Annotated in this window: 196 protein-coding genes, 8 tRNA genes and 2 other RNA genes (1 of these 206 cut by a window edge); 121 read left to right on the top strand and 85 right to left on the bottom strand. The window is 57.1% G+C overall.

Going from position 1 to position 229,652, the window contains the following annotated elements:
- Window positions 1-461, bottom strand: partial view of an EamA family transporter gene (locus tag NBV64_RS03950; RefSeq protein ID WP_022983422.1) — the 5' portion only. The gene continues 391 nt to the left of window position 1, outside the view; 461 of the gene's 852 nt are visible here — the first part of the coding sequence; it begins with the start codon at window positions 459-461; its stop codon lies off the left edge, out of view.
- A 1-nt stretch (window position 462) separates the two neighbouring features.
- A complete protein-coding gene (bioB, locus tag NBV64_RS03955) occupies window positions 463-1,479 on the bottom strand; it encodes a biotin synthase BioB (RefSeq protein ID WP_083054143.1) in 1,017 nt (338 codons plus the stop codon).
- A 288-nt stretch (window positions 1,480-1,767) separates the two neighbouring features.
- On the opposite strand from bioB, the gene NBV64_RS03960 reads away from it, so the two are divergent.
- Window positions 1,768-2,190, top strand: a complete 423-nt coding sequence (locus NBV64_RS03960; RefSeq protein ID WP_009463861.1) for an acyl-CoA thioesterase — start codon at window positions 1,768-1,770, stop codon at window positions 2,188-2,190.
- On the opposite strand, the gene NBV64_RS03965 is transcribed toward NBV64_RS03960, so the two are convergent.
- The 4 genes from NBV64_RS03965 to NBV64_RS03980 form a co-directional block, all read right to left on the bottom strand.
- Window positions 2,167-2,649 (bottom strand): DUF3293 domain-containing protein, encoded by a 483-nt coding sequence (locus tag NBV64_RS03965; RefSeq protein ID WP_009463860.1) that lies wholly within the window; start codon window positions 2,647-2,649, stop codon window positions 2,167-2,169. The two genes, NBV64_RS03960 and NBV64_RS03965, sit on opposite strands and share 24 nt — an antisense overlap.
- A 115-nt stretch (window positions 2,650-2,764) precedes the next feature.
- On the bottom strand, window positions 2,765-5,827 hold the full coding sequence (locus NBV64_RS03970) for an efflux RND transporter permease subunit (RefSeq protein WP_250756731.1): 3,063 nt from the start codon (window positions 5,825-5,827) through the stop codon (window positions 2,765-2,767).
- Window positions 5,824-6,909 carry an efflux RND transporter periplasmic adaptor subunit gene (locus NBV64_RS03975; RefSeq protein WP_009463858.1) on the bottom strand — a complete coding sequence of 362 codons (1,086 nt, stop codon included), beginning with the start codon at window positions 6,907-6,909 and terminating at the stop codon, window positions 5,824-5,826. Before NBV64_RS03975 ends, NBV64_RS03970 begins: the two co-directional genes overlap by 4 nt.
- A gap of 54 nt (window positions 6,910-6,963) precedes the next feature.
- Complete coding sequence (locus NBV64_RS03980) at window positions 6,964-7,575, bottom strand: TetR/AcrR family transcriptional regulator (protein WP_009463857.1); 612 nt, start codon at window positions 7,573-7,575, stop codon at window positions 6,964-6,966.
- A 245-nt stretch (window positions 7,576-7,820) separates the two neighbouring features.
- Between NBV64_RS03980 and NBV64_RS03985 the strand changes: the two genes are divergently transcribed.
- Window positions 7,821-8,135, top strand: a complete 315-nt coding sequence (locus tag NBV64_RS03985; RefSeq protein ID WP_250756732.1) for a hypothetical protein — start codon at window positions 7,821-7,823, stop codon at window positions 8,133-8,135.
- Between the two features lie 151 nt (window positions 8,136-8,286).
- Here NBV64_RS03985 and NBV64_RS03990 read toward each other — a convergent pair.
- From NBV64_RS03990 to NBV64_RS04015, 6 genes are all read right to left on the bottom strand, one after another.
- Window positions 8,287-8,363 (bottom strand) — tRNA-Asp (locus NBV64_RS03990).
- Window positions 8,364-8,382: 19 nt separating this feature from the next.
- A tRNA-Glu gene (locus NBV64_RS03995) sits at window positions 8,383-8,458 on the bottom strand.
- Between the two features lie 25 nt (window positions 8,459-8,483).
- Window positions 8,484-8,559, bottom strand: a tRNA-Ala gene (locus tag NBV64_RS04000).
- A gap of 123 nt (window positions 8,560-8,682) precedes the next feature.
- Window positions 8,683-8,759: transfer RNA gene (locus NBV64_RS04005), tRNA-Asp, on the bottom strand.
- Window positions 8,760-8,779: 20 nt separating this feature from the next.
- Window positions 8,780-8,855 (bottom strand) — tRNA-Glu (locus NBV64_RS04010).
- Window positions 8,856-8,882: 27 nt separating this feature from the next.
- Window positions 8,883-8,958: transfer RNA gene (locus NBV64_RS04015), tRNA-Ala, on the bottom strand.
- A 555-nt stretch (window positions 8,959-9,513) separates the two neighbouring features.
- Between NBV64_RS04015 and NBV64_RS04020 the strand changes: the two genes are divergently transcribed.
- A complete protein-coding gene (locus tag NBV64_RS04020) occupies window positions 9,514-12,336 on the top strand; it encodes an EAL domain-containing protein (protein ID WP_060185582.1) in 2,823 nt (940 codons plus the stop codon).
- Between the two features lie 55 nt (window positions 12,337-12,391).
- On the opposite strand, the gene lnt is transcribed toward NBV64_RS04020, so the two are convergent.
- The 5 genes from lnt to miaB all read right to left on the bottom strand — a co-directional run bounded on the left by lnt (window position 12,392) and on the right by miaB (window position 17,896).
- Window positions 12,392-14,011 carry an apolipoprotein N-acyltransferase gene (lnt, locus tag NBV64_RS04025; protein WP_035271177.1) on the bottom strand — a complete coding sequence of 540 codons (1,620 nt, stop codon included), beginning with the start codon at window positions 14,009-14,011 and terminating at the stop codon, window positions 12,392-12,394.
- Entirely contained in the window at window positions 13,998-14,879 is an 882-nt protein-coding gene (locus NBV64_RS04030) for a CorC family transporter (protein WP_009463852.1), read from the bottom strand. Before NBV64_RS04030 ends, lnt begins: the two co-directional genes overlap by 14 nt.
- Window positions 14,880-15,027: 148 nt before the next feature.
- Window positions 15,028-15,504: an rRNA maturation RNase YbeY gene (ybeY, locus tag NBV64_RS04035; RefSeq protein WP_250757217.1), complete on the bottom strand. Its 477-nt coding sequence runs from the start codon at window positions 15,502-15,504 to the stop codon at window positions 15,028-15,030.
- On the bottom strand, window positions 15,497-16,492 hold the full coding sequence (locus NBV64_RS04040) for a PhoH family protein (RefSeq protein WP_009463850.1): 996 nt from the start codon (window positions 16,490-16,492) through the stop codon (window positions 15,497-15,499). Before NBV64_RS04040 ends, ybeY begins: the two co-directional genes overlap by 8 nt.
- 3 nt (window positions 16,493-16,495) lie before the next feature.
- On the bottom strand, window positions 16,496-17,896 hold the full coding sequence (gene miaB, locus NBV64_RS04045) for a tRNA (N6-isopentenyl adenosine(37)-C2)-methylthiotransferase MiaB (RefSeq protein WP_009463849.1): 1,401 nt from the start codon (window positions 17,894-17,896) through the stop codon (window positions 16,496-16,498).
- Window positions 17,897-18,158: 262 nt separating this feature from the next.
- On the opposite strand from miaB, the gene NBV64_RS04050 reads away from it, so the two are divergent.
- Both NBV64_RS04050 and map read left to right on the top strand, forming a co-directional pair.
- Window positions 18,159-18,380, top strand: coding sequence for a ParD-like family protein (locus NBV64_RS04050; protein WP_009463848.1), 222 nt, complete (start codon window positions 18,159-18,161; stop codon window positions 18,378-18,380).
- A complete protein-coding gene (gene map, locus NBV64_RS04055) occupies window positions 18,377-19,144 on the top strand; it encodes a type I methionyl aminopeptidase (RefSeq protein WP_250756733.1) in 768 nt (255 codons plus the stop codon). The genes NBV64_RS04050 and map overlap by 4 nt, the downstream gene beginning before the upstream one ends.
- Before the next feature lie 594 nt (window positions 19,145-19,738).
- On the opposite strand, the gene secF is transcribed toward map, so the two are convergent.
- The 5 genes from secF to queA form a co-directional block, all read right to left on the bottom strand.
- Complete coding sequence (gene secF, locus NBV64_RS04060) at window positions 19,739-20,677, bottom strand: protein translocase subunit SecF (protein WP_009463846.1); 939 nt, start codon at window positions 20,675-20,677, stop codon at window positions 19,739-19,741.
- A gap of 52 nt (window positions 20,678-20,729) precedes the next feature.
- Window positions 20,730-22,601: a protein translocase subunit SecD gene (gene secD / locus NBV64_RS04065; RefSeq protein ID WP_022983425.1), complete on the bottom strand. Its 1,872-nt coding sequence runs from the start codon at window positions 22,599-22,601 to the stop codon at window positions 20,730-20,732.
- 60 nt (window positions 22,602-22,661) lie between these two features.
- Entirely contained in the window at window positions 22,662-23,006 is a 345-nt protein-coding gene (yajC, locus tag NBV64_RS04070) for a preprotein translocase subunit YajC (protein ID WP_003803689.1), read from the bottom strand.
- An 89-nt stretch (window positions 23,007-23,095) separates the two neighbouring features.
- Window positions 23,096-24,232, bottom strand: a complete 1,137-nt coding sequence (tgt, locus tag NBV64_RS04075) for a tRNA guanosine(34) transglycosylase Tgt (protein ID WP_009463845.1) — start codon at window positions 24,230-24,232, stop codon at window positions 23,096-23,098.
- Window positions 24,229-25,293, bottom strand: a complete 1,065-nt coding sequence (queA, locus tag NBV64_RS04080; RefSeq protein ID WP_009463844.1) for a tRNA preQ1(34) S-adenosylmethionine ribosyltransferase-isomerase QueA — start codon at window positions 25,291-25,293, stop codon at window positions 24,229-24,231. The genes tgt and queA overlap by 4 nt, the downstream gene beginning before the upstream one ends.
- A 158-nt stretch (window positions 25,294-25,451) precedes the next feature.
- On the opposite strand from queA, the gene dacB reads away from it, so the two are divergent.
- The 13 genes from dacB to NBV64_RS04145 all read left to right on the top strand — a co-directional run bounded on the left by dacB (window position 25,452) and on the right by NBV64_RS04145 (window position 37,650).
- Complete coding sequence (gene dacB / locus NBV64_RS04085; RefSeq protein ID WP_022983426.1) at window positions 25,452-26,900, top strand: D-alanyl-D-alanine carboxypeptidase/D-alanyl-D-alanine endopeptidase; 1,449 nt, start codon at window positions 25,452-25,454, stop codon at window positions 26,898-26,900.
- A 70-nt stretch (window positions 26,901-26,970) separates the two neighbouring features.
- The gene (upp, locus tag NBV64_RS04090) at window positions 26,971-27,621 is read left to right on the top strand and encodes a uracil phosphoribosyltransferase (RefSeq protein WP_009455167.1); all 651 of its coding nucleotides are present in this window, start codon (window positions 26,971-26,973) and stop codon (window positions 27,619-27,621) included.
- Window positions 27,622-27,722: 101 nt separating this feature from the next.
- The gene (locus tag NBV64_RS04095; protein ID WP_009455166.1) at window positions 27,723-28,445 is read left to right on the top strand and encodes a hypothetical protein; all 723 of its coding nucleotides are present in this window, start codon (window positions 27,723-27,725) and stop codon (window positions 28,443-28,445) included.
- A gap of 145 nt (window positions 28,446-28,590) precedes the next feature.
- The gene (locus tag NBV64_RS04100) at window positions 28,591-28,908 is read left to right on the top strand and encodes an ElaB/YgaM/YqjD family protein (RefSeq protein WP_009455165.1); all 318 of its coding nucleotides are present in this window, start codon (window positions 28,591-28,593) and stop codon (window positions 28,906-28,908) included.
- A 158-nt stretch (window positions 28,909-29,066) separates the two neighbouring features.
- Complete coding sequence (locus NBV64_RS04105; RefSeq protein WP_009455164.1) at window positions 29,067-29,456, top strand: phage holin family protein; 390 nt, start codon at window positions 29,067-29,069, stop codon at window positions 29,454-29,456.
- Entirely contained in the window at window positions 29,453-29,842 is a 390-nt protein-coding gene (locus NBV64_RS04110; protein WP_035271170.1) for a hypothetical protein, read from the top strand. The genes NBV64_RS04105 and NBV64_RS04110 overlap by 4 nt, the downstream gene beginning before the upstream one ends.
- Window positions 29,843-30,000: 158 nt before the next feature.
- Window positions 30,001-30,879: a LysR substrate-binding domain-containing protein gene (locus NBV64_RS04115; protein ID WP_250756734.1), complete on the top strand. Its 879-nt coding sequence runs from the start codon at window positions 30,001-30,003 to the stop codon at window positions 30,877-30,879.
- 541 nt (window positions 30,880-31,420) lie between these two features.
- Window positions 31,421-32,644, top strand: a complete 1,224-nt coding sequence (locus tag NBV64_RS04120; protein ID WP_022983427.1) for an aromatic ring-hydroxylating oxygenase subunit alpha — start codon at window positions 31,421-31,423, stop codon at window positions 32,642-32,644.
- An 18-nt stretch (window positions 32,645-32,662) separates the two neighbouring features.
- Entirely contained in the window at window positions 32,663-33,628 is a 966-nt protein-coding gene (locus NBV64_RS04125) for a PDR/VanB family oxidoreductase (protein WP_250756735.1), read from the top strand.
- A gap of 20 nt (window positions 33,629-33,648) precedes the next feature.
- Window positions 33,649-34,521, top strand: coding sequence for an NAD-dependent epimerase/dehydratase family protein (locus NBV64_RS04130; RefSeq protein ID WP_250756736.1), 873 nt, complete (start codon window positions 33,649-33,651; stop codon window positions 34,519-34,521).
- A 47-nt stretch (window positions 34,522-34,568) separates the two neighbouring features.
- Window positions 34,569-35,183: an NAD-dependent dehydratase gene (locus tag NBV64_RS04135; RefSeq protein WP_250756737.1), complete on the top strand. Its 615-nt coding sequence runs from the start codon at window positions 34,569-34,571 to the stop codon at window positions 35,181-35,183.
- Window positions 35,184-35,192: 9 nt separating this feature from the next.
- On the top strand, window positions 35,193-36,359 hold the full coding sequence (locus tag NBV64_RS04140; RefSeq protein WP_250756738.1) for an oxamate carbamoyltransferase subunit AllG family protein: 1,167 nt from the start codon (window positions 35,193-35,195) through the stop codon (window positions 36,357-36,359).
- Entirely contained in the window at window positions 36,340-37,650 is a 1,311-nt protein-coding gene (locus NBV64_RS04145; protein ID WP_250756739.1) for an amidase, read from the top strand. The genes NBV64_RS04140 and NBV64_RS04145 overlap by 20 nt, the downstream gene beginning before the upstream one ends.
- Window positions 37,651-37,708: 58 nt before the next feature.
- Here NBV64_RS04145 and NBV64_RS04150 read toward each other — a convergent pair whose 3' ends face one another.
- Window positions 37,709-38,143 (bottom strand): hypothetical protein, encoded by a 435-nt coding sequence (locus NBV64_RS04150; RefSeq protein WP_009455149.1) that lies wholly within the window; start codon window positions 38,141-38,143, stop codon window positions 37,709-37,711.
- Window positions 38,144-38,389: 246 nt separating this feature from the next.
- Window positions 38,390-39,769 (bottom strand): MFS transporter, encoded by a 1,380-nt coding sequence (locus tag NBV64_RS04155; RefSeq protein WP_022983431.1) that lies wholly within the window; start codon window positions 39,767-39,769, stop codon window positions 38,390-38,392.
- A 306-nt stretch (window positions 39,770-40,075) separates the two neighbouring features.
- Here NBV64_RS04155 and NBV64_RS04160 point away from each other — a divergent pair, with 306 nt between their 5' ends.
- Together NBV64_RS04160 and NBV64_RS04165 are read left to right on the top strand one after the other, a co-directional pair.
- Window positions 40,076-40,999, top strand: coding sequence for a LysR family transcriptional regulator (locus NBV64_RS04160; RefSeq protein ID WP_230940579.1), 924 nt, complete (start codon window positions 40,076-40,078; stop codon window positions 40,997-40,999).
- A gap of 94 nt (window positions 41,000-41,093) precedes the next feature.
- Window positions 41,094-41,510: a VOC family protein gene (locus NBV64_RS04165; RefSeq protein WP_250756740.1), complete on the top strand. Its 417-nt coding sequence runs from the start codon at window positions 41,094-41,096 to the stop codon at window positions 41,508-41,510.
- A gap of 125 nt (window positions 41,511-41,635) precedes the next feature.
- Here NBV64_RS04165 and NBV64_RS04170 read toward each other — a convergent pair whose 3' ends face one another.
- Window positions 41,636-43,180, bottom strand: coding sequence for a UbiD family decarboxylase (locus tag NBV64_RS04170; protein WP_250756741.1), 1,545 nt, complete (start codon window positions 43,178-43,180; stop codon window positions 41,636-41,638).
- Window positions 43,181-43,276: 96 nt separating this feature from the next.
- Here NBV64_RS04170 and NBV64_RS04175 point away from each other — a divergent pair, with 96 nt between their 5' ends.
- The gene (locus tag NBV64_RS04175) at window positions 43,277-44,116 is read left to right on the top strand and encodes a lytic transglycosylase domain-containing protein (RefSeq protein ID WP_009455145.1); all 840 of its coding nucleotides are present in this window, start codon (window positions 43,277-43,279) and stop codon (window positions 44,114-44,116) included.
- A 94-nt stretch (window positions 44,117-44,210) separates the two neighbouring features.
- On the opposite strand, the gene NBV64_RS04180 is transcribed toward NBV64_RS04175, so the two are convergent.
- Window positions 44,211-45,371 (bottom strand): pyridoxal phosphate-dependent aminotransferase, encoded by a 1,161-nt coding sequence (locus NBV64_RS04180; protein WP_088451084.1) that lies wholly within the window; start codon window positions 45,369-45,371, stop codon window positions 44,211-44,213.
- A gap of 142 nt (window positions 45,372-45,513) precedes the next feature.
- Here NBV64_RS04180 and NBV64_RS04185 point away from each other — a divergent pair, with 142 nt between their 5' ends.
- The 4 genes from NBV64_RS04185 to NBV64_RS04200 all read left to right on the top strand — a co-directional run bounded on the left by NBV64_RS04185 (window position 45,514) and on the right by NBV64_RS04200 (window position 50,596).
- Entirely contained in the window at window positions 45,514-46,413 is a 900-nt protein-coding gene (locus NBV64_RS04185; protein WP_250756742.1) for a hypothetical protein, read from the top strand.
- A 216-nt stretch (window positions 46,414-46,629) separates the two neighbouring features.
- Window positions 46,630-48,924, top strand: a complete 2,295-nt coding sequence (locus tag NBV64_RS04190) for an NADP-dependent malic enzyme (RefSeq protein WP_250756743.1) — start codon at window positions 46,630-46,632, stop codon at window positions 48,922-48,924.
- 8 nt (window positions 48,925-48,932) lie between these two features.
- Window positions 48,933-50,129 (top strand): patatin-like phospholipase family protein, encoded by a 1,197-nt coding sequence (locus NBV64_RS04195; protein ID WP_250756744.1) that lies wholly within the window; start codon window positions 48,933-48,935, stop codon window positions 50,127-50,129.
- Window positions 50,129-50,596 carry a barstar family protein gene (locus NBV64_RS04200; RefSeq protein ID WP_009455142.1) on the top strand — a complete coding sequence of 156 codons (468 nt, stop codon included), beginning with the start codon at window positions 50,129-50,131 and terminating at the stop codon, window positions 50,594-50,596. Before NBV64_RS04195 ends, NBV64_RS04200 begins: the two co-directional genes overlap by 1 nt.
- Window positions 50,597-50,599: 3 nt before the next feature.
- Here the strand turns inward: NBV64_RS04200 and NBV64_RS04205 are convergent, their stop codons facing one another.
- Window positions 50,600-51,328 carry a 16S rRNA (uracil(1498)-N(3))-methyltransferase gene (locus NBV64_RS04205; RefSeq protein WP_250756745.1) on the bottom strand — a complete coding sequence of 243 codons (729 nt, stop codon included), beginning with the start codon at window positions 51,326-51,328 and terminating at the stop codon, window positions 50,600-50,602.
- Window positions 51,329-51,522: 194 nt separating this feature from the next.
- Here NBV64_RS04205 and tkt point away from each other — a divergent pair, with 194 nt between their 5' ends.
- From tkt to NBV64_RS04220, 3 genes are all read left to right on the top strand, one after another.
- Window positions 51,523-53,568: a transketolase gene (gene tkt, locus NBV64_RS04210; protein WP_250756746.1), complete on the top strand. Its 2,046-nt coding sequence runs from the start codon at window positions 51,523-51,525 to the stop codon at window positions 53,566-53,568.
- A gap of 12 nt (window positions 53,569-53,580) precedes the next feature.
- A complete protein-coding gene (gene gap, locus NBV64_RS04215) occupies window positions 53,581-54,594 on the top strand; it encodes a type I glyceraldehyde-3-phosphate dehydrogenase (protein WP_009455139.1) in 1,014 nt (337 codons plus the stop codon).
- A 62-nt stretch (window positions 54,595-54,656) separates the two neighbouring features.
- Window positions 54,657-55,847 carry a phosphoglycerate kinase gene (locus NBV64_RS04220; protein ID WP_274984791.1) on the top strand — a complete coding sequence of 397 codons (1,191 nt, stop codon included), beginning with the start codon at window positions 54,657-54,659 and terminating at the stop codon, window positions 55,845-55,847.
- A gap of 70 nt (window positions 55,848-55,917) precedes the next feature.
- Here NBV64_RS04220 and NBV64_RS04225 read toward each other — a convergent pair whose 3' ends face one another.
- Window positions 55,918-56,760: an NAD-dependent epimerase/dehydratase family protein gene (locus tag NBV64_RS04225; RefSeq protein ID WP_052159345.1), complete on the bottom strand. Its 843-nt coding sequence runs from the start codon at window positions 56,758-56,760 to the stop codon at window positions 55,918-55,920.
- Between the two features lie 75 nt (window positions 56,761-56,835).
- Between NBV64_RS04225 and NBV64_RS04230 the strand changes: the two genes are divergently transcribed.
- The 8 genes from NBV64_RS04230 to NBV64_RS04265 all read left to right on the top strand — a co-directional run bounded on the left by NBV64_RS04230 (window position 56,836) and on the right by NBV64_RS04265 (window position 65,020).
- Window positions 56,836-58,278: an aldehyde dehydrogenase family protein gene (locus tag NBV64_RS04230; protein WP_022983437.1), complete on the top strand. Its 1,443-nt coding sequence runs from the start codon at window positions 56,836-56,838 to the stop codon at window positions 58,276-58,278.
- A 136-nt stretch (window positions 58,279-58,414) separates the two neighbouring features.
- On the top strand, window positions 58,415-59,173 hold the full coding sequence (locus NBV64_RS04235; protein WP_009455130.1) for an SDR family oxidoreductase: 759 nt from the start codon (window positions 58,415-58,417) through the stop codon (window positions 59,171-59,173).
- An 80-nt stretch (window positions 59,174-59,253) separates the two neighbouring features.
- Window positions 59,254-59,883, top strand: coding sequence for a molybdopterin adenylyltransferase (mog, locus tag NBV64_RS04240; protein ID WP_250756747.1), 630 nt, complete (start codon window positions 59,254-59,256; stop codon window positions 59,881-59,883).
- An 81-nt stretch (window positions 59,884-59,964) separates the two neighbouring features.
- On the top strand, window positions 59,965-61,029 hold the full coding sequence (gene fba, locus NBV64_RS04245) for a class II fructose-bisphosphate aldolase (protein WP_250756748.1): 1,065 nt from the start codon (window positions 59,965-59,967) through the stop codon (window positions 61,027-61,029).
- A 139-nt stretch (window positions 61,030-61,168) separates the two neighbouring features.
- Window positions 61,169-62,050 (top strand): phosphoribosylaminoimidazolesuccinocarboxamide synthase, encoded by an 882-nt coding sequence (locus tag NBV64_RS04250; protein ID WP_009455127.1) that lies wholly within the window; start codon window positions 61,169-61,171, stop codon window positions 62,048-62,050.
- A 242-nt stretch (window positions 62,051-62,292) separates the two neighbouring features.
- Entirely contained in the window at window positions 62,293-62,805 is a 513-nt protein-coding gene (gene purE, locus NBV64_RS04255; RefSeq protein ID WP_009455126.1) for a 5-(carboxyamino)imidazole ribonucleotide mutase, read from the top strand.
- A 15-nt stretch (window positions 62,806-62,820) separates the two neighbouring features.
- A complete protein-coding gene (locus NBV64_RS04260; RefSeq protein ID WP_425541753.1) occupies window positions 62,821-64,002 on the top strand; it encodes a 5-(carboxyamino)imidazole ribonucleotide synthase in 1,182 nt (393 codons plus the stop codon).
- The gene (locus NBV64_RS04265) at window positions 63,995-65,020 is read left to right on the top strand and encodes an L-threonylcarbamoyladenylate synthase (protein ID WP_250756750.1); all 1,026 of its coding nucleotides are present in this window, start codon (window positions 63,995-63,997) and stop codon (window positions 65,018-65,020) included. The genes NBV64_RS04260 and NBV64_RS04265 overlap by 8 nt, the downstream gene beginning before the upstream one ends.
- A gap of 64 nt (window positions 65,021-65,084) precedes the next feature.
- On the opposite strand, the gene NBV64_RS04270 is transcribed toward NBV64_RS04265, so the two are convergent.
- Complete coding sequence (locus NBV64_RS04270) at window positions 65,085-65,900, bottom strand: alpha/beta fold hydrolase (RefSeq protein WP_250756751.1); 816 nt, start codon at window positions 65,898-65,900, stop codon at window positions 65,085-65,087.
- A gap of 366 nt (window positions 65,901-66,266) precedes the next feature.
- Between NBV64_RS04270 and NBV64_RS04275 the strand changes: the two genes are divergently transcribed.
- Entirely contained in the window at window positions 66,267-66,713 is a 447-nt protein-coding gene (locus NBV64_RS04275) for a MaoC/PaaZ C-terminal domain-containing protein (RefSeq protein WP_022983440.1), read from the top strand.
- A 263-nt stretch (window positions 66,714-66,976) separates the two neighbouring features.
- Here NBV64_RS04275 and NBV64_RS04280 read toward each other — a convergent pair whose 3' ends face one another.
- Complete coding sequence (locus NBV64_RS04280; RefSeq protein ID WP_022983442.1) at window positions 66,977-68,170, bottom strand: acyl-CoA dehydrogenase; 1,194 nt, start codon at window positions 68,168-68,170, stop codon at window positions 66,977-66,979.
- A gap of 290 nt (window positions 68,171-68,460) precedes the next feature.
- On the opposite strand from NBV64_RS04280, the gene NBV64_RS04285 reads away from it, so the two are divergent.
- A complete protein-coding gene (locus NBV64_RS04285) occupies window positions 68,461-69,342 on the top strand; it encodes a LysR substrate-binding domain-containing protein (RefSeq protein ID WP_250756752.1) in 882 nt (293 codons plus the stop codon).
- The gene (gene ggt, locus NBV64_RS04290; protein WP_250756753.1) at window positions 69,339-71,084 is read left to right on the top strand and encodes a gamma-glutamyltransferase; all 1,746 of its coding nucleotides are present in this window, start codon (window positions 69,339-69,341) and stop codon (window positions 71,082-71,084) included. The genes NBV64_RS04285 and ggt overlap by 4 nt, the downstream gene beginning before the upstream one ends.
- A 318-nt stretch (window positions 71,085-71,402) precedes the next feature.
- On the opposite strand, the gene purU is transcribed toward ggt, so the two are convergent.
- The 5 genes from purU to NBV64_RS04315 form a co-directional block, all read right to left on the bottom strand.
- Complete coding sequence (purU, locus tag NBV64_RS04295; protein WP_164837966.1) at window positions 71,403-72,257, bottom strand: formyltetrahydrofolate deformylase; 855 nt, start codon at window positions 72,255-72,257, stop codon at window positions 71,403-71,405.
- Between the two features lie 25 nt (window positions 72,258-72,282).
- On the bottom strand, window positions 72,283-73,398 hold the full coding sequence (locus NBV64_RS04300; protein ID WP_031232982.1) for an NAD(P)/FAD-dependent oxidoreductase: 1,116 nt from the start codon (window positions 73,396-73,398) through the stop codon (window positions 72,283-72,285).
- A gap of 88 nt (window positions 73,399-73,486) precedes the next feature.
- Complete coding sequence (locus tag NBV64_RS04305; RefSeq protein ID WP_250756754.1) at window positions 73,487-73,999, bottom strand: flavin reductase family protein; 513 nt, start codon at window positions 73,997-73,999, stop codon at window positions 73,487-73,489.
- 39 nt (window positions 74,000-74,038) lie between these two features.
- Window positions 74,039-74,671, bottom strand: coding sequence for a pyridoxamine 5'-phosphate oxidase (gene pdxH, locus NBV64_RS04310; protein ID WP_009455105.1), 633 nt, complete (start codon window positions 74,669-74,671; stop codon window positions 74,039-74,041).
- Window positions 74,672-74,680: 9 nt separating this feature from the next.
- Window positions 74,681-75,352, bottom strand: coding sequence for a gamma-glutamylcyclotransferase (locus NBV64_RS04315; RefSeq protein WP_009455103.1), 672 nt, complete (start codon window positions 75,350-75,352; stop codon window positions 74,681-74,683).
- A 252-nt stretch (window positions 75,353-75,604) separates the two neighbouring features.
- On the opposite strand from NBV64_RS04315, the gene NBV64_RS04320 reads away from it, so the two are divergent.
- Window positions 75,605-76,405, top strand: coding sequence for a tRNA threonylcarbamoyladenosine dehydratase (locus NBV64_RS04320; RefSeq protein WP_035271118.1), 801 nt, complete (start codon window positions 75,605-75,607; stop codon window positions 76,403-76,405).
- On the opposite strand, the gene NBV64_RS04325 is transcribed toward NBV64_RS04320, so the two are convergent.
- From NBV64_RS04325 to uvrA, 3 genes are read right to left on the bottom strand one after another with little or no spacing between them, the layout of a single operon-like run.
- Entirely contained in the window at window positions 76,382-77,032 is a 651-nt protein-coding gene (locus NBV64_RS04325) for an aminotransferase class IV (RefSeq protein WP_250756755.1), read from the bottom strand. The genes NBV64_RS04320 and NBV64_RS04325 overlap by 24 nt on opposite strands.
- A 10-nt stretch (window positions 77,033-77,042) precedes the next feature.
- Window positions 77,043-78,155, bottom strand: a complete 1,113-nt coding sequence (gene pabB, locus NBV64_RS04330; RefSeq protein WP_250756756.1) for an aminodeoxychorismate synthase component I — start codon at window positions 78,153-78,155, stop codon at window positions 77,043-77,045.
- On the bottom strand, window positions 78,128-83,830 hold the full coding sequence (uvrA, locus tag NBV64_RS04335) for an excinuclease ABC subunit UvrA (protein WP_250756757.1): 5,703 nt from the start codon (window positions 83,828-83,830) through the stop codon (window positions 78,128-78,130). Before uvrA ends, pabB begins: the two co-directional genes overlap by 28 nt.
- A gap of 225 nt (window positions 83,831-84,055) precedes the next feature.
- Here uvrA and NBV64_RS19065 point away from each other — a divergent pair, with 225 nt between their 5' ends.
- Together NBV64_RS19065 and NBV64_RS04340 are read left to right on the top strand one after the other, a co-directional pair.
- Entirely contained in the window at window positions 84,056-84,184 is a 129-nt protein-coding gene (locus NBV64_RS19065; protein ID WP_003803595.1) for a hypothetical protein, read from the top strand.
- Between the two features lie 251 nt (window positions 84,185-84,435).
- Window positions 84,436-85,359, top strand: coding sequence for a glycosyltransferase family 2 protein (locus tag NBV64_RS04340; protein WP_009455091.1), 924 nt, complete (start codon window positions 84,436-84,438; stop codon window positions 85,357-85,359).
- Between the two features lie 6 nt (window positions 85,360-85,365).
- Here NBV64_RS04340 and NBV64_RS04345 read toward each other — a convergent pair whose 3' ends face one another.
- The gene (locus NBV64_RS04345; protein WP_083054116.1) at window positions 85,366-85,866 is read right to left on the bottom strand and encodes a hypothetical protein; all 501 of its coding nucleotides are present in this window, start codon (window positions 85,864-85,866) and stop codon (window positions 85,366-85,368) included.
- Between the two features lie 162 nt (window positions 85,867-86,028).
- Between NBV64_RS04345 and ettA the strand changes: the two genes are divergently transcribed.
- From ettA to NBV64_RS04360, 3 genes are all read left to right on the top strand, one after another.
- A complete protein-coding gene (gene ettA, locus NBV64_RS04350) occupies window positions 86,029-87,702 on the top strand; it encodes an energy-dependent translational throttle protein EttA (protein ID WP_009455087.1) in 1,674 nt (557 codons plus the stop codon).
- A gap of 10 nt (window positions 87,703-87,712) precedes the next feature.
- Window positions 87,713-88,249, top strand: coding sequence for an isochorismatase family protein (locus NBV64_RS04355; protein WP_009455085.1), 537 nt, complete (start codon window positions 87,713-87,715; stop codon window positions 88,247-88,249).
- Window positions 88,250-88,374: 125 nt separating this feature from the next.
- Window positions 88,375-88,602, top strand: coding sequence for a YMGG-like glycine zipper-containing protein (locus NBV64_RS04360; RefSeq protein WP_009455083.1), 228 nt, complete (start codon window positions 88,375-88,377; stop codon window positions 88,600-88,602).
- 122 nt (window positions 88,603-88,724) lie between these two features.
- Here NBV64_RS04360 and NBV64_RS04365 read toward each other — a convergent pair whose 3' ends face one another.
- The 5 genes from NBV64_RS04365 to NBV64_RS04385 form a co-directional block, all read right to left on the bottom strand.
- Complete coding sequence (locus tag NBV64_RS04365) at window positions 88,725-89,873, bottom strand: aromatic ring-hydroxylating oxygenase subunit alpha (RefSeq protein ID WP_009455081.1); 1,149 nt, start codon at window positions 89,871-89,873, stop codon at window positions 88,725-88,727.
- Between the two features lie 257 nt (window positions 89,874-90,130).
- The gene (gene minE / locus NBV64_RS04370) at window positions 90,131-90,409 is read right to left on the bottom strand and encodes a cell division topological specificity factor MinE (protein ID WP_009455079.1); all 279 of its coding nucleotides are present in this window, start codon (window positions 90,407-90,409) and stop codon (window positions 90,131-90,133) included.
- A 1-nt stretch (window position 90,410) separates the two neighbouring features.
- The gene (gene minD, locus NBV64_RS04375) at window positions 90,411-91,226 is read right to left on the bottom strand and encodes a septum site-determining protein MinD (RefSeq protein WP_009455077.1); all 816 of its coding nucleotides are present in this window, start codon (window positions 91,224-91,226) and stop codon (window positions 90,411-90,413) included.
- Window positions 91,227-91,449: 223 nt separating this feature from the next.
- Entirely contained in the window at window positions 91,450-92,220 is a 771-nt protein-coding gene (minC, locus tag NBV64_RS04380) for a septum site-determining protein MinC (RefSeq protein ID WP_009455075.1), read from the bottom strand.
- Between the two features lie 10 nt (window positions 92,221-92,230).
- Window positions 92,231-93,988: a glutamine--tRNA ligase/YqeY domain fusion protein gene (locus NBV64_RS04385; RefSeq protein ID WP_250756758.1), complete on the bottom strand. Its 1,758-nt coding sequence runs from the start codon at window positions 93,986-93,988 to the stop codon at window positions 92,231-92,233.
- A gap of 161 nt (window positions 93,989-94,149) precedes the next feature.
- On the opposite strand from NBV64_RS04385, the gene NBV64_RS04390 reads away from it, so the two are divergent.
- The 8 genes from NBV64_RS04390 to yfaE all read left to right on the top strand — a co-directional run bounded on the left by NBV64_RS04390 (window position 94,150) and on the right by yfaE (window position 105,249).
- Window positions 94,150-95,490 carry a cytochrome ubiquinol oxidase subunit I gene (locus NBV64_RS04390; RefSeq protein ID WP_115634213.1) on the top strand — a complete coding sequence of 447 codons (1,341 nt, stop codon included), beginning with the start codon at window positions 94,150-94,152 and terminating at the stop codon, window positions 95,488-95,490.
- Entirely contained in the window at window positions 95,487-96,536 is a 1,050-nt protein-coding gene (locus NBV64_RS04395) for a cytochrome d ubiquinol oxidase subunit II (protein WP_009455069.1), read from the top strand. Before NBV64_RS04390 ends, NBV64_RS04395 begins: the two co-directional genes overlap by 4 nt.
- An 8-nt stretch (window positions 96,537-96,544) precedes the next feature.
- Window positions 96,545-98,317 carry a ClcB-like voltage-gated chloride channel protein gene (locus tag NBV64_RS04400; RefSeq protein ID WP_250756759.1) on the top strand — a complete coding sequence of 591 codons (1,773 nt, stop codon included), beginning with the start codon at window positions 96,545-96,547 and terminating at the stop codon, window positions 98,315-98,317.
- Between the two features lie 21 nt (window positions 98,318-98,338).
- The gene (locus tag NBV64_RS04405) at window positions 98,339-99,475 is read left to right on the top strand and encodes a fimbria/pilus outer membrane usher protein (protein WP_035271098.1); all 1,137 of its coding nucleotides are present in this window, start codon (window positions 98,339-98,341) and stop codon (window positions 99,473-99,475) included.
- A gap of 9 nt (window positions 99,476-99,484) precedes the next feature.
- On the top strand, window positions 99,485-101,311 hold the full coding sequence (gene recQ / locus NBV64_RS04410) for a DNA helicase RecQ (RefSeq protein WP_250756760.1): 1,827 nt from the start codon (window positions 99,485-99,487) through the stop codon (window positions 101,309-101,311).
- A gap of 198 nt (window positions 101,312-101,509) precedes the next feature.
- Window positions 101,510-103,789 carry a class 1a ribonucleoside-diphosphate reductase subunit alpha gene (gene nrdA, locus NBV64_RS04415; RefSeq protein ID WP_031232983.1) on the top strand — a complete coding sequence of 760 codons (2,280 nt, stop codon included), beginning with the start codon at window positions 101,510-101,512 and terminating at the stop codon, window positions 103,787-103,789.
- A gap of 18 nt (window positions 103,790-103,807) precedes the next feature.
- Window positions 103,808-104,944, top strand: coding sequence for a class Ia ribonucleoside-diphosphate reductase subunit beta (gene nrdB / locus NBV64_RS04420; RefSeq protein WP_009455059.1), 1,137 nt, complete (start codon window positions 103,808-103,810; stop codon window positions 104,942-104,944).
- The gene (gene yfaE, locus NBV64_RS04425; RefSeq protein WP_009455057.1) at window positions 104,941-105,249 is read left to right on the top strand and encodes a class I ribonucleotide reductase maintenance protein YfaE; all 309 of its coding nucleotides are present in this window, start codon (window positions 104,941-104,943) and stop codon (window positions 105,247-105,249) included. The genes nrdB and yfaE overlap by 4 nt, the downstream gene beginning before the upstream one ends.
- Window positions 105,250-105,264: 15 nt before the next feature.
- On the opposite strand, the gene NBV64_RS04430 is transcribed toward yfaE, so the two are convergent.
- Entirely contained in the window at window positions 105,265-107,079 is a 1,815-nt protein-coding gene (locus NBV64_RS04430; RefSeq protein ID WP_250756761.1) for an ATP-binding cassette domain-containing protein, read from the bottom strand.
- Between the two features lie 65 nt (window positions 107,080-107,144).
- Here NBV64_RS04430 and rnpB point away from each other — a divergent pair.
- The 16 genes from rnpB to lpxC all read left to right on the top strand — a co-directional run bounded on the left by rnpB (window position 107,145) and on the right by lpxC (window position 125,969).
- An RNA gene (gene rnpB, locus NBV64_RS04435) (RNase P RNA component class A) lies at window positions 107,145-107,551 on the top strand.
- A gap of 289 nt (window positions 107,552-107,840) precedes the next feature.
- A complete protein-coding gene (mraZ, locus tag NBV64_RS04440) occupies window positions 107,841-108,269 on the top strand; it encodes a division/cell wall cluster transcriptional repressor MraZ (RefSeq protein ID WP_009455053.1) in 429 nt (142 codons plus the stop codon).
- 7 nt (window positions 108,270-108,276) lie between these two features.
- The gene (gene rsmH, locus NBV64_RS04445; protein WP_009455051.1) at window positions 108,277-109,347 is read left to right on the top strand and encodes a 16S rRNA (cytosine(1402)-N(4))-methyltransferase RsmH; all 1,071 of its coding nucleotides are present in this window, start codon (window positions 108,277-108,279) and stop codon (window positions 109,345-109,347) included.
- Window positions 109,344-109,646: a cell division protein FtsL gene (gene ftsL / locus NBV64_RS04450; RefSeq protein ID WP_009455049.1), complete on the top strand. Its 303-nt coding sequence runs from the start codon at window positions 109,344-109,346 to the stop codon at window positions 109,644-109,646. The genes rsmH and ftsL overlap by 4 nt, the downstream gene beginning before the upstream one ends.
- Window positions 109,643-111,382 carry a peptidoglycan D,D-transpeptidase FtsI family protein gene (locus NBV64_RS04455; RefSeq protein ID WP_035271088.1) on the top strand — a complete coding sequence of 580 codons (1,740 nt, stop codon included), beginning with the start codon at window positions 109,643-109,645 and terminating at the stop codon, window positions 111,380-111,382. Before ftsL ends, NBV64_RS04455 begins: the two co-directional genes overlap by 4 nt.
- Window positions 111,379-114,156, top strand: a complete 2,778-nt coding sequence (murF, locus tag NBV64_RS04460; RefSeq protein WP_250756762.1) for a bifunctional UDP-N-acetylmuramoyl-L-alanyl-D-glutamate--2,6-diaminopimelate ligase MurE/UDP-N-acetylmuramoyl-tripeptide--D-alanyl-D-alanine ligase MurF — start codon at window positions 111,379-111,381, stop codon at window positions 114,154-114,156. The genes NBV64_RS04455 and murF overlap by 4 nt, the downstream gene beginning before the upstream one ends.
- Window positions 114,146-115,318: a phospho-N-acetylmuramoyl-pentapeptide-transferase gene (gene mraY / locus NBV64_RS04465; protein WP_009455045.1), complete on the top strand. Its 1,173-nt coding sequence runs from the start codon at window positions 114,146-114,148 to the stop codon at window positions 115,316-115,318. Before murF ends, mraY begins: the two co-directional genes overlap by 11 nt.
- Entirely contained in the window at window positions 115,315-116,844 is a 1,530-nt protein-coding gene (gene murD / locus NBV64_RS04470; RefSeq protein ID WP_250756763.1) for a UDP-N-acetylmuramoyl-L-alanine--D-glutamate ligase, read from the top strand. The genes mraY and murD overlap by 4 nt, the downstream gene beginning before the upstream one ends.
- The gene (gene ftsW, locus NBV64_RS04475; RefSeq protein WP_026485176.1) at window positions 116,841-118,034 is read left to right on the top strand and encodes a putative lipid II flippase FtsW; all 1,194 of its coding nucleotides are present in this window, start codon (window positions 116,841-116,843) and stop codon (window positions 118,032-118,034) included. The genes murD and ftsW overlap by 4 nt, the downstream gene beginning before the upstream one ends.
- The gene (gene murG / locus NBV64_RS04480; RefSeq protein WP_009455043.1) at window positions 118,031-119,104 is read left to right on the top strand and encodes an undecaprenyldiphospho-muramoylpentapeptide beta-N-acetylglucosaminyltransferase; all 1,074 of its coding nucleotides are present in this window, start codon (window positions 118,031-118,033) and stop codon (window positions 119,102-119,104) included. The genes ftsW and murG overlap by 4 nt, the downstream gene beginning before the upstream one ends.
- Window positions 119,101-120,507: a UDP-N-acetylmuramate--L-alanine ligase gene (gene murC / locus NBV64_RS04485; RefSeq protein WP_022983453.1), complete on the top strand. Its 1,407-nt coding sequence runs from the start codon at window positions 119,101-119,103 to the stop codon at window positions 120,505-120,507. The genes murG and murC overlap by 4 nt, the downstream gene beginning before the upstream one ends.
- Window positions 120,504-121,454, top strand: coding sequence for a D-alanine--D-alanine ligase (locus NBV64_RS04490; RefSeq protein ID WP_022983454.1), 951 nt, complete (start codon window positions 120,504-120,506; stop codon window positions 121,452-121,454). Before murC ends, NBV64_RS04490 begins: the two co-directional genes overlap by 4 nt.
- A 17-nt stretch (window positions 121,455-121,471) precedes the next feature.
- Window positions 121,472-122,263: a cell division protein FtsQ/DivIB gene (locus tag NBV64_RS04495; RefSeq protein WP_009455041.1), complete on the top strand. Its 792-nt coding sequence runs from the start codon at window positions 121,472-121,474 to the stop codon at window positions 122,261-122,263.
- Window positions 122,264-122,270: 7 nt separating this feature from the next.
- Window positions 122,271-123,497, top strand: coding sequence for a cell division protein FtsA (gene ftsA, locus NBV64_RS04500; RefSeq protein WP_009455039.1), 1,227 nt, complete (start codon window positions 122,271-122,273; stop codon window positions 123,495-123,497).
- 171 nt (window positions 123,498-123,668) lie between these two features.
- Complete coding sequence (ftsZ, locus tag NBV64_RS04505) at window positions 123,669-124,835, top strand: cell division protein FtsZ (RefSeq protein WP_022983455.1); 1,167 nt, start codon at window positions 123,669-123,671, stop codon at window positions 124,833-124,835.
- A 210-nt stretch (window positions 124,836-125,045) separates the two neighbouring features.
- Window positions 125,046-125,969: a UDP-3-O-acyl-N-acetylglucosamine deacetylase gene (lpxC, locus tag NBV64_RS04510; protein WP_022983456.1), complete on the top strand. Its 924-nt coding sequence runs from the start codon at window positions 125,046-125,048 to the stop codon at window positions 125,967-125,969.
- A gap of 33 nt (window positions 125,970-126,002) precedes the next feature.
- Here the strand turns inward: lpxC and NBV64_RS04515 are convergent, their stop codons facing one another.
- Entirely contained in the window at window positions 126,003-126,485 is a 483-nt protein-coding gene (locus tag NBV64_RS04515) for a DciA family protein (protein ID WP_115634326.1), read from the bottom strand.
- Window positions 126,486-126,503: 18 nt separating this feature from the next.
- On the opposite strand from NBV64_RS04515, the gene NBV64_RS04520 reads away from it, so the two are divergent.
- From NBV64_RS04520 to NBV64_RS04530, 3 genes are all read left to right on the top strand, one after another.
- Window positions 126,504-127,436 (top strand): M23 family metallopeptidase, encoded by a 933-nt coding sequence (locus NBV64_RS04520; RefSeq protein WP_009455033.1) that lies wholly within the window; start codon window positions 126,504-126,506, stop codon window positions 127,434-127,436.
- A gap of 119 nt (window positions 127,437-127,555) precedes the next feature.
- The gene (secA, locus tag NBV64_RS04525) at window positions 127,556-130,282 is read left to right on the top strand and encodes a preprotein translocase subunit SecA (protein ID WP_009455031.1); all 2,727 of its coding nucleotides are present in this window, start codon (window positions 127,556-127,558) and stop codon (window positions 130,280-130,282) included.
- Between the two features lie 212 nt (window positions 130,283-130,494).
- Window positions 130,495-131,388 (top strand): NAD(P)-binding domain-containing protein, encoded by an 894-nt coding sequence (locus tag NBV64_RS04530; protein WP_250756764.1) that lies wholly within the window; start codon window positions 130,495-130,497, stop codon window positions 131,386-131,388.
- A gap of 281 nt (window positions 131,389-131,669) precedes the next feature.
- Here NBV64_RS04530 and mgtE read toward each other — a convergent pair whose 3' ends face one another.
- From mgtE to NBV64_RS04545, 3 genes are all read right to left on the bottom strand, one after another.
- On the bottom strand, window positions 131,670-133,151 hold the full coding sequence (mgtE, locus tag NBV64_RS04535; RefSeq protein ID WP_009455029.1) for a magnesium transporter: 1,482 nt from the start codon (window positions 133,149-133,151) through the stop codon (window positions 131,670-131,672).
- A 21-nt stretch (window positions 133,152-133,172) separates the two neighbouring features.
- The gene (locus tag NBV64_RS04540) at window positions 133,173-133,517 is read right to left on the bottom strand and encodes an acyl-CoA thioesterase (RefSeq protein ID WP_003803527.1); all 345 of its coding nucleotides are present in this window, start codon (window positions 133,515-133,517) and stop codon (window positions 133,173-133,175) included.
- A gap of 185 nt (window positions 133,518-133,702) precedes the next feature.
- Entirely contained in the window at window positions 133,703-134,902 is a 1,200-nt protein-coding gene (locus NBV64_RS04545) for a M20 aminoacylase family protein (protein ID WP_088451031.1), read from the bottom strand.
- 80 nt (window positions 134,903-134,982) lie between these two features.
- Between NBV64_RS04545 and NBV64_RS04550 the strand changes: the two genes are divergently transcribed.
- Window positions 134,983-136,680, top strand: a complete 1,698-nt coding sequence (locus NBV64_RS04550) for a long-chain-fatty-acid--CoA ligase (RefSeq protein WP_009455026.1) — start codon at window positions 134,983-134,985, stop codon at window positions 136,678-136,680.
- A gap of 160 nt (window positions 136,681-136,840) precedes the next feature.
- Here NBV64_RS04550 and NBV64_RS04555 read toward each other — a convergent pair whose 3' ends face one another.
- Entirely contained in the window at window positions 136,841-137,704 is an 864-nt protein-coding gene (locus NBV64_RS04555) for an inositol monophosphatase family protein (RefSeq protein WP_009455018.1), read from the bottom strand.
- Window positions 137,705-137,836: 132 nt separating this feature from the next.
- Here NBV64_RS04555 and mnmC point away from each other — a divergent pair, with 132 nt between their 5' ends.
- The 9 genes from mnmC to glnQ all read left to right on the top strand — a co-directional run bounded on the left by mnmC (window position 137,837) and on the right by glnQ (window position 147,756).
- A complete protein-coding gene (mnmC, locus tag NBV64_RS04560) occupies window positions 137,837-139,702 on the top strand; it encodes a bifunctional tRNA (5-methylaminomethyl-2-thiouridine)(34)-methyltransferase MnmC2/FAD-dependent 5-carboxymethylaminomethyl-2-thiouridine(34) oxidoreductase MnmC1 (RefSeq protein ID WP_250756765.1) in 1,866 nt (621 codons plus the stop codon).
- 151 nt (window positions 139,703-139,853) lie between these two features.
- The gene (locus tag NBV64_RS04565; protein ID WP_250756766.1) at window positions 139,854-142,022 is read left to right on the top strand and encodes a glycoside hydrolase family 31 protein; all 2,169 of its coding nucleotides are present in this window, start codon (window positions 139,854-139,856) and stop codon (window positions 142,020-142,022) included.
- A 265-nt stretch (window positions 142,023-142,287) separates the two neighbouring features.
- Window positions 142,288-142,363: transfer RNA gene (locus NBV64_RS04570), tRNA-Lys, on the top strand.
- A 246-nt stretch (window positions 142,364-142,609) separates the two neighbouring features.
- A complete protein-coding gene (locus NBV64_RS04575; RefSeq protein ID WP_045930959.1) occupies window positions 142,610-143,620 on the top strand; it encodes a methionine ABC transporter ATP-binding protein in 1,011 nt (336 codons plus the stop codon).
- Window positions 143,617-144,276, top strand: coding sequence for a methionine ABC transporter permease (locus NBV64_RS04580; protein ID WP_022983463.1), 660 nt, complete (start codon window positions 143,617-143,619; stop codon window positions 144,274-144,276). The genes NBV64_RS04575 and NBV64_RS04580 overlap by 4 nt, the downstream gene beginning before the upstream one ends.
- A 50-nt stretch (window positions 144,277-144,326) precedes the next feature.
- Entirely contained in the window at window positions 144,327-145,118 is a 792-nt protein-coding gene (locus NBV64_RS04585; protein WP_009455007.1) for a MetQ/NlpA family ABC transporter substrate-binding protein, read from the top strand.
- 228 nt (window positions 145,119-145,346) lie between these two features.
- Window positions 145,347-146,078, top strand: a complete 732-nt coding sequence (gene glnH, locus NBV64_RS04590) for a glutamine ABC transporter substrate-binding protein GlnH (RefSeq protein WP_373568170.1) — start codon at window positions 145,347-145,349, stop codon at window positions 146,076-146,078.
- A gap of 173 nt (window positions 146,079-146,251) precedes the next feature.
- Entirely contained in the window at window positions 146,252-147,031 is a 780-nt protein-coding gene (locus tag NBV64_RS04595; protein ID WP_022983464.1) for an ABC transporter permease subunit, read from the top strand.
- On the top strand, window positions 147,028-147,756 hold the full coding sequence (gene glnQ / locus NBV64_RS04600) for a glutamine ABC transporter ATP-binding protein GlnQ (RefSeq protein ID WP_009454997.1): 729 nt from the start codon (window positions 147,028-147,030) through the stop codon (window positions 147,754-147,756). Before NBV64_RS04595 ends, glnQ begins: the two co-directional genes overlap by 4 nt.
- A 111-nt stretch (window positions 147,757-147,867) precedes the next feature.
- Here glnQ and NBV64_RS04605 read toward each other — a convergent pair whose 3' ends face one another.
- From NBV64_RS04605 to NBV64_RS04615, 3 genes are all read right to left on the bottom strand, one after another.
- Window positions 147,868-148,575, bottom strand: a complete 708-nt coding sequence (locus NBV64_RS04605) for a PilN family protein (protein WP_250756767.1) — start codon at window positions 148,573-148,575, stop codon at window positions 147,868-147,870.
- A 163-nt stretch (window positions 148,576-148,738) separates the two neighbouring features.
- The gene (gene murU, locus NBV64_RS04610; protein ID WP_250756768.1) at window positions 148,739-149,449 is read right to left on the bottom strand and encodes an N-acetylmuramate alpha-1-phosphate uridylyltransferase MurU; all 711 of its coding nucleotides are present in this window, start codon (window positions 149,447-149,449) and stop codon (window positions 148,739-148,741) included.
- Complete coding sequence (locus NBV64_RS04615; protein ID WP_250756769.1) at window positions 149,449-150,495, bottom strand: aminoglycoside phosphotransferase family protein; 1,047 nt, start codon at window positions 150,493-150,495, stop codon at window positions 149,449-149,451. Before NBV64_RS04615 ends, murU begins: the two co-directional genes overlap by 1 nt.
- 123 nt (window positions 150,496-150,618) lie before the next feature.
- Between NBV64_RS04615 and NBV64_RS04620 the strand changes: the two genes are divergently transcribed.
- From NBV64_RS04620 to rsmA, 3 genes are read left to right on the top strand one after another with little or no spacing between them, the layout of a single operon-like run.
- Window positions 150,619-153,006: an LPS-assembly protein LptD gene (locus tag NBV64_RS04620; protein ID WP_250756770.1), complete on the top strand. Its 2,388-nt coding sequence runs from the start codon at window positions 150,619-150,621 to the stop codon at window positions 153,004-153,006.
- A complete protein-coding gene (locus NBV64_RS04625) occupies window positions 152,999-154,450 on the top strand; it encodes a peptidylprolyl isomerase (RefSeq protein ID WP_319002403.1) in 1,452 nt (483 codons plus the stop codon). The genes NBV64_RS04620 and NBV64_RS04625 overlap by 8 nt, the downstream gene beginning before the upstream one ends.
- A gap of 8 nt (window positions 154,451-154,458) precedes the next feature.
- Window positions 154,459-155,250, top strand: a complete 792-nt coding sequence (gene rsmA, locus NBV64_RS04630) for a 16S rRNA (adenine(1518)-N(6)/adenine(1519)-N(6))-dimethyltransferase RsmA (RefSeq protein WP_250756771.1) — start codon at window positions 154,459-154,461, stop codon at window positions 155,248-155,250.
- A 162-nt stretch (window positions 155,251-155,412) separates the two neighbouring features.
- Here rsmA and NBV64_RS04635 read toward each other — a convergent pair whose 3' ends face one another.
- The 7 genes from NBV64_RS04635 to glyQ all read right to left on the bottom strand — a co-directional run bounded on the left by NBV64_RS04635 (window position 155,413) and on the right by glyQ (window position 162,442).
- The gene (locus tag NBV64_RS04635; protein WP_250756772.1) at window positions 155,413-156,642 is read right to left on the bottom strand and encodes a spore maturation protein; all 1,230 of its coding nucleotides are present in this window, start codon (window positions 156,640-156,642) and stop codon (window positions 155,413-155,415) included.
- Between the two features lie 194 nt (window positions 156,643-156,836).
- Window positions 156,837-157,232 (bottom strand): lactoylglutathione lyase, encoded by a 396-nt coding sequence (gloA, locus tag NBV64_RS04640; RefSeq protein WP_035271035.1) that lies wholly within the window; start codon window positions 157,230-157,232, stop codon window positions 156,837-156,839.
- 29 nt (window positions 157,233-157,261) lie between these two features.
- Complete coding sequence (locus tag NBV64_RS04645; protein ID WP_250756773.1) at window positions 157,262-158,143, bottom strand: M48 family metallopeptidase; 882 nt, start codon at window positions 158,141-158,143, stop codon at window positions 157,262-157,264.
- Window positions 158,109-158,858: a lysophospholipid acyltransferase family protein gene (locus NBV64_RS04650; protein WP_250756774.1), complete on the bottom strand. Its 750-nt coding sequence runs from the start codon at window positions 158,856-158,858 to the stop codon at window positions 158,109-158,111. Before NBV64_RS04650 ends, NBV64_RS04645 begins: the two co-directional genes overlap by 35 nt.
- 1 nt (window position 158,859) lies before the next feature.
- The gene (gene gmhB / locus NBV64_RS04655; protein ID WP_009454972.1) at window positions 158,860-159,399 is read right to left on the bottom strand and encodes a D-glycero-beta-D-manno-heptose 1,7-bisphosphate 7-phosphatase; all 540 of its coding nucleotides are present in this window, start codon (window positions 159,397-159,399) and stop codon (window positions 158,860-158,862) included.
- Window positions 159,399-161,537, bottom strand: coding sequence for a glycine--tRNA ligase subunit beta (gene glyS / locus NBV64_RS04660; protein ID WP_250756775.1), 2,139 nt, complete (start codon window positions 161,535-161,537; stop codon window positions 159,399-159,401). The genes gmhB and glyS overlap by 1 nt, the downstream gene beginning before the upstream one ends.
- Complete coding sequence (gene glyQ / locus NBV64_RS04665) at window positions 161,537-162,442, bottom strand: glycine--tRNA ligase subunit alpha (RefSeq protein ID WP_189391936.1); 906 nt, start codon at window positions 162,440-162,442, stop codon at window positions 161,537-161,539. The genes glyS and glyQ overlap by 1 nt, the downstream gene beginning before the upstream one ends.
- Between glyQ and NBV64_RS04670 the strand changes: the two genes are divergently transcribed.
- The 3 genes from NBV64_RS04670 to NBV64_RS04680 are packed head-to-tail and all read left to right on the top strand — an operon-like array spanning window position 162,389 to window position 165,012.
- On the top strand, window positions 162,389-162,634 hold the full coding sequence (locus tag NBV64_RS04670; RefSeq protein WP_162473396.1) for a hypothetical protein: 246 nt from the start codon (window positions 162,389-162,391) through the stop codon (window positions 162,632-162,634). The genes glyQ and NBV64_RS04670 overlap by 54 nt on opposite strands.
- Window positions 162,635-162,684: 50 nt before the next feature.
- Window positions 162,685-163,452 carry a crotonase/enoyl-CoA hydratase family protein gene (locus NBV64_RS04675; protein ID WP_060185623.1) on the top strand — a complete coding sequence of 256 codons (768 nt, stop codon included), beginning with the start codon at window positions 162,685-162,687 and terminating at the stop codon, window positions 163,450-163,452.
- Window positions 163,453-163,491: 39 nt separating this feature from the next.
- Window positions 163,492-165,012, top strand: a complete 1,521-nt coding sequence (locus NBV64_RS04680) for a fumarate hydratase (RefSeq protein WP_022983469.1) — start codon at window positions 163,492-163,494, stop codon at window positions 165,010-165,012.
- Between the two features lie 325 nt (window positions 165,013-165,337).
- On the opposite strand, the gene NBV64_RS04685 is transcribed toward NBV64_RS04680, so the two are convergent.
- A complete protein-coding gene (locus tag NBV64_RS04685) occupies window positions 165,338-165,925 on the bottom strand; it encodes a TetR/AcrR family transcriptional regulator (protein ID WP_250756776.1) in 588 nt (195 codons plus the stop codon).
- A 133-nt stretch (window positions 165,926-166,058) separates the two neighbouring features.
- Here NBV64_RS04685 and NBV64_RS04690 point away from each other — a divergent pair, with 133 nt between their 5' ends.
- From NBV64_RS04690 to NBV64_RS04715, 6 genes are all read left to right on the top strand, one after another.
- Window positions 166,059-167,261 carry an MFS transporter gene (locus tag NBV64_RS04690; protein WP_022983470.1) on the top strand — a complete coding sequence of 401 codons (1,203 nt, stop codon included), beginning with the start codon at window positions 166,059-166,061 and terminating at the stop codon, window positions 167,259-167,261.
- 24 nt (window positions 167,262-167,285) lie between these two features.
- Window positions 167,286-167,810 (top strand): MFS transporter, encoded by a 525-nt coding sequence (locus NBV64_RS04695; RefSeq protein ID WP_250756777.1) that lies wholly within the window; start codon window positions 167,286-167,288, stop codon window positions 167,808-167,810.
- Complete coding sequence (locus NBV64_RS04700) at window positions 167,798-168,451, top strand: MFS transporter (RefSeq protein WP_022983472.1); 654 nt, start codon at window positions 167,798-167,800, stop codon at window positions 168,449-168,451. Before NBV64_RS04695 ends, NBV64_RS04700 begins: the two co-directional genes overlap by 13 nt.
- 219 nt (window positions 168,452-168,670) lie before the next feature.
- Complete coding sequence (locus NBV64_RS04705) at window positions 168,671-168,949, top strand: hypothetical protein (protein ID WP_022983473.1); 279 nt, start codon at window positions 168,671-168,673, stop codon at window positions 168,947-168,949.
- A 139-nt stretch (window positions 168,950-169,088) separates the two neighbouring features.
- Window positions 169,089-170,294: a putative DNA modification/repair radical SAM protein gene (locus NBV64_RS04710; RefSeq protein WP_009461276.1), complete on the top strand. Its 1,206-nt coding sequence runs from the start codon at window positions 169,089-169,091 to the stop codon at window positions 170,292-170,294.
- 52 nt (window positions 170,295-170,346) lie between these two features.
- Window positions 170,347-171,858, top strand: coding sequence for a UdgX family uracil-DNA binding protein (locus tag NBV64_RS04715; RefSeq protein ID WP_250756778.1), 1,512 nt, complete (start codon window positions 170,347-170,349; stop codon window positions 171,856-171,858).
- Here the strand turns inward: NBV64_RS04715 and folK are convergent.
- From folK to hda, 4 genes are read right to left on the bottom strand one after another with little or no spacing between them, the layout of a single operon-like run.
- Window positions 171,851-172,303: a 2-amino-4-hydroxy-6-hydroxymethyldihydropteridine diphosphokinase gene (folK, locus tag NBV64_RS04720; protein WP_039942399.1), complete on the bottom strand. Its 453-nt coding sequence runs from the start codon at window positions 172,301-172,303 to the stop codon at window positions 171,851-171,853. The genes NBV64_RS04715 and folK overlap by 8 nt on opposite strands.
- Before the next feature lie 29 nt (window positions 172,304-172,332).
- Window positions 172,333-173,712 (bottom strand): polynucleotide adenylyltransferase PcnB, encoded by a 1,380-nt coding sequence (gene pcnB / locus NBV64_RS04725; RefSeq protein ID WP_009461279.1) that lies wholly within the window; start codon window positions 173,710-173,712, stop codon window positions 172,333-172,335.
- A gap of 10 nt (window positions 173,713-173,722) precedes the next feature.
- Window positions 173,723-174,424 carry an HAD family hydrolase gene (locus NBV64_RS04730; RefSeq protein WP_009461280.1) on the bottom strand — a complete coding sequence of 234 codons (702 nt, stop codon included), beginning with the start codon at window positions 174,422-174,424 and terminating at the stop codon, window positions 173,723-173,725.
- A gap of 3 nt (window positions 174,425-174,427) precedes the next feature.
- Window positions 174,428-175,126, bottom strand: coding sequence for a DnaA regulatory inactivator Hda (gene hda / locus NBV64_RS04735; protein WP_022983475.1), 699 nt, complete (start codon window positions 175,124-175,126; stop codon window positions 174,428-174,430).
- A 54-nt stretch (window positions 175,127-175,180) separates the two neighbouring features.
- Between hda and purM the strand changes: the two genes are divergently transcribed.
- Together purM and NBV64_RS04745 are read left to right on the top strand one after the other, a co-directional pair.
- Window positions 175,181-176,230: a phosphoribosylformylglycinamidine cyclo-ligase gene (gene purM, locus NBV64_RS04740; protein ID WP_022983476.1), complete on the top strand. Its 1,050-nt coding sequence runs from the start codon at window positions 175,181-175,183 to the stop codon at window positions 176,228-176,230.
- A gap of 285 nt (window positions 176,231-176,515) precedes the next feature.
- Window positions 176,516-177,976 (top strand): NCS1 family nucleobase:cation symporter-1, encoded by a 1,461-nt coding sequence (locus NBV64_RS04745; protein ID WP_022983477.1) that lies wholly within the window; start codon window positions 176,516-176,518, stop codon window positions 177,974-177,976.
- Between the two features lie 102 nt (window positions 177,977-178,078).
- Here NBV64_RS04745 and miaA read toward each other — a convergent pair whose 3' ends face one another.
- Both miaA and mutL read right to left on the bottom strand, forming a co-directional pair.
- Complete coding sequence (gene miaA / locus NBV64_RS04750) at window positions 178,079-179,017, bottom strand: tRNA (adenosine(37)-N6)-dimethylallyltransferase MiaA (protein ID WP_009461282.1); 939 nt, start codon at window positions 179,015-179,017, stop codon at window positions 178,079-178,081.
- Window positions 179,014-180,858, bottom strand: a complete 1,845-nt coding sequence (gene mutL, locus NBV64_RS04755; protein WP_250756779.1) for a DNA mismatch repair endonuclease MutL — start codon at window positions 180,856-180,858, stop codon at window positions 179,014-179,016. The genes miaA and mutL overlap by 4 nt, the downstream gene beginning before the upstream one ends.
- Window positions 180,859-181,003: 145 nt before the next feature.
- Here mutL and NBV64_RS04760 point away from each other — a divergent pair, with 145 nt between their 5' ends.
- A complete protein-coding gene (locus NBV64_RS04760) occupies window positions 181,004-181,654 on the top strand; it encodes a VTT domain-containing protein (RefSeq protein WP_009461283.1) in 651 nt (216 codons plus the stop codon).
- A 618-nt stretch (window positions 181,655-182,272) separates the two neighbouring features.
- On the opposite strand, the gene NBV64_RS04765 is transcribed toward NBV64_RS04760, so the two are convergent.
- The 3 genes from NBV64_RS04765 to NBV64_RS04775 are packed head-to-tail and all read right to left on the bottom strand — an operon-like array spanning window position 182,273 to window position 185,010.
- Window positions 182,273-183,640, bottom strand: coding sequence for an N-acetylmuramoyl-L-alanine amidase (locus NBV64_RS04765; RefSeq protein ID WP_009461284.1), 1,368 nt, complete (start codon window positions 183,638-183,640; stop codon window positions 182,273-182,275).
- A complete protein-coding gene (locus tag NBV64_RS04770; protein WP_009461285.1) occupies window positions 183,604-184,104 on the bottom strand; it encodes a bifunctional alanine racemase/tRNA (adenosine(37)-N6)-threonylcarbamoyltransferase complex ATPase subunit type 1 TsaE in 501 nt (166 codons plus the stop codon). Before NBV64_RS04770 ends, NBV64_RS04765 begins: the two co-directional genes overlap by 37 nt.
- Before the next feature lie 9 nt (window positions 184,105-184,113).
- Window positions 184,114-185,010, bottom strand: coding sequence for an AEC family transporter (locus NBV64_RS04775; RefSeq protein ID WP_009461286.1), 897 nt, complete (start codon window positions 185,008-185,010; stop codon window positions 184,114-184,116).
- 208 nt (window positions 185,011-185,218) lie between these two features.
- Between NBV64_RS04775 and NBV64_RS04780 the strand changes: the two genes are divergently transcribed.
- Window positions 185,219-186,157, top strand: coding sequence for a tripartite tricarboxylate transporter substrate binding protein BugE (locus NBV64_RS04780; RefSeq protein ID WP_022983479.1), 939 nt, complete (start codon window positions 185,219-185,221; stop codon window positions 186,155-186,157).
- A 71-nt stretch (window positions 186,158-186,228) separates the two neighbouring features.
- On the opposite strand, the gene NBV64_RS04785 is transcribed toward NBV64_RS04780, so the two are convergent.
- On the bottom strand, window positions 186,229-188,517 hold the full coding sequence (locus NBV64_RS04785; RefSeq protein ID WP_009461289.1) for an NADP-dependent malic enzyme: 2,289 nt from the start codon (window positions 188,515-188,517) through the stop codon (window positions 186,229-186,231).
- Window positions 188,518-188,660: 143 nt separating this feature from the next.
- On the opposite strand from NBV64_RS04785, the gene NBV64_RS04790 reads away from it, so the two are divergent.
- A complete protein-coding gene (locus tag NBV64_RS04790; RefSeq protein WP_035275544.1) occupies window positions 188,661-189,662 on the top strand; it encodes a LysR substrate-binding domain-containing protein in 1,002 nt (333 codons plus the stop codon).
- Window positions 189,663-189,883: 221 nt separating this feature from the next.
- Here the strand turns inward: NBV64_RS04790 and NBV64_RS04795 are convergent, their stop codons facing one another.
- The 6 genes from NBV64_RS04795 to dctP are packed head-to-tail and all read right to left on the bottom strand — an operon-like array spanning window position 189,884 to window position 195,889.
- Window positions 189,884-191,368, bottom strand: a complete 1,485-nt coding sequence (locus NBV64_RS04795; RefSeq protein WP_250756780.1) for an aldehyde dehydrogenase — start codon at window positions 191,366-191,368, stop codon at window positions 189,884-189,886.
- Entirely contained in the window at window positions 191,369-192,256 is an 888-nt protein-coding gene (dapA, locus tag NBV64_RS04800) for a 4-hydroxy-tetrahydrodipicolinate synthase (RefSeq protein WP_009461293.1), read from the bottom strand.
- A gap of 35 nt (window positions 192,257-192,291) precedes the next feature.
- Window positions 192,292-192,942: a GntR family transcriptional regulator gene (locus NBV64_RS04805; RefSeq protein WP_035271006.1), complete on the bottom strand. Its 651-nt coding sequence runs from the start codon at window positions 192,940-192,942 to the stop codon at window positions 192,292-192,294.
- A gap of 24 nt (window positions 192,943-192,966) precedes the next feature.
- Window positions 192,967-194,286, bottom strand: coding sequence for a TRAP transporter large permease (locus tag NBV64_RS04810; protein ID WP_250756781.1), 1,320 nt, complete (start codon window positions 194,284-194,286; stop codon window positions 192,967-192,969).
- Window positions 194,283-194,804 (bottom strand): TRAP transporter small permease subunit, encoded by a 522-nt coding sequence (locus NBV64_RS04815; protein WP_009461299.1) that lies wholly within the window; start codon window positions 194,802-194,804, stop codon window positions 194,283-194,285. Before NBV64_RS04815 ends, NBV64_RS04810 begins: the two co-directional genes overlap by 4 nt.
- Window positions 194,805-194,830: 26 nt before the next feature.
- Window positions 194,831-195,889, bottom strand: coding sequence for a TRAP transporter substrate-binding protein DctP (gene dctP / locus NBV64_RS04820; protein ID WP_250756782.1), 1,059 nt, complete (start codon window positions 195,887-195,889; stop codon window positions 194,831-194,833).
- Between the two features lie 552 nt (window positions 195,890-196,441).
- Here dctP and NBV64_RS04825 point away from each other — a divergent pair.
- Together NBV64_RS04825 and NBV64_RS04830 are read left to right on the top strand one after the other, a co-directional pair.
- Window positions 196,442-196,516 (top strand) — tRNA-Arg (locus NBV64_RS04825).
- A 966-nt stretch (window positions 196,517-197,482) separates the two neighbouring features.
- Window positions 197,483-197,962, top strand: a complete 480-nt coding sequence (locus tag NBV64_RS04830) for a low affinity iron permease family protein (protein ID WP_026485221.1) — start codon at window positions 197,483-197,485, stop codon at window positions 197,960-197,962.
- 27 nt (window positions 197,963-197,989) lie between these two features.
- On the opposite strand, the gene NBV64_RS04835 is transcribed toward NBV64_RS04830, so the two are convergent.
- Window positions 197,990-198,601, bottom strand: coding sequence for a hypothetical protein (locus NBV64_RS04835; protein ID WP_250756783.1), 612 nt, complete (start codon window positions 198,599-198,601; stop codon window positions 197,990-197,992).
- A 325-nt stretch (window positions 198,602-198,926) separates the two neighbouring features.
- Here NBV64_RS04835 and NBV64_RS04840 point away from each other — a divergent pair, with 325 nt between their 5' ends.
- Entirely contained in the window at window positions 198,927-199,352 is a 426-nt protein-coding gene (locus NBV64_RS04840; protein ID WP_009461311.1) for a PACE efflux transporter, read from the top strand.
- A 62-nt stretch (window positions 199,353-199,414) separates the two neighbouring features.
- On the opposite strand, the gene NBV64_RS04845 is transcribed toward NBV64_RS04840, so the two are convergent.
- Entirely contained in the window at window positions 199,415-199,804 is a 390-nt protein-coding gene (locus NBV64_RS04845; RefSeq protein WP_203145041.1) for a winged helix-turn-helix transcriptional regulator, read from the bottom strand.
- Window positions 199,805-199,955: 151 nt separating this feature from the next.
- Here NBV64_RS04845 and NBV64_RS04850 point away from each other — a divergent pair, with 151 nt between their 5' ends.
- Together NBV64_RS04850 and NBV64_RS04855 are read left to right on the top strand one after the other, a co-directional pair.
- Window positions 199,956-200,567 (top strand): NAD(P)-dependent oxidoreductase, encoded by a 612-nt coding sequence (locus tag NBV64_RS04850; protein WP_009461315.1) that lies wholly within the window; start codon window positions 199,956-199,958, stop codon window positions 200,565-200,567.
- Between the two features lie 16 nt (window positions 200,568-200,583).
- Window positions 200,584-201,063 carry a nuclear transport factor 2 family protein gene (locus NBV64_RS04855; RefSeq protein ID WP_031232991.1) on the top strand — a complete coding sequence of 160 codons (480 nt, stop codon included), beginning with the start codon at window positions 200,584-200,586 and terminating at the stop codon, window positions 201,061-201,063.
- A 220-nt stretch (window positions 201,064-201,283) separates the two neighbouring features.
- On the opposite strand, the gene NBV64_RS04860 is transcribed toward NBV64_RS04855, so the two are convergent.
- From NBV64_RS04860 to xerD, 3 genes are all read right to left on the bottom strand, one after another.
- Window positions 201,284-202,507, bottom strand: coding sequence for an MFS transporter (locus tag NBV64_RS04860; protein WP_250756784.1), 1,224 nt, complete (start codon window positions 202,505-202,507; stop codon window positions 201,284-201,286).
- Between the two features lie 377 nt (window positions 202,508-202,884).
- Complete coding sequence (gene ybaK / locus NBV64_RS04865) at window positions 202,885-203,379, bottom strand: Cys-tRNA(Pro) deacylase (protein ID WP_035270993.1); 495 nt, start codon at window positions 203,377-203,379, stop codon at window positions 202,885-202,887.
- 15 nt (window positions 203,380-203,394) lie between these two features.
- A complete protein-coding gene (gene xerD, locus NBV64_RS04870) occupies window positions 203,395-204,291 on the bottom strand; it encodes a site-specific tyrosine recombinase XerD (protein WP_009461321.1) in 897 nt (298 codons plus the stop codon).
- A gap of 176 nt (window positions 204,292-204,467) precedes the next feature.
- On the opposite strand from xerD, the gene modA reads away from it, so the two are divergent.
- The 3 genes from modA to NBV64_RS04885 are packed head-to-tail and all read left to right on the top strand — an operon-like array spanning window position 204,468 to window position 206,614.
- Complete coding sequence (modA, locus tag NBV64_RS04875; RefSeq protein WP_250756785.1) at window positions 204,468-205,217, top strand: molybdate ABC transporter substrate-binding protein; 750 nt, start codon at window positions 204,468-204,470, stop codon at window positions 205,215-205,217.
- An 18-nt stretch (window positions 205,218-205,235) separates the two neighbouring features.
- Window positions 205,236-205,916, top strand: a complete 681-nt coding sequence (modB, locus tag NBV64_RS04880) for a molybdate ABC transporter permease subunit (RefSeq protein WP_009461324.1) — start codon at window positions 205,236-205,238, stop codon at window positions 205,914-205,916.
- A complete protein-coding gene (locus NBV64_RS04885; RefSeq protein WP_250756786.1) occupies window positions 205,913-206,614 on the top strand; it encodes a sulfate/molybdate ABC transporter ATP-binding protein in 702 nt (233 codons plus the stop codon). Before modB ends, NBV64_RS04885 begins: the two co-directional genes overlap by 4 nt.
- Here the strand turns inward: NBV64_RS04885 and NBV64_RS04890 are convergent.
- Entirely contained in the window at window positions 206,604-207,416 is an 813-nt protein-coding gene (locus tag NBV64_RS04890) for a TOBE domain-containing protein (RefSeq protein ID WP_009461326.1), read from the bottom strand. The two genes, NBV64_RS04885 and NBV64_RS04890, sit on opposite strands and share 11 nt — an antisense overlap.
- A 108-nt stretch (window positions 207,417-207,524) precedes the next feature.
- On the opposite strand from NBV64_RS04890, the gene NBV64_RS04895 reads away from it, so the two are divergent.
- The 10 genes from NBV64_RS04895 to NBV64_RS04940 all read left to right on the top strand — a co-directional run bounded on the left by NBV64_RS04895 (window position 207,525) and on the right by NBV64_RS04940 (window position 220,883).
- Entirely contained in the window at window positions 207,525-210,173 is a 2,649-nt protein-coding gene (locus NBV64_RS04895) for a hypothetical protein (protein WP_250756787.1), read from the top strand.
- On the top strand, window positions 210,173-213,475 hold the full coding sequence (locus tag NBV64_RS04900) for a UvrD-helicase domain-containing protein (RefSeq protein WP_250756788.1): 3,303 nt from the start codon (window positions 210,173-210,175) through the stop codon (window positions 213,473-213,475). Before NBV64_RS04895 ends, NBV64_RS04900 begins: the two co-directional genes overlap by 1 nt.
- Window positions 213,476-213,491: 16 nt before the next feature.
- An RNA gene (ffs, locus tag NBV64_RS04905) (signal recognition particle sRNA small type) lies at window positions 213,492-213,589 on the top strand.
- A gap of 115 nt (window positions 213,590-213,704) precedes the next feature.
- Complete coding sequence (gene dnaX / locus NBV64_RS04910) at window positions 213,705-216,152, top strand: DNA polymerase III subunit gamma/tau (RefSeq protein WP_250756789.1); 2,448 nt, start codon at window positions 213,705-213,707, stop codon at window positions 216,150-216,152.
- 41 nt (window positions 216,153-216,193) lie between these two features.
- Entirely contained in the window at window positions 216,194-216,520 is a 327-nt protein-coding gene (locus NBV64_RS04915) for a YbaB/EbfC family nucleoid-associated protein (RefSeq protein ID WP_009463063.1), read from the top strand.
- Window positions 216,520-217,131, top strand: a complete 612-nt coding sequence (recR, locus tag NBV64_RS04920; protein ID WP_250756790.1) for a recombination mediator RecR — start codon at window positions 216,520-216,522, stop codon at window positions 217,129-217,131. Before NBV64_RS04915 ends, recR begins: the two co-directional genes overlap by 1 nt.
- A 105-nt stretch (window positions 217,132-217,236) precedes the next feature.
- Window positions 217,237-218,277: an ABC transporter substrate-binding protein gene (locus NBV64_RS04925; protein WP_250756791.1), complete on the top strand. Its 1,041-nt coding sequence runs from the start codon at window positions 217,237-217,239 to the stop codon at window positions 218,275-218,277.
- A complete protein-coding gene (locus NBV64_RS04930; protein ID WP_009463065.1) occupies window positions 218,270-219,076 on the top strand; it encodes an ABC transporter ATP-binding protein in 807 nt (268 codons plus the stop codon). The genes NBV64_RS04925 and NBV64_RS04930 overlap by 8 nt, the downstream gene beginning before the upstream one ends.
- Before the next feature lies 1 nt (window position 219,077).
- The gene (locus NBV64_RS04935) at window positions 219,078-219,872 is read left to right on the top strand and encodes an ABC transporter permease (RefSeq protein WP_009463067.1); all 795 of its coding nucleotides are present in this window, start codon (window positions 219,078-219,080) and stop codon (window positions 219,870-219,872) included.
- Window positions 219,873-220,145: 273 nt separating this feature from the next.
- Window positions 220,146-220,883 (top strand): class I SAM-dependent methyltransferase, encoded by a 738-nt coding sequence (locus tag NBV64_RS04940; protein WP_250756792.1) that lies wholly within the window; start codon window positions 220,146-220,148, stop codon window positions 220,881-220,883.
- A 200-nt stretch (window positions 220,884-221,083) separates the two neighbouring features.
- Here NBV64_RS04940 and tal read toward each other — a convergent pair whose 3' ends face one another.
- Window positions 221,084-222,046 (bottom strand): transaldolase, encoded by a 963-nt coding sequence (gene tal, locus NBV64_RS04945; protein WP_250756793.1) that lies wholly within the window; start codon window positions 222,044-222,046, stop codon window positions 221,084-221,086.
- Between the two features lie 169 nt (window positions 222,047-222,215).
- Here tal and carA point away from each other — a divergent pair, with 169 nt between their 5' ends.
- The 4 genes from carA to NBV64_RS04965 all read left to right on the top strand — a co-directional run bounded on the left by carA (window position 222,216) and on the right by NBV64_RS04965 (window position 228,452).
- On the top strand, window positions 222,216-223,379 hold the full coding sequence (gene carA, locus NBV64_RS04950; RefSeq protein ID WP_425541748.1) for a glutamine-hydrolyzing carbamoyl-phosphate synthase small subunit: 1,164 nt from the start codon (window positions 222,216-222,218) through the stop codon (window positions 223,377-223,379).
- Window positions 223,380-223,387: 8 nt separating this feature from the next.
- On the top strand, window positions 223,388-226,630 hold the full coding sequence (gene carB / locus NBV64_RS04955; RefSeq protein WP_022983490.1) for a carbamoyl-phosphate synthase large subunit: 3,243 nt from the start codon (window positions 223,388-223,390) through the stop codon (window positions 226,628-226,630).
- A 141-nt stretch (window positions 226,631-226,771) separates the two neighbouring features.
- Window positions 226,772-227,668, top strand: coding sequence for a lipid A hydroxylase LpxO (gene lpxO, locus NBV64_RS04960; protein WP_026485242.1), 897 nt, complete (start codon window positions 226,772-226,774; stop codon window positions 227,666-227,668).
- A gap of 13 nt (window positions 227,669-227,681) precedes the next feature.
- The gene (locus tag NBV64_RS04965) at window positions 227,682-228,452 is read left to right on the top strand and encodes an SDR family oxidoreductase (RefSeq protein WP_250756794.1); all 771 of its coding nucleotides are present in this window, start codon (window positions 227,682-227,684) and stop codon (window positions 228,450-228,452) included.
- A gap of 366 nt (window positions 228,453-228,818) precedes the next feature.
- Here NBV64_RS04965 and NBV64_RS04970 read toward each other — a convergent pair whose 3' ends face one another.
- Entirely contained in the window at window positions 228,819-229,457 is a 639-nt protein-coding gene (locus NBV64_RS04970; protein ID WP_250756795.1) for a histidine phosphatase family protein, read from the bottom strand.
- Between the last annotated feature and the right edge of the window lie 195 nt (window positions 229,458-229,652).

Raw genomic sequence — 229,652 nt, forward strand, 5'->3', positions numbered from 1 at the left:
GCCAGCAGCATCAGGGCAGGATGCCCGCAGCCTGCTTCCTGGCTACTGGCCTGCCGCGGACGTATCAGCAGGCACAGCAAGGCAATCAGGGCCAGGGCGATGCCCAACAGTTTCTGACCAGCCAGTTGCTCGCCAAACAAGAGAAAGGCCGCCAACAAGGGAATGAACAGGGACAGGCGCTGGGCAGCATCGCTCAGCACAATCCCGGCTTGCCGCACTGCCGCCGCCATGAACAGAAAGACGCTGGGCAAGAGCACACCCAAGGCAATCAGAATCCACCAGGGGGTAGCAGGATTCAGCAGGCTGCTGGGATGCGGTTGCAGCAATACCAGACTCAAGGTGACTGCCACGCCGTAGTTAACCATGATGGCCTGGGCGACATCGATCTGCCGCTGGCGAGCGACTTTCAGCAGAATGGAAACGGCAACACTGCACAGAATGCTGGCGATCAGAGTGAGCATGTTAGAGGGCCTCGACCATAGCGCGTGGACGGGTTTGTTCCAATGACAAAGGGGGTTCGGACAGCGTGGTTTTGGCCGCTTCCAGTTGCAGGCGGGCAAACAGATCCTGGTCCGCCACAAACTGCGGGTTGCCGGTAGTCAGCAATTGCTCGCCATAGAAAATGGAGTTGGCACCGGCCATAAAGCACAGGGCCTGGGTGCTGTCATCCATGGTTTCTCGTCCCGCCGACAGGCGTACGGCGCTGGTGGGCATCAGGATACGTGCAATGGCAATTGTGCGTACAAACTCGAAGGGGTCCAGATCATCGACCTGATCCAGCGGCGTGCCCGGTACTTTCACCAATTGGTTGATAGGCACGGACTCTGGGTAAGGGCGCATATTGGCCAGCTGAGCCAGCAGACCAGCACGCTCGCGACGGCTTTCACCCATGCCGATAATCCCGCCGCAGCAACTGTTCAAACCGGCTGCGCGTACGCGTTCCAGCGTGTCCAGGCGGTCCTGGTACGTGCGCGTGCTGATGATCTGGCCATAGAACTCGGGGGAGGTGTCCAGATTGTGGTTGTAGTAGTCCAGCCCGGCATCTTTCAGGCGCTGCGCCTGACCGTCTTTGAGCATGCCCAAGGTGACACAAGTTTCCAGCCCCATCGCTTTGACGGCGCTGACCATCTCAACTACCTGGTCCAACTGTTTTTCGGTAGGAGAGCGCCAGGCGGCACCCATGCAAAAACGCTGAGCACCCTGTGCCTGGGCGGCGCGGGCCGCTTCCAATACCTGTTCCAGGGGCATCAAGGGTTCAGGTTCCAGCTCGGTCTGGTATTTGGACGATTGCGGGCAGTAGGAGCAATCTTCGGGACAGGCGCCTGTCTTGATGGAGAGCAGGCTGGAGAGCTGGATTTGATTGGCCGGGTGGTGCTGTCTATGTACGGTCTGCGCCTGGAACACGAGGTCCATAAAGGGCAGCTCGTAAAGCTCCATGATGCGACGAATCGTCCAGGGTGCGGGGGTATTTACAGACATGGCAGGCTACCTTATTCAGTGACGCAGCTATGCTAGGTTTTCTGCCTGTGAAAGACGACTCCTGGGGCTGGCAGGCTCCGGAGGCTTTTCTCGCTATGGGGCCTATTTCAGTAATTTTTAGAGGAAATTGTCGCTAACTTCGCTTAATTTCAATTATTGTGAGGGATACAAACTATTTCAAAGGCAGTGTTTGCAAAATGTTTCAGCGGCTGATTCAGTGCCTGATTACCGTGGTTTCCACCTTTTTATCCGGGGTAAACTGGCAGGCGATTTTGCAAAAGGATAAACATGCACGTGTTCGAGCGCCGCATCACCGTGGAATGGGGTGATTGCGATGAGGCCGGGATTGTTTTCTATCCCAATTATTTTTATTGGTTTGACTGCACGTATCAGGCGTGGCTGCGGCAAGCAGGCTTGAGTCAGCGTATCTTGCGCCAGGAATATGATGCGGTAACGCCCTTGGTGGATGTCGGTGCCAACTTCCGCGCACCCGTTACCTATGATCGCGAGATTCGCGTTTGCGTGCAGGTGGCTCAATGGCTGGAGCGGCGCTTCAAGCTTGAATATCAAGTCTTCAATATGGACGGTGTGCTGGTAGCAACCGGCCACGAGTGGCGCGCCTGGGCGCAGGTCTTGCCGGAAGGGCGGCTGAAAGGTGCCGCCATTGCTGAAGACTTTCGTCAGCGCTTAGAAGGGAACGGGGCTGTTTGAAGCGGCCTGATCAGACACCGGCAGGCGCTGCTGCACTTGATGCAGCTGCGGCTTGCCATTGAGCGGTATATAGACAAAAGCCAATTGCTTGAACAGGCGTGCTTGCCAGCGTGCCTGTTGCAGGCTGATGTCCAGCACCAGCAGGCTGGGTTCATCCGGCCATTTGCCCTTGGGGTCCAGATTCACGGCGGGCCACCAGCGCAGATCCAGTTTCTGCAAATCGCGCAGCAAGCTTTCCTGAACCGCATCGTTAAAGGCACGGCTGCAAATTTGCGCGCCTGGATTGCAGGCGGTCAAAATTGCCGCCCCACGGCTGTTTTCTTGTTCCAGTAATTGATTCAGAGGGCGGTTGAGCTGGCCGATGCGCACGTCCATATCGCCCTTTGGGCTGTGTATACGGTAGATCGCCTTCTCGAAAGCGTGAGACAGGGCGGCGGGCAGGTCTTTCTGTGTAGACATAAGCTATCTTGCGTCGTTCTGTTCTCCGGACCCACAAGACTGGCAGTGGGATGCATGGTTTGTTGGTGTTCAAACCATGCATCCATTATTTACACAGTTTCAGCCTTCAAGCAAGTTATGAGGCGCGTGGATCCTGGATTCGATTCCAGATCGAATACAAGCTGGGCAAGAACAAGAGCGTCAGGATGGTGCCAATGGCTGTACCGCCGATCAGCGTCAGGGCCATGGAGCCCCAGAACACGGAGAAGGACAGCGGAATGAAGGCCAGTACCGCCGCCAGCGCCGTCAGAATGACGGGGCGGGCACGCTGCACAGTGGCTTCAATCACGGCATCGTAGGGTGAGGCACCTTCAGCCCGGTTGGTCTTGATCTGCTCAATCAGAATCAAGGTATTGCGCATCAGGATCCCCGCCAGACCGATCAGCCCCAGAATCGCGGTAAAACCAAAGGGTTGCTGGAAAATCAGCAAGGCGGGCACGCTGCCAATCAAGCCCAAGGGGGCGGTCAGGAACACCATGATCATGTTCGAGAGCGAACGTACCTGAATCACGATGACCAGCAGCATCAAGGCAATCATGACCGGGAAGACGGGCAGCAGCGCGTCATTGGACTTCTTGGCCTCGGCGGTGATGCCGCTCATCTCGATCAGGTAGCCAGGGGGCAGGGAAGCCTGCAAGGAGGCAAACTCCTTCATCACCCGGTTGGCCACTTCTGCCGGTTGCACGTGCGGAGCAATATCCCCTCGCACGGTCATGGTGGGCAGGCGGTTGCGACGGGCCAGCTTGGGTTCTTCCTGCATGATTTCCAGCTTGCCGACTTGCTCCAAGGGCAGGTTCTGGCCCTGATCATTCATGACGGTCAGGCCGGACAGGCGAGTTGGGTCATGGCGGTTGCTGGCCGAGCTGCGCGCCACAACCAGCACATTACGCAGGTCCTCGCGGTATTCCGCAACGGTTGTGCCATCCAGCTGCAACTGGATTTGTTCGGCCAGACTCTGGCGATTCAAACCCAAGGCTTGCAGACGTTGTGGGTCTACGTCCAGCTTCAGGACGGGTACGCGCGAACCCCAGTCCACGTTCACCTGACGCATGTCCTTGTCGGCCCGCATCACCGCCATGGCCTGCTCGGAAATATCACGTAGCTTGTCCAGATCAGGGCCACGTACCAGGAACTCCACCGGGTATTTGGTGGATGGCCCGAACACTAGCTGAGTGGCACGGACACGCGCTTCTGGTGTCAGGCCATCGGCCACCACTTGGCGGAAGCGTTGCAGCAGCGCATCGCGGTCGTGGTGATCAGCCGTCAGCACCACCAGACGAGCAAAGGAGGGATCAGGCAGTTCAGGGTTGTAGGACAGGAAAAAGCGCGGTGCGCCTTGCCCGGCATAGCTGGTGACCAGCTTGGTTTCGGGCTGCTCGCGCAACCAGCTCTCCACCTTGCGAGTAACGGCTTGCGTGGACTGAATACTGCTGCCCTCGGGTAACTGCACTTCTACCAGCAGCTCGGGTCGGTCGGAGGTGGGGAAGAATTGCTGTTTGACGAAACCCATGCCTACAACCGCCAGCACGAAGGCCGCCACCACAATTCCGGCCACCAGAAACTTGTGGTGTACCGACCAGGCAATCATGCGGCGCAGGCGCATGTAATTGGGGGTGTCGTAAATGGCCTGATGGCCGCCGGGACGGGCTGGAATGGCGGGCAGCAATTTCACGCCCATATAGGGAGTGAAGGCCACCGCAACCAGCCAGGAGGTCAGCAGGGCAGCGGCCAGAATCCAGAAGATATTGCCGGCGTACTCCCCGGCAGAGGAACGGGCAAAACCCACCGGCAGAAAGCCGATAATCGTCACCAGGGTGCCGGACAGCATGGGGGCTGCCGTATGGTTCCAGGCATAGGCGGCGGCTTTCAGGCGGTCCATGCCTTCTTCCATTTTCACGATCATGATCTCGATCGCAATAATGGCGTCGTCCACCAGCAGGCCCAGCGAGATAATCAGCGCGCCCAGCGTTACCCGATCAAACACCTTGCCTGTCATCATCATGATGACGAACACCATGGCCAGCGTCAGGGGCACAGCGGCAGCCACTACAATCCCGACCCGCCAGCCCATGCTGACCAGACACACCAGCAGCACGACGCTTAGCGCCGCGAAGAACTTGAACATGAACTCGCCTACGGCGGAGGCAATGTTTACCGACTGGTTGGTGACGGTGTCCAGGGAGAAGCCCAGGGGCAGGGCAGCGGCAATATCTTCCCGTGCCTTTTCCAGATCCTTGCCCAGATACAGGCCGTTGTAGCCCTCCTGCATCACCACATCCAGCAACATGGCAAATTGTGCGTTGTGGTGAATCTCGAAGCTGGGTGGGTCCTCGTAACCACGGCTGATAGTGGCAATGTCGCCCAAGCGCAGATTATGACCCTGCACGTAGATATAGGTATTGCTGATGGCCTCCACATCCTCCAGCCCGGCGCTAAGGCGCATGTGAATACGCGGGCCATCGGTGCTGATGGCACCACTGGCTGTCATGGCACTGCGCTTGGACAAGGCTTCCAGAATCTGTTGAGGATTGAGCTGCAGATTGTGCAGCTTGGCTTCGTCCAGATCGACAAAAATACGCTCGCTTTGCTCGCCCAGAATATTCACCTTCTTGACGCCGGGGACTTGCAGTAGCTGGCTGCGTACTTTCTCGGCCTCGCGAGTCAGCAGGCGCGGTGGCAGACCGGGGGCTTGCAGCGCGAACAGGCTGAAGGACACGTCCGAGTACTCATCGTTCACAAACGGCCCCTGCACGCCTTTGGGCAAGCGCGGAGCCTGATCCTGCAGCTTCTTGCGGAGCTGATAGAACTCGCTCTGAACGTCCGCGGGCGGCATGGTGTCTTTCAGGGTCACCACCATCAAGGCTGTGCCGGGACGGGTAACCGTCTCTACCTTGTCAAACCAGCGCAGTTCCTGCATGCGCTTTTCCATGGGCTCGGCCACCAGATCCTGCATTTCCTGGGCGGTGGCCCCGGGCCACATGGCAGTGACGGTCAGCACTTTCACGGTAAAAGCCGGGTCTTCGGCTCGACCCAGTTTCACGAAGGAGTAAATGCCGGACGCTGCCAGAGCAATGATCAGAAACAGCGTGATGGCCCGTTCACGCACCGCCAGAGCGGAAAGATTGAAGCGGCCTGTCATTGCTTGACCTCGCGTGTTTCAGGACGAACTTCCTGGCCTTCATGCAAAAGGTTAGCGCCCAACGCCACGATGGCCGTACCGGCTTCAGGGCCTTGGGACAGGTAAGCGTGTTCCTGGGCAAGCTTGGCAATGGTCACGGGCTGCCAGTGCACGGTTTTCTGATCATCAATTACCCACACACCGGGCCCTTTACCCGCATCGTAAATTGCAGTCAGCGGCACTTGATTCAAGGCGTCTGCATCCGGGGGCGTCAAATGCACAATGGCGCTGGAACCCAGTCTTGCGGTGACATTCTCGCCCTCGAAGGAAAAGCGGGCCTGATAGCTGCGGGTTGCAGGGTCAGAGGATTGGGCCAGCTCGCGCAGTTGGGCGGGCAGGCTTTCCTGGGAGTCCGTTAGTTCAATGGTGGCGCGAGTACCCAGCGGAATATCCCACTGCTCGGGCAGGCTGACAATGACATCACGTGGACCGTCCTGGGCCAGGCGCAGCACGGCTTGCCCCGGGCTGACAACTTGGCCAACATCCGCAATCTGGGCGGTAATGATGCCGCTGGCTTCTGCTTTCAGGGAACTGTATTGGTCGGCGTTGCGGGCTATTTCAGCTTGTGCTTGGGCGGACTTCAGATTTGCCTGTGCGCTACGCAGTGCCTTCTGGCTTTGTTCATGCGCCTGACGGGAAACACCGCCTTGCTCCACCAGCAGGGACAAGCGTTTGTAATCTGACTGGGCTTGTTCGGCCTGAGCCTGGGCGGCCTGCACGGCAGCCAGACGGGCGCGGTAATCCAGTTGCAGATCCTTGGGGTCCAGCGTCATCAAGAGCTGGCCTTTTTCAACGTGCTCGCCGTTTTGAACTTTGCGCGTATCAATCTTGCCGCCTACCCGAAATGCCAGCGGGCTTTCCACCCGTGCGCTGACCAGCCCCAGGAAACGTCGTTGCTGATCGGCCTTGGGCTGAATCACGCTTTGAATGACCAAAGGAGCCTGAGTGCGAGGGTCGGCCTCCTGTGTCTGCTGGCTGCACCCCATCAGTACAAGGGCGGCGGACAAACTCAAGACAGGGCTAAGAGAGCGAAAAAGAGCCATGCAGGACTCCGGGTAGGTAAATAGTTGGATGAACTGTAACTTGGGACGTGACGTTCAAGGCATCAGGCTACGCAGGATAAGCTGCGTTACCACCAGCAAACCTTGGCGGGTTTTTTCAGGCGGATGTATTTCCAGCAAGACAGGGTGTAGACAGGCGGTCAAGGCAAACAGGATGCCTTGAACCACCTCGTCCAAGGGCGTGCGGCGTTCAAAGTCGCCGCTTTCACGGCCCGCGCGCACCAGGGCGGTGATTTGGGTCAGCAAATCTTCTCTGTGCTGGTCCACTGTTGTCCAATTGTTTTGCAGCGCTTCAATGACCACTTCTTGCATGCGGCCTTCCTGCAAGAACAGCTCCAGGCTTAGCGTGCAGGCGGTTTCAATGAAGTGGCGCAGACGTTCGATAGGGGGCAAGTCGCCCTCCACAATCTGTTGCAGCTGCACGTGCATGCCTTTGAGCACAGAGTGGCAGATCGCCTGGCCGATAGCCTGCTTGGAGTCGAAAAAACGATAGAGATAAGCGCTGGACACGCCTATGGATTTGGCCAGGCTGGCAACAGAGGTCTTGCGATACCCGTAGAGCCGGAAATGCGTATTGGCCTGCTCAATGATCTGTTCGCGGCGATGATGCTCGGTCGGACCACGCTGGCCCAGGGTACTGGCTGGCATAGAAGTTGAATGTTGAAGTAACGATAACGCAATACATTAACTTCCTTGTTAAGCCGCGGCAAGTAAATTGAGGCCACATATCCCGTTTTTTTGCTTGATGGGACTCTTCTTGACAGGCAAACCTTTTAGATCAGCCGATGGCTTGAGCAGGCAGCAGGGCATCCGCAGGATGGGATCATGCTTTGAGTCTGACCTTCCAGGCTTTGGCTTGTTGAGAGCGTGCCAGGGATAGCGCTTTTTGCAAGGTGGCTGATGCGTATGGTTGTTCGGATGGGAGATGCCTCATTGCCTGCGGCGTATTTGTCTCGAATGTCTATTACAACCAGCCGCTTCTGGAACTGTTGCAACAGGCATTCTCGCAGGAAAGAGGGCTGATTAATCTGGCCCCGATGGCGACCCAGTTGGGGTTTGTTTGCGGCCTGTTTTTTCTGGTCCCTCTTGGAGACCGGATTGACCGTAGAAAATTGATTCTGGGGCAGGCGGTGGTTTTGCTGGTCGGGCTGGTATTGCCTGGCGTCTGGGTGGGTGGCATGCGGTATGCCTGTTTGGAGGGGCATTAGTGCTTATCGGTTTTTCTTTGCACGGTATTCGTAGACGAGCGATAGGCACCAGAGGCTGAGAGAGGTGTTCTGGTGCGCATGCTTGCAGGCCGGGAGTCCACCAATGAAAAAAGCCTGACAGATCGAAATCTATCAGGCTTTTTGAATTTTTTGGCGGAGCGGACGGGGCTCGAACCCGCGACCCCCGGCGTGACAGGCCGGTATTCTAACCAACTGAACTACCGCTCCGCAGCGGTGCCAAGAATCTTGGCGTCCCCTAGGGGATTCGAACCCCTGTACCCACCGTGAAAGGGTGGTGTCCTAGGCCTCTAGACGAAGGGGACAGGACTTACAACTAAATCGTCGTTTTGGTGGAGGTAAGCGGGATCGAACCGCTGACCTCTTGCATGCCATGCAAGCGCTCTCCCAGCTGAGCTATACCCCCAATTTTCTTTACTTCGTTTTTTAACTGCGTCAAAAAACCAAAGTATCGAAATAAGTGTCAGGCTTGACGAGGCTTGCCACTTCAAACTGCTAAAACCAGTCCAGGACTGATTTTTAAATTTTTTGGCGGAGCGGACGGGACTCGAACCCGCGACCCCCGGCGTGACAGGCCGGTATTCTAACCAACTGAACTACCGCTCCGCAGCGGTTGCCAAGAATCTTGGCGTCCCCTAGGGGATTCGAACCCCTGTACCCACCGTGAAAGGGTGGTGTCCTAGGCCTCTAGACGAAGGGGACAGGACTCTACAGCTAACCTTCGTTTTTTGGTGGAGGTAAGCGGGATCGAACCGCTGACCTCTTGCATGCCATGCAAGCGCTCTCCCAGCTGAGCTATACCCCCATTTCGGCGTTCTTTTTGTCGACCACCAACGAAGAATTGAGATTATGAAGGTGTTTTTATCTTTGTGCAAGTCTTTTGAAGAAAAAAACCAAAATAAAGTGAAAAAACTTCAGAGGGGCTGCCAGAGGGGGGCATGGGGCAGGCAGAGGAGGCGATACCCCCGGCGTGCGGAAGCCGAAAACAGGGCTCAGGGTGAGCCTGAAATGCGCTTGTATCTTTTTGTTTTATACGGAGTTTTGTATCTTCTTTGTGTCATAACATTTCATTTGTGGCTCAATAGAAGGAAATGCTTTCAACTATTAGCGTCGTTTTTTTGTCCCTTTCAGGCTTGTCTAATTCCCTTCTTAGGCGCATAAATGCAGGGTTTGTGAGAAATTTGCGCTGCTCTGTAATCTAATGATGGTATGCTTCGTTGAGTAACATTTCACCTGCAATAATTACGTTTTGTAGGCCCCTCACTTAGCCTGCATTTTTTTATTTAATGGCGCTATGTCAGCAAAGCAGTGCATATCATCACCTCTGCCTGTTCCAGTGGATGCACAAAGACGAATCAGTTTGAGTGCTTTGCTGATTTGGGTGCTGTTGGTCTGGCTGTTGTTGATCTCCGCAACGGTTACTGTCATTTACAAGCAAAACCAGGCAGAAATTCGCCTGCAGGCAAGTAGCGGCCTCCTGCGCCAGCTCTCTGATATCAGCTATTCCGTGGCGCTGGCCGCGCCTTCCAGTTCGACGCCTGCCCGCTTGCGCCACTTGGATCAGCAGTTCCAAGGGGTGGTGCAGTTGTTGCGTGATGGCGGGGTAGTCGATGGTGTGGTCCTGGTCCCGCTGGACAAGCCCTTGCTGGGGCTGGTCTCTCAACTAAGTAATGAATGGCAGCGGCGCTTGATGCGTCTGGATTTTCCGGTCAGCTCCGAGCAAGTGCTCTTGCCAGCGGCCAGCCTGAACGCGGAAGACTCGTTATTTCGTCATAACACCCAGCAATTGCTGGATGCGTTTGATGCCTCGCGTGAAAGCGTCCGCTCGCAGCACCGCTGGACGGTGTTCTTCATGCTGGGTCTGGATTTGATCGCGCTGTGTCTGTCCTACTTCATGTTGCGTGCCTGGGCAGCCGATCCCTTGCGACAGCTGGTGGCTCAAGGCCAGGCTTTTACTGGCGGCAATTACCGTGCAAAAAGCACCAGTTCAGGCACTAGTGAAACGCGTTATTTGTCGCAGATTTTGAATTACTGCGGTTTGCAGATTCAACAGCTGGATGCGCAGCTTTCTATTCAGCAGCGCAATTTATCCCAGCTCAACGCCATATGCCGCAGTTTGAGCCACAACCCTTTATTGGGAGTTTATTTATCCCGCGATGGCCGCTTTGATTTCGTCAATAAAAAGCTGGCTGAGACATTGGGATATAGCCGTGCACAATTGCGCCAGGAGTTCACGGTTGATCAAGTCTTTCTGTCGCCGCGATTTCCTTCTTTGACTCAAGTGGTGCCCGATTCGCGTTCTGGTGGCAGCAGTTTGCGCTATGAAACGCGGGCATTGCGTTATGACGGCAAATCCATTGATGTCGAGATCTGTGCCATTCCCATCGAGCTCGAGGGCCGTATGGGCATGGTGGCAGTAGTGCAGGACATCACCACGCGGGTGCGCAACGAAGTGACGGGTCGTTTGGCGGCCGTGGTGTACGAGAACACTTGCGAAGCCATTGTTGTAACGGATCGTTTTGGCCATGTGGTAGATGCCAACCCGGCTTTTAGCCGCATCACCGGCTACGAGCTGGACGAAGTGCGGGGCCGCACCTTGTCTATCCTGAACTCGGGGCGTCAGGACACGGAGTTCTACCGCAAGATGTGGCGCGAGATTTCGGAAACCGGGCGGTGGCAGGGTGATATCTGGAATCGACGCAAGAACGGCGAGGATTTTGCCGAGCGTTTGACCATCAGCACTGCCTGGAACCCGGATGGCACGGTGTATCGCCATATTGGCTTGTTCACCGACATCACCAGCCATAAGAAGCGTGAAGCGCAGATGTGGAAGCAGGCGCATTACGATCATTTGACGGGCTTGCCCAATCGGCAGATGTTCCAGGATCGCTTGCAGCAAGCGCGCGAGCAGTCGCGTCGCACAGGCTTACCTTTCGCGCTGATCTTTATGGATCTGGATTTTTTCAAGGATGTGAACGATTCCTTGGGGCACGAGAAGGGCGACGTCCTGCTGCAGGAAGTGGCCCAGCGTTTGCAGCGCTGTGTGCGGGTAACGGATACCGTGGCCCGTATTGGTGGTGACGAGTTTACCGTCATCATCTCGGATATCAGCGATACCTCGATTGTGGAGCGCACTTGTCGCTGTTTGCTGGACACGATTGAAGAGCCTTTCCAGTTGGGCAAGAACTCGGTGTCTGTTTCTGCCAGTGTGGGAATCACGCTGTTCCCCGAAGATGGCGATGATGCCGGCCAGCTTTTGAAGAATGCGGATATGGCCATGTACGCTGCCAAGGCTTGCGGCCGTAATCAATACTGCCGCTTCCTGCCTGCCATGAGCGAAGCCGTGGAAGCGCGCCTGCGTTTCTCGCAGGATTTGCAAAAGGCACTAAGCGAGCAGCAGTTCCAGCTTTATTACCAACCCATTGTGGATTTGCGTACAGGGCAGGTCACCCGTGCCGAGGCCTTGATACGCTGGGAACACCCGCAGTTGGGCTTGGTGCCCCCTTCAGAATTCATTCCGTTTTCCGAAGATTCCGGTCTGATTGTGCTGATTGGCGAATGGGTGTTCGAGACGGCTGCCCAGGCCGCGGTGAAACTACGCAACGAGCTGGACCCCGGTTTCCGGGTCAGCCTGAATGTCTCGCCCGCGCAGTTCAAGCTCAATGGCTCCTGCGCGCGCGAGTGGGTGGAGTATCTGCAAACCCAAGGCATTCCGGGCGATGCGCTGGTGGTGGAAATTACCGAGCGCTTGTTGCTGGACGATCAGGGGCAAGCCTTGCAGCAGTTGCGCTCCTTGCGGGAGTACGGCATGAGTGTGGCGCTGGATGATTTTGGCACCGGCTACTCCTCCCTGTCGCACCTGAAGCGGTTTTCCATCAATGTGCTCAAGATTGATCAGTGCTATATCCGCAATCTGGCCCTGAGCAGCGAGGATCTGGTGCTGACTCAGGCCATGATTGTCATGGCGCAAAAGCTGGGCTTGCGGGTAGTGGCAGAAGGTGTGACCAGTCACGAGCAACTGGATTTGTTGAACAACGCCGGTTGCGACTATATGCAGGGCTATTTGTGCTCTACGCCCATCCCGGCGGATGAGTTCGTGGACTGGTGCAAGACCTGGAATCGGGAGCGTGCCGGTGGTTTTGCCGCGCGCTTGTACCCGAATGCACCGCAGGCTTTGCAATAGCAGAATCCTTTGAATCCCTGCTATAGCGCAAAGCCTGTGGTGAGTTTGTTGGTGCTTAGTCCTGACGACGAGAGCGCCAGGCAAAAATAATCAGAAGCAGGCCTGCCCAGATCAAGAAGGGCAGATTGCCGTATTTCACGTAGGGAGTCAGGCCTGTTGTGCCTTGAACTTCCACATCCAGCACACCCGGCGTCAGGGGCGGCAGAACTGCACGAACACGCCCATAAGGATCAATGGCTGCTGTCATGCCGGTATTGGTGGCACGCAGCATGGGACGGCCTGTTTCCAGAGCCCGCATACGTGAGATCTGCAAGTGCTGGCTCAAGGCCCAGGAATCGCCAAACCAGCCCAGATTGCTGATGTTCAACAGCAAGGTAGCGCCTTCCTGGCCAGGACTGCCTTGCACGGCCTGGATGATCTCTTCACCAAACACGTCTTCATAGCAGATGTTGGGGGCAACACGCCCCTCTGCCATCTTGAAGGGCGCTTGCGGCAAGGCGCCACGATGGAAGTCCCCCAGCGGGATATTCATCATGTCCACAAACCATTGAAAGCCGGTGGGGATGAATTCGCCGAAAGGCACCAGATGATGCTTGTCGTAGTAGCTGGCCGTGCTATTGATGATGTCCTGGGGCTGAGTCTCGGGGCTGATCAGCAAGGCGCTGTTGGTGTAGCTCAGCTTGCCGTTGACCGTGCCACGGTCCATGGGGACACCCAGCACCAGATTGGCTTGATGGCGCTGTGCCAGTTCCGTCCAGCGCAACCAGAAGCTGGTTTCCAGGCGGTTTTGCAATACGGGGATAACGGTTTCAGGCAGAACAATCAGGCGCGGCGCGTCTTCGGGGGTCTTGGCCGGCAGGTTTGCCAGCTCGTAATAACGCTCTATGCCTTCGCTCATATTGGGGCCGAACTTGGCGCTTTGATCGATATTGCCTTGCACCAGGCGGGCAATAAAGGGCGCGCCATGGGGCTGGACCCAGGCAATATGCGGCAGACTGATCCCGATCAGGCCAAAAATCATGGCGATACCAATGCCGATCGCGCTGGAAGGGCTTTGGTTCTTGTCTTTGGAGGCGGCAAACTGGGCAATCACGGCGGCGCTGAAAGCCGACAGCCAGGCCAGGCCATACACACCCACAACGGGTGCCCAGCCGGTAAACATCCCTTCTGCGTGGGCGTAGCCGATATTCAACCAGGGAAAGCCAGTCAGCAAATTGCCGCGCAGCCATTCGCTTAATGCCCAGCAGCTTGCCCAGCCTGCTGATAGCAACAATCGTGGCAGCCAGGAATCACTATCGTGCTTGGGGCGCAGTTTTTGCCAAACCGCTGAAGCCAGAGCAGGAAAGAGGGCCAGGGCGGCAGCCAGTAGCAAAACGCCCAGGGCGGCCATCCAGGAGGGCATGCCACCATACTGGTGCATGCTGATGTACAGCCAGTAAATCCCTACGCCAAAATGCCCCAGCCCAAACAGATAACTGCGACCAAAGGCCTGGCGCACGGACGTCGAACCCATGATCTGCGAGCAGGCAATGGCCAGCAAGGTGATCTGGTAGAAAGGCAAAATCCAGGATGGCAGCGGGCCAATGGAAAAGGACAGGGCATGCAAGCCCCCCAGGACCAGCAGTAAAGCGACGCCAAGCGCCTGGGGTAAAGGTTTGGAATCAGGCTTGTTCAAGATTAGGCTCGGCGGGTGTGGCTCGCTGAACGTGCAACCAAAGGGCTCGTTTGGCATCCGCACGGACAACCGTGAGGCTGATGCCATCAAGCTGGGCCACATCGCCCCGGCGAGGGATATGTCCCAATTCGGACGCCAGCCAACCACCTACGGTGTCAAAGTCGTCGTTAGGGAGGTGGGTCTGGAAGGCTTCGTTGAAATCGGGGATTTCAGTCAGTGCCATGACACGCCAGCTGTCGGGGCCGGCCTGGAAAATGGTCTGCTCGGCGTCTTCATCGTATTCGTCTTCGATGTCGCCCACAATTTGTTCCAGCACGTCTTCCATGGTGACCAGGCCTGCTGTACCACCGTGCTCGTCAATAACGACGGCCAGGTGATTGCGGCTGCCACGGAACTCGTGCAGCAAGACGTTCAGGCGCTTGGTCTCGGGAATGAATACCGCAGGGCGAATCAGCGGGCGCAAATCCAGCGTGGGGTTGGCGATCGAGAGCAGCAGGTCCTTGGCCAGCAAGATACCGATGATATTGTCGCGCTCCGTCTCGTAGATCGGAAAGCGGCTGTGGCCCGTTTCAATAATGATGGGCAGCATCTCGGTCAAGGGCTTGGCGATGTCCAGCATATCGATCTTGGATCGGGGCACCATGATATCGGCCACTGTTTTGTTGGCCATATCCAGTGTTCCGGCGATCATGGACAGCGATTCGTCGTCGATAACTTTGCGGGCGTGGGCCGCAACCAGGACAGACTTAAGGTCTTCTCGGTCTTCGGGTTCGTGACGCCGATTGAAAAAAGCACTTAAGCGAGAGATGGGATTGTTTGAGCTGGCCTTGGAAGGGCGGGGCTCGGGGTCGGGAGCAGAGTCTGACATTGTCCGAAGGACGAGTTAAGGAAGAAACAAGCATAACCGAAAAATGATGACAAGGTATGTACCTGTCATCATTCGGAATGCGGGAAGGGAAGTGAGGATTGGCGCAGCTTTGTCAGGGATGGGAGACCCTTTGTGACAAGTGGGCGAGCTAGCGCTCCTGGTAGGGATCGGGGATGCGCAAACTGGCCAGAACAGCGGTTTCCAGCGCTTCCATGTCCTGGGCTTCGTCCTCTTCAATGTGGTCGTAACCCAGGGAATGCAGACAGCCGTGCACCACCAGATGAGCGGCATGGTGCAGAAATGGCTTTTGCTGTTCCTGGGCTTCACGCTCCAGCACGGGCAGGCACAAGACGATATCGCCGTGGACCACGCCGTCCTCGTCCTGACCATATTCAAAGGTCAGCACATTGGTGGCGTAGTCGCGTTCCCGGTAGCTCAGGTTCAGGCTCTGGCCTTCTTCGGCGTCCACAATACGCAAGGTGGCGGAAAGGGCGGTGAAGCGATCTTCGGGGTGGATGCGTTCGACTGCCATATCAATCGTGCGCTGCATCCAGCGGCGGATACGGGAGCGGCTCAGCTCGGGGCAATCAATAGCGTACTGGACGCTCAGGGACAGATCAGGCATCACCGGCTCGTTCGTAGGCGTCCACAATTCGCGCAACCAGCGGGTGGCGCACGACATCACGGCTGCTAAAGCGCGAGCAGGAAATACCCTGCACGTTTTCCAGCACCTTGACGGCATGATTCAAGCCGCTGCGCTGGCCTTTGGGCAAGTCCACCTGAGTGGGGTCGCCGGTAATCACCGCCTTGCTGCCAAAACCGATGCGCGTCAGGAACATTTTCATTTGTTCCGGTGTGGTGTTCTGGGCTTCGTCCAGGATCACGAAAGCATGGTTCAGCGTGCGGCCGCGCATATAGGCCAGCGGTGCGATTTCGATGATTTGTTTCTCGAACAGGCGCTGTACCTTCTCCACACCCATCAAGTCATACAAGGCGTCGTACAAAGGGCGCAGATAGGGGTCTACCTTTTGGGCCAGATCACCGGGCAAAAAGCCCAGGCGCTCACCCGCTTCGACGGCAGGACGTGTCAGCACCAAGCGATGGACGGATTCGCGCTCCAGTGCATCAATGGCGCAGGCCACCGCCAGCCAGGTCTTGCCGGTACCGGCTGGGCCTACGCCGAAGTTGATGTCATTGTTCAGGATATTGCGCAGGTATTCGCGCTGACCGGGTGTGCGAGGACGCAGGTCGCGTTTGGCGGTGCGCAGGGAAATTTCTTCCTGGCCGACGGGGGGCAGCTCGGGCAGGGGCTCGGGCTTTTCCTCTTTTTCGTGGCGGCGGCTGGCGCCCAGCTCAACCAGGCCCAGCTGAATATCGTCGATATTCAGCGCACGGTGCACGGCACGCGAATGGAACCAGTCAATGGCCTTGGCAGCCTCCTCCGCGCGCTCGCCTTCAATCGAAACATGACTGCCACGCCGACGCAGGGTGACGTCATAGGCAATGGCAATCTGCTTGATGTTCTCGTCCAAAGGGCCACACATATTGGCCAGATGGGTATTGTCCCCGTCCAGACGCAAGGAAGTGGGCATGCGGCGGCGTTGGCTAGTCATAGATCAGGCTCCTGCAACCCGGTCATGGGTCACGATTTCTCCGCGCAAGGTATTGGTCAGTACTTGGGTCACGTGCACATCCACAATTTGTCCGATCAGGCGAGGGTCGCCGGGGAAGTTGATGATGCGGTTGTTTTCGGTACGGCCTTTCAGTTCCGAGTCGTCTTTGCGCGAGGTGCCTTCGACCAGAATGCGTTGCACGCTGCCGACCATGGCCTGGCTGATGGCCTGGGCCTGCTCGTTGATTTGCGCTTGCAGGCGGTGCAGGCGGTCCAGCTTTTCTTCTTTGCTGGTGTTGTCTTCCAGGTCGGCGGCCGGTGTGCCGGGGCGACGCGAATACACAAAAGAGAAAGACTGGTCGAAATTCACATCGCGAATCAGCTTCAGTGTCTTCTGGAAATCCTCTTCCGTCTCACCGGGAAAGCCCACAATAAAGTCCGAGGACAGGACGATGTCGGGACGCGCTTCACGCAGGCGGCGCACGATGGATTTGAACTCCAGCGCAGTGTAGCCGCGTTTCATTGCAGCCAGAATACGGTCGCTGCCGGCCTGTACGGGCAAGTGCAGAAAGGGGACCAGCTTGGGCAGATTGCCGTGGGCGGCGATCAGGCGCGAGGTCATTTCCTTGGGGTGCGAGGTGGTGTAGCGAATGCGCTCGATACCAGGGATCTCGTGCACGTACTCCAGCAGCATGGCAAAGTCGGCAATCTCGCCAGCGACGTCGGTCGGGCCACGGTAGGCGTTCACGTTCTGGCCCAGCAGCGTCACTTCACGCACACCCTGGTCGGCCAGGTCAGCCACTTCCATCAGTACGTCGTCAAAGGGACGGGAGACTTCGGGGCCACGGGTGTAGGGCACTACACAGAAACTGCAGTACTTGCTGCAGCCTTCCATGATGGACACAAAGGCCGAATAACCCTCCACGCGTGCTGGAGGCAGGGCGTCGAATTTTTCGATTTCAGGAAAACTGATATCCACTTGCGAGCGGCCGCTGTTGCGGCGCTTGACGATCAGCTCGGGCAGGCGGTGCAAGGTTTGTGGTCCGAACACCACATCCACGTAGGGAGCACGACGAATAATCGTGTCGCCTTCCTGACTGGCCACACAGCCACCTACGCCAATGACCAGATCGGGATTGAGCGCTTTCAAATGCTGAACCCGGCCCAGATCCGAGAACACCTTTTCTTGCGCTTTTTCGCGCACCGAACAGGTATTGAACAGGATGATGTCTGCTTCTTCGGGGTTGGTTGTCAACTCCACGGGGCGATCCTGATTCAGGATATCGGCCATTTTTTCGGAGTCGTACTCGTTCATCTGGCAGCCAAAGGTGCGAATGAAGAGCTTGCGGGCAGGCTTGGTAGCAGCATCCGCGCTGGCGGGGGTAGAGATTGTGGTGTCGGTCATAGAAGGAGCCGTGACGGGTGTATATCCCGCGGGCCATTGAAAATGATGAATCGGGCATTATAACGCCCAGCCTCCCGTGAGCCACAAGCAAGCTGGGATCATGTGGGAGGACTTGTTGCAGACAGGCCGCCCTTTGGGGTGAGAAGGCTGGAAATAGTCTTGTCGGGGTATGAAGCTGGATCAGGATTTTCAGTCAGCTTCTACTTGCGTCCTGATTTTGCGGATTATATGATTCGTATATGGATCATATAAGGATTGAAAAATGGGTATCGTGAATATTGATGACGAGCTGCACGACCAGCTACGCAAGGCGAGTACGGTTTCATGTCGCTCCATCAATGCGCAGGCGGCTTTCTGGATACGTATGGGGTTGTTGTGCGAACTGAACCCGACCATGAGTTTTAACGAGATTGTCGCCCGTGAAATGAAGGCGGCTGGTTTGGGTGAGCCTGCCGTGCCTCTGGATCAGGTGGAGTCAGCATGATCAAGATGGCAGATGAAATTGCCTTGATGGCCGAATCGGGCCGTTTGCTGGCTCAAGTGTTCACGCGCCTGGATCAGTTAGATCTGATTGGCATGAACACCATGCAGATCAATGATCTGGTCGAGAGCTACATCGTCCATGATCTGCAAGCCCGGCCCGCCAGCAAAGGGCAGTACGGTTATGCCTATGTTCTGAACTCATCGCCTAATCAAGTCGTGTGTCACGGTATGCCGTCCACGACGGATGTACTGAAAGAGGGGGATATCGTGAATTTCGATATCACCTTGGAGAAGAACGGCTTTATCGCGGATTCCAGCAAAACCTACATGGTGGGGCAGGTGACTCCTGCTGCGCAAAAACTGGTCGATGCCTGCTATATGGCGATGTGGAAAGGTATACAAGCCGTACGCCCCGGCGCGACTTTGGGTGATGTGGGGTTTGCCATCTCCCAGTACGCACGCAAGAACGGCTATTCCGTTGTACGTGATTACTGTGGGCACGGCATCGGGCGGGAAATGCACGAAGCGCCTGAAGTTTTGCATTGGGGCATGCCGCGCACAGGACTGCGATTGAAAGAGGGCATGGTGTTCACCATTGAACCCATGCTGAATCAAGGTGGCCATGCAGTGCAAACCGGGAAAGATGGCTGGACCGTGCGCACTTGCGATGGCTTGCTGTCAGCACAGTTTGAGCACACGGTGGCTGTGACAGACAGTGGTGTGCGCGTGTTGACCTTAAGACCTGATGAAACCATCCCGAATTAATTACGTAGTTGGTCGTCCCTCCCTTGCATTACTTATGGCTTGTAGTGTGTCATCCAGTCATTGCAGCTTGTGCACTGAAAACGACAGCAGCAAGTTATTTCAGCCCGATGGAAATGAGATTTTCTGTAAACCTCGTTGATGCTGCCACAGCTGCGAGATCCCGTCATATCGTGATGGCAGTATTGCCCGTTGTCTAACCGTCGTGCCGAAGTATCCCTTCAGATCAATATAGGGTGGCAGGCGTTTGTTTTATTGAGGGCCGGAGCAGGTCGGCTTGGCGGGTCATTCGCCCGTGCTGCGCACGGGTCCCCTTGTCAGAGTCCAGATGCGGGCGGGTCGTGAACTCGGAGCGCGGTTTGTCCCCCGGACAAACCGCAAGCGTGCTCCTCAAACAGCACGACCCTTGCACCCCGCATCCGGCCTCTGCCCGCGGCGAATAACCTGACTCGCCCGCCGACCTGCTCCGGCCCTCAATAAAACAAAAAGAGGCTTACTGCCGCCACTCTATTACTCGCAATCCAGCAGCCTTAGAAACAAAAAAGCCCGACATTGTTTTAATGTCGGGCTTTCGTTAACAGCGAGCCAAGAAGCAACTTAGCCTTCTACAACCTCGCCGCCTTCGTCTTTCTTGATCGGCTTGACCAGATCCTCACGTTTCACGCCCAGCCACATGGAAATGGCGGCGGCCACGAACACGGAGGAGTAAATACCGAACCAGATACCGATGGTCAGCGCCAGCGAGAAGTTGTGCAGCGTGGGTCCACCGAAGAAGAAAATCGACAGCACCATCATCTGGGTAGAACCGTGGGTGATGATGGTACGCGAGATGTTCTGGGTGATGGACAGATCAATAATGTCCGACACCGACATCTTGCGCTGCTTGCGGAAGTTCTCACGGATACGGTCCATCACCACAACGGATTCGTTCACGGAGTAACCCAGCACAGCCAGGACACCGGCCAGCACCGACAGCGAGAACTCCCACTGGAAGAATGCGAAAAAGCCCAGAATGATGACCACGTCGTGCAAGTTGGCAATCGCACAAGCCAGTGCCAGCTTCCACTCAAAGCGGAAACCCAGATACAGCAAGATACCCGCGACCACAAAGGCCAGGGCCATCAAACCGTTATGCAGCAGTTCCTGCCCCACCTGTGGGCCCACGAACTCCACACGGCGCAGCTCCACGTCCGAGTGCTGCTGCTTCAAGGCCTGGAGTACTTGCTCGCTTTGCTGGGTAGAGTCTTGTCCGTCCAGAACGGGCAAGCGGATCATGATGTCCTGCGACGTGCCGAAGTTCTGTACCTGGAAGTCGGTATAACCCAGCGACTGAATCGAGCCGCGCACATCTTCGACCTGCACGGTTTGCTGATAGTGCACTTCCATGACCGTACCACCGGTAAATTCGATGGACAGGTGAAAGCCGCGCACAATAATGAAGACGACCGCTGCAATAAATGTCAGAAAACTGATCAGGTTCAGCACCAACGCATGGCGCATGAACGGGATAGTGCGGTGAATACGAAAAAATTCCATGATGCTTTATGCCTGTAGTTGGGCCTGGCCGGTTTGCACCGGCCCCGGCACTTTACTTCTTGTCCTGTGGTTTCCAGACCTGACCAATGGAAATACCCTGTAGGCGACGACGGTTGCCATACCAGAGGTTGACCAGGGCACGAACCCCAACCACCGAAGAGAACATGGAGGTCAGAATACCGATCACGTGGACGACCGCAAAACCACGGATAGGACCGGAACCGAAGGCCAGCAAAGCGACACCCACAATCAGACTGGTCAGGTTGGAGTCGAAAATAGTGGCCCAGGCACGATCAAAACCCAGGTGAATGGCTTGTTGCGGCGAGGCACCATTGCGTAGCTCCTCGCGGATACGCTCGTTGATCAGCACGTTGGCGTCAATGGCCATACCCAGGGTCAGGGCGATAGCTGCAATACCCGGCAAGGTCAGGGTGGCTTGCAGCATGGACAAGACAGCCAGCAACAAGAGCACGTTGAAGGTCAAGCCAATGGTGGAGAACAGACCAATCAGGTGGTAGTACAGCATGATGAAGATGGCGATCGCAATAAAGCCGTACAGCGTGGCGTTAAAGCCTTGGCGAATATTGTCGGCACCCAGGCTAGGGCCAATAGTGCGCTCTTCAATGATGCTCATGGGGGCGGCCAGCGAACCGGCACGCAGCAGCAGGGAAATATCGGCGGCTTCCTGAGCATTCATGCTGCCGCTGATCTGTACCTGGCCGTTAGGAATTTCGCTACGGATAACCGGAGCCGTCACCACTTCACCCACGCCATTTTCAAACAGCACAATCGCCATGCGCTTGTTGATGTTGTTGCGGGTAATGTCGCGGAAAATGCGCGAGCCCTTATTGTCCAGCGTCAGGTTGACGGTGGGTTGCTGGGTTTGCGAATCACGACCGGGCTGGGCGTCCTGCAGGTTTTCACCTGTCAGGATGACCTGGCGACGCAGCAGCAGGGGGGCACCACCACGCTCGGTGTAGCGCTCCAGACCAAAGGGCACGGTACCCGAGTTCAAGGCCGCAACGGCAGCAGGCGAGTCTTCCACCATACGCAGTTCCAGTGTGGCCGTACGACCCAGAATTTCCTTGGCTTTGGCTACATCCTGCACACCGGGCAGTTGAACCACGATGCGATCGGACCCTTGCTGCTGAATTACAGGCTCGGCTACGCCCAGCTCATTGATTCGGTTATGCAAGGTGGTGATGTTTTGCTTGAGGGCGTTCGATTGCACCTGAATGGTGGCGGCTTCGGTCAAACGGGCTGTCAGACCGCTGTCACCGGCAGGGGTGAAAGCCAGATCAGGCATGGCGCGACGCATTTCCGATTGAGCGCGGTCGCGATCGTCTGCCGAGGCAAAGCTCATGCGCAGCGAGTGACCATCACGCTCGATGCCGCCAACAGGCACTTTGGCTTCGCGCAGCACGCTGCGGGCATCAGCCACCATGGAGTCGTAGCGGGCTTGAAGCGCGCCTTGCATATCCACTTGCAGCAGGAAGTGCACGCCACCGCGCAAGTCCAGGCCCAGGTGCATGGGGTGGGCACCCAGTGCGGTCAGCCAAGCAGGCGACGCAGACACCAGGTTCAGCGCGACGGTGTAGTCGGGGGCGGTAGCTGTGGAGTCCTTGTTCAGTTCGCGCTCGATCAGGTCTTTGGCCTTGAGCTGAACATCGGTGGACTCAAAACGGAAACGCGCAGTGGCGCTAGGTCCGTTTTGTTCAAAATACGAGCCCGTCGTAGGAATATTGTTTTTCTTGAGCAGCTCTTCAACGTGACTGATCAGGTTGGTTTCAAGCCGGACCGTGGATTTGGCGCTGGAAACCTGGACAGCAGGAGACTCACCAAACAGATTGGGCAAGGTATAGATCAGGCCGATCGCCAGCGCGACCAAGACGATGACATATTTCCAGAGAGGATAACGATTCATGGGATATCTACGACGGGTGCAGAAATGGCAACCCCGGACCGAGGTCCGGGGTCGGAGGCATTACAGCGACTTGATCGTGCCTTTGGGCAGAACAGTCGTAACGGCCACGCGTTGGACCAGAACTTCAACAGGCTTGTCGGTCAGGTTGGCCACTTCAACGGTCAGGTAGTTGTCGTGAACTTTGCTGACTTTGCCCAGCAGACCGCCGGAGGTGATTACTTCGTCGCCTTTGGCCAGGTTGGAGACCAGGTTGCGGTGCTCTTTCTGACGCTTCATTTGAGGACGAATCATCAAGAAGTACAGCACAACGAACATCAAGATGATGGGCAGCATGCCCATCAAGGCATTTTCGCCGCCGGCAGCTGCCTGGGCGGGGATGAGAGTCAGAATGTCAACAGCGGACATGTGGGGCTCCTGAGGATTTTTTTGTGTGGGTTGTCAAAAACTAACGGTGTATTGTAGCGGCACTTTATTGCGGTATCACAAACAGCGTGTCATTCAATACCGCGCGCCCGATCCTGGTGGAACTGTTCCCGCCAGGCCGCGAAACGCTTTTGCTCGATAGCATCGCGCATCTCTTGCATGATCTGCAAATAGAAATGCAGATTGTGCAAGGTATTCAAACGCGAGCCGGTAATTTCATTGGAACGCTGCAAATGATGCAAGTAGCCACGCGAGAAATGCTTGCAGGTATGGCAGGTGCAGCTGGGATCCAGCGGGCGGGTATCGTCGCGGTAACGGGCATTGCGTATCTTGATGTCGCCGTAACGGGTAAACAGCCAGCCATTGCGCGCATTGCGGGTGGGCATGACGCAGTCAAACATGTCCACACCCTGGCTGACCCCTTCGACCAGATCTTCCGGTGTACCCACACCCATTAGATAGCGGGGGGCATGCGTGGGCAGTTTCGGGGTGGTATGCGCCAGAATGCGCATCATGTCTTCTTTGGGCTCGCCTACGGACAGGCCGCCAATGGCATAGCCTTCAAAGCCGATTTCGGTCAGACCAGCCAGGGATTCGTCGCGCAGGTCCTCGTACATGCCGCCTTGCACAATGCCAAACAGGGCATTGGGGTTATTCAGACGCTTGAATTCCTCGCGTGAACGGCGAGCCCAGCGCAAGGACATGCGCATGGATTTAGCCGCTTCGATATGCGTGGCGGGACGGTCGTCAATCAAGTAGGGCGTGCATTCATCGAACACCATGGAAATATCGGAGTTCAAGGAGTACTGGATTTGCATCGACACTTCAGGCGTCAGAAACAGGCGCTCGCCGGTGATGGGGGAGGCAAACTTCACCCCTTCCTCGGTAATCTTGCGCATGCCTTTCAGGCTGAACACCTGAAAACCGCCCGAGTCCGTCAGGATGGGCTTGTCCCATTGCATGAAATTATGCAGACCCTGGTACTTGTCCATGACCTCCGTGCCCGGACGCAGCCACAGGTGAAAGGTATTGCCCAATATGATCTGCGAGCCAATCTCGTTCAGCTCGTGCGGCATCATGGCCTTGACGCTGCCATAGGTGCCTACCGGCATGAAAATGGGGGTTTGCACCACACCGTGGTTCAGGGTGATCTGGCCACGGCGAGCGGCGCCATCGGTGCTTAAGAGGTCAAACTTCAGTCCACTCATGGGGTAGGAGGCTCAATGAACATAGCATCGCCGTAACTAAAGAAGCGATACCGGGATTGGACGGCGTGCTGGTAGGCACGTTGTATGGGTTCGATCCCCGCCAGGGCCGATACCAGCATCAGCAAGGTGGACTGGGGCAAATGGAAATTGGTGATCAGTGCATCCACCCACTGGTACTGGAAGCCGGGGGTAATGAACAGGCGCGTGTCGCCTTCAATGCTGCCATCGGTGCAGCGCTGGTTCATGCCGGGCTCTTTGCTGGCGGCAGACTCCAGCGAACGCACACTGGTGGTGCCCACGGCAATGACGCGGCCACCGGCAGCGCGGGTGGCTTCGATCTTGGCCAGGGTGGCGGCGGGCACATGGTAACGCTCGGCGTGCATGACGTGTTCGCTGATATTGTCCACACGCACAGGCTGAAAAGTGCCTGCACCCACGTGCAAGGTCACAAAGGCCTGGTCCACGCCTTGCTCGCGCAAGGTGTTCAGCATGTCGTCGGTAAAGTGCAGGCCAGCCGTCGGGGCGGCCACGGCACCGGGGTGACGGGCGTAAACAGTCTGGTAGCGCGAGTCGTCTTCCTCGTCCGCTGCGTGGGTAATGTAGGGTGGCAAAGGCGTGGCGCCGTATTGCTCCAGCATGTCCAGCACAGGCTCGTGAAAGCGCAGCGCAAACAGGGCGTCTTCCCGCCCGGTGCAATCGGCCAGTACCTTGCCGTCGGCCAGTTCCAGCAACGTGCCAGGTTTGGGGGACTTGCTGGCGCGGATATGGGCCAGAGCCGTATCGGGGCCGGTTACGCGCTCGATCAGCACTTCCACCTTGCCGCCGCTGCTTTTCTGGCCATGCAGGCGGGCCTTGATGACGCGCGTATCGTTAAAGACCAGCAGGTCACCCTTGCGCAGCAGGCTGGGCAGGTCGGTGAACTGGCGGTCATGCAATTGGCTGGCACCGTCCAGATGCAGCAGACGGCTGCCCTGGCGCTGGGCCGGCGGGCTTTGAGCGATCAGATCAGGGGGAAGCTCGTAGTCGAACTGGGCGATAGTTAAAGAGGGGTCGATGCTCATGGTTTGTCGTAAAGGGCCACTGGCCAGAAGGCCGGGCCTGATGGGGTAACCGACTATTTTAACGCTTTGCCGCCAGATTGCTGAAACGGCCATATCCGTGGTGTTTTTCTTTCGGTATGCTTGGGTCTTTCCTGAATTGATCTGTTGGAGACGAGGGCATGGGCGTTTTAAAGGCAAAGCCTGTTTTGAGTCGTTGCAAGCACGTGGCTCTGGCCACCTTGCTCATGGTGCAAGGCGCATCACTAGCCCTGGCCCAGGCCTTGCCGCCCGAGCTGGCTTCGGTATGGAACGCCAGCCGCTTGCCGCAATCGTCTCTGTCCATCGTGGTAGACGAGGTGGACGGTCCGCGCCTGATCGGCGTCAATCCCCAGGAGCCCCGTAACCCCGCATCGGTAATGAAACTGGTCAGTACCTGGGCCGGTTTGTCCGCTCTGGGGCCAGAATATACCTGGCGTACGACGTTAATGGCCCAGGACGGCCTGCAGGTGGACGAACAAGGCACTTTGAAAGGGCCTCTGTACATCAAGGCGGGGGGCGATCCGTTTTTGACCGTGCCGCAGTTATGGGACATGTTGCGCGAGCTCCGCTTGCGTGGGGTGAAGAATCTGACCGAAGTTATTGTGGATCGTTCCATCTTCGGCAACGTCACCATCAATCCGGGTGATTTCGATAATGCGGGTGACCGTCCCTATAACGCCAGCCCGGATGCCATGATGGTGGGGCTAGGCGCTTCCCGGCTGGTGTTCCAGCCAGATACACAGGCGCGCAAATGGATTGCGATTATTGACCCGCCTTTGCCCGGAGTGCGCGTACAGGGTGAAGTCGAGTGGTCGACGGCGACCTGCCCTGGTTCGCCTGTTGTTGGTACCCAGATTCAGCCTGAAGCCGGTGGCATGGTGGTCCGTGTCAGTGGCAAGGCCGCCGCTTCTTGCGGTGAGTTCAGCGTTTACCGTCTGGTTCATTCCCAAACCGAGTTTTTCGACAAGCTGTTCCGCAGCCTGTGGCGCGATCTGGGCGGCACCCTGGCCCGCGACATCAAAGCAGGCCGTGTGCCGGCTCGTGCGCAGGCGATTACCTGGCATGACTCGCAGTCCCTGTCTGACCTGATCCGTCTTATTAATAAGCAAAGCAACAATGTGATGGCCCGTACCATCTTGCTGACCGTGGGCGCAGAAATGAATGGTCCCGGTGCCACGGTGGCCACCGGCGAGCGCGCCGTCATGAACGTGCTGGGTCGCCAGGGCGTGAATACCGCAGGCTGGACCGTGGACAACGGCTCGGGCCTGTCACGCAATGCCCGCGTCACGGCGGGCGGCATGGCTGACATGCTGAAAGTCGCCTGGCGCTCGAACTGGATGCCCGAGTACATTTCGTCCTTTGCGATCTCCGGTGTGGACGGCACGGTGCGTTCGCGCTTGCGCGATGACGAGGTTCAGGGCCGTGCCCACTTGAAAACCGGCACGCTGCGCGATAGTCGTGCCTTGGCCGGTTACGTGCTGGGAGCCAGCGGAAAGCGGTATATTGTCGTCATGATGGTCAATGACGAACGTTCTGCCTCTGCCCGACCCTTTTTTGATGCGGTGGTGAAGTGGCTGGCAGTACGTTGACGATCACGATAGTGAGGGCTGCTGTGCAGCAGCCCTGTTTTTAGTTAGTCCCTAATTTGATGAAGCAATCATGCCCATACACGAAATACGCCACCCTTTGATCCGCCATAAGCTGGGCTTGATGCGCAAGGCAGATCTGAGCACGAAAAATTTCCGCGAAATGTCTCAGGAAATTGCCTCTTTGCTGACCTATGAGGCGTGCAAGGATCTGCCTCTGGAACCCACCACCATTGAAGGTTGGTGTGGCAATGTGGAAGTGGAAAAGCTGGCTGGCAAGAAAGTGACAGTTGTGCCTATCTTGCGCGCTGGTATTGGCATGCTGGACGGGGTGTTGAGCTTGATTCCTGGCGCCAAAGTCAGCGTGATTGGTATTGCTCGCAACGAAGAAACCTTTGAAGCCCAGACCTATCTGGAGCGTCTGGTCGGCGAGCTGGATCAGCGCCTGGCCCTGATTATTGACCCCATGCTGGCAACGGGCGGCTCCATGGTCGCCACAATTGATCTGCTGAAAAAAGCAGGCTGCAAGAATATTCGCGCTTTGGTGTTGGTGGCGGCTCCGGAAGGCATCGCCACTCTTGAAAAACATCACCCTGATGTTCATATTTATACCGCGTCCATTGATCAGCATCTGGACGAGCATGGTTATATCGTGCCGGGGCTGGGCGATGCGGGCGACCGTATTTTTGGTACTCGCCAGAAGGTTCAGGACGGCGAACTCTAAGTCCAGAACTTGTCGTGCTTTTTTACAATCCCTTGCCAGTACGCCAGAGGGGATAGGCATAATAAAGAGTCGAATCTAAGTTTCACTGAATCAGGATGTACATGAAACTGAATGCTTGGATGGCTGCACCGCTGTTGGTCATGTTGGGCCTGAGCTCGGCTCAGGCTGGTTTGTGTGACGTGCCTTTCATGCGTGACGGTGGGCAGATACAACTGACTGGCTCGGGCTTTCTGGCCTTGGGCGCTGATCTGGCTTTTTCTGACGTGAAAAAGCAGGGCGGTGATCAGTGCCAGGCGCGTGTACAGGGCAAGGCCAGTGTAGCTCTGGCCGGTTTGCCGGCCAGCAAGCCCAATATTGACTACGTGATGACGGTGCGCGATGGCCGCACCCGTTTCCAGCGCGATGATGGCCGTGGTGGTCTGGAAGCCGTTCAAGGTTCGTTTGACCTGCGCCTGCTGGGCCTGTTTTCCTACGAACACGGTGGGCTGCAGGAAGGGCAGACCTTTCCGCGTCAGGATTTCCAGATTAATCTGGACAAGCGCTCCCAGTCCAACGCCAATGTCTTGCGCATTCATACTGGTGCCAAGACGGTTGGAGCTCAACAATCGGTACAGACTGCATTGGGCAATTACCAATGTTGGCCTATTCGTTATCAACGCGAGATCGAGCCTACCCAGGCCAGTTTCAGTGGCATCAGTCTGCCCATACCGGGCATCAACTCCCAGGTTACGGATTGGTATTGCCCGGATGTGCAGATGGTGATGAAGCAGGAAAGTATTCAGAACGGTGTCCCGTCCACGGTGGATGTGACGCAACTGAAGTAAACCTGCGACTGACTGGTCTCAGGTACATCGAGTATCTTTATCCTGAAAACAGCGGGTTAAAGAATTTTGTGCGGCGCTGCTATGGCGCCATTCACTTGGCGATACGTATTTGTCGCGTGTCCCTTTCAACTGCAAGGAGTTATTTATGGCTACCAAGAAAAGTGTGGAAAACAGCGGAGACAAATTCATCGAAGAAGTGAAAGCGAGCTTGGATGAAGCTGAAAAACTGATGCGTGAGGCCGCTGAAGCCACGGGCGACAAGGCCGGTGAGCTGCGTGAGAAGGCGCTGCGCTCTCTGCGTGTGACCCGGGATTCCCTGCACGATGCTCAGGAAGCCGTGGTCGAGCACAGTGTGCGTGCCGCCAAGGCAACCGACAACTATGTCCACGACAAGCCCTGGCAAGCCATTGGCGTGGCCGGTATTGTGGGCCTGATGTTCGGTATGCTGATCAGCCGTCGTTAATCTGTCTTTGCTCTGCGCTGCGGGCCCTTTGCGGGGTTGCAGCAGCATAAAAAGCAGCCCTGCCGATCTGGACTTTGCGGTCCAGATCGGCAGCCTCTTAGAAATCAGGCTCTTGCCATTGCATGCAATGGCAGGATGTCGCAGAGCAGGGATAAATCATGGCGCTTAGGCAAACTATCAGTCAGCTTGGTTCTACCTTGATAGGGGCTGTCAGTACCAGGCTGGAGCTGTTCGCTCTGGAAGCCGGTCAGCAAAAGGCAAGCCTGATCACCATCTTCAGCATGGTGTTTGGCGCACTGCTGTTCTCCACTCTGGCGGTGCTGGTTTTCAGCTTGTTGCTGGCCTTGTACTTCTGGCCTACGGATTATCGTTACTGGGCTTTGGGAGTGCTGGTCGTTCTGTATGCCGGTTTGGGAGTGGGTCTTTTCCTGGCCGTACGCCGTCGTCTGACTACAGGCCCGATTCCTTTTTCAGCCACCTTGTCCGAGTTGCGTCGCGATGTCGCATTTATTGAGCGCTTGAGGGATTCCGAGGGAGACGGCAAATGAGCACGAAGCAAGAGAGCATGTCCGCCCAGGAGCGGGCTGTGCGTATTGAACTGTTGCGAGTCCGCGCCTCGTTGGAGCGGCAGACCATGTCGTCCCAGATCCACTCCCTGGGCGAAGATTTAAGCCCCGGCAATTTGTGGAACAGCGTCAAGCCTTCGGGTTTGAGCATGGGCGGTGTGGTCACCAGCGCGCTGTCCTTGTCGCGCCGTTATCCGTTCCTGTTGTCCGGTGCTTCTGCCGTGCTGAGCAGTTTCGGCGGGCGCTGGATGCGTATCGGGGCTTTGGCTCTGGGAGCCTGGAAGCTGTTTGATTCTTCCAAGTCGGCACGCGAGAAAGCACGCAATGTACTGGTTCCGGTACGACGCAAAACCGATGTGGACGAGTAAGTCTGCTTGTCTGTTTGAAAACCGGCCCAGGCCGGTTTTTTTTTGCCTGCCGGAAGCTCGGCGTTCTGCCTGACTGGTTTTTGAAGGCGGCAAGGCTTATGCTCCGATAATAAATAATTCCAGAACAAAGCTACCCACATCAGGAGACATAGCCCGTCATGCAGGTGCCATTACTGAATGCCTTAAGAACCTTTACGGTGTCGGCGCAAAGGTTGAACTTCACCAAGGCGGCAGAAGACCTGCTGGTCTCTCCCTCGGCAGTCAGCCACCAGATCAAGGTGCTGGAGGAGTATCTGGGCTGCAAGCTGTTTTTGCGTAAAAACCGTTCGCTGGAGCTGACGGATCAGGGCCAGTTTCTGTTTGACCGTTTGCAACGGCCTTTTTACGAGATCAATCAGGCCTTGAGTGAATTGCGCATGCCTCACGGCAAGAGCCGCATCAATCTGTCCTTGCGGCCCTTTGTGTCCAGCATGTGGTTTACCGGGCAACTGGGGGATTTCTGGCTGAAGCATCCGGATATTGAAATCAACTTGCTGCACAGGTTGCAGGCACCGGATTTTTTCAGGGACAACATCAATTTTGCAATTGTCTGGGGCAAGCAGGGCGACTGGCCGCAGTTGCAGACCTTGCGCATCATTCCCGGCAATTTGACGCCAGTGTGTGCACCGTCTTATTTGCAGGCGCATGGCCAGATCACCTCCCCGGCGGATCTGAACCTGCATGTGCTGATTCATGAAGAAAATCAGCTGTGCTGGGAGCAGTGGTTACGCAAGGCAGCAGGACAGGAGCTGACGGCCAAGAAGAGCTTTCACATTGATGACACCAATGTGCGCATGAATGCGGTCTTGAATGGCCAAGGGGTGATGCTGGGCTGTCCGGCCTTGCTGAAGCCTTTGATCGACAGGAAGGAAATCGTCCAGCTGTTCAATGTGTGCCTGGAAGAGTATGCCTATTTCCTGGCCTACCCCAAGGAGGCAAACCTTAGCCGACAGGAGCAGGAGTTTGTGGATTGGGTGGCGTCGATTGCAATACGCTAGGCGATAATTGCCAGATGGCCTCCATGTGTTGTGCTCGGTGACCGGGCTTTCTCCGCTCTTTGCTGATCTTGTCGCTGTCCCTGCGTCTTTAAAAAAACCTGCAAATATGCAGGTTTTTTTATGTGTCGGCCTTTCCGAACCAGGCTGGATGCTCATCGCTCATCGCTCATCGCTCATCGCTCATCGCTCATCGCTCATCGCACGTCGTTCATTGCTCACTTCTCAACGATCAGGGTGTGGAACCCCGATCTGATGCGTGTGACTGGAGGCTATATCAAGCTTCGCATAGTTCTCACACCGCTCATGCCTGCTTGCCAAATACCTGACACGCAGCCATGAATCGGGTTTCATGACGCTGCGAATTTCCACACTTTGCAGTGCTTGCGACCTACCGCTTTCTCGTTACCCATATTCAGCAACAAAAAAAACTCATCGTTCCGTCAAATTTGCTCAATTTTCAAGCGTCGCTCCCTGTCGCATGATTGGCCTGACCTAATAAAAGCCATTCATGGTGCTTATGCAAACCAGAGGAGATACTGAGATGAATACCGCTCTACGCTCGCCCATTGCGATTGAAGAATTTGACCGCAGCTACTTTCAGCAGGAAACCGACGAGGTTTTCGCCTTGCCCCCCGAGTGCTTTACCTCGGAAGAGTTTTTCCAGTTTGAGCTGAATGCCGTCTGGAAAAAGCAGTGGTTCTGTGTGGGCCGTGCCACTGACATCCCCAATGCTGGTGACTTCTTCACCTTCGATGTAGGCAATGATGCGCTGTTTGCCATCCGCACTCGTGAAGGTGGCATCAATGTACTGTCCAATGTCTGTCGTCACCGCAATATGTTGTTGCTGGAAGGTGCAGGCAATGTACGCCGCATCAGCTGCCCCTTGCACGCCTGGGTCTACAACATGGAAGGCGAGCTGGTTTCCGCCCCAGGTCTGACCGATACCGGTGCCAGCTTTGACCCCAAGAGCGTCTGTTTGCCCAAGATCCGCGCCGAGGTTTGGGAAGGCTTTATCTTCATCAACTACGACGCCACGGCACCGGCCTTGCACACCCGCCTGGGCAATTTGGGCAAGCAGCTGGCGAACTATCGCATGTCCGAGCTGAAGTCTTCGGAACCCCTGAAGATGGAAGGTTTCGACTGGAACTGGAAGATCTTCAATGACGAGTGCTACCACTGCAGCTTTCTGCACGCTTCGTCCTGGGGCGGCATGTACGAAACCAATCCGGATCGTGTGGATGAAACCGCTGTCTTCAATGACGTGGCCAATGGCATTGTCTCCTACAACCTGATCTCCACCCACAAAGACGCAGCCCCCACGCATACCGGCTCTATCTTGCAGCCGCCCATGAAGGGCTTGACTGACCAGGAGCGAACTCAGCTCTCCTACGTGACGGTAGCGCCCAACCTCTTGCTGGTGGCCATGCCCGACAAGGTGAAGTACTTCATGTGGCTGCCCAAAAGCGCCAAGCAGTCCACCTATGGCGTGTCCTGGATGTACCCGCAGGAAACGTTGGAGCGCGAGGACCACAAAGAGAAGTTCGATCAGGAACACGATGATCTGTACCCCGTGATGATCGAGGACCTGTTTGCCTGGCGTCGTTCGCATCAGGGCATGCAATCCAACTTTGCTTCCCGTGGCCGTCTGACCAATGAAGAGCTGGTCATCAAGCGTTTGCAAAACTGGCTGATTGATCTGTACCGCGCCGAAGAGCGCCGTGTGGACGAGCAAAGCCGGGTATTGCCGATCCGAGCGATTGCCTAAGGGAGCAGGAGCAGCATCATGCAGCAAACTTTGCAAACACGCGTGTTGAAGAAAACCAGGCTGTCAGAGCGAGTCGTAGGCCTGACCCTGGGTTTGCCAGACGGGGACGCGTTCCCTGTCTGGGAGCCGGGTGCGCATATTGAGCTGGAGCTGGCGGTGTCGCAGACCGAACCGCTTTACCGTCAATATTCCTTGTGTGGCCAGCAGGCCAATACCCGTGAATGGCAAATTGCCGTTCTGAAAGAAGAAGCCGGGCGGGGCGGCTCTGCGTATATCCATGAGGTGTTGCAGGAAGGTGATGCGCTGGCTGTCAGCGTGCCGAAAAATCACTTTCCCTTTGCTGCAAACAAGAAGTGCTTTTTTGTGGCCGGGGGCATAGGCATCACGCCTATCGTGCCCATGGTCCAGGCCGCTGCGGCAGCCGGCCTGGACTGGCACTTGCTGTATCTGGCAAGAAACGCAGCGGATTTTATTTTTCTGCAAGAGCTGCAACAAGTGGATGCTGCGCGTATCACCACGCATGCCTCCAATCAGGACGGGCTGTTTGATCTGCAAGGCGTATTGAAAACGCTGGATGCACAAACCGTCGTCTATTCCTGCGGTCCGCAACCATTGCTGACCGCTTTGGAAAACTATCAACAGGAACAGGCCGATATTGGCTGGCAACTGGTGCTGGAACGCTTCTCGGTAGAGACCGATCCGGCCCTGCTGCAAGGCAAGGGCTTTACCGTGACTTTGCAAAAATCGGGCAAAAGCATCGCGGTAGCGGGGGATGAAACGATTCTGGCCGCCTTGAAACGGGAAGGCGTACGGGTCAAGTGCTCATGCCAGAACGGCACCTGCGGCACCTGCGAAACCGTGGTCATTTCCGGCTTGCCGGAGCATCGGGATTTTGTGCTGTCGCCAGAAGAACGGCAGCTGAATGAAACCATGATGATCTGCGTTTCGCGCGCCTTGTCGGCCGAACTGGTTTTGGATCTATAACAATAAACAGGAGAAACACCATGAAAAAAGTGGTGGTTACAGGCGGCTCGGGTCGTGTGGGCTCGTACGTCGTACAGCAATTGATGCAGACCATGGATGTGGTCGTGGCGGATCTGAAACCCAGCCAGCATCGGGTTTCCTTTATTCAAACGGATGTGATGGATCTGGAGGCCGTGCGTGCGGCCACCAAAGATGCCGATGCCGTGATTCACCTGGCGGCGATTGATTTCGACTGGAAGGCTGCTGAGGAGCAGTACATCAACGTCAATGTGCGCGGCACCTGGCATGTGCTGCAAGCCTGTCGCGAAAACGGTGTCAAGAAAGTGGTGCTGTGTTCCAGCATTTCCGCTTGCGGTCTGTCGGAGATGCGAGCCGATTGGAAACCCCAGTATCTGCCTGTGGACGAGGCCCATGAAAACAAGCCTTATCAGGCCTACAGTGTCAGCAAGATCGTCATGGAGCAAATGGCAAAAAGCTTTAGCGATGCCAGCGATATGGAGGTGATCTGCCTGCGTCCGCTGGCCGTGGTGCTGCCGGAAACCATTGCCGAGTACATCCAGTTTGTCGACAGCCCGCAGCGTAACTGGCTGTTCTATTACATCTGGGCTGCAGATCTGGCGCGTGCTTTTGAGGCCGCCGTGAATCTGCAAGGTTTGCGCTACGGCGTGTTTTTCATTAGCGCAGACGATAGCTCCCACCCCTTGGCAACCACAGACTGGTATCAGCAGATTATTGGCCCTGTGCCTGAAATCAAGAACCCACGCTGGTATCAGAACAATCCGCGTGCCTCCATTTTCAGCAGCCATGCAGCCAAGGAAATTCTGGGCTGGCAACCAAGCACGGACTTCCAGCAACTGCGCCAGGAATACGCGGTGGAAAAAGACCTGGCGTGAAACGTCCAGGCTCCCATGACGACTACATTGAACACGGAGACTTGAGCATGACGGGAATTAAAACCGGCACCTTGGATTGGACGGGTGACAACCCTTTTATTTACTTGAAGACTGACCCTGAACAGGACTGGTCGTCCTTGTCCCTGTACTTTCGCATCGCCAGCTCGGCGTATGGCAGCGGCCAGGCCATCCTGGTGTTGGACAAGCCTTACGAAGACGGGCAGGACAGCGACGCGCGTTTGCTGATCACGGATAACAAGCCCTTGGCCGAGTATCTGGTACGGGACTTCGTGCGCCATTTTGGCCTGTTTCGCAAGGCGGTGGCGCTGGACAAGTTGCAGGTCTTGAGTGACGGCGTTTTCCAGACAGTGAACCGTTTCCCTGAGCTGGTCAGCGAATCTGTCACCTCCGCCAGTGCAGGTCTGGCGGTGGAATTGCAATGGCATCACATGACGCAGCCAGCGATTTGTGTGGACCTGCCGCAAAGCCAGACCCAAACCCAGCAGCACGAAATGATGTGCGTGTTCCACCCGGCCCAGCAAGCCAGGGTGCTGATCAATGGCACGGCCTTGCCGGGCAACACCATAGAGCGGGACTTTAACGGCTCGCGTGCGCAGTCCGCCAGCCTGGCGAACAGCGAAACCTGGGTGCGCGTGGCGTAAGGAGACGATATGGCTCAGCATGTAGAGACGCAGGCCGTGATGCCAGCCTGGACTGGGGTCCGGCCTCTGCAATCCATTTTGCCCTCGCAAGGTCGCCTGGTCCTGCATGCCGGGCCACCGTTTCGGGATGCACAGGAGTTGCCTGCCGCAATCCGAAATTCGGCTTTGATCGGCATTCTGTATGAGGGCTGGGCAGCTAGCAAACAAGAGGCGCAAGCCTTGCTGGACGCAGGGGGCGTGCAACTGGCTCCCGCGCAGGATTACGGCGTGGTGGTGCCATTGGCCGGAGTGGTCACGCCGTCCATGTATCTGATTGAGGTCAGCGACAGTAATCAGCCCGAAAACAAGAAGTACTCGGTGCTGAATGAAGGCATGCAATGGTGTACCCGCCTGGGTATTTTTGCCGATGAAATGGTGCCGCATCTGCGTTGGTTGCATCAGGGTTTGGGTGCGCGGCTGGCTGCACAGTTTCAGGGGCCGGTCGCTCTGGGGCCTATTGTTCAGGCTTCCCTGCTCAATGGTGATGATGGTCATGCTCGTACCATGCATGGCTCCCGGCAGTTGGCCGACATTATTGTCTCCTGGGGCATTAATGACGACGCCAGCCAAAGCTTTCTATATGGCGCGATGGCCTGGGCCTTGAATTACTGGATGGCCGCCAGTGCCTTGATTCTGGCAAATCAGGCTCCTGCTGATGGCGCGGATGCCATCGTTAAAGTTGGCGGTAATGGCTTGCGCTTTGGTTTGCAATTGGCCAGCTCCATAACTTGGCTGGTTACGGATGCTCCTGTTATTGCTGGCAATAAAGAGCCCGGTAATGAGCAGGCAAAAGCACTGGGTGCCCTGGGCGATAGTGCTGTCGTGGATTTCGTAGGGCTGGGTGGCCAGTGTCTGGATCTGGCGGGAATGAGTGCCAGGAATCTGCACGCCTTTCTACCCTCGGACTACCTGACGCGTCAAAACAAGTTCCTGAAAACCCGCTTGCCCTTTCTGGCCGGGCGCAATGGTATTAGCAATTTTGCGCAAGTGATTGCCAACAATACCGGGCCGTTGGTGCTGCTGGGCATGATTGACGGTGCCGGAGAACGTGGCCGTGTTGGTGGTGGGGTGGCGACGGTGGATGCCTCTTTATTGCAAGCTCTCAAGGAGTGGCAGCATGAAACGACAGTGGTTTAAGCTGCCTTTGCATCAATTGCTGCATGCTCTGCATACGGGCGAAGCCAGTCTGCCGGAGATCGTGGCCTCCTTTTATGAGCGCATTGCCATACGCGATGACAAGATTGGTGCCTGGCAGTATCTGATTGATCAGGACGACTATCTGGCCGAGTACGAAAGCCGCAGTGATTTTTACAAGGCCTCGCCCTTGATGGGTCTGCCCTTTGCGGTCAAGGACGTCATTGATACGGCCGGTATTCCCACCACAATGGGCTCGGCTATTCATCAGGATCGGATTCCGGATATGGATGCCTCCTGCGTTACCGCGATGAAAGCGGCAGGCGGCATTTTGATGGGCAAGACGGTCACGACCGAGTTCGCTTATTTTCAGGCTGGCAAGACAAATAACCCGCATGATGCCGAACGCACCCCCGGCGGCTCCTCCAGCGGCTCTGCTGCCGCCGTGGCTGATTTCATGGTGCCAGTCGCCTTCGGGACCCAGACGGCGGCATCGGTCATACGGCCAGCGTCCTACTGTGGCTGCATTGGCTATGTAGGTAGCAAGAACGAGTTTTCCTTGCGCAATATTCAGCCGCTGGCTCAGTCTCTGGACTCCCTGGGCATACTCAGCAATGACGTGCTCGACACGCTCTTGCTGCGCAATATTCTGCTGCACAAGCCCTTGAGTCTGAGCTCGCCGGGAGCGCAGGCGGCTTGTGTGTTCGGTGTTTTCTCCGGGCAGGCATTGGGTGAAGTTCAGGGCAAGATGCTGGAGACCTTGCAGGCGTGCCAGCAGGATTTGTCGGAACAGGAGCATACGCTGGTGGATTTTCCCTTGCAGGACGCCGTTGTTGAATTGACGGCCTTGCATGCTCAGATCATGGCTTATGAAGTGGCCCGGAATCTGGTGTACGAGCAACAGCAGCATGAAACCTTGAGCGCCCATATGCAGTCCTTGATGAGCACGGGTCTGGCTTTTCCCTACAAGGAGTACATCGCTGCCTTGCAAAGAGCCGACACGCTCAAACAGGCAATGCTGCAGTGGTTTGCAGATAGTGGGGCGGATTTCATTCTGGCACCTGCGGCAGCCGGTGTTGCGCCTTATAAAACCGAAGGAACAGGGGCACCCTTCATGAGTCGTGCCTGGCAGTTGCTGGGTTTGCCGGTGGTGTCCCTGCCTTTGGGGTATTTCCAGAAATTGCCTATGGGTTTGCAGTTGATTGGAAAGCCGCACCAGGATGATGTTTTGCTTTTACAGGCGCGTCAGTTGCAGCAGCGCTTTTTAAACAGCAGCTCAGTTCTGGCGGTGTAGTTTTCTTTTTTCTTTTAAGCGTCCTGTTTTTACAGGACGTTTTTTTTGGGCTGCGTTTTTATAGTTTGGGCAGCAGGTACTTTTCAAAGAGCCATTTCAAACCATACAAGGCCCCGAAAATAATCGCGGCAATGGCCAGAAAATCTGCGCTGAAAACGCTTTGCTGTTTATGGGACAGCTCCATATAAACGTGCTCGTCAGCGGGCCGGGCGTAAGTCATGGGAATGGAGGTCTTGGGTAAAGTGGCCTGCAAGACGACATAGCTGCCATCGTCAGCCGCTTGCATCAGCAGCTCGTCCACCTGCGTGGGAGCCAGACCGTCGTGATGTTCTGGCTTGCACAACTGCCGGGTTCCCTGAGCCCAGTTGTCATTACTCTCGGGGCAGGAGGCCTGGATGCGGTAGCCATTGCTGAATTGAACCGTCAGCCACCCTTGGGCATGCGAGGCGGCGTCGCTGCTTACGGTTACGTCGGTAAGGCTGATGGTGGTCATGGTGCAAATCCCTTGGGCAGTGCAAGCGCATTCTTCAGTCTGCTTAAGGCAGGAGGTGAGTCTATATTTGACGCGGGCTATAGAAGGCTATTCTATAGAAGCCGGTATGGGAATACTGTTTCTGTATGGGCAGAATCAGCTTTATGTGAATTGCTTTTAATGTAAATCAATGCTCTTTTTCCATAAAAAAACAGCCCTGTTTTACAGGGCTGTTGATTGCGGAAAACCAGCGGGAATAAAGAAGGCTTAACTGGCGCCTGCCTTGCCCATGCTGACAGCCGGTTTGGCATCATGAGCCGGTTCGGTGTGGTAGCGGCGCAAAGGCTTGTTGGCAGTTTCGGGCATCAGCACAGTCACCCAGAAAAAGCACAGAACCGCGACCACCGTGACGTAAAACGCGGGAGCCAGATAGCTGCCTGTTTGCGCCGTCAGCCAGATAGCCAGGTAAGGTGCGGTGCCACCAAAAATTGCGAAGGTGATGTTGTAGCACATGCTCGAAGCGGTATAGCGCATGTCGGTCGGGAACATTTCCGAGAGCAGGGTGACGGCCACCACGCTGGCTGCCACCTGACCAATACCGATAATCAGCATGCCGAAAATGGCGGCCTCCAACGAAGCTCCCTTGCTGACGATCATATAGGCCGGAATGGTGAACAGCGCATGCCAGACAGCGGCAAATTGCATCATGCGACGGCGGCCCACCCGGTCCGAGATCACACCGGCAAGCGGGGTCAGGGCGGTGACAAACAGCAGGGCAACCATGTTCGCAGTCAGGGACTGGACGGAGGACAAGCCAATGACCGTGCGCAGGAAGGTGTTCATGTAGGTGGAGAAAATGTAGAAGGACAGGGCGTACAGCACGATAAAGCCGCCCAGCTTCACAATATTGGAACCCTCTGCCTTGAAGACCTGGGACGCGCTGTAGCTGAGCTGACCTTTTTTCTCCGCACGCATCTGCTGGAACTCGGGCGATTCGGCCAGATGATCCCGAATGAAGAAGGCCACGATGCCCATGGGAACGGCCAGCAGGAAGATGGTGCGCCAGCCCCAATCACCCATGGCCTCGGTACCGACAATCGCGGCCAGACCGGCGCTGATCCCGGCTGCCAGTGCAAACGCAAAGTAGGTGGCACCGGACATGGCCCAGGCGTAGGAGTTGCGTTTGTTCATGGGGCTGTGTTCAACGGTGTAGATGGTGGCGCCCGTATATTCGCCACCGGCCGACAGCCCCTGAATACAGCGGATGATGATCAGCAGAACCGGAGCCCAGATGCCAATACTTTCATAGGTTGGAATCAGACCAATGGCGGCGGTGGACCCGGACATCAGCAAGACAGTCAGGGCCAGAATCTTCTTGCGGCCAATGCGGTCGCCCAGCCTGCCAAAGTAGATGCCGCCCAGGGGGCGAACAATAAAGGACACCAGAAATACGGCAAAGGTGGCCAGCAGGCCCGCCATCTTGTCTTCCGAGGGGAAGAAGTTTTGTGCGATGTAGACGGCCATATAGCCGAACAAGGCAAAGTCAAACCATTCAACGATCGTACCGGCCGCTGAACCCATCATTACTTTCTTGATGTGACCCGTATCGGTATGTTCCGATTCGGCCACGGTGCTTTCCCTTTGCATACTTATGTCTCCTCAAGTATTGGGACTATCTGTTTTTTGAAATCAAACCCTGTGGGGGTAGCTGGTTTTTTTATTATTTCTACGTGTCTATCTTTTCTTGGTATTGGTTGAAAGCTCGGCTAGAGCATCGGCTGCAACAGGATGAGTTCCTCCTTTCCGTGGGGCTGGGCATCCGGTCCTGGCATGCTTGCAAAGCGCCATCCAGTGCGTGCTAGATAAGCTAATCCTCTGCAAATTGCTTGTCCATTCACTATTCGCGCACTATTATTGATCGCGATGTTATCAATCTAAAATATGAGCAAAACCATGATTCCCGCACGCCTGGATTTGCATCACCTGCGCGCCTTTAAAACGGTGGCCGAACAATTGCATTTCAAGAAGGCGGCGGAGCTGCTGCACATCACGCAACCGGGCCTGACGCGCATCATCAAAAAGCTGGAAGATGATTTGCAGGTGGACCTGTTTGAACGCAGCACCCGCCAGGTCAAGCTCACAGCGGCAGGCTTTTTATTGCTGCAGGAAATCGAACAGGTTTTTGTGCATTTGGAGCGCGGTATCGAGCTGGCCCAGAAAGCCAAGTTTGGCGATATCGGACACCTGATCATTGCCTATAACGACTATGCGGTGCAGGACGTGCTGCCCAGAACGCTGGAGCACTTCAAGCAGCAGTATTCGAACATCACAACCGATTTGTTATATATGCCCACGCAGCAGCAAATACAGGGCTTGCAGCAGGGCAGTCTGGACCTGGGCTTTGGCTTTGCTTTCTCTGATGACCCCGAGGAACTGGGCGTGCTGTGGAAGCCGGTATGTCGTGATGATCCCATCGTTCTTTTGCAGAGCGATCATCCTTTGGCAAAGGAAAAATCCATTCCCTTGGTGGAACTGGCCAATGAGCGTTTTGTGGTGGGCAGCAAGACGCATTGGCAGGTCTGGCGGCGTTATTTCTATTCCCTGTGTCGACATGCCGGTTTCCATCCCAATTCCGTACAGGAAGCCAGCACCATTACCGGCATCATGAGCATGGTGGCGGCCAATATCGGCATTGCCGTTTTGTCGCAGTCCTTGCGCAAGTACGTGCACCGTGATCTGGTGGCGATTGATCTGGACTTGTCGGGCCAGCATCCGCAGTCCTTCATCAACATCATGTGGCAGGAAAGCAATGCCAATCCCTGTGTGCCTTTATTCATCCAGACCATCTCGTCGGAGCTGATGGCAGCCAGTGCGTAAGGCTTGAGTATTTCTCATGGACCCTTGATGAGCGGTCATGATGCAAGGATGGCGGCTTTGCTACATTGCAATTTTCAACCCTCTACCCCTTGCTATGAGCACTTCCCAAATACAGTTTGGCCTTGATCATGTCATGTTGCGCGTCCTGGATCTGGAGCGATCCCTGGCGTTCTACCGCGATATTCTGGGCATGCATGTGGTGCGCCACACGGACTATGAGTCCGGCCGCTTTACCAATGTGTTTCTCAGCTTTGATCAGAGCACGCAGTTCAGTCTGGAGTTGACCTGGAACTGGGATCAAAAAGAGCCGTATGAAAAGGGCGGGGCCTTTGGTCATCTGGCCTTGATGGTCCAGGGCGTGCATCAGGCGGTGCGTTATCTGGAAGAGCAGGGCGTCAGGATCAAGACACCTCCCAAGCAGATGAATCACGGTAAACGCACGATCGCCTTTGTGTTTGACCCGGATGAGTACCTGATTGAACTGGTGGAGCCTTTGGCCTCGCCGACCTGATACTGGCCTTGGGCGTAGCGTTGACTGGCCCGCATTGAAGAGCAGAATAAAACAAAGACCATGCACCGTCGCGGTGATGGTCTTTGTTTGTTTTTGGAACATGCCATATGAAGGCGCGTTCTGGCTTACAGCCCCAGCGAACTCCACATATCGTCCACTTTCTTCTTGGTGGACTCATCCATCTGGATAGGCGTACCCCATTCGCGCTGGGTTTCTCCGGGCCATTTATTGGTGGCATCCATGCCCATCTTGCCGCCCAGTCCCGAAACGGGCGAGGCAAAGTCCAGATAGTCGATAGGCGTGTTTTCCACCAGCACGGTATCGCGTACCGGGTCCATACGGGTAGTCATGGCCCAGATCACTTCTTTCCAGTCGCGCGTGTTCACATCCTCGTCCACCACCACGATGAACTTGGTGTACATGAACTGGCGCAAGATGCTCCAGACACCAAACATCACGCGCTTGGCATGGCCTGCGTATTGCTTGCGAATCGACACCACGGCCAGGCGGTAGCTGCAGCCCTCGGGAGGCAGGTAGAAGTCCACAATTTCAGGCAATTGCTTGCGCAGAAGGGGTACAAAGACTTCGTTCAGCGCAACGCCCAGAACGGCAGGCTCATCGGGCGGCTTGCCGGTGTAGGTGCTGTGGTAAATCGGGTTGCGGCGCATGGTGATGCGCTCGACAGTAAAGACCGGGAACCAGTCCTGCTCGTTGTAGTAGCCGGTGTGGTCGCCGTAAGGGCCTTCCAGTGCCATTTCGTAGCTGCTGTCTGCGGGCGGCTTCATCCCTTCAGGCACCTCGGCGGCCAGGGCATCCGGGTGATTGCTGGGCAGGATATGGCCTTCCAGCACAATCTCGGCCCAGGCGGGGACAGACAAGTCGCTACCCAGGGCTTTGGCCACTTCGGTGCGCGAGCCGCGCAGCAAACCGGCAAACTGGTATTCGGACAGACTATCGGGCACGGGGGTGACCGCACCCAGAATGGTGGCGGGGTCGGTGCCCAGGGCAACGGCAATCGGGAAGGGCTTGCCAGGGTTGGTCAGTGCATGATCGCGGAAGTCCAAGGCACCGCCACGGTGGGACAACCAGCGCATGATGAGCTTGTTACGGCCAATCAGCTGCTGACGGTAAATACCCAGGTTCTGACGCTTGGCATGAGGGCCTTTGGTAATCACCAAGCCCCAGGTCAGCAAAGGAGCCACGTCGCCGGGCCAGCACAGCTGCAAGGGGATCTGGTTCAGGTCCACGTCCTTGCCTTCCAGCACTACTTCCTGGCACGCGGGAGAGCGGACATTCTTGGGGCTCATATCCCACAGGGCGGACTTGAGCATGGACACTTTGGACAGTGCATCACGCATTCCGGTGGGGGCCTGTGGCTCTTTCAGATTGGCCAGTAGTTCGCCAGTGTCGCGTAATGCCGACACATCCTGTGCACCCATGCCCCAGGCGACGCGTTGTGGCGTGCCGAACAAATTGGCCAGGACAGGCATGGCGGCTTTGGAGCCTTGATGCTGGGCGTTTTCAAACAAAAGCGCCGGTCCACCGGCACGCAGTACCCGGTCACTGATTTCAGTCATTTCCAGCGAGGTGGAAACTGGCTGCGTAATCCGCTTCAGATCGCCCTTGGCTTCCAGCTGGGCAATAAAGTCTCTCAAGTCACGGTATTTCACAGAAGAACGGGGCTCCGCTTGCAGATATTTTTGGTTAAGACCTTGAACAGGTTCTAAGGTTAACATCGGGCAGTTAGCAATACTAAGGATGATCCCATGGGCTTCCAAGATATGGACTATGTACTTAGTCGCTCGGCCCGCACCCTGACGTATCGCATCGGTGAGTTTGTGCACGTGTGTGCCATGTACCTGGGCATTGCCGTACTGGTGACGATTGCAGCCTGTGTGGTTGTGCCGTCGATGCGCGCTCAGTTTAACCAGCTTTATACCGGTCTCGTGCAAACCCTGCGCCCCGAGGCGGTGAAATACGATGCGTACAGCCAGGCGGTCTGGCCAGCGGACAAGACACAGCCCAACCTGTCCGAAGAGGGCGAGGACTTGAGCCAGACAGAACAGCAGCAAGCTGTCTCTACTTATCAGGGCTTTATGAAGAACCTGCGTGCTTCGGTCACCGGGCAGCCCATTGCGGGCGTCACGGCGGCTCAGCAGCAGGCCTTGCGCAGCTATTTGGCGCGCAAGTACAAGATTGCCTATTCGGTGGCGGGGGCCTTGATCCACACCGCTTTTATTGTTGGCAAGGAAAAGAACCTGGACCCGCAATTGATTCTGGCGGTGATCGCCATTGAGTCACGCTACAACCCCTATGCGGAAAGTCATGTAGGTGCGCAGGGCCTGATGCAGGTGATGACCAAAGTCCATAAAGAGAAGTTCGATATCTATATGGAAGGGACGTTGGCGGTGCTGAGCCCCGAGGCAAATATTCGGGTGGGTGCGCAGATTCTGTCGGACTGTATTCGCCGCCGAGGGTCTCTTGAAGGTGGCCTGGCCTGTTATGTGGGCGCAACCGGGCCTAGCGATGGCGGCTATGGCGCGAAGGTGCTGGCTGAACGTCGCCGTATTGCCTTGGCCTCGGGCATTCCGATCCGGGCACGCTAAGTGGTCTGAATGGAAAAAGAAATCGGGCCTTGCGGCCCGAAATACTTTACTGGTGTCGGGCTGCACTGCCCGGCAGACTGAAACGATGCCGGGTTTAGCGGCCCAGAAATTGTCCCAGACGACTGATCGCTTCCTGCAAGCGGTCCATGCCAGTGGCGTAGGACAGGCGCAAGGTATAAGGTGCGTGGGCCGTACCGAAGTCCCGGCCCGGCACAGCGGCCACTCCGGCCTCGTGCAGCAGTTGCTGCGAGAAGGCATCGCTGTCCTGACTGTATTCACGAATATCCGTATAAATATAGAAAGCGCCATCCGGGCGCACGGGTACGCGCAGGCCCAGACGCTCCAGCTCGGGCAATAGGTAATCACGACGCTGTTTGAAGGCCAGCCGACGCTCTTCATAAATCGCCATGGTTTCAGGCTCGAAGCAGGCCAGGGCGGCATGTTGGGCCAGGGAGGGAGCGCAAATTGCCAGACTGGCAGCCATGCGCTCGCAGGCTTCTGTCATCCAGGTGGGCAGGATCAACCAGCCCAGACGCCAGCCCGTCATGTGGAAGTACTTGGAAAAGCTATTGATAACAATAATGTCCTGATCCAGGGTCAGGGCGCTGAGCGGTGCTTCTTCATAAAACAGACCCAGATAGATCTCGTCCATGATGATGAAGCCATCACGGGCGCGCACTTCCTTGATCAGTTCTTGCAGGGCAGGGCGGGAAATCGTTGCGCCGGTGGGATTGTTGGGCGACGCAATCAGAACGCCGCGGGTCTTGGGACCCCAGTGCTCGCGAATATGCTGGGCACTTAGCTGAAAGCGTTCCTCCGCCGAGGCCGGGATCAGGCGGGCCGTACCACCGGCTGCCATGATGAAGTTCTGGTTGGCCGGGTAGGACGGATCGGGCATCAGCACTTCGTCACCAGGATTGATCAGAGCCAGCGTAGCCAGAGACAGGGCACCGGATGCGCCGGCCGTGACCACAATACGCGAAGGGTCGACACGGGCCTGGAACTGCTGCTCGTAATACAGGGCGATGCGTTCACGTAAAGCCGTCAGACCGGCAGGGGCGGTGTACTGACTCAAGCCTTGATTACTGGCCTGATGCAGCGCATCGACCACGGCTTGCGGGGCGGTGAAGTCCGGTTCGCCTATGCCCAGGCTGATAATGTCGCGGCCCGTGGCCTTCAGGGCATTAGCCTGTTTGAAGAGTTCAACAGCATGAAAAGGAAGAACATGTTCGGTACGACTGGCGAGGCGGGACATACGGCAAATCTCGGGTAAAAAGTGTATTGTAGGACCTTGCTCAAAAGGGCGTCAGGTGGCTGTGGCATGTGCGTGTGCCCTGTAGGGGTACAAACCGTCGGGCCAGTGAGACTCAAGTTTAGGTTTGTTGCAGGAAAAGTCTATGGTTTCTTCGTCGCGGCGTGCATTTTTGATGGGGCGTCGTCCTCCCCAAACAGCGTGGCAGACATTTTGTTCACGTCTGAAAGCCCGGGTTCAGGGCGAGTGGTCCGAACTTAGCGCAGAACCGCATCATGAGCAGGCTCGTCTGGAACCCGCTTCCAGTGCAGACGTGCATATGGTGTTGACGCTGGCCGCCGAGTACGGTGTGACGGTGTGTCTGGAAGGTGTGCCGCAAGCCAGTGAAACCGATGGTCCCTTGATTGTTCTGGCACCGGGCCGACAGATGGCCCGCTGCGATCGTCTGGAACCCAACTCTAATCGCTGGTTTGTTCAGCCTGGCTGTCTGCTGGGTGAAATGGAAGCCAAAGGTTTTCAAGGACTGGCCAATGCGCCTGCCGGGATGACCGTGGCCGCCTGGCTGGCGGACCGACGCCAGCATGATTGGCCCACAGGTCGCACTGCCTTGTCGGGCGTATTGCACTGCTCGGTCATTCTGGCTGACAACACGCAGGCAGCCTTGGGTCCCTTTGGTCAGGAAAACCGCAACCCGCTTGATAGCCTGCGCATGCAGCAGTTGATTCCGGCCCTGTTCCAATTGATGGGTGAATCCGAAACGCAGGCCTTGAGACAGGAACAATGGCCTTGCCGCTATAGGCTGGATGCACTGGAGCCGGTTGAGGGCGAGGGCATCAATCTGGCTCATCTGATGCTGGGCCACGGCGGTGATTTGGCCTGGGTGGAATGGCTGGTGCTGGATGATGCCGTTTTAAGCGGCTCGGACCCGCAAGATTGGTCCTGGCCGAATCAGGAGCAGTCCTGGCAAGCTCAGGATGTGGATAGCCGCATCAAAGCGCTGTTTGATCCAGCGGACCGATTTTCCTATCCGGGCCAAACGCTATAAGTTTGTCCTGGCCTGTGCTTGACCCATGTTGTAACTCAAGGGCTAGAATGGTCCTTGCTTTGGCCTTGAGGGCCAGGCAAGGTGACCGGGGTTTCGGAGACGAGAACAGCATTCAGCGTATCAAGCCACGCGCTTGTTTGAATTCACGTTGACAGGCAATGGCGACGCTCTGGCGATCCCGGTCCGTTTTGAATGGATTTTTGGGTAGGTATAAGCATGGACGCCAATTTTCGGAAAGCAGCCCTGGAATATCACGAACAGGGCAGGCCCGGAAAGTTATCGGTCACGCCGACCAAGCAACTCTCCAACCAGCGCGATCTGGCACTGGCCTATTCGCCCGGTGTGGCGGCCGCGTGCGAGGAAATCGTCAACGACCCGCAAAATGTCTTCCGCTATACCGGTCGGGGCAATCTGGTCGGGGTGATTTCCAACGGCACGGCGGTGCTGGGGCTGGGCAATATTGGCGCGCTGGCCTCCAAGCCGGTCATGGAAGGCAAGGCCGTGCTGTTCAAGAGTTTTGCGGGTCTGGATGTCTTTGATATCGAGATCAATGAAACCGACCCAGACAAGCTGGTGGACATTATTGCAGGTCTGGAGCCGACCTTTGGCGGCATCAATCTGGAAGACATTAAAGCACCCGAGTGTTTCGAGGTGGAGCGCAAGCTGCGCCAGCGCATGAGCATTCCTGTCTTTCACGATGACCAGCATGGCACCGCCATTTGTGTGACAGCAGCCTTCTTGAATGGCTTGAGCGTTGTTGAAAAAGACATCAAGCAGGTCAAGGTGGTGACTTCTGGGGCCGGTGCGGCCGCGCTGGCTTGCCTGGACCTGATGATTGATATGGGTTTGCCGCTGGAAAATATCTGGGTGACGGATATTGATGGTGTGCTGTACGAAGGCCGCCCCGGCAATCCCGTACCCGAGCTGGCCCGCTTCGCGAAACAGACCGATGCCCGTACCCTGAATGATGTGATTGATGGGGCCGATGTCTTTCTGGGCCTGTCCGCTGGTGGTGTGCTCAAGCCCGAAATGTTGAAGAAGATGGCCGCCCGGCCATTGATTCTGGCCCTGGCCAATCCTAACCCCGAGATTCTGCCCGAAGACGCTCACGCCGTGCGCGACGACGTGGTCATGGCAACTGGCCGTTCGGATTACCCGAACCAGGTCAACAACGTGCTGTGCTTCCCCTATATCTTCCGTGGCGCGCTGGACGTAGGCGCCACCACGATTACACGCGGCATGGAAAAAGCCGCTGTGCTGGCCATTTGTCAGCTGGCACGCGAAGAGCAGGACGAAGGGGTTGCGGCTGCCTATGGGCTGGAGGAAGTGTCTTTTGGGCCCTCCTTCTTTATTCCCCGTCCTTTTGACTCGCGCCTGATCGTCCGCATTGCTCCTGCCGTTGCCAAGGCAGCGATGGAGGAAGGCGTGGCGACGCGTCCGATTGCGGACCTGAAAAGCTATATCTATCAGCTGCGTCAGTTCGTTTACAAGTCCGGCTCCTTCATGAAGCCCATCTATTCGCTGGCCCGTGGCCTGGTGCAGGACGGCGCCAAGTCTCGTGTGGTCTTTACTGAGGGCGAGGACGAGCGTGTGCTGCGCGCCGTGCAGATTATTGTGGATGAAGGTTTGGCCAGCCCGATTCTGGTGGGGCGTCCGGCTGTCCTGCAGCAGCGTATTGAACGCTATGGCCTGCGCCTGCGTTTGGGCATTGATGTGGAAGTGACCAACCCCGAACAGGATGATCGTTTCCACCGTTACTGGACCAGCTATTGGGAAATCATGTCCCGTCGCGGTATCAGTAAAGAGATGGCGCGTGTGGAAATGCGTCGTCGCCCAACCTTGATCGGCGCCATGATGCTGCACCTGGGTGATGCTGATGGCATGATCTGTGGCACGGTGGGCCGTTACGAGAACCATCTGGAGCTGGTCGATCAGGTGATTGGCAAGGCACCCGGCGTGGAAACGTATGCGGCCATGAATATTCTGCTGCTTAGCGAGCGTACCGTGGCCTTGACGGACACGCACGTGAACCACGATCCCGATGCAGATCAGGTAGCTGAAATCACCTTGGCGGCAGCTCGCAAGATGCGTCAGTTCAATATCGAACCCAAGGTGGCATTGCTGTCCAGCTCCAACTTCGGCACCAATGATTCGCCTGCCGCCGTCACCATGCGGGGGGCGCTGGAGCGTGTGCGCAAGCTGGACCCCAGCCTGGAGGTGGACGGGGAAATGCACGGCGATTGCGCGCTGGATGAAAAGGCCCGCCATCAAATCCTGCCCACCTCGGCCCTGACTGGCGAGGCGAACTTGCTGGTGTGCCCGAACGTGGAGGCGGGCAATATTGCCTACAACCTGCTCAAGACGGCTGCCGGTGGTAACGTGGCAATCGGCCCCTTCCTGTTGGGGGCACGAGCACCGGTTCATATCATGACGTCCACTTCTTCGGTGCGCCGTATCGTCAATATGACGGCGGTCACGGTAGTGGATGCCAACGTCGCTACTGAAGGCTGATACCTACCATGATCCAGCGCACTCCCGCTCCTGTGGCATTGGTCCTGAATGGGGGCGGGGCGCGCGGTGCGTATCAGGCCGGGGTGCTGGCCGGTTTGCTGGAGCTGCTGGATCCTGATCGCAACCCTCAGTTTCGCAATCCCTTCGATATTATTTGTGGCTCTTCGGCAGGCTCCATCAACGCTGCCGGATTGGCGTGCCGCGCCGACAGGCCTCATGAGGCTGTAGACCATATACAACAGCTGTGGGGCTCGTTGCGCACCAACGATATCTTTCATGCTGACCCTTTGCAATTGCTGGCGACCAGTGTGCACTGGGTGGCCACGCTGGCCTTGGGCTGGCTGGCACCGCGTCTGCGTGACCATGTTCCGCACTCCATGCTGGATAATTCGCCCCTGCGCGACCTGCTGGAAGAGAGCCTGGACTTCGACCGCTTGCAGCGCAATCTGGCCCAGCAGCATGTGGGCGCGCTGGCGATTACGGCAGCGGCCTACACCACGGGTGAGCACCTGACGTTCTATCAGTCTGACGAGCGTATTCGCCCCTGGACGCGCAATCTGCGCCGTGCCATCCCCGGTGTCATCGGGGTGGACCACCTGATGGCTTCCAGCGCCATTCCCTTCATGTTTCCGGCTCAGTCTCTGCCAGTGGGCAAGCAAACCCAGTGGTGCGGGGACGGGACGATGCGTCAGTTGGCACCCATCAGTCCGGCCATTCATCTGGGAGCGCACAAGGTGCTGATTGTGGGTACCGGGTACGCCGACAACACCTATCACGAACAGGAATCCAGGGATCCGCCATACCCCTCTTTGGCGCAGATCAGTGGCTATGCTTTATCCAACATATTCCTTGATAGTGTGTCAACGGATATTGAGCGTATGGAACGCATCAATACATTGCTTGCCTATATGCCTGCAAATGTATTACAAAGCCAATCGCTGCGTCCTGTCAGCACGTTTGCCATCACCCCCAGCCGCTCGCTGGATGAAATTGCCACTCGGCATATTCATCAGATGCCAACTGCTGCACGTACCCTATTTCGAGTACTTGGTGTATCTTCAAAGTCCGGTCCGACCACAGGCGGTGCATTAATTTCATATTTGTTATTCGAGTCCGGCTACACCCAAGAGCTGATCGAGTTAGGAAAGACCGATACCATGAGTCGTCGTGAAGAAGTGTTAGCGTTTTTTAAGGAAGCGTCCTGATGAGCCAATCCCTGACTTTGCAAGAAGCTTTGCAACAAGGCGGTGTGCTCGACGCAACGGGCCTGACGGCTGCTGATTTTCTGGAGCAGGCACAGGACCAGGGGCTTACCGCCCTGGAAGTAAGTTGCGATCGTGCGCGCAATCGTTCCGCTGTGCTGCGAGCAGTCGCCAAGGCTGTCGATTACCCTGAATTTTTTGGTGGCAATCTGGATGCGCTCTACGATTGCCTGTGTGACACCGTGCTGGATCAGAAAGCAGGCCTGGCCCTGTGGCTGGACAATCTGCACAGTGGTGATCCTGCGTTGGAAAAAGACGCCCAGGCTATTTTGGGCGTGTGTGAAGATGTGCATGCCTGGGCCTCGAACAACGAGCGCCGTTTTGTATGTGTCGTTCTGCACGCTGGCAAGCATCCTGACCCTGAACCGGGTGAGACCCCTGCTTCCTACTCCAGCCAGGACGAAGAATAAGCCTTATTCCCAGCCTTGCAAGGCGCTGATCGCTGCTGTCAGCGCCAAGGCGGCGGTTTCGGTTCGCAGCACGCGGTGCCCGAAACGAATCGCCTGAGCCTGGGCTCCCAGTGCCACCTTCTGCTCTTCGGGCGACCACCCGCCTTCGGGGCCAATCAAGATAGTCATGGCCTGATCTTGCGGTCCGATGGCCTGCGCCAATTGCTGGGGCGCATCGGGATCACAGAACAGATGCAGGCCAGTTTCCGCCTCGCGGAAGTATTCGGCCAATGTCAGCGGCGCTGACAGTTCCATCAAGCGGTTGCGACCACACTGCTCGCTGGCCGACTCAATCACTCTTTGCCAATGGCCCATGCGCTTGGCCTGCCGCTCCGCGTTCAGTTGCAGCACGCTACGTTGCGCGCGAATCGGCACAAAGCGGCTGACGCCCATTTCCACGGCTTTTTCAATAATCCAGTCCATCTTGTCGCTGGAGGCAATGCCTTGCAGCACCGTTATGCGACCGGCCAGCTCGCGGACAGGTGTTTGGGCATCGCCCAGGCTGGCAAAGCCCTTTTTGCCATCAATGCGCAAGATGGCGGGATACTGGGTTCCGCGCCCGTCAAACAGGACAATGTCCTGACCGTCCTTCAAACGCAGCACCCGGATAGCGTGATGCGCCAGAGCCTCGGGCAGGGCGATCTCGGTCTGGGCCGTCAAGTCCAGGGGGTGGTAGAAACGGGGAGCTGTCATATCAAGACACCATCAAGCATAAAAAACCGCACAAGCATACCGTACCCAGGCTTCGGGGAGAAAGCGCAAGGCCCCAGCTCAAGTGGGGGCGATTTAGCGCCAGCAATGCTAAAATAGCGCGTTTTATAAACTAATCAGGGCCGTGAGCCGTCCGCCTGTCGGAATTGTCGCGCCGCCGCCCCAATGAGCTTCTAATGGATATTGCGTCAGCCTCTGATAAAACCCTAGCCAATGCCATCCGTGCCTTGTCTATGGATGCCGTGCAACAAGCTAATTCGGGCCACCCCGGTGCGCCCATGGGCATGGCCGATATCGCCCAGGTTCTCTGGTCCCGGCACCTGAAACACAACCCTGCCGACCCTGCCTGGTTTGATCGCGACCGTTTTGTGTTGTCAAACGGCCACGGTTCCATGCTGATCTACGCTTTGTTGCACCTTAGTGGCTACGACCTGCCCATGGACGAGCTGCGCAACTTCCGTCAGATGCATTCACGCACTCCTGGCCACCCTGAAGTGGGTATTACCGCGGGCGTGGAAACCACCACAGGTCCTTTGGGCCAGGGTTTGGGTAATGCTGTTGGCTTCGCATTGGCTGAAGCCTTGTTGGCGCGCGAGTTCAACCGCGAAGGCCACGATGTGGTCGACCACCTGACCTGGGTTTTCGCTGGCGACGGCTGTTTGATGGAAGGTATCTCGCACGAGGCTTGCTCCTTGGCCGGTACCTGGAAACTGTCCAAGCTGGTCGTGATGTACGACGATAACGGCATCTCCATCGACGGTAAGGTCGAGAACTGGTTTGGTGACGATACGCCCGCCCGTTTTGAAAGCTACGGCTGGAACGTGATACGCGCGGTTGACGGCCACGATGCCGCTTCGATCAATAGCGCGATTGAACAGGCTCGCCGCAACGCGAAAGAGGGCACGGGTCCTACCCTGATTTGCTGCCGTACCGTGATCGGCAAGGGTGCTCCTAACGCCGCTGGTTCCGAGAAGGTTCACGGTGCCCCACTGGGCGCTGATGAAATTGCCGCCACCCGTGCAGCACTGGACTGGAACCACGGACCGTTTGAAATTCCTCAGGAAGTCTACCAAGGTTGGGATTGCCGCGAAAAAGGCGGCGCCCAGCAAGCGGAATGGCAAAAGCGCTTTGACGCTTACAGCCAGGCTTACCCTGAACTGGCCGCAGAACTGGCTCGCCGTCTGAAAGGCGAGCTGCCTGCCGACTACAGCGCCAAAGTACAGGCCTTTATTGAAGAAACCGCTCAGAAAGCCGAAACCATTGCGTCGCGTAAAGCCTCGCAATTGGCCATTAGCGCTTTGGTCAATGTGCTGCCAGAAATGCTGGGTGGCTCGGCTGACCTGACCGGCTCGAACTTCACCGACTGGAAGGGTGCCGAAGCCGTACGTGCCCACGCCGACGGTGTGCATTTCGGTCGCCACATCAACTACGGTGTACGTGAATTCGGTATGGCCGCCATCATGAATGGTCTGGCTCTGCACGGTGGTTACCTGCCTTTTGGCGGCACCTTCCTGACTTTCTCCGACTACTCGCGCAACGCCATCCGTATGGCTGCCTTGATGAAGCAGCGTGTTGTGCACGTGTTTACCCACGACTCCATCGGTCTGGGCGAAGACGGTCCGACACACCAGTCCATCGAGCACGCCAACAGCCTGCGTTTGATCCCCAACCTGCATGTCTGGCGTCCTTGCGACACCACGGAAACGGTTGTGGCCTGGGCTTGCTCGGTCGAGCGTCCTACCAGCATCGGTATGGACGTACAGGACGGTGGTCCTAGCGCCTTGCTCTTGTCGCGCCAGAATCTGCCTTTCGTCGAGCGCGATGCGCAAACCATCCAGAACATCCGTCGTGGTGGCTACGTGCTGCGTGATGCGCAAGATGCGCGCGCCATCATCATGGCAACCGGCTCGGAAGTGGGTTTGGCGCTGCAAGCACAGGAGCAGCTGGCTCAGCAAGGTATTGCGACCCGTGTGGTGTCCATGCCTTGTACCAACCTGTTCGACGCGCAGGACAAGCAGTGGCGTGACCAGGTCCTGACACCCGGCATCCCGCGTGTTGCGGTTGAAGCCGGTACCACAGGTCTGTGGTTCAAGTACGTGGGCCTGGAAGGCGCCGTGGTGGGTATCGATACCTACGGCGAATCCGCCCCGGCTGGCGTCCTGTTCAAGCATTTTGGTCTGACAGCAGAGAAGGTCGCTGCGGCCGTTCAAGAAATTTTGTAATTGGAGTCTGACATGACGATTCGCGTCGCAATCAATGGTTATGGTCGTATCGGCCGCATGATCTTGCGTGCCCACTACGAGTACGGCAAAAAACACGATATCGAGATCGTGGCCATCAACGCCTCGGGCGGTGCCGAGATCAACGAACACCTGACTCGCTATGACTCCGTGCATGGCCGTTTCAACGCTGATGTGTCGCTGGATGGCGATCATCTGGTGGTCAACGGCGACCGTATCCGCCTGCTGAGCCAGCGCGATGCGCTGACCCTGCCTTGGGCTGAGCTGGGTGTGGACGTAGTGCTGGAATGTACCGGCGCTTTCACCACCAAGGAAAAGGCTGGTGAGCACATTCAAGCCGGTGCCAAGAAAGTCATCATCTCGGCCCCCGGTGGCAAGGATGTGGACGCCACCATCGTGTACGGCGTGAACCATGACATTCTGAAGAGCACCGATACCGTTATCTCCAACGCATCGTGCACCACCAACTGCCTGGCTCCCCTGGTTGCTCCCTTGCACAAGGAACTGGGCGTGGTCAGCGGTTTGATGACCACCATCCACGCTTACACCAACGACCAGGTCCTGACCGACGTGCGTCACAAGGACATGCGCCGTGCCCGTTCGGCCACCAGCAGCATGATCCCCACCAAGACCGGCGCAGCGGCTGCTGTGGGTCTGGTGCTGCCAGAGCTGAATGGCAAGCTGGACGGTTACGCCGTGCGCGTTCCCACCATCAACGTGTCCATGGTTGACCTGACTTTCGTGGCCAGCCGCAACACCAGCGTTGAAGAAGTGAACGGTATTCTGAAAGCCGCCTCGGAAGGCGCCATGAAGGGCATTCTGGACTACTGCACCGAACCTCTGGTTTCCATCGACTTCAACCACACCACCGCTTCCAGCACGGTTGATTCCCTGCTGACCAAAGTGACCGGCGGCAATATGGTCAAAGTGGCTGCCTGGTACGACAACGAATGGGCTTTCTCCATTCGTATGCTCGACAGCACCATCGCACTGATGTCGGCCAAGTAAGATCTGAATAGCAGGGGCGGGATTTCCCGCCCCTGTCACGTTAATTCCCAGAACAAAAAATCATGTCTACAAGCATCAAGACCTTGTCTGCGCTGGCCGAAACGGACGCGCTGCGAGGCAAGCGGGTATTTATCCGCTCTGATCTGAATGTCCCCCTGCAAGACGGACGTATTACCGAAGATACGCGCGTACGTGCCTCGGTGCCTGCCATTCGCATGGCGCTGGATGCCGGCGCAGCAGTAATGGTCACGTCTCATCTGGGTCGCCCCAAAGAAGGCGAGTGCCAGCCTGTGGATTCGCTGGAACCCGTGGTGCAACGTTTGTCCGAGTTGCTGGGCATGCCCGTTGAGCTGCGTCGCAATTGGCTGGATGGCGTGCAAGTGTCGCCCGGTCAGGTGGTCTTGCTGGAGAACTGCCGCTGCAACGTGGGGGAAAAGAAGAACGATCCCGAGTTGGCTTGCAAAATGGCAGCCTTGTGTGACGTTTACGTAAACGACGCCTTCGGTACGGCTCACCGTGCTGAAGCGACTACCGAAGGTATCGCCCGCTTTGCTCCCGTGGCTTGTGCCGGTCCTTTGCTGGAAGCCGAGTTGAAGGCCTTGGGCCGTGCCCTGAACCAGCCTGCCCGTCCTCTGGTCGCGATTGTGGGTGGTGCCAAGGTGTCCACCAAACTGTCCATTCTGCGCGCTTTGGCTGAAAAAGTTGACCAACTGGTGGTCGGTGGCGGCATTGCCAATACCTTCATGATGGCTAGTGGCCTGTCCGTGGGCAAATCCCTGGTGGAAGAAAGCCAGTTGGAAGAAGCCCGTGAAGTGATCCGCATCATGAAAGAGCGCGGCGCAGAAGTGCCTATCCCTGTGGATGTGGTGTGCGCCAAGTCCTTTGCTGCTGATGCCGCGGCTGAAATCAAGGCTGCTGATCAGGTCCAGGACGATGACATGATTCTGGACGTGGGCCCGCAAACGGCTCAGCAGATCGCTGACATCATTGCCAAGGCTGGCACCGTGGTCTGGAACGGCCCTCTGGGCGTGTTCGAGTTCCCCGCCTTCGCACAAGGCACGGAAACCCTGTCGCGTGCGATTGCAGGCTCCAAGGCTTTCTCGATTGCGGGCGGTGGTGACACCCTGGCAGCGATTGCCCAGTTCAATATTGGTGAAGACGTGGATTACATCTCCACGGGCGGCGGTGCCTTCCTGGAATTCCTGGAAGGCAAGCGCTTGCCGGCCGTGGCTGCGTTGGAAGACAAGGCTTAAGCCAGTCTTTGCTTCGTCAGAAAAAGCCAGTCAACGAACGTTGGCTGGCTTTTTTGTTGGATCTGAAAGTTTACGCCCCATCTTTAATCAACTGTGCATACCCCTGTAGGGCGTCGGGCCAGTCCAGCTGAAAGCCGCTGTCCAGCAGTCGCTGGTTGCTCAGGCGCTTGCCACCTTCATTGGACTGACGCCGTTCGGGGTGGGCTACTTCCAGCAGATCCGCCAGTCCGTCGTAAAGCTCAGTAATCCGGTAAGGTCGGCTGTCCGTACCTATATAGCAAGGGAAGGGCGCGGGAGTGCGCAGCAGGTGCCAGCAGGCGCGCGCGGCGTCTTCAATATGCAGGCGGTTGGCCCAGTGCTCCGGGTCGTCCGGCACGGTGGCACGGCCTTCACGCAGGCGGTCCAGTAATTGAGTACGCCCTGGCCCGTACAGGCCGCTGGGGCGGATGACGACGGCTTGGGCCGGGATGCGGTGGTGCAGCAGTTGCTCGGCCTCCAGCAGTACCTTGCCATTGAACTGCGTGGGTTCGGTGGGGGAGTTCTCGTCCACCCATTCAGTGCTCGGCCCGTAGACGGCGCTGGATGATACAAAGACAAAGCGTTTCAAGGCTTTCAGGTCCAGCTCGTTGAGCAGGTTTTCCAGACCGTGCAGAAATACCCGCTCATAAGCAGCCTGGCTACGCTGGTCGGGAGAGACAGCGTAAAGTACGTGGGTGATTTTACGGTGCTTCAGGCGCAGGGAGGTGGGCTCGCTCAGATCAGCTTCCACCCATTCTATCCCGCTGTGATCGTCCAGGGGAACATGACGGCGCAGCCCGATCACCGGCCATTCGTGATGGCGGGCCAGCATCCCGGTGCGGGTGCCCAGATCGCCAGCGCCCGCTAAGAGCAAAGTACGTTGTCGAGAGTCCAAAGCAGCAGGTCCTTGAGTAGAATGATCTCGAGCAAAGCTCGATTGGCTGAGATAACAATAGCATTGGAGGCGGTCATGGAGTGTCGCAATTGGATTGACGGACAGCAACTTGGCGCGGAGGGCGGTGGTTTGCTACCGGTTATCGACCCCTCCACAGGCGAGACCTTCGCCCGCCTGGCGCAATCGTCCGAGGTGGATATTGATTGGGCCGTACAGGCCGCCCGACGTGCCAGCCAGGGGCCGTGGAGCCGTCTGACGGCCGCCCAACGCAGCCAGTTATTGCTGCGTTGCGCTCGAACTCTGTCTGATGCCCGAGAGGAGCTGGCGCGGCTGGAGTCTCGCGATACCGGCAAGCCTTTGCGTCAGGCCCAGTCCGATGCTGCTGCCATTGTCCGCTATTTTGAGTTCTATGCGGGCGCGGTGGACAAGCTGCATGGTCAAACTATCCCGCTGGGCTGGGAGATGACGGCGTTCACTTTGCGTGAACCCTTGGGAGTTACCGCGCACATCATCCCCTGGAATTACCCCTTGCAGATCTTCGGGCGCAGCGTAGCCGCGTCCCTGGCTGCGGGTAATACCTGCGTGGTGAAACCGGCAGAGGATGCCAGCCTGTCCTTGCTGCGCGTGGCCGAGTTGTTGCACGAAGCGGGTTTGCCAGCGGGAGTGCTGAATATCTGCACGGGGCTGGGTAGTGAAGCCGGGCAGGCTCTGTCTGCTCATCCGGATATCAATCACATTTCCTTTACTGGCTCTCCCGACACAGGCCGTCAGGTGGCCTTGCAAGCAGCGCAGAATTTTGTGCCGGTCACCTTGGAGCTGGGCGGCAAGTCTCCACAAATCGTGTTCTCGGATGCGGATCTGGATGCCGCTTTGCCGGTCGTGGTCAATGCGATTGTGCAGAACGCCGGGCAGACCTGCTCGGCAGGGAGTCGAGTGCTGATTCAGCGCGCTATTTATGGCGACTTTACCGAGCGTCTGGCCGAAGCCTTCAAGGCGCTGCTGACCGGGGCGGCCAGCGACAATCTGGATTGCGGTCCCCTGATCAGCGCGCAGCAGCAAGCGCGGGTGCGTTCCTATCTGGAAAATCTGGACCAGGACGGCATTGTGGTGCTGGCGCAAGGCAAGCTGGACTCCAAGGCCCCCGCAGGCGGTTTTTACCAAGTGCCTGTTTTATTGGGCCATGTGCCTGTTGAACATCGTCTGGCGCAGGAGGAAATTTTCGGTCCTGTTCTGGTGGCCCAGCCCTTCGGTACAGAGGAAGAAGCCATCGCCATGGCCAATGGCACGCCTTACAGTCTGGTGGCCGGGGTCTGGACCCGCGACGGGGCTCGTCAAGTGCGTATGGCCCGACAACTGCGAGCCGGGCAGGTCTTTGTGAATAATTACGGTGCGGCAGGTGGGGTGGAACTGCCTTTTGGTGGAACCGGTCAGTCCGGCATAGGCCGCGAGAAGGGCTTTGAAGCCTTGTACGCCCTGACTTCCCTGAAAACGGTTGCGCTACGTCATGCGGCCAGCTGATCGTAGGGGTATTTAGGGGTTAGCGCGGCTGTGGCGGCTCCGGTTTTCTGGCAGCATGGCAGCTGAACGCTAAACAGGTTTCACCAATGGCGGCGCAATGCCGCCATTTCTATATAAAAAGCAGAAGGAGACAAACATGCGATTGCAAGACAAAGTGGCTATCGTGACGGGCGGTGCATCGGGTTTTGGCCTGGGCATTGCACAGCGCTTTGCACGCGAAGGAGCGCGTGTACTGATTGCCGACCTGAATGCAGAGCAAGGGCAGGCCGCAGCGGCCCAGATTCAGGCACAGGGTGGTCAGGCCATTTTTGCCGCTTGCGATGTCTCGCAAGGGGACGAAGTTCATGCCCTGTTGGATATTGCCCTGCGCGAATGCGGTGGGCTGCATATTGTGGTGAACAATGCGGGCACCACGCATCGCAATAAACCGTTGCTGGAGGTCAGCGAAAGCGAGTTCGATCTGGTCTATGCCGTCAACGTGAAAAGCATTTACTGGACCGCCAAACACTTTGTGCCGTATCTGCGCGCCCAGGGCTCGGGCTCTTTCATCAATATTGCGTCTACCGCCGCCTTGCGTCCTCGCCCCGGACTGGTCTGGTACAACGGCACCAAGGGCGCGGTGGTAACGATCAGCAAGGGTATGGCGGCCGAGTTGGGGCCGGACAATATCCGGGTGAATTGCATTAATCCGGTGATTGGTGACACGGCGTTGCTGGAACAGTTCATGGGCATGCCCGATACGCCGGAAAACCGCAGCCGTTTCTTGGCGGGAATTCCGCTGGGACGTTTTTGCACACCCAAGGACGTGGCAGCGGCAGCGCTGTATCTGGCCTCGGACGAGGCCGAGTTCATTACAGGCACTTGCATCGAAGTAGACGGCGGCCGTTGTATTTAAGCCCCACTGCGATTCGTTACAATCGTGCTATTGGCAGGCCCGTTCAGGGCCTGTAGTTTATTTCGCTTCCAAGGAAAAGCATGACATTCAATCGACAGTCTCCCCGCGAGCATCCGGATCAATTGCGTATCGGCTTGGTGTCGGTTTCAGATCGCGCCTCCAGCGGACAGTACCAGGATCAAGGCATACCGGCGCTGCGCCGCTGGCTGGACTCCGCCTTGACGGTAGCGCCTGCCTATCTGGAACGGCTGATTCCCGACGAGCGTGCCCAGATTACTGACACCCTGGTCGACTTGGTGGAAGCGGGTTGCGACCTGATTTTGACTACCGGTGGCACTGGTCCGGCGCGTCGCGACGTGACGCCGGAGGCCACTCTGGACGCTGGAACGCGCGAAATGCCCGGTTTCGGTGAACAGATGCGTCAAATCAGTTTAAAATTCGTACCAACAGCGATTTTGTCGCGGCAAGTTGCGGTCATCCGAGAAATTCAGGACCACGCTGCTCTGATTATCAATCTGCCTGGGCAGCCCAAAGCCATTCAGGAAACTCTGGAAGGATTACGGGATTCAGAAACCGGACAAGTATTGGTGCCGGGTATTTTTGCAGCAGTCCCGTATTGCATCGACCTGATTGGTGGACCTTACGCACAAACTCACGAGCATGTGGTCAATGCGTTCCGCCCCAAGTCGGCGCGTCGGACCGCCAGTTAATACGCTTACAAACAATCGGCTGTGCACGGAACCGTGCCCGGCCAAGTTTTTCAATTATTTTAGTCTTCAGGAGGTCTTCTCATGGCCCTAGTTTCCATGCGCCAGCTGCTCGATCACGCGGCCGAGCACGGTTATGGTATTCCAGCGTTCAACGTCAATAACCTGGAGCAGGTCCAGGCTATTATGGAAGCCGCCTCGGAGACGGATAGCCCCGTCATCATGCAGGCATCGGCCGGCGCCCGTAAATACGCAGGCGAAGCGTTTCTGCGTCACCTGATCGAAGCTGCTGTCGAGTCCTACCCCAACATCCCTGTGGTGATGCACCAGGACCACGGCCAGTCCCCCGAGATTTGCAAAGGCGCCATCGAACTGGGTTTCTCCAGTGTGATGATGGACGGCTCCTTGCTGCCCGACGGCAAGACCATTGCCGATTTTGAATACAACGTGGAAGTTACCCGCAAAGTGGTCGAAATGGCTCACAAGCTGGGCGTGACCGTTGAAGGCGAACTGGGCTGCCTGGGTTCCCTGGAAACCATGCAGGGCGACAAGGAAGACGGTCACGGTGCTGACGGCGTTCTGACTCTGGACCAGTTGTTGACCGACCCCGAGCAGGCTGCTGAGTTTGTGACACGCACTCAACTGGATGCACTGGCCATCGCCATCGGTACCAGCCACGGTGCTTACAAGTTCACCCGCAAGCCTACCGGAGACATTCTGTCCATTGAGCGCGTGAAAGAAATTCACCGTCGTTTGCCCAATACTCACCTGGTCATGCACGGCAGCTCCAGCGTGCCTCAGGAACTGCTGGCTGAAATCCGCCAGTTCGGTGGCAACATGAAAGAAACCTACGGCGTGCCTGTGGAAGAAATTCAGGAAGCCATCAAGTACGGTGTGCGCAAGGTCAATATCGACACCGATATCCGTTTGGCCATGACCGCTGCCATCCGTCGTTTCCTGTTCGAAAACCCGGAGAAATTCGACCCACGCGAATACCTGAAACCTGCTCGCGAAGCCGCCAAGAAAGTGTGCGTGGCCCGCTACCAGCAGTTTGGTGCCGTCGGTCAGGCCTCCAAGATCAAGGCCATTCCTTTGCAGGAAATCGCCCGCCAGTACAGCACCGGCGAGTTGTCCCAGATCGTTCAGTAATTTTGTCAGGCGGAGCAGGAGTGGGCAGCACGACTGCCCGCCCCGGTCTCCGCGTCTTTGCCCGGTGCCGCAGGCGCCGGGATTGTCGTCCCGCCTGCATCCATAGTCAGCGGGATGTTTTCGTTTTAAGGATGAAATCGTGCAAGAGCCCTTACATCAATCCAGCCTGAGCTCCCTGCCGCTACTCGCGCGCGGCAAAGTTCGGGACATGTATGCGGTGGGTGAGGACAAGTTGTTGATTGTGGCCAGTGATCGCATTTCGGCATTCGATGTGATTCTGGACGACCCCATTCCCGGCAAGGGCGCTGTCTTGACGCAGATGACCGAGTTCTGGCTGAACAAGCTGGCGCACATCATCCCTAATCACACCACTGGCGTGAACCCGGTTGATGTGGTGGCGCCTGAAGAGCGCGCCCAAGTGGAAGGCCGCTCCATGGTGGTCAAGCGCTTGAAGCCCATCATGGTGGAAGCGGTGGCTCGTGGTTATCTGATTGGTTCGGGCTGGAAAGACTACCAGGCTACCGGCGCGGTATGTGGCATCACCTTGCCGGCTGGTTTGAAGCAAGCGGCCAAGCTGCCCCACGTGTTGTTTACCCCGGCTGCCAAAGCCGAAATGGGCTCGCACGACGAGAACGTGGATTTCGCCCACGTGGTCAAGGAAGTGGGTCAGGAACTGGCCGAGCAGATCCGTGACGTGACCTTGCGTCTGTACACCGAAGCTGCCGACTACGCGGCCAGCCGTGGCATTCTGATTGCCGATACCAAATTTGAGTTTGGCCTGGACGATCAAGGCCAGCTGCATTTGATGGACGAAGTGCTGACCCCGGATTCCTCGCGTTTCTGGCCAGCCGACAGCTATGCTGAAGGCATCAGCCCACCGTCTTACGACAAGCAATTTGTGCGCGATTGGCTGGAAACCCAGGTTTGGGACAAGACGCCACCCGCTCCTCGCTTGCCTGCTGAGGTGGCCGAGCGTACGGCTGACAAATACCGCGAAGCCCTGGAACGCCTGACAGCGTGAACGGTTTACAGCCCGGACAGGCGCTCGCCGTAAACGAGTTGCCTGCTCGTCCTTCGCAGGGTGCCAAGCGGCTGCATGTCCTTGGACGACTTCGCCACAGCGAGCCGGGCTTTGGGGGAGGGCGATGGGCAGAGCAAAGTCTGCCTCGCCGGAAAACCCATCATTGGATGGACCCTGCTGTTTTTCTATTTACCAAGGCGCCCGGCAGCATGGCGCCTTCTTCCTTTTAGGGCGTATCTCTAATGAGCGTACAAACTCCTGCGGCCCCCACAGTGGGCATTGTGATGGGTTCCTCCAGCGACTGGGATGTCATGAGCCAGGCTGTGGCCATTCTGGACGAATTTGGCGTGTCCTATGAGTGCCGTGTGGTTTCTGCCCACCGCATGCCGATTGATATGGTGGACTATGGTGCCCAGGCTCCGGCCCGTGGCCTGAAAGCCATTATTGCCGGTGCAGGCGGCGCGGCTCACTTGCCCGGCATGCTGGCTGCCCTGACGCACTTGCCCGTGTTTGGCGTACCTGTACCTTCGCGCTACCTGCGCGGTGAAGATTCCCTGCTGTCGATTGTGCAAATGCCCAAGGGCGTGCCGGTTGCCACCTTCGCCATTGGCGAGGCTGGTGCTGCCAATGCCGCGCTGCACGTGATTGCCAATCTGGCGGTCAACGATGCTGTGCTGACTGAAAAACTGATTGCGTACCGTGCCCGCCAGACCGAGGCCGCCCGAGCTATGCGTGTTCCTCCTGCTACTGCCTGATTTTATTTTGTGATGATGACCCCCATGACTGATGTTGCCCTTCTGGTCCCTGGCTCCTGGCTGGGCATGATTGGAGGCGGCCAACTGGGCCGCATGTTCTGCCATAGCGCCCAAAGCCTGGGCTACAAGGTGGCCGTGCTGGACCCGGACACCCATAGCCCTGCAGGCGCGGTGGCGGATCTGCATATCTGTGCGGCCTACGATGACGCCCAAGCGCTTGCCCGTCTGGGGGACTTGTGCCAAGCCGTCAGTACCGAGTTCGAGAACGTCCCGGCGCAGTCCTTGCTGACTCTGGCGCAGCACACACGAGTCACGCCGTCCGGCGATGCCGTAGGCATTGTGCAGGATCGTATTCGTGAAAAAGCCTTTATCTCGCAGGCGGGTGTGCCGGTGGCTCCTTATGCGGCCATCGAAAGTCTGGACGATTTGCAAGCCGCTGACAGCGCCTTGTTCCCCGGTATCTTGAAGACGGCACGCTTTGGTTACGACGGCAAGGGCCAGGCTCGTGTAGCAGACCGTGAACAGGCTCTGGCTGCTTTCAAGGAGTTCGGTTCTCAGGCCTGTGTGCTGGAAGCCCTGCAACCCTTGAAGTCCGAAATTTCGGTTGTCCTGGCTCGTGGCCTGGACGATCAGGTCAAAACCTTCCCATGTGCCCGTAATGAGCACCGTGATGGCATTTTGGCCGTGTCCACCATCAGCGCCCAGTTTCAGGATGATGCCTTGTCCGAGCAGGCCCGTCAGGCGGCTGCCGCTATCGCCCGTACGCTGGACTACGTGGGTGTCTTGTGTGTGGAGTTCTTCATTCTGGAAGACGGCCGTTTGCTGGCCAATGAAGTGGCTCCCCGTCCGCACAATAGCGGTCACTACACCATGAATGCTTGCGTCACCAGCCAGTTCGAACAGCAGGCTCGTGTGATGGCGGCTTTGCCCCTGGGTGACACCGGCGCTTTGTGTCCTTCCATGATGCTCAACATCCTGGGCGATATCTGGTTTGATGAACAGGGCCAGATGCGTGAGCCGGATTGGGCTGCCTTGCTGGCTGTGCCTGGCGTGTCCTTGCACCTGTACGGCAAGGCCGAGGCCCGTGTTGGCCGCAAGATGGGTCACGTCAATATTGTGGGCGAGTCGGATCAGCAAGTGCGTGAACGCACTGCCCGAGCCGCCGCTGCCTTGCGTATCGCGTTTGATCATGAGTGATTCCACCCGTAGCCCTTCCGAGCAGCAGATAGAGCAAGCCGCCCGTGTGCTGGCACAAGGGGGGCTGGTGGCCTTTCCAACCGAGACGGTCTATGGTCTGGGCGCGGATGCAGAAAACCCGGCGGCGGTGCAACTGATTTACAAGGCCAAGGGCCGCCCTGCGAATCATCCCTTGATTGTGCATGTGGCCCCCGGTGCCGACTTGCGCTATTGGGTGACGGATATTCCGCCTGTGGCGCAGCAATTGATTGATGCCTTCTGGCCGGGGCCTTTGACGCTGATCTTGCCGCGCAATCCGGCTATTCCGGATACGGTCAGTGGCGGGCAAAGCAGCATTGGTATTCGTTGCCCTTCCCATCCGGTGGCACAGGCTTTGCTCAAGCGCATGGCAGAACTCAAGCCCAGCGGACAGGCAGGAGTAGCAGCACCTTCGGCCAACAAGTTCGGTCAGGTATCGCCCACGGCGGCCAGCCATGTACGCGATGAATTCGCGGACATGAGTGCAGAGGAGCTGCTGATTGTGGAAGCGGGCCCGTCGGAAGTGGGCATCGAGTCCACCATTGTGGACGCCTCGCGTACCCATCAAGGCGTGGGTGCGGTGCTGTTGCGGCCCGGCCATATCACGGCAGCCATGATTGCCGAGGTCATCGGCTACGAACCCGCCAGTCCGGATCAACAAGCCCCGCAAGTGTCGGGCAGCTTGAAAGCGCACTATGCGCCGCGTACCCCTTTATCTTTGTTTGATGAAGACAGCGCGGCTGCGGTGCAGGCTGCTTTGAGCCAGGGGGGCAAGCAGGCCATTGTCGCTTTTGCCTCCTTGCCGCCATTTTCGGCGGAGGTGCACGACTGGTATGTGTGCAGCCCGGATGCGCAGCTTTATGCCCAGGACTTGTACGCTATGTTGCGTCGTCTGGACCAAGGCCAGTATCAGCATATTTGGGTGCAGCGTTGCCCGGATACGCCGGACTGGCAGGCGGTCAATGACCGCCTGGGCCGAGCAGCCGCCGCCTTTGAGTAAGGCTGCTGTTTAGTAGGCGTGTGTGCTTTAGGGACTGAGCTTAGAGACTGGGTGAGTTCGCTGTTTAGCGGGCTGTTCGCTTCAGAAAGTCCACAATTGCCTGGTTCACCTGCGCTTCCTTATCCCGGTAGGGCAGGTGACCGCATTGCTCCAGTTCCAGCAGCTCGGTGTGGGGCACCAGCTCCTTGATGCGGCGAATCTGTTCCAGCGTGCCGTATTCATCATCCACGCCCTGAATCGCCAGAATCGGGCAGGTGATACGGCTGACCTCTTGTTCAATATTCCAGTCGCGGAATCGGGGATCGGTCCAGGTGGCGTTCCAGCCCCAGAAAGCGGATTCCACATCATCGTGATAGCGGCCCAGACGTTCGCGTAAAAAGCCTTGCTCGTAGGCTTCGCGGGCAACCAGAATGCCGCGCAGGGAAATGTCTTCCACGAACAGGTGCGGGGCCATCACTACAATGCCTTGCAGCTTGTCGCTAAAGCCACTGGCCGCCAGCAGGGCAATCGAGCCACCATCGCTGTGGCCGACCAGTACAATCGGGCGCTTCTTGCCGTCTTCGCCCAGTTGCTCCAGCAGTTGAGGCAGCACGTCCAGCGACTGCTCATGCAGGTAGTCGGGCTCTTTGGGGCGATTGTCCGGGCGAGGGGTGCTGCGGCCATAGCCATAGCGGGAATACATCAGGCCGCTACAGCCGGTTTGTTCGCACAGTTGTGCCGGCCAGTCTTTCCACATGGCAATCGAGCCCAGACCTTCGTGCAGGAACACCAGCAAAGGGGCCGCGACCCGCTCGGGGAAAATGCGTTGATATTCCAGTTCAATGGCTTGTGTGCCTTGAATCAGGCTCGCAAATTGCAAAGATGAATCTAGTGTTGTCATAGCGGTGTTGAATCAAGAAGCCCTGGGCAGGCTGGGCGTGCGAGTGATTAGGAAACTCTCTTTATGCCATAGATTGGTATAAGACGCACAGGCTGGCTTCTCCTGATACCGGATGTGGACAGTTTGCTGCGGTTTGTGGCGCAGTAGGGGCAGGGGCTGCAAATTCTGGCAGAGATGGTAGAGTGGCGCTCTCGATCTTTTTTGCCGCCGGGCCGTCCCAAGGTGAAAGCTCCCCCTTGGGGCAGCAAGCCGAAGGCGTAGCGTGGGGGCTTTTTTTGTCGCCGGGCCGCCCCAAGGCAAAAACTCCCCCTCGGGGGGCAGCAAGCCGAAGGCGCAGCGTGGGGGCTTTTTTCGTTGTACAACAACATGAAATTTGCTGAATTTGAAGTGGGTATGGTCATCAAGCACCCACTTGTCCCTGTGACTCGCGAAGAAATGCTGGAATTTGCCCAGAAATACGATCCGCAGTCCTTTCATATTGACGACAAGCAGGCCGAAGAAGGCCATTGGGGCGGTTTGATCGCCAGCGGTTGGCTCACTTGTGGCAAAACCATGCGCATGGCCGTGGATTCTGCCTTGCACGATTCCGAGTCCTTTGGTTCGCCCGGTCTGGAGCGTCTGCGCTGGGTCTTGCCTGTGCGAGCCGGTGATTCAATCCGTCTGGAGGCCACGGTGGTGTCCAAGCGTGTGTCCAGCAGCCGTTCAGATCTGGGCATCATTCGCTGGAATTGGAATGTGTTCAATCAGCGTGATGAGCTGGTGCTGGAAATGGAAGCGACCAGCATGTTTGAGTTGAAGTCCGAACAAGAATAAAAAGACCCCCACCGCATAGTTTTGGTTTACCAACTTTCCAGCGGCCACTTTGTTCTTGAGACGGCCCTGCGACTGGAAAGAGCCTTCATTCCAGACCTTTTGCCCGCTGCTTATGAAGGGATGCTGTTTACCTCGAGTCTTTCGGTAGTAATAACCGCAAATGCAGACGGGAGAGAAGTCCCCTTACGGCATGTAATTCACCAGTTTGTTCCGGTTGAAACGGACAAGGGCAAAGCCTTTGGCTTTGCCCTGTTTGGTTTGCTTTAGAAGAAAGCCTGAATCCCGGTTTGTGCGCGTCCCAGAATCAGGGCATGTACGTCGTGGGTGCCTTCGTAGGTGTTCACCACTTCCAGATTGACCAGGTGGCGAGCAATACCGAACTCGTCAGAGATACCATTACCTCCCAGCATGTCGCGTGCCAGTCGGGCAATATCCAGTGCCTTGCCGCAGGAGTTGCGCTTCATGATGGAGGTGATTTCGACCGCCGCTGTGCCTTCGTCTTTCATGCGTCCCAGACGCAGGCAGCCTTGCAGCGCTAGCGTAATCTCGGTTTGCATATCGGCGAGCTTTTTCTGGATCAACTGATTGGCCGCCAAGGGGCGACCAAACTGCTTGCGGTCCAGGGTGTACTGGCGGGCGGTATGCCAGCAGGATTCGGCGGCGCCCAAGGCACCCCAGGCAATCCCGAAGCGGGCCGAGTTCAGGCAGGTGAAAGGGCCACGCAAACCCGAGACATGGGGCAGCATCTGGCTGTCTGCAATCTCCACATCGGCCATGACGATTTCGCCGGTCAGGGAAGCGCGCAAGCCTACTTTGCCGTGAATGGCCGGGGTGGACAGACCTTTCATGCCTTTTTCCAGAATGAAGCCGCGGATCTTGCCGTCGTCGTCACCGCCCACGACTTTAGCCCAGACCACCAGCACATCAGCAATGGGGGAGTTGGTAATCCAGGTCTTGTTGCCGCTCAGACGATAGCCACCGTCCACTTTTACGGCGCGGCTTTCCATGGCACCGGGGTCTGAGCCATGATTGGGTTCAGTCAGGCCAAAGCAGCCAATCCATTGGCCGCTGGCCAGCTTGGGTAGATATTTCTGTTTTTGTTCTTCGCTGCCAAATTCAAAAATCGGCACCATGACCAGAGAGGATTGCACGCTCATCATGGAGCGGTAGCCTGAATCCACACGCTCCACTTCGCGGGCGATCAAACCATAGCTGACGTAGTTCAGACCAGCGCCGCCATAGGCTTCGGGAATGGTGGCCCCCAACAGGCCCAGCGAGCCCATCTCGGCAAAGATGGCGGGGTCAGTCTGTTCGTGGCGAAAGGCCTCCAGTACGCGTGGCAGCAGCTTTTCCTGTGCATAGGCGTGGGCGGCATCGCGCACCATGCGCTCTTCATCGCTCAACTGCTGATTCAACAGCAGGGGGTCGTCCCAATGGAAAGAGGGATTGGCAGACATAGAGGTACTCCGGGAAGATCAAAGAGGGTCAGTCAGGTGGAGCCTGGATGGGCGCCATCAGTCTGGAAAATAGAAAAGAGCTGCTTAAGTATCGCTGACAGTCGCCACTATGAGCAGCAAGCGCATCATCAGGTGGCTGTGAATCAGCGAGATCAATATAAAGTCTCAGCATAGTGTGCATAAAGCGCACAAGGCAATTGATAAAATTGCACAATGTCGTGTTCTGGCGTAACGATCCGGTCCTGCACTGAATGAGGAGGGCGGAGGCGGCATGATTAAGAGGAAGACCTATGAGACAAGGCGTACCCAGTTTGGGCGCATTACAGGCCTTTGAGGCCACGGCCCGTTTGGGGACTTTTTCCCGTGCGGCCGAGGAATTGTCCTTGACGCATAGCGCGGTGTACCGGCAGGTAAGCGGCCTGGAGCAGCGGCTGGGTGTGACCTTGCTGACACGGGTGCGGCGGCGTCTGGTGTTGACTCCGGCAGGGCGCGATTATGCTGCTCGCATCCGTCACCATCTGGAGCAAATCTGCAAGGATACTTTCAGCCTGATTGCACGCGCCGGTGTGGGCCGCAGCATCCATCTGGCCGTGTTGCCTACCTTGTCGACCGTGTGGTTGATGCCGCGTCTGGCCCGTTTCTCCCAGCGCTATCCGGATATCACCGTCAGCCTGTCCGTGCGTACCACTCCGTTTCAGTTTGGCGACCACCCCTTTGATGCTGCCATTTATCATGGACGGCAGTTGTGGCCGCAAACTGAAGGGATCAAGCTGTTTGACGAAGGCGAACTGGTGCCGGTCTGCTCGCCCAAGCTGGCCGCCAGTGGCGATTGGCAAAAGCTGGTTCACCTGCATATGTCCACTCGCCCCGATAGCTGGTCGGACTGGTATCGATCTGCCGGTCTGGAGCCTGATTTGCGTGTCAGTTCCGGCCCGCGTTACGAGCTTTTCAGCCTGGTGATGGCGGCATTGCATGCCGACATGGGCGTGGCCTTGATGCCGCGTTTTCTGGTGCAACAGGCGCTGGAGCAGGGCGAGCTGATCATGCCGCTGGATCATGCCATGCCTGTCAGTGAGGCCTATTTTTTTAGTTATCCTACGGCCAATGAGCCCAGCGAAGCGGTGCTTTTGCTGGAACAATGGCTGCTTGAGTACCAAAAGGAGAACACATGAGATTGCACTGGAAACCGGCTCTGTTGTCGGCTGCCTTGACCTTGGCTCTGGCGCTACCTGCGCATGCTCGGGAAGCAGCCAGCCAGCATTTGAACCCGGAAACCGCCAGCAGTGTCATGCAGCGTGACAAGCTTGTCACCCAGAAAAGCATGGTGGTGACGGCACATCCTTTGGCGACACAAGCGGGTTTGCGCATCCTGGATCAGGGAGGCAGTGCGGTGGATGCAGCCATTGCGGCTCAGTTGGTTCTGGGGCTGGTGGAACCACAGTCTTCCGGCATTGGCGGTGGCGGCTTCTTGCTGATGTTCCAGCCCAAGACCGGCCTGATGAGCTATGACGGACGGGAAACGGTGCCCGCAGCCAGCAGTCTGGATCGCTTCGAGCTGGACGGTAAAACCATGTCCTTCAAGCAGGCGGTCAATAGTGGTCGCTCGGTAGGCGTGCCGGGTTTGCTGCGTGCCCTGGAGTTGATGCATAAAGACGGTGGCGTGCTGCCGTGGGCGAATTTGTTTGACCCGGCGATTGAGCTTGCCGAGGTCGGTTTTGAGGTCAGCCCACGCTTGAATACCTTGATTGCCGATAATCCTGAACTGGCTGACAAGGCGGCTACACGTGCCTATTTTCTGGACGAGCAAGGCAAGCCCTGGCCAGTTGGTCATCGTTTGCAGAACAAGGAATACGCGCAGGTGCTGCGTCTTTTGGCCAGGCAGGGTGCACAGGCTTTTTATCAAGGTGAACTTGCCCAGGATATGGTGGCTGCCGTCGCTGCCGATCCCATTGCGGGTGATCTGGCTGTGTCTGACTTGACGCAGTACCGCGCCTTGCGTCGTGAACCCCTCTGTATGGACTGGCAGCAAGTGGCTCTCTGTGGCATGGCACCGCCCAGTTCCGGGGCTATCAGTGTGATGCAGATGCTGGGTATCTTGCAGCACACGCCCATTGCTGACGCAAAACCGCAATCTGTCGAAGCGATTCATTATTTTTCCGAAGCAGGGCGTTTGGCTTTTGCGGATCGGGATGCCTGGGTGGCTGATCCGGCGTTTGTGTCTGTCCCTCAGCAGGCTTTGCTGGCTCCGGAGTATCTGAAATCCCGCGCTGCCTTGATTCAGCCAGACCGATCCATGGGACATGCTCAACCGGGTAAGCCCTTGGCCGACTCACAAGCCCCCAGCGACAACACGCCCGAGCTGCCTTCCACGACGCATTTGTCCGTGGCGGATGCCAAGGGGCAAGTGGTGTCCATGACCACTTCGGTCGAGTCAGCTTTTGGTAGCAAGATCATGGTGCATGGTTTCTTGCTGAACAATCAGCTGACTGACTTTGCCTTGAGCCCCAAAGACGAAATGGGACGCCTGTCCGTGAATCGGGTGGAACCCGGCAAGCGTCCACGTAGTTCCATGGCACCGATGATGGTGATGCAGGATGGCCGTCCTGTCATTGCCCTGGGCTCACCCGGTGGCAGTGCCATTATTCCTTATGTGGCTCAAGCCCTGACCGGCATGTTGATGTGGAATCTGGATGCTCAACAGGCAGTCAGCCTGCCCCATTACGGCAGCCGCAATTGGGCGACAGAGCTGGAGGCTGGGACCGCTGTGACGGAACAGGCGCAGGCTTTGAGGGCAATGGGGCACGAGGTGCGTGAGCAGCCTTTTCCTAGCGGTACGCATGTGATTCGCTGGACTCAGGATGGACTGGAGGCCGGGGTAGACCCTCGGCGTGAAGGTTTGGCGTTAGGGCAATAAGCAGAGCTTGTAGCCGTGTACCCGAGGTAAACATGGGTCTTGCCGACGAGACATGCTGCAAGCGTATGGTGGAATTGGGGAAGCAGTCAGTATGCGGGAGAGGCTGTTGGCGATTTGAAGCAGATACTCGTCAGAGATTGGCAGAGACAGCAGTCGATCGTTGCCTGAGGCTGGTAGAGCTAATTGCCAAGTAGCTAGCAGGCTCAAATCGTCTGGCATTTTGAAAAATGGGAGACCATTAAAAAGCCCTCAATGCGTGGATCTGTATCCACAGCATTGAGGGCTTTTTTAGGCTTAAGGTAGGCCTGATCTCGCTGCTTAGCGGAATACCACCGTGCGCTGATCGTTCAGCAAGATACGGTGCTCCACGTGGGCGCGCACGGCACGGGCCAGAACCAGAGACTCCACATCGCTACCGATCTGGGTCAGTTCGGCTGGGCTGACCGAGTGGGTCACGTGTTCCACGTCCTGCTCGATGATCGGGCCTTCGTCCAGGTCAGCTGTTACGTAGTGGGCGGTAGCACCAATAATCTTCACCCCGCGAGCATGTGCCTGATGGTAGGGGCGTGCGCCCTTGAAGCTGGGCAGGAAGCTGTGGTGAATATTGATGGCGCGGCCAGACAGGGATTGGCACAGATTGGTGGACAGAATCTGCATGTAGCGGGCCAGCACAACCAGATCAATCTTTAGATCACGAGCCAAGTCGATGATTTGCTGCTCTTGCTCGGGGCGAGTTTCCGGTGTCACGGGCAGGTGATGGAAGGGGATGCCGTAAGAAGAAGCCAGACCGGCGTGGTCGGTATGGTTGGAGGCCACAGCAGCAATTTCCACCGGCAGTTGGCCGCTATGGGCGCGGAACAGCAGATCGTTCAGGCAGTGGCCTTGGCGGCTGACCAGGATCAGCAGGCGGGCTTTACGCTGGGCGTCATAAATATTGGCGTCCATGCTGAATTTTTCAGCAATGGGGGCGAAGCTGGTTTGCAGCGCGTTGACGTCCTGCTTTTCGGGCAGGGAAAACTGGATGCGCAGGAAAAAGCGGTTGGTGGCGGCGTCGCCGAACTGCTGTGCCTCAAGAATGTTGCCGTTCTGCTCAAGCAGCCAGCCCGATACGCTGTGGACAATGCCGGTACGATCCGGGCAGGATAGGGTCAAGATGTAATCGTTCATCGACAGTATTGTAAAGATTTCAGAAAAGTTTTTAAGCTGCCTGGGCCAGGGTTTCTTGGCTGTGTTGTGCAATCGCTAAACACGCGGTCAGGCCGGGCGATTCGATGCCGAACAGATTCAGCAATCCAGGTATGCCGTGCTCGGCGGGACCTGAAAAGACAAAGTCGGCTGCCGCATGACCTGCGGGCACAATTTTAGGCCGGATACCGCTATAGGCGGGGTTCAGGCTGTTATCGGGCAAAGCGGGCCAGTATTCACGCACAGCGGCGTAAAAAGATTGGCCTCGTTGCGGGTCCATATCGTAGTTCTCGTCCTGTACCCATTCGGTGTCCGGGCCAAAGCGGGCCTGACCGGCCAGATCCAGCGTCAGATGCACACCCAGCCCGGCTTTATTGGGCATGGGGTAGATCAGGTGCTTGAAGGGCGAGCGACCCGTCAAAGAGAAATAGCTGCCTTTGCACAGATAAGCGTTCGGGATATGGCTGGCATCCAGCCCCTCGATCTGGCGTGCAGCGGCCACAGCGCCCAAACCAGCCGCGTTTATCAGATGGGTGCTTGTCAGGCTGAACGCTTCTGCGCCACCCACATGCACTTCAAAACCTTGTCCGGGCAGGACACGCGCACTGACAAAAGGCGTATTGAATACCAGTTGGGCACCGTGGTTCTCCGCATCGCCTTGCAAGGCCAGCATCAAGGCATGGGTATCTACAATGCCGGTGGAAGGAGAAAGCAGGGCGGCGCTGCAATTCAAGGCCGGCTCCAGAGCCTGGGCCTGGGCGGCATTTAGCCACTGCAAATCGTCCACGCCACAAGCGCGCGCCTGGGCCTGCAGCTTGAGCAGATCGGCTTCCTGTTCGGGCGTGGTCGCCACAATCAGCTTGCCGCAACGGGCGTGGGCTATATGGTGTTCCTGGCAGTAGTCATACAGCCGGGCCTTGCCTTCTACACACAGGCGGGCCTTCAGGCTGCCCGGTGTGTAGTAAATGCCCGCGTGTATAACCTCTGAATTGCGGGAACTGACGCCATTGCCAATGCTGGCGGTTTGCTCGATCAGCAGAACCTCCATGCCTTGCTGGGCCATTTGTCGGGCGCAGGCCAAACCTACGACTCCCGCTCCCAGCACTATGCAATCGACATCGTTTGCCATGAATCAGGACCTTATTGGCGCGTTGGAGCAAAAGGCGTAGTGTACTCCCGCCATGCTGTCGTCGTCAGGACCGCGTTGCAACACCCCGTCACGCCAGGGAGGGAGTCAGGTCAAAGTCGCCCGCATGGTAGATCAGGGGCTGATGGGCGCTACGTTCGCAGTGGGTGACTTCACCGATAAAGATCAGGTGATCGCCTGCCTCATGCACGGCATAAGGCTTGCACTCGAACCAGGCACTGCAACGCTCGTCGTTCAGCATGAGCAAGCCGTGCGGGGAACGCTTGATGGGGTGATCACGAAAACGCTCGGCCTGATCGCCCCAGGCAAAGCGCTTGGCCAGCGATAGCTGGCTGGCTCCCAAAACGTGAATCACGTAGCCCTGGCCGTCCACAAAGTGTGGCAGGGACTGGGAGCGCTTGGCCAGCGACCACAGCACCAGAGGTGGGTCCAGGGAAACAGAGTTAAAGGAGCTGACGGTCAGGCCAATGGCCTGATCCGGGTTGTCTTTGTTGGCACCGGTCACGACCGTCACGCCAGTGGCGAAACGGCCCAGTGCCGAACGGAAGAAGTCGCTATCGAAGGTAGAAGAAAAAACAGTCATTGCATCAATGCTGAGGGCAGGCGTCCCCAAGGGAACGGCTTAAGGAGCCAGTCGGCTCACCTGCCAGTCAGATGTGTCCTTGCGGTCGAACACCAGCCTGTCGTGCAGGCGCGAGGCACGGCCTTGCCAGAATTCGACATGGTCTGGAGTCAGTCGGAAGCCACCCCAGTGTTCAGGGCGGGCGGGATGTTCACCTAAGCTTTCAGTGTACTGCTTGGCACGGGCATCCAGCTCTGCGCGGCTGATGGGCTGGCTTTGCGGCGAGGCCCAGGCACCAATGCGCGAGCCCAGAGGACGGCTGTGAAAGTATTCGTCGGACTCGGCCGCACTGATGCGGCTGATGCGGCCTTCAAAACGCACCTGGCGTTGCATGGAGGCCCAGAAAAAGGACAGGCTGGCCCACGGGTTATGGTCCAGGTCCGTACCCTTGCGAGATTGGTAGTTCGTAAAGAACACCAGGCCTTGTTCGTCGTAACCTTTGAGCAGAACAATGCGCGCCGATGGGCGACCTTCCGGGTTCACGGTGGCCAGCGTCATCGCCGTGGGTTCGACTTCCTTCAGCTCAATCGCCTGATCCAGCCAGCGTTGAAATTGCTGGCTAGGATCGGCACAGAGTTCGTTTTCGCTCAGGGAAAAGCGTTCGTATTCGTTACGCAAATCGGCAAGGGACATGGGGCGCTCTCAGGCTTGTTGAGGATTAAGCAGTGCAGTCTGGCTCTGTAGTAATTGAACCACTGATTGCAGGCGTTTATCCAGAATTTTAGAGCGTTGCAGCGCCGAGGCGGTTTCCATGACGTATTCGATGCAAGGGCCGTTGGTTCCCTGGGCCGAGTACACCACTTGTCGCAGCTGTTCGTCCGGCATACGGGGGACGTAGGCGTCGGTCTTGCGGTTCATGGTAAAGACCAGGGCACGAATATCGCCCTGGCTGGTGCGGCAGCGCAACCAGCGAGGAATATAGGCACCGCTGGGCATCTCGCGCAGCCATAGGGCGTCAAATACCTTGGGTACGCTTTCGGCGGGAATACGAAAAGCCATGCCCCGGCAAGAACCGCCTACATCCAGCCCGAAAACCAGACCGGGCTGCTCGGGCGTACCGCGGTTGATACGTGACCACAAGCACAGCGCCCGGTGGTAACCGCGCAGCAAGGCTTGGCGCTGCTCGGCAAATTCAAAATCGGGACGCCAGATCAGAGAGCCGTAACCATAGACCCACAGGTCCTGTTTTTCACACCACTGCACCTCTTCCAAGGATTGACGCAAAGAGGCGTTGCGCTCTTCGTCAGTCAGGACACGAAAGCTGCACGGTGTGGGTACGGCGGAAGGCGAGGCGGAAATAGAATCGATGTTCACGGCAAAAAGGGGTGGTAAGCCAAAATCACAGATGCTTGAAACCTATGACAATTGTAGAGCAAGCACAGTCCACTGTAGCGGGCTTTGATGCTGATAACTAAGGAAAAATACTAATTTGCTTATATGAGTGTTGCTATTTGGCAGGGCACAGTCAAGCCACCAGGGTATAAGGCCCGTTTCACAGGTTGGTCAGGGGCAATTAGACGTAGAATTAACGGGTTTGGCCGCATGGGCCGGTGATGGACAGATTGCATGACAGAGCAGCACAACATGGATGCCGAACGCCGTTTCGGCGGTTTGGATCGTTTGTATGGAGCCGGAGCGCGCGAGCGTCTGGCGGCCGCCCATGTGATGGTGGCGGGTATCGGGGGCGTGGGAACCTGGGCGGTGGAAGCGCTGGCCCGTTCGGCTGTGGGCCGGATTACCCTGATTGATCTGGATAATATTGCCGAATCGAATATCAACCGCCAACTGCCTGCCCTGGACAGCACCTTGGGCATGGCCAAGATTGAAGCCATGGCCCAGCGCATTGCGCAGATCAATCCTCAGTGTCAGCTGCAGCTGATTGAAGATTTTGTCACTGAGGATAATGCGGCCAGCCTGATGGAGCAGCGCCCCGACGTGTTTCTGGATTGCACTGACCAGGCTAGTGCCAAGATTGCTCTGATCTTGCAGGCCAGGCGCTGCAAGGTGCCCCTGCTGAGCTGTGGCGGGGCAGGAGGCAAAACTGACCCGCTGACGTTGCGCCGGGGAGACTTGTCGGTAGCACGCCATGATGCCTTGCTGGGCAAGCTGCGCCAGATCCTGCGCAAGCAGCATGGCTTTGCGCGTGGCAGCGATGCTCAGGGCCGCGCCTTGAAGCGTGTGCCTCGCATGGGAGTGGATTGCCTGTGGTTCGAGCAGGAAACGCGTCTGCCACAGAACTGGACCCAGGCCGAAGACGGTGCGCTGCAAGGACTGGCCTGCGCGGGTTATGGCTCCGGGGTCACTGTGACGGCCAGCATGGGCATGCAGGCCGCCGACTACGCCTTAAACCGGATACTGAACCAGTAAGGCGTCCTGCCAGCCACGCAAGGCATTCGAGACTCGGATTGCCTTGGCGTTCAGTAAATCCTCCAGGGAAATCTCGGTTTCACGAACCAGCTTGCTATTGAGAAGCGCCTGCCGTTGCACGCCGGGCAAGAGCCAGCCTTGGGCGGGCGGTGTCCACCACTGGCCCTGTTCGTCCTGAATATAAATATTGCTGCGACTGCCTTCACAAACCCGGTTCTGTGTATCCAGATAGATCACATCAAAGATTTGGGGATGCTTTTCCAGCAGGGCGCTGGCCTCTTGATACCAGGGGCGATGCGTCGTCTTGTGCGAGAGCAGCGGGTCCTGAGCGGGCAGGGGCGTGCGGGACAGGCATAGCTTTAAGGGGCCTTCCAGTGCTGGCAGTGCGTTCGCCTGTGCCTGGGCGCTGGCGTCGGCACCCCACAAGATACGCAGTCGTAAGGGTGTGTTGACCGGAGCCTGGCCCAGCGCCGTATGCATGGCCTGCAACCAGGCTTGTGCATCCCAGTCGTAGCCCAGTTCCGCGCAGCTGCGTGCCACGCGCTCCAGATGCAGTTCCAGCAGGGGGATCTGGCCGTCTGCATCTACCCGCAAGGTTTCTATCAATTCAGGTTTGCTTTGGCTCATGATGCTGCCTTTAAGTCAGTGTTACAGGGGTCTGCAAGACACGTGCTTTCCACAAACACTCCAACCATTCCTGGTCCGGGTCCGAATCCAGCACAATGCCACCGCCCACGCCAAATGTTCCTTGACCATGATTGTTCAGCTCCAGACTGCGGATGCTGACATTCAGGGACAAGTCGCCCTGGGGGCTGAGATACCCCACCGAGCCACAGTAAATACCGCGTCGCTGCGTTTCCAGTTGGCGTATGCATTGCATGGCGGCCAGCTTTGGGGCGCCGGTAATCGAACCACAGGGAAACAGAGCGGGTAGCAGGGTCTCCAGGCTGCAGTCCGGGTCTACCTCTGCCTGAATACTGGATGTCATGGTCCAGACCGAGGCATATTGCTCGACATCGAACAGGCTGGTGGTGTGCACCGTGCCCGTGCGGGCCACCTGACCCAGATCATTGCGTAGCAAATCCACAATCATCAGGTTTTCGGCCCGGTCTTTCAGGCTGCTTTGCAGCTCCTGGGCGTTTTTCTGATCTTGAACAGGGTCGGTATCGCGCGGGCGGGTGCCTTTCATGGGGCGGGTCCGCACAGTGTTGCCACGTTTTTCCAGAAACAGCTCGGGTGACAGCGACAGGATATGACGATCACCCAGATCCAGATAAGCACCGTAGGCTACAGGGTGGCGGCTGGCCAGTGCGGTATAGAGATCACGCGGTGCCATGCCGGATTGAATGCACAGGGGCATGGTGTAGTTGATCTGGTAAAAATCCCCGGCCTGCAAACCTTGCTGAACCTGGGCCAGCGCATCCCGATAGTCTTTCTGACTGATTTGAAGGCTGACCTTCAATTCGGGCTTTGCCTGACTATCCCATAAAGCTACTTCCTGCGCCTGCTCAAACACCAGCGCGTTCAGGGGAGCATGGGTCGCCGCCTCGCGAGCAGGCAGACGGGGTTCGAACAGCTCGGCCAGTTCGTAGTCCAGTGCCAGGGCCACCCAGTGGCCAGCTTGACGAGCCTGTTCGATTTTTTCAAAAGCAGTACTTAAATCTTCAGGGCTACGAGCCTGGATATGGCCCAGGTAGCCCTGCATTTCCAGCGCATAGCCTTTTAGTCTGTCTTCAAATCGGCCATACATGCGCCGTGTTCCTTTAAAAATTCCGCCAAGGCCATGCCGGTATGCGAGGCATGGTTGGCCTGTACTTGATCCGGCGTGCCTTGAACCACCAGCCTGCCGCCGCCCGAGCCGCCTTCGGGGCCCAGATCGACAATCCAGTCTGCTTCGGCAATCAAATCCAGATTATGTTCAATCACCAGCACGGTATGGCCGGCATCGACCAGTCGGTGCAGCACCACAATCAGCTTTTCCACATCCGCCATGGACAGGCCTACGCTGGGTTCGTCCAGCACGTACAAGGTGTGCGGAGCCTTGTAGGCTCGGCCTGTGCGAGTCAGACCTTCGTCCAGACGGGCCTTGACCAGTTCGCTGACCAGCTTGACGCGCTGCGCCTCGCCACCGGACAGGGTGGGTGAGGGCTGACCCAAAGTCAGATAACCCAGGCCCACGCTTTGCATCAGCTGCAGGGGGCGCAATATTTTAGGATGTGCGGCAAAGTATTCAACCGCCTCATCCACATCCATTTGCAAAAGCTGACCGGCGGAGACGTCGCGCCAGGTCACCGCCAGTGTTTCCGGATTGAAGCGCTGGCCGTGGCAGGCGTCACAAGGCACCTTCACGTCCGGCAGGAAGCTCATTTCCAGGGTGCGCATGCCTTGGCCTTCGCACAAGGGGCAGCGGCCATCGCCGGTGTTAAAGGAGAAGCGTGAGGCGCTCCAGCCGCGCAGACGGGCATCGTTGGTGTTGGCAAACAGTTTGCGCACCTCGTCCCAGAAGCCGATATAGGTGGCCGGGCAGGAGCGGGGTGTTTTGCCAATGGGGGTCTGGTCCACTTCCAGCACGCGGTCCAGGCTTTCCCAGCCGCTGATGCTGGAACAACCCTGCCACACCGGTTTTTCTTTGCTGCCGACCACGCGCTGCAAATTATCCAGCAGTACATCGCGGGCAAAGGTGGACTTGCCGGAACCTGACACGCCCGTCACCAGACTGAGCTTGCCCAGCGGAATACCGGCCTGGACCTTGTTCAGGTTATGCAGGCTGGCATCGTGCACCGTCAGCATGGGTGCATCGGCCTGGACGGGACGGCGTGCCTGCATGGGGTGCTTGAGCGGCTCGCGCAGATAGCGGCCAGTCAGCGAATTGGGGTTGGCCTCGATTTCTGCCAGTGTGCCCTGGGCGATGACTTCACCGCCGCGTTTGCCCGCACCGGGGCCCATATCAATAATGTGCTGGGCACGGCGTATGGTGTCTTCATCGTGCTCGACAACCACCAGCGTATTACCGTTGCCTTCCAGACGCGCCATGGCGTTCAGCAGAATCTGGTTGTCGCGCGGGTGCAGACCGATCGTGGGTTCATCCAGCACATAGCACACGCCCTGCAGGTTTGAGCCTAACTGGGCCGCCAGACGGATACGCTGGGCTTCCCCACCCGACAAGGTGGGGGCGGCACGATCCAGCGCCAGATATCCCAGGCCCACTTCGTGCATGAAGTCCAGACGGCTGCGGATTTCGTTCAGAATGTCGCGCGCAATATCGGCCTCGCGGCCACTCATGTTCAGGCTGCCAAAAAAGGTCTGCGCTTCATCCACGGGCAAACCGGCCAGCTTGGCAATGGATTGGTCGCGCCATTCAAAAGCCAGAGAGACCGGGTTCAAGCGTTGGCCGTGACAGCTTGGGCATTCCACGGCTTCGCCTTCGTAGCCGTTATTCCAGCTGTTTTCTTCGCCCGTTTGTTCCTGGTCGAAGCCGGTCAGCTTCAAGCCCGTACCAAAGCAGTCCTTGCACCAGCCGTGCTTGGAGTTGTAGGAGAACATGCGTGGGTCCGGCTCGGGGAAGCTGGTGCCGCAGCACGGGCAAGCCCGCTTGACGGAGAAGTGTTGCTGGCTGGCCGTGGACAGCGGTTGACCTTGTCGGCGTTGCTCCAGCGACATGGAACCCGATGGCGTCAGGGGAGCCAGCACACTGAAGGAGCCGTGACCCAGCTCCAGCGCCTCGCGTATGGCTTGGCGCAGTTGCAGTTCATGGCGTGGATCAATAATCAGGTCGGCCACCGGCAGTTCCAGCGTGTGTTCGCTGTAACGGTCCAGGCGCGGCCAAGGGTTGACGGGGATGAACTCGCCATCCACGCGCAAATGGGTATAGCCCTTGCCCTGCGCCCATTTGGCCAGGTCGGTGTAGTAGCCCTTGCGAGCGGTGACCAGGGGAGCCAGCAAACCAATATGCTCACCCTTATGATCACGCAGCAATTGCGCGGCGATTTGCTCGGCCGTTTGCGGGGCCACAGGCACATGGCAGTCCGGGCAGTATTGGGTGGCCAGCTTCACATACAGCAAGCGCAGGAAATGGTGGATTTCCGTCATGGTGGCCACGGTGGATTTGCGACCCCCACGGCTGGTGCGCTGCTCAATGGCAACGGTAGGTGGAATACCGTAAATCGCGTCCACATCGGGCTGACCGGCAGGCTGCACAATCGCGCGGGCGTAGGCGTTCAGGGACTCCAGGTAGCGGCGTTGACCTTCGTTAAACAGAATGTCGAAGGCCAGGGTGGATTTGCCCGAACCGGAGACACCCGTCACGACGGTGAAGGTGTTGTGCGGGATGTGCACCGAGATGTTCTTCAGATTGTGCTCGCGCGCATTCAGGATGGCGATCTGGCCATCGTTGCTGCCGCTCGAGCTGGCCTTGTAATCCACCTCGGGTTCCTGGAACAGGGCCGAGCCTTTACCCAGAATGGCTTGTTCGTATTCTTTCAGGGCATGGCCGGTGTGCGATTGCTCCAGCGCCATGATGTCGCCCGGCGTACCCGTGCCCAGCAATTGGCCGCCATGTTCGCCGCCTTCGGGGCCCAGATCAATAATCCAGTCTGCCGCGCGGATCAGGTCCAGATTGTGCTCAATAATCAGCAGGCTGTGACCAGCGGCCAGCAGCTTGCGGAAGGCGCGCATCAGGCGGGCAATATCGTCAAAGTGCAGGCCGGTGGTGGGCTCGTCGAACAGGAACAGATTGCCTTTCTTGGCGACCTTCACCTGGCTTAGACGGGTGCGCGAAGCCTGGGCCAAATAAGCCGCCAGTTTCAAGCGTTGTGCCTCACCGCCCGAGAGCGTAGGCACAGGTTGGCCCAGTTTCAGGTAATCCAGACCTACATCGGCCAGGGGTGCCAGGCCGGTTTGCACATCGCGCAGGCCTTCAAAGAACTCCATGGCCTGATGCACGGTCATGTCCAGCACCTCGTCAATCGAGGCGCTGCGACCAAAGTGTTCGATACGCACTTCCAGCACTTCGGGGCGGAAGCGCTTGCCATCGCAATCCGGGCAGCGCAGGTACACGTCCGACAGGAACTGCATTTCGATATGCTCAAAGCCCGTGCCGCCACAAGTCGGGCAGCGGCCATCGCCACTATTGAAGCTGAAGGTGCCGGGCGTGTAACTGCGTTCTTTGGACAGCGGGGCCTGGGCAAACAGCTTGCGGATAGGGTCAAAGGCACCGACATAGCTGGCCGGGTTGGAGCGGGCCGTTTTGCCGATAGGCGTCTGGTCCACCATCACTACTTCGGCAATTTGCTCGGCGCCCAGCAAGGCACCGTAAGGGCCAGGGGCTTCCGTCGGCTTGCCTTGCTGTTTCAGGATGGCCGGGTAGAGCACGTCCTGAATCAGCGTGGATTTGCCCGAGCCGGAGACGCCCGTCACGCAGACCAGACGGCCCAGTGGAATGGACACCGAGATATGGCGCAGATTGTGCGCGCTGACGTCTTCCAGCAGCAGGCGGGGCGTGTTTTCGGCCACCGGCATGGGGCGGGGCGATTCGATGCTGAGCTCGCCACTCAGGTAGCGGCCTGTCAGCGTTTCTGCACCGCGCAAGGCTTGGGGAGAACCATCAAACAGAATCTGACCGCCACGCTCGCCAGGGCCGGGGCCCATGTCCAGAATACGGTCGGCGGCCACCATCACTTGCGGGTCGTGCTCGACCACCACCAGGGTGTTGCCATTGCCGCGCAGACGATGCATTACTTCAATAATGCGGTGCATATCGCGTGGGTGCAGGCCAATCGAGGGCTCGTCCAGCACGAACAGGGTGTTTACCAGCGAGGTGCCCAGTGCCGTGGTCAGGTTGATACGCTGCACTTCACCGCCAGACAGGGTGCGGCTTTGGCGGTCCAGCGACAAATAGGACAGGCCCACATCGCACAGATAATCCAGGCGGGACAGGGTTTCTTTCAAGAGCAGATCAATGGCCGCATCGCGTGCATCGCCAAAGTGCAGGCCTTGGAAAAAGCTGCGTACGTGCTCTATAGGCAAACGCATCAGGTCCGGAACGCTCAGGCCGGGCATGGCATCCAGTTGCTCGCGCAGCCAGTTGGAATGCACGGGCATGAAACGTGGGTAGCGGGAATCGGCGGGGGCCGCCTGATCGCCTACACGCCACAAGCTGGCTTCGGGTTTCAGACGCGAGCCGGCGCAGGCCGGGCAGGTGTTGTAGCTGCGATATTTGGACAGCAGCACACGCACGTGCATCTTGTAGGCGCGCGACTCCAGCCAGTCGAAAAAGCGTTGCGCGCCGTACCACTGGGTTTTCCAGGCCTGATTGCCGCCTTTCCAGTCCGGGGTGCCGTTAATCACCCAGTCGCGCTCTTCCTGGCTCAAGTCTTTCCAGGGCACGCTCAGGCGTACACCGGCTGCCGGAGCGTAGCGCTCCATCTCGACCTGACATTCTTTGTAGCTGGCTGTCTGCCAAGGGCGGATCGCACCTTCCAGCAGGCTTTTGCTGGGATCGGGAACGACCAGGCCGTAATCAATACCCATCACGCGGCCAAAACCACGGCACGATTCACACGCGCCCAGGGGCGAGTTGAAGGAGAAGGTGCTGGCTACGGGCGTGCTGTATTCAATATCGCACTGAGCACAGTGCAGGCCCTGGCTGAAACGCCAGGCGGTTTCCGGGCCATCGACACTGGCCGAAGCATACACCGTCAACTTGCCTTGTCCGTGGCGCAAGGCCGCTTCGATCGCTTCCATGAAACGTTCCGGCTCTACCGTGCTGGCACGGAAGCGGTCCTGAATCACATAGAGAAGCTTTTGCTCCGTGGGGGCGGCTTTGCTGCTTTTGCCCTTTTTCGTGCTGCTGCTGGCTGTGACGGTCTGTGTTTCTTCGTGGTGCAGGCGGGTGTAGCCCTGCTGATGCAGCAAGGTTTCAATTTCTTGCTGCGTGAAGTTGGCCGGAACCTTGACGGCAAAGGTCAGAACCAGGCGTGGGTCATCGTGGTCCTCTGCCAGCTTGCGAATCTGCTTGGCGATGCTGTCGGCATTGTCGCGGCGCACAGGCTGGGCGCACTGGCGGCAATACAACTCGCCCAAGCGGGCGTACAGCAGCTTGATGTAATCGTTCAGCTCCGTCATGGTGCCCACGGTGCTGCGCGAGTTGCGTACCGGGTTCACCTGATCAATGGCAATGGCGGGCAAGATGCCTTCAATGCGATCGACCTGAGGTTTGTCCATGCGGTCCAGGAACTGGCGCGCATAGGGGGAGAAGGTTTCTACATAGCGTCGTTGGCCTTCTGCATACAGAGTGTCAAAGGCCAGCGAACTTTTGCCTGAGCCGGAAACGCCGGTAATAACCAGTAACTCGCCCGTTTTGATACGTACATTCAGGTTTTTCAGAGTGTTCTGGCGGGCGCCAAAAATGCGAATTTCTGAGCTCATGGCAAGGTCGGCTTTCTGGAGAGGGCAGAGTAGGGAAGCGGCAGCGAAAAGGCCTGTCAAACAGGCCCCATGCGCCAGTGAGAGCGGTACACGCCAGCAAGGTGTTGCCAGGGATGCACACTCTAGCCTTTGTATCTTAACGCGGATTACGGTAGAATTTCTGGTTAGCTATTGCGCTTTTGTCGGGATCATCCGGCAGGGCTTACATTAAGATCGGAGATCACCATGGCGGAAATCAAACGCACTCGCCGCAACACGCTGGAGCGTCGTTGCCTGGGTAAAGCATTCAAACGTCTGTTTGTGCGCGCACCCAAGGGCGTTTTCAAAATGCTGGAAAAGGTCAAGCGCGTCTAAGTGCCTGGCTTGAGCGGTGTACAAGCAGAAACCTGATTTTTCAGCTTGAAATCACACCCAGCAGCAAAAAAACCACAGGCTTGCCTGTGGTTTTTTTGTGCGCGTTTGATTTTGCTTCGGGTTTGTCTGGAGCCCTGCAGATAGTGCGCTGCACAGCGCCGTGCTTGCTTTATGATGATGTCATTCTGATGCAGATCTAAGTAGCTGCCCGTAACAATAATCAAAACAGTGGTTTATGGGGACACCCGCGTATGGAATGGCGCCATTTGTTCACCGTCCTGACACCTAGCTATAACCGTGCTCATACCTTGGAGCGCGTGTATCTTTCCTTGTGCGAGCAAACCTGTCAGGACTTTGAGTGGGTTGTCATTGACGATGGTTCCACAGACGGGACAAGGGAACTGGTGCAAGGCTGGCAACAGCAAGCCTCCTTTCCGATTCATTATGCCTGGCAGGAAAATCGTCACAAGAAGGCGGCGTTCAATCACGGCGTGGCTCTGGCCCAAGGTGAACTGGTCGTTGCTTTGGACAGTGATGACACCCTGCTGGTGAATGCGCTCTACGATATGGCGCAGATCTGGGCCGACATCCCCGTATCAGAACGAGCGGGCTATGCGGGCATTACAGGCCTGTGTGTGCGACCGGATGGTAAGGTCGTCGGTGATATGTTCCCCCAGGATATTTTTGATGCCAGCTCTTTGGACATGAGTTTTCGCTACCACGTGCGGGGCGAGAAGTTCGGCTGTTTGAGTACCGTTGTGTTGCGCAAGTTTCCCTTTCCCGATCAGATCGACGGCTTTGTGCCAGAAAGCCTGGTGTGGCGGGCGATTGCCCGTGCGGGCTACAAGAACCGATTTGTGAACACCGTATTCCGTGTCTACCACGACAGCCCGGACTCCTTGTCGGTGCAAGGCAAAACCAGCCAGCAACATGCACTGGGCTTGTGGCTGCTGGCGCAGGATACGGTGGTGAAGTGTCTGCCCTGGTTCCGCTACGAGCCCAAGGCGTTCTTGATGGCTGCCGCGCGTTACACCCGCTTTGGGCTGCACCTGCGTGCCAGTGGGCGCAAGCCACCAGCAGGCTATGGCTTGAAAGGCCTGGCGTCTTATCTGCTGGTGGGTTTGATGTGGCCGGTGGGTGTCGCTTTATATCTGCGGGACAAGCGACGGGCCTGAACGAGATTAGTGCAGGGTGTGGCCGTGCACGCCCGGTTCCGGGCTGTCATCATCATCGTCCTCGTCGTCTTCATCCGTCTCATCCTCGACGGCGAAGGCATCTTCGCTCAGGGCGAAGGGCAGCAATTCTTCCAGGGTCTCGGTCCAGGCGACTTCCTCGCCTTCTTCGTCCACTTTGATAAAGCGCACAGGCTCGGCATCGCTTAACTGGATGGCCCACAGGTAACGGCAGGCATAGACCGCCGTGTCCTTGGGGTCCAAGCCGCCGCGGTTGCCCACGATGCGGGCCTGTTCGCCGCCTACCTGCACAATCGTGAATTCGCTTTCGTCTTCATTCTTGTCCAGGGGCATGGCAAAGATGACCCATTCAAAGCCGGTTTCTTCCGCTCCCACGATCTCGGCCAGGACGGCACGACCCAGGTAGGCACTCAGCGCATCGGCAGTGCGGCCCAGGGTTTCGATCTCTTCGGTGGTAAATACAAGTTCAGGGGCGTCAGGTGTGGGCATGGCGTTTTTGGATTGTCAGCAAAAGTGAGTATATTACCTGAGACAGGCCTGCACTCAGGCCGGGTGTTTCGTTCTGAACCTGACAGAAGCGCACCTTTCGGGCGCCAAACGCCTACAATCCCAGTTTTCCGAACACGACCTGTTTTTCCTTTTTAGGTTTATATGGCTCAATACGTTTATTCGATGAACCGCGTGGGCAAGATTGTGCCGCCCAAGCGGCAGATTCTGCGCAATATCTCCTTGTCTTTTTTTCCAGGTGCCAAGATTGGTGTGCTGGGCCTGAACGGCTCGGGTAAATCCACCTTGCTCAAGATCATGGCCGGGGTAGATACCGAGATCGAGGGCGAAGCCGTCCCCATGGCGGGGATCAAGATCGGTTACCTGCCACAAGAACCTCAGCTGAATCCCGAACACAGCGTGCGCGAAGCCGTGCAGGCCGGTTTGGGCCAGGTGTTCGAGGCGCGTCAGCGTCTGGAACAGGTCTACGCCGAATACGCCGAGCCCGACGCAGATTTTGACGCTCTGGCCGCCGAACAGGCCGAACTGGAATCCATCATTGCCGCCGCCGCGACCAGCGGTGCGGACGATATCGAAACCCAAATGGAAATCGCGGCCGATGCGCTGCGTCTGCCACCTTGGGATGCCTCCATTGCCAACCTGTCCGGTGGTGAAAAGCGTCGCGTGGCCTTGTGCCAGTTGCTGCTGTCCAAGCCTGATATGTTGCTGCTGGATGAGCCCACCAACCACCTGGACGCGGAAAGTGTGGATTGGCTGGAAGTGTTCCTGCGCCAGTTCCCCGGCACCGTCGTAGCAGTCACTCACGACCGTTACTTCCTGGACAACGCCGCCGAGTGGATTCTGGAACTGGACCGTGGCCACGGTATTCCCTGGAAGGGCAACTACAGCTCCTGGCTGGAGCAGAAAGACGACCGTCTGAAGCAGGAAGAGGCGTCGGAAAGTGCTCGTCAGCGCACCATCAAGAAAGAGCTGGAGTGGGTGCGCCAGAACCCCAAGGGACGTCAGGCCAAAGCCAAGGCCCGTCTGGCCCGTTTCGAGGAACTGTCCTCGCACGAATACCAGAAGCGCAACGAGACCCAGGAAATCTTCATTCCTGTGGCCGAGCGTTTGGGTAATGAAGTTATTGAGTTTGAAAACGTCAGCAAGGGCTATGGCGATCGTCTGCTGATCGACAACTTGAGCTTCAAGGTGCCAGCTGGTGCCATCGTCGGGATTATTGGTCCTAACGGTGCAGGTAAGTCCACCTTGTTCCGCATGCTGGCCGGTAAAGAGCAGCCTGATTCCGGTACGGTCAAACTGGGCCAAACCGTCAAGCTGGCTTATGTGGATCAGTCGCGCGATGCCCTGGCTAATGAAAAGACCGTCTTTGACGCGATTGCCGATGGCGCAGACCTGCTGACCGTGGGCCGCTTTGAAATGCCATCGCGTGCGTACCTGGGCCGCTTCAACTTCAAGGGCGCGGATCAGAACAAGATCGTGGGCAATCTGTCTGGCGGGGAGCGTGGTCGTCTGCACCTGGCCAAGACCCTGATCGCAGGCGGCAACGTCTTGCTGCTGGACGAACCATCCAACGACCTGGACGTGGAAACCCTGCGTGCTCTGGAAGATGCCCTGCTGGAGTTTGCCGGCTCGGTCATGGTGATCAGTCACGATCGCTGGTTCCTGGACCGTATCGCCACCCACATTCTGGCTTTTGAGGGTGATTCGCAGGTCGTATTCTTTGATGGCAACTATCAGGAATACGAAGCAGACAAGAAGAAGCGTCTGGGCGAAGATGCTGCCAAACCTCGTCGTATCCGCTACAAGTCCCTGAAATAAGGAAAGTGCCATGCCTGTGCTCAATGCTCACCAGTCTTTCGTCCTGATTGTGGATATGCAAACGGGGCTCCTGCCCGCCATTGCAGACCACCAAGCCTTGGTCGAACGGGCCGGGAAGCTGGCACAGGCGGCGCGTCTTTTAGGGGTGCCGGTGCTGGCAACCGAGCATTGGGCCGAGAAAATCGGCCCAACCGATGCTTCTTTGTTACCACATATTGATAAAGTGCTGCATAAAACCCACTTCGATGCCACGCGCGAAGCCGATTTTTTGCCTGCCTTGCCGGTAGGGCGCACACGAGTCTTGTTACTGGGTACAGAGTCTCACGTGTGTGTGTTACAAACTGGCCTGGGTTTGATGGAGCGTGGTTATGAACCTGTGCTGGTCGGGGACTGCGTAGGCTCGCGCCATCCCGAGTCCCGACAAGCTGCCTGGGATCGCTGGGCGATGCATGGATTGGAGCGCGTTAGCGCCGAAATGGCCATGTTTGAATGGTTGGAAACGCCGGCTAACCCCGTATTCAAGCAGGTTCTGGCCCTGATCAAATAAACTGAACAAAAGCTGAATTACATCTGTTGCGTTGCCTAACAATAGGGTCTGGACTAATTGGCTCCGTAGGGTGAAGATAGACTTTAATGCCGTGTTGAGCACGGATACTTCACGGAGGTTTACGGATGAAAATGACGACTATCACTAAAGTGGGTATGGCCACGGTTCTGGCCGTCGTGATGGCGGGCTGCTCTTCCTGGGATGGTATGAGCAAACGTCAAAAGGGTGCCGTAACCGGCGCTGGTCTGGGTGGTGTGGCTGGTGCAGTCATCACTAATGGTGGCGTTCTGGGTACGGTCGGTGGCGCAGCGATTGGTGGCGTGATCGGCGATCAGATCGGCAAGAACCGCTAAATTCAAATTCTCTGATTGAGCTGAAACGCTCATCGGATTAAAAGCCTCAAAGCCTGGGAGATCCCTCCCGGCTTTGAGGCTTTTTTCTTGCTTAGGGCAGTAAGCAGGCTTGCGGTGATGTCTTACGGGTGGTGCCGCTCGTCCATCATGGAGCGATACCATTCGTGAAAGTGCTTCATGCCGTCTTCCAGCGGTGACTGGTAGGGGCCTACCTCGCAGACCCCACGCTCCATCAAGGCGCGGCGGCCGGCATCCATACGTTCGGCAATCTCATCATCTTCTATGGCCGTTTCCATATAGGCGGCGCGTTGTGCTTGCACAAAGTCACGCTCGAAGGCCACGATGTCTTCCGGGTAGTAGAACTCCACCACATTCATGGTTTCCTGCGGCCCCTTGGGGTACAGCGTGGAGAGCACCAGCACATGCGGGTAGATCTCGATCATGTGGGTGGGGAAGTAGGTTACCCAGACGGCACCGAAATCCGGTGCTTCGCCCTGGCGGTAGGCCAGCAGATTGTCATGCCATTGGCGATAGGTGGGTGAGCCTGGATTGGCCAGGGCCTGATGCACGCCGACTCGTTGCAGGCTATACCAGTCGCTGAACTCCCACTCCAGATCGTCACAGGTTACGAACTGACCCAGACCAGGGTGAAAGGGAGCGACGTGATAGTCCTCCAGATAGACCTCGATAAAGGTTTTCCAGTTGTAGTTGCACTGGTGGATTTCGACGTGATCAAGCACATAGTCCTGAAAGTCGAATTCAGGGCGGCTGAACAAGGCGGCCATATCCTGGGCTGGATCGCGCGGGCCTTCAAACAGCAGGCCATGGCAATCGCGCAAGGGGTAGCGTTCCAGGTTCAGACAGGGCTTGTCCTTGAAACGGGGAGCCGCCAGCAAGTCGCCTTGCGCGTTATAAGTCCAGTTGTGCAGGGGGCAGACAATATTGCCGCCTGTGCTGCTAAGGGAGCCGTGGTTGGCCTGATTGGGCTGGCCGGGCATGCCACCAAGCATCAGGGCCTGACGATGCCTGCAGACGTTCGAGAGCAGTTCTACGCCGTGTTGGCTGCGTATCAGAGTACGGGCAGCGTTTTCCTGGATCAAGGTGCGCCAGTCGCCGGGTTCGGGAACAAGTTTTTCATTGCCGACGTACAAGGCCGACTGCTGAAAAATACGCTCTTGTTCGCGCTCGAACAGAGCGTGGTCGAAATAGGCGCTAACAGGAAGCTGGGGGTGAGCGGGCACAAGACGTGCCATCTGACCGAGCTCGGTCATGATTCCCTCCGCATGGGTCAATAAGCCAGGCCTCAGGGGACATCGATGGCACTACTTGCCATCTCTGGCGCGAAGAAAAATCGGAACGGGCCGATTACCAAGGGAAAATTGTACCTGATCTATTAGCCGCCTAGCCGCATTGCGCTGCTCGTTGCAGGTGTTTTGCGGCTTGCTTTTGGTATAGGGAGCAGCCATGAAAATGGCCATCCGCAAGGGATGGCCATTTCAAGCAGCAAAGTTTTTCTGTCAGCAACGCTTTACTTGTTTTCCAGCGTACTGGCATCAATTTGCGGCATTTCGATTTTAACTTCCAGCACTTCCAGCGAGTCCTGGCGATCAAGGTTCACCTTGATGTCATCGGGATTAATCTTCACGTAGCGCGAGATCACTTCGACCAGCTCTTTTTGCAAGCGGGGCAAGTAGTCCGGAGCAACACCCCCTTGGCCACGTTCGTTAATAAGGATCAGTTGCAGACGGTCCTTGGCAACTGTTGCCGACGTTTTCTTGTGACCGAGCAGGAAGGACAGGAAAGACATATTACTTTCCTCCGAACAGGCGCTTGAACAGACCTGGCTTTTCGTAATCCACAAAACGCAATGGTTTTTCGCCACCCAGGTAACGATCTACGATGTCCTGATAGGCCTGGGACACATCACTTTCCTTGATATGGATAACGGGTACTCCTTGGTTGGATGCTTGCAGCACGGTTTCCGACTCGGGGGTGACACCGATCAGCTTGATGCGCAAGATATCTTCAACGTCTTGCAAGGACAGCATCTCGCCGTCCGACACGCGTTTGGGGCTATAACGGGTCAACAACAAATATTCTTTGATGGGCTCTTTGCCCTGTTCACCACGTCGCGATTTGGCGGCCAGAATGCCCAGGATGCGGTCCGAGTCACGAACCGAGGACACTTCGGGGTTGGTCACAACCAGCGCATCATCTGCGAAGTAGGAGGCCATCAAGGCGCCGGTTTCGATACCTGCGGGCGAGTCGCACACAATGTATTCAAAACCCATGCCCTTGAGCTCTTCCAGTACTTTTTCCACACCTTCGCGGGTCAGCGCGTCTTTGTCACGCGTCTGGGAAGCGGGCAGGATGAACAGATTTTCCAGCTGCTTGTCACGGATCAGGGCCTGGTTCAATGTGGCTTCGCCCTGGATCACGTTGACGAAGTCATACACCACGCGTCGCTCGCAACCCATGATCAAGTCCAGGTTGCGCAAGCCAACGTCAAAGTCGATGACCACGGTCTTGTGACCGCGCATCGCAAGACCAGATGCAAAACTGGCACTGGTGGTGGTTTTGCCCACGCCACCCTTGCCGGAGGTCACTACAACTATACGCGCCATGACAATCGGATTCCTTTGTTTTTCAAGTCACATAATCGTAAAGCATAACGGGCCTAATTTTGACATCCGTTCTGCCACTTAGCCTACTGCTTAGAAACAAAACATATCAATTGCTTTGTTCCGTGTCAGCTTACACGGTTGCGCTTGCACTTGCTTGCTCTCATGCGGGCTCTCAGTGCAAGCCTCTATAAAAAGCGCCGGCAAAAGCCGGCGCCTTGTACTGCTAGGAGCTCAGAGGATCAAATCTGAGCGTATCTTCTTCCAGCGTGACGACAACGGGCTTGTTGCGTAGCTGTGCATCCAGTCGCGTTTCAATAATGCGATACACACCGGCAATGGCAATCAGTTCCGGGTCCAGCTCGGTGGTGAAGATGCGTGCTTTTGCATCGCCACGGGCACCAGCCATGGCCTTGCCGCGCAGTGGACCGTAGACGTGGATATTGCCATCGGCTACCACTTCTGCACCCTGGCTGACCGCCCCGATCACGATCAGATCCGTGTGGCGCGCGTAGATGCGCTGGCCGGAACGCAGCTGACGGTTGATGATGAGCGCAGCCGGAGCAATAGCGGGCGGTGGCGGGGCGACCGCCGCTGGTGCTTCTTGCTGGGAGGCTTGCGACAACACGGGCACTTCCTTGTCCGGTGCGGCCTGGGTTTGGGGGCGGGCTGGTGGGTTGGACAACTCCACATGCGGCAAGCCGCTGTCGATGGCGTTATCGGCATGGTCAGGGTGGGCAATGATACCCACCGGGTGCAGCTTGTGCTCACGCAAAGCGGCAACCAGGGTGGCCCAATCCACCGGCGCATCAATCGCGCTGGCATCAATGACGACGGGTTCGTCCTCAAAGAAGGAGCCAGCGTCTTTCATGCGTTGAGACAGAGCGGCTAACTGCTCGGCCGTGTCAGCCGAACGCAGCACCACCCGTACGGCGTACAGCGTGGCGCTTTTGAAATCCAGGGCCTGCGGCCCTTTGGCATGAGTCTGATCGTTCACGTCAATAGCCTTAGACCCAAGTGTCTTTCAGAGTCGTAGTACGGTTAAGAACGGGTTTTTCTGGCGTGGAGTCCACACGGTCCGCCACAAAGTAGCCCAGGCGTTCAAACTGCCAGCGGGCATCGGGCGTGGCCTTGGTGCCGGGTTCCAGCCAACCTTGAATCACGCGCAGCGAGTTCGGGTTGATGTGCTCCAGGAAGTCCTGGTCGGCTGCATCGGGCTGAGGGTGGGCAAAGAGACGGTCATACAGACGAATCTCGGCGGCAATCGCGTGCTCGGCGCTGATCCAGGTGATATTGCCCTTGACCTTGACCGAGTCTGCGCCGGGCGTGCCGCTCTTGGTGTCGGGCAGGTATTCCGCCAAAACCTGGGTGACATTGCCTTGCTCGTCCTTGACGCAGCCGGTGCAACGCACGACATAGCCGTATTTCAGACGCACGGTATTGCCGGGGAACAGGCGGAAGTACTTTTTGGGTGGCTCTTCCTTGAAGTCCTCGCGCTCGATGTACAGGCGCCCGGAGAAGGGGAACTCGCGCTGACCGGCTTCCGGATTGTGCGGATTGCGCGGTGCGTGGCACAGCTCGCTTTGGCCTTCCGGGTAATTGGTAATGATCAGTTCGATCGGGTCCAGAATGGCAACGCTACGGTCGGCCACCGGGTCCAGATCATCGCGCAGGGCTTGTTCCAGCAGGCTGTAGTCCACGTGTTGGGCTGCCTTGGACACACCCAGGCGGTCGGTGAACAGGCGGATGGCACCAGCGCTGTAACCACGGCGGCGCAAACCGGCCAGGGTAGGCATGCGCGGATCGTCCCAGCCCGATACGTGGTTTTCCTGAACCAGCTGGCGCAACTTGCGCTTGCTGGTGACCACGTAGGACAGGTTCAGACGTGAGAACTCGTACTGCCTGGGCAGCGGGTCGGACAACTGACCCAGTTCGACCAGGCGTTCCAGAATCCAGTTATAGAAGGGACGCTGGTCTTCAAATTCCAGGGTACACAGACTGTGGGTGATGCGCTCGAGCGCGTCTTCCACGGGGTGCGCCCAGCTGTACATGGGGTAGATACACCATTTGTCGCCAGTGCGATGGTGTTCGGCATGGCGGATACGGTACATGACCGGGTCGCGCATATTGATATTGGGCGAGCCCATGTCAACCTTGGCGCGCAGGGCCATGCTGCCGTCGGGGTGCTTGCCGTCGCGCATTTCGCGCAGCAGCTTGATGGACTCCTGGGCAGGGCGGTCGCGCCAGGGCGAGTTCACGCCTTTTTCAGTCAGGGTGCCACGGTTGGTACGCATTTCTTCAGCGCTTTGCTCGTCAACGTAGGCATGGCCCGCGTTCACCAGGGCTTCGGCAAACTGGTACATATAGTCGAAGTAGTCGCTGGCAAAGTACAGGTTCTCTTCTTTATTGAAGGTCCAGTCAAAGCCCAGCCATTTCACCATGTCGATAATGGCGTCCACGTATTCCTGTTCTTCTTTTTCAGGATTGGTGTCGTCAAAGCGCAGGTGGCAGGCACCTTGGTAGTCGCTGGCCAGTCCGAAGTTCAAACAGATACTTTTAGCGTGCCCAATGTGCAGATAGCCGTTGGGCTCGGGGGGAAAGCGCGTACGGATACGCGCGGCATCAACAGCCGCCCCTTCCTGGGTACTGGCCGGGCCTGGCTGACCGGCCCAGGATTTTTGTGCGTAACGGCCAGCGCTCAGATCCTGGTCGATGATCGTGCGCAGAAAATTAGATACGGGAGCGGGAGTGGTGTCAGAGGTCATACACGTTTGAAATAAAGAAGCCGACAGACTAATCGACCATTTTGCCACGTTCTTGTTTTAGAGGGGTATTTACCCCATGAACGGGTTCTAAAAAATCAGGGAAGAACTTGGGGTAGTATGGTGGCGTTTGCAGGCTAATTCACCCTACACTAGCGCTCATTATGACGCACTCCGCCCTTTCTCTGTCTCATGCCCAGTTTTTCCTTAGCCTGGGCTTCATGCTGCTGTTTCTGGCCCTGGAGCTGGGACTGGCCTGGGTGTTGCTGTATTTCAAGATCAGAACCTTTGGCAACAAGGCCGCGGCCTGGATGGGGGCGTACCGTTTTTGGGTGCGTCTGTTTGCGCTGGCGTTTATTTTAAGCTTTGCGGCGTCCATGCCCGTGCTGCTTCAGTTTGGCAGTGTCTGGCCGGGCCTGATGGAGCAGGTGGGCGATGTCATCGGTCCCATGCTGGCCGCCTCCATGCTGTCCTTGTTCATTTTCAAATCCTGCTTTTTGGGTGTGATGCTGTTTGCCCAGCGCATGCTGTCCAATCTGGTTCATACCGTGGTGGTGCTGATGGTGGCCCTGGGCGTTACCGTCACGGCGTTCTGGTTGGTGGCGATTGTGGCCTGGATGCAGGTGCCAACGGGTGTCGATGTGATTGAAGGCCATTATGTGGTGATGGAATGGCTGGATGTGCTCAGCACGCCCGCCTTACCCTGGTATGCCGGTCTTTTGTTTGCAGGCAGTTTGCTGACGGTGGCCTTTTTCATGTTGGGTGTAACCTGCGCCCAGACCATGCAAAAGCCGGTTACCGATCAGGAGCGTCTGGCCTTTCGCAGTGCCTTGTTTCTGGGCGGGGCGGCTTGGCTGGCCCTGATCGCCGCTGTGATAGGCAATGGTTTCATGACTGCAGAGCATCAACCTGCCAAGGCAGCGGCTGCGGCGGCGTATTGGAAAAGCGGCTCGCAGCCTGATTTGATTCTGGTGGCGGCGCCCTCCGCCATGCAGGACAGTGTTCTGGGTGTGCTGCGCTGGTCTCATGCGGGTGGACGCTGGTTGGGTCGTAATGACAGTGGCATTTTGATGGGCCTGGATCAGTTTTCCGACGCCATGCCGCCTGTCACCCTGACCTTCTGGTCCTTCCGTGTAGCCGTGCTGGCAGGAGCCTTGATGTTGTTCCTGCTGCTGTGGGTCTTGTTGCGCACTCGCCGTTATGGCCTGGACCCGCACTCTCTTTCTTATAGAGAACGTCAGGTCATGGTGGTCGCCTCGGTGTTGGGCTGGATCATGTTGCTGGGTGGCGCAGCCTACGTCTTGTTGGGCTTTTTGCCTTATCTGGTCGGTAACGATATTCAGGCCGTGCAAGTGCAAAGCACCGAGAGCGTCTTTACCGTCGGGTTGGGTTTGCTGAGTTACGGCCTGGTCTACGTCTTGTGCATGATTGGTTTTTTCCAGAAGTTGCGACATGCCGTTCGTTTTGGTGTGGTACCGATCGCGCGTCATCGGGGGCGGGCATGATTGACTCTTTTGCAAATGCGCTGGGCCTGGGTGCCCATGATCCGGCGTTCTGGATGCCGCTGGCGTTTCTGGCCCTGTTCTTTTTGATCATTGTGGCCGGTACGGTTCTGGACGGCTTCGATATTGGCGTGGGCTGCCTGTCCTTGCTGGCACCAGACTCCTTGCGTCCCCGCATGCTGTCATTGCTGAGCCCCTGGCGCGATGCCAACGAGTTCTGGCTGTTTCTGGGCCTGGGTTTGTTTGTCTGCGCTTTCCCCAAAGCCTGGGGGGCGGTGATGGGCGGCCTGTACGGACCGTTATGTGCGCTGGGTGTGGGCGTTTTTGCCCGTTCCGTCTCCTTCGAATTCCGACTACGCGCGCCGGTAGAGCGTCAGTCCCGCTGGCAAATGGGTTTTGCCCTGGGGTCCTGGTTGACGGCGTTTTCCCATGGTGTGCTGCTGGCGCAGGTCGTAGTGGGCTTTCAGAGCGATGCCGGTTATATCTGGTTCTCTGTCTTCATGGGCTTTTGTGCTATTGCCGCGTACTGCTTGCTAGGCGCTAGCTGGCTCATCATGCGTGAAGCCGGCGAGCTGCGTGCCCGAGCGGTCAATTGGGGCCGTCGTTCGGTACGCTGGTTTGCAGCCGGTGCCGTGGGTGTGTCCGTCGTGTTGGCCTTTGTGAATGCTGGCGTGCTGCTTAAATGGAGCGACGGGCCGTATTGGGGCTTGGTATTGTTCCTGTGGGCCTTGATTCTCAGCTGCTTTGTGTCGATTGAAATGAGCCTGCAGCGCATGATCAACAGCAGCTATCGCACCACGACCTTGCCCTTTTTGCTGACCCTGTTCGTGATGGTGTCCGTCATGGCCGGGCTGGCGTTCAGTTTCTTCCCCTATCTGATCCTGGACGAGATGACGATCTGGGACGCCGCTGCCGGGGTGCCAGCCCTGAGCCTGATCCTGTCGGCGATTGTGATTACCTTGCCCATCGTGCTGATTTTCAACGTGTGGGTGTACTGGCGCATGTTTGGATTGTCTCGCCCACCTTTGCCGCCCAGCTTTAAAGGCTGACCTTTTTTATGATTGCCCATTCCGTGCTGTCGATGCGCAAGCGTCTGCAGGGTTTCAAGTGGTTGTCTGATATGCCCGCCATGCTGGCCTGGGCGGTCTTGGCTGGTATTTTGGGTGCCTTGGCGACTTTGGCCTTTCATCAGGGCATGCGCTTGGTGCAGCAAGTTGTCACGGGTCAGCACGGGGGGATCGTCGCAGTCACGGAAAGTCTGCCCTGGTACATGCGCCTCCTGTTTCCCACCTTGGGCGGCTTGTGTGCCGGTATGCTGCTATGGCTGGCAGGGCGTCTGCCGTCGGGAAGCAATTCTGACTATATGGAAGCTGTGGCCATTGGCGATGGCTGCTTGTCCATTCGCCAGGGGCTGCTGCGATCCTTATCGTCCTTGATGACGGTGGCCTCGGGCGGCTCGATTGGCCGGGAAGGGGCGATGGTGCATCTGGCCTCCTTGTCCGCTTCCGCGATTGGCCGCTTCACTTTGTTTGGTGAAGCCCGTCTGCGCCTGCTGGTGGCCTGTGGCGCCGCAGCCGGTGTAGCTGCCGCTTATGGCGCCCCGATCGCCGGTGCCGTGTTTGTGGCCGAGATTGTGCTGGGCACCATGACCATGAGCAGCTTTGGCCCCCTGTTGATGGCGGCTGTCAGTGCTCACCTGACCATGCGTATGCTGGGTGGTTATCATGCCCCTTACGAAATGACGAATGTTCAGGCCGTTGCGGGTTGGGACATCTTGCCCTTTCTGGTCCTGGGTGTGCTGATTGGTCTGGCTGCACCCGCTTTCCTGAAATTGTTGAATCTGTTCCGTACCCTGTTCAAGCGTACTGGCCTGGGTTTGCCTTTGCGCTTGGCTTTGGGTGGTTTGTTGCTGGGATTTTTGCTGATTGTCATGCCGCGCGTGGCGGGTAATGGCTTTAGCGTAGTGTCCTCCATGCTGCACAGCGACTGGGCCTGGTACAGCGTGCTGCTTATCCTGGCGTTCAAGGTTCTGGCCACAGGGCTGACAGTTGGTTCGGGCGCTGTCGGCGGTGTGTTTACCCCCGCCATCTTTGTGGGCGCGGCCTTCGGTACCTTGTTTGGTCAACTGACTTTGCTGATCTTGCCAGGTCTGGATTTACCGTTGTACTTGTTCACCTTGGTGGGCATGGGCGCGTTTCTGGGGGCCGCCACCAGCGCTCCCTTCATGGCCATACTGATGTTGTTTGAAATGACGTTGAGCTATCAGTTGGTGCTGCCCTTGATTGTGGCCTGTGTCATGGCTTATTTTGTGTCCCGTGGTGTGGCCGAGGTCGCCATGTATGAAGTCACCCTGGTGCGCGAGCGCGATGCCTTGCTGCGCCACAAGTTGCGTCACACCACCTTGGCCGAGCTGGTACGTCCGGCTGATACCGTCGTCAGCACTACTACCCAAATGCGTGATGCCTTGCAGATGTTTCTGGACTACCCCGTGCGCTATTTGTATGTGGTGAACGAGGAGCAAGTTTATCAAGGTGTGATTGCTCAGCCTGACCTGACCCGAATGTTGTTGGACGACAACGCTGCCCAGGAGCGTGTGGTGGGCGATATTCTGCGCATGGATTTCGTCAAGACGCTCTACCCGAATATGAGTCTGGACGAGGCTCAGGAACACTTTGTGAGCTTTGCCGGGGAGCGTCTGCCTGTATTGAATGGTGACGGCTCGGGCCGTCTGATTGGTGTAGTCTATAAGTCTGCTGTGCTGGAAAAATACTCCGCCATCAAACGCTCCCTGGATGCGAGCGGCGAAGTGATGCTGGATGCCCGGCGCTAAACTCTTTTTGTGACATAAATCATGCGTACAAAAGCTTGCCAGCGAGGCTTGGCAGGCGGGCTGTTGGTCGGTCTTGCCATGCTGTTCGCTGTTCCATTGGCCACCGCTCAAAATCGTGTTGGGCTGGAGAATTTGTCTGCTACCCGCGTGTATGGCGTGGATGAGGCGCAGGCCATCCCGGCCCAGGAGCTCCCGCCCGTGGAGCCATTTTTTGATGCTACGCAGTGGCATCGCCAAGGAGATCAGGACCTGCTCAGTCCAGCGGCCTCCATGGATTACACATTTTCCGATTTCAGTTTAAGCGGTGCCAGCACCGCCAGTCTGGCGCGCTCCATCCAATATAGTCAGCAGTCCTCTCCAATTTGGAGTGCCCGCTGGTTGAGCAGCGCGCCCGACCAGGTCTGGCAGTTTGGCGAGCGCAACTGGCGCTATGTGAATGAAGACGGGCTGCAACTGACCCTGGGCAATGACACGGTTACCGCACCGGACTGGGCGCGGCCCGTGGAACTGGGCGGTATCAATATCACTCAGCAGTTCGAGCAGGGCCCGGCCGGGCCATGGCGCTATGCCCTGGCCGTTGGCGCGCTGGACATGACGGGCAAGCAGGATAACGGGGATCTTGTGTATGGCTCTTCGGCTGGCAGCTTGATGCTCAGTACCGATGTCACCAGTCGTACCAGTATTGATACCCAGATGGAAAGCGCTCGTGATTTTGGGCTGACCGGTCTGGGTGCAACCTATCGATCGCCGGACTTTGGCGTGTGGCAGGCCAGCGTGGCCAAAGCTTCCCATGCGGTGGGGCAGGGGTGGCGATATCAGGCAGCCTACGGCCTGGATGTGCTGGATGATTTGCACCTGCAGTGGCAGGGTGAACGCTACCAGGACAATTTTCTGGATTTGAGCCGTTACCAGGGCATGAAGGTGGATGCGGCCAGCAGTCGGCAGATTGTCGGTCTGTCCGTGCCCCTGCGCCGCTGGGGTGAAGTGAAGACTCAGTACGAGGTGCAGCAGGTAGTTGCCGGCGGGGAGAACCGCTACCTTGGGGTCACGCAGCAGTTCTGGTACAGTCCCCACCTTAGGGTGGGTTTGCAAGCTCGCCGTCATCTGGAAAGTCGTCAGTCGAACATCGCGCTGCGTTTTTCTATTCCGATTTTTTAAGCAGGCGGCATGGCCCAGTCAGCACTTGAGGTTCTTCAGGAAGTTTTTGGTTATGACAGTTTTCGTGGTTCTCAGCACGAGATTATCGAGACCCTGATCCAAGGCGGCGACGCCCTGGTCTTGATGCCCACCGGCGGCGGCAAGTCGCTCTGTTACCAGATTCCTGCTTTGGTGAGACCCGGCACCGGCGTGGTAGTGTCTCCCCTGATTGCCTTGATGCAGGATCAGGTGGACGCCCTCAACGAGTTGGGCGTTAACGCGGCGTATCTGAATTCCACCCAGGATTGGCAAACTGCCCGCGAGGTCGAGCGCGAATTTCTGACGGGGCAGTTGGATCTGCTCTATGTGGCTCCCGAACGTTTGCTGACAGACCGCTGCCTGGATTTGCTGGCACGCGGCCAGATTTCCCTGTTTGCCATTGACGAAGCCCACTGCGTATCGCAATGGGGTCACGATTTTCGCCCTGAATATCTGGGTCTGGATTTGCTGGCCCAGCGTTGGCCAGGTGTGCCACGGGTTGCCTTGACCGCTACCGCCACTCAGTTGACGCGGGTAGAAATTGCCCAGCGCCTGAAGCTGGAGGATGCCCGGCATTTTGTTGCCAGTTTTGATCGCCCCAATATTTGCTACCGCATCATTGAAAAGAACGAGGTGCGCAAGCAGCTCTTGAGTTTCATTCAGGAAGAGCACTCCGGAGATGCGGGGATTGTGTATTGTCTGTCGCGCTCGCGCGTGGAAGACACGGCCGAGTTCCTGTGCAAGAACGGTATTCATGCCTTGCCCTATCATGCAGGACTGGACGCGCAGCAGCGCGCCATCAACCAGGCTCGCTTCCTTCGAGAAGAAGGGGTGGTCATGGTGGCGACCATTGCTTTTGGCATGGGCGTCAATAAACCGGATGTGCGTTTTGTAGCCCACATTGACCTGCCCAAATCGGTGGAAGGGTATTACCAGGAAACCGGGCGGGCAGGGCGCGATGGCGAAGCGGCCACGGCCTGGCTGGCCTATGGCCTGCAGGACGTGGTGCAATTGCACCGCATGATTAACCAGTCGCAAGGCGATGCGGCACACCGACGCCAGCAGGGACAGGCGCTGGATGCCATGTTGGGCCTTTGCGAAACCATTTCCTGCCGTCGCCAGCGCTTGCTGGCGTATTTTGACCAGCAAATAGAACCTTGCGGTAACTGCGACACCTGTCTGGAAGCGCCAGAAGCCTGGGATGGCACAGTGGCGGCGCAGAAAATGCTCTCCACCATCTATAGATTATGGCGTGAGCGCGGTCAGCGCTTCGGGGCCGGGCACCTGATCGACATCCTGCTGGGCAAGCTGACGGATCGTGTCAAAGAGCACGAGCACGACAAGCTGACCGTCTTTGGTGTGGGCAAGGATTTGACCGATCAAGCCTGGCGCGGAGTGCTGCGCCAGTTGCTGGCGCATAGCTTGGTCACGGTGGACCCGGAGGGCTACGGCACCTTGTTGCTGACCGAGGCCAGCCGCGAAGTGCTGAAAGGGGAGCGCACCCTGATGTTGCGGCGCGAAACCGTAACACGCGGACCGGCTGCACACCGAGTAAAAGGTCAGGCGCCTGCCGGACCTGCTCTTGAACCCGATCAACAAAGACGATTCGAGGCTTTGCGCGCCTGGCGTGCGGCCACCGCACGCGAACATGGTGTGCCAGCCTATGTCATTTTCCATGATGCTACTTTGCGCGAAGTGGCCATTCGCTGCCCTAGTTCAGAGGCTGATCTGGAGCCGATTACAGGCATAGGCGTACGCAAAAGAGAGGCCTATGGCGAGGCTTTGCTGCGCTGCGTTCAAGAGCTCCAGACGCAATAGGAAATTGTTAGCAGAGCAAAGATTAGTTGCATTTTTATGCGCTGAATCTGCTCTGCAGTCGCAAAACCGCTATTCGCTCAATCCGCTATATGTAGTAGAATGACGCCAATATCACACTATATATGGTGTGCATCAACTGACGCTGGCGGCTGCAAAAGCCGCGTCTTCCGTCAATCACCCCCGATTTCAGAGACTGACATGCAATCAACCGAACAGCTAATGGTCACCAAACGAGATGGCCGTACAGAACCTATTAACCTCGACAAGATTCACCGAGTGGTTGATTGGGCCGCTGAAGGTCTGAGTAATGTGTCCGTCTCCCAAGTAGAGCTGCGCTCTCACATTCAGTTCTATAACGGCATTCGCACTAGCGACATCCATGAAACCATCATCAAGTCGGCTGCGGATCTGATCTCCGAAGATACGCCTGACTACCAATATCTGGCTGCCCGTCTGGCGATTTTCCATCTGCGCAAAATCGCTTTTGGTCAGTTTGAACCTCCAAGCCTGTTCGATCACGTGACCTTGCAAACCAAGGAAGGTCGCTACGATCCGCATCTGCTGCAAGACTACACGCGCGCCGAGTTCGATGAGCTGGATGCTCATCTGGATCACTGGCGTGACATGAACTTCTCCTACGGTGCCGTCAAGCAGCTGGAAGGCAAGTATCTGATTCAAAACCGCGTGACCAAGCGCATCTACGAAAGCCCCCAGTTCCTGTACATACTGGTGGCCATGTGTCTGTTCGCCCGTTACCCAGCCGACACACGTCTGAGCTTTATCAAACGTTTCTACGACGCGGTATCGCAATTCAAGATTTCCTTGCCCACGCCCATCATGGCTGGCGTGCGCACACCCACCCGTCAGTTCAGCTCTTGCGTGCTGATCGAATGTGACGACAGCCTGGACAGCATCAATGCTACGACCAGCGCCATTGTTCGTTACGTATCGCAGCGCGCCGGTATCGGTATCAATGGTGGCCGCATTCGCGCCGTCGGCAGCGAAATTCGCGGCGGAGAGGCTCAGCACACCGGCTGCCTGCCTTTCTTCAAGATGTTCCAGGCGGCTGTGAAGTCCTGCTCGCAAGGCGGCGTGCGTGGTGGTGCGGCAACCTTGTTCTACCCCATGTGGCACCTGGAAGTGGAAACACTGCTGGTTCTGAAGAACAATCGTGGTGTGGAAGAAAACCGTATCCGTCACCTGGACTACGGTGTTCAGATTAACCGCTTGCTGTACCAACGCTTGATCAAGGGCAGCCATATCACGCTGTTCTCGCCGCACGACGTGCCCGGCCTGTACGAAGCTTTCTTTGCCGACCAGGACGAGTTCGAGCGTCTGTACGAGATGTACGAGCAAGATCCTGCCATCCGCAAGCGCAGCCTGCCTGCCGTGGAGCTGTTCTCCCTTCTGATGCAAGAGCGTGCCAGCACTGGCCGTATCTACATTCAGAACGTGGACCACTGCAACACGCACAGCCCATTCCAGGCCGACCGCGCTCCCGTGCGCCAGTCCAACCTGTGCATGGAAATTGCTCTGCCCACCAAGCCTTTGAACGATCTGAACGATCCCGAAGGCGAAATCGCGCTGTGCACGCTGTCGGCTTTCAACCTGGGTGCTCTGGAGTCCCTGGACGAGCTGGACGGTCTGGCTGAACTGATTGTTCGCGCTCTGGATGCTTTGCTGGACTATCAGGACTACCCGGTCAAGGCTGCACTGAACGCAACCAACAAGCGTCGCTCCCTGGGCGTTGGCGTTATCAACTACGCTTACTACCTGGCCAAGAACGGCACCCGTTACTCCGACCCGGCAGCGTTGGGCCTGACCCACCGTACCTTTGAAGCCATCCAGTACTACCTGTTGAAGGCTTCGGTACAGTTGTCGCGTGAATACGGTCCTTGCGATGCTTTTGACGAAACAACCTATGCCAAGGGTCTGCTGCCTACCGACACCTACAAGAAAGATGTAGACGGCATTTGCAACGAGCCACTGCACCTGGATTGGGAAGCCCTGCGTGCTGACATCGTCAAGCACGGTCTGCGCAACTCCACTCTGACAGCCTTGATGCCTTCGGAAACCTCCAGCCAGATTGCCAATGCCACCAACGGTATTGAGCCTCCGCGTGGCCTGGTGTCCGTCAAGCAGTCCAAGGACGGCATCTTGCGTCAGGTGGTGCCTGAGTTTGAAAAATATAAGGATCAGTACGAGTTGCTGTGGCAAATGCCTGGTAACGACGACTACCTGAAGTTGGTTGGCGTGATGCAGAAGTTCGTTGACCAGTCGATCTCTGCGAACACCAACTATGACCCACAGCGGTTCGAGGGTGGTCGCGTACCGATGAAGCAACTGCTCAAGGACTTGCTGCTGGCCTACAAATACGGTGTGAAGACCTTGTACTACCACAACACCCGCGACGGTGCCGATGATTCGCATGGCGAAGTAGAGGATGACGGTTGCGCAGGCGGCGCGTGCAAGATCTAAGCAAGGGTAAATAGCATCATGACTACCTATAGTACTTTTTCCAAAACGGATAACGACCAGCTCAAAGAACCCATGTTCTTTGGGCAGCCGGTTAACGTGGCTCGCTACGATCAGCAAAAATATCCGATTTTTGAAAAGCTGATTGAAAAGCAGTTGTCTTTCTTCTGGCGTCCAGAAGAAGTGGACATCACCCAGGATCGAATCGATTACCAGAACCTGCCTGACCACGAAAAGCATATTTTCATCAGCAACCTGAAATATCAGACCTTGCTGGATTCCATTCAGGGTCGCAGCCCCAACGTGGCCTTCCTGCCTCTGGTATCGATTCCGGAGCTGGAAACCTGGATTGAAACCTGGGCTTTCTCCGAGACGATTCACTCGCGTTCGTACACGCACATCATTCGCAATATTGCCAATGATCCGTCCGTTATTTTTGACGACATCGTGCGTAACGAAAACATTCAGCTGCGTGCGGCCGATATTTCTTCGTACTACGACGATCTGATCAGCGACACCATGCTGTATGCCCAACTGGGCGCGGGCGATCATGAGATCAACGGTGAAACCCGCACGCTAAGCGTCTACGAGCTGAAGAAGAAGCTGTACCTGTGCATGATGAGCGTCAATATTCTTGAGGCCATCCGCTTTTACGTCAGCTTTGCCTGCTCCTTCGCTTTTGCCGAGCGCAAGCTGATGGAAGGCAATGCCAAGATTATTCGTCTGATTGCGCGTGATGAAGCGCTGCACCTGACTGGTACGCAACACATCATCAATATCCTGCGTTCCGGCAGTGACGACCCTGAGTTCGCTCAGATCGCGCGCGAACTGGAGCCGGTCTGCTTTGATATGTTCAAAGACGCAGCCGAGCAGGAGAAACAGTGGGCGGATTACCTGTTCCGCGACGGTTCCATGATTGGTCTGAACAAGGACATTCTGGGACAGTACGTGGAATACATCACCAATATCCGTATGGGTGCCGTGGGCCTGAAGCCTGCGTTTGAGTCCGTCAAACACAACCCCATTCCCTGGATCAACACCTGGCTGTCTTCGGACACCGTGCAGGTGGCACCTCAAGAGGTGGAACTGAGCTCTTACCTGGTCGGTCAGATCGACTCGGCCGTGTCGGCTGGCGACTTCGACGGTATCGAGTTATGAGTCAAGTCCGGACAACTGATCATGACTTTCAGTTGCGGGACGGCGAAACTTTGTTGGAAGGTTTGGAACGAACCGGCCATCAGGTTGAGTATCAATGCAGGAGCGGCTATTGCGGCTCCTGCCGTATTCCTCTTGTGTATGGAAAGGTTGCTTATAAAGAGCAGCCTTTAGCGTATGTCGGCCCAGGCGAGGTTCTGCCGTGTTGTTGCACGGTACTCGAACCGATCATGGTCGATTGTCAGCGCATTGCCCGGATTGAGGAGGAACCGGAGGATCAGTTCGGCTTTACCGGGCTGAATCCCTGATTCCCCTGTCTCCCTTTAGCTGGCCAAGCGCTTTTCTTCCAACTTTTCCCAACGCTCAAATAACTGCTCCAGGTCAGTGTTGAGCTGATCCAGTTGTTGGTTGATTTCGTCGGCTCGAGCAGAGCCATCTTTATACAGATCCGGTGCGCTCAGCTGTTCTGCCAGTTCGGCTTGCTGGCTTTCTATAGCCGCAATCTTCTCGGGCAAAGCTTCCAGCTCCTTTTCTTCCCACGGGGCCAGACGGCCAGGCTTGTTAGCCTTGTTGTTGCGCTCTGCAGCAGGCTTTTCAGCGACGGCGGGAGTCGGAGTGCTGGCTGCCGGTGTCTCGGCTTTGGCTTGCGGGCGTTGTGCCAGCCACTCGTCGTAACCACCCACATACTCGCCCCAATGGCCGTCGCCTTCGGCTGCAATCACCTGGGTGACCACGTTGTCCAGGAAGGTACGGTCGTGGCTGACCAGCAGCACGGTGCCTGTGTAATCCTGAATCAGGTCTTCCAGCAGTTCCAGAGTTTCGATATCCAGATCGTTGGTCGGCTCGTCCAGTACTAATACATTAGTAGGTTGGGCAAACATGCGGGCCAGCGCCAGTCGGGCACGTTCACCGCCAGACAGACTGCGTACCGGGGAGTGAGCGCGGGCTGCCGGGAACAGGAAGTCTTCCAGGTAGCTCATGATGTGCTTGCGCTGATTGCCAATTTCTACCCACTCACTGCCGGGACTGATGGTGTCCGCCAGAGTGGCGTTTTCGTCCAGGCGACTGCGCATCTGGTCAAAGTAGCCTATGTTCAGTTTGGTGCCGTGGCGCACGGTGCCAGAGTTAGGCTCTTGCAGGCCCAGCATGATGCGTAGCAGGGTAGTTTTGCCGGCGCCGTTGTGGCCGATCAGGCCAATACGGTCTCCGCGCATCAGCACGGTGGAGAAATCCTTGATCAGAATGCGGTCGTCGTAGCCGTGCGTGACATCTTGCAGTTCAGCGACCAGCTTACCGGAGCGCTGGCCTTCGGAAATGGCGAATTTGACGTCGCCCGAGCGCTCGCGTCGCTCGGCACGGTCACGGCGCAATTGTTCCAGGCGGCGAACACGACCTTCATCTCGGGTGCGGCGGGCTTGCACGCCTTTGCGAATCCAGACCTCTTCCTGGGCCAGAAATTTGTCGAATTTGGCATTCTGCTGCTTTTCCGCTTCCAGGTACTCAGCCTTGCGTTCCTGCCATTGGCTGAAGTTGCCGGGGAAACTGAACAACTTGCCGCGATCCAGCTCGACAATTCGCGTTGCCACCACATCCAGGAAACGGCGGTCGTGGGTAATGATGACCGCGCTGCCACGGAAATCCAGCAGCAATTGTTCCAGCCAAAGAATGCCGTCAAAGTCCAGGTGGTTGGTGGGTTCGTCCAGCAAGAGCAGGTCGGGTTCGTTCACCAGGGCATTGGCCAGGGCGACGCGTTTACGCTGTCCGCCCGACAGACTGCCAGCCAGTGCATCCGGATTCAAGCCCAGCTTGTCGATCAGGGCGTTGACGCGGGCAGGGCGTTGCCAGTCTTCGGCTTCGGTGAAATCGCCACACAGCAAATCGTAAATGCTCAGATTCGGATCCAGCTCCGGTTCTTGTTCGACGGTGGCTACTTTCAGCCCGCCCAGTCGTTTGACCTGACCATCGTCAGGAGCTTGACGTTGATCCAGAATTTTTAAAAGCGACGATTTGCCAGCACCATTGCGCCCGATCAGACCGATACGTTCATTGCTTTGAATGACCAGATCGGCATGGTCCAGCAAAGCATGGTGGCCGAATGCCAATTGGGCATCGGTCAGGGAAATCAGATTGGTGGACATAAGACTCCAGATAAATCAGCGCGTCCTGCGAATTTCTCTATTGTCGCAGGTTACAATGCATCTGTGAGGCAGGTTGGGCAGTCGCGGTACGCAAGTATCGAGGAAGGTCCGGACTCCATAGAGCAGGGTAGCGGCTAACAGCCGTCCGGCAAGTGTGGCATCACGCCAGACGAGCCGAGGACCAGGGCCACAGAGACGAGACCACAGCAAGGGCTTGCGCAAGCAGGCACAGATACGGCGACTTCCGTGTTTTCTTGTACTTCGGTGCAAAGTGCTGTGGGGTGAAACGCGGTAACCTCTACCCGGAGCAATACCAAATAGGCATACGCAGGCTTTTAGCCCGAGAGGCGGCTCGTCTCAGTATGCGGGTAGGTAGCTAGAACCGGCCAGTAATGGTCGGTCCAGAGGAATGATTGCCGGCTAGCGGGTTCCCGCTGGCATACAGAATCCGGCCTATAGGCCTGTCTCACACTTCTCCCGGCGTTCGCCACCAATTGCACCGATTTCGTACATTTGAAAGCAATTGTTAAGGATGTTGAATCCTTGGCAAGAGTCGCTTGCGCGCATTTTTATAACAATTCACTTTTAATGCGCCCTGCAATTTCTTGATTTCACACAGTATTTTTTTTTAGTCACTTCTAGGATAGTGCGCTAAGTGCTTGTTGTGATTGAAAAAATTGCAACCACTGCCTTGACCGCAAAGGCTTTCCCCCGTAGAGTGGGGAAAAGTAGGAAATAGTGTAAAAAAGTGGGGGAAAATAGTGTTCCAAGGCAGCAGCGCACTCACACTGGATGCTAAGGGTCGGATGTCCATTCCGACTCGGCACCGTGACGCGCTTTTGCAGCAGGAACAAGGCCGCTTGACCCTCACTCGCCATCCCGACGGCTGTTTGCTGGTGTATCCGCGCAGTGTGTGGGAAGAAAAGCGCGAACAAATTGCCCGCTTCCCCATGAGTGCCCGTTTCTTGCAACGCCTGCTGCTGGGTAGTGCTCAGGACGTTGATCTGGACTCCGCTGGTCGGATATTGATCGCTCCCGAACTGCGCACCGCAGTGGGGTTGGAGCGCGACGCCATGCTGCTGGGTATGGCCACCCATTTTGAGTTGTGGAATGCGCAGGAACTGGAACGCCGACAGGCCCAGGATCTAGCTGAAAACTCCACAGACGTATTCGACACTTTTTCTTTCTGAGTAAGTCATGACGCTGGTACATCGATCCGTGCTGCTGGAGCCTACGGTGGCGGCCCTCGTGGATCCGTCCTTTGAGGCCCGGCGCTGGGCGCAAAACCCTGAAATCCAGGGTTTGGCCGATGGTGTGTACGTCGATTGCACTTTTGGTCGTGGTGGTCACAGCCGTCTGTTGTTGTCGCACTTGAGTCCCCAGGGGCGCCTGATCGTGATCGACAAGGATCCGCAAGCGATCGCCGTGGCCCAGGAGCTGGCAGCACAAGATAGTCGTGTGACGGTTGTACATAGTGGTTTTGGTGATTTGGCCCAGGCTCTGGACGAGCTGGATGTGGGGCCATTGCAAGGCGTCATGATGGATTTGGGCATTTCCTCGCCACAAATCGACGACGCAGAACGAGGTTTCTCTTTTATGCGCGAAGGTCCGTTGGACATGCGCATGGATACCAGCGGTGGTTTGACCGCTGAACAGTGGCTGGCCGAGGTCAGCGTAGAAGTTTTAAAGGAGGTCATTGCAGAATATGGCGAAGAACGGTTTGCTTTCCAGATTGCAAAGGCGATTGTTGATCGCCGCCAATCCCGCCCGCTACATACAACGCGTGATCTCGCCGAGCTCGTCGCCGGTGTCGTCCGCACGCGCGAAAAGGGTCAACATCCGGCAACCAGGACCTTCCAGGCTATACGGATTTACCTCAATCGTGAGCTCGAAGAGCTCGCGCACGCGCTTCCGTCAATTCTGAGTCGATTGGCGACTCGGGGCAGGCTTGCGGTGATTGCATTTCATTCACTGGAGGACCGCATGGTCAAACAGTTCATGAACGCAGCTGCGCGTCCCGCGCAGGAACAGTCACGTCTACCTATCCTGGAAAAAGACTTGCCCCAGCCTCTGGTGCAGTCTTTGGGCAGAATCTTGCCCACCGACGAGGAGTCCAGCGACAACCCCCGAGCCCGCTCGGCGGTATTACGTGTGGTGCAACGCACCGACACCCCCATCCCCCAGGACTGGATGCGCAGCGCCAGCGAGCGTCTGCTGCAACAGGCCGCCTATAGCCGACAGCCCGCCGGCAAGCGAGGCCGCCGATGATGCGCCTGGTCATCACCCTCTCTTTGGTGTTGATGCTTTCGGCCATCTCTTTGGTGACGGCGCGCTATCAGGCGCGCGAGCTGTTTGTGCAAACCGATCGTCTGGTCACCAAAGCCGGTGAACTGGATACGGACTGGCGTCGTCTGCAACTGGAACGGGCCGAGCTGGCCCGTAACGCCCGCGTGGACGATATTGGTCGCAACGAATTGGGCCTGGTGCTGAGCTCTCCCGAGCGCACTCTCTATTTGCAAGGGGGTGAGCTGAGCTCGACCCAGGTGCAGTCCGGAGGGCGGCCATGAAACGATTCGGCTATCACGAAAATCCCGTCCTGAGCGTCCAGATTCCATTCTGGCGCTCGCGTTTGGTGCTGGTCCTCTTGTTTCTGGGGTTTGGCGCCCTGATCGTCAAGGCTTTGTATTTGCAGGGCCTGTCTACCGAATTTTTGCAGCAGCAAGGCGAGCGCCGTTACGAGCGCACCCAGGTGCTGCCGCCCATGCGTGGCAAGGTTTTTGATCGTACGGGTTCTGTGGTGCTGGCCTCCAGTGTGCCTGTCAAAGCCATCTGGGCTATTCCTGATGATGCTCGGAATGCCAAACCCGAGCAGATCGGTCAGTTGGCCAAGCTCCTTGGTATGGGGCAGTCCGATATCGAGCGTCGTCTGTCCGTTGAAGATCGTAACTTCGTCTACATCAAGCGTCAGGTGGATGTGGATGTGGCCGCTCAAATCGCTGAACTGAAGATCCCTGGTATCCACCAACAAGAAGAAATGCGTCGTTTCTACCCCGAAGGGGATGTCATGGCGCACATTGTGGGCTTTACGAATATTGAAGACCAGGGCATCGAGGGCATTGAGCTTGCCTTCAACTCCGCCTTGTCCGGCACGCCCGGTTCGCGCCGCGTAATTCGTGACCGTCTGGGACGTGTGGTGGAGGACGTGCGCGCCATCATCCCGCCTACCCACGGTCAGGATTTGCACTTGTCCATTGATGCCGGCTTGCAGTTCGACGCGTACACCGCCTTGAAAAAAGGTATGGAAGACGTCAAGGCCAATGCCGCTGCGGCCGTGGTCATGGACGTGAAAACCGGGGAGATTCTGGCCCTGGTGAACTTGCCTACCTACAACCCCAACGACCGGGATGATCGCAAGGGTCCGGCCCTGCGTAACCGTGCCTTGACCGACACCTTTGAGCCCGGTTCCATCATGAAGCCGTTTACCGTGGCTCTGGCGCTGGATATCAACCGCATCACCACCGCCACCCAGTTCAACACGGGCAATGGTCAGTACCGCTACCAAGGTAGTGTGATCAGTGACGTTAGTCGCAACAATGGCATGCTGGATGCTGCCGGTATTTTGCGTCGGTCCAGCAATATTGGCATGACCATGATTTCCGAGCGCCTGACTTCGCAGGAAATGTGGAACAAGTTTACCGAGCTGGGTTTTGGCCGTTCTCCGCAGGCCGATTTTCCCGGTATTGCCAGCGGAAGACTGCGCCCCTGGGAGCGCTGGCGTCCCATCGAGCGCGCCACCATGTCGTATGGCTATGGCCTGTCGGTTTCCCTGCTGCAAATTGCCCACGCCTACACGGCGTTTGCGCGTAATGGCGACATGGTTTCCATGACTTTGCTCAAGCGCGAAGGCAAGCCCGCCAGCGTTCAGGTTTACACCCCTAAAGTGGCCGCGGAAGTTCGCGCCATGCTGGAAGCTGCGGCGGGCCCAGCCGGTGCCCGTCTGGCTCAGGTGCAAGGCTATCGCGTCGCTGGCAAGAGCGGTACGGCCCGCAAGATTGTGGATGGTCGTTACAGCAAGTCCTTGTATCGCGGCTCTTTTGTCGGCTTCGCGCCTGTCTCCGACCCTCGCATTGTGGTGGCCGTCACGATTGACGAACCACATAGTTCCAATTATTACGGCGGGCGTATTGCCGCGCCGATTTTTTCAGAAATTGTGGCCCGGAGCTTGCGACGCCTAGGTGTCCAGCCTGATGCGCCCATAGATTCGCTGGTGGCCGTTGGCCCCGGTGCGGAGAATGTACGATGAACGCCGCAGCAATATTGGAGTGGCTGGCGCAGCATGTAGCGCCCACGGCTAATCTGTGTTTGGATTCCCGCCAGATCAAGGCGGGTGATGCGTTTTTCGCCTGCCGCGGCCATCAGGGTGATGGTCGTGAGTACGAAGTTCAGGCTGTGCAGCAAGGTGCAGTGGCCATTGTGCGCGAGCAGGGCGATCAAGCAGTTGATCCCGGTGTGCCTGTTTTGCAGGTTCCCAATCTGGGGGGCTTGCTGGGTGAAGTGGCCCACGAATGGTGGGGCCGTCCTTCCGAGGCCATGACTGTCGTGGCGGTGACCGGCACCAATGGCAAGACGTCCACCGTGCAGTGGGTGGCGTCGGCCTTGAATCATTCCCAAGTGCCTTGCGGCACGATCGGTACGCTGGGCGTGACCTTGCCTGATGGCTCCAATCTGGGTGGCGTTCTGACCACGCCGGACGTGCTGACCGTACACCGTAGCCTGGCTGCTATTCGCGCTCAAGGCGGCAATGCCGTGGCCCTGGAAGCCTCGTCCATTGGTCTGGAACAAGGCCGTCTGGATGGTGTCCGTATTGATATTGCCGGGTTCACCAACCTGACGCATGACCATCTGGACTATCACCACAGCATGGAAGAGTACAAACAGGCCAAGCTGCGCCTGTTCAGTTGGCCCGGTCTGCGTAGCGCCGTCGTGAATGCAGACGATGAAACAGGTCGTGAATTGATGCAGGCCGGTCTGGCTGCCCGTGTGATTTCCTACTCCATGAGCCAGCCCGAGGTGGATCTGCTGGCTCAGGACGTGCATACCGGTGCCGACGGCCAGGTATTCAATCTGGTGACCGCTCACGGCACCGCACAAATTTTGACCCACCTGCTGGGCGAGCATAACGTGGCTAACCTTCTGTTGGTGGCGGGTGTACTGCAGGAAGTGGGCTGGCCTGTGTCCAAGATCGCCCGCATCATGGACAAGCTGGAGTCCGTGCCTGGCCGTTTGCAAATTGTGACGCCCAAGAGCACCGCAGGTCGTCAGCCCTTGCCTTTGGTCGTGGTGGATTACGCTCATACTGCCGATGCACTGGAACGCGCCCTGCAAGCCTTGCGTGAAGTGGCCAGCGTACGTGGCGGCAAGCTGATTTGCGTATTTGGTTGCGGCGGTAACCGCGACACGGCCAAGCGCCCCATTATGGGTGAAGTGGCGGCCCGTCTGGCCGACAGCGTTCTGGTTACGACCGACAACCCACGTTTTGAAGATCCTGCCGAAATCATTCGTCAGATCGTGGCTGGTATGCCTGAAGCGCCGGCCGTGCAAATGGATCGGGCTCGCGCCATCCTGTCTTCGATCTGGGCTGCCAGCCCTGAAGATATTGTTTTGCTGGCCGGTAAGGGCCACGAAACCTATCAGGAAGTCCAGGGCGAGCGTTCTGTGTTTGATGATTCCGACTGGGCCAAAGCCGCCTTGCTGTGGTTGCGTGGCGTGCGTTTGAGCACCGATTCCCGCAGTCTGAGCAAAGGTGATGTGTTCCTGGCCCTGAGCGGCGAGCAGTTCGATGGTCATCGCTATCTGGAAAAAGCGAAAGAGCAGGGCGCTGTGGCGGCCCTCGTGGCTCAGCGTGATGCCGAAGTCGAACTGCCACAAATTGTGCTGGGCGATACGCGTCGTGCGCTGATGACCTTGGCGACCGAGTGGCGCTCGCGCTTTGACATCCCTGTCATCGGCGTGACCGGCAGCAATGGCAAGACCACGACCAAGGAAATGATTGCCGCGATCTTGCGCGCCTGGTTGGGCGAAGCAGAAAGCCTGGCAACTCGCGGTAATTTGAACAACGATCTGGGTGTACCCCTGTCCATCCTGCGTTTGAGCTCCGAGCACAAAGCCGCCGTTCTGGAAATGGGCATGAACCATCCCGGCGAAATCGCCGTGCTGGCGTCCATGGCTCGCCCCACGATCGCCCTGATCAATAACGCACAGCGTGAACACCAGGAGTTCATGCACAGTGTGGAAGCAGTGGCTCGTGAAAACGGTGCCGTGATTGACGCGCTGCCACAAGATGGCGCGCTGGTGATTCCTGATGATGATGCCTTCAGCGCCATGTGGGCTGAGCAGGCTGGTCAGCGTCCCGTATTGCGCTTTGGCCTGAGCGGTCAGGAAACGGTCTTTGCGGCCGATATGTTTGTCGAGCCAGCTCAAACCCGTTTTATGTTGCATGTGGCAGGCCAGTCTGCTGCCCTGACCTTGAACAGCCCCGGTATCCACAACCTGCGCAATGCCTTGGCCGCTGCCGCTTGCGCACATGCCGCCGGTGCGCCGTTGAGCGCGATTGTGCAGGGTTTGGAAAGCTTCCGTCCTGTCACGGGCCGTATGCAGCCCAAGCAACTGTCTTCCGGTTACCAGTTGATTGACGACACCTACAACGCCAATCCGGATTCGGTACGTGCTGCCATTGATGTGCTCGCACAGCTGAAAGGCCGCAAGGTGCTGGTGCTGGGCAATATGGCCGAGATCGGTGATAACAGCTCCGAATTGCACGCTGAAGTGGGTGCCTACGCTAAAGAGCGTGGCATGGATGAATTGCTGACCTTGGGTGGCGATGCCAGCCATGCTGCCCAGGCTTTTGGTGCACGTGCGCATCAATTCGAGACTTTGGAAGACATGGTGGCTTATCTGCTGGCCCTGGAGCCATCCCATGTGTTGATCAAGGGTTCGCGCAGCGCCCGTATGGAGCGTGTGGTTGCCGCCCTGGAAAACCACTTCTCCCATAACGAAGGGGCCACTCATGCTTCTTGAACTGGCACGTTGGCTATCGGACGATCATATTCGCGCCTTTGGGGTGTTTGAGTACATCACCCTGCGTGCTATTTTGGCCAGCGCCACTGCGCTGGCAATTGGCTTGTTGGCAGGTCCCTGGGTTATTCGCAAGCTGACCGAACTGAAGATCGGTCAGGCTGTGCGCGCTTACGGCCCTGAATCGCATTTGCAAAAGAATGGCACCCCCACCATGGGCGGTGTCCTGATCCTGATTTCTATCGGTATCAGTACCTTGTTGTGGGCAGACTGGACCAACCGTTTTGTGTGGGTCGTTCTGCTGGTGACTTTTGGTTTTGGCTGGATTGGTTGGGCAGACGACTACAAGAAAGTCGTCAATCGTGACCCCGAAGGCATGTCCTCGCGTCAGAAATTTTTCTGGCAAGCCTTGATCGGTATGGTTGCGGCCGTGTACCTGAGCTTTGCCGTTTCGGTGCCTGCCAATACCGAGCTGTGGCCCTTGTTCAAAGAGTGGGTCCTGAGCGGCTTCACCATGCCCCTGCCTGCGCAGGCTGACCTGATCGTGCCGTTCTTCAAGTCCGTCAGCTACCCGCTGGGTGTGCTGGGCTTTGTGGTGCTGACCTGGGCAGTGATTGTTGGCTCCAGCAACGCCGTCAACCTGACGGACGGCCTGGACGGTCTGGCCATCATGCCTACCGTGCTGGTGGGCGCTGCCTTGGGTATTTTTGCCTACGTGGTTGGCCGGGTCGACTACTCCAAATATCTCTTGTTCCCCTATATTCCCGGCGCGGGTGAGTTGATGGTGATCTGTGCAGCCATTGCCGGTGCGGGTCTGGCCTTTTTGTGGTTCAACGCCTATCCCGCCCAAGTGTTCATGGGTGATGTGGGTGCGCTGGCCCTGGGCGGTGCGCTGGGCACGATCGCGGTGATCGTTCGCCAGGAAATCGTGCTGTTCATTATGGGTGGCGTGTTTGTGGTGGAAACCTTGTCGGTGATGCTGCAGGTGACCTGGTTCAAGTACACAAAGAAACGCTACGGGCAGGGCAGACGAATGTTCCGCATGGCGCCGCTGCACCATCATTTTGAAGTTGGCGGCTGGAAAGAAACACAGGTGGTGGTTCGCTTCTGGATCATCACCATGATGCTGGTCATGGTTGGTCTGTCTACATTGAAATTGCGATGAATGCGTTGAGTTTTCCTTCGATCCGTAAAGACGGTCTCATGCTTATCCTTGGGTTAGGCGAGACAGGCTTTGCTGCGGCTCGCTGGTCTTTGGCCCAGGGGGCCAGCATTCGTTTGGCGGATACACGCGAGAACGTGCAGGGTCTGGACAAGCTTCAGGCCCTGAGCAGTTCGGCTCTGGATACGCGTCTGGGGAAAAATGCCCTGCAGGCCGATAGCCTGAACGACGTGCATACCCTGGTGATCAGCCCCGGCTTGTCGCCTCTGGATCCTGCTCTGGCCGGCTTTTTAAGCCAGGCACGAGATCGTGGAATCGAAGTCATTGGCGAGATCGAGCTATTTGCCCGTGCCTTGAAAGACCTGGCTGATCAAGGCCATGCAAGCCGTGTGGTGGCCATTACCGGCACCAATGGCAAGACTACCGTCACGGCCATGACGCGCCACTTGCTGGAGCAGGCAGGTGTTTCTGCACTGGCCGTGGGCAATATCAGCCCTGCTGCGCTGACCGCCCTGTGCGACGCTCTGGAAAACAATGCCTTGCCTCAGGTCTGGGTGCTGGAGTTGTCCAGCTTCCAGCTGGATAGCACTTTTAGCTTGCAGGCGGATGCTGGCGTTGTACTGAATATTTCGCAGGATCATCTGGACTGGCATGGCGGCATGGACGCTTACGTCGAGTCCAAGCAGCGCATGTACAGCATGTGTGATGTGGCCTTGGTCAATCGTGATGATCCAGCCGTTATGGCCATGATTCCCGATGCCAGCCAGGAGTCGGTGCGCAGCTTCGGTTTGGACCAGCCCGCTTTGCTGGGCGATATGGGCTTGCTGACGGATGGCGGCATGCAGTGGTTGGTGACCAATGAGCCTACCGATTTTGAGCTGCCGGCAACAGGCCTGAAAAAACGTAATGCACCGGCTGAGCCTGCCGTGCGCGGTAAAGGTGGCTTGAAACGCCTGATGCCGGTTGAGGCTTTGCAGATCAAGGGGCGTCACAACGCCTTGAATGCCCAAGCAGCCATGTTGCTGGCTCGTTGTCTGGGTCTGGGTTGGGCTGAGTTGCTCAATGGTCTGCGCACCTATCAAGGGGAGCCGCACCGTGTCGAACTGGTGCGTGTGATGGACGGTGTTCAATATCTGGATGACAGCAAAGGTACTAATGTCGGCGCGACTGTTGCCGCCTTGCGTGGGTTTGATCAGCGTGTCTGGCTGATTGCCGGTGGTTTGGGCAAAGGCCAGGATTTTGAGCCGCTGGCCGTTGCGGCTGCCTCGAATGTGGCCGAAGTATTCTTGATTGGGCAGGACGCCAAGCTGATTGCCTCTGTTCTGGACGCTCATGATGTCCGTCATCGTTTCTGCGAGGGTCTGGAAGCTGCTGTGCACGCTGCTGCCGAGCAGGCGCGTTCGGGCGATGTGGTCTTGCTGTCTCCGGCCTGCGCCAGCATGGATATGTTCAAAAGCTATCACCATCGCGGCATGTGTTTTGTCGCCGCCGTGACCGAGATGGCACTGGATAGAGGAGAGCCGGCATGAGTCTGTTTGCTGAGCTGACCTCGGGTGTCAATGCCGTACGCCCCGGACGCACGGCATTGCCTGCGTTTGATCGCCCCTTGCTGGCCGCCACACTGATGCTGACCCTGTTTGGTTTGCTGATGGTGTATTCGGCCTCGATCGCTTTGGCAGACGGACCGCGCTATGAAAGCTACGGTCGTTACTACTTTGTAATTCGCCACGCCTTGTTCATTGTGGTGGGTGTGGTGCTGGCCATGTTTACCGCAACCGTGCCGCTGCGTGTATGGCAGAAGTTGGCCGTGCCTCTGTTTGCTCTGGCTATTTTCTTGCTGCTGGTGGTGCTGGTTCCCGGCATTGGCCGTGAAGTAAACGGTGCACGCCGCTGGTTGCCTTTGGGCATCATCAACTTCCAGCCTTCGGAGCTGATGAAAGTAGCCATGGTTCTGTATGCCGCTGATTACACCGTGCGCAAGCAGCAGCACCTGCATACCTTTATTCGAGGTTTCCTGCCTATGGCGGTGGCCCTGGGTCTGGTTGGTGTGTTGCTGTTGATGGAGCCTGACTTGGGCGCCTTCATGGTCATCGTGGCCATTGCGGTGGGCATTTTGTTCATTGGCGGAATTAACGGCAAGTTGTTCTCTGCCTTGCTGGGCATTATGGTCAGCAGCTTCCTTTTGCTGATCTGGCTCTCACCGTGGCGTCGTGAACGTTTGTTCGTGTATCTGGACCCCTGGAATCCTGACAATGCTTATGGCAGTGCCTATCAGTTGTCGCACTCGCTGATTGCTTTGGGCCGAGGCGAATGGTTTGGCGTGGGTCTGGGTTCCAGCGTGGAAAAACTGCATTACCTGCCTGAAGCCCATACCGACTTCATCGTCGCGGTAATTGGCGAAGAGCTGGGCTTTGTTGGCGTGGCCGCTCTAGTCCTGACCTTTGGCTTTGTCGTATGGCGCAGCTTCAATATTGGTCGTCAGGCCTGCGCCATGGATCGCTTGTTCAGCGGTGTCGTCGCTCAAGGTGTGGCGCTGTGGTTTGGCGTGCAGGCTTTTATCAATATTGGTGTGGTGCTGGGTTTGTTGCCTACCAAGGGTCTGACCTTGCCTTTGGTCAGTTACGGTGGTTCGGGCATTGTGATGAATCTGGTGGCTTTTGCCTTGTTGCTGCGGGTGGATTTTGAGAATCGGCAAATGATGCGAGGTAAGCGCACATGAGCACTCCAACCATCCTGATCATGGCAGGCGGTACAGGCGGGCACATCATGCCCGGGCTGGCCGTGGCTGAAGCCATGCAGCAACGCGGCTGGCAAGTGTTGTGGCTGGGTCATCCCGAGCGCATGGAAGGTAGCTTGGTCCCACAGCATGGGATTAAAATGCTGCCTCTGCGATTTTCCGGACTACGAGGCAAAGGCGTGAAGGCATTGCTCTCCTTACCCTTTACTTTGATCCGTGCCTGCTGGCAGGCGCATCGCTGCCTGCAGGAAGCCAAGCCGGATGTGGTACTGGGTATGGGCGGCTACGTGGCTTTCCCCGGTGGCCTGATGTCTTTTGTGTCGCGCTGCCCGCTGGTAGTGCATGAGCAAAATGCGGTGGCCGGTACGGCGAATCGCTACCTGGCCAAAATGGCGACCAGTGTGTTGACCGGCTTCCCCGGTGCCTTGCCTGGTGCAGTAACTGTGGGCAACCCGGTGCGCGATGCTTTCGTAGGCCAGGGTTCGGCTGCCGAGCGTTATGCCAAACGCAGCGGACCGCTACGCATTCTGGTGGTGGGCGGCAGCCTGGGGGCTGCAGCGCTGAACAAAGTGGTGCCTGAGGCCATGGCGCTGATCCCTGCCGAGCAGCGCCCGCATGTAACCCATCAGTCCGGCCAGCAGCATCTGGAAAGCTTGCAGAAAAGCTACGCGGACAATCAGGTGCAGGCCGACTGCAAGGCCTTTATTGGCGATATGGCGCAGGCCATGAAAGAGGCCGATGTGCTGATTTGCCGCGCCGGTGCCATGACGGTAGCTGAAGTGGCTGCAATCGGCGTAGCAGCTCTGTTCGTGCCGCTGCCCCATGCGATTGACGATCACCAGACAGCCAACGCCCGCTACCTGAGCGAATGCTCGGGTGCGTGGCTCAAGAAACAATCGGAGTTGACGGCTCAGTGGCTTGCGCAATGGTTGCAAGGACTGAACCGTGAAGAGCTAAGTCGTGTGGCCAGCCACGCGCAAGAACATGCACAGTTGAATGCCACGCAGCAGATTGCCGAAGCATGTCAGCAGGCGGCAAGGAGGGTGGGATGAAACACCGCATTCAACATATTCATTTTGTAGGGATTGGCGGCTCGGGCATGAGCGGCATTGCCGAAGTCATGCTGAACCTGGGCTTTGCCATCAGTGGCTCGGATATTCAGGAAACGGCGGTGACTCGTCGCCTGGAACAGCTGGGTGCTCGTATCGTGATCGGCCATAAAGCCGAAAACGTCGCTGGCATGGGCGCGATCGTCACCTCCACCGCCATTGCGGGTGACAACCCTGAAGTGCTGGCCGCGCGTGCCGCCCGCATTCCGGTGGTGCCACGTGCCCTGATGCTGGCCGAGCTGATGCGCTTGAAGCGCGGCATTGCCGTGGCTGGTACGCATGGCAAGACCACCACCACCAGCCTGGTAGCCAGCCTGCTGGGCGCGGCTGATCTGGACCCCACCTTTGTGATCGGTGGTCGCCTGAATTCGGCCGGTGCCAATGCTCGCTTGGGGCAGGGCGATTACATCGTGGTGGAAGCGGATGAGTCCGATGCTTCTTTCCTGAACCTGTTGCCGGTGATGGCCATCATCACCAATATCGACGTCGACCATATGGACACCTATGGCCATGACGTTGCCCGACTGAAAAGCGCCTTCATCGACTTCACGCACCGCCTGCCGTTCTACGGCAGCGCCATCGTGTGCAACGACGATGCGAATGTGCGCGAAATCATTCCTTTTGTATCGCGTCCTGTCACGACTTACGGCATTGATACCGATGCCCAGGTCCGCGCGATCAACATCGAAAGCCGTGGCACCACCATGTGTTTTGATGTGCAGCGCAAAGGGGCCACAGGCGATCTTCCCCTGCTGTCCGTGTGCCTGAATCTGCCCGGAAAGCACAATGTACTCAATGCCTTGGCTGCCATTGCGGTTGCCACTGAGCTGGGTGTCAGTGACGAGGTCATTGCCCGTGGTCTGAAAGAGTTCACCGGCGTGGGGCGTCGCTTCTCCATGGTGGGTGACTTCCCGGTTTCCCAGGCGCAGGGTGGTGGCACGTTTACTGTTGTTGACGATTATGGTCACCATCCTGTCGAAATGGCTGCTACCTTGGCGGCCGCACGTGGTGCTTGGCCTGATCGCCGCATCGTGCTGGCATTCCAGCCGCACCGCTACACACGCACCCGTGATTGCTTTGAAGATTTCGTGCAGGTACTTAGCCAGGCCGATGCGGTCCTCCTTGGAGAGGTCTATCCCGCCGGTGAGGCTCCCCTTGTGGCCGCCGATGGCCGAGCCTTGAGTCGCGCAGTGCGTGTGCTCGGCAAGGTCGAACCCATTTTCGTGGCCGAAATCAGCGATATGGCACAAGCCGTTCTGGACTTTGTCCGTGACGGCGATGTGGTGTTGGTAATGGGTGCAGGGTCCATCAGCCGGATTCCTGCTCAATTGGGAGAAATGGCATGACAGCGGATTTTGGTCGGGTCGGCGTGTTGTACGGCGGCAAGTCCGCCGAACGTGAAGTGTCCTTGATGTCTGGCGCAGGCGTGCATGAAGCGCTGTGCAGCATGGGCGTGGATGCGCATTTGTTCGATATGGGCGAGAAAGGACTGACCGAACTGGCTCAGGCCGGTTTTGACCGCGTGTTTATTGCTTTGCATGGTCGTTACGGCGAAGACGGCACCTTGCAGGGGGCTTTGGAGTGGATGGGCATTCCTTACACCGGCAGCGGTGTGATGGCCTCCGGCCTGGCCATGGACAAGATCATGACCAAGCACATCTGGCAGCACCTGGGTTTGCCCACTCCCGGTTTTGCGCAGCTGGATCATGTCAGCCAGGTTGCCGCTGCGGTTGAACGTCTGGGTGTGCCCCTGATCATGAAGCCGCCCCATGAAGGTTCCACCGTGGGGGTGGTGCGTGTGGACCGCGCCGAGGAGGCTGTTGCCGCCTTTGAAACCGCCATGCATTACGACACCGTCGTGCTGGCTGAGCAATTCATTCGTGGTCGCGAATTGACTGTACCCATCATCGGCGTTGGCGCCCAGGCACGTGCCTTGCCCGTGATCGATATTGTGGCCCCACAAGGCAATTACGACTTCGAACACAAGTATTACTCGGACGAAACCCAGTACTTCTGTCCTGCAGATCTGTCGCCCGAATTGACGGCACATATCCAGGACCTTTCCGTCCGTGCGTTCAATGCACTGGGCTGCGAAGGCTGGGGCCGTGCCGATTTCATGCTGGACGGGCAAAACCGCCCCTGGCTGCTGGAGATGAATACCTCTCCGGGCATGACCAGCCACTCTTTGGTGCCCATGGCAGCCAAAGCAGAGGGCACCAGCTACGCCCAGTTGTGCGTGAACATTTTGGCAACGGCGCGCTGCAAGGTGCAGGCCATTGCTCGCAGCCTATAGAACGGGGAGCCTGACTCATGTTTTCCGATGCACGTCTGACCAACCTGATCGCCAATACGCTGGCTTTGCTAGCGGTATCGGCATTGGTGATCAGTGTTGTGGTTTGGGCTGTGCGTCGTCCGTACTTCAATATCGAACGCATTCAGATCGAGTCCTCGCAAGGCGAACGTCTGGCCTATGTGACTCCTGAAGGGGTGAAAGCCACGATTGCCGGTCGCCTGCAAGGCAACTTCTTCACAGTAGATCTGGACAAGTCCCGCGCTCTGATTGAAACGGCTCCTTGGGTACGTCGCGCGCAGATCCGCCGCGTTTGGCCCAATAGCTTGTCGGTACGGATTGAAGAACAGCAGCCGCTGGCCTATTGGAACGAAGACGAAATGATCAACACCTGGGGTGAATCATTTTCGGCCAATAAAGCCGTGGTGCCTGATGATGTGGATTTACCCCAGCTAAGCGGTCCTCCGAATTCGGAGCGTCTGGTGGTGCAACGGTATGCCGAGTTGGCACGCTGGTTTGGGCCGCTGGATGTACAGGTCAGTGAAGTGACGCTGAGCCCGCGCTACGCCTGGGATGTAGTGTTGTCCAACGGCATGCAGCTAAGCCTGGGGCGTGACCCGGCTGCTGATATTGCCGACCCGCACGGTCGTAAAGGTGCATTGCCCTTTGCGGTACGTGTTGAACGATTTGTGCAGGCTTGGCCTGCCTTGATGCAACGGCTTGGCGACCGTGCTTTGCAAAGTGCCGACTTACGTTACCCGAATGGCTTTGCGATAACGCTGGCTCCGGTTTCATCTACCCCTGTGAAGTAAAGAACATATGACTCGTGACATCAAAGACCTGATCGTTGCATTGGACATCGGCACCAGCAAAGTGGTTGCGGTGGTGGCCGAAGTGCTGCCGGAAGGCCGGTTTGAAGTGCTTGGTCTGGGACAGCATGAATCCCAGGGCATGCGCAAAGGGGTGGTCGTCAATATCGAGACGACAGTCAATTCTATCCAGCGCGCTTTGGAAGAGGCGGAGTTGATGGCCGATTGCAAGATCCGTGAGGTCTACACCGGAATTGCAGGCAGCCACATCACCAGCTTTAACTCCAGCGGCATGGTGGCGGTCAAAGACAAGGAAGTCACGGCGACCGATGTGGCACGCGTGATTGAAACGGCCAAGGCCGTGAATATCCCCACCGACCAGCAAGTGCTGCACGTGCTCACGCAGGAGTTCATCGTGGATTCGCAAGAAGATATTCGCGAACCCATAGGCATGAGCGGTCTGCGTCTGGAAGTGCGGGTACACATTGTGACCGGTGCCGTCAGCGCAGCGCAGAACATCGTCAAGTGTGTGCGTCGTTGTGGTCTGGAAGTACAGGACCTGATTTTGCAGCCTTTGGCCTCCAGCCTGTCTTGCCTGACGGCGGACGAGAAAGAGCTGGGCGTGGTGCTGGTAGACATTGGTGGCGGTACAACCGATATCGCCATCTACACCGGCGGTGCGATTCGTCATACCGACGTGATCCCGATCGCGGGCGACCAGATCACCAGCGACATTGCCGCCATGTTGCGCACCCCTACGCCGGATGCGGAAGAGATCAAGCTGCGTTTTGGTGTGGCCAAGCAATCGCTGGCCCATCCGGAAGAAATGATTGAAGTGCCCGGTCTGGGTGATCGTCCCAACCGCCAGGTCAAGCGCCAGGCCCTGGGTGCCGTGATCGAGCCGCGTGTGGAGGAGTTGTTCACCTTTGTGCAGCAAAGCCTGCGCGAATCGGGCTACGAAGACTTGCTGTCCTCTGGCGTGGTGCTGACTGGTGGTACGGCCATGTTGCCGGGCATCGTGGAGCTGGCCGAGGACGTGTTCCTGAAACCTGTGCGTATCGCGGTGCCCAGCTACGAAGGCAGCCTGGCTGATGTGATGCGCAACCCCCGTTTTTCGACCGTGATGGGTCTGTTGACCGAAGCTCGCCTGCAAAGCGCTCGTGGCCGCAAAGTGGCCCAGCAAAAAGGCAGTGTGAAAGGGCTGATGGCACGCATGAAGGAATGGTTCATGAATTAAGGGCGTTGCAAGACGCTCAGGTCGGGCAGCCTGAAAGGGCTGTCCAGGAGGCAGTTCAAACCGGGTGCGAACCCTTTGGTTGGCAGATGTTTTGAGCTGATTCCAAATTTCAGTTGTATCGGGGAAGTACGTAGAAACTTGACTAATTAAGTGTTTGAGTGGGAGTCAATCATGATGAACTTTGAAATGTTAGATACCAGCGGTAGCGGCACGGTCATCAAGGTCGTGGGCGTGGGCGGCGCAGGCGGTAACGCTGTGACGCATATGATCAACTCTGGTGTTCAGGGCGTTGATTTCATTTGCGCCAATACCGACTCGCAGGCGCTGGCCAGTAGCGAGGCACCTATTCAGATTCGTCTGGGCCGCAGCGGCTTGGGCGCCGGTGCCAAGCCTGATCAAGGTCGTGCAGCAGCGGAAACCGCTCGCGAAGAAATTCGCGCAGCATTGAACGGCGCCCATATGGTGTTTATTACAGCCGGTATGGGCGGTGGCACCGGTACGGGTGCCAGCCCCGTTGTGGCCGAAGTGGCCAAGGAATTGGGCATTTTGACCGTGGGTGTCGTCACCAAACCTTTCTCCTTTGAAGGCAATCGCCGTCTGCGCATGGCCGAGGAAGGGATCGAGGAACTGAGCAAGCACGTTCACTCCCTGATCGTTGTATTGAATGAAAACCTGTACGACTTGATGGATGAGGACGCAACACAGTCCGATTGCTTCAAGGCAGCTGACGATGTCTTGCACAATGCCTGCGCCGGTATTGCCGAGATCATCAATGTTGAAGGTAACGTGAACGTCGACTTCGAAGACGTGAAAACCATCATGGGCGAGCAAGGCCAGGCCATGATGGGTACCGCTGTGGCTTCCGGCTCGAACCGCGCTCGTGAAGCGGCTGAGCGCGCCATCGCTTGCCCATTGCTGGAAGGTGTGGACCTGCACGGTGCCCGCGGCATGCTGGTGAACATCACCTCTTCGTCGTCCCTGAAGATGCGCGAAACGCGCGAAATCATGGACACCATCCGTGGCTACGCAGCAGAAGACGCAACCGTTATCTTCGGTACGGCTTACGATGAGTCCATGGGCGACAGCCTGCGTGTGACTGTTGTTGCTACTGGCCTGGGTCGCAAGCAAGCGCGCCCACAGTTGGTACAAAACAACGAAGAAGTGTTACGTACAGGTACGGACAACATGCCTGTCATCGGTGCGGATTACGCCAACGCCGACGTGCCTGCCGTCATCCGCAATCCACGCAGCCAGGCTTCGGCCCAGGTGCGTGCGCTGGAGACTGCTGGCATGGATCACTTCGACATTCCGGCGTTCTTGCGCAAGCAGGCTGATTAAAAATCAGGTTCGGCGATTACCCGAGTCGCCAATTTGATTTCTCCCACGACTCCCCCTGGGCGTTCGCGCTCAGGGGGCGTAAGTGCTTTGTTGTGTCGGGGTGTTTGACGCTTGACAATTGCTTATGTTTTTAGAAAGCGTATAGTGGATAACCCGTATTACGGTTACAATAGTCTTTGCGAACAACACTTTACAAATACAAGAACAGCCATGCTTCGTCAGCGCACCATCAAGAATGTCATCAGTACCAAAGGAGTCGGCTTGCACTCTGGCCGTCGTGTCGAACTGACACTGCGCCCTGCTGCGCCTGACACGGGTATTGTGTTTCACCGTATCGATCTGCCCGAAATCGTGGATTTGCCCGCACAGGCAGACAAGGTCGGTGGTACGCGTATGGCTTCGGTGCTAATCAAGGATAATGTTCGGGTTTCAACCGTCGAGCATTTGATGTCGGCCATCGCTGGCCTGGGCATTGATAATCTGCACGTGGACCTGACGGCTGAAGAAGTGCCCATCATGGATGGCAGCGCCGGCACATTTGTGTATTTGTTGCGTTCGGCGGGCTTGCAGGAGCAAGAAGCCGCCAAGAAGTTTTTGCGTGTCCTCAAACCCATCGAAGTCTCTGAAGGCGAGGGGAAGGACATCAAGTGGGCCCGTCTGGAGCCCTACGAAGGCTTTGCCCTTCAGTTTTCTATCGATTTTCACCACCCGGCCATTGATGCAACGGCCAATTTTGCCGAGGTGGATTTTGCGCATGACTCGTACGTGAAGACTATTTCACGTGCGCGCACCTTCGGGTTCGCCAGCGAAGTGGAAGCTTTGCGTGCGGCCGGTCTGGCCCGTGGCGGCAGTTTGGATAATGCCATCGTCATGGACGAGTACCGTGTCCTGAACAGCGACGGTCTGCGTTACGAGGACGAGTTCGTCAAGCACAAGATTCTGGATGCTATTGGTGACTTGTACCTGATTGGCCACCCCCTGATTGCACGCTATGTGGCGTGCAAATCCGGCCATGGTTTGAATAACCAGCTGGCGCGTGCCTTGCTGGCCGCCCAGGATAGCTGGGAACTGGTGACTTTCGAGTCGGCTGCCAGTGCACCCCACGCTTTTTCCAGCGAGTGGAAATTCGCTTGATACTTGTTTAGGGTCCCGCTCCTGGTGCTTTGCTTAGCCGCGATGATGACGCAACAAGCGTTCGATGGCTTGCGCCAAGGGACCTTGCGGCAATGAGTCATGCAGCTTTTCAAATGATTCCAAGGCCCGTTCGTCCAGGACTTGTACCTGGCGCGCGGGCTTTTCTGTCACAGCTGCAAACAAATGGGCTTGCACGTGCACCAGCGCCTCGCTAATGTTCCAGCCAGCGGCATTCATCTGCCGTGTGACAGTGGGCAACAGCTGACGCAGCTTGGCCGCATGTGCGGCGCTGGGAACTGCCAGCGTCAATTGCTGTCTGTCTATACGGGCTACTTTACAAGCCTTGCCCAAAGCAGGTGGCAAGGCTTTGCTTACATGGGTCTGCGCCGCCATCAGCTGCCGGGCCATTTCCAGTACCTGGGAACCTTGCTGGTCGCTGGCCAGCCAACCCAAAGCGTGGCTTTGCCCGCTACTGCGTTTTGGCGCGGATGAGGAAAAAGGAGGCTTCCAGGTCATGTTCGAGGTTATACGATAGTGGATCAACATAAAGACTATACGTCCTTAGATGCCAAAGCCAAAGGGGTGCGCCGTACGGTGATCGCCCTGGTGGCTCTGGTATCGCTGGGCGTTTCCGCAGCGGCGGGAGCTCTGGTGCAGTCGCACTGGGGTGAACGCGGTGGCGTGTCGCTGGACGCGGATATGGCCCAGAGCCAGGCCGCTGCCATGCAGGACAACGTGACCCGCCTGGCCGAAAAAGTCGGCGGTTTGCAGGCCAAACTGATCGAGATGGACGGTGTCAGCAAGCGCGTGGCCAAGGCGGCCGGCATTGAGTACACCGATCCGGAGCTGGCCGGTGCCATGCCCGTGCAGGATCTGGCCGTCATGGACAGCATGGATGGAGCCGATCTGGTCTGGAACGCCGACCGTCTGGGCGAGCAGCTGGATAATCTGGCCAAACAGATGTCCGAGCAACAGGACTGGTTTCAGATGCTGGATTCCGTGCTGACCGAGCGTACCGGCAACGAAGCCCGTCTGCCCAATTACCGTCCGGTGGATTATGACGAGGTAGCTTCTTCCTTTGGCTGGCGTCGTCACCCGATTTCGGGCCGTCATGCCTTGCACGAAGGCCTGGACTTTCCAGCACCCAAGGGGACGCCTATCTATGCCGCATCCGGTGGGGTGGTATCGGAAGCCCGCTATATGACCGGCTACGGCAAGCTGGTGGAAATCAATCATGGCAATGGCATGAGCACGCGATACGCCCATGCGTCATCAATCGTTGTTAAATTAGGCGACGTAGTAGAAAAAGGGCAGTTGATCGCCCGTGTCGGATCTACCGGGCAGTCCACAGGTTCGCACCTGCACTTTGAAGTGCGCATGGCCGGACATGCTCTGGATCCCAAGCTTTTTCTGCCGGCGCGTGAGTATGTAGAACAGCAGATCGCGCAATTGGATTCGGACAAGTAGTTCCGTCTTGCAGCATGTGCGTTAAACTGATTGTTTGCTTGCGCATCCCTTTTAACCAGAGATAGGCTCGAGGCACAGATTCAAGCCCTTGCGGCCTCGCCTACATTGACGACACAAGAATGGTTTCATTGCTGAAAAAGCTTATTGGCAGTCGTAACGACCGACTGCTCAAACAGTACCGTAAGCAGGTCGCCCAGATTAATGCTCTTGAGCCTACTATTCAGGGCCTGAGCGACGAGGCCTTGGCAGCCAAGACGCAGGAGCTGCGCCAACGTGTTCAGGATGGCGCCTCGCTTAACTCGCTCCTGCCCGAGGCTTTTGCTGTAGTACGCGAGGCGGGTGTCCGTGTATTTGGCATGCGCCACTTTGACGTGCAGATGCTCGGTGCCATTGCCTTGCACAACGGCAAGATTTCCGAAATGCGTACGGGTGAGGGTAAAACCCTGACCGCGACTTTGGCCGTGTACCTGAATGCACTGTCCGGCAAAGGCGTGCACGTGGTGACCGTCAATGATTACCTGGCTCGACGCGATGCGAACTGGATGGGGCGTCTGTACAACTTCCTGGGTCTGAGCGTGGGCGTCGTAGTTCCCCAGCAAGACAATGCCGAGAAGATTGCTGCCTACCAGGCTGACATTACCTACGGTACCAACAACGAATTTGGTTTTGACTACCTGCGCGACAATATGGAATACCGCGCCGAGGATCGCCGCCAGCGCGGTTTGTCCTACGCGATTGTCGACGAAGTTGACTCCATCCTGATCGACGAAGCCCGTACACCGCTGATCATCTCCGGCCAGGCCGAAGACAATACCGAGCTGTACGTGCGCATGAACGTGGTTCCGCCCATGCTGACCCGCATGACGCAAGAGCCTCGTCCACACGAGCCCGAGCCCGAAGGCGACTTCTGGGTCGATGAAAAGGGCCAGCAGGTTCATATTTCCGAAGCCGGTCACGAACGTGCCGAGCAGATCCTGACCGAAATCGGTTTGCTTCCCGAAGGCGAGTCGCTGTACGAACCGCGCCACATTTCCCTGATGCACCACCTGATGGTCGCTCTGCGCGCCCACAACCTGTTCTTCCGCGACCAGCAATACGTGGTCCAGGACGGCGAAGTGGTGATTGTGGACGAATTTACCGGCCGTTTGATGGCTGGTCGCCGCTGGTCGGATGGCTTGCACCAGGCTGTGGAAGCCAAGGAAGGCGTTCGCATCCAGAACGAAAACCAGACGCTGGCTTCGATTACTTTCCAGAACTACTTCCGTATGTACGACAAGCTGTCGGGCATGACGGGTACGGCCGATACCGAAGCCTATGAGTTCCAGGAAATCTATAGTCTTGAAACCGTCATCATTCCACCGAATCGTCCGCTGGCCCGCAAGGATCAGAACGACCAGGTCTTCAAAACCGATGACGAGAAGTTCAATGCCATTCTGAAAGACATTCAGGACTGCCACGAGCGTGGTCAGCCTGTACTGGTAGGTACCACCAGCATTGAAAACTCCGAGCTGATTTCCACACGCTTGAATGCCGCTGGCGTCAAGCACGAGGTGCTGAACGCCAAGCAACACGCCCGTGAAGCCGACATCGTGGCTGAAGCTGGTATGCCCGGTCACGTGACCATCGCCACCAATATGGCCGGTCGTGGTACGGACATTGTCTTGGGTGGCAGCATCGAACGTGCAATTTCTCAGGTGCGTGAAGACGAGTCCCTGAGTGCCGAGCAGAAAGAAGCCAAGATCCAGGCTATTCGTGCTGCTTGGGAACCGCTGAACCAGCAGGTCAAACAGGCTGGTGGTTTGCGCATTATTGGTACCGAGCGTCACGAATCCCGCCGTATCGACAACCAGCTGCGTGGTCGTGCCGGTCGTCAGGGTGACCCAGGTTCCTCGCGTTTCTACCTGTCGCTGGAAGATTCGCTGATGCGCATCTTCGCCGGTGATCGTGTGCGCGCCATCATGGAGCGTCTGCGTTTGCCGGAAGGCGAGCCTATCGAAGCCCGCATGGTGACTCGTTCCATCGAATCCGCTCAGCGCAAGGTCGAGGCTCGCAACTTCGATATTCGTAAACAGTTGCTGCAGTATGACGACGTGGCCAACGATCAGCGCAAGGTGATCTACGCCCAGCGTAATGAAGTGCTGGAGTCGGCTGATATTTCCGACACCATCAGCAGCCTGCGCGAAGCCGCCGTCAGCCGTCTGTTCCGTGAATACGTGCCGCAAGACACCATGGAAGAGCAATGGGATATTCCCGGCTTGACCACCGCTTTGCAAAGCACCTTCCAGATTGAGCTGCCTTTGGCTGAAATGCTGGAGAAAGAATCCAATCTGACCGACGATGACTTGCATGATCGCGTTATCGAAGAATCCCAGCGTCTGCTGCAAGCCAAGATTGATCTGGTGGGGCAGCCTAACTGGGGCAACTTCGAGCGCTCCGTGCTCTTGCAGTCCATTGATACGCAATGGCGTGGCCATTTGCAGGCCCTGGATCACCTGCGTCAGGGGATTCATCTGCGCGGTTATGCCCAGAAAGACCCCAAACAGGAATACAAGCGTGAAGCTTTCGAGCTGTTCTCCGACATGCTGGACCGTGTGCGTGATGAAGTGGTCAAAGTGCTGATGACCGTGCGTATTCAGACTCCGGAGCAGGTCGAGGAAGCCGCGGTTGAGGTTCCTGCCAATTCCAATGTCCGTTTCCATCATTCGGATTACGATGCTGCCTTGAGCGGTGAAGATCCCGGTCTGGACGAAGCGGCCAAGGGCGAAGTGCCACGCGTAGGCCGTAACGATCCTTGCCCATGCGGCAGCGGCAAGAAATACAAGCAGTGCCATGGGCGCTTGAACTGATTCTGACTCAAGCTGCCCAGCCTGCAGGCTGCGAGATCAAACCCCATGAGCCCCTGGCGCATGGGGTTTTTTCTTGGATGCCAGTTTTGTTGCTGCGAACTGATCTGTGAATGGTTATATCCCGCTCATGCAGGGCCGTTTTTCCCTGTAAGCTACAGGACGCAGCTTGGTGCTACCGGCTGCAGCTGATCGTTTCTTCTGTGTGTTTTTCTATGACAACATCTCCCTTATTGCATCGTGTTGCCCTGATCGGGGCGGGCGAAGTCGCGCATTTTTATGGTGCTGCCTTGAAGTCGGCTGGTGTGCAGGTGCCGTTTATCCTGGTGCGCCGGAAAAGTGCCGCAGCCGGCGAACTGGCGCAGCAATTGGGAGCGAAACTGTGTTTGCAGGCGGATACGGATTGGCGGAGTCTTGACGGCGTGTTGTCGGCAGTGACGGGAACACAGGCAGACATAGTGGCCAAGGCCGTCATGCCGCATTTGTCTGTGGGAACGCTGTACATGGACTTGTGTACGGCCGAGCCCCAGGACATGGAGAGCATGGACGCTTTGGCGCGACAGCATGGAATCGAGCTGGCTGACCTGGCGATTATGGGCTCTGTGCCCTCTACAGGCGCTCAGACGGCTTTGTTGGCGGCAGGGCAAGGGGCAGGCAGGGCTGCGGCGTTTTGGCAGGCTCAGGGCGCTTCTGTGCGTATCTTGCCGGGACAGGCGGGGGATGCAATGCGCTTGAAGCTGCTGCGCAGTTTGATGACCAAGGGGCTGGAGGCCTTGGGAATTGAAAACTTGATGCTGGCCGAGCGCATGGGTTTGCGGGCCGAGCTGTATGAAGTCCTGGAGGATTTGAATCAGCGGGGCTTGCAGGACTTCATGGAGTCCTGCCTGCGCAGCCATCTGGTGCACGGCGTGCGCCGCCGAGACGAGGTTCTGCAAGTGCGTCGTCAGCTGGAGTTGGCAGGCATTGCGCCGCGAGTGACCAATGGCGTACTGGATTTTTTTGAGCACACGGCGCAGACCGAGTCTTTGCAAAGAGCTCAGGCCGTGGGGACACAGGAGAGTCTGGAAGTGTTCTTGGAAGAGGCCCGACAGTCGTCCTCACGCTCTTAGTTGTTCGGAAGGACAGTTTGTTGCTCGCGTTTGAGTCTGAGGTAACTTTTTTGGGGGGCTATCAAGTTTTTCCCTTCGGGAAAGGGTAAAGAGCTTGTGCTTAATAAGATGAAGCACACATACTGAAATTCAACGTTCAGCAGTCCGATATTTAGATGTTCCAGTGGCCGGATTTTCAGGCCCTCTGGGGCCAAAAGATTAAAAGAGTCGATTGATTCCCTTTGATGCAGAAATAAAAAACCGGCCAGAAGCCGGTTTTTTTAATCATGCCTGCAGGTGATTTACAGCAAGAAAACTGTTGCCAGCCCCAGAAACAGCAAGAAACCCAGTGAGTCCGTCGCAAAGGTCAGCAATACCGAGGAGCCCACAGCAGGGTCATTGCCAAAGCGATCACGCAGAATCGGGATCATCACGCCCAGCGCCGCGCCAATCAACATATTGCCGATCATGGCGGCCATCATCACGGCAGCAATGGCGATCGAGTCGGAGATAAACCAGGCAAAGAATGCCGTTACCGCGCTGCCACAGACACCAACCAGAAAGGTCACCAGCAGTTCGCGCTTGATCAATGGCAGGACGTTGGAACCTGTGACTCGGCCGGTGGCAATGGCACGAATGATCATGGTCATGGTCTGGTTGCCGGAGTTGCCACCAATACCGGCCACAATCGACATCAGGAAAGCCAGGATCACGATGTGGCTGACGGTATCCTCAAAGCGCGAGGCAATGAAGGAAGCCGTTGCCGCTGTACAGAGGTTGATCAGCAGCCAGGGAGCCCGGTTGCGGATAGCCGTACGGATGGGCGAGAAAATATCGTCCTCTTGCAGACCGGCACGAGACAGGGCCTGTTCTTCCGAGTCCTCTTGCAGCACGTCCACTACTTCGTCAATGGTGACTCGGCCAATCAGGCGGCCAATATCGTCCACCACAGGAGCAGACACCAGGTCATAACGCTCAAAGGCCCCGGCCGCATCCGAGTCCGAATCCAGTGGATTCAGAGTCAGATAATCGGTTGACATGACAGAGGACACCAGGGTTTCAGGCTCGCTGACTAACATGCGGGTCAGGGACAGTGTGCCTTGCAGTTTATCGGCCCGGTCCACCACGAAAATCTGGTCAGTGTGGTCTGGCAGTTCCTGCAAACGACGCAGGTAACGCAGGACCACTTCCAGGGTGACATCCTCGCGCACGCGCACCATGTCAAAGTCCATGATGGCGCCCACGGTGTCTTCGGGGTAGCCCATGGCTTCGATCAACTGTGCACGCTCCTCGTCCGTCAGGCCGCGCTGCACGGCTGCCACCACATCGGGCGGCAGGTCAGGGACCAGATCGGCAATTTCGTCGGCATCCATATTGCCGGCGGCCGCGATCAGGTCCGCGGCGTCCATGGAACGAATCAGCGATTCACGTGCCCAGTCGGCTACTTCCAGCAGCACGTCGGCGTCGTGCTCGGCATCCACCAATTGCCAGATGGCCTGGCGCTCCAGCTCGGGCAAGGACTCCAGAATGAAGGCAATGTCGGCCGGGTGCAGATCGTTCAGGATGGCCTTGATCTCGCTTTCATGCTGGCGATGGATCAAGCCCTCAAGCAGGTTGGAGCGGTCGTCGTCCTCGAACTGGCGCTGGGCCAGCGATTCCACCACTTCCTGGCGCTTGAGGATGTTTTTCAGGCGATAAAGTGCCTGCTGCGCATCCTCGGGCTCCAGGCGGCGTGGCTTGGGAGTGTCACTGGGCGAAGTAGGGGGTACCAGGTTTTCCTGCATAGGCCTGCCTGTCACGAATACTTAGAGAGGGGGCAGCGGGCGGCTGCGGCGCTCGTCATCGGTAGCCACATAGGTAAGCGTGGCTTCCGTTACCTTGACCGTTTCAAGTTGCAGGCGTTTGCGTTCTGCATACACTTCCACCGAAACCGTAATGGAGGTGCGGCCTGTTTTGATGATTTCTGTGTAGAAACTGAGCAAATCACCCACAAACACGGGCTGCTTGAAGGTGAAGGCATTCACGGAAATGGTGGCAACCCGGCCTTGGGCGCGTCGTGTTGCAGGAATCGCTCCGGCAATGTCCACCTGGGACATGATCCAGCCACCAAACACGTCACCGTGAATATTGGCGTCTGTGGGCATGGGCATGACGCGCAGGGTGGGGGCTCCGTCCGGGAGCGAAGAGATGTTGCTTGAAGTAGTCACAAATACTCCCGTATTGGAAGAAAGGGTGGTGGGACAGATGCCCGTCGCGCGGAGCGCACGCCGTCAACAATAGAACCTGCCATTGTAACGGCCAGCTTTGGCTCCGCTATGAAACATTTGTTAAAGCATCAACGGTGTTGTGCCAGCCAGTCTAGAGCCAATTTGGCCCAATAGCTGGCACCAATAGGAATCAGGGCGTCGTTGAAGTCGTAGCTGCCGTTGTGCAGCATGCACGGACCCATGCCGTGGCCCTGGCTGCGGTGGTCGCCATCGCCATTGCCTAGCCAGACATAGCAGCCGGGGACTTCTTGCAACATGAAGGAGAAATCTTCGGCGCCCATGGAAGGGCGGATGTCCTGACGCAGCTTGTCGGGGCCAACCAGCTCCTTGATGACTTGTGCGCAAAAGGCCGCTTGCTCGGGATTATTGATGGTGGGAGGGTAGCGGCGGTCAAAGTCGAACTCGGCCTTGCAACCCTGGGCGGCACAGCTTTGCTCGCACAGTTCGCGCATGCGGGTCTCGACCAGGTCCAGGGCTTCGGTGGAGAAGGTGCGTACCGTGCCGCGCATGACGGCTTCGTTGGGAATAACGTTATCGGCAGAGCCGGCATGAATCTGGGTAATGCTCAGCACCACGGGTTCGAGGGGGTCCACATTGCGGCTGACAATGGTTTGCAGACTTTGCGCCAGTTGCACGGCCGCCATGATGGGGTCCACGCCCAGATGGGGCATGCCTCCATGGGCGCCTTTGCCTTCAATGCGAATTTCAAAGGTATTGCTGGAGGCCATCATGCCGCCTGGCAAAACCCCGAAGGTGCCGGCAGGCATGCCGGGCCAGTTATGCAGGCCAAAAACAGCTTGCATGGGGAACAGCGTGAACAAGCCATCCTTGATCATTTCGCGTGCGCCGCCAAAACCTTCTTCGGCAGGCTGAAAAATCAGATAGATGGTGCCCGCAAAATCACGGTGCTCGGACAGGTAGCGCGCTGCACCCAGCAGCATGGCGGTATGTCCATCGTGTCCACAGGCATGCATCTTGCCGTCGTGACGGCTTTTGTGTTCGAACTCGTTCAGCTCCTGCATGGGCAGGGCGTCCATATCGGCGCGCAGCCCCACGGATGGACCTTCGCCGCCCGTACCCTTCAGGATACCGACAACGCCTGTCACGCCCAGGCCACGATGTACCGGAATATCCCATTTCTCCAGCCAGGACGCGACTTGATCGGCCGTCCGGGTTTCCTCGAAAGCCAGTTCGGGGTAGGTGTGGAGATCGCGCCGGATAGCCGCAATTTCATGCGACCAGGCGGAAATGGGTTCAAACAGCTTCATGATGCGGGCTTGTCCTTGGGTTTGAACAATAAAGTAGAGTAGAGTTAACCATAAATAAACACGTATTAGGTGACAAGCCCTTGGATACTCAGCAAAAACCTTGGCTCGAGCATTATCCGGCCTCCGTGCCCCATGAGATTCAGTTAGGCGCCGAGCAGACCTTGATCGATTGTCTGGATGCCGCCATGAAAAAGCATAAGGACAGGACTGCGCTGACCTTTATGGGGCATGACATTTCCTATGAACATCTGGACCGCAGCGCGGATGCCTTCGCGGCTTGGTTACAGGCACAGGGGCTGGAGCGTGGCAGCCGTGTGATGTTGATGCTGCCCAATGGTTTGCCCTTCCTGATTTGCTTGCTGGGCACCATGCGGGCGGGCATGGTGGGCGTCAATACCAACCCGCAATACACCGAACGCGAACTGGAGTTCCAACTGGCCGATAGCCAGGCTCAGGTCATTGTGATTCTGGAAACCTTTGCGCATGTGCTGCAGCAAGTTCCTGACAATGTGAAGCCTGCCCACGTGGTGTTGAGTACCGTGGGTGATCTGATGGGGCTCAAGGGCAGCGTGGTGAATTTCGCCGTGCGTTATTTGAAACGCATGGTGCCGTCTTATTCTTTGCCGGGTTCGCACAGTCTGAAGGCCGTGCTGGAGCAGGGCAGCAAATTGAGCCTGAGCCGTCAGCCCGCCAAACCGGATGATTTGGCGCTGTTGCAATACACGGGCGGTACAACGGGCCGCCCTAAAGGCGCCATGTTGAGCCAGCGCAATTTGATGGCAAACGTCTTGCAGGTGGAGGCCGTGGGCTTTCCCGCTTTGGGCGACTTTAAAGGTCCGGCTTACACCATGATGGTGGCCTTGCCGCTGTATCACATCTTTGCGCTGACGGTTTGCGGTCTGTTTGCCATGTATGCAGGTATGCATATGGTGCTGGTGATGAATCCGCGCGATCTCAATTCGGTTTACAAGGCCTGGAAACGCAATCCGCCTGAAGTTGTTCCAGCGGTGAATACCTTGTTCAATGCGCTGGCGAATCACGAAAAATTCCGTACCTTGCCGTTTGCGCAGCTCAAACTGTGTCTGGCCGGTGGTGCCGCCTTGCAAAAAGCCGTGGCCGAGCGTTGGCTGGCTGTGACGGGCTGCCCTTTGATTGAAGGCTATGGTCTGTCGGAAACCTCCCCGGTGGTGGCGGTGAACTCGACGGATTCACGCGATTACAGTGGCACGATTGGATTTCCCTTGCCTTCAACCGATGTGCTCTTGCTGGATGAACAGGGGCAACCGGTTGCCATGGGCGAACAAGGCGAGCTGGCCGTCAAAGGGCCGCAGGTTATGTCGGCTTACTGGAACCAGCCGGAGGAAACCGCCAATGTCTTTACGCCTAATGGTTTCTTGAAGACGGGTGATATCGGTGTCATGGATCAGCAGGGACGTATTCGTCTAGTGGATCGCAAGAAAGACATGATTCTGGTGTCGGGCTTCAACGTTTATCCGAATGAAATTGAAGACGTAGTGGCGGCGCATCCTGATGTGCTGGAAGTGGCGGCGGTGGGGGTGCCCAGCGAGCACAGTGGTGAAAGCATCAAGCTGTTCGTGGTCAAACGTAATCCGTCCTTGACTGAAGCCGATATCAAGCAATGGTGCAAAGAGCGTCTGACGGCGTACAAGCGTCCCCGCATTATTGAGTTCCGTGATGAGCTGCCCAAAAGCAATGTGGGCAAGATCTTGCGCCGCGTCCTGCGGGATGAGCAAGCCAAGCCTGAAGCGCAGGCTTGATTTGGAGGTTTGGAGGACGGGGCGACTATTTAGCAAATTGCTAAACCTGGCCTGCAACCTGATCTGTATGAAAAAAGCGAGCCGTTTTTAAATGGCTCGCTTTTTTATCGGGCGATGAAGATCAGAGCAGGAGGTTTGGCAACTGGCCCCGAATAAGGCGTTAAGGCTTGGGTTTGGTCGGACGCTGTGTCAGCGACGGACGCACCATGCCCAGCAACTCATCGGCAATGTGGGCATTGCCTGCGTAGACGTGACCGCTGACGGGCCAGGGCTCTTCCTGATACAGGTCCTGACACACACCCTTGGCTTCACGCACCAGCAAGGTGCCAGCGGCAACGTCCCAAGGGGCCAGGCCCATTTCCCAGTAACCGTCGTAACGCCCACAAGCCACCCAGGCCAGATCCAGCGCGGCGGCACCCATGCGGCGCACACCACGGCTGCCTGTAATGGAGGCGTTCAGGCTGGGCATGTATTGGTCGGAAAAAGAGAAGTCGCGGAAGGGAAAGCCTGTGGCCAATACCGAGTCCGCCAGTTTTTTCGATGAGGATGTCTGAATACGGCTGCCATTCAACCAGGCGCCCACACCGTACATGGCGGTAAACAGCTCTTCGCGATTGGGGTCGTAGACCACGGCAATGACCGGGGTGTCCTGGGTCAGTACGCCGTTATCCATTTGGGTGCCGGCCGGGGCAATCAGGGCAACTGAGACGGCATAATGAGGAATGCCGTGCAGGAAGTTGGTCGTGCCATCCAGCGGGTCGATATACCAGGTGGGACGGCCTGTATTCACGCCGCCGCTTTCCTCGGCCACGATATCAATGTCCGGGGTGCGTTCCATCAGCACGCTGATGCAGGCCTGCTCGGCTTCGTGATCGGCTTGCGACACCAGATCGTTGTGCATTTTGTTGCTGATCACCAGAGAGCTACGGTCCGACGCATAGGCTTGTAAAATAGCGGCGGCGGCATGGGCTGCGGTAACAGCAGCGTCCAGGCAGGCGCTGAGCGGTAAACGTGACAATGGCATGGCAATCCGGTTTTAAAAAAGAAAAGTCTGAAGCTGAGACTTTTCATTGTACGTGTTTGTTGGTGTCAGTTTGATTAAGGCCAGTTTAAGGGGTTAGAGCGTGTGTGAGTGTTGTTATGGGCAAGAAAATTAATGGCTGCCTCTGCGTTTGAGCCCCTGGTCCCGGCTGTTCTGGAATTCAATGAGCGTGGCGTGCCTGTCAGCGCGGTGTATCAGGATAGCTATCACCCGGCAGATGGCCCTTTGGGGCAGGCACGACGGGTGTTTCTGCACAGTAATGGTCTGCCCGAGCGTTGGCGGGGGCGATCCCAATTTACGATTTGTGAAACCGGCTTTGGACTGGGGGCCAGCTTTCTGGCTACCTGGCAGGCCTGGCGTCAGGACCCGGAGCGCAGCCAGCGGCTGCATTTCGTGTCGGTTGAGGCTCATCCTTTCCGCCATTCAGATTTGGCGATTCTGTACGCCCGCTTGCCCGAGGAGTTGCAGACCCAAGCCCAGGAACTGCTGGCAGCCTGGCCCATACTGGTGCCGGGCATACACAGGCTGGAGCTGGATAGGGGACAAGTCACACTGACCTTGGCCTTTGGGCAAGCCGAAACCATGATGCGCGAGTTGCACTGCCATGCGGACGCGTTTTACCTGGATGGCTTTGCGCCCCGTGGCAATCCTTCCATGTGGTCGCGGTCGGTCCTGGGGCAACTGGTGCGTCTGGCTGCGCCGGGGGCGACAGCGGCTTCCTGGTGCTGTGCCGGGCAGGTGCGACGTGATCTGGCCTCGGTAGGTTTTGAAGTGGAAAAAGTCCCCGGTGCCGGGGGGAAGTGGTGCACCATTCGCGCTCGCTTGCGTCCCCACCTGGGACGACGCAGCAATTTGCCACCACAGCAAGGGCGGGCGGTAGTGATTGGTGCCGGTTTGGCGGGGGCGACCTGTGCCTGGGAGTTGGCCCGCAAAGGTGTGCCCGTTCTGGTTTGTGATCCGGCACTGAGCCAGGGCCTGGATGCGACGCATCAAGGTCACCGTCTGGCTGCCATCTCCCCCGTGTTCGCCCTGGATGATGCCCCCTTGGCCCGCTTGAGCCGTAATGCTGTTCTGCATGCCTGGCAGGGCTGGAAAGACTTGCCGGAAGCGGCTCGCCCGCGTCGAGTCGGAACCTTGGTGTTTGGGCAGGCGGGCAATAGTGATGCCGAAATTCAGCAGGCGCTGGAGCGTTTGGCCTTGGACCAGGATTGGGTGCAATGGCTGGATCGTGAGCAGGGCTCGGCCTTGGCTGGGGTGCCGCTGCAAGGCGGTGGCCTGTATTTTCCGCAAGGCATGGTAGTGAATCCCGGTGCACTGGTGGCTCATCTGCTGGATCACCCCTTGATTCAATGTCTGCCAGAGCAGGTGTCCTTGCGAGCCGGCCAGGAGCCGGGGGTGTGGGATATCTGCAATCAGCAGGGGGAGCGCTTGGAAAGCAGCAATCGTGTAGTGATAGCCGCGGCAGCCCAAAGCCTGAGTTTGCTGCCCGACGAGTTCTTGGCCCAGCATCCTCTACCACGGTTGGCGGCCATGCAACGTCTGGCCGGGCAGGTGACATACTTGCCTGCCGACCAGGCTTTGACTCGTGGTGAAGTGACTTTAAGTGGTCAGGGCTATATCCTGCCTGTAGACCCGCAGGGGCAAGTTATCGGCAGCACCTACGAACGTTTTGGTGAATCTGCCCAGGTCAGCCGCCAGGGCCATCAGCAAAATATAGAAAAAGTTTCTGTCATGCTGGCCAATCCCGCTATGACGGTGGCAACACCTGCACAAGGATGGGCCGGTTGGCGCTGTGCTTTAAGTGATCATTTGCCCGTGATGGGTTTTGTGCCGGGCCTGCCCGGTTTGTTTATGGCTGCGGCTTACGGCTCACGTGGTTTGAGTTGGAGCCTGCTGGCAGCCAGTTTGTTTGCCGCTTATTGTCTGGAGGAACCCATTCCTTTGGAGCGGCGTTTGGAGCAAGCCTTAATACCTCGCTAAGGCCCTTTTTTCGAATTATTTCGGCGAAATGTGAAGCAACATTTTCCTTTGTAGCGCAAATACGTCAAAATAGTGGCCTTGTTAAGTAATCTTGAGCGTGACCCTGCGATCAGCATCGTGCCGTTCGCTCCACTCTGACGACGTGACACAATTGTTTAATCATCTGAGTTTGTTGACGACGAAACCGGCCCAGGCCGATTTCGCTTTTGTCGAAACCGATTTTGCGCTGCGCATCGAAGCTCATGCGCCGGGTGTTTTTCGTTTCCGCTGTATGCCGGCTACCCGGCTCGATAATGAAAAGCTCAGTACCCGTGCCAAAGCTTTGGGCGATATGCTGCTGGCCCGCCATGAGGCGGTCAGCGAATTTCAACTGGAAGCAGCCGATTCGGGCTGGCGGATTGAGCAGGGCGAGCTTGCCCTGCACATTCAGGCCAATCCGTGGCGCTTTGAAGTCCGGCGTGGCGAGCAACTGCTCTTGAGCAGTGGCGATCAGCCATTGATGCTCGAGCAGGAGCCCAATAGTTGCTGGCAGCTGGTTCTGGCCCTGGCCGAGGAAGACGCCCTGTATGGTTTGGGCGAAACCCTGGGCGAACTGGACCGCCGCGAGGAAACGGTTGATACCGATCGTCCGGACGACCGCAGCCTGCCTTTGCTCTGGAGCACCCAAGGCTGGGGTTTATACATCAATACCTTCGAGCGGGTTGAACATGATCTGGGTCAGCAAGACCTGGATGCGTACCGCGCTCGTGTACACGCTGCCGAACTGGATTTCTTCCTGTTCCTGGGTGATCCCAGCGAAATCATCAATCAGTACTCGGCCTTGACGGGTCGTGCCGGTCAGCCCGGTGTCACGCCTATGGGCTTGTGGCTGGATGGCGCTCAGGCGCAGGATGTAACGTCCTTGCGTGAGCTGGCCAATCAGTGCCGCGAGCGGGGTATTGCGCTGGATGTGGCCGTCTTGCCGCCACCGGAGCCTTACGATTTTCAGCAGGACAAGCCTACGCTGGAGTGGGATGCCGCCCGCATGGCTGACCCTCGCGACGCTTTCTCTGCCTTGCAGAATGATCAGTTGCAGCTGGCCGCCTGGACTCGTCCTTGTGTACTGGCGGGCACCAGCTTGTTCGAAGAGTGGGAAGATCGCGGTTGGTTGCTTATCAATGATGACGACGGCTGCGCCTATGTCTTCCCTGGCGATGAGCTAAGCGGTGGTCGCGACTACGGTTTGCTGGACCTGACCCACAAAGACGTGTTCCGCATGTGGACCGAGCGCCAGCGTCAGATGGTCGACGATGGTCTGGGTGCCGTGCTGTGCAATGCCCGTTTTGATATTCCGGATGCCATCACCAGCCGTGGTGGCGAGTCGGGCGCCCTGTTGCGTGCGATTTACCCTGTGCTGGCACGTCAGGCCCTGTTTGACGCTGTTGCCGGTCACAAGACACCGCAAGAAGGCGTGGTTGCCAGCCGTGACTTGAGCCCATCTTCCCAGCGCTTTGCCTGGCAGTTGGGCCCGCAGGTGGAAAATACCTGGGCAGGTCTGACGCAATCCTTGAAGTCCGCCTTGGCTACCGGTAATAGCGGCGTGCCTATCCAGATTCATGGTTGGGGCAATGCGGCTGCATCGACTAGCGAAATGACGCCAGAACTGTATCTGCGTTGGTTGGCCATGTCGGTTTTCTCGGCAAACTTCAGCCTGCAAGGTATTCCTGCCTTGCGTCCTGATGCGTTTGATGAAGAAACCCAGGCTCAGGTTGCTCATTGGCTGGAGTGGCGTTTCCGTCTGGTGCCTTATGTATTGGGCATTATTGAAGACGCCGTGCGTACTGGCTTGCCGGTACAGCGCTCCATGGCTCAAAGCTTCCCGGCAGATGCCCAGGCTCGCTTGTGGGATACCCAGTATTTGTTGGGTCCTGCCTTGCTGGTGGCTCCTGTCTTGCAGCCTGGTCAGGATGTTGAGGTCTATCTGCCTGAGGGCGATGCCTGGTGGGATCTGAGCACAGGCTGGCGCTATGAAGGCGGCACCATCCTGAAAATGACTGTGGGTCTGGATCGCTTGCCGGTCTTTGGACGCGAAGGCCATATGCTGTGTCTGGGACCGGTGGTCAAGCATACATCCGAGTTCAACTCGGCTCGTTTGCTGGATGAGGTCTGGATGTTTGGCATGCCCGAGCACAGCCCGGTTGTGATGCGCAACAAGATTCGCGTCATGCAGATGCAGGGTTCCAGCTACATCAAGGGTCTGGAAGGATTGAAGATCCTGCCGTCCGAAGGGCTGGAGGTCAAACGCCGTGGTGCCGAGGTCCGTATTTCTCGTGCCCGTTAAGCGCTAGACGAACCTGATCGTCTTTGAATGCCTCCCGGCATTGGGGTCTGACCTCAGTCTCGGGAGGCATTTTCTATTTTCAGCAGTAAATACTCCTGGATAGATGTTCCGATTTTGTTTCTGAAACAGGGAAAAGGGCAGGGGCGGGGCCTTGGCAAGACGCTGTTTTCAGGTTTTTTAAAGAAAAACGCCTTTTTTCCAATTATTTTGCATTTAGTGCTTGACGGCTTCTTCGGAACAGGCCATAATTTCATCTTTCAGTCGGGGGTCGTTAGCTCAGTCGGTAGAGCAGCGGACTTTTAATCCGTTGGTCGCGCGTTCGAGTCGCGCACGACCCACCACTAAACTGAAACGTAGAAACAAGGCCGCTCTTAGCGGCCTTTTTCTTTGGGCGCTTGCCTTGCACAGCCAAGGTCACATCCGCGCATTGGCCGGTCGGAAATCTTGCTATACAGTGCAGCCCTCAGTATGGTTTCAATATTTCCTTGGGTTATATCTATCTGGTCATAGTCAAATTTGCTTTATGGTAAATTTCGCTTACAGCTCAGGCTTTTATAACTCGACTGACTAACTAGGCTGAGTTCATCTTGATTCGTCTTGAACACATCTCAAAAACCTATTCCTTGGCAGGCAAGACCGTTCATGCTTTGAACGACGTTTCCTTGCAGATTCACCAAGGAGAGGTCTTCGGTATTATTGGTCGCTCGGGTGCTGGGAAAAGTACGCTGATCCGCATGCTCAATCTGCTTGAGCAACCTAGTTCAGGCCAGGTCTGGGTGCAGGATCAGGACATCACACGCTTTTCGGGTGCGCAGTTGCGCGCTTTCCGACAAGGCGTGGGCATGGTGTTCCAGCATTTCAATCTGCTCCATTCCCGCACGGTTCTGGATAATGTCTGTTTTCCTCTGCGCCTGGCAGGGGTGGATCGCGCCCAACGTCACGCTCGCGCTCTGGAAGTGCTGGAGCTGGTGGGCTTGAAGGACCATGCCAATAAGTATCCCCGTCAGTTGTCGGGCGGACAACAGCAGCGCGTCGGTATTGCCCGTGCCCTGGCTAATCGGCCGCAGCTTTTGCTGTGCGACGAAGCGACCTCGGCACTGGATCCAGAAACCACCCAGTCGATCTTGCGTTTGCTGCGTGAGATCAATCAGGAATTGGGGCTGACGATTGTCCTGATTACGCACGGCATGGACGTGATTCGCTCTGTCTGTGATCGGGTTGCCGTGATTGATGCCGGCAAGATCGTGGAGTGTGGTGAAGTGCTGGATGTGTTCCTGCACCCGCATCATCCCACTACGCAGTCCTTGCTCAGTGAAAGCGGCGTGAACGCTGACGACTGGCATGCCTTGGCAGAAGGTGTGCCCGGTAGTGTCATGCGCTTGAGCGTGCGCGGTGTGGCGACAACGGAGCCTTTGATCAGCCGCATTACCAGCCAGCTGGGGCTGAATGTCAGCATCTTGCAGGGGGCCATTGGCCGCATCAAGACCGAGCCTTACGGACAACTGGTCGTGGCCGTGGAAGGCGATGCGCAGGCTAAAGCAGGGCTGGATGCCTTGCTGACTGAATTGAATGTCCAATTTGAGGTATTGCGACCATGAACTTTAGCAACCTGGATTGGGCGCTGATTGGTGAAGCCACGATTGATACCTTGTTGATGACGGGTATTTCGCTGGGCTTTACCGCAATTATTGGTTTGCCATTAGGCGTGCTGCTGTTTCTGACCAGCCGCAAGCAGATGCTGGACAATGCCTGGATCTACCAGAGCTTGTCCCTGATCGTGAATATCTTGCGGTCCGTGCCGTTCCTGATTCTCCTGATCGTCATTATTCCTTTGACGCGCATTCTGGCCGGTACGTCGTTGGGCGTGCAGGGTGCTATTCCACCCTTGGTCCTGAGCGCCGCGCCGTTTTTTGCCCGTTTGGTGGAAAACGTCCTGCGTGAACTGGACCCCGGTGTGAATGAGGCCTGCCGTGCCATGGGAGCGAACTCCCGTCAGACCGTCTTGCTGGCTTTGCTGCCTGAGGCGACGACTGGCATAGTGGCGGCCCTGATTGTGACCGCCATTGCCCTGGTGGGGTATTCGGCCATGTCCGGTGTGATCGGCGGCGGTGGCCTGGGTGACCTGGCCTTGCGCTTTGGTTATCAACGATATCAAACGGATGTCATGGTGGTGACCGTGACGATCCTGGTGGTGCTGGTGCAACTCCTGCAGGTGTTTGGAGACGCCATGGTGGCTCGCTTGAGCCGAAAATAAGTCCTGGCAGCTATCGTCATAGTCTTGCCTTTCTGAAACTGGAGTCGCTCATGTCTTTGAAGAAATTTGTTCCCGTTCTGGCCTTGTCCGTGTCGGCTCTGCTGGCCAGTGTGGCCCAAGCTGCCGAGACCCTGTCGGTTGCTGCTACCCCCGTGCCGCATGCCGAGCTGCTGGAGTTTGTGAAGCCTGCTTTGGCCAAGGAAGGTGTGAACCTGGATATCAAGGTGTTCACCGATTATGTGCAGCCCAACCAGCAAGTGGCTGACGGCCATATCGATGCCAACTTCTTCCAGCACAAACCTTACCTGGATACGTTCAACAAAGAACACAAAACCGATCTGGTGTCGGTGGCTGTGGTTCACGTTGAGCCCTTCGGTGCTTACTCCACCAAGATCAAGAGCCTGGATGAGCTGAAAGAAGGCGCGCTGGTGGCGATCCCTAACGATCCTTCCAACGGTGCCCGTGCCTTGCTGCTGCTGCAAAAAGCCGGTGTTCTGACTCTGAAAGATCCCTCCAACATTCTGGCAACCTCGCGTGATGTGGACCAGAACCCCAAGAAGCTGAAGTTCAAGGAGCTGGAAGCCGCTACCTTGCCTCGCGTTCTGGCTGATGTGGATATCGCCCTGATCAACACCAACTACGCGCTGGAAGCCGGTCTGAACCCCACCAAGGATGCTTTGGCTATCGAAGGTGCAGACTCCCCTTACGCCAACTTGATCGCTGTAGCTGCCAAGTCCAAGGATGACCCACGCGTGGCCAAGCTGATCCAGGCTCTGCATAGCGAAGACGTGAAGAAATTCATCGCTGACAAGTACAAAGGTTCTATTGTTCCTGCGTTCTGAATTTGAGTGTTGATACGACTCGCTGTATGAAAAAACCTCGGGATTTCCCGAGGTTTTTCTTTTTTTAAAACTATTAAATACAAACAGTTGTGCTGCTTCGGGTAGGATAGATCAACGCTGGGGCAGGTCATGAGCCTGCGCTGACTTGGGTAAAACATCGAACTGGCTGGTTTTTGGTCAGTCCCTACAGAGGAGTAACGGATGTTCAATAAGAAAATGAAAACCCTGATGGCCGGTTTGGCCTTGGCTTTGGCTTTGCCCGCTGGGCAGGCTCTGGCACAACAAGGCAAAGAGCTGGTGGTCGCAACCGATACGGCGTTTGTGCCTTTTGAGTTCAAGCAAAACGGTAAATACACCGGTTTTGACATCGACCTGTGGGATGCGGTCGCCAAGAAGGCCAATCTGAATTACCGCTTCCAGCCCATGGACTTCAACGGCATTATTCCGGGCCTGCAAACTCGCAATCTGGATGCTGCGCTGGCCGGGATCACCATTCGTGATGACCGCAAGCAAGTGATCGATTTCTCCGATCCTTACTACGAAAGCGGTCTGGCCATTCTGGTCAACACCGATAACTCGGCCATCAAGACTGCCTCCGATCTGGAAGGCAAGACTGTGGCGGTGAAGATCGGCACCGCCACGGTGGACTTCATGCAGCGCTCGGTTCCTACTGCCAAGCTCAAGCTGTTCCCCAATATCGACAATGCCTTCCTGGAGCTGGCAACTGGCCGTGTGGACGCGGTGGTGCACGATACGCCTAACGTGCAGTACTACGCCCAGACTGGCGGCAAAGATCGTGTGAAGGTCACTGGTGCCGTGAAAAGTGGTGACTTCTACGGTATTGCCTTTCCCAAGGACAGCGAACTGGTTCCGGTCGTGAACCAGGCTTTGAAAGATATTCGTGCTGATGGCACCTACGACAAAATCTACCAGAAATGGTTTGGTAAACAGCCTGAATAAACAGGCGTAAAGCCAAGCGCATGCCAAGCGGTGATCGCGTGTCGTAACGGGATCACCGCTTTTATTTTTTGACGCTCTGTTGTGGGCGTTTATTCAAAGACAAAGGTAGCACTGTGACTTTTGAATGGGACGCTATCTGGGGGGCTTTACCCAGCCTGCTGGAAGGTACAAAAATGACGCTGCTCATTACCCTTTTGGGGTTGGTGGGTGGCGCTATATTGGGTTTTCTGACCGGGGTGATTACCACCTATATTCGGGTACCGGTCACCTGGCGCCGAGCCGCCTTGTTCGTGTTGGGCGTGTTTGCACTGGGCTTTGCGCTCAAGGGCCTGTCCTGGCTGATGAGCAATTGGCTGAGCTTTGTGCCAGCCTGGATCTGGAGCTCCATACAGGCGCTGATCGCTCTGTCGCTATTGGGCTTTTTCAGACGCTATCTGTTGTATGTGCTCTCTTTCCTATGCCAGCTTTACGTGCTGTTCATACGCGGCACGCCTATCGTGGTGCAGGTGATGTTCATCTACTTCGCACTGCCCATGCTGGCCAGTATCCGAATTGACGGGCTGACCGCGGCGATCTTTACCTTGATGATCAACTCTGGGGCCTATATTTCCGAGATTGTGCGTGGTGCCTTGCAATCTGTGCCCAAGGGCCTGAAAGAGGCCGGAGAGGCCATGGGCCTGCCATTTCACAAGATCTTGCGCCACATTATTGGACCGGTGGCGTTTCGCCGCATGATTCCCGCCATGGGTAACCAGTGCATCATCAGCTTGAAGGATTCTTCGCTATTTATTGTGATTGGGGTTGCTGAGCTGACTCGTCAGGGCCAGGAAATTATTGCGAACAACTTCCGTTCGGTGGAGATTTGGGGAGCGGTGGCGGTGATCTACCTGATCCTGACCAGCCTGATTGCCCTGACTCTGAAGTTTATTGAACATCGCATGAGGATTGTATGAGTATTGTCGAGTTCAAGAAGGTAACCAAGCGCTTTGGCGACAATATCGTGCTCGACGATATCAGTCTGAATATTGATAAAGGCGAAGTGGTTGTGGTGGTTGGCCCGTCCGGGTCGGGAAAATCCACCTTCCTGCGCTGCATCAACAAGCTGGAAGACATTCAGGCTGGCGATATCGTGGTCAATGGTTTGAGCGTCAATGGCACGCCCGCTCAGGTGCGCGACTTGCGCCGGGAAGCAGGGATGGTGTTCCAGCAGTTCAATCTGTTTCCGCAGATGAGCGCGTTGGAAAACGTCATGTTCGGGCCCATCCATACGCGTGGCACCAGCCGCTCTCAGGCACGCGAGGAAGCGACGGAGTTGCTGGCCAAGGTCGGCCTGGCCGAGCGTATGAATCATTATCCTAACGAGCTGTCCGGTGGCCAGCAGCAGCGGGTCGCCATTGCTCGTGCCCTGGCGATCAAACCCAAGCTGATGTTGTTTGATGAGCCTACCTCCGCACTGGACCCGGAACTGCGTCAGGAAGTGCTCAAGGTCATGCAGTTGCTGGCGGAAGAGGGCATGACCATGGTGGTGGTGACACACGAGATGGATTTTGCGCGTCGTGTGGGTAGCCGTCTGATCTTTATTGATCAGGGCAGGGTGGCGCACGATGGTCCACCTGCGGAGTTGCTGAGCAATCCACCTAGCCAACGTTTGAAAGACTTTTTGCAGCACGTGGCTTAAGAGTCTGGCTGGATCGTCGGCTATAAAAAAGCCCTTCAGGATTTTGGCGATGAAGCCAAGGGCCTGAAGGGCTTTTTTGTGACTACCAGCCTGTGCGTGACAGGCTCGTGCTTATCGGGAAGGCGTCACGTAGATGGTGCGCGTGGCAACGACGCGGTTCGCACCATCCGGCTTGATGCGGATCGTGACCTGACGGGGCGTAAAGCCGGCTGGCAGTTCTACAGAGCCATTGATGTAGGCATAACGGCCGACGCTGACAGGCTGGCTGGGCAGGTCCACATTGCCGCTGCGACCATTGCTGTAGCGGCCAGCAGCAACCAACTCCATGGTGCCGGTGAATTCGGCGTCTTTGCCCTTGTCCTGCATCAGCAGCACAAAGTGGTTCAGTTGGCCGTCCGTAACCGAGAACTCGGCAGCGCGAATGCCCGGGGAGGTGCCGCGTGGGTCAGGAGGCATGGCATCGGCAAATAGCGCGATATCCTTTTCCAGCTTGGTGACCATGGCTTGCAGATCGCTGGTCTGTTTGCCCAGCTTGTCTTCCTTCTGGCTGACATCTTCAAGTTCGCGACTGGTCTGGTTCAACTGAGCCTGCAGGCGTTGCTTGTCAGCGTTGGCGCTGTTGAGGTCATAGTGCAGTTGTTCCGACTGCTCCACGGTCAGGCGCGTAGGGCCATAACTTTTTTGCAAGAACAGCAGGCCACCAGCACCTAGGGTAATACCTGTCAAAAGCAGGACAAACCAGCGTGGAATACGGCGTTTTCGACGGCTGGAGCCGTAGGCGGTGGGTTTGAATACGGTGCGTTTGGAGGAACCAAGCATGAGAACAGACGTTCCTGTCAGACAAGGGACTCAAAGCAAATCAAGTCCCGATTACAAAACCCATTAGCATAGACGTCATTGGGGCTATGGAGGCGGGATGGCTGGCTTTGTTGCCCTTTGTTGTGCTTGGAAACGTCTGCCAGCTAGCCTGGAAAATATCAGTTTACTGTGAGGGTGCTAACGATTCCAAGTGTTGGTTTAACTGGGCTAATCGTTCGGGGGTACCGACATCCATCCAGAAACCTTCATGCAGACTGCCCAGCACCTGCCGGCGCTCGATGGCGGCATGCAGCAGGGGGGCGGCTTTGGCAGGCTGATCTTTGGGCAGATGGGCAAAGAGTTCGGGTTTGTAGACCCCTATGCCGCTCAAGGTGGCGCTGCGGGCACCCCCAAGGGTTTTGGCGCATAGGTGCAATTGTCCTTCTTGCATGCCAAAGTCGCCTTCGGGGTGGTGGGGCGGGTTGGGGGTCAGGATCAACCAGGCCTGCTCCGGGCCAGCTTGCAAACGTTCGGCCATGGCAAAGGCTTGGGCAGGATCCCAATCGGACCAGATATCGCCATTCATTAACAGGAAAGGCTGGTCCTGGAAAAAATCCAGTGCCTTGGCAATGCCACCGGCCGTTTCCAGGGCAGATGATTCAGGCGAGTAGCCCAGGCGCAGGCCCCATTGGCTGCCATCACCCAGAGTGGATTCAATCTGCTCACCCAGCCAGGCGTGGTTGATGATGACTTCTCGAAAGCCGGCTTTAGCCAGCGCGCGCAAGTGCCAGACGATGAGAGGCCGACCACCTGCCGGAATCAGGGGTTTGGGGCAGGTGTCGGTCAAGGGGCGCATGCGCTCGCCTCGACCGGCCGCCAGAATCATGGCGCGCATCAGACCGTCATGCCCAAAACAGTTTGGCGACCCTCCAGGCGGTTCAGCAGGCGCAGCAAACCGTTAAAGCACTCGTAGCGGCTGGCCACCTGATGTACATAGCCCAGCAGGCGGGGCATATGGTCCAGATAATGATGTTTGCCGTCACGCAGAGAGAGGCGGGCAAACACACCCAGAATGCGCAGATTGCGTTGCAGGCCCATCCATTCGTATTGCTGGTGGAACACGGCAAAGTCGGCAGGCACATCCAGGCCGGCTTCCATGGCGGCTTGCCAGTAGCGAATTGCCCAGTCCAGTTGCTGCTCTTCCGTCCAGGTAACACGCGCGTCCATCACCAGGGAGGCAATGTCATAGGTGATGGGGCCAGCCAGGGCGTCCTGGTAGTCGATAACACCGGGCTCGCTTTGGCCGGGCAGGGGCATCATCAAATTAGGGCTGTGGAAATCCCGGTGCACGAGTACAGTAGCGCTTTGCACATTGGCCTGAACCAGCTCGGCAAAGGTTTTGCGCAACATCTCCTGATCTTTTTCGCTTAGTTCAAACTGGCGATGTTTTTGGATGTACCACTCGGGGAACACCTGTAGTTCTTCCAGCAAACGCTGTTCGTTGTAGGGAGGCAAACCCGTGGTGTCGGCTTGTTGCAATTTCACCAAGGTCAACAGCGTACTGCGGTACAGTTTGTCCAGCTCGCTTTGCGGCATGGGGGTTTTTAGTGCGGTCTGGAAATTGTCCTGACCCAGATCGCTGAGCAGCAAAAAGCCTTGTTCAGTGTCTGCTGCCAGGATTTCGGGCACGTGGATGCCCGTCGGTGCCAGCAGTTCGGTAACGTGCACAAAGGGCTTGCAGTCTTCCGTGGCCGGAGGCGCATCCATCAAAACGACGGTTCGGTCCAGGGCTTGCAGGCGAAAGTAACGACGAAAGCTGGCGTCGCTGGAGGCCGCTTGCAGGCTGTCCAGATCCAGTCCAAACCGGGACTTCAGGGTGTTCAGCCAGGTAATTGCTTGCTGCAAACGAGGGTCGGTAGCGGCAGAAATAGAAGCAGACATAAATAAGGGGAAGCAGAAGATCGTAACGGATTAGTGTTTAGCAGTGCCGCTAAACGGCAGGCTTAACTATAATACCGGGTCGCCAGGGTTTTTCGTCTCTGGTGGAACAAATGCAGGACATAAATGCAGGACACAACTGGAGGCGCAGTCTTAGTGCGAGTTGCGGCGTGGTATATCGTGTTGATGATGACAGGCATGGGGGTCGCCCAGGCTCAGTCGTCCGTGCGTCCGTCTTTAAAGACGTCCCCCGGTTTGCAAGTGCGCAAGCTCCAGGAAGAGGATATGGCCGTCTATCTGATAGGCGACCAGATGAAAACACTGGAAGATGGCACCTTGCGTCTGGAAGGCGGTGCTCAGGTCCGGCGCATTGATTCTGTCGTCAAAGGCGACCGGATCGACTATCAGGAAAAAACCGGCCAGGTGGAAGTACGCGGCAACGGCCTGATCATGCGTGATGGGGCCCTGGTGCGCAGCCCGGAGTTTGATTACAACCTGGACGCGGATACAGGGCGCATGTCGTCCCCGGAGTTCTGGCTGGGGGCCACCGGCGGTAGCGGTACCGCGACGCAGGCTGATATTCTCAGTTCCAACCATATGCGGCTATCCGATGTGAATTACTCGGGTTGTCCATGTCCTGAGCCTGCCTGGTATATCCAGTCGCCCAAGGTTGATCTGTATTCCAAGGAAAACGAAGGGGTGGCGCGTAATGGCGTCTTGTACTTCAAGGGTATGCCCCTGTTGTATTCTCCCTACCTGACCTTTCCGCTCCGTAAAGAGCGCAAGTCCGGTTTCCTTTTGCCTACTTACGGCATGACGACGCGGGGTGGCATAGACCTGAGCGTGCCGTATTACCTGAATCTGGCCCCTAATTACGATGCCACCCTGACGCCCCGCTTCATGGCTAAACGCGGCGCCATGTTGGGGGGGGAATTCCGTTATCTGGGTGACAGCTTCTCCGGAGAGTTGACCGGTAACTATCTGCCTGATGACAAGGAGCTGGGTTATAAACGCTGGTTGTTCATGGGGCAATATCGCCAGAGCCTGCCTGCCAGTTTCTATTTGAATGCGGATATCCGCCGTGTCTCGGATGATGATTATTTCCGTGACTTCAGCAGTTTTGGATTGAACGATTCCACCATTCAGGATCTGGCCAGCACGGTGACTCTGGGTTGGGGTGGTTCCAAGTATTTCCGCTCTCACGTCAGTGCGACGCGGTATCAGACCCTGCAGGATTCTTCTACTGGATATCGTCAGCCACAGTACGACAAATTGCCTGAGTGGTATTTGGGTGCATCCCGTTATAACTGGGGTGGCTTTGATGTAGTCAGCGATAACTACGCAACCCGTTTCCGTTTGCCGTTTTACAGTGGCAATCTAAGCGAATTTGACAGCATGCGCAGTACCCGTCTGGCTCCAGATGGTACGCGTTTCTCGTCCTACACAACGGTGGCTTATCCTATCGTTCGCCCAGGTTGGTACATCACGCCCAAAGCGGGCCTGCACATGAGCCAGTACCAGACAGACTGGTATGTGGGTGATCCTAATATGGCGCGTTTCGCGGACCGGGCCCGTACGCAAAGTCGTGTTTTGCCTATCCTGTCCCTGGATACCGGCATGACCTTCGAGCGTGACACCACCTTGTTTGGCAACGACTCCATTCAAACCCTGGAGCCGCGTGTTTACTATCTGTACGTGCCTTATCGCGACCAATCCTCGCTGCCCTTGTACGACACCAGTCTGGCCAGTTTCAACTTTGCCCAGGCTTTCAGTGAAAACATTTTCTCCGGTGGTTGGGACCGTATCTCCAATGCAAACCAGGTCACTGTGGGTCTGACGTCCCGCTGGCTGGATGCTGACACGGGCTATGAGCGTCTGGTTCTGCAGGCTGCTCAGCGCTTGTATTTTGATAAGCAAACCGTAACACTGGGCGCTGAAAAAGCGCGTACCAGCACCCGCTCAGACTATCTGGTCGGTGCCAGTGCGGCTTTGACCAATACGTTTTCGGTCAACTTCGATGCGCAGTTCAATCCAGACGAAAAACGCCGCAACCGTCTGGCCTCCGGTATTCGTTGGCGTCCTAAACGCCTGGCAACACTGGGTGTGAACTATCGTTATGAGCGTGACCCCCGTCAAGTCGTTGACCCCAACTTCACGCCGACTGATGAAGATCATCGTGGTAAGGAATACGTCTCCATGACGGGCCAATGGCCGTTGAGCAACAAGGTGTACGCTGTGGGACGTTACGATTATTCCATCCAGGAAAGCCGTGGCACGCAAACGGTGCTGGGGCTGGAGTATAAAGGCGACTGTTGTTGGGCGGCTCGTGTGGTGATGCAACGCTATGCGGTTTCGGCCAGGGAAACCAATAAGGCCCTGTTCTTCCAGCTGGAGCTATCCGGTTTGGGCGGAATTGGCAACGACCCTATCAAAATGCTGCGTGACCGTGTGATTGGCTATGAACCCGTCACCAATCCCGTACAGGAAAAAATGATTCATGAGAGGTATGAATAATATGCGTTTCAGCTTGAAAAACCGTACCCTGTCATTGGCTTTGATGGCCGTCATGGGGCTGGGCACGGCTCAAATGGCTCAGGCGCAGTCCAAGCCCGCTGCAGCCAAGGCGGCACCCGCTGCTTCCTCCCAGTTTGTGGATGGCATTGCTGCCGTGGTTAATGACGAGGTGATTACCCTGCGTCAGGTTGATCTGGAAGCCGCACAGGTGCTGGAACAGTTAAAGCAGCAGAAAATTCCTGCTCCTGATCATGACATCTTGCGCAAACAGGTTTTGCAACGGCTGATCAATGAGCGCCTGGAGCAGCAGGAAGCTCGCGCCATGGGGATTTCAGTCGGTCCACAGCAAGTGGATGAAGGTGTGCGCATGATTGCTTCGCGCAACAATATGACCGAAGCCCAGTTGCGAGCCGAGATTGAAAAGAATGGCATTAGCTGGGAGCAGTACCGTGCCAATCTGAAGCAGGAAATCCTGCTGGATCAGTTGCGCATGCGTGCGGTCGACAGCAGCATCAATATTACGGACGCCGACATTGATATTTACCTGCGCTCTCAAGGTGGCGCAGGTTTGGGCAATTTGGGGCAATCGGCGGCACAGGCGCAAAATGCACCTGTCAGTCTGGCGCAGATCCTGGTGCGAGTGCCTGAAGGCGCGAACTCCAGCGAAGAAGCGCGTTTGCGGACCAAAGCAGAGGGCCTGCTGGCCCAGGTTCGTTCCGGCGCAGACTTTGCCGGTTTGGCTGCCTCCAACTCGGATGGTCAAGAGGCCCTGAGCGGTGGTGCGTTGGGAACTCGTTCCTTGTCCGACTGGCCTGACTTATTTGCACAAGCTGTCCATAACCTGGCCCCCGGCCAGGTTTCCGACCTGATTCGCAGTGGTCAAGGTTTCCATATTCTGAAGGTGCTGGAGCGAGGCGGTGCTGCGCCTGGCAATACTTCGCCTGTGCCCAGTGCGGCATCGGCGCAGTCCGGTCCCATGATGGTGACGCAGACTCATGCTCGCCATATTCTGGTCAAGCTGTCCAAGGTTATGACTTCCGAACAGGCTCGTCAGCGTATTGAGCAACTGCAAGTGCGTTTGCGCAATGGCGAGTCCTTCGAGGATCTGGCCAAGCGGTACTCGGAAGACAGCAGCGCACCACAAGGTGGTGATTTGGGTTGGCTCTCGCCTGGCGAGACTGTGCCTCCGTTCGAGCAAGCCATGGACAAGCTGCAACCCGGCAACGATACCGCCGTGGTGGAGTCCCAGTTTGGCTGGCACCTGATCCAGGTGATCGAGCGCCGTACCCGCAATATGGAAGGTGAGTACAAGCGCATGCAGGCCCGTCAGGCTCTGTTCCAGCAGCGTGCCGAGCCAGCTTTCGAGGACTGGCTGAACAGCCTGCGCGGCCGCGCATACATTGATAACCGTTTGGACCCCGAGTCCAGCACCCGCCGTCGCTAAGGATAAGTATGGCCCAGCATCAGGCGCGCAAGCGCTTTGGACAGAACTTTCTGGAAGATGAGGCCATCATCGACCAGATCATCCGTGCGATTGGCCCTCGGCCTGTCGATAATATGGTGGAAATTGGTCCGGGCCTCTCGGCCCTGACCCGACCGCTGACGCAGGCGCTGGAGCGTTTGCGTGTGGTCGAGATTGACCGTGATCTGGCTGCCCGTCTGCGTAATCACTATTCGCCCAGCAAGCTGGAAATCATTGAGGCTGATGCCTTGAGTGTGGACTTCGGTGCTTTAGGCCCGAATCTGCGTATTGTGGGTAATCTGCCGTACAACATCTCCAGCCCCTTGCTCTTTCATTTGCTGGACTATGCCGATGCCGTGGTGGATCAGCACTTCATGCTGCAACGCGAAGTGATTGATCGCATGGTCGCCAAACCCGGCTCTTCAGACTACAGCCGCCTGTCGGTGATGCTGCAGGCACGCTATCGCATGGTGAAGTTGTTTGAAGTGCCGCCCGAGGCATTCAACCCACCACCGCGTGTTGTGTCGGCAGTCGTGCGTATGGTGCCTTTGGCGGCAGATCGTCCCCAGGCGCGTGATGCGCGTGTATTCAGTCAGGTTGTGGCGCGGGCCTTCTCGCAAAAACGCAAGATGTTGCGCGGTGGCCTGGGTGACTGGACGGCTCATATCGACTGGGAGGCGCTGGAAATTGCACCTACCAGCCGTCCGGCTGATTTGTCCCTGGCACAGTACATTGCCCTGGCCGATCACCTGATGGATAAGGGCGTTATCCAAGCCGCCTGATAGACAAAACTCCATAATGAACGACACCCCAAAACAGGATATAGATTCCGTTTTGGGGTGTTTTTTTATGAGGGACACCGTTGAGGCCATACGGAATGATCGGCCATTCCTGGTTGAGTCTGCAGTGGCAGAGTTTCCTGCCCTCATGCAGAGCCCTGACTTCTAGCCAAAGAACCAATAACAAACCGCAATCGAGGCCAGCACGCCTGCCAGATCAGCAATCAAGGCGCAGGAAACCGCGTGGCGGGCACGTTGGATGCCGACCGCACCAAAGTAGACCGCCAGCACATAGAAAGTTGTCTCTGTGCTGCCCTGCACGGTCGCACCCAGCAGGGCCGGGAAGCTGTCCACGCCGTGATGCTGCATGGTTTCAATCAACAGGGCACGAGCGGCACCGGCTGAAAAGGGTTTGACCAGAGCTGTAGGCAAGGCATCAATAAAACGCGTATCCAGTCCGGTCAGGTTCACCAGCCAGCGGATCACGTCCAGCACGATATCCAGAGCGCCAGAGCTGCGTAGCACGCCCACAGCGCACAGCATGGCCACCAGATAGGGCAACAGATCCCTGGCGACGCCAAAGCCTTCTTTAGCACCTTCTACAAAGGCCTCATACAGAGGAATCTTGCGTCGCCAGCCCATCAGCAGGAAAAGCCAGATGATGGACAGCAAGGTCAGGTTGCCCATCAGAGAGGACAGCGACTGGATGGCTGCCGCACTGAGTGTTGCCAGCAAGGCCATGAAAGAGCCCAGGATCAGCGCAAAAACGCCGAACCACAGCATCAGAACGGGATCAAATAAACGCAGGCGCTGAACCAGGGCAACGCTGAGCAAGCCCGCCAGGGAAGAGGCGGTGGTGGCCAGCAGAATGGGCAGGAACACCATTGTAGGATCGGGTGCACCTTGTTGAGCCCGGTACATGAAGATGCTGATGGGGATCAGCGTCAGCGACGAGGCATTCAGCACCAGAAACAGGATCTGTGCATTGGTCGCGGTGTCCGGATGCGGGTTCAGTGTTTGCAGGGACTTCATGGCTCGCAAGCCTATAGGCGTGGCGGCATTGTCCAGACCCAGGCCATTGGCCGCGAAGTTCAGAGTGATCAGCCCCAGAGCGGGGTGACCGGCAGGCACGCCGGGCATCAGGCGGCTGAACAAGGGGCCTAGCCAGCGGGCCAGGGTGTCGATCAGCCCGGCCTTCTCGGCAATCTTCAAGAAACCCAACCACAGGGTGAGCGTGCCAAAAAGCAGCAGCATCAGTTGCACGGACAGGGCGGCCATATCGAACAGGCTGCGCACCATCTGCGCAAAAATTTCGCTATTTCCCCCGACCAGCCACTGGTAAAACCCGCTGACGGCGGCAATCAGGAAGAAAAACAGCCAAAGAGTATTGAGCATAGTGTTGGCAGAAAACAGGGCAGGGAAAAGCCAAGCTAGATTGTCGCAGAATACAGGCGGGTTTTAGCGGCTACGGTATGTAAGGGTAGCGGCACAAATAGTCGCAAAATATGATTCAGGCACCTTTGTGCCAAGTTGAACAATTAGGGGGAAGCATAAAAAAAACCGGCCAGTTAAGGCCGGTTCTGTTTGCTTTAATCCACGCGCCCTTTGGCCTGGATCAGTTCAATCTTGTAGCCGTCCGGATCTTCTACAAAAGCAATCACGGTGGTGCCGTGCTTCATCGGGCCTGCTTCGCGTACGACTTTGCCGCCACGAGCCTTGATGTCCTCACAGGCTTTGTAGGCATCAGGCACTTCCAGTGCAATGTGGCCATAGCCGTCGCCCAGATCGTAGGAGGGGGTGTCCCAGTTGTGGGTCAGCTCCAATACGGCGGCTTCGGACTCGTCCTGATAGCCAACAAAAGCCAGGGTGAAGCGGCCGTCCGGGTAGTCGGACTGGCGCAGCAATTTCATGCCCAGCACTTCGGTGTAAAAGGCCAGAGAACGGTCCAGATTGCCGACACGCAGCATGGTGTGCAGGATACGCATAAGGTAGAGCTCCTAGAGTTCAACCTGCCTTAAAGCAGGGGCAGGGTGCCTGGATCATATTGTCGTAACTGATTGCGCGCATTGACAAAATCAGGGTAGAGCGTTTCGACCAAGGCCCAGAAACGTGGGCCGTGATTCATCTCTTGCAGATGCGCGACCTCGTGAGCGACGACGTAATCAATGATGGATGGGTGAAAGTGTATCAGGCGCCAGTTCAGCATGATGATGCCGTCACTGTTGCAGGAACCCCAGCGTTTGGCGGGGGCCGCCAGCCGCAATTTGCTGGCACTCAAGCCCGACAGGTTCAAATAATGTTGCAGCCGCTGCTCAAACCACTGTTTGGCTTGTTTTTGCAGCCAGGCCTGAGTCAGTTCCTGAACACGTTGTGGTTCGGCCTCGACGGGCAGGGGGAGTGACAGGCGTTGACCTCCTTGAACCTGACCGGCTCGTCCGTCGAAATGTACCTGCTGAATCTGCGGGTTCAGGCTAAGGCGGATGGGCACCCCCATAAAGGGCAGGGTATCGCCATCAACCCATTGCAGGCTTTGCAAGGCCAGTTGTTCGCGACGTTGCTGGTATTCGCGCAGCTTGCGCAGGATCCAGGCGCTTTTGCTGTGCAGCACTTGTTCTGCCTGACTGATCTTGACCCAGGAGGGCAGGGCAACGGTCAGGCCACTGTCGTTGATGGTCAGGCCCAGGGTACGGCGGCGGGAGCGTTTGAGCTGATAGCCAATGGTGTGGCCATCCAGCTCCACCTGCTGCCATTGCACACCTTCCGGCAAGCTTTCGGGCCGGACAGTCAGGGCACTTTTGGGGGGCAGAGCAGAACCGGCGGGCGGCTTTTCTTGCCGCTTCGCCGGGTGGGGAAAGGCTGTGTCAGGAAACAGAGCCAGTTGTGGGGGGACCGTCATAGCGTTCCGGATTCAAGACGCGCATTTCGGTTTCAATCCATGTCTGTACGCGTTGGTTTACTTCTTCAGGGGTCAGCCCGGCAGGATCAATGGGAGGACCAAAGGAGATAGTAACCAAGCCCGGCGTCTTGATAAAGGCATTGCGACGCCAGCATTCGCCCGCATTATGCGCTACGGGAATAATGGGCGTGCCAGTACGGCTGGCCAGCAAGGCGCCACCCATCTTGTAGCGGCCGGTATAGCCTGGGGCGGTACGGGTGCCTTCGGGAAACAACAAGGGCCAGCGGCCTTCGTCAATGCGCTGCTGCCCGATCTTGATGACCTGTTCAAAGGCATCCCGGCCTTTGGCACGATCAATAGGAATCATGCGCAGCAAAGCCAGCCCCCAACCAAAGAAAGGGACTTTGTGCAGTTCACGCTTGTACACAAAGCATACCTGACGCGGCATGTAAGAAGGAAAGAACAGCGTTTCCCAGGCCGACTGGTGCTTGGACAGGATGATGGCCTTGCCATCGGGCAGGTTTTCCCAGCCCTTGGTCTGCCAGCGTATGCCCAGGATCGTGCGCGCACCCCAGACAGCCAGACGTGGCCAGCCAGTGGTAAAGCGATAGCGTATATCCAGGGGCAGTGGCGCAATAATCAGGCAGGCAAAGGCGTAGGGGATAACGGTAATCAACAAAAAGAGTTGATAGAGTGATGCGCGGATAATGCCCATATCAGTTTCCGTGGAGCCATTTGTCGACAACAGCGGCCAGATCGGCCTCGACGCGCGTGCCTTCGGGCAAGCCGCCTTTCTCTAGGGTACGCATGCCTTTGCCGGTCTGGACCAACCAGGGGGCACAACCGGCTTGGCTGGCCGCTTGCAGATCGCGCAAGGAATCGCCCACCGAGGGTACGGTTTGCAGGTTCACTTCATAGCGATGTGCAATGTCGCGAAACATGCCGGGGGCCGGTTTGCGACAGGTGCAGCCATCATCCGGGCCGTGCGGGCAAATAAAGATGGCGTCGATAAAGCCACCCAGCAAGGCCAGTTCACGGCGCATCTTGGCATGGATGGCATTGAGCGTGGTCATGGAAAACAAACCACGCGCCAGACCGGACTGGTTGGTGGCAATGACCACCTTCCAGCCGTTTTCGGTCAGGCGAGCCAAGGCCTCCAGACTGCCTGGGATAGCCTCCCACTCTTGTGGGCTTTTGATAAAGGCATCGCTGTCATGGTTGATGACACCGTCCCGATCAATGATGGCAAGTTTCACTAGTTAGCCAGCCTGGAAAGATCCGCAACCTGGTTCATCAGTGCATGCAGCTTGGCCAGCAAGGCCAGGCGATTGGCACGGATGGCAGGGTCTTCGGCCATGACCATGACGTCCTGGAAGAAGTTGTCCACGGCACCACGGGCCTGGGCCAGCGTGGCCAGGGAAGCGTCAAATTCACCGGCTTCAAACTGGGCCTGGGCAACGGGCTGCAATTCCTGAATCTTGGCAGCCAGCTCACGCTCGGCGGGCTCGACCAGCAGTTGGTCGTCCAGTGTTGCCAGTTCGCCTTCGGCTTTCTTGAGCAGATTGCTGACGCGCTTGTTGGCGGCAGCCAGGCTCTCGGCTTCAGGGCGTTGGGCAAAAGAGGCGCAAGCCTGAATGCGGGCGTGAACCTGTTCCAGCGGTGGACGCAGGGCCAGCACGGCATCGACCACGCTGCGCTCGTAATCGTTGCTGAGCTGATTGCGGTAGCGCTCGTAGATGAAGGTCTGAACCGCATCGACCGTGTCATCGGCCAGAACCCCGTCCTTGAAGAAGGAGGCGGTGGTGTTCAGCAGCGTATCCAGATTCAGGCTGTTGGCCTTCAACTGAGCACCGGCTTGCAGCTGTTCGTAGGCGCTGATCAGGCCCAATGCGGCACGGCGCAGGGCGTAAGGGTCGCGCTCGCCAGTTGGAGCCAGACCAATGCCCCAGATACCGACCAGTACTTCGGCACGCTCGGCCAGGAACAGAATGGCCTGGGTCAGGCTGGCAGCCGTGACAGGCTGGTCCAGACGGTGACGGTATTGCTCGCGAATAGCCAGCACGATGTCCTCGGGCTCGCCATCGCCTTGGGCGTAGTAAGCGCCCATCACGCCTTGCAGCTCGGGGAACTCGCCCACCATATTGGAGTTCAAGTCCGCCTTGGCCAGCAAAGCGGCACGACGGGCGTGCTCTTCATTCGCGCCCAGTTGCTTGGCAATGTAGCCAGCCACGGATTGCAGACGCTCGATGCGGTCCAGCTGCGAACCCAGCTTGTTGTGGTACACGCTGCCAGCCAGCGTAGGCACACGCTCGGCCAGAGTTTGCTTGCGATCGGTTTCAAAGAAGAACTGGGCGTCCGCCAGACGGGGGCGCACTACGCGCTCGTTACCTTTGATGATGTTGCTGGGATCCTTCATGTCCATATTGCTGACGATCAGGAAGCGATTGGTCAGCTTTTCTGTGGCGGAGTCAAACAGCGGGAAATACTTTTGATTTAGACGCATGGTCAGAATCAGGCACTCGGATGGTACTTCCAGGAATTGCTCGTCAAATCTGCCCTCGTATATAGCTGGGTACTCGACTAAGGCTGTTACTTCATCTAATAAGGCCTCTACTTCGGAGTCGTCTCCATTGCTTAGCGAAGCATCGTAGAAGCGGGCCAAGCTTGTCAGCTGCACTCTGATTTCATTACGGCGTTCTTCGAACGATGGAAGTACTCTACCTTGATCCCTAAGCTGTGCGGCCCAGCTGTCGGCATCATGGATGTCGAAGGGGGCATCGCACATGAAGCGGTGGCCGTGTGTCAGGCGACCGGCTTGCAGGCCCAGGGCGCTGACGGGAACGACGTCCGAACCCCACAAGGCGACCAGACCGTGCGCAGGACGCACAAAGCGCACGCTGCTGACACCGTCGGCCAATTGATAGCGCATCACTTTAGGGATGGGTAGGTGGGTAATGGACCATTCCAGGGCTTCTTGCAGACCGTCTTTCAGGGCGGCGCCGGTGGCAATGCCGCTGGCGTACAGGTAATCCTGCTTGCCATCGGACTCGCGCAGCAGGTCGCTGGCCTTCAGATGTTCCAGACCTTTGGCGGCCAGGCGCTTGGCCAGGGCCGGAGCGATCTCGCCATTGGCATCCAGGCCAATATGGGCGGGCATCAGCTTTTCGGTATAGGGCTGGTCTTCAGCTTGCTGGTAAGCGGCGCTGAACCAGGCGGCCAGACGGCGGGGTGTGGCATAGGCACGCACTTCGCAGTTCGGGGCCAGCAGGGCTTGTTCGCCCAATACTTTTTGCAGACCTTCGCTAAAGGCCTGACCCAGCTGTTGCAGCGCTTTGGGGGGCAGTTCTTCGGTGAACAGTTCAATCAGCAAAGGCTGTGTCGTGGAGGCGTTCATTACTTGGCCTCCGAGGATGTGTTGCTCAGCATGGGGAAACCTAGGCGTTCGCGGGAGTCGTAGTAAGCCTGTGCGACAGCGCGGGACAGATTGCGGATACGGCCAATGTAGGCAGCGCGCTCGGTCACACTGATGGCGCCGCGGGCATCCAGCATATTGAAGGTATGGGCGGCTTTCAGCGTTTGCTCGTAAGCAGGCAGGGCCAGCGGCACGTCAATGATGCGCTTGGCTTCGGCTTCGTAGTCGTTGAAATGCGCAAACAGCATTTCAGTGCTGGCGTGCTCGAAGTTGTAGGTGGATTGCTCCACTTCGTTCTGGTGGAACACGTCGCGGTAGTAAATGCGCTGGCCGTTATGACCTTCGGTCCAGACCAGATCGTAGACGCTTTCCACGCCTTGCAAGTACATGGCCAGACGTTCCAGACCATAGGTAATTTCGCCCGTGGTAGGGGTACAGTCCAGACCGCCTACTTGCTGGAAGTAGGTGAACTGGGTGACTTCCATACCGTTGAGCCAGACTTCCCAGCCTAGACCCCAGGCGCCCAGTGTCGGGTTTTCCCAGTCGTCTTCAACAAAACGGATGTCGTGCGCTTTGGGGTTGATGCCCAAGGCTTCCAGCGAGCCGATATACAAGTCCAGAATGTTTTCAGGTGCGGGCTTGAGCACGACCTGAAACTGGTAGTAGTGTTGCAGGCGGTTGGGGTTGTCCCCGTAACGCCCGTCTTTGGGGCGGCGCGAAGGCTGCACATAGGCAGCGCGCCACGGTTCAGGGCCGATGGCCCGCAAAAAGGTTGCCGTATGAGAGGTTCCGGCACCGACTTCCATATCGTAGGGCTGAAGCAGAGCGCATCCGTGCTTGTCCCAGTATTGCTGGAGCGTAAGTATGATTTGCTGAAAGGTGAGCATGAGCAATGGCCAGTAAAGCGAGAATCTGCAAAATTTTTCTATTTTAGCGTGAACTGCGCCCTTGCAGCAGAAAAGCGCCCGCAATGGGCTATTTTGGCCGTCCGGGCCATGGGCAAGGCCGCTGTGTACCGGGCGGTCAAGTTGTTTTTAGACGTATCATATGCGTTTGTCCAAATACTGCTTATTTGCTGACCTGATCTTGAAACAGAATCTCGGGCGGCAGTCTAAAGGAGGCTAGGTCCATGAGTGAACTTGTCACGCTTGAACGTATCGGCAAGGTGTTGTTGATTACTTTGAACCGTCCCGAGGCACGCAATGCCATCAACCTGGAAACCGCGCAGGCGCTGGCCCAGGCTCTGGATGAGTTCGATGCCGACCCCAGCATTGCCGTAGGCGTGCTGACAGGGGCCAACAATACCTTCTGCGCCGGTATGGATTTGAAAGCCTTTGCCAAGACTGGCCAGCGCCCCTATGTAGGCGACCGCGGTTTCGCTGGTATTTGCGAGCGCCCGCCCGCCAAGCCATTGATTGCCGCCGTGGAAGGCTACTGCCTGGCCGGTGGTTTTGAAATTGCCCTGTCCTGCGACCTGATTGTTGCGGCCGACAGCGCCAACTTTGGCCTGCCTGAAGTGAAACGCGGCATTGTCCCCGGATCGGGCGGCATGGTGCGCTTGCCTAGCCGTATTCCTTACCACATGGCCATGGAAATGGTGCTGACCGGTGGTATGTACCCTGCAGCCCGCATGGCCGAACTGGGTCTGGTCAGCCGTTTGGCCGAACCCGGCAAAACTACCGAGCAGGCGCTGGCACTGGCCGAGCAGATCGCCGCCAACGGTCCTTTGGCCGTGCAAACCGCCAAGAGCATTATTTCCCAGTCGCGCGACTGGCGTCAGTCGGATCTGTTCGATCTGCAGCGCCCCCGTATCGCCGGCATTTTTACCTCTGCAGACGCCAAGGAAGGCGCGACGGCTTTTGCCGAGAAGCGCGAGCCTGTCTGGCAGGGCAAATAGTTTCCCCTTGTTCATCCCGTTTTTTATATAGACGCCACCATGACCACGATCAAAGAAGACGATCTGATTCAGTCCATCGCTGATGCGGTGCAGTTCATCAGTTACTACCATCCCACCGACTATCTGGAACATCTGGCCCGCGCTTATGAGCGCGAACAGAACCCGGCGGCCAAAGATGCCATCGCCCAGATCCTGACCAACTCGCGCATGTGTGCCGAGGGCCATCGCCCCATCTGTCAGGACACCGGGGTGGTGAACGTATTCCTGAAAGTGGGCATGGGTGTGCGCTTTGATACCAAGCGTTCCTTGCAGGAGCTCTGTGACGAGGGGGTGCGTCGCGGTTATCTGAATCCGGATAATCCACTGCGTGCCTCCATCCTGAACGACCCCTTGTTCACCCGTAAAAACACGCGCGATAACACACCCTGTATTGTGAATGTGGAACTGGTCGCTGGGGATCAGGTTCACATTCAAGTGGCCGCCAAGGGCGGTGGTTCGGAAAACAAGAGCAAGTTCGTGATGCTCAACCCCAGCGATTCTCTGGTGGACTGGGTGCTCAAGACGGTTCCTACGATGGGCGCTGGCTGGTGTCCTCCGGGCATGCTGGGTATTGGCGTGGGCGGTACGGCTGAAAAAGCCATGCTGATGGCCAAGGAAGCCCTGATGGAAGACATCGATATGTACGAGTTGCTGCAACGCGGCCCGCAAAGCAAGCTGGAAGAGCTGCGTATCGAGCTGTACGAGAAGGTCAATGCTCTGGGTATTGGCGCTCAAGGGCTGGGCGGTTTGACGACCGTGCTGGACGTGAAGATCAACACCTTCCCGACTCACGCGGCGTCCAAGCCTGTGGCCATGATCCCCAACTGTGCGGCAACCCGTCACGTACATTTCTCGCTGGACGGCAACGGCCCCGCCGAGCTGGCACCTCCGCCGCTGTCGGCCTGGCCTGACATTCACTGGGCACCGGACTACAACAAGTCCCGCCAAGTGAACCTGGACGAGCTGACTCCTGAAGAAGTGGCTTCCTGGACGCCAGGTCAGACCTTGCTGCTGTCGGGCAAGATGTTGACTGGCCGTGACGCCGCTCACAAGCGTATTCAGGACATGCTGGAAAAGGGCGAGTCCCTGCCTGTGGACTTCACCAACCGCGTGATTTACTACGTAGGCCCGGTTGATCCTGTGCGTGACGAGGCTGTTGGTCCAGCAGGCCCAACCACCGCCACTCGCATGGACAAGTTCACCGAGATGATGCTGGCCAAAACCGGTTTGATCTCCATGATCGGCAAGGCCGAGCGTGGCCCAACCGCGATTGAAGCGATTCGTGCTCACAAATCGGCTTACCTGATGGCTGTGGGCGGTTCCGCGTACCTGGTTTCCAAGGCCATTCGCAATGCGAAAGTGGTGGCTTTCGAGGACCTGGGTATGGAAGCCATTTACGAGTTCGAAGTTCAGGACATGCCCGTGACCGTGGCTGTGGACTCGCAAGGCGTGTCCGTGCACAACACTGGCCCTGCCGAGTGGCGCAAGCGTATCGCAGAGATCTCTTTGGTCGCTGTGTAAGACGTGAAACGGGAAGCTTGGGCTTCCCGGCGCTATCGATACAAAACCCGCCTGAGTGTTTCTGGTCTGCTTGTAATAACAGCGTCAGCACAACATTCAATGCGGGTTTTTTTATGTCTGTCGTTTGTATGAGCTTTGCTTGGCTGCCTGAATGTTCTGGTTTTAGGAGAGGTTCATTACCGCTATAGATGCCAGGGCCGTATATTTCTGGTGGCTCAAGAGGTCGCGTAAAAAAGAATTCGATCTGTTGATCTGCCTGCCGTTAGAAGCAGATGATCCCAGACCCGCTCTTTGCCTGGGTACTGGCTTTTTCAGCATCGCCCGTTCAGGACTTGATCAGCAAGCCGCGCAGTAATAAATCCAGTGCAGCCAGCCCTTTTACCAAGCGGGCATCCCCATCCTCTCCCTGCGCAATCCAGAAGGCGGCTTCGGCCAGACTGCCGTAAATCAGGGAAGCCAGGGCGTGGGGATCTGCCTGTTCAATCCGACCTTGATCCATCAGTGCCTGAATCAAGCCTTCCATGGAACCCACGCAATACTGATGCGATTCGGGTGATGCGCCCCCCAGTACGGCCTTGGCATCACACAAGACAATGCGCTGCATTTCCGGTTCCAGCGCCATTTCCAGATAGGTATGGCAGCGGCGTACAAACCCGTCCCAGGCGTCCTCGGCATTGTTTGAAATAGCCTGCAGGCGCTCGTCCATTTCTGCATCGATCTGGTCGACCACCGCCGCCAGCAAACCCTTTTTGTCACCGAAATGATGGTAGAGCGCACCACGTGTCAGGCCCGCTTGCGCCGTCAACTCGTCCATGGATGTGTCGGCATAGCCACGTTCCGCAAAGAACGTGCGAGCGGTGGCCAGCAGCGTGGCGCGGGTTTCTTCCATCTCGGCGCGGGTACGGCGTGCCATAGTTTCTCCTTACATACGAGCTGAATGTATATTTACATGCGTAGCGTATGTATATATCATTTTAAACATACGCCTTGTATGTATTGTCGACGCATCACCGTGTCGTGGCAAGCGGGCGCTCACGGAGAATGTAATGGCTCAGCCTTATCGAGAACTTTTTGCCGCGCCTGGCACACGGGGATTCGCCCTGGCCGGGCTGCTGGCCCGGATTCCGCTGCCCATGATAGGGATAGGAATCATCACCATGCTGTCGCAACTGCGGGGCAGCTATGCCTTGGCGGGGGCGGTTTCCGCCTCCTTTGTATTGAGCTATGCGCTGCTATCGCCACAAGTGTCCCGTTGGGTGGACCGGCGTGGGCAAAGCCGTGTTCTGCCGCTAGCAACAGCCATTAGTGTTCTGGGCTTGTTGCTCTTGTTGGGGGCGACATGGTGGCAAGCGCCTGACTGGACCTTGTTTGCAGGCGCGGTGCTGGCCGGTTTCATGCCTAGCATGTCGGCCATGGTGCGTGCTCGCTGGACGGCGATTTATCGTGGGCAGGATCGCTTGCAAACAGCGTATTCGCTGGAAACCGTGCTGGATGAAGTCACCTTTATTGCCGGGCCGCCTTTGTCGGTGGGTTTGGCGGTCCTGGTGTTTCCACAAGCCGGTGTGCTGGCTGCCGCGCTACTGCTGATTGCCGGTGTGTCGGCTCTGTTGTTGCAAAAGGGGACTGAGCCGCCGATCCAAGCGCAGGAGCAGGGCAGCCGCCCTTCGGTCCTGCGTCTGAATAGTGTGCGTTTGCTGGCATTGCTGATGGTCGCCATGGGCGTGATCGTGGGCACCGTGGATATTGTCAGCGTGGCCTTTGCACAGCAAATGGGGCAGCCGGGGGCGGCCAGCCTGGTGCTGTCGGCTTACGCCCTGGGTTCTTGCGCAGCAGGTCTGGTGTTTGGTGGTTTGAAGCTGAACATCCCTTTGCATCGCCTGCTGCTGTTGGGCGGTTTGGCTACCGCCGCTACGACCTTGCCTTTATTGCTGGTGGCCAGCGTGGCACAGCTGGCAGGGGCGGTTTTGCTGGCTGGTCTGTTTTTCGCCCCCACCATGATTGTGGCCATGTCGCTGGTCGAGCGTGTGGTGCCGGAGCAGCAATTAACCGAGGGCATGACCTGGCTGCTGGCTGGTCTGAATATTGGTGTGGCTATGGGGGCTGCCGCTTCGGGGCGGATGGTGGATCAGGGCGGAGCCAGTTCCGGCTTTATGGTTGCGCTCTATGCCGCTGCCCTGATCGTCTTGCTTGCCTTGTGCAGCTATCAAAGTTTGCGCGCACCCGTAGTAGCCCGCTCCTGCGCTGTCTAGACTTCTTTCTTTGAGCATGTAGCGATGAATACCTCTTCTCTATCCATGACCGGGCAGCCCAGCAAGCGGCAGTCCTGGCTGGCCGTTATCGCCGTTGGCCTAGCCACTTTTTCCGTGGTCACGACGGAAATGCTGCCCGTAGGTTTACTGACTCCTATTGCAGACAGTTTGCAGACTTCCACGGGGACGGCTGCTTTGCTGATTTCCTTGCCTGCCTTGTTGGCAGCCCTGTTTGCGCCTCTGGTGGTGCTGGCCTCTGGTGGCGTGGACAGACGCCGCATTCTGTGCGGTTTGCTGGCCTTGCTGGTGATGGCCAATATAGCCTCCGCCCTGGCTCCCAGCATCGCCTGGATGCTGGCCGCCCGTGTTCTGGTTGGTTTTTGTATGGGAGGCATCTGGGCCATTGCAGGTGGCTTGGCATCCCGTCTGGTTCCGGCTCAGTCTGTAGGTTTGGCAACCTCGATCATCTTCGGTGGGGTTGCCGCCGCTTCTGTGTTGGGCGTGCCACTGGGCGCCTTGATGGGCGAGCTGGCTGGATGGCGCTGCTGAGCGCTTTGGTGTTGATCTTCCATCTGGCCGTGATTCCGCCCCTGTCCGTGTCGCGCTCGACCACATGGCGTCAGTTCGCCGAGCAGTTTGGCAATCGGCAGTTATGGTTTGGTTTGCTCTTGACCCTGATTCTGGTCGCGGGGCATTTCAGCGCATTTACCTTTGTGCGTCCTCTTTTGCTGTCTGTTTCCGGCATAGGTGCTCAATGGATAGGAGCCTTGTTGTTTGCTTATGGAGTGGCCGGGATTGTGGGCAATTTCCTGATCGGGATGTCGGCAGCCAAACGCACTGAAGCCAGCTTGATGGCGATAGCGTTGGGTCTAAGCATCACTGCTTTGCTTTTCTTGACAGTGGGTAGATCACCGCTGAGTGGAGGTGCGATTTTGCTACTTTGGGGCCTGGCGTATGGCGGGGTGTCGGTAGGGCTGATGAGCTGGATGATGAAGGCCGCTGCCAATGCTGTTGAGGTGGCTACGTCGTTGTACGTGGCTGTGTTCAATATCGGCATAGCGCTTGGCTCCTGGCTGGGCGGGCAGACTGTGGATGCCTACGGTTTAAGCGCGAATCTGGGGTTGGCTGGAGCCGGATCGTTTGTTGTGTTTTTGCTGCTTTTCGGAACAATTTTGCATCAAAAAAAATGAGCAGAAAAAACGGGGCCGGACTGATTTTTCCGGGTTTGCCAGGGCGCAAGCGCGGGTTATTGCTTATTGGAGTCTTGGAGGAGCGCTGCGACGATGTCTGTCAGAACTCCTTGAAATATTCTGTACATCGTTATGTTGTACGGTATAGGGATGCTTTCTGGCTGACCTCCCTTATGGGCACACAACGTCGGTATGGGTGGTCTTAATTAAGGGCCTTGTATGACGCAACTTCAGCGCTCCATCACTATTCCGCAGCTCAACCCCACAATCTGGAACACTCTTGAGCTCGTGCGCTTACGCCAAACCCCCTGGCACAAGAAACAAGCAGTTTTTGAACAATTACAGTCGCTGGGATTAGTCCAAGCCATCCCGCAAACGACGCAGACTCCTTCCCCTTTCCCCGCTCCCCTGATAGCCATGTTGACCGAAGAAGGGCGGCAATTGCTGGAAGCTCGATCCAATCATCAAGAGGCCTTGATCAAGCTTTTGGACGCGTGATCCTTTAGCTTGAGCTGGTTTGCCTGGCTTGTCCTTTGCCGGACAGGCCAGGCCGCTTGCCCTCTTTGAACGTTTTCTGGATAAGTGACGCCTTGAGCGAAAACTGTATAATGCTGTTTTTATATACAGTATTTCGATCATGGAGCTATCGCGCAAACTCGAAATTCTGGCCGACGCGGCAAAGTACGATGCCTCTTGCGCCAGCAGTGCCGCGCCCAAACGGGATTCCCGTGGGCGTACGGGTCTTGGGGCCAGTACGGGGGCCGGCATCTGTCATAGCTTTACGCCTGACGGGCGCTGCGTATCGCTGCTCAAAATACTGCTGACCAATTTTTGTCAGTATGACTGCCTGTATTGCGTGAACCGGCGCTCCAGCAACGTGCCACGCGCGCGTTTTCGGCCTGCCGAAGTGGTTGATCTGACGCTGGATTTTTATCGGCGTAACTATATAGATGGTCTGTTTCTGAGCTCGGGCATCATACGAAGTTCGGACTACACCATGGAGAGCCTGGTCGAGGTGGCGCGCTCCTTGCGCGAAGATCACCATTTTCGCGGCTATATCCACCTTAAAACCATTCCTGATGCAGATCCCCAGCTGATTACGTTGGCTGGTCTTTATGCAGACCGCCTCAGCGTCAACATCGAGCTTCCCACAGACGCTGGCCTGAGCCGTCTTGCGCCCGAGAAAAGTGGGCATACGATCAAGCGCGCCATGGGCGTCATTCGTCTGTCCCAGGAACAGGCTCAGGAGGAGAAGCGGCCTAAAGTGCCTGCCGGGCAAAGTACACAAATGATTGTCGGTGCGGATGCAGCGGATGACCGCAATATCTTGCAAACGGCGCAGACCTTGTACGGAGCCTACAAGCTCAAGCGGGTGTATTACTCGGCATTCAGCCCCATCCCGGACAGTTCGTCGGCGCTGCCAGCCCAGCCGCCGCCGCTCTTGCGGGAGCATCGTCTTTATCAGGCCGATTTCCTGCTGCGCAGCTACGGTTTCCGGGCCGAGGAGCTGTTTCAGGATAAGGGCGATTTACCCTTGGATATTGATCCCAAGCTGTCTTGGGCCTTGTCCAATCGAGCGGTTTTTCCGGTAGATCTGAATAGGGCGCCCGAGCGTCTGATTGCGCGTGTTCCGGGTATAGGCATACGCAATGCCAAGCGCCTGGTCGAGCTTCGTCAGATGCGGGCGATCCGATATCAGGACTTGATCCGTTTGCGTTGTTCCATCAAAACATTGCAGCCGTTTGTAGTGGTCCAGGATTACCGTCCCGGCCTTGCTGAGGCTGCGTCAGACAAGCTGCGACGCATGCTCTCGAGCAATCCGCAGCAACTGAGCTTGCTATGAATCCCCCTTGTGTGACGACCTTGCTTCTTTCTGGCAGCAGGAGCCAACAGTCATGATGACTCTGATGGTGAACGGCGGTTATCTGGCCTGGCGCGAGCAGGCATTACGCGCTTTGGCCGAGGGCTGGTCGCCGGAGGAGCTTTGTTGGGCAGAAGCAAGCCCGGCTTCGGGGCGGCAAGGGCAGCAAATCGGGCTGGAGTATGAAGCACTCCATACGCCGCTTTCCCCGCCTGTTTCCTTGCAAGAGCCCCAGGCGCAGCAGCCCGTTTCCAGTGTGTCTGTGCGTATTTCCAAAGGGCTGGCTGCCTTGCTGCAGGATGCGGCCTTGTGTCGTGCGCCGGCGCGTTGGGCTTTACTTTACCGTGTCCTGTGGCGCTGGCATCAAGGTGACCGCAGTGTGGAGTCTGTAGCAGACGAAGATGGTGCCCGTCTGTACGAGATGGCCAAAGCGGTACGCAAGGAAAAACACGACATGATGGCTTATGTACGGTTCCGCCATTGTGGCAAGGGCATGCAGCCCGAGTACTGGGCCTGGTTTGAACCCGAGCATGATGTGCTGGAGTGGATTGCAGACTATTTCTCCAAACGCATGGGGGGCACGTCGTGGTGTATCGCGACGCCGCAAGGGCTTGCACTGTGGGATGGTCAGAATCTGCAGCTGCAGGATGCCCCCGACAATATAGAGGCGTTACGGGCTGGCCCGGCCGATGATCAGGTGGAGGCCTTGTGGCTGCGCTATTACCAAAGCATTTTCAATCCCGCTCGGCTGAATGAAACCGCTCTGCAGCAGAGCATGCCAGTGCGATTCTGGAAAGGCCTGCCCGAAGCCAGCTTGATTCCCGCCATGATTAGCGAGGCCCGTAATGGCGCCCGGCGAGTGGGGCAGTTTAGTGCGGTAGCCCGGATGCCGGGCAAGTCAGTCGCGGTGGAGGCCCACAGCGCACAGCCTTACCGCAGTGAACCGTCTGTACTGGAAGCCTGTCGTCGCTGCGGCCTTTGGGAGCATGCTACGCAAGCAGTGCCGGGAGAAGGCCCGGCAACAGCGCGCATGATGTTGCTGGGCGAGCAACCCGGTGATTACGAGGATTTGGCAGGGCGTGTCTTTGTCGGTCCTGCAGGGCGGGTTCTGGATCAGGCTTTGCAGCGTGCCGGTATTGAACGCAATGCGCTGTATCTGAGCAATGCCGTCAAGCATTTCAAATGGAAAGGGCGAGGCAAGCAGCGTTTGCATGTCAGCCCCTCTCAAGCCGAAGTGCAGGCATGTCGGCACTGGTTACAAGAAGAGCTGGCGCGTCTTGAACCTGCTGTCATCGTCACCTTGGGAGCGACGGCCTTATCTGCTTTGCTGGGAACCCAAGTGCCGCTTGCTCAGTATTTGGCCAAGCCGTTTCTTTTAGGGCAGACGTGGGTAATTGCAGCTTGGCATCCTTCGTATGCGCTGCGTGTGGACTCTGCGGCCCGCCGCGAGGAAATTGTCAGCAGTATTACCCAGGTCTTGCAAATGGGATGGCGGCTGGCAACAGGCTTCGCTACGGACGCAGGCCTGGCCGCAGGTATCAACTGAGCTGCTTGATTTCCTGATCTTGCACGTTGATCAGTAACTCCCTGATGTGGCCTTGGGCCAGTTCAAGTTCAGGAGCCAGATCAGCCAGCGGTACCAGCACAAAAGCACGTTCATGCATGCGGGGGTGGGGTACGATTAGCCGCTCCGTGTTGATCTGCTCTTGCCCGTAAAGCAGCAAGTCCAGATCCAGGGTACGGGGGGCATTACGGTACAGGCGCGTGCGGCCGTGCTCTTGCTCGATGTGTTGCAGACGGTCCAGCAAGGTCTCGGGAGCCAGGGTGCAGGTGAAGCGAACGACTGTATTGACGTAATCCGGGCCACTGGAATCGACGGGAGCCGTGCTGTAGAAATGGGCCAGCGTCAGATCCTGGATGCCAGCAGTAGCGGCCAGTTCAGCCGCTGCTGTTTCCAGGGTTTGTCGTGCTTCGCCCAGATTCGCGCCCATGGCGACGAAAACGGTGGTGCTGCCTGGAATCACGATTCGCTTCCACCCGTTGCGTTGCTGCGCTTGGCGTTGGAGCGACGGCGGCGGGTACGGCGCTGACCGCTGCGCGAGCCGGTAGCGGCAGTGCCAGCAGGTTTGCGCACGGCAATCATATTGCTGCGTTCTTCGTCACCAGCATCGGCCAGATCCATCCACCACTGCGCCTGCACGCTATCCACCTCTTTGGCTTCGGCGCGTAGTTGTAAAAAATCCACAGCGGCACGGAAACGAGGTTGTTCCGTCATGCGCCAGATGGCGCGATTGGCGATGCGCTCAAAACGGGGCTGCATGAACCAGATTTCGCGCATATCCGACTGGAAGCGCTTTTGAATCGGCATGATGCGGCTTTGTTTTTCCAGGATCAGGTCGGCGGCTTCCAGCAAGGCCTGCTGGGGATGCATGTCCTGGGCACTGCGTCGTTCCCACTCTTGCTTGACCAGCTTCCAGAGCAGGCAGGCATAGATAAAGCTGGGGCTGACCGATTTGCCAGCACGAACGCGGGTGTCGGTGCGGGCCAGGGCCATATCCAGGAATTCAGAGCCACCGGGCAGGCGTTGAACCGGTTCCACCATGGGCAAGAGCTTGCTGTGCAGACCCAGCGCCTGCAGGCGCTGGATGCAGTCCATGGCATGGCCGCAGTTCAGCAGCTTGAGTGTTTCGTCAGCCAGACGGGACTCGGGTACGTTCTCGATCAGACGCGACAAGGAACGAATGGGCGCATCCGTTGCCGGTTCAATGGTGGCATCCAGCTTGGAGGCAAAGCGCACGGCACGCAGCATGCGCACCGGGTCTTCGCGATAGCGGGTTTCCGCATCACCAATAATGCGTACCTGACGGTCTTTCAGATCGGCTACCCCGTTGTGGTAGTCGATGACGGTTTCAGTCAGGGGATCGTAGTACAGCGCGTTCAGTGTGAAGTCGCGGCGTGCGGCATCGTCTTCGATGGTGCCGTACTCATTATCGCGCAGGATGCGGCCATGTTCGTCCGTTTGCTTGCCGCTATCATCGGCCCGGAAAGTCGAGGTTTCGATGATTTCCTGGCCAAACACCACGTGAACCAGGCGGAAGCGGCGGCCAATGATGCGGGCACGACGGAACAGGGGGCGGATTTGCTCGGGTGTGGCGTTGGTCGCCACGTCAAAGTCCTTGGGCTCCAGGCCCACCAGCAAATCGCGCACTGCGCCGCCCACGACATAGGCTTGATAGCCTTCGTGGTTCAGGACCTCGCACACTTTGATGGCATGACGCGAGACCAGACGCCGGTCTATGCCATGTTCTTCTCGTGTGTAGCGGCGCGGCCCTTTGGGACGCGCGCTTTTGGCTGGTTTGAGCAGCCGGTCGACAAATGTTTTTATTGTTCGCTTGAGCATGCGTCTGATTTTACGATTTGCTGTCCATCATGTCAGCGAACAAATCGATGACGACCCAATTACGTTCGGTGGCCACGGCACGCAGCTTGTCGCTGGGGTTGGTTGCCACGGGGTCGGTCACCACTTCCATCAGGGGCAGATCGTTGGGCGAATCGCTGTAAAACCAGCTGCGCTCGAAGTCGGCCAAAGTTTTGCCCATGGTTTGCAGCCACTGTTCTACACGGGTGATCTTGCCAGCCTGAAAGCTGGGCACGCCGCTGATCTTGCCGGTGTAGCGGCCGTCTTTCATTTCGGGGGTGGTCGCGATCAGGTGGTCTACGCCCAATGCCGCAGCAATGGGGCGTGTCACAAATTCGTTGGTAGCGGTCACGATTGCCACCAGATGGCCTTGGTCCTGATGCTGGGCCAATAGTTCGCGTGCAGCGGGGCTGATCGAGGGCAGGATCACGGCCTGCATGAATTCGTCCTGCCAGGCCAGCAACTCTTCCTGGCTGGCATTGGTGAGCAGGCCCAACATGAATTCGGCCGATTCCTCGGCCGTCAGCAATCCCTGGTTATAGCGTTCCATCAGGTCTTCATTCAGACGAATGGCTTCAGCGGGGTCACCGACGCGGCCGGTACGGGCCAGGAAGTCAGCCCACTGGTAATCGCTATCTAAAGGAAGCAGAGTGTGGTCCAGATCAAACAGGGCAATAAAAGAAGAAGCAGTCATGACTCAACTAGAAGATTGGGTCTGGCTGTTGGCCAGAAGTTCTTTGAGCAGGGGTAAAGTGATGGGGCGTTTCTTTACCAGTGAATAATTGTCCAGCGCATCGATCAGTGCGCTCAAGCGGTTCATATCGCGATCGTAGTGAGTCAGTATCCAGCTGAGCACTTCCGCTTGCAGCTGCAGACCGCGGGCAGCGGCTCGCTGTTGCATGGCTTCGGCCCGATGGGCGTCCGACAGGTATTCCAGCCTGAATACCAGGTCCCAGCCCAGGCGTGTGCGCAAGTCCTCGCGCACGGACATGGTTTTGGGAGCCCGGTCGCCGGAGACCAGCAGCGTGAAGGCGTCTGGCCGGGTGGCCGACTCGCGCCAGCGATTGTACAGTGCAAATACGGCAGCCTGTCCGTGCTCGTCAAAACGTTCGATATCGTCGATGGCCAAGAGGCTGGGAGGGGCTTTGTCATCGGTAGCGATGTCAAAGATGGGCTGGGAGGGTGTATCTGAACTAAAATAGCGGCTGTCGTCTTGACTGGCCATCGCCCGCAGCAGATGTGTTCGACCTGCGCCGGGCGGTCCCCACAGGTAAACCGCGCGTCCTGGACTGCATTGACGCAGAGCCTGCAACGCAGCCTGATTCGCTCCGGCAACAAAGTTGTCCAAAGAGGCAGGCGGTGCTGGAGATATATCCAGAATCAGTTGCTCGGTCATGTGTCGTACAATTTCGTCCAACTCGCAATTTTCACATATCCCACGGCTTTTCCCATGAAAAACACTACTTCTGTTTCCTTGACCTACCGCGATGCAGGCGTGGATATCGACGCGGGCGATGCCCTGGTCGATCGTATTAAACCACTGGCTGCCAAAACCATGCGTGCAGGCGTCATGGCTGGAATCGGAGGCTTTGGCGCTTTGTTTGAAGTGCCTACCCACCTTAAAGAGCCCGTTCTGGTGTCCGGCACCGACGGTGTTGGTACCAAACTACGCCTGGCATTTGACTGGCAGCGCCACGACACTGTGGGTATAGACCTGGTGGCCATGAGTGTCAACGACATTCTAGTCCAGGGCGCAGAACCCTTGTACTTTCTGGATTACTTTGCCTGCGGCAAGCTGTCGGTCGACACGGCAGCTCAAGTAGTTGGCGGCATTGCCAAGGGTTGTGAACTGTCCGCTTGTGCCCTGATCGGTGGTGAAACGGCAGAGATGCCCGGCATGTACCCCGAAGGCGAGTACGACCTGGCCGGTTTTGCAGTGGGAGCGGTAGAAAAATCGCGCATTATCGATGGCAAGTCCATTGTTCCTGGTGACGTGGTTCTGGGTCTGGCTTCCAGCGGTGCCCACTCCAACGGTTACTCCCTGATTCGCAAGATTCTCAAGCACGCCAACGCCAAGCCTACCGACGAGCTTGATGGCCGTCCTTTGGCTGACGTGGTCATGGAACCCACCCGCATCTACGTGAAATCCGTGCTGGCTGCCTTGGCTGCCCACGGTGCGGACATCAAGGGCCTGGCTCACATCACGGGTGGCGGCTTGCTGGAAAACGTGCCACGCATTCTGCAAAAGCACCTGACTGCCCGTCTGAAGCGCGATTCCTGGACCATGCCTGCCTTGTTCCAGTGGTTGCAAAGCAACGGTAACGTGGCCGACGAAGAAATGTACCGTGTGTTCAACTGCGGTATCGGTATGATCATCATTGTTCCTGCTGACAAGGCAGACGCCATCAGCGCCACTTTGTCCGAGCAAGGCGAAACCGTCTACCAATTGGGCGAAATCCTGGAGCGTCAGGAAGGTCAGGCACAGACCGAAGTGGTCTAAAAACCTCTGATCTTTCCGTCAGTAAAAAAGCCAGCTCATCAAGCTGGCTTTTTTTATTCCTGCATCCTGCTTTGAATTGCCCTGTATTACCGCATCGAATCTGATGTATTTGTTTTTCAAATAAATATTATATGGATTTGATTATGTCGTTTTTCGAGCTAATCCGAATTTAGGTATTACTCGTACATTCCATAATGTTCCCCGAACAGCAAGGCTCCTACAGTAACGGCAAGCACATAGAAATTTCAGCTGAAATGTTAGAAGCAATTTCTTAGGGGGAAGAAAATGGAGCACAGCGATTTATCTTTGAAAGACCCGCATCCTGCTTTGCACAACGAAGACTTGGCGCCTTTGCCACGACAAAAACGCTTGTGGGGCTGGTTCGAGATTTTCAACGTCTGGTCTAACGATATTCAAAGTCTGTTTGGCTACACCTTGGCCGCCACCTTGTTTATTTCTTATGGTCTGAATGGTTGGGCCGTATTTGCTGGCATCTTGCTGGCCGGTTTTATTGTGATGGGGCTGGTGAATCTGAGCGGTAAACCCAGCGTGCTGTATGGCGTTCCCTATCCTGTGATTGCCCGTATCAGCATGGGGGTGAAGGGCGCCAAGTTTCCTGCTCTGGTGCGCGGGATTGTGGCCATTTTCTGGTATGGCGTGCAGACCTACTTTGCCTCCACGGCCTTGGCGCTGTTGTTCAATGCCTTGCTGGATCATCCCGGCGGAGCCTTGTTCCTGGGGCTGGATTGGGTGGGGTGGGTGTCTTACGTGGTGGTTTGCATCCTGCAGCTGGGTATTTTCCTGATGGGCATGAAGTGGATTACGCGCTTCCTGAACTGGGCGGGCCCGTTGGTGTATCTGGTGATGTTCGCCTTGCTGGCCGTGATCTGGTACAAGGCTGGCGGTGGTTTGCTCGATAAAGTGGGTGAGATCTTTGCCGGTAAAGGCTCTTACGAAGGCGGACCCTTGATGGCCTTTGGTGCGGTGGTGGGCACTATGGTGGCGTACTTTGCTGCCGTTGTGATCAACTACGGCGACTTCTCGCGCTTTGTGAAAGACGAGCGCAGCATGCGTATCGGTAACTTCATGGGCTTGCCTGTCAGCCTGGCCGTATTCTCCTTCCTGGCCTTGTTCATTACCGCCGGTACAGCTGTGTTGTTTGGCGAAACCTTGACCAACCCTACCGATATTGTGGATCGCGTCGATAGTTTGGCTTTAACGGTGATCGCGGCTTTGACCTTCTTTGCCGCAACCGTGGGTATCAACCTGGTGGCGAACTTTATTCCACCGGCCTTTGATTTGGCCAACCTCAAGCCCGAGCTGATCTCTGCCAAGATGGGCGGCATTCTGACAGCCGTAATTGCTTTCTTTATCGGTGCCTTGTGGCTGCCCTTGATCAGCGCTATCGGCATTACGGGTTTTGTGGACACCTTGGGCGCCTTGCTGGCTCCCTTGTACGGCATCATGATTGTGGACTTCTACTTGATCCGCAAACAGCGTGTCGTGGTGTCGGATCTGTTCAGCCTGGCAGAAAGCGGTACCTACTACTTCCAGAACGGCTGGAACAAGCGTGCAATGGCCGCTTTCTTCCTGGCGGCGGTGTTCTCGGTAGCGACCGTCTGGGTGCCTGCGCTGGCGAATATGGCAGGTTACGGCTGGCTGATCGGCGCTTTGTTGGGGGGGGCGTTCCAATACGTGGCCATGCGTACCAAAGTCTTGCCCAAGCTGAGCAGCGCTTCGGTGTAAGAGGCGTCTCGGGTAAAAAAACGGTTTCTTTGAACGGGGCCCCTTGGCAGTCGGATACCATCCGGCCGTCAAGGGGCCGTTCCTACGAGCGAGCCTGGTGTATCAAGCTGGCCAGATCTGGCGTGCCGCTTGCACAATCTGCTCGGCGGCTTGCGGGCTCTGGCAGTTGAATTGCAGACGCTCGGGTTCGGAGCGTAGCCAGGTCAATTGACGTTTGGCTAGTTGGCGAGTCGCGGCAATCGCCTGTTCGATCGCCACGTCCAGGCTGACTTCGCCGTCCAGATACGACCACAGTTGCCGATAGCCCACACAGCGAATGGAGGGCAGACCGGGATGTAAATCAGGGCGCTGGTACAGCTTCTCCACTTCCTGCAGCAGCCCTTGCGCGATCATGTCGTGATAGCGAGCCGCAATGCGCTTATGCAGCCAGGATCTATCTTCTGGCTCCAGGCTCATGGTGACGTACTGGTGGCTCTCTTCTTGCGGCTGGGCTTTGTCCTTGAGCCAGTCGCTCATGGTCTTGCCGCTGATATGGAAAATCTCCAGCGCACGTTGAATGCGCTGGCTGTCGCGGGGAGCCAGCCGGGCAGCTGTCACCGGGTCGATGCGGGTCAGTTCCTCGTGCATGCCGGGCCAGCCAATTTCCTGGGCACGCTCATCCAGTTGCTGGCGAATGGCAGGGTCTGCCTGCGGTAAATCGTTCAAGCCTTCGCGCAAGGCTTTGTAATACAGCATGGTGCCGCCACATAGCACAGGGTAATGCCCGCGCGCCCGGATTTCTTGAATAAGACGGGTTGCGTCGGTGGCGAACTCTGCGGCTGAGTAACTCTCTACCGGGTCGCGTATATCCAGCAAGTGGTGGGGGATAGCGGCTTGTTCTTCGGCGCTGGGTTTGGCGGTGCCAATGTCCATGTCACGGTAAATCGTGGCCGAGTCCATCACAATCACTTCAATCGGCCAGTGTTGCGCCAGGATATGCGTGCTTGCGCTTTTGCCACTGGCCGTCGGGCCAGCCAGGCACAGAATGGGTAAATCGTTCATTGTCCACGCATAAAAAGTTTGTCCAGCTCGCTGAGCTTCCATTGGAACCAGGTGGGGCGGCCGTGATTACACAGGTCGGCCCGGTCAGTTTGTTCCATCTTGCGAAGCAGGGCGTTCATCTCGGGGATGCTCAGGCGACGATTGGCGCGTACGGCGCCGTGGCAGGCCATGGTGGAGAGCAGTTCGTTGCGTTGCTCATCCAGGTGGCGTGACGAGCCTACCTGGGCCAGATCGCGCAGTACGGCACGGGCCAGCGATTCGATATCGCCTTGGGCCAGGAGGGCGGGGACGGCACGCACGGCCATGGTGGTAGGGCCTGCCGGGTTCATGCTCAGGCCTAGATCGGCCAGGGTTTCCTGATGCTCATCCAGCAAGGCGATATCACTTTCCGAGCAACTGAATACGACCGGCACCAGCAGGTCCTGACGAGGCAGTTCGCGGCCATCCAGAGCCTGTTTCAATTGTTCGTAAACCACGCGTTCATGTGCGGCGTGCATGTCCACCAGAATCATGCCCTGGCGTGTCTCGGACAGAATATAGATGCCGTGTAACTGCCCCAGGGCCATGCCCAAGGGAAACTCGTCCGTTGTGCTATCTGCCTCGCTTTGATAGCTGGTGACTGGCGTGTTGCTGGGAGCAGGTTCAATCGGGCGATACATGCTTTTCCAGTCGACATTGCCGCCACCAGATGGCTCGCGCAGGCTGAAACTGGATTGCCAGCCTTGGCGGGCCGGATGGCTATACGGCATGGCGGGTTCGCTGCTGGTGTAGGAGCTGCTGGGTGTGCCCGTTACAGGAGGCTGAGTAGCGCCTTCAGGCAAAGGCATGGCGGCAACTGGCGTTTCCCCGGCCATGCTACCTTGCGCCAGGGTTTGTCCAACAGACTGCAGCACAAAGCGGTAGACGGCACCGCTGTCACGGAAGCGAACCTCGTGCTTGGCGGGGTGTACGTTCACATCCAGCGTGGATGGGGCAATGTCCAGAAACAAGGCATAGGCAGGCTGGCGATCTCCATGCAGTACATCGGCATAAGCACTGCGTATAGCATGTGACACAGTACGATCACGCACAAAACGGCCATTCACGAACAAGAACTGTTTGTCTGCACTGGGGCGAGCATGGGCGGGGTGAATCACCAGACCACGCAAGCTGATCAGACCTTGCTCCTGGGCGACAGGTAGGCTTTGCTCAATAAACTCTTTGCCCAAGATATCCAGCAGGCGTTGCTCCAGTGTGCCGCTGCGCCAGTGGCGTTGGGGCTTGTCATTGTGAAACAGGCGGAAAGCGATTTGCGGCTGTGCCAGGGCGATGCGCTCCAGCGCGGTCACGCAGTGGCCGTACTCCGTGCCTTCCGTGCGCAAAAACTTGCGACGGGCGGGGATCTCGTCAAACAGCTGGCGTACATCCACATGCGTGCCAATCTGCCCGGAGGCGGGCTGGGGTTCGCTTTGACCCAGTGAGTACTCCCAGGCGTGCGGGTCGTCCTGAGTGCGCGAGTTGATCGTCAGGCGGGCTACCGAGGCAATTGAGGGCAGGGCTTCCCCCCGAAAGCCCATGGAGGCCACGGACTCCAGCTCTTCCAGCGAGCGAATCTTGCTGGTGGCATGTTGCAGCAGCGCCAGGGGCAATTCTTCCTGGGTGATGCCGTGGCCATCGTCGCTGACAGAGATGCGGCGTATGCCGCCGCCGTCCAGGCGAATCTCGATGGCACTGGCTCCGGCGTCAATCGCGTTTTCCAGCAATTCCTTCAGGACAGATGCCGGGCGCTCGATAACTTCACCGGCTGCAATTTGGCTTACAAGCAAGTCCGGGAGTGGGATAATACGGCGTCTTGATGACATAGGGCGGCTGGCCTTGTGTGTATTCAGGGTTGAACATTACACGTTCAACGGGTTTCAAACGGTAGCGGCTTATTTTAACCGCTTGCTCTATGGTGTCGGTCTGGCCAGTATCGGACTGGCTGGATTGTTATTTTGGTGTGGAACTATGCCCGATTTACTCAGCATGATCCTTCATATTGACCAGTACCTGGGTGTGTGGGTCGAGCAGTATGGAGCCTGGATTTATCTTGTTCTGTTCTTGATTATATTTGGCGAGACCGGGCTTGTGGTTTTGCCCTTCCTGCCGGGCGATTCCCTGCTGTTTATTGCCGGAGCCTTTGGCGCTTCGGGCATGTTGGACCCGGTCATGCTGGGTGGCCTGCTGATCGTGGCAGCCGTGCTGGGTAATACCGTGAACTATCACGTGGGGCGGTATATAGGCCCGAAAGTCTTTACCCAGGAATCCCGATTCCTGGATCGTCGTGCTCTGGTCAAAACCCATGCTTTTTATGAAAAGCATGGTGGCAAGACCATCGTCATTTCCCGCTTCCTGCCTTTGTTCCGTACTTTTGCGCCTTTTGTAGCGGGTGTGGGCCATATGAATGCCATGCGCTTTCAGATGTACAACATTACCGGCGCGGTGCTGTGGATTTGCAGCTTGATTACCTTGGGCTACTTCTTTGGCAATGTGCCTTTCATCAAGGCGCATTTGAATACCATCGTGCTGATTGGTATTGCGGCTGCCGCGGTGCCTGTCGTGGCTGGGGCCTTGTGGAAGATTTTCAAGCGCAAGAGCAAGGGTAATGCGACTTTGTAGGATTTGAGATTGGATTGTTTGCTTGTTAAAGGTTAAGGAAAGGACGCCAGTAGGCGTCCTTTTTTATTTCGGGAACCTGTCAGATATCGCTGTTGTTGGCGAGGGGGTAAAAGCCGTCGCAACATCTGGGTTCAAGTGTTCAAGTGTTCAAGTGTTCAAGTGTTCAAATGTTCAAGTGTTCAAGGTAACTATTGGCACTCTCCGTATTTTTAAAAAACCGCCTCTGTTTCAGCCTTTAGTAAAGAATGCCTCAGTTTTCTTGAGGGGGAGCCGCTAGTCGGCAGGCGGGGCCCTGGCCCGTGCTGCGCACGGGTACCCTTGTCTCTTGAGCTATCCAGGCGCCCCGTGAACTCGCGCGATAGCTCGTCCCTCGGACGAGCTATAAGCGTCGCGCTCAAACAGCACGGGGCTTGTATCCTGGATAGCTCAAGAGCCTGCGGCCAGAACCCTGACTCGCCTGCAGACTAGCGGCTCCCCCTCAAGAAAAGGCCATGCCGATTCAGGTTCAAACAGGTCTTTGCCCAAAGACGCTCTCTTTTCCGAACAGCCTCAGACTCTACGGAAACAAAAAAAGCGCAGCATTTTTGCTGCGCTTTTTTCATCGAACCAAGCAGATAGTTAGCTACGGCTGGCCAGTGCCGGAAACTCGGCAAAATATCCCCGGATGCCGGTCAGAATGGCTTGGGCAATCTTGTCCTGATGTGAAGAACTACGCAGCAGACGCTCTTCTTCCGGATTACTGATAAACGCTGTTTCGATCAGAATCGATGGAATATCCGGTGCTTTCAGCACAGCAAAACCAGCGCGTTCAACATTGCGCTTATGCAGGCGGTTGATCTTGCCGATCTCGCCCAGCAGGCGCGAGCCTACTTTCACTGAATCGTTAATCTGTGCGGCTGTGGACAGGTCCAGCAGAATTTGCGCAACCTGACGGTTGTGGGAACCCAGGTTCAGACCACCGATCAAGTCAGCATCGTTCTCTTTCTTGGCCAGCCACCGAGCAGCCGAGCTGGTGGCACCGTTTTGAGACAGGGCGTAGATGGACGAGCCACGCGCACTAGGCTTGATCCAGGCGTCAGCGTGAATACTGATGAACAGGTCTGCCTTCACCCGACGGGCTTTTTGCACACGCACTTGCAGCGGCACGAAGAAGTCCGAGTCACGCGTCAAATAAGTACGCATATTGGGCTGCGCATCAATCAGACGTTTCAAGCGTCGGGCTATGTTCAGCACCACATCTTTTTCACGCGTACCACCGGGGCCGATGGCACCGGGGTCCTCTCCACCGTGGCCGGGGTCCAGCGCAATCAGCAAGGGACGATTGGGAGTACCCGGCGTGGCTGCAGGCGAAGGGGAGCGCGGTGGAGTCGTGACAGGAGGCGGCGTACGAGCGACGGGCGGCAAGGTTTGCCCTTGTACCGTAGGGACAGGCGCGTCAGGCGAGTTTTGAGCCAGGCTTTCCAGGACGGAAGCCAGGGGGTCGTTATCGTCCTGAATTTGCAAAGCCAGCAGCGGGTCTTGCGCCACACGCGGGTACAAGTCCAGCACCAGACGGTACTTGTATTCGCCAACGGGCTTGAGGGTAAAGATCTGGGGAGCGACGGCCTGTTTCAGATCCAGCACCAGACGCACGACGTCGGGGCGGTTCTGGCCCACGCGCACGGAGCGAATGTAGGGGTCATTGGGGCGGACCTTGGAAACCAGCTCCTCGATGGTGCGGTTCATGGTCAGGCCCTGGATGTCCACCACCATGCGATGGGGGTTTTCCAGTGTGAAGTGCTCGGCCTTGAGCTCGCTATCCATTTCCAGGGTGACGCGGGTGTATTCGTCTGCCGGCCAGGTACGGACGGCCACGATGGTGCTGGCGTTCGCCAGCCGCGGTATGACGGGAAGCAGGAACAGGGTGGTGGCCGTGGCGACGAATCGGCGACGGGCCTTGCCGGCTGGGGCTACTTCTGCAGGCTGGGGGCGAGTGTCGTAATCCATAGCGTTCCTTTGGCGCTGCGTGCATCCAGGGTGGCCAAACGACCGTCACCGCAATAATCCAGGTGTAAATCCAGATCGGGCTCGGGCAATAAATCCCCTGCTTTTTCGGGCCATTCGATCAGCACAACAGCATTGTCTTGCAAAATATCGCGAAAACCTGCGTCGACCCATTCTCGTGGATCGCTAAATCTATAAAAATCAAGATGATAGAAGTATAAGCTAGAAACTTTATAACTTTCAAGCAAAGCGTAGCTAGGACTTTTGATACGACCGGTAACGCCACAAGCCCGTAACAGGGCCCGAACAAAGTGGGTTTTACCGGCGCCCAGGTCACCATGAAGATGAATTCGGCCACCCACAGGCACACCGGGAACCTGACCGCTTAGCAGCGGGGCAAGGCGCTCGGCCAAGGCGGTGGTGGCGTCCTCGTCAGGCAAGGACAAGGTTAAAGCTTGCGGATTCATAGGCTTGGATCAGGTAGCGAGGGATAACCACAATGGAATGGTCAAGCCCGCTAGTATAGTGCCGATCGACATGGTCAGCGCGACCAGACGGCTATCGGCTCCCATGCGGGCAGCCAGTACGTGGGCAGAAGAGGCCGTAGGCAGGGCAGCAAATACCAGTAACATCTGGCGCTCCAATGTGCTCATATCCAACACCCAGGCAATTGCCAGGGCCGCCAAGGGCAAAGCCAGCAGCTTGATGGCCGTAATCCAGCCGATCAAGGCCCCGGCACGCCGCGAGCCTTGCAGGGACAAGGTGGCGCCTACACACAACAAACCAATCCCCAGGGCACAAGCCCCCAAGCGGCTAAAGGCCAATTGAACCGGGCCTGGTACGGACAAACCAGCCAGATTCCAGGCCAGTGCAGCAACAGTAGACAGAATCAGGGGATTTTTAAGCAGCTCGATGGCGATACGGCCTTGCTGCCCCCGCGCCAGCACGGTCACTGCCACCATATTGGCCATGGGAACAGAAAAGCCCACCAGCAAAGCCATAACGGCGACACCCGATGGCCCGGCAATCGCACTGGCCAGAGACATCCCCAAATAGGTATTGAAGCGAAAGGCGCATTGAGTCAGGGCCGCGTGCTGCAAATGTTCGGGTTTCAGAATGGGCAGGGCTAACCAAGCCAAAACCGTGCCTACAGCAATTAAAACAGCCGCAGCGACCAATAAAGGCCAGGTATCGCCCAGATTGAGCGGGATGCGGGTAATGGAATCAAACAGCAGGGCTGGAAACAGGACGTAATAGACCAGCTTTTCGGCACCCTGGAAAAAATCCCGGCTGAAATGAAAGCGATGCAGCAGCAATGCCCCCAGCGCTATCAACAGAAAATCGGGCAGGATCAGCGGGAATATTGTGGCCATGATGACGGTAATTAAAGGCAGATATAGGTATATCCCCTGTAGGTATCTGCTTTCAGAATTAACAATTGATGAGGAGTAGCTGCGCTATTATTGGTTAGTTCCCCTTACCCAGGGGATGGATCTACAAAAAGACTAAAGAGGAGATGTTCCCATGATAGAGAAGTTTCCCAAGAAATTTGCGCTGCTATCCCTTTGTGCAAGTTTGTCCATGATCGGCACGGCTAATGTCGCTCATGCTCAAGCGGATTATCCTAATCAAGCGATTCGCGTCATTGTTCCTTTTGCGCCAGGCGGCTCCACCGATATTGTGGCGCGCATTGTGACCAAGGGCATGAGCGAAGTGCTGGGCCAGTCCATGGTGGTAGAAAACAAGGGTGGTGCCGGTGGCGCTATTGGAGCGGCAGAAGCGGCTCGCGCCAAACCTGACGGCTATACCTTGTCAATTGCCACCATTTCGACTCTGGCAGTGAATCCCGCTTGCCGCCCCAATGATTTGCCTTACGACCCCTTGAAAGACTTTGTGCCGGTCAGCAACTTTGCCAACCTGCCCAACGTGATCGAGGTCAACCCCAAATTCCCGGCACAGAACTTCAAGGAGTTCGTGCAGCAACTGAAAGACAATCCAGGTAAGTATTCCTACGGCAGCTCGGGCACGTGCTCGGTGCTGCACTTGTTTGGCGAAGCCTTCAAGCTGGAAACCGGCACTGATATCGTGCACGTGCCTTACCGTGGTGCCGGCCCGGCTGTAACGGATGCGGTCGGTGGCCAGATCAATGCCATGTTTGATAACCTGCCGTCGTCCATGGCCCAGATCCAGGCTGGCAACTTGCGCGCATTGGCTATTGCCTGGCCCGAGCGCCTGCCTGCTCTGAAAGATGTGCCGACCTTGGCCGAAGAAGGCTACCCGCAGCTGAACAGCCCGGCCTGGTATGGTCTGCTGGCTCCCAAGGGTACGCCGCCTGAAATCGTTGCCAAGCTGCATGCCGCTGCTGCGGAAGCCTTGAAGAAGCCCGAAATTATTTCGGCTCTGGAAAAGCAGGGTGCGACTCCGTCGGGTAACTCGCCTGAAGAGTTCGCCAAGGAAATCAAGGAGCAGTACGACTGGGCCCACGACGTGGTCAAGAAAGGCAATATCAAGCTGGAATAAGCCTTGGACTTTAAATGTCAGCCATAAAAAACCGGCCTGCACAGGCCGGTTTTTCATTTCTGCCCTAAGGCCTAGCCACGATTGGCTTGCAGCACGGTCAAGGCCGTCATATTAATGATGCGGCGTACGGTGGAGCTGTAAGTCAGGATGTGTACAGGAGCATTGGCGCCCATCAGGAAAGGACCGATGGCCACGTTGCTGCCAGCAGCAGTCTTCAGCAGGTTGTAGCTGATATTGCCAGCGTCCACGTTCGGGCAGACCAGCAGGTTGGCCGAGCCTTTCAGCGAGGAGTTGGGCAAGGTACGATTGCGCAAGCTTTCGTCCAGAGCGCAGTCGGCATGCATTTCACCGTCTACTTCCAGGTCAGGGGCTTGCTCCTGAATCAAACGCAGGGCTTCACGCATTTTGGGTCCGGAAGTGGCCGAGTCGGTACCAAAGTTGGAGCGCGACAGCAGGGCCACCTTGGGTTCCAGGCTCAGCGTACTCAACATGCGGGCGGCTTCAATCGTGTATTCCGCAATTTCCTGTGCGTTCGGATCGTCGTTGACGTGTGTGTCGGTCAAGGCAACCGTACGCTCGCCCAGGAGCAGAATGTTCATGGCAGCGTAGACGCTGGAGCCGGGCTTGCGGCCGATCATCTCGTCGATATAGCGCAGGTGGTTGTGGTAGGAACCGATCGTGCCGCAGATCATGCCGTCGGCATCACCCAGGTGCACCATGGTCGAGCCAATCAGGGTCAGGCGGCGACGCATTTCCACGCGAGCCATTTCCTTGCTGATACCGCGACGACACATTTTTTCCCAGTACGTGGTCCAGTACTGGTGGAAACGGTCGTCAGACTCGGGGTTGGTCACTTCCACATCCACGCCCAAGCGCAGGCGCAGACCAAATTTCTTGATGCGAGACAGCAGCACGGCAGGACGGCCAACCAGAATCGGGTGGGCCAGCTTCTCGTCCACAATCACTTGCACGGCGCGCAGCACACGTTCTTCTTCACCTTCGGTAAAGACGATGCGAGCCTTGCCGCCTTCGCGCACCAATTGCTTGGCTACGGCAAACACGGGCTTCATGAACGCGCCAGAGTGGTAGACAAACTGTTGCAGCTTGGCGATGTAGCCTTCCAGGTCAGCGATAGGGCGGGTTGCCACGCCTTCTTCCATGGCGGCTTGAGCCACGGCGGGGGCGATGCGCACGATCAGACGTGGGTCGAATGGCTTGGGAATCAGGTAGTCGGGGCCAAAGCTCAGGCCGTAACCACCGTAGGCTGCGGCCACCGCTTCGTCCTGCTCTTCTTCAGCCAGAGCCGCAATCGCGCGGGCAGCAGCTTTTTCCATGCCACGGGTAATCGTGGTGGCGCCCACATCCAGCGCACCGCGGAAGATGTAGGGGAAGCACAGCACGTTGTTGACCTGATTCGGGAAGTCCGAACGGCCGGTTGCCATGATGACGTCATCGCGAGCGGCTTTGGCGACTTCAGGCAAAATTTCGGGGGTAGGGTTGGCCAGCGCCATCACGAAGGGACGGTCTGCCATTTTTTGCAGCATTTCAGCTTTCAGTACGCCACCGGCGGACAGGCCCACGAACACGTCAGCGTTGTCGATCACATCAGCCAGCTTGCGTGCTTCGGTTTCTTTGGCGAAACGGGCCAGTTCAGGAACCTGGTGACCAGGGCGGCCTTTGTAGACCACGCCGTCAATGTCGGTGACCCAGACATTTTCTTCGGGCAGGCCCATGTCCACCATCAAGTCCAGGCAAGCTAGCGCGGCCGCACCGGCACCGGAGGTCACAACCTTGATCTTCTTGATATCTTTGCCGACCACTTTCAGGCCGTTCAGGAAAGCCGCCGTCACGCAAATGGCGGTACCGTGCTGGTCGTCGTGAAAGACGGGGATGTTCATGCGTTCGCGCAGCTTGCGCTCCACTTCAAAACACTCGGGTGCCTTGATGTCTTCCAGGTTGATGCCACCGAAGGTGGGCTCCAGACCGGCGATGATATCCACCAGCTTGTCGGGATCGGTTTCGTTGATCTCGATGTCAAACACGTCCAGGCCAGCAAATTTCTTGAACAGAACGGCCTTGCCTTCCATCACGGGCTTGGAGGCCAGGGCACCAATATTGCCCAGACCCAGCACAGCGGTACCGTTGGAGATCACGCCCACCAGATTGCCCCGGCCGGTGTAGCGGAAGGCGTTTTTCGGGTCGACCACGATTTCTTCGCAGGCGGCAGCAACACCAGGGGAATAGGCCAGGCCCAGGTCACGTTGGCTGACCAGGGGTTTGGTCGCGGCAATGGTGACTTTGCCGGGAATGGGGAACTCGTGGTAATCCAGGGCGGCTTGTCGATCTACAGGTGAACTCATCGTGTCCTCTTGCTCAGGCGCCAAACAGGTGTTTGGTGAAATCCAGGGAAGGCGTGGCGAGTAGTGCGCCAGCGCCGGCTTTCAACAAGTGTAGATAATTAAACAGTCCGCAGTATTAGGGCTTATTATTGCCCTATTAGTAAATGCTTATAGATAGGGGTAAAGGCTTGGAAACAAACGATATCGCCCATCGCCTGGTACAACGACTCAGGTTGCGTCACCTGGCTCTGCTGATCGAAATCGACCGCTTGGGCTCGCTGACCAAAGTGGCGGATTTAATGGCGATGACTCAGCCTGCGGTCACTCAAGCCTTGGCCGAGGTGGAGCAAGTCTTTGGCACACCGCTATTCCTGCGTTCATCGCGTGGTATGGAGGCAACAGCGCAAGGGCAGATCGTGATTTCACGTGCTCGGGCCATGGTGCAGGACATGGAGTTGTTGAGTCTGGACTTGCAGGCGCACAGCATGGGGCGGCAAGCACATTTGCGGCTGGGGGTGATTCCCCTGGTGTCCGGCAAGCTGGTTTCCACGGCCTTGCGGGCAACTCGCCCTCAAGGGCAGGTGGTGTCCGTCAGCATCACCGAAGGGCTAACGGAAACGCTGCTGGAACAACTGCGTGATCACGCTTTGGATGCAGTGGTGGCGCGCAGCTCTCCGGACTTGAATATGAAAGGGCTGCGCCATGAAGCCTTGTACGCGCAGCAACCACGCCTGATTGCCAGCCGGGAACTGGCGGGGCGATTGGGCCGACGCAAGCTGGACTGGGCGCAATTGCAGGATCTGGACTGGATTCTGGGACCGCGCAATACCCCGATGCGACGGCAGGTGGCGAATCTGTTTTTGCGGGCAGGCTTGTTGGAGCCGGTGCCCAGCGTGGAAACCTCTTCACCCAAGCTGATTGGTGAACTGATCGTGAATCACTCCCGTGCCGTGTCTGTGGTCCCGACCGAAATTGCTGAAGAACTGGTGCGCGTGTCCGGCGTGGCGATTGTGCCGTACTCCTTTGAGTGGGGCTTGTCGCCTATTGCGCTTTTTACTCGGGTGGCCGGTCAGCAGCGTCCGGTGGACACGTTGTTCGCGCAGGAGCTGAAACGGGTGTGCACTGATAAGACGGTGCCTTTGGAGCGGGGGGCTTTTTTCTACTAATGTCGTTCTGTCTGCTGCGGGCTGATTGCTAGTGTTACACCGTGAGCGCCCTATGTTGAGCTTGCCGGGCAAGAGCTGGAAGCAGGATGTCATACCTGCTCAAAAAACCGGAGCAGCTCAGTGGTAAGAACCACCCCCCGCTTGTATGCCCAGGAGTCTGGAAGGGGGGGGGCGGTGTGCAGCGCCCGGTTTATTGATGCCGGGGCTATGCAAGCAGTGGCTTACTGGTTCACATACCAGATGGCCTTGGTTTGCTGGTACTGATCCAGGGCCTCCATTCCCTTGTCCTTGCCGCCAAAACCGGACAGTTTGAAGCCGCCAAAGGGGGCGGTGATGTCGCCTTCGGAAAAGCCATTTATCGAAACGGTGCCTGCCTTGATTTTGCGCGAGACACGCTGCGCCCGCCGTACATCAAGCGTGTAGAGGGAGGCGGCCAGGCCATATTGGGTATCGTTTGCCAAGGCGATGGCTTGCTCTTCTGTCTCGAAGGTCGTGATGGCCAGAACGGGGCCGAACACTTCCTCCTGGAAGAGGCGGTCTTCCGGGGTGATGTGATCGAAGATGGTGGGCTCGATATACCAACCACTGCCCAGGTCACTGTGAATGCGCCCCCCATGAACCAACTTGGCGTTTTTGCCGGGGTTCTGCAGAAAGCTGGCCACTTTTTCAAAGTGCGCTTGTTCTACCATCGGCCCGATAGACACGTCCGGATCCGTAGGCAGACCTACTTTCCAGGAACTCAGCCCCTGTTTGAGTTTTTGCAGCAGCGTGTCTTTCAGGCTGCTGTGTACGATCAGGCGGGAGCCGCAGCTGCAGTTTTCGCTCATGTTCCAGAATGCGGCCGCCAGGATGGACGGAACTGCTTCGTCCAGCAGGGCATCCTCAAAAACGACCTGGGGGCTTTTCCCGCCGCATTCCAGCACGACCTCCTTCAGATTGCTTTCTGCGGAATACTTCAGAAACAGGCGACCCACTTCGGTGGAGCCGGTAAACGACACAATGTCCACGTCCCCGTGCCGGCCCAAAGGCTCTCCGACTTCCTCGCCTGTGCCTGTGATCAGGATCAGGGCTCCTGCGGGAATGCCTGCCTGATGTGCCAGCTGTGTCATGCGGTAGGCGCTCAGGCTGGTCAGCTCGGACGGTTTCACAATGACCGAATTGCCGCACACCAGCGCAGGCGCAACTTTCCAGGCGTACATTTGAGCCGGGAAATTCCAGGGCAGGACGGCCGCCACGACCCCAATGGGTTCCTTGGTGATCAAGCCCAGCGCGTCGGAGCCGGTTGGGGAAATTCGACCAAAGCATTTATCGGCCGTCTCTGCATACCAGCTGAAGGTATCGATGGTGGCGGGCATGTCGGTGTTCAGGCATTCAGTAATGGGCTTGCCTGCGTCCACACAATCAAGTGCGGCCAGTTCCTCGGCGTGTTGCTCCAGCAAGGCCACCCATTTGAGCATGATTTTTTTGCGTTCTGCCGGAGACAACTCAGACCATTCGCCGGACTCAAAGCTTGTGCGCGCGGCAGCGACCGCTGCTTGTACATCCGAGGCTTGGCCGGCAGCGATTTTGCCAATTACGGCCAGGTCGACAGGGCTGACGTTATCGAGCAGGGCCGAAGCCGTGGTTTGATAGCCAGGAATCAAATGGGAAGCGTGCAGCTTTCCGGCGCGGGCCAACTCAAAGACAGTCTCTTGTTGCGTGGGCATTCAAGCCTCCTGTTCTACTTGATAAGCGTTGATCTGGGCCAGGAAGTCATCTCGTTCCTGCGCGTCGACTGGCAGCAGAGGCAAGCGTACCGAACCGACATCAATGCCGTGACGCACGCAGCCCAGTTTGGCTTTCTGGTTGTAGTTGCCGGACTCCATGGCGGCAATGGCGGGCAACATGGCGGCCATCATGCGACGTACCGTGTCCCAGTCTCCTTGCTCGGCGGCTTTCAGCATTTGGACCTGCTCGGCAGGAAACACATTGGCCCCGCCACTGATCCAGCTACGAACTCCCCAGAACAGGAAATCGGCCGCCTGGTCATCGCAGCCGCAAACAACCTGGAAGTCGGGCAGATTGGCATTGACCATGGCAACCACCCGGCTGAAGTTGCCGCTGCTCTCCTTGATGCCCACAATGTTCTTGACCTTGGCCAGTTCGTAAACGGATTCAAGCTCGATCTGGATGCCAATGCGTGCCGGGAAGTTGTACATGACGATGGGCAGTTCAGTGGCCGCGGCGACCTCCTTGAAATACGCCACCACTTCATTTTGGCCGGGCAGGCTGTAAGGGGTGGGAGAGAGCATCAGTGCCTCATACCCTAGTTCTTCCGCTTCACGGATTCGGCTGATGGCTTCGGCAGGCGACATGGAGTTCACGCCGGCAATCAGTGTTGTGCGGCCACGGCCAGTTCTGGCAACAATCTCCAGCACGCGGCGACGCTCCTGTGCACTGAGCGCGTAGTATTCGCCCGTGGTTCCACAAGCCACGATACCGCCTACTCCGGCTTCAATAAAGCACTCAACCAGACGCTCCAGCGCAGCTTCGTTTAACTGGTTGTTGGCGTCAAACGGGGTAACGATGGGAACGAGGATTCCGTTCAGATTCATGATGTCTCCAGATTATTAATAGTTGATCTATCGGTTTATTCGATGACTTTGCGGGTGAAGGCGCTAAGGTAGGCCATCAGCGTCTCGGAGCCCTGCAAGGCCTGTTCGGGGTTTCCATCCTGGATGCCTTCGGCCAGGGTCAGATGAGCCTGGGCTCCGGCCTCCAGGTCCCCTTCATATTGATAGGCGTACCAGAACCGTCGGCACTGAACGATCATGGGAGTGACCGCTTGCACAGCAAAGGTGTTGCGACAGGCCTGGTGGATGACTTCGTCCAGATGCTGGTCGGCCAGCATGTAGGCGTCGATATCCTTGGCGTCAGCAGCATCCACCATGGCCTGGGCGTGACCGAGCAAGGCGCTGCGCTGGGCTGGAGTCGCCCAGCGGGCGGCGCCCTGCACAATCAGGCGCTCCAGGACACGGCGCGTTTCAATCAGAGTCAGATGTTCAGCCACACGGATTTCACTGACACGCAGGCCGCGGCGGGGCTGTTGCTCGATCAATCCCAAGGCCACCATGCGCATCAGGGCTTCACGCAAGGGGGTGCGTCCCAAACCTGTCATTTCCACCAAATCACTTTCTACAATGGCCTGACCAGGCTCCAGTTTGAGAGTGGCAATTAACTGCTCAATCGCTTGATAGGCGATTTCAGCGGCACGAGAAGAGGGGGTGGGGGCGCTACTCACGGAGACTCCAATATAAAAATTGCGTTAAAAGCCGGATACTTGCTGGGGCAGCCAGGTTGCAATCGCCGGAAACAGAGCGACGATCAGCAGGGTCAGCAATTGAGCAAGAATAAACGGCACTACACCTCGACAAACTTGTCCGTATGTCATGTCTTTCGGGGCAATGGACAGCAGGTAGAAAATGGAAGAGGCTAGGGGCGGTGTCAGATAGCTGGTCTGAATGACAACGATCACCATCACGCCAAACCATAAGGGGTCCAGCCCGCTTGCCACAATAAAAGGCAGGAAAAGCGGAACGCAAATCAGCACGTTCGCTGTCCAGTCCAGTACAAAGCCCAGCACAAAGACGATGCCCAGGAACAGAATGATCGTACCTGTACTGCCCAGTCCCAAGTCGCTTGTCAGCATCTGTACCAGCTTGGCACCTCCATTGGCCGCGAAGGCGCCGGTAAACATGGTGCCTCCCGCCACGATCAGCATGATCATTGCCGTAATGCGTACCGTGATTCGCAAGGCTCCACTGAAAACTTCCCAGTTGAACTGACGGTAGAAGATACAAAGAACAGCGGCGGCGGTAGCGCCCAAGGCGGCTGCCTCGGTGGGCGATGCGATCCCTTTCATCAGGGAGCCCAGAACAGCGATGATCAGCAGCATCATGGGAACCAGACCACGCATTGTGATACTGATTTTTTCCCCCAAAGGTCGGCGCATATCCGCGTCATCTGCCCGTGGGCCCAGCTCCGGCTTGAGCGTGGTGGCGATCAGGATGTAGGCCACAAAGAGCGTGGTCATCAACAGGCCCGGAAAGAGCATGGCAGCAAACAGCTCGCCAACCGGAACCTGTGCCAGGGAGGCATAGACGACCGCGACCACCGAGGGAGGAATCATGGTGCCCAGGGAGCCCCCGGCGCAGATCGTGCCCGCGATCAGTGAGTTGTTGTAGCGAAAGCGCTTCATGGCCGGGATGGCCATCAGCCCCACCATGATTTCTACCGCGCCAACCACGCCTGCTGCAGCGGCAAAGGTCGCCGCCATGGCGATGGTGGCAATGGCCAACCCGCCTGGCAGGCCGCCCAGCCATAACTGCATGGTGCGAAACAGGCGTGCCGCAATGCCCGAGCGCTCCAGCAGGGCTCCCATCAGCACAAACATGGGAATCGCTGACAGGATATGGTTGGTGGCCGCTCCATACAAAGCACCATACATCTGGTCAAAGATCATGGGGCCAAAGGCGTACCAACCGGCCAAAAAAGCGGGCAGGATCAGCGCAAAAGCCACGGGCATGCCCTGAAAAATCAGCAGGAACAGAGCAGGGAACATCAGTCCGGCGATCCATAAATTCATGGGCTCACCTCGACGTCAGCAGTGTTCTGTTCTTTGACAGCACAGCGCAAGCCATGGGCCAGCAGTTGCAAGGTAAAGGCGATCAGGCCAATGGCAATGCAGGCGTAGAAGGGCCACATCACCGGGGCCCAGGGGCTGACCATTTCGACCTCGTTCAGCTTCCAGGCCATCCAGGCTTTCTGTATCCCGACTTTGCTCAAGATGGCAAACAGCGGAAACAGCACCAGCAGGTACAGGAGCACGTCAGACATACGGGCCAGGGACTTGGGCAAGTGCTTGCGAACCACATCAATACTGATGTGTTCGTTCTGACGCATCACCCAGGCCATGCCCAGCAGAAAAATAGCCCCATTCATCATGTACGCCACATCAAAGGCCCAGACGGTGGGGGCATGCAGAACATAACGGGCAAAGACTTCCCATACCATGGCGGTGACCAGGATTGCCGCCGCCATTTCCGCCAGCCGAGCGCTTGCAAGAGCGATAAAGTCGATCAGTTTTGAAATAGGCTGCAGCATGGCAGCTCTCCTTCAGAAAGTGGGACTTAGTCTCGGATCAGGTAATTGCTTTCACTGCGCCAACGGTTCAGGAATCCGTCGTAATCAGTCAGCAAATTCTTCATGTAGTCGTTGCCCGATTGCGCTTGCGCTTCGGCTTTCTTATGTACCCAATCATTGCCGGCATCCGCCAATTGCTTGATGAAGGCCGGGTCCAGAGTGATGACTTCATTGCGACCCTGGCGGTACTTCTCCATGGCTTTGATGTCGGCGTTGTAGAAGTAGTCCAGGGATTGGTGGGTGGTCAGTTCGGCAGCGGCCTCAATCAGTTGCTGCAAATCGGCCGGCACTTTATCCCAGGTTTCCTGCTTCAGGACGACTTCCCACATAAAGGTGGGCTGATGCACGCCAGGGACCACAATGTATTTGGCGGCTTGATGAAAACCTTCGGGGGTATTGGAGGAGGGGGTAGCCCATTCCACCGCATCGACCCCTTTGCGCTGCAACAGGGTGTACGTGTCCCCGGGTGGCACCACGGTGGGAACGGCACCGAAATAGTCTTTCATTACGTCCGCCCAGGCACCGGAAGTGCGATATTTCAGGCCTTTCAAGTCCTCTGCATTTCGGATGGGGGTGTTGGAGTGGGCCAGTACTTCCGTCGAACCCAAACCGACAATCATGGTTTTGAGACCGTTTTTGGAACGCAGCTCCTGCAGTTTTTCCTTGCCGCCGCCTCCATACAGCCAGACGCGGTAAGCATCAGGTCCCATGCCACCGGGGTAGCCAGCAAAAATGGCATTGGCCGGGTCCTGGTTGACCAGGTAGCTGGAGGTGGAGTGCCCCGCCTCTACTACGCCGGTCTCTACCGCTTCAAAAACTTTAAGGGCGGGAACAATAACACCTGCTCCAAAGGGCTGAATCTCGACACGATCCCCCGTCATGAGCTTCACGTTCTTTGCAAAACGCTCCAGAAAATTCTGATAAAACGGGGAGCCTTCGGGTACGGAAGTTGGTACGCGCCAACTGATTTCGGCCGCTTGCGCCGAGGCCATGCTGCCCAGCAGAAACAGGCCGGCCAGGGTGGATGCAACAAGTTTGGATTTCATGTTTGTCTCCGGTGGTTTTTTTATAGTCCAGCTCCGTCGCAGGCTGGCGGCCAGCGTCAAAGCATGGGATGGATCTTAATATTTTCTAAATATATTAACAACATATTTAGATTGGGGTTTGTCCTAGAAAGCGCCGGAGGTGGCTTGCTGATTGGGTTTCGGTGTTCTTTTTGGATGGTGGAAGGACAGGGTAAGGGCGTTCCAGACCTGGTTTTGGCGCGGATTTTCAGCGGTGAAATCATTCGTGATGCGTTTTTTTTCATGCTTGTTTGAAGCACTGCGGGGCAGCCTTGTTGAGCTGTTTCAATCCTTTCGTCCCCGCGGTCTAGCTGGTACACTTTGCGACTGCTTTTTTAGAAGCGCACGGCGGCAGGACAGGGTCTTTGGACCGTTCTTTTGCTGTAGCACGTTCAGTAGCAGCAGGCAGGAAAATAGCGGGTTTTTTACGAACAAGAGAGGGCGTCGAATCTACCCTTGCGTGTTGTAAAGCCTGGATTCCTGCGGTGCATGTGGCGTCTGGCCCGCCTGGGCCCACTGCGCAGACAAGCCACCGGGCCCATAGTTAAATGGATATAACTTTCCCCTCCTAAGGGAAGATTGCAGGTTCGATTCCTGCTGGGCCCGCCATTCTTATGCATGACGCCTGCCCGGCTTCATGGTCCTGAAGGCTCGTTCTGATAGGCCGAGCTTTGATATCCCACTTGATGATTAGCATCCTGTGCTTTTTGCGCAGGCCTGTTCGTGCCTGCTCGTTTTCTTTTTTCGAGCCAGCCCTGTTTTGAGCAACAAGGCTGGCTTGAGCACCTGACTAATCGCTCGTGATGACAATTCAAGAGTCATGCGTGCTATGGAATGCAGGAGGCGCTAATGGAACGGTCGATTGTCAAAACCCGGAGATGAGCTTCTGGAGGTCTGTTGGTGGCCCCAGGCTTTGACGGGATTTCTTGTTGAGGACAGATAGTCATCCACACTCCCGGTCCAGAGCTTGAATCCCAGACAACTTTTCCATTTGTCTTGTTGATAAAGCCAGTGAGTTTGGCAAACGGAGCAGCGAAACAGGCTCTGTGCTCCCTGGTCTCCATAGTCCTCTGTTTTGGTGACGCGTTCCATATAAGCATGCTTAGGTGTGTGCGCTTTGGAAAGCGGCAGAGTCTGGCACAAAATACACATGGTTTTATGGTCGATCTTGCCCACTTCTTGCTCCTTTTTAAATAAAAGCTATGGGAAATAGCGTGTTTAAAAAAAGACAGCAATGTACTTTCTACAAAAACTATCAAACTGAAAGCAAGATAGTCAGCCCGCATCTTACAAATCTTGTCGGGGCTTGGGTAGTGTCAGCTGTAAAAGGATATTTCGTTCGCAAATACCCGTAAAAAAAACAGAGGAGTTCTTGTCTATCCTTGCATCAGGCAAGGGGATAAGGCTTGGGCAAATCGTTTGGCTGGCTTGTCGTCGGTGTGACTCAAGTCGATGGCAGGAAAATCTGGTGTGTCCTTGATCGAGCTGTGTTTGAATTTTGCCCAGTTTCGTTTTTATTTGAAATATATGAGGCGGGCTTCCGACTAAACTGCTTTTATTTATAAGGAATTTGCCATGAAAAACGACAAGCGTTCCTTGGAAAAAGACCCGTTTTCCTCCTCTGCGTGCAGGCAGGAGGAGCCACCCGTGGTCAAACCTTGCAAGCCAGATTCTGTAGACAGTTTGTTTGACTGCTTTGCCAAGACCGTGACCCGCTTTGCGGGCTCGCCCATCATGTTCTCTGTTGCTGTTTTAGCCGTGCTGGTCTGGGCCTTGTCCGGGCCTTATTTTAATTATTCGGAGACCTGGCAGTTAATTATCAATACCGGAACCACGATTATTACTTTCTTGATGGTGTTTTTAATTCAGCAAAATCAGAATAAAGATAGCAAGGCACTGCATATAAAACTTGATGAGCTGATTATTTCACTGACAGATGCCAATGAGCGCTTGATTGATGTTGAGGAGCTGGATGAAAAACAGCTCAAGAAATTGGAGGCCTATTATTCCTCCATCGCGTTGAAAGCGCGCCGACGTCTGGACGGCGATACATAAAGATAAAAGGGCCTTGCGGCCCTTTTTTTACAGCATCTTGTTGCGTTGCTGCTCGGCCCGCGAGGCCCCGATCGGCGTTTCGACTTGCTTTTGCTCTTCTGGCGGAGGCAGCACGGCAGGAAATCCCAAGGATTGAATCCACAGCTCGCGAGACCATCCCTGGGTATGGTAGAGGTGATGGCCCTCATCGGGAGCGACGGCGTCATGAGCCTGTTTGAGTAAAGTCGCCAGTTTCTTGTCTTTGCTCTGCTCGCCAACCAGGCCAATCAACTGCCAATTCAGATGGTCTTTGGTTTCGGCCAGAATGACACATTCGGATGCGACCAGCTCTGCCGCATTCGGATCCCCTGCCTGTTTGGCCAACTCCATGGCCTTGACCAGTGCAGAGGCGATCTGTTTCAGTACTTGTCGGCCGGGTGTTTGTTTGGCGGGGTCCAGTGCCAGCTCCTCAAAGATACTTTTCAGCACCTGTTGGTGTGTCAATGTTTCTTCCAGGTAGCCTTCCCATTCTTTTTTCAGGTCCGCGTTATTGGCACAGGAAATGGCTGCTTTATAGACTTGCTCTCCGCCCAATTCGGTTTCCAGGGCTTGATACAAGAGTTCATGCAGCTGTTCGGTGTTGGCTTTATGTGATGTCATTGTTCGCTCCAGTCCAGAGGTTGAGGGTTGGAACTGACACCATAAATGCTGCGACGCGTACAGATTATGCGATTTGATGAGGAGTGATACGGGCTGTGAATGACGTAAGGCTTGGGTAACAATATTGCCCGATCGGGTTTGAAAAGGGTTATTGGGGCTGCCTTGCAAACCGTCTGCCTGCCTGTGGTAGGATTGTGCGCTTTATTGCAGCTTCGATGCGGGCTGAGGGCCTGTGCATCGGATTTGCCACTCCATTTTTGAACGCATCGTCTCGTCCGGCTGAATCTCTTTCAGTGCCAGGCTGATGCACCGCAGCAGGGTAGTCATGACACTCCAGGGTTGGAAACGCCGCGTTTTTTACGTGGGTTTGTTCGAGTTTTTTGCCATTGTTTTTTCTTCTTTCTTGCTGGCGTACTTTGCCGGTGGGGAGGCTTCAGAGTCTGCGCCCATTGCTGTGGCGATCTCGGTGATTGCGATTGTCTGGAACTACGTGTTCAACACGGCGTTCGAACATTGGGAATCCCGCCAAGCTGTCAAAGGCCGCAGTCTGTTGCGCCGTAGTGTGCATGCCATCAGCTTTGAGGCTGGCCTGGTAATTGCTATCGTGCCTTTGTATATGTGGTGGTATCAGGTCGGCTTGCTGGAAGCCTTGCGTATGGAAGTAGCCATTCTGGTGTTCTTTCTGATTTATTCCTTTATTTTCAGCTGGACCTTTGACCGGGTGTTCGGTTTGCCGGCCAGTGCGGCTTGACCTAGTCGTCCAAGAAAAAGCCGCGTAATGCGGCTTTTTTTGTTTCTGCTGGATTGGCTTTATCACTGCACCTGAGCTTCCCGCCGCGCCTGACAGATACGGGCGTGGTGTACGTCTGCCCACTTCACCAGTTCTCGCATAGGTACCAGAAAAGACTGCCCCAATTCGGTCAGCGTGTATTCCACGCGGGGCGGTACTTCGGCGTACAAGGTTCGTTGTACAAATCCATCAGTTTCCAGCCGCTTGAGTGTGCGTGAGAGCATTTGACGGGAAATATCGCCGATTTCCCGGCCCAGCTCATTAAAGCGCAGGGTGCCCGGTGCCAGCGATTCCAGGATCAGCAGGCTCCATTGGTCGCCAATCCGATCCAGTACATCCCGGATGGGACAGGGTTGCTCAAATTCTTCCTGTATGGGGCTGGAAGCCAGTGTGGCTGCGCTTGATGAGGACATGGCGGCTTGCTTTCCTGTGTTCAATAGTCACTTCCGTGTGACCTGGTATGGCCTGCGTGACTTCTTGTGGACTGTCAAAAAACTGTCTAGCATCACGCTTAATGGTCTACTTTTTAGACCAAGTCTTTATTTGAGCACACAAGGAGCTGTTATGTCTCGTATTGCATTGATAGGTGCTTCTGGCGAAGTCGGTTCGCGCCTTTTGAAAGAACTCTCGGATCGCGGTCATACGGTGACAGCGATTGCTCGCCATACTGAAAAAATTGCCAGCCTGCCCAATGTCACCGCAGTTCAGGGCGATGTGAATGATCTGGATGGTTTGATTGCGCTATTGAAAGGGCACGATATTGCAATTAGCGCGGTTCGCTTTGCGTCGTCAGATCCTTCCAAGCTGATTACGGCGGTTCGTGCGGCCGGTGTGCCGCGTTATCTGGTGGTAGGCGGTGCCGCCAGCCTTGAAGTGGCCCCCGGTCAGCGATTGATTGATCAGCCTGCTTTCCCGGACGCTTACCGGACCGAGGCCTTGGGTGGCATTGCCTTTCTGGATCAGTTGCGTCAGGAAAAAGAGCTGGATTGGACTTTCCTGTCGCCCTCGGCAGAGTTTGGCCCCGGCCAGCGCACAGGCAAATTCCGTATCGGCAAAGACAGCCTTTTGGTCTCCGACCAAGGCAGCAAGATTTCTTATGAGGATTACGCCATCGCTTTGGTGGACGAGATTGAACGTCCTGCCCATTCACGCCAGCGCTTCACCGTAGGTTATTGAACAGGGAGTGGGACTGATGAAAGGTTTAATCCGATGGGTATCTCCAGTTTTATTAGTGGGCTCTTTCTTGTTGAGCACAAATGCAGCGTTGGCTGCCAATTCGCCGACTCGTGATGTGGCTCAGGAAGAGAGCAATCGCAAGCTGGTGGTCGATTTTTACGACAGCTTCTTTAACAAGCATCAGGTGCAGGAAGCGGCGTCGGTCGTAGCTGAGGACTATATCCAGCACAACCCGGAGGTGCCGGACGGAAAAGCGCCTTTCGTGGGGTATTTTGATGGCTATTTCAAAGAGAACCCGCAGTCTCGCGCACGGATTGTGCGCAGTGCCGCAGACGGCGATCTGGTTTATCTGCATGTGCATTCGACCAATGGCAAGGCCGATCGCGGGCAGGCTGTGATGGATATTTTCCGGGTGCAAGACGGCAAGATTGTGGAGCACTGGGATGTGATTCAGGCCGTGCCGGAGCAGGCGGCTAATAGCAATACCATGTTCTAAGCTCACTATTCGGGCAACCCGTTCTTTACCACCGATACGGCAGCAGCCTTGCGCGGCGCCGAAGGGGGGCGAGACTTTGCCCCGTTATAACGAGGACTTATGCTTACGCCAAATAAAAGACCCGCCAGCTATGGCGGGTCTTTTTGATGAGGGGTAAACGGAGTTCTTCTTTGGGCAACCGTTTGTGCTGTTGCTTGGCGAAGTTTCGATTGCGAGTTGTCTAAGCTGTTTGCATCTTGATCCTGGCTTCGCGAATCGGCAGATTGACGATGGCCGCCAGTACGGCCAAGACAATATCAGCCCACCACATCCAGCTGTAGTCACCAAAGCGGGTCAAGGCGATACCCCCCAGCCATGCGCCCAGAAAGCCGCCGATCTGGTGCGAGAACAAGGCCAGACCAAACAGGGTTGCCAGATAGCGCGTGCCAAACAGCTTGGCGACGATATTGGCGGTAGGGGGCACGGTAGCCAGCCAGGTCAGCCCCAGGCCGATGGCAAAGATGTAAAACACCAGATCGGTTTTAGGCATCATCAAGTACCACAGGATCAGCACGGCGCGCGAGGCATACATCAGGGCCAGCACGTATTTGCTGCGCCAGCGGGCAATGCAGGAACCGGCGGCAATACTGCCAAAGATATTGGCCAGGCCGATCAAGGCCAGCGACCAGCTTGCTACCGAAGGTGGCAGCCCGCACAAGTCAATTTCCCCCGGTAAGTGGGTGACCAGAAAAGCAATGTGAAAACCGCAGGTGAAAAAGCCCAGACTCAGCAGCAAGTAACTGCGATCCTTCATGGCGCTTTTCAGTGTCTCGGCCAGACCGGGACCGCTGACAACAGGGGCTGGGGTGGCTGCGGCTTTTTCGGGCTTGCTGCCCGGACTTAGCTTGCGAATCAGAGGCAGGGTCAGCAGGGCGGTCAGGGCCAGAACCCAAAAGGTCGACATCCAGCCGACCCAGCCGATCAGCTTTTGCACCACGGGGGCAAAGACGAACTGCCCGAAGGAGCCGCCGGCATTGATCAGGCCCGAGGCCTGACCGCGGGCGTGATCCGGAATACGTTGGGCGGCAGCGCCAATCAAGGTGGAGAAACTGGCCGCGCCCGAGCCAATACTGGCCAGCAGGCCCAGCGTCAGGGTCAGCCCTAGCCCGGTACCAATAAATGGTGTTACGGCACAGCCCAGTGCCAGAATCAGAAGGCCCGCGATCAGAACCCGGTCCGGGCCCCAACGGTCGGAGCAGGCACCGGCAATAGGCTGGATGGCCCCCCAGGCAAGCTGGCCCACGGCCATGGCAAAGCTGATGGACATGATGCCCATGCCGGTTGCCTTATCAACGGGGCCGACGAACAGGCCAAAGGATTGGCGTATCCCCATGGTAACCATCAGGATGCCAGCAGCCGCCAAAGTCACCGTCATGATGGCGGGCTGGCGCAAGGATTGCAACATGGGGTCCCCTCTTATTATTCAGGTTTGAATTATCTGGCGAAATGTCACACAGGTGCAATCTCCTGCTTTTGTGAAGAGCGATGGAGCGGACAGTGTTGTAATCCGCTGCTATCCAGTTCCAGTTCCAGTTCCAGTTCCAGTTCCAGTTCCAGTTCCAGTTCCAGTTGCGGGAGGAGGAGGAGGAGGAGGAGGAGGAGGTGGTGGTGGTGGTGGTGGTGGTGGTGGTGGTGGTGGTGGTGGTGGTGGCTGCGCGTGGCAGGAAGTGCAGGGAGCAGAACCAGGCTGTTTATTATGGCGTTTGAGGGTTCAAGCAAGCGCGAGACATAAAAAAAGACGGGCTGACTGCGCCGTCTTTTTATACCTGCCGCTAAGTAAGATCAGCCTTTTTCCAGGCCAGCCTGTACGGGGCGTGCCCCCAGCTTGTCGATCAGAACCTGGGGATTGATGCCCAGCAAATAGCCTCGTCGGCCACCATTGATGTAAATGGTGTCGAATTCCAGCAGTTCTTCTTCCAGCCACACCGGCATGGCCTTGCGGGTGGCAAAGGGCGAGGTGCCGCCAACCATATAGCCAGAATGGCGTTGAGCCACATCTGGTTTACAGGGGGCGATCTTTTTCGCGCCGGTTTGACGGGCCAGATTCTTGGTGGAGACTTCACGGTCGCCGTGCATCACGATGATCAGGGGCTTGGCGCTTTCATCTTCCATTATCAGGGTCTTGGCCACCCGGTGCAGATCCAGACCCAGCTGGGCTGCCGCTTCCATGGCTCCGCCATGATCGACATAGTTGTAGCTATGCTCGGTAAAGGAAATGCCATTTTTACGTAGCCACTGTGTGGCCGGTGTTTCGCTAACGTGTTTTTCTTTAGCCATATCTTGGTAGTGCGCTCAGGCGCGTGGATGATGGGCTGCGTGCAAGGCTTTCAAGCGCTCACGTGCCACATGAGTATAAATCTGGGTCGTGGAAATGTCGGCGTGTCCCAAGAGCATTTGCACCACGCGCAGGTCGGCGCCGTGGTTGAGCAAATGGGTCGCGAAAGCATGACGTAAAACGTGCGGCGACAAGGGGGCCAGAACACCGGCCTGAACCGCATATTTCTTGACGATCAACCAAAAGGATTGGCGGCTCATGCAGGTGCCGCGCCCGGTAATAAAGACAAAATCGCTGCGGCGCTGGCCCAGCAAGGCAGGGCGGGATTCCTGCATATAGCGTTCGATCCAGTGCAGGGCCTCCTGCCCCAAGGGCACCAGCCTGTCCTTGCCCCCCTTGCCCTGGTCGATGCGCAGCACGCCATCGCTCAGGCTCAGGTTCTGCAAGGGCAGTTCAGTCAGTTCCGTGACGCGCAAACCGCTGGCATACAAGGTTTCCAGCATGCAGCGATCGCGCAGCCCCAAGGGATTATGTATGTCCGGGGCAGCCAGCAGGCGTTCTACCTGTTCTTCGGACAAGGTGTGCGGGACGCGTGGGGCCTGTCGGGCGCTGCTCAATTCCAGGCAGGGATCGTCCTGCCGCATGCCTTCTTGCACTGTCCAGTTGTAAAAGCGACGTAAGGTGGCCAGCCTGCGATTGGCTGTGCTGGCCTTGCTCTGATCTGCCTGGCTGGCCATCCATTCCCGCAAATCCTTGGCTTCCAACTGCTCCAGCGCTTTGCCTTCGCGCTCTTGTTGAGCCCATTCCTCCAGGCGTTCCAGATCCTGCCGATACGCTTGTTGGGTGTTGGCAGACAGGCCGTCCTGCAACCAGAGCATGGTGATGAAATCGGAAATCAGACTGGCTTGCGTCATGAGGATGGAAGAGTCGTAAAGCGTGCTTTTGGCAGCCGGAATGAAGCTGGAAAGCCATCATGCTATCACTCCGGGATGATGAGCTTCATTCAGCAGACGGGTAGATTTACGCTATATACCTATATATATTTCCTGATTATACTAATTCGTTACACCTGCCCTTGGAGGAGAAAACAATGTTCAAACGTGTCGTATCGGTCGCTGCCTTATCCCTGTTCTTGCAAGGCGCCGCGCAAGCCGATGAATTGGTTGTGGCCGCCGCCGCCAGTCTGACCAACGCCTTCAAGGAACTGGCTGGCCAGTTTGAGGCAGAGCATCCGGGCACCAAAGTGCTGACCAGTTTTGCAGCATCGGACGTGCTGTTGCAGCAGATCGTCAATGGCGCTCCTGTGGATGTGTTTGCTTCGGCAGATCAGAAAGCCATGAACAAGGCCGAAGAGGCCAAGGCTGTGGATCCTGCCACCCGCAAGAATTTTGTGCAGAATCAGGTTGTGCTGATTGTGCCTAGCGACAACCCTGCCAGGGTTACGAACGCTGGCGATCTAGGCAAGGAGGAAGTCAAACGCGTTGCTTTAGGTAATCCGGCTGTCGTCCCTGTGGGTCGTTATACTCAGGCCGCTCTGGAGAAAGCCGGTCAGTGGGATGCGGTGAAACAGCGTGAAATTCTGGGCCAGAACGTGCGTCAGGTGCTGGATTATGTCGCTCGTGGTGAAGTGGAAGCCGGTTTCGTGTTCGCGACCGACGCGGCCATCATGAAAGACAAGGTGGAAGTGCTGGAAGTGCTCAAGACCACGGAACCTGTCACTTACCCGATTGCCTTGGTGCAGCGCGAAGGCCGTAATGACAAGGCTCAGGCTTTCCAGGATTTCGTCATGTCTGAATCCGGACAGCAAGTGCTGGCAAAATACGGTTTTGCCAAGCCTTGACAGGATTTTGATCGTCGGATGACTTCACTTTGGATTCCTCTGTGCTTATCGCTCAAGGTCGCCGGTTGGGCGACCTTGTTTGCCTGTGTGCTGGGTATAGGAGTGGCCTATGCCTTGTCGCGCTGGCAGTCGCGCTGGTGTGATCTGCTTGATTCCATCTTGACCTTGCCCATGGTTTTGCCGCCTACCGTCATCGGCTATTACCTGCTGGTCTTGCTGGGTCGGCGCAGTGCCTTTGGGCAATGGCTCTCCAGTATGGGGATTGAACTGGTCTTTACCTGGCAGGGCGCGGTGATTGCCGCGACTGTCGTAGCTTTTCCCATGATTTTGAAGGCCGCGCGTGCGGCTTTTGAGGATGTGGACCCCCGCCTGGAAAATGCGGCCAGCGTGCTGGGTCTGAAGCCCTTGGCCATCTTCTTTCGTGTCAGCCTGCCTTTGGCAGCGCGTGGCATCATGGCAGGCGTTTTGCTGGCCTTTGCCCGCGCTTTGGGCGAGTTCGGCGCTACGTTGATGATCGCGGGCAGCATACCGGGGCGCACCCAAACCATGTCCATCGCCATTTACGAGGCAGTCCAGGCAGGGGAGGATCAGCAGGCATTGGTGCTGGTCGCTATTATTTCGATTACTTGTGTGCTGGTCCTGTGGAGTACCAGTGCCTTGTCACCCCGTCACGTACGCCGTAAAAGAGGGATGCAATGAGCCTGACTGTACAGATTCAACGCACCGTGGTCAGCGAGGCCCGTCATTTCGACTTGAACATTCAGATTCAAACCGAAGCCCGTCATATTGCCCTGTACGGGCCTTCGGGTTCGGGCAAGTCCTTGACGGTGCAAAGCGTGGCGGGCTTGTTGCGGCCCGACCATGGCCGCATTCAAATTGGCAATCAGGTCTATTTTGATTCTGAAAAAGGCATCAACCTGAAACCACGCGAGCGTCGGGTGGCGTACCTGTTTCAGGACTACGGCCTGTTCCCGCATCTGACCGCAGCACAGAATATTTGCTTTGGTCTGAACACGGGCTTGTTCAACCGCTCCGTGCGAGACATGCCTGCGGCTGCCCAGCGTTGGGTAGAAGCGTTTCAGCTGGAGTCGGTATTAAGCAGCTATCCCGCCCAACTGTCGGGCGGGCAAAAGCAGCGTTGTGCCTTGGCGCGAGCCTTGGCTATTGAACCTCAGCTGCTTTTGCTGGATGAGCCTTTGGCGGCCCTGGATCAGGACTTGCGTGCGCGTTTGCGGGCTGAACTGGCTCAGTTGCAAAGCCAGATCGATATTCCCACTATCCTGATCACCCACGATCCTGAGGATGCCAGGGCCCTGGCCCAAGAGGTCTATCGTATTCGCGATGGACGCATTATCGAATGCTGTACCAGCGCGGATCTGGAAGCTCTTACAGCGTAGCGATCATCACGCTGGATGCCTTGAACAGTGCATAGGCGGACTGGCCTGCTTCCAGGTGCAAGCGCTGTGTGCTGTCCAGGGTGATGCTGGCGGTGACTGTCAGGCCCTGTGGCAGTTCCAGACGTACTTCTGCATTGACGGCACCGGTAATGACATCGGTAATCGTGCCGGGCAGTTGATTGCGTGCGGACAGGGAGTTACGGGTGTCGCCCGTGCCAATCATGATCGAGGACGCTTTCAGAAAGGCCAGAACTTTCTGCCCCTCACGCAGGCCCAGGTTTTCCGTGCTTTCTCGTGTGATGGACGCGACCACGATTTGGCCCTGGCCAATATCCACATGAATTTCGTCGTTGACGGCTCCCGTTTTAATCGTGGTAACGATACCGGGCAGTTGGTTGCGAGCCGAAGTTTGCATGATCATGGTTTGGAGTAACTCCATTTGAGTCGCCACGGAAGGCATTAAACGACCAATACGGCTCATGAAGCGTTGATGCAGCCGGTCGTAGGTTTGATACAGCTCCAGCAGTTCGACGGCTTTGGGCGTCAGGGTGGCACCGCCACCACGATGACCGCCCGTACTGCGCAGCACCAGAGGTTCGCCCGCCATATTATTCATGATGTCGATGGCGTCCCAGGCCGCTTTGTAGCTGATGCCAATATGACGGGCAGCGGCAGAGATCGAACCCTGCTCGGCAATGGCGGCCAGCAAGGCCATACGGCGGGCGCTACCCCAGGTATGGTCGCCAGTGCGCAGCGACAGGCTGCCGGTTAATTCGGTATTGGGGGTGTTTGAACTAGACATGGTGATAAGTGTAAGGGCGGGAACAAACTAGGGATAGAGCGCCGGTACAATGGCCGGATCAGCGCTGCTGGCCGTTCTGTTTTCTTGCAACCTTAACTGGTTTTTTCTATGTACGACACCCCTGCTGTTTCCATGGCTCAATTGCAGGAGCTCAATAGTGCCGAGACGGTTGTCTTGACCGTGAACAAGCGCTATGCGCGCCGCCTGCTGGGACATTTGTCGGCCCGTCTGGCGGGTGCTGGCGGGACGGTTGCCGTACCGGAAATTGTGCCTTTGGGCGCGTGGCTGGCGCAGGCCAGCGATCAGCTTTGCTTTTCCGAACAATGGCAACCAGCCGCGCACCAGATGGATCGTTTCGCCGCCTTGCAGCGCTGGGAGCACAGTATCGAGCAGTGCGAGGAAGAGGGTTATTTCCTGGATGTAGGCCAGGCAGCGCGCCTGGCCTGTGAAGCCGATACCTTGCTGGATGAATGGAATATCGAGCTGAAACCCGGCGAGGCCAGCGTGGATTTTGAACGCTTCATGCAATGGCGCTCTCACTACCGGCAAAGCCTGGAGCAGGCAGATCTGGATGATGCAAACCTGGCTGCGGAGCGTGTGCTCAAAGCGGTGCAGGCAGGCGCCTTGCACATGCGTCATCGCCATATGGTGCTGCATGGTTTTCATGAATATTCGCCACGCCTGCAAAGTTTGTTGAGTGGTTTGCAGGACATGGGGGTAGAGATTCTCCAGCTGCAGCACGAAGAGGCTCCGGCGACAGAGGTGTATCGGGTGCAGGCGCAGGATGCGGATACGGAATGGCGCCTGGCGGTGCAGTGGGCGCGTCGTCAATTGGACGAGGACCCGGATCGCACAGTAGCCATTGTGGCCGCGCAGCTGGAAACGCAATTGCCGCTGGTGCATCGTCTTTTGCGACAGGCCATGCACACGGATCAAGGTGCGTTGCCCTATAACGTGGCGGCAGCCCGATCCTTGGCTGAGTGGCCAGTGGTTGAAGCGGCCATGGCCTGGTTGAAGGCCTTGTTTACGCTGGCGACCAAGGGGCAGGCCGAGCCCGCCATGCTGGGCGAAGCCTTGCGTTTGGGAGCGTGTCAGGCAGAACAGTCTGAAGCAGGTGGCCGTGCCCGCATTGACAAGGCCTGGCGCGACAACCGCATTACACAAGTTAGCCGTAAAGAATTTGCCGACATGCTCAGCTTCCACACACCCGAACTGGCTCTGGCCTGGGGCAAGGCGGTGGAACGCTTCGAGTCCGTATCGGCAGGCGCTCAAGGAGTGGATACCTGGGCGTCGGTCATGCGCCAATGCCTGGAGGCTTTGGGCTTTCCGGGCACTAACCGTCTGGATAGTGCCCAGTTTCAAACTCTGGAGGCTTTGGAAGCCTTGCTGCTGCAACTGGCGCAGCAAGCGCCGGTCTTGGGTCGCATCAGTGCCTTGAAGGCACAAAGCGCTTTGGCCCGCATGGCCCGTGAAAATTTGTTCCAGCCACAACGAGACCCACGTTCCCGGCTGGACGTGCTGGGTTTTCTGGAAGCGGAAGGCGGGCGCTGGGATACCGTATGGGTGCTGGGCCTGACCGATGATATTTTGCCTGCTGCGGTCAAACCCAATCCTTTGATTCCTGCCCAGGTGTTGCGTCGAGTCTCGGCACCTCGCAGTACGCCAGAGCGGGAGCTGGAATGGGCGCGCTGGATGCTGAGTGCCTTGCTACGCTGTGGGAATCAGGTTTTGCTAAGTGCGCCTTTGCATCAGGGCGAACAGGAGCTGAGGCCCAGTCCCTTGATTGCTCATTGGCCTGTGCTTGAAATGCCTTGGGCGGTGCAGGCAGAGCAGGCCGTCGCACAGGAAGCCTTGCTGGACGAGCAAGGCCCCAGCTTGAAACAGGAAGAGCGCATACGTGGCGGGATCAGTGTGCTGGATACCCAGGCTCGCAATCCCTTGTGGGCGTTTGTGAAGTTTCGGCTACATGGTCAGGCCTTGCCCGACTACGCCCGTGTGGGCGATATGAATACACGCGGGATGTTCCTGCACCGCGCCGTCGAATTGTTCTGGCTGCGTGTGAAGGATCAGGACAGCCTGCATGAGCTGATTGGTGAGGGCTCACTGCTGGATGTGGTGCAAACGTGCATCGATCAAGCGGCGCAAGAAGAGCTGGCCGATTACGGTCCAGTGCTGCGCAGCCTGGAAATGGAGCGGGGTCTGGCCGTCTTGAATGAGTACGCTCATCAGGAAGCCCAGCGCCCACCGTTCGCCCTGGGGGCGACGGAGCATGAATTGAGCTGGAATCGAGGCTTGTTACGTCTGAACCTGCGTCTGGACCGCTTGGATGATCTGGCTGATGGCGAGCAATTACTGTTGGATTACAAAACCGGCATAGGCGAGCTGCGGCCCGATAAAGACTGGCTGCGGCCCAGACCCGTGAATCTGCAATTGCCGTTTTATGCCGCCGCCTTGCAGGATGAGGGCCGCACCGTCAGTGGTTTGGCCTTTGTACGCTTGCATGCCCGACAGGTCGGTTTAAGCGGTTTGGCCGCGCCCGGCATGGATATTGAGGGTCTGACCGAATTGGAGAGCGCCCAGCAGTGGACCGCCCAAATCGCGCAGTGGAAACAGGCGGTGGAAGGCTTGGCAGATGAGTTCCTGCAAGGGCAGGCCGCCAACCAGATCTGGAACCGCAACGATTTGCTGTATTGCGATGTTTTGCCCTTTTTACGTTTGTTCCAGGAAGACCTCCAAGACAATGGAGGAGAGGTGTAATGGTGACAGTCCCTAGCGATAGCCCCGCCCGTGCACGGGCACTGGACCCCGAGTCCTCCTTTCTGGTCCAGGCCCCAGCCGGTTCCGGCAAGACAGAGCTGCTGACCGATCGGATTCTGGCCTTGCTGGCTCGCGTGCAGCGGCCAGAAGAAATAGTGGCCATTACCTTCACCCGTAAAGCTGCGGCTGAAATGCATGCGCGTGTACTGGAGAAGTTGGCCGCTGCCAATCAGGAACGGCCTGCCGAGCCCTACCGGGTACGCAGCTGGGAACTGGCGCGTGCCGCCATGCAGCGCAATCAGGAGCAGCAGTGGGATTTGCTGGCTTACCCGGCCCGTTTAAGCATCCGGACCATCGACTCCTTGTGTGCCCACCTGGTACGCGCCATGCCCTGGATTACGGGGCTGGGCGGGGTTCCGGCCATTACCGATAAGGCCCAGGAGCATTACGAAGCGGCGGCTTGGGCCACGCTGGAGATGGCGGAAAGCGTGCCCAGCGTGGCGCGTTTTCTGGAACACATGGATGTGAACCTGCTGCAGGCGCAAGCTCTGTTGGCCGGTATGTTGGCCAGCCGTGAACAGTGGTTGCCAGCGGTGGGGCAGGGCGGTGATGTAGCCTTTTTACAAGACAGTTTGCGTGAGGTGGTGGAGCAGCAGCTGCAGCAGCTAAGCGATTCACTGCCACCCGGTTGGGCGCGAACCTTGGCCCCCCTGGCCTGTTTTTCGGCCTCGAATCTGGAAAGCGGCGATGTGCTGGCCTTGGCGGATTGGCAAGGCGATAACCTGGCCCCGGTCATGGACGATTTGCCGCGCTGGCGTGGTCTGGCAGCCTTGTTGCTGACGGATAAAGGCGATCTGCGCAAAAGCCTGACGGTGCGTAATGGCTTTCCCCCTAAAACGGCACAAAAAGAAATGCTGACCGAGTGGTTGAGCAATTGTCTGGGGGCTGAGCCCTGGATTGCCCGCCTGGCCAGTGCACGCCTTTTGCCCGAGCAATACTCCCCCCAGCAGCAAGAAGTCCTGTCCAATCTGATTCAGGTCTTGTGGCTGGCTGCGGCGCAATTGAAACTGCGCTTTGCCGAGAAAGCTGAGGTCGATTTCACCGAGATTGCCCAACGTGCCTTGCAAGCCTTGGGTGATGCCGACGAGCCGGGCGAGCTGCTCTTGCGCATGGACAGGTCCATACGCCATTTGCTGGTAGACGAGTTCCAGGACACCAGCCAATCCCAGGTGCAGTTGCTGGAACGCCTGACCAGCGGCTGGGAGCCGGGCGACGGGCGCAGTCTGTTTTTGGTGGGCGACCCCATGCAGTCCATTTACCGTTTCCGCAAGGCGGAAGTGGGTTTGTTTCTGCAAGTCTGGCAAGCTCGACGCTTGGGCGAAGTAGAGCTGGAGCCGCTGAATCTCAGTAATAACTTCCGTTCACATCCGCGCTTGGTGGAATGGGTGAACAAAGTGGGGGCGCAATTGTTTCCGGCTCGACCTGACCCGGATCTGGGCATGGTCACCTACGAACACTCGACCGCCTTCAAGCCCGATATCCCCGATTGGGCGGTGCATTTTCATCCGTCCTGGCATTTCCGAGTGGCTAGGGGAGAGGACGCTGTGCCGTCGCAGCAAGCGGCTCAAGAGCGTGCAGTGCAGGAGGCGGTTCAGTGTGCGGCCCAAGCTCTGGAACGTTATCAGGACAGCGAACATCCGGTGGCGATTCTGGTGCGAGCACGTTCGCACTTGCATGGTCTGGTGCGCAAGCTGGGCGAGCAGGGCATACCGTGTCGAGCCGTAGAACTGGAACCCTTGCAACAGCGTCCTGTGGTGGCTGATCTGGTGCAGTTGGTCCGTGCCTTGGCGCACCCGGCTGATCGACTGGCTTGGCTGTCTGTGTTGCGCTCGCCATTGATCGGCCTGCGTTTGGAGAGTCTGCACCGCCTGTGCGCCTTGCATCCTACACAGACCTTGGCCGAGCTTACACACAATCAGGATTTTGAAGACTGGGATGCCAACGAGCGTTCTCGTCTGCTCTTTGCTTGCCAGATCTTGCTGGACAAAGGCAATCGTAGTGGCTTGATGCCTTTTGCTGCCTGGGTGCAGGAATGCTGGACGCGCTTGGGCGGGCCGCAAGTCTATCCAAGCCTGGCTGATCAGGCGGATGCAGAACAAGTCTTGCGTCTGCTGGAGGAGTTATGCCCTTACGGACCGCCCGACCAGCAACAATTGCAGGCCCGTGTGGAGTCGCTGTATGCCACCCCGCAAGGTACGGGCAAGGCCGTGGAGGTGATGACGATTCACAAGTCCAAGGGCCTGGAGTTTGAAACTGTCATTTTGTTTGGCTTGCACAAGCAGTCAGCAGCCGACTCCGAGCCGTTGATTCGTCTGGAGCACAGCGCCGAGCGCTTGATTCTGGGGCCGATCAGTCACAAGGGCAGCGAGCAGCGCGATCCGGTGTCGCAGTTTCTGGCGGCGCGGGAGCGTATCCGGGCCGAGCAGGAAAGCCACCGCTTGTTATATGTGGCCCTGACGCGTGCCCGTCAGGAGCTGCATCTGTTTGCGGAATTGAGTATCACCCAGGATAAGGGCCTGCGCGAGCCGGATGGCCGCTCCTTGCTGAGCCGTGTCTGGCCGGTCCTGGAGCAGCCACAGGCTCCTGTTTGGCAAGCCGAGCAGGGCGGACAGCAAGAGGAATCCGGGCAAGGTTCCGCGGCATTGTTGCAGCGAGTGGTGAGCTTGCCGGCCGCGCCGCCCGAGCAGTTGCAGGCCGACAGCCCGCAGTATCAAAGCTGGCAGTGGTCTCTGGACACGACTCATGAAAAAGCCATTGGTACGGTTGCCCACGACTGGCTGGAAAAGCTGGGCCGTGAAGGGCTGGAGCAATGGCCGGTAGAACGCTTGCAGCAAGGCCGCGCCGTGATGCGTCGTCAACTGTTGCGTGCTGGTGTGCCAGCGACCTATCTGGATGAAGCCGCCCAATCCCTGTTTGAAGCGATTACTGCGACCGTACAGACGGAACGGGGCCGCTGGCTGCTGGGCGTCAGCCGAGCTTACCGGGAATGGTCCTTGCTGGACGTCAGTGGCCGGGTGTCGATTATTGACCTGGCCATTTCCCAGGAAGATCACTGGCTGGTGGTGGATTACAAGACCGGACGACCTGCCGAGCATGAAAGTCTGGACGATTTCAAGGCCCGGATGCTGGAGCGTTATGCGCCGCAATTGCAGCGGTATTGTGAGCAGGTGCAGGCTCTGGATGGCCGGCCCGCGCAGGCTGCACTTTATTTCCCGAGAGCCGATCTTTGGCTGCCGTATTGATGCTACACTATTGGTCGGCGGGCCCCTCCGCATGGTTCGGCGGTGAATCTGGTCAGGTCGGGAACGAAGCAGCCACAGCCGTGCAGAATCAGTGCCGGAGTCAGGCTCGCCACTTCATTTGCTTATCGGGTTATGCGCGCCCGGTCTATCTGCTTCCCTTCAGCACCGAATCCGGTACACTTTTCCTTTCGCTTATTTGTATTGATGGTTCACGCCGTCCGGAATTCGCATGACCTATCTCGTTCTGGCCCGCAAGTGGCGCCCCCGTTCCTTTGACACCTTGGTTGGTCAGGACCACGTGGTGCGCGCTCTGACGCACGCCCTGGATACCCAGCGCCTGCACCATGCCTGGCTGTTTACGGGCACACGCGGCGTGGGCAAGACCACCTTGTCGCGTATTCTGGCCAAGTCGCTGAACTGCGAAACTGGCATCACTTCCAAGCCCTGTGGCGTTTGCCGCGCTTGTACCGAGATTGATGCTGGCCGCTTTATTGATTATGTAGAGCTGGACGCCGCTTCCAACCGTGGTGTGGAAGAGATGACCCAGCTGCTGGAGCAGGCGGTCTACGCCCCCAGCTCGGGCCGTTACAAGGTCTACATGATTGACGAAGTTCACATGCTGACCGGGCACGCCTTCAACGCCATGCTCAAGACGCTGGAAGAGCCGCCAGCGCACGTCAAATTCATTCTGGCCACGACCGATCCGCAAAAGATTCCGGTCACGGTCTTGTCGCGCTGTCTGCAATTCAATTTGAAGCAGATGACAGTGCCCGCGATTGTGGGCCATCTGCAAGACATTCTGACTCAGGAAGAAATGCAGTTCGAGCTGCCTGCCTTGCGTTTGCTGGCACAGGCAGCTGATGGCTCCATGCGCGATGCCTTGTCGCTGAGCGACCAGGCTATTGCCTATAGCGCGGGCGATCTTAGCGCCCAGGCTGTGCAAGCCATGCTGGGCACCATTGATCAACGCCACCTGGCGCAATTGCTGCAAGCGCTGGTCGCTTACGATGCACAGGCCATTATGGGTGTGGCCGATGATCTGGCCTTGCGCGGCCTGTCTTATTCGGGCGCTCTGGCTGATCTGGCAACCTTGTTGTCCCGTATCGCCATCGAGCAGCGCATTCCCGGCACGATTTCTGATGATGATCCTCTGGCAGAGGCGGTGCGGCAACTAGCGCCCATGCTCTCGCCCGATCATGTGCAGTTGTTTTATTCGGTAGCGGTGCATAGCCGTCAGGAGCTGTCTTTGGCTCCGGATGAGTACGCCGGTTTTGTGATGGCGTGCTTGCGCATGCTGGCCTTGCTGCCCGAGCCCGTCTCGGCGTATGTGCCACCGCCAGCAGGGCCTTCGGGGTCTGATACTGCTGGTGCTGGTGCTGGTGCTGGTGCTGGTGCTGGTGCTGGTGCTGGCGCGGCTCAGGCTGCTCCCGCTCCTGCGGCAGCCCCCGCTGCCTCTGTTGATGCCGCCGCCTCTGCCGCGCCTCTACAGCAAGCTGCGCAGGGTGCGCAAACAGAGCCGAGCACGCAAACCGCACAAGCAGTACAAGCCGCGCAAACCACTCAGCCTGCGGTTAGCCCACAGGCCGCGTCTCAGCAGGCACAGGCTTCTGTCCCTGCAGCCGCCCCGGTCGCTAATGTTGCCCGTGCACATGCAGCCCAAGCAGCGCCAGTCGCAGAATCCATCCCTGCTGACGACGATTTTGTCCCGGCCTGGGAAGATGCTCCCGAGCCTGCCGGTGCAGGGGCCAGCTATGACTCTTCAGAGTCTGCCCCAGCGGATGCAAACTTTGACGCCCGTTCCGCGACCAGTCAGCCTCAAGAAGCTGCGACTGCAGTTGCTGGCAGCAGCGCTGTTGAAGCCGTCCAAGCGGCATCGACTCCATCCGCCCCGTCAGCCCAGCCAGCCGCAGAGCCCACCTCCGCATCCCAGGCTGATTCCTCTGCCGACCCTGTAGCGGAATCCTCCAAAGCCCAGGGCAAGAGCAGTGCTCAGCCCCTGATGTCGTCTCAGGCCCAGGCCGCTGCCCGAGTAGACCCGGTGGCAGAAGAAGCGCCGCCAGCCGTCTCCACCCAGGACGGCCCGGAAGAGCCCGCCTGGCTGTCCGAGGGCATGGACGAAGAGTTCGAGAATTACCAACCTCTGGATATGGACGCGGCTCGTGCCGAAGAAGACGGCGATGTACCGTCTGTGTCCCTGTCTGATCGCTTCATGCCCGACACTGAACTGGGCCTGCCTGTACCGCAAAGCGGTTCGGACAGCCCGCGTACCGTCCGTCTGGGCGGCATGAAACCGGAAACCTGGCCTGAAGTGGCAACCAGCCTGCCCTTAAGTGGCTGGGCCGCTGAATTGGCCCGCCAGAGCGAATGGCTGGGCGTGAAAGGCCAGGAAATCCACCTGCGTGCCAAAATCAAGGCCACTGAAGGCAGCCAGGGCAAAGCGCGCTTGCGCACCGTTTTGTCGGAATACTTTGCCCAGTCCATTCAGTTGGTGATCGAATACGGGGATACGGGCGATGCTACCGCGCATGCCGTGGAGCAGGCCAAGCTGGCCGAGCGCCAGCGGCAGGCCGAAGAGCAGGTTGCCCAGGATCCCTTTGTCTTGAGCCTGATCCAGGACTTTGACGGCAGCGTCAAAGCCGGATCGATCAAGGCCACTCCTTTGGTTCGGGCCGCCTGAATGGCCCCTTGTCAATTTATATCAATCAGGAAAACCAAACCATGATGAAAGGTCAGATTGCCGGCTTGATGCGCCAGGCGCAGCAAATGCAGGAAAACATGAAAAAGGCCCAGGAAGCCTTGGCCGATATCGAGGTCGAGGGCGTTTCCGGTGGTGGTCTGGTCAAGGTCATCATGAACTGCCGCCACGATGTGCGCCGTGTCTCTATCGACCCCAGCCTGCTGGAAGACGAAAAAGAGATGCTGGAAGATTTGATTGCTGCTGCCTTTAACGATGCACAGCGCAAAGCCGAGGCAACGTCGCAGGAAAAAATGGCGGGTGTTACCGCTGGCCTGCCACTGCCACCCGGTATGAAGTTCCCGTTCTAATGAACGAACCGCAGATCGCTGAGCCCGAACCGCTTCGGGCTCTGATCCAGGCTCTGCGTCGGCTACCCGGTGTGGGCGAGCGTAGCGCTCGCCGCATGGCCTACCACTTGTTGCAACACGACCTGGTAGGCGCCGACCAATTGAGCCGCGCTCTTGAACATGCCGCGACGGCACTGCAGCACTGTCAGCGCTGCAATGGTTTCACTGTTCAACCTATCTGTGAAACCTGTGCCAATCCCCGCCGTGATCCGGCGTTGTTGTGTGTGGTGGAGACGCCTGCCGATCAAAACATGATCGAGGCTACGCATGGCTATCGAGGCCTTTACTATGTGCTGATGGGGCGTTTGACGCCGCTGGAAGGCATAGGCCCGGATGCCTTGCAATTTGACCGCTTGCTAGAGCGAGCCGGTGATGGCCAAGTGCAGGAAGTGATTCTAGCGACCAATTTCACCGCAGAGGGCGAAACTACCGCCCATCATCTGGCGGAAATGCTCACTAGCCAAGGTTTGAAAGTGACTCGACTGGCACGCGGTGTGCCAGCCGGGAGCGAGCTGGAGTACGTAGACCCCAGCACCATTGCCTGGGCTTTGATGGAGCGTCGCGCCACGTAAACGGGTTTGACCGCTTGGCGGACAAGGGGGGGACACCCCCCTTTGTTTTTTAGTATAAGTATCAGACCTAAATAATTAATGACCAACAACAAGAAGGGGATTGCCATGAAACTGACTCGTCGTCATGCACTCAAGCTGGTTGGAGCATCGGGATTGGCACTGTCGCTGCCAACATTGGCCCGTGCACAGGAAATCGAGAAAAAAAGCATCACGATTGCCGTCGGTGGCAAAGCGCTGATCTATTACCTGCCTTTGTCCATTGCCGAGATCAACGGCTATTTTGATGATGAAGGCCTCAAGGTCAAAGTGGCCGACTTTGCCGGTGGCTCCAAGGCCCTGCAAGCGGTTGTCGGTGGTAGTGCCGATGTCGTCTCGGGCGCTTTTGAGCACACCATCAACTTGCAGGCCAAAGGGCAGATGTACCGTGCCTTTGTGCAGCAAGGACGCGCACCGGCCATCGTTTTGGCCGTGTCCAACAAGACGATGGCTGACTATAAGTCGCCTGCGGATTTGAAGGGCAAGAAAATCGGTGTGACCGCACCGGGTTCCTCGACCAATATGATGGTCAACTTCTATCTGGAGCAGAATGGTCTGAAACCCTCGGACGTGGCCTTTATCGGTGTAGGCGCTGGCGCGGGTGCGGTTACTGCCATGCGTACGGGTCAGATCGATGCCATGGCTAACCTGGACCCGGTTATCGGCACCTTGCTCAAGGAGAACGAAGTACGTGTCATTGCTGACACCCGTACCGTTGCCGACACCAAGACCATTTTTGGCGGCAATATGCCTTCGGCCTGCTTGTACGCCTCTGAAGACTTCATCACCAAGAATCCGAACACGGCTCAGGCCCTGGCCAACGCCATCGTGCGCGCCGACAAATGGATTCAGGCCAACGACGCTGAAACCATTGCCAGAACCGTGCCTGCCACCTACCTGCTGGGTGATGTAGAGCTGTACAAACAATGTCTGGACGCCAATAAAGAAGCACTCTCGCCAGATGGTCTGGTCGATGCTGATGGCCCCGCTACCGCCTTGAATGCGCTGGCCGCTTTTGTGCCGAATCTGGACGCATCCAAGATTGATACCAGCAAGATCTTCACCAACGAGTTTGCTGAAAAAGCCAACAAGAAGTATCCCAATGTCTGAGGCAGCACTTTCTTTAGATAACATCAGCTGTGTTTTTGCATCCCGCGATGGCAAAGGTACGTACACAGCGGTTCGTGACGCCAGCCTGAGCATTGCTCCAGGCGAATTTGTGTCGGTTGTAGGCCCAACGGGCTGCGGCAAATCCACGCTCCTGAACGTAGGGGCGGGTTTGCTGAGCCCTTCGTCGGGCGAAGTGCGTGTGTTCGGTAAACCCCTGGAAGGGGTGAACGAGCGCGCTGGCTACATGTTCCAGGGCGAAGCGCTGATGCCCTGGCGCAGTGCCGAATCCAACGTGATGGCCGGTCTGGAGTTTGCCGGTGTCCCGCAGGACGAGGCCCGCGCCCGTGCCCAGGAGTGGCTCAAGCGAGTCGGCCTGGGTGGTTTCGGGGATCGTTACCCGCATCAGATGTCTGGCGGTATGCGCAAACGTGTCATGCTGGCCCAGACCCTGATTCGTGATCCCGACATCATTCTGATGGATGAGCCGTTCTCGGCGCTGGACATTCAGACCCGTCAATTGATGGAAAACGAGGTGCTGGAGATCTGGATGGCGCAGCGTAAAGCCGTGCTGTTCATCACTCACGACCTGGATGAAGCCATTGCCATGAGCGACCGGGTGGTGGTCCTGTCGGCCGGGCCGGGCACTCATCCCATCGGCGAATTTCATGTCGATCTTCCACGCCCTCGTGACGTGGCCGAAGTACGCAATGATCCTCGCTTTGTCGAATTGCATGCGGCAATCTGGGCCGTCTTGCGTGATGAAGTTCTGAAGGGTTATGCCCAGCAAAAGCGTGCCTGATATGTCTAAATCTATTACTCAATCCAAGCTGGCCCTGCGCGGCTGGCAAATCTCGCTGCTCATCGTCATTCTGGCTGCCTGGCACTTTTTTACGCTGGACCCCAAAGTAGCCTTCTTCTTTGGTCAGCCACTGGAAGTGGTCAAGGTGATCTGGGCCTGGTTCGTCACCAATGGTGATATTTACCTGCACCTGGGCGTGACCTTGAGCGAAACCCTGCTGGCCTTTGCCATCGGTACGATTGCCGGTCTGGCTTGCGGTCTGTGGCTGGGCCTGTCGCCGCGTGCGGCGGCCTTGCTGGACCCGTACCTGACGGCAGCCAACTCCATGCCGCGCGTGATTCTTGCGCCTATCTTCGGCATGTGGTTTGGTCTGGGTATCTGGTCCAAAGTGGCTCTGGCCGTGACTCTGGTGTTCTTTATCGTGTTCTTCAACGTATACCAGGGTGTGCGTGAAGTCAGCTCCACCTTGCTGGACAACGCCCGCATGCTGGGTGCCAGCCGTCGCCAGTTGCTGCGCCATGTCTATATTCCTTCGGCAACCAGCTGGGTGTTCTCCAGCCTGCACACCTCGGTCGGTCTGGCCTTTGTGGGTGCTGTGGTGGGTGAATACCTGGGTTCAGCCAGTGGGGTCGGTTATCTGATCTTGCAGGCAGAGGGCACATTGGACGTGAATACAGTGTTCGCCGGTATTGTTGTCCTGACGGTGTTTGCGCTGATCCTGGATGGGCTGGTCAGTGTCTTTGAGGATCGCTTGCTGGCCTGGCGGCCGCAAGGTGGCGGCACAGAAAAGCTCTGACCGCTGTCTGGCCCAAATGTCGAGAGAACCGGCTCCCGTTTCAGGAGTCGGTTTTTTTATGCCTGCTTGTTTTCGAGAGTGGGGACAGGGAGGAGACAGTTAGGCGCTTAAATACATAAAAGAACAAACATGACAGGATCGATATGTGGTTTTCACTCCTATCGCCCAGGCCCCAAAGTGCTATAGATCAAGGCCGCACCGCGTGATCGGTGTGTGCCAGCAGTCTTAGTATCTTGACGTGTTTGTTGTCAAACCAAGCAGATGGAGACGTACATGGAAAAACAGCATGACTACAACGCAATCGGCATGATTTACGAAGAGTTCAACCGGACCTCGCCCGCTCGGCTGGCAGAGGTCGCTACTGTGGAGCAGTTGCTGGGAGACGTGAAGGGCAAGTCTGTGCTGGATCTGGCCTGTGGTTATGGTTTTTTCGGGCGCCGGGCCTACGAGCATGGGGCAGCCAAGGTCGTGGGGGTGGATATTTCGGAGAGCATGGTTAATCAGGCTAAAGACATTTCCAGGCAGCAGAAGGAGGATATTGAGTTCCGGGTGGGAGACGTGCTGCAGATGGGGGTAATCGGGCAGTTCGACCGGGCAATTGCGGCCTTTCTGTTCAATTACTCCCGGTCAGTGCAGGAGTTGGAGCAGATGTTCCAGGCCGTGGCAGATAATCTGAAACCGGATGGTCGCTTGGTGGCCTATACCGTGAACCCGGACTTTCAGTTGGGAAAGGAGGATGTGGCCAAGTACGGTTTGAAAGTGCTGACGGAGGAGCCGTACCAAGAGGGCTTTCGGCATACTGCACACTTTAATGTGGGGCCGCCGATTCGTTTTACCTATCACCGCTGGAGTAAAGAGCATTACGAAGCAGCCCTGGCAAAGGCGGGTTTTCGGTCCTTTCGCTGGCAGATGCCGTTATTGACTCAGCAGGCTTTGGATGCCTATCCGCCAGGCTTTTGGGAAGACTACAAGAAGAATTGTCCACAAATCAGCTTGCTTTGCGAACGTTGAAAGAAAGTGTGCTGGATTAGAAAAGTGTGGTGTGTATTGACCTGAGCAAGATCTGGCTGCAGTCCAGATAGGGCTCAAAGCAAATCAGCCCGGCGCAATGCCGGGCTGATCCTTTTTGCTGATCAAGTTGTTGATCAAGCATGGGAGCTTCTTTTCGGGCTTTGCTGGGTGCAAAGCCTTTTAAACTGCAGTGCCACTGATCAAACCTGCTGACGCGCTTGCTGAATCAAGGAGTCCAGCTTGATGCCATCCGCGGTGAACTGACGGATGCCTTCGGCCAGCTTTTCAGTAGCCATCGCGTCCTGGTTCAAATCCGTGCGGAAAGTGATTTCATTGCTGGCACGCCATTCGGGGGCAACCGCCTTGGCGCGCGCCACATCCAGCATGGCAGGCACTTCACCTTGGGCTGCATCCAGCTGGCCCAGCAGATCCGGGCTGATGGTCAGCAGATCGCATCCGGCCAGCGCCTTGATCTGGCCGACATTGCGGAAGCTGGCACCCATGATCTCCGTGGGGATGTCATAGGTTTTGTAGTATTCGTAAATGCTGCGTACTGATCGCACGCCGGGATCGTTCTCGCCCTGGTTGGCGCTTTCGTCCCAGTCCTGGCCGGCGGTTTTCTTGAACCAGTCGTAGATGCGACCCACAAAGGGCGAGATCAGGGTGACTTTGGCCTGGGCGCAGGCGATGGCTTGCGGCAGGCAGAACAAAAGGGTCAGGTTGCAGTTGATGCCTTCGGCCTGCAGCGCACGGGCGGCCTGAATGCCTTCCCAGGTGCTCGCCAGCTTGATCAGTACCCGTTCGCGCGGCACACCGGCCTTTTCGTAATGCTGAATGATATGGCGGGCGCGCTCGACGCTGGCCAGGGTATCAAAGGACAGGCGGGCATCCACTTCGGTGGAGACGCGGCCGGGAACAATGTCCAGAATTTGTCGGCCAAAGGCAACCAGCAACAAGTCGCTGGTTTCTGCCAGGCTGGCGTGAGGGTGGTCGGCGATGACACGGTCCAGCAAGGGACGATAGGCCGCCTGCTGGACAGCCTTCAGAATCAGGGAAGGATTGGTTGTTGCATCGGTAGGGCGATACGCACGCATCGCTTCAAAATCGCCCGTGTCGGCCACTACGGTTGTGCACTGGCGCAGGGAGTCAAGCTGAGTAGTCATGTCTGTTACTAGTCCATCGCAAAGCCATCAAACCAATCAATTACTGTAGTCGATTTTCCAGGTTTTCGTGCCTGGTTTCGGTGTTATTACCGATAAACTACCGGAGAAACCCCGTTTGAGCATATAATTAGAAGGTTTAATATTAATTTCAGAATCCGGGGTTTTTAACGTGCTGCCGTCTTTATTTCCTGAGGAGTCCCGCACTATCACTAGTGCCGTCCTAGCCCTGGCGGATGGAACCCTATTCAAAGGGGTATCAATCGGTGCCGAGGGGCACTGTGTTGCTGAGATCGTTTTCAATACAGCCATGACGGGCTATCAGGAAATCCTGACAGACCCAAGCTACAGCGGTCAAATTGTTACGCTTACCTATCCGCACATCGGTAATACCGGTGTCAATCCAGAGGACTCCGAATCCACCAAAGCCCACGCTGCCGGGCTTGTCATTCGCGATTGTCCCGCCCGCCTGTCCAACTTCCGCTCCACCCAGTCTTTGCCCGACTACCTGAAAGCTCAGGGTGTTGTGGCCATCTCCGGTATCGACACCCGCAAGCTGACTCGCATTTTGCGTGAGAAAGGCTCCATGGGTGCCTGCATCCTGGTGGGTGATGACGCCGAACGTGCACTGGAACTGGCTCGCTCTTTCCCTGGCCTGAAAGGTCAGGACCTGGCCAAGGTGGTTACCACCGACAAGTCCTACAACTGGACCGAAGGTTCGTGGGAACTGGGCCAAGGTTTCTCCAAGCCCGAAGGCGACCGCTTCCACGTGGTGGCTTACGACTTTGGCGTCAAGGCCAACATCCTGCGCCTGTTGGCGGACCGTGGCTGTAAGGTCACCGTCGTGCCTGCGCAAACTCCATTGGCCGAGGTGCTGGCTTACGAACCCGATGGCGTGTTCCTGTCCAATGGCCCTGGTGATCCGGAGCCTTGCGATTACGCAATCGAAGCTTGCAAGGGCTTGCTGGAGCGCAAGTTGCCTGTGTTTGGTATTTGCCTGGGTCATCAGATCCTGGGTCTGGCCGTAGGTGCTCAGACCTTGAAGATGAAAAATGGCCACCACGGTGCCAACCACCCTGTGCAGGAACTGGCCAGCGGCCGCGTGTTCATCACCAGCCAGAATCACGGCTTTGCGGTGGATGCCACAACCTTGCCAGCCAATGCCAAGGTCACGCACATTTCTTTGTTCGACCAGAGCCTGCAAGGCTTCGAGTTGACAGATCGCCCCGCGTTTTGCTTCCAGGGTCACCCCGAAGCCACTCCCGGCCCGCGCGATATTGCCTCGCTGTTCGACAAATTCATCAGCCTGATGGCTGCCCACCAGGCCAATAAATAAATCGCACTATGCCAAAGCGTTCAGACTTAAAAAGCATTCTTATCATTGGCGCAGGCCCGATCATCATTGGTCAGGCTTGTGAATTCGACTACTCGGGAGCCCAGGCATGTAAGGCCCTGAAGGCCGAGGGTTACCGGACTGTGCTGGTCAACAGCAACCCGGCCACCATTATGACGGACCCGGATACGGCCGACGTCACCTACATCGAGCCCATCACCTGGCAAGCTGTCGAGAAAATCATTGAAAAAGAGCGTCCCGATGCGCTCTTGCCCACCATGGGCGGCCAAACCGCGCTGAACTGCGCCCTGGATCTGGCCAAGCATGGCGTGCTGGAAAAATTCGGTGTCGAGCTGATCGGTGCCAACGCCGCTGCTATTGAAAAAGCCGAAGACCGCCTGAAATTCAAGGACGCCATGACCTCCATCGGTCTGGAGTCCGCCAAGTCCGGCGTGGCTCACAGCATGGACGAAGCCTGGGCGGTTCAAAAGCGTATCGCTGAAGAAATCGGCACCGCCGGTTTCCCCGTCGTGATTCGCCCCAGCTTCACGCTGGGCGGTACGGGCGGCGGTATTGCCTACAACCCTGAAGAATTCGAAACCATCTGCCGTCGTGGTCTGGAAGCATCGCCAACCAACGAACTGCTGATTGAAGAATCCCTGCTGGGCTGGAAAGAGTTTGAAATGGAAGTCGTGCGTGACCGCGCCGACAACTGCATTATTGTGTGCTCCATTGAAAACCTGGACCCCATGGGTGTGCACACCGGTGACTCCATCACCGTGGCTCCTGCCCAAACCCTGACCGACCGCGAATACCAGATCATGCGTAATGCATCGATCGCCGTATTGCGCGAAATCGGTGTGGATACCGGTGGTTCGAACGTACAGTTCGCGGTGAACCCCGATAACGGCCGCATGATCGTTATCGAAATGAACCCGCGCGTGTCCCGTTCCTCGGCTCTGGCTTCCAAAGCCACGGGCTTCCCTATTGCCAAGATCGCTGCGCGCCTGGCCGTAGGTTACACCCTGGACGAGCTGCTGAACGAAATTACCGGCGGTGCGACTCCCGCTTCGTTCGAGCCCACCATCGACTACGTGGTTACCAAGGTGCCACGTTTCGCTTTCGAAAAATTCCCTCAGGCCGATTCGCGCCTGACCACCCAGATGAAGTCCGTAGGTGAAGTGATGGCTATTGGCCGCACTTTCCAGGAATCCTTCCAGAAAGCCCTGCGTGGCCTGGAAGTGGGTGTGGATGGTCTGAACCAGAAAACCACCGACCGCGAAAAACTGCAGGTCGAGCTGGGCGAACCCGGCCCAGAGCGTATCTGGTATGTGGGCGATGCTTTCGCTCAAGGCCTGACCCTGGACGAAGTTCACAACCTGACCAAGATCGACCCCTGGTTCCTGGCCCAGATCAAAGAGATCGTGGACATTGAACTGGCTCTGGAGCAAAAGACGCTGGCCGATCTGGACCGCGACACCTTGTTCGGTCTGAAACGTCGTGGTTTCTCCGACCGCCGTCTGGCCTTCCTGCTGGACACCGTGGAATCGGAAGTGCGCAAACTGCGTCACCAGTTGAACGTGCGTCCTGTCTACAAGCGTGTGGACACCTGCGCGGCCGAATTCTCCACCGATACGGCCTATATGTACTCGACCTACGAGGAAGAGTGCGAATCCCATCCTACGGACAAGAAGAAGATCATTGTTCTGGGTGGTGGTCCTAACCGTATTGGTCAGGGTATCGAGTTTGACTACTGCTGCGTGCACGCTGCTTTGGCATTGCGCGAAGATGGTTACGAAACCATCATGGTCAACTGCAACCCCGAAACCGTTTCTACCGACTACGACACCTCCGACCGTCTGTACTTCGAGCCTCTGACTCTGGAAGACGTGCTGGAAATCGTTCATATCGAAAAACCCGTGGGCACCATCGTTCAGTACGGTGGCCAGACTCCGCTGAAATTGGCACGTGCTCTGGAAGCCAACGGTGTACCTATCATCGGTACCAGCCCTGAATCCATTGACGTGGCTGAAGACCGTGAGCGCTTCCAGAAGCTGCTGACCAAGCTGGGTCTGCGTCAGCCGCCAAACCGTACAGCTCGTACCGAAGGCGAAGCCATTGCTCTGGCTGCTGAAATTGGATACCCCCTGGTGGTGCGCCCAAGCTATGTGCTGGGTGGCCGCGCCATGGAAATTGTGCACGAGCAGCAAGACCTGGAGCGCTATATGCGCGAAGCGGTCAAGGTCAGCAATGACTCGCCCGTGCTGCTGGATCACTTCCTGAATAACGCCACAGAAGTGGACGTGGACTGCCTGGCCGATGGCGAGCGCGTGTTTGTGGGCGGTGTGATGCAACACATTGAACAAGCTGGTGTTCACTCCGGTGACTCCGCTTGCAGCTTGCCCCCTTACTCGCTCAGCGACGAAACCGTGGCTGAAATCAAGCGCCAGACCGCACTTATGGCAAAGGCCTTGAACGTGAAGGGCTTGATGAACGTGCAGTTCGCCATTCAGGATGGCGATGTGTACGTGCTGGAAGTGAACCCACGTGCTTCGCGTACCGTGCCGTTCGTGTCCAAGGCTACCGGTTTGCAGCTGGCCAAGATCGCCGCTCGCGCCATGGCTGGTCAGACTCTGTCCCAGCAAGGCATTACTGAAGAAGTCACGCCGTCTTACTACAGCGTGAAAGAAGCCGTGTTCCCCTTCGTGAAGTTCCCTGGTGTGGATACCATTCTGGGACCTGAAATGAAGTCCACCGGCGAAGTCATGGGTGTGGGCACCTCGTTTGCCGAAGCCTTCGTGAAGTCGCAGATGGCTGCCAGTGTGAACCTGCCCAAGGGCGGCCAGGCCTTCATCAGCGTGCGTGCTCAGGATAAACCACAAGCGGTTGAAGTGGCTCGTGGCCTGATTTCGCTGGGCTTCAAGGTTGTGGCTACTCGCGGTACCGCCAGCGCCATCGAACAGGCTGGTCTGGCTGTTCAAGTGGTGAACAAGGTTACCGAAGGCCGTCCGCACATTGTGGACATGATCAAGAATGGTGAAGTTTCCTTGGTCATCAATACGGTTGAAGAGCGTCGCAACGCCATCGTTGATTCGCGTACAATCCGTACACATGCGCTGGCTGCCAACCTGGCCTACTACACCACCATTGCCGGTGCTGTGGCGGCGGTTCAAGGCTTGCAGTATCTGAGCCAAGGTGAGGGCTTGAAAGTTTACGCGCTTCAAGAGCTGCACGCTCTGCTCGCGAAACACTAAGTCTTACCCGGCTGGAAAGGCGCACCTTAGTGGTGCGCCTTTTTTTGTTCTTGCATCAGACAAGACCAAGCCGTCGTATTGGGGCAGCACGCAGGCCACCGCCTGCACAGTGCAGAAGTTTTCTTCTTTGGAGATCATGTCGTGAAATGGTTCATTCTTGCCTTGTTCATCGTGTGCACGATTGTTGTGCACTTCAGGGGTAGAGTCAGGCACCGGTTTTCTCGCCAGTTGCTGGATCATTCCACCTTCACGGCTCCTTTGAACGTCTTCATGTACGGCTTTTCGGCAGTACCGAACGAGCCGTATCTGGATTTGAAACACTTTCCCGAGCTGAACAAGCTGCTGGAGCACTGCGATGAAATCCGTGCCGAGGCCGAGCAGCTATTTGGCGAAGGCCATATCAAGGCCTCGGACAAGTACAACGATGCAGGTTTCAACTCCTTCTTTAAAACCGGCTGGACGCGTTTTTACCTGAAGTGGTATGACGCGGATCATCCGTCAGCACGCGAACTGTGCCCGGTGACGACCAATCTGCTCAAGGACATTCCTTCGATCAAGGCGGCCATGTTCACCTCTTTGCCACCCGGTGCCCGTTTACCGCGTCACCGCGACCCTTATGCGGGTTCGCTGCGCTTTCACATGGGGCTGATGACGCCTAATAGTCCGGATTGCTATATCGAAGTGGACGGCCAGCGTTATCACTGGCGTGATGGCGAGGCCGTGGTGTTTGATGAAACCTTTATTCACTACGCCGAGAACAAAACGGATCAGAACCGCATTATCTTATTTGCGGACGTAGAGCGCCCCATGCGTTACCGTTGGGCACAGGCGATCAATCACGCAGTGGGTGGTTTCTTGCTGCGCGCCGCTGCCGCTCCTAACCAGGAAGGCGACCGCACCGGTGGTATCAACCGTATTTTCGGTACGGTTTATGCAGTGCGTCGTTTCGGCAAGGCGATCAAGAAAAAGAACGAAACCCTGTACTACATCCTCAAGTGGTTGCTGGTGCTGGGCATTGCTGCCCTGATCTTCCTGTAAAAAGCAGGCAAAGATGCAAACCGTCTTTATCACGGGTGCCAGCAGCGGTCTGGGCAAAGCGCTGGCCCAGGAGTACGCCGCTCAAGGTGCTTGCCTGGGTTTGCTGGGCCGGCGTCAGGAAGAACTCCAGGCGCTGGCTGAGAGCTTGCCCGGTGTGCACCGTATCTATGTGGCGGATGTACGTGACAGAGACGCCTTGCATCAAGCGGCCCAGGACTTTTTGCAGTTCACAGGGCAAAAAATTGATGTGGTCATTGCCAGTGCGGGGATCAGCGCTGGCACCTTGACGGAAGAAACCGAGGATTTTGCCGTCTTCAAAGCCATTGTGGATACAAACCTTCTGGCCATGGTGGCGACCTTCGAGCCTTTTATCGGCACCATGAAAGCGGCGGGGAAGGGAACCTTGGTGGGTATTGCCAGCGTGGCGGGTATTCGTGGTCTGCCTGGTGCAGGAGCTTATAGCAGCTCCAAGGCGGCTGTCATTGCCTACTGCGAAAGCTTGCGGCTGGAGCTGTCGTTGTACGGTGTCTCTGTTGTCACCATTACGCCCGGTTATATTCGCACGGCCATGACGGCGCAGAATCCTTACTCCATGCCGTTTCTGATGCCTGCTGAGGACTTTGCCCGCAAAGCTCGCAAGACTATCGAGCAGGGCGTGTCCTATCGAGTCATTCCGTGGCAGATGGGAGTTGTCTCGCGCCTGATGCGTCTTTTCCCTAATTGGCTGTATGACCGTCTGGCTCGTCAGGCGCCGCGCAAGCCACGACTGAACAAAAAAAGCTGATCATTGCCCCTGTCGCTGATTTTTGAGGCCCTTGTTGGCCTCATCGTGGTTGGAAGGGGGGCTATGCTTATGGCCGCAACCGCAACCGCAACCGCAACCGCAACCGCAACCGCAACCGCAACCGCAACCGCAACCGCAACCGCAACCGCAACCGCAACCGCAACCGCAATAGTGCCTGTGGCTCTTCCTGGTATAGGGCCGTCGCTATCGTAAGGATGAAGGTTGCGGGTGTGGCGCTGGAGACACTGTCAGGAACTGATGAGGTGAGTCAGGCGGACAGGACTCCGCACAAGTCTCAGGCTGGTTTATCGAACGCTGCAGCTAATCCGATCTGCGGGTACCTGCCTGATCATGGCTATGTATGGCTTAGACTTGCTCGTCCAGTGCCGTGTTCAGATGTGGCAACTGCCCCCACTGCGTACAGGTCCAGTTCAAGTCTTCATCGATACTGAAGAAATTCAAACTGGTATTCAAAATGGCATGAGTGCGCTTGGCATTCAGCGCCTGCTGGTTCAGCTTGCGCCAAACCATATCAATGACACCGCCATGGGCAAAGACCAGCAGGTTTTTGCCCGCATTGTCCTGCGCCAGCGCCTCAAAGCAGCTCAGAACCCGTGTTTGAAACTGACGCAGTGATTCGCCGCCCTCTACGGCGTAATCGATATCGACGGTATCGTCGGGCTGATCCGGCCCATGGCGGCCTGCCGCATCCCAGGCCTGGCCTTCCAGCTTGCCAAAGCCGCGTTCGCGCAGTCCCTGGACTTGCTGGATTTCAATATCCCAATGCTGACAGGCAATTGCCGCAGTTTCCGAGGCGCGTTGCAGATCACTGCTGATGACGGCATCCACAGGCATGTGAAACGCCGGGGAGCTCAGGTAACTTTGCAGGGCACGGGCCTGTTCGCGGCCGGTCTCGTTCAGCTCTATATCCTGCCAGCCCTGTAAACGGCGTACGGCGTTCCAGGCGGTTTCACCATGGCGGATCAGACAAATAGACGTACTCATGCTGGCGTAATCACTCTGCTAGGGAATCGGACTGCCAAAGGCAGGCTGATTGTCTATTGTAATGGGCCAGTCAAGCACAGGTAGATAGAGGGGGTATATACCGCATATAGCGCGAGCATCGACGTCAAAAGGCAGTTTGAAACCTGTATTGGCTGGATCCATGTTGGGGTTTACCGCGTACTGCCTTATTTTCAG

It is taken from the genome of Alcaligenes sp. DN25, assembly GCF_023674485.1.
Taxonomy (GTDB): Bacteria; Pseudomonadota; Gammaproteobacteria; order Burkholderiales; family Burkholderiaceae_B; genus Alcaligenes; species Alcaligenes phenolicus.

What these genes read in the sequence shown, in the direction of transcription:
- bioB (WP_083054143.1), bottom strand. Translation starts at nt 1,479, where the DNA reads ATGTCTGTAAATACCCCCGCACCCTGGACGATTCGTCGCATCATGGAG.
- NBV64_RS03960 (WP_009463861.1), top strand. Translation starts at nt 1,768, where the DNA reads ATGCACGTGTTCGAGCGCCGCATCACCGTGGAATGGGGTGATTGCGAT.
- NBV64_RS03965 (WP_009463860.1), bottom strand. Translation starts at nt 2,649, where the DNA reads ATGTCTACACAGAAAGACCTGCCCGCCGCCCTGTCTCACGCTTTCGAG.
- NBV64_RS03970 (WP_250756731.1), bottom strand. Translation starts at nt 5,827, where the DNA reads ATGACAGGCCGCTTCAATCTTTCCGCTCTGGCGGTGCGTGAACGGGCC.
- NBV64_RS03975 (WP_009463858.1), bottom strand. Translation starts at nt 6,909, where the DNA reads ATGGCTCTTTTTCGCTCTCTTAGCCCTGTCTTGAGTTTGTCCGCCGCC.
- NBV64_RS03980 (WP_009463857.1), bottom strand. Translation starts at nt 7,575, where the DNA reads ATGCCAGCCAGTACCCTGGGCCAGCGTGGTCCGACCGAGCATCATCGC.
- NBV64_RS04030 (WP_009463852.1), bottom strand. Translation starts at nt 14,879, where the DNA reads ATGTCAGACTCTGCTCCCGACCCCGAGCCCCGCCCTTCCAAGGCCAGC.
- ybeY (WP_250757217.1), bottom strand. Translation starts at nt 15,504, where the DNA reads ATGCCTGATCTGTCCCTGAGCGTCCAGTACGCTATTGATTGCCCCGAG.
- NBV64_RS04040 (WP_009463850.1), bottom strand. Translation starts at nt 16,492, where the DNA reads ATGACTAGCCAACGCCGCCGCATGCCCACTTCCTTGCGTCTGGACGGG.
- miaB (WP_009463849.1), bottom strand. Translation starts at nt 17,896, where the DNA reads ATGACCGACACCACAATCTCTACCCCCGCCAGCGCGGATGCTGCTACC.
- NBV64_RS04050 (WP_009463848.1), top strand. Translation starts at nt 18,159, where the DNA reads ATGGGTATCGTGAATATTGATGACGAGCTGCACGACCAGCTACGCAAG.
- map (WP_250756733.1), top strand. Translation starts at nt 18,377, where the DNA reads ATGATCAAGATGGCAGATGAAATTGCCTTGATGGCCGAATCGGGCCGT.
- secF (WP_009463846.1), bottom strand. Translation starts at nt 20,677, where the DNA reads ATGGAATTTTTTCGTATTCACCGCACTATCCCGTTCATGCGCCATGCG.
- secD (WP_022983425.1), bottom strand. Translation starts at nt 22,601, where the DNA reads ATGAATCGTTATCCTCTCTGGAAATATGTCATCGTCTTGGTCGCGCTG.
- yajC (WP_003803689.1), bottom strand. Translation starts at nt 23,006, where the DNA reads ATGTCCGCTGTTGACATTCTGACTCTCATCCCCGCCCAGGCAGCTGCC.
- tgt (WP_009463845.1), bottom strand. Translation starts at nt 24,232, where the DNA reads ATGAGTGGACTGAAGTTTGACCTCTTAAGCACCGATGGCGCCGCTCGC.
- queA (WP_009463844.1), bottom strand. Translation starts at nt 25,293, where the DNA reads ATGAGCATCGACCCCTCTTTAACTATCGCCCAGTTCGACTACGAGCTT.
- dacB (WP_022983426.1), top strand. Translation starts at nt 25,452, where the DNA reads ATGGGCGTTTTAAAGGCAAAGCCTGTTTTGAGTCGTTGCAAGCACGTG.
- upp (WP_009455167.1), top strand. Translation starts at nt 26,971, where the DNA reads ATGCCCATACACGAAATACGCCACCCTTTGATCCGCCATAAGCTGGGC.
- NBV64_RS04095 (WP_009455166.1), top strand. Translation starts at nt 27,723, where the DNA reads ATGAAACTGAATGCTTGGATGGCTGCACCGCTGTTGGTCATGTTGGGC.
- NBV64_RS04100 (WP_009455165.1), top strand. Translation starts at nt 28,591, where the DNA reads ATGGCTACCAAGAAAAGTGTGGAAAACAGCGGAGACAAATTCATCGAA.
- NBV64_RS04105 (WP_009455164.1), top strand. Translation starts at nt 29,067, where the DNA reads ATGGCGCTTAGGCAAACTATCAGTCAGCTTGGTTCTACCTTGATAGGG.
- NBV64_RS04110 (WP_035271170.1), top strand. Translation starts at nt 29,453, where the DNA reads ATGAGCACGAAGCAAGAGAGCATGTCCGCCCAGGAGCGGGCTGTGCGT.
- NBV64_RS04115 (WP_250756734.1), top strand. Translation starts at nt 30,001, where the DNA reads ATGCAGGTGCCATTACTGAATGCCTTAAGAACCTTTACGGTGTCGGCG.
- NBV64_RS04120 (WP_022983427.1), top strand. Translation starts at nt 31,421, where the DNA reads ATGAATACCGCTCTACGCTCGCCCATTGCGATTGAAGAATTTGACCGC.
- NBV64_RS04125 (WP_250756735.1), top strand. Translation starts at nt 32,663, where the DNA reads ATGCAGCAAACTTTGCAAACACGCGTGTTGAAGAAAACCAGGCTGTCA.
- NBV64_RS04130 (WP_250756736.1), top strand. Translation starts at nt 33,649, where the DNA reads ATGAAAAAAGTGGTGGTTACAGGCGGCTCGGGTCGTGTGGGCTCGTAC.
- NBV64_RS04135 (WP_250756737.1), top strand. Translation starts at nt 34,569, where the DNA reads ATGACGGGAATTAAAACCGGCACCTTGGATTGGACGGGTGACAACCCT.
- NBV64_RS04140 (WP_250756738.1), top strand. Translation starts at nt 35,193, where the DNA reads ATGGCTCAGCATGTAGAGACGCAGGCCGTGATGCCAGCCTGGACTGGG.
- NBV64_RS04145 (WP_250756739.1), top strand. Translation starts at nt 36,340, where the DNA reads ATGAAACGACAGTGGTTTAAGCTGCCTTTGCATCAATTGCTGCATGCT.
- NBV64_RS04150 (WP_009455149.1), bottom strand. Translation starts at nt 38,143, where the DNA reads ATGACCACCATCAGCCTTACCGACGTAACCGTAAGCAGCGACGCCGCC.
- NBV64_RS04155 (WP_022983431.1), bottom strand. Translation starts at nt 39,769, where the DNA reads ATGCAAAGGGAAAGCACCGTGGCCGAATCGGAACATACCGATACGGGT.
- NBV64_RS04160 (WP_230940579.1), top strand. Translation starts at nt 40,076, where the DNA reads ATGATTCCCGCACGCCTGGATTTGCATCACCTGCGCGCCTTTAAAACG.
- NBV64_RS04165 (WP_250756740.1), top strand. Translation starts at nt 41,094, where the DNA reads ATGAGCACTTCCCAAATACAGTTTGGCCTTGATCATGTCATGTTGCGC.
- NBV64_RS04175 (WP_009455145.1), top strand. Translation starts at nt 43,277, where the DNA reads ATGGGCTTCCAAGATATGGACTATGTACTTAGTCGCTCGGCCCGCACC.
- NBV64_RS04180 (WP_088451084.1), bottom strand. Translation starts at nt 45,371, where the DNA reads ATGTCCCGCCTCGCCAGTCGTACCGAACATGTTCTTCCTTTTCATGCT.
- NBV64_RS04185 (WP_250756742.1), top strand. Translation starts at nt 45,514, where the DNA reads ATGGTTTCTTCGTCGCGGCGTGCATTTTTGATGGGGCGTCGTCCTCCC.
- NBV64_RS04190 (WP_250756743.1), top strand. Translation starts at nt 46,630, where the DNA reads ATGGACGCCAATTTTCGGAAAGCAGCCCTGGAATATCACGAACAGGGC.
- NBV64_RS04195 (WP_250756744.1), top strand. Translation starts at nt 48,933, where the DNA reads ATGATCCAGCGCACTCCCGCTCCTGTGGCATTGGTCCTGAATGGGGGC.
- NBV64_RS04200 (WP_009455142.1), top strand. Translation starts at nt 50,129, where the DNA reads ATGAGCCAATCCCTGACTTTGCAAGAAGCTTTGCAACAAGGCGGTGTG.
- NBV64_RS04205 (WP_250756745.1), bottom strand. Translation starts at nt 51,328, where the DNA reads ATGACAGCTCCCCGTTTCTACCACCCCCTGGACTTGACGGCCCAGACC.
- tkt (WP_250756746.1), top strand. Translation starts at nt 51,523, where the DNA reads ATGGATATTGCGTCAGCCTCTGATAAAACCCTAGCCAATGCCATCCGT.
- gap (WP_009455139.1), top strand. Translation starts at nt 53,581, where the DNA reads ATGACGATTCGCGTCGCAATCAATGGTTATGGTCGTATCGGCCGCATG.
- NBV64_RS04220 (WP_274984791.1), top strand. Translation starts at nt 54,657, where the DNA reads ATGTCTACAAGCATCAAGACCTTGTCTGCGCTGGCCGAAACGGACGCG.
- NBV64_RS04230 (WP_022983437.1), top strand. Translation starts at nt 56,836, where the DNA reads ATGGAGTGTCGCAATTGGATTGACGGACAGCAACTTGGCGCGGAGGGC.
- NBV64_RS04235 (WP_009455130.1), top strand. Translation starts at nt 58,415, where the DNA reads ATGCGATTGCAAGACAAAGTGGCTATCGTGACGGGCGGTGCATCGGGT.
- mog (WP_250756747.1), top strand. Translation starts at nt 59,254, where the DNA reads ATGACATTCAATCGACAGTCTCCCCGCGAGCATCCGGATCAATTGCGT.
- fba (WP_250756748.1), top strand. Translation starts at nt 59,965, where the DNA reads ATGGCCCTAGTTTCCATGCGCCAGCTGCTCGATCACGCGGCCGAGCAC.
- purE (WP_009455126.1), top strand. Translation starts at nt 62,293, where the DNA reads ATGAGCGTACAAACTCCTGCGGCCCCCACAGTGGGCATTGTGATGGGT.
- NBV64_RS04260 (WP_425541753.1), top strand. Translation starts at nt 62,821, where the DNA reads ATGACCCCCATGACTGATGTTGCCCTTCTGGTCCCTGGCTCCTGGCTG.
- NBV64_RS04265 (WP_250756750.1), top strand. Translation starts at nt 63,995, where the DNA reads ATGAGTGATTCCACCCGTAGCCCTTCCGAGCAGCAGATAGAGCAAGCC.
- NBV64_RS04270 (WP_250756751.1), bottom strand. Translation starts at nt 65,900, where the DNA reads ATGACAACACTAGATTCATCTTTGCAATTTGCGAGCCTGATTCAAGGC.
- NBV64_RS04275 (WP_022983440.1), top strand. Translation starts at nt 66,267, where the DNA reads ATGAAATTTGCTGAATTTGAAGTGGGTATGGTCATCAAGCACCCACTT.
- NBV64_RS04280 (WP_022983442.1), bottom strand. Translation starts at nt 68,170, where the DNA reads ATGTCTGCCAATCCCTCTTTCCATTGGGACGACCCCCTGCTGTTGAAT.
- NBV64_RS04285 (WP_250756752.1), top strand. Translation starts at nt 68,461, where the DNA reads ATGAGACAAGGCGTACCCAGTTTGGGCGCATTACAGGCCTTTGAGGCC.
- ggt (WP_250756753.1), top strand. Translation starts at nt 69,339, where the DNA reads ATGAGATTGCACTGGAAACCGGCTCTGTTGTCGGCTGCCTTGACCTTG.
- NBV64_RS04300 (WP_031232982.1), bottom strand. Translation starts at nt 73,398, where the DNA reads ATGGCAAACGATGTCGATTGCATAGTGCTGGGAGCGGGAGTCGTAGGT.
- NBV64_RS04305 (WP_250756754.1), bottom strand. Translation starts at nt 73,999, where the DNA reads ATGACTGTTTTTTCTTCTACCTTCGATAGCGACTTCTTCCGTTCGGCA.
- pdxH (WP_009455105.1), bottom strand. Translation starts at nt 74,671, where the DNA reads ATGTCCCTTGCCGATTTGCGTAACGAATACGAACGCTTTTCCCTGAGC.
- NBV64_RS04320 (WP_035271118.1), top strand. Translation starts at nt 75,605, where the DNA reads ATGACAGAGCAGCACAACATGGATGCCGAACGCCGTTTCGGCGGTTTG.
- NBV64_RS04325 (WP_250756755.1), bottom strand. Translation starts at nt 77,032, where the DNA reads ATGAGCCAAAGCAAACCTGAATTGATAGAAACCTTGCGGGTAGATGCA.
- pabB (WP_250756756.1), bottom strand. Translation starts at nt 78,155, where the DNA reads ATGTATGGCCGATTTGAAGACAGACTAAAAGGCTATGCGCTGGAAATG.
- uvrA (WP_250756757.1), bottom strand. Translation starts at nt 83,830, where the DNA reads ATGAGCTCAGAAATTCGCATTTTTGGCGCCCGCCAGAACACTCTGAAA.
- NBV64_RS19065 (WP_003803595.1), top strand. Translation starts at nt 84,056, where the DNA reads ATGGCGGAAATCAAACGCACTCGCCGCAACACGCTGGAGCGTCGTTGC.
- NBV64_RS04340 (WP_009455091.1), top strand. Translation starts at nt 84,436, where the DNA reads ATGGAATGGCGCCATTTGTTCACCGTCCTGACACCTAGCTATAACCGT.
- NBV64_RS04345 (WP_083054116.1), bottom strand. Translation starts at nt 85,866, where the DNA reads ATGCCCACACCTGACGCCCCTGAACTTGTATTTACCACCGAAGAGATC.
- ettA (WP_009455087.1), top strand. Translation starts at nt 86,029, where the DNA reads ATGGCTCAATACGTTTATTCGATGAACCGCGTGGGCAAGATTGTGCCG.
- NBV64_RS04355 (WP_009455085.1), top strand. Translation starts at nt 87,713, where the DNA reads ATGCCTGTGCTCAATGCTCACCAGTCTTTCGTCCTGATTGTGGATATG.
- NBV64_RS04360 (WP_009455083.1), top strand. Translation starts at nt 88,375, where the DNA reads ATGAAAATGACGACTATCACTAAAGTGGGTATGGCCACGGTTCTGGCC.
- NBV64_RS04365 (WP_009455081.1), bottom strand. Translation starts at nt 89,873, where the DNA reads ATGACCGAGCTCGGTCAGATGGCACGTCTTGTGCCCGCTCACCCCCAG.
- minE (WP_009455079.1), bottom strand. Translation starts at nt 90,409, where the DNA reads ATGTCTTTCCTGTCCTTCCTGCTCGGTCACAAGAAAACGTCGGCAACA.
- minD (WP_009455077.1), bottom strand. Translation starts at nt 91,226, where the DNA reads ATGGCGCGTATAGTTGTAGTGACCTCCGGCAAGGGTGGCGTGGGCAAA.
- NBV64_RS04385 (WP_250756758.1), bottom strand. Translation starts at nt 93,988, where the DNA reads ATGACCTCTGACACCACTCCCGCTCCCGTATCTAATTTTCTGCGCACG.
- NBV64_RS04390 (WP_115634213.1), top strand. Translation starts at nt 94,150, where the DNA reads ATGACGCACTCCGCCCTTTCTCTGTCTCATGCCCAGTTTTTCCTTAGC.
- NBV64_RS04395 (WP_009455069.1), top strand. Translation starts at nt 95,487, where the DNA reads ATGATTGACTCTTTTGCAAATGCGCTGGGCCTGGGTGCCCATGATCCG.
- NBV64_RS04400 (WP_250756759.1), top strand. Translation starts at nt 96,545, where the DNA reads ATGATTGCCCATTCCGTGCTGTCGATGCGCAAGCGTCTGCAGGGTTTC.
- NBV64_RS04405 (WP_035271098.1), top strand. Translation starts at nt 98,339, where the DNA reads ATGCGTACAAAAGCTTGCCAGCGAGGCTTGGCAGGCGGGCTGTTGGTC.
- recQ (WP_250756760.1), top strand. Translation starts at nt 99,485, where the DNA reads ATGGCCCAGTCAGCACTTGAGGTTCTTCAGGAAGTTTTTGGTTATGAC.
- nrdA (WP_031232983.1), top strand. Translation starts at nt 101,510, where the DNA reads ATGCAATCAACCGAACAGCTAATGGTCACCAAACGAGATGGCCGTACA.
- nrdB (WP_009455059.1), top strand. Translation starts at nt 103,808, where the DNA reads ATGACTACCTATAGTACTTTTTCCAAAACGGATAACGACCAGCTCAAA.
- yfaE (WP_009455057.1), top strand. Translation starts at nt 104,941, where the DNA reads ATGAGTCAAGTCCGGACAACTGATCATGACTTTCAGTTGCGGGACGGC.
- NBV64_RS04430 (WP_250756761.1), bottom strand. Translation starts at nt 107,079, where the DNA reads ATGTCCACCAATCTGATTTCCCTGACCGATGCCCAATTGGCATTCGGC.
- rsmH (WP_009455051.1), top strand. Translation starts at nt 108,277, where the DNA reads ATGACGCTGGTACATCGATCCGTGCTGCTGGAGCCTACGGTGGCGGCC.
- ftsL (WP_009455049.1), top strand. Translation starts at nt 109,344, where the DNA reads ATGATGCGCCTGGTCATCACCCTCTCTTTGGTGTTGATGCTTTCGGCC.
- NBV64_RS04455 (WP_035271088.1), top strand. Translation starts at nt 109,643, where the DNA reads ATGAAACGATTCGGCTATCACGAAAATCCCGTCCTGAGCGTCCAGATT.
- murF (WP_250756762.1), top strand. Translation starts at nt 111,379, where the DNA reads ATGAACGCCGCAGCAATATTGGAGTGGCTGGCGCAGCATGTAGCGCCC.
- mraY (WP_009455045.1), top strand. Translation starts at nt 114,146, where the DNA reads ATGCTTCTTGAACTGGCACGTTGGCTATCGGACGATCATATTCGCGCC.
- murD (WP_250756763.1), top strand. Translation starts at nt 115,315, where the DNA reads ATGAATGCGTTGAGTTTTCCTTCGATCCGTAAAGACGGTCTCATGCTT.
- ftsW (WP_026485176.1), top strand. Translation starts at nt 116,841, where the DNA reads ATGAGTCTGTTTGCTGAGCTGACCTCGGGTGTCAATGCCGTACGCCCC.
- murG (WP_009455043.1), top strand. Translation starts at nt 118,031, where the DNA reads ATGAGCACTCCAACCATCCTGATCATGGCAGGCGGTACAGGCGGGCAC.
- murC (WP_022983453.1), top strand. Translation starts at nt 119,101, where the DNA reads ATGAAACACCGCATTCAACATATTCATTTTGTAGGGATTGGCGGCTCG.
- NBV64_RS04490 (WP_022983454.1), top strand. Translation starts at nt 120,504, where the DNA reads ATGACAGCGGATTTTGGTCGGGTCGGCGTGTTGTACGGCGGCAAGTCC.
- NBV64_RS04495 (WP_009455041.1), top strand. Translation starts at nt 121,472, where the DNA reads ATGTTTTCCGATGCACGTCTGACCAACCTGATCGCCAATACGCTGGCT.
- ftsA (WP_009455039.1), top strand. Translation starts at nt 122,271, where the DNA reads ATGACTCGTGACATCAAAGACCTGATCGTTGCATTGGACATCGGCACC.
- ftsZ (WP_022983455.1), top strand. Translation starts at nt 123,669, where the DNA reads ATGATGAACTTTGAAATGTTAGATACCAGCGGTAGCGGCACGGTCATC.
- lpxC (WP_022983456.1), top strand. Translation starts at nt 125,046, where the DNA reads ATGCTTCGTCAGCGCACCATCAAGAATGTCATCAGTACCAAAGGAGTC.
- NBV64_RS04515 (WP_115634326.1), bottom strand. Translation starts at nt 126,485, where the DNA reads ATGACCTGGAAGCCTCCTTTTTCCTCATCCGCGCCAAAACGCAGTAGC.
- secA (WP_009455031.1), top strand. Translation starts at nt 127,556, where the DNA reads ATGGTTTCATTGCTGAAAAAGCTTATTGGCAGTCGTAACGACCGACTG.
- NBV64_RS04530 (WP_250756764.1), top strand. Translation starts at nt 130,495, where the DNA reads ATGACAACATCTCCCTTATTGCATCGTGTTGCCCTGATCGGGGCGGGC.
- mgtE (WP_009455029.1), bottom strand. Translation starts at nt 133,151, where the DNA reads ATGCAGGAAAACCTGGTACCCCCTACTTCGCCCAGTGACACTCCCAAG.
- NBV64_RS04540 (WP_003803527.1), bottom strand. Translation starts at nt 133,517, where the DNA reads ATGCCCATGCCCACAGACGCCAATATTCACGGTGACGTGTTTGGTGGC.
- NBV64_RS04545 (WP_088451031.1), bottom strand. Translation starts at nt 134,902, where the DNA reads ATGAAGCTGTTTGAACCCATTTCCGCCTGGTCGCATGAAATTGCGGCT.
- NBV64_RS04555 (WP_009455018.1), bottom strand. Translation starts at nt 137,704, where the DNA reads ATGCCATTGTCACGTTTACCGCTCAGCGCCTGCCTGGACGCTGCTGTT.
- mnmC (WP_250756765.1), top strand. Translation starts at nt 137,837, where the DNA reads ATGGCTGCCTCTGCGTTTGAGCCCCTGGTCCCGGCTGTTCTGGAATTC.
- NBV64_RS04580 (WP_022983463.1), top strand. Translation starts at nt 143,617, where the DNA reads ATGAACTTTAGCAACCTGGATTGGGCGCTGATTGGTGAAGCCACGATT.
- NBV64_RS04585 (WP_009455007.1), top strand. Translation starts at nt 144,327, where the DNA reads ATGTCTTTGAAGAAATTTGTTCCCGTTCTGGCCTTGTCCGTGTCGGCT.
- glnH (WP_373568170.1), top strand. Translation starts at nt 145,347, where the DNA reads ATGGCCGGTTTGGCCTTGGCTTTGGCTTTGCCCGCTGGGCAGGCTCTG.
- NBV64_RS04595 (WP_022983464.1), top strand. Translation starts at nt 146,252, where the DNA reads ATGACGCTGCTCATTACCCTTTTGGGGTTGGTGGGTGGCGCTATATTG.
- glnQ (WP_009454997.1), top strand. Translation starts at nt 147,028, where the DNA reads ATGAGTATTGTCGAGTTCAAGAAGGTAACCAAGCGCTTTGGCGACAAT.
- NBV64_RS04605 (WP_250756767.1), bottom strand. Translation starts at nt 148,575, where the DNA reads ATGCTTGGTTCCTCCAAACGCACCGTATTCAAACCCACCGCCTACGGC.
- murU (WP_250756768.1), bottom strand. Translation starts at nt 149,449, where the DNA reads ATGCGCGCCATGATTCTGGCGGCCGGTCGAGGCGAGCGCATGCGCCCC.
- NBV64_RS04615 (WP_250756769.1), bottom strand. Translation starts at nt 150,495, where the DNA reads ATGTCTGCTTCTATTTCTGCCGCTACCGACCCTCGTTTGCAGCAAGCA.
- NBV64_RS04620 (WP_250756770.1), top strand. Translation starts at nt 150,619, where the DNA reads ATGCAGGACACAACTGGAGGCGCAGTCTTAGTGCGAGTTGCGGCGTGG.
- NBV64_RS04625 (WP_319002403.1), top strand. Translation starts at nt 152,999, where the DNA reads ATGAATAATATGCGTTTCAGCTTGAAAAACCGTACCCTGTCATTGGCT.
- rsmA (WP_250756771.1), top strand. Translation starts at nt 154,459, where the DNA reads ATGGCCCAGCATCAGGCGCGCAAGCGCTTTGGACAGAACTTTCTGGAA.
- NBV64_RS04635 (WP_250756772.1), bottom strand. Translation starts at nt 156,642, where the DNA reads ATGCTCAATACTCTTTGGCTGTTTTTCTTCCTGATTGCCGCCGTCAGC.
- gloA (WP_035271035.1), bottom strand. Translation starts at nt 157,232, where the DNA reads ATGCGTATCCTGCACACCATGCTGCGTGTCGGCAATCTGGACCGTTCT.
- NBV64_RS04645 (WP_250756773.1), bottom strand. Translation starts at nt 158,143, where the DNA reads ATGACGGTCCCCCCACAACTGGCTCTGTTTCCTGACACAGCCTTTCCC.
- NBV64_RS04650 (WP_250756774.1), bottom strand. Translation starts at nt 158,858, where the DNA reads ATGGGCATTATCCGCGCATCACTCTATCAACTCTTTTTGTTGATTACC.
- glyS (WP_250756775.1), bottom strand. Translation starts at nt 161,537, where the DNA reads ATGAACGCCTCCACGACACAGCCTTTGCTGATTGAACTGTTCACCGAA.
- glyQ (WP_189391936.1), bottom strand. Translation starts at nt 162,442, where the DNA reads ATGCTCACCTTTCAGCAAATCATACTTACGCTCCAGCAATACTGGGAC.
- NBV64_RS04675 (WP_060185623.1), top strand. Translation starts at nt 162,685, where the DNA reads ATGAGTGAACTTGTCACGCTTGAACGTATCGGCAAGGTGTTGTTGATT.
- NBV64_RS04680 (WP_022983469.1), top strand. Translation starts at nt 163,492, where the DNA reads ATGACCACGATCAAAGAAGACGATCTGATTCAGTCCATCGCTGATGCG.
- NBV64_RS04685 (WP_250756776.1), bottom strand. Translation starts at nt 165,925, where the DNA reads ATGGCACGCCGTACCCGCGCCGAGATGGAAGAAACCCGCGCCACGCTG.
- NBV64_RS04690 (WP_022983470.1), top strand. Translation starts at nt 166,059, where the DNA reads ATGGCTCAGCCTTATCGAGAACTTTTTGCCGCGCCTGGCACACGGGGA.
- NBV64_RS04695 (WP_250756777.1), top strand. Translation starts at nt 167,286, where the DNA reads ATGAATACCTCTTCTCTATCCATGACCGGGCAGCCCAGCAAGCGGCAG.
- NBV64_RS04700 (WP_022983472.1), top strand. Translation starts at nt 167,798, where the DNA reads ATGGCGCTGCTGAGCGCTTTGGTGTTGATCTTCCATCTGGCCGTGATT.
- NBV64_RS04705 (WP_022983473.1), top strand. Translation starts at nt 168,671, where the DNA reads ATGACGCAACTTCAGCGCTCCATCACTATTCCGCAGCTCAACCCCACA.
- NBV64_RS04710 (WP_009461276.1), top strand. Translation starts at nt 169,089, where the DNA reads ATGGAGCTATCGCGCAAACTCGAAATTCTGGCCGACGCGGCAAAGTAC.
- NBV64_RS04715 (WP_250756778.1), top strand. Translation starts at nt 170,347, where the DNA reads ATGATGACTCTGATGGTGAACGGCGGTTATCTGGCCTGGCGCGAGCAG.
- folK (WP_039942399.1), bottom strand. Translation starts at nt 172,303, where the DNA reads ATGGGCGCGAATCTGGGCGAAGCACGACAAACCCTGGAAACAGCAGCG.
- pcnB (WP_009461279.1), bottom strand. Translation starts at nt 173,712, where the DNA reads ATGCTCAAGCGAACAATAAAAACATTTGTCGACCGGCTGCTCAAACCA.
- NBV64_RS04730 (WP_009461280.1), bottom strand. Translation starts at nt 174,424, where the DNA reads ATGACTGCTTCTTCTTTTATTGCCCTGTTTGATCTGGACCACACTCTG.
- hda (WP_022983475.1), bottom strand. Translation starts at nt 175,126, where the DNA reads ATGACCGAGCAACTGATTCTGGATATATCTCCAGCACCGCCTGCCTCT.
- purM (WP_022983476.1), top strand. Translation starts at nt 175,181, where the DNA reads ATGAAAAACACTACTTCTGTTTCCTTGACCTACCGCGATGCAGGCGTG.
- NBV64_RS04745 (WP_022983477.1), top strand. Translation starts at nt 176,516, where the DNA reads ATGGAGCACAGCGATTTATCTTTGAAAGACCCGCATCCTGCTTTGCAC.
- miaA (WP_009461282.1), bottom strand. Translation starts at nt 179,017, where the DNA reads ATGAACGATTTACCCATTCTGTGCCTGGCTGGCCCGACGGCCAGTGGC.
- mutL (WP_250756779.1), bottom strand. Translation starts at nt 180,858, where the DNA reads ATGTCATCAAGACGCCGTATTATCCCACTCCCGGACTTGCTTGTAAGC.
- NBV64_RS04760 (WP_009461283.1), top strand. Translation starts at nt 181,004, where the DNA reads ATGCCCGATTTACTCAGCATGATCCTTCATATTGACCAGTACCTGGGT.
- NBV64_RS04765 (WP_009461284.1), bottom strand. Translation starts at nt 183,640, where the DNA reads ATGGATTACGACACTCGCCCCCAGCCTGCAGAAGTAGCCCCAGCCGGC.
- NBV64_RS04770 (WP_009461285.1), bottom strand. Translation starts at nt 184,104, where the DNA reads ATGAATCCGCAAGCTTTAACCTTGTCCTTGCCTGACGAGGACGCCACC.
- NBV64_RS04775 (WP_009461286.1), bottom strand. Translation starts at nt 185,010, where the DNA reads ATGGCCACAATATTCCCGCTGATCCTGCCCGATTTTCTGTTGATAGCG.
- NBV64_RS04780 (WP_022983479.1), top strand. Translation starts at nt 185,219, where the DNA reads ATGATCGGCACGGCTAATGTCGCTCATGCTCAAGCGGATTATCCTAAT.
- NBV64_RS04785 (WP_009461289.1), bottom strand. Translation starts at nt 188,517, where the DNA reads ATGAGTTCACCTGTAGATCGACAAGCCGCCCTGGATTACCACGAGTTC.
- NBV64_RS04790 (WP_035275544.1), top strand. Translation starts at nt 188,661, where the DNA reads ATGCTTATAGATAGGGGTAAAGGCTTGGAAACAAACGATATCGCCCAT.
- NBV64_RS04795 (WP_250756780.1), bottom strand. Translation starts at nt 191,368, where the DNA reads ATGCCCACGCAACAAGAGACTGTCTTTGAGTTGGCCCGCGCCGGAAAG.
- dapA (WP_009461293.1), bottom strand. Translation starts at nt 192,256, where the DNA reads ATGAATCTGAACGGAATCCTCGTTCCCATCGTTACCCCGTTTGACGCC.
- NBV64_RS04810 (WP_250756781.1), bottom strand. Translation starts at nt 194,286, where the DNA reads ATGAATTTATGGATCGCCGGACTGATGTTCCCTGCTCTGTTCCTGCTG.
- NBV64_RS04815 (WP_009461299.1), bottom strand. Translation starts at nt 194,804, where the DNA reads ATGCTGCAGCCTATTTCAAAACTGATCGACTTTATCGCTCTTGCAAGC.
- dctP (WP_250756782.1), bottom strand. Translation starts at nt 195,889, where the DNA reads ATGAAATCCAAACTTGTTGCATCCACCCTGGCCGGCCTGTTTCTGCTG.
- NBV64_RS04830 (WP_026485221.1), top strand. Translation starts at nt 197,483, where the DNA reads ATGAAAAACGACAAGCGTTCCTTGGAAAAAGACCCGTTTTCCTCCTCT.
- NBV64_RS04835 (WP_250756783.1), bottom strand. Translation starts at nt 198,601, where the DNA reads ATGACATCACATAAAGCCAACACCGAACAGCTGCATGAACTCTTGTAT.
- NBV64_RS04840 (WP_009461311.1), top strand. Translation starts at nt 198,927, where the DNA reads ATGACACTCCAGGGTTGGAAACGCCGCGTTTTTTACGTGGGTTTGTTC.
- NBV64_RS04845 (WP_203145041.1), bottom strand. Translation starts at nt 199,804, where the DNA reads ATGTCCTCATCAAGCGCAGCCACACTGGCTTCCAGCCCCATACAGGAA.
- NBV64_RS04850 (WP_009461315.1), top strand. Translation starts at nt 199,956, where the DNA reads ATGTCTCGTATTGCATTGATAGGTGCTTCTGGCGAAGTCGGTTCGCGC.
- NBV64_RS04855 (WP_031232991.1), top strand. Translation starts at nt 200,584, where the DNA reads ATGAAAGGTTTAATCCGATGGGTATCTCCAGTTTTATTAGTGGGCTCT.
- NBV64_RS04860 (WP_250756784.1), bottom strand. Translation starts at nt 202,507, where the DNA reads ATGTTGCAATCCTTGCGCCAGCCCGCCATCATGACGGTGACTTTGGCG.
- ybaK (WP_035270993.1), bottom strand. Translation starts at nt 203,379, where the DNA reads ATGGCTAAAGAAAAACACGTTAGCGAAACACCGGCCACACAGTGGCTA.
- xerD (WP_009461321.1), bottom strand. Translation starts at nt 204,291, where the DNA reads ATGACGCAAGCCAGTCTGATTTCCGATTTCATCACCATGCTCTGGTTG.
- modA (WP_250756785.1), top strand. Translation starts at nt 204,468, where the DNA reads ATGTTCAAACGTGTCGTATCGGTCGCTGCCTTATCCCTGTTCTTGCAA.
- modB (WP_009461324.1), top strand. Translation starts at nt 205,236, where the DNA reads ATGACTTCACTTTGGATTCCTCTGTGCTTATCGCTCAAGGTCGCCGGT.
- NBV64_RS04885 (WP_250756786.1), top strand. Translation starts at nt 205,913, where the DNA reads ATGAGCCTGACTGTACAGATTCAACGCACCGTGGTCAGCGAGGCCCGT.
- NBV64_RS04890 (WP_009461326.1), bottom strand. Translation starts at nt 207,416, where the DNA reads ATGTCTAGTTCAAACACCCCCAATACCGAATTAACCGGCAGCCTGTCG.
- NBV64_RS04895 (WP_250756787.1), top strand. Translation starts at nt 207,525, where the DNA reads ATGTACGACACCCCTGCTGTTTCCATGGCTCAATTGCAGGAGCTCAAT.
- NBV64_RS04900 (WP_250756788.1), top strand. Translation starts at nt 210,173, where the DNA reads ATGGTGACAGTCCCTAGCGATAGCCCCGCCCGTGCACGGGCACTGGAC.
- dnaX (WP_250756789.1), top strand. Translation starts at nt 213,705, where the DNA reads ATGACCTATCTCGTTCTGGCCCGCAAGTGGCGCCCCCGTTCCTTTGAC.
- NBV64_RS04915 (WP_009463063.1), top strand. Translation starts at nt 216,194, where the DNA reads ATGATGAAAGGTCAGATTGCCGGCTTGATGCGCCAGGCGCAGCAAATG.
- recR (WP_250756790.1), top strand. Translation starts at nt 216,520, where the DNA reads ATGAACGAACCGCAGATCGCTGAGCCCGAACCGCTTCGGGCTCTGATC.
- NBV64_RS04925 (WP_250756791.1), top strand. Translation starts at nt 217,237, where the DNA reads ATGAAACTGACTCGTCGTCATGCACTCAAGCTGGTTGGAGCATCGGGA.
- NBV64_RS04930 (WP_009463065.1), top strand. Translation starts at nt 218,270, where the DNA reads ATGTCTGAGGCAGCACTTTCTTTAGATAACATCAGCTGTGTTTTTGCA.
- NBV64_RS04935 (WP_009463067.1), top strand. Translation starts at nt 219,078, where the DNA reads ATGTCTAAATCTATTACTCAATCCAAGCTGGCCCTGCGCGGCTGGCAA.
- NBV64_RS04940 (WP_250756792.1), top strand. Translation starts at nt 220,146, where the DNA reads ATGGAAAAACAGCATGACTACAACGCAATCGGCATGATTTACGAAGAG.
- tal (WP_250756793.1), bottom strand. Translation starts at nt 222,046, where the DNA reads ATGACTACTCAGCTTGACTCCCTGCGCCAGTGCACAACCGTAGTGGCC.
- carB (WP_022983490.1), top strand. Translation starts at nt 223,388, where the DNA reads ATGCCAAAGCGTTCAGACTTAAAAAGCATTCTTATCATTGGCGCAGGC.
- NBV64_RS04965 (WP_250756794.1), top strand. Translation starts at nt 227,682, where the DNA reads ATGCAAACCGTCTTTATCACGGGTGCCAGCAGCGGTCTGGGCAAAGCG.
- NBV64_RS04970 (WP_250756795.1), bottom strand. Translation starts at nt 229,457, where the DNA reads ATGAGTACGTCTATTTGTCTGATCCGCCATGGTGAAACCGCCTGGAAC.